The sequence below is a fragment of the Caballeronia sp. ATUFL_F1_KS39 genome (assembly GCF_023630985.1).
GTDB lineage: Bacteria > Pseudomonadota > Gammaproteobacteria > Burkholderiales > Burkholderiaceae > Caballeronia > Caballeronia zhejiangensis.
Genome location: NZ_JALQDZ010000005.1, coordinates 115343 through 340957, shown reverse-complemented (window position 1 = coordinate 340957; position 225615 = coordinate 115343). Strand labels below are relative to the sequence as shown.

At 63.8% G+C, this 225615-nt stretch carries 220 protein-coding genes and 5 tRNA genes (2 of these 225 only partly in view); 91 read left to right on the top strand and 134 right to left on the bottom strand.

Annotated features, from left to right (window positions below; translation table 11 throughout):
• The 3 genes in view from tssK to tssE are tightly spaced (at most 36 nt apart) and all read left to right on the top strand, a layout consistent with a single transcriptional unit that may run on beyond the window.
• Nucleotides 1–50: the 3' portion of a type VI secretion system baseplate subunit TssK gene (gene tssK, locus NCR93_RS06325; RefSeq protein WP_175980007.1), read on the top strand. It extends 1297 nt beyond the left edge of the window; the window shows 50 of its 1347 coding nt (coding positions 1298–1347); its start codon lies beyond the left edge, outside the window; it ends in the stop codon at nucleotides 48–50.
• Nucleotides 51–55: 5 nt separating this feature from the next.
• A complete protein-coding gene (locus NCR93_RS06320; RefSeq protein ID WP_175980006.1) occupies nucleotides 56–715 on the top strand; it encodes a DotU/TssL family secretion system protein in 660 nt (219 codons plus the stop codon).
• A 36-nt stretch (nucleotides 716–751) separates the two neighbouring features.
• Nucleotides 752–1180 (top strand): type VI secretion system baseplate subunit TssE, encoded by a 429-nt coding sequence (tssE, locus tag NCR93_RS06315; RefSeq protein ID WP_175980124.1) that lies wholly within the window; start codon nucleotides 752–754, stop codon nucleotides 1178–1180.
• A gap of 271 nt (nucleotides 1181–1451) precedes the next feature.
• Here tssE and NCR93_RS06310 read toward each other — a convergent pair.
• Nucleotides 1452–1528: transfer RNA gene (locus NCR93_RS06310), tRNA-Met, on the bottom strand.
• Nucleotides 1529–1675: 147 nt separating this feature from the next.
• Here NCR93_RS06310 and NCR93_RS06305 point away from each other — a divergent pair.
• The 3 genes from NCR93_RS06305 to NCR93_RS06295 all read left to right on the top strand — a co-directional run bounded on the left by NCR93_RS06305 (nucleotide 1676) and on the right by NCR93_RS06295 (nucleotide 2929).
• Nucleotides 1676–2056: a DUF2946 domain-containing protein gene (locus NCR93_RS06305; protein WP_034473600.1), complete on the top strand. Its 381-nt coding sequence runs from the start codon at nucleotides 1676–1678 to the stop codon at nucleotides 2054–2056.
• A gap of 71 nt (nucleotides 2057–2127) precedes the next feature.
• Nucleotides 2128–2490, top strand: coding sequence for a copper resistance CopC family protein (locus tag NCR93_RS06300; RefSeq protein ID WP_008349969.1), 363 nt, complete (start codon nucleotides 2128–2130; stop codon nucleotides 2488–2490).
• Nucleotides 2491–2497: 7 nt separating this feature from the next.
• Nucleotides 2498–2929, top strand: coding sequence for a copper chaperone PCu(A)C (locus NCR93_RS06295; protein WP_008349971.1), 432 nt, complete (start codon nucleotides 2498–2500; stop codon nucleotides 2927–2929).
• Between the two features lie 60 nt (nucleotides 2930–2989).
• On the opposite strand, the gene NCR93_RS06290 is transcribed toward NCR93_RS06295, so the two are convergent.
• On the bottom strand, nucleotides 2990–5539 hold the full coding sequence (locus NCR93_RS06290; protein WP_250532188.1) for a penicillin-binding protein 1A: 2550 nt from the start codon (nucleotides 5537–5539) through the stop codon (nucleotides 2990–2992).
• Nucleotides 5540–6034: 495 nt separating this feature from the next.
• Between NCR93_RS06290 and NCR93_RS06285 the strand changes: the two genes are divergently transcribed.
• The 3 genes from NCR93_RS06285 to NCR93_RS06275 all read left to right on the top strand — a co-directional run bounded on the left by NCR93_RS06285 (nucleotide 6035) and on the right by NCR93_RS06275 (nucleotide 8669).
• Nucleotides 6035–6442, top strand: coding sequence for a plasmid mobilization protein (locus NCR93_RS06285; protein ID WP_008349975.1), 408 nt, complete (start codon nucleotides 6035–6037; stop codon nucleotides 6440–6442).
• A gap of 219 nt (nucleotides 6443–6661) precedes the next feature.
• Nucleotides 6662–7342, top strand: coding sequence for a PspA/IM30 family protein (locus NCR93_RS06280; protein ID WP_034473631.1), 681 nt, complete (start codon nucleotides 6662–6664; stop codon nucleotides 7340–7342).
• A 124-nt stretch (nucleotides 7343–7466) separates the two neighbouring features.
• On the top strand, nucleotides 7467–8669 hold the full coding sequence (locus NCR93_RS06275) for a tetratricopeptide repeat protein (RefSeq protein WP_034473597.1): 1203 nt from the start codon (nucleotides 7467–7469) through the stop codon (nucleotides 8667–8669).
• Nucleotides 8670–9013: 344 nt separating this feature from the next.
• On the opposite strand, the gene glgX is transcribed toward NCR93_RS06275, so the two are convergent.
• Complete coding sequence (gene glgX, locus NCR93_RS06270; protein WP_175980004.1) at nucleotides 9014–11212, bottom strand: glycogen debranching protein GlgX; 2199 nt, start codon at nucleotides 11210–11212, stop codon at nucleotides 9014–9016.
• Between the two features lie 257 nt (nucleotides 11213–11469).
• On the opposite strand from glgX, the gene NCR93_RS06265 reads away from it, so the two are divergent.
• From NCR93_RS06265 to NCR93_RS06250, 4 genes are all read left to right on the top strand, one after another.
• Complete coding sequence (locus NCR93_RS06265; RefSeq protein WP_175980003.1) at nucleotides 11470–12855, top strand: DUF2252 domain-containing protein; 1386 nt, start codon at nucleotides 11470–11472, stop codon at nucleotides 12853–12855.
• 164 nt (nucleotides 12856–13019) lie between these two features.
• Nucleotides 13020–13463 (top strand): large conductance mechanosensitive channel protein MscL, encoded by a 444-nt coding sequence (mscL, locus tag NCR93_RS06260; protein ID WP_008349984.1) that lies wholly within the window; start codon nucleotides 13020–13022, stop codon nucleotides 13461–13463.
• 322 nt (nucleotides 13464–13785) lie between these two features.
• Nucleotides 13786–14277, top strand: a complete 492-nt coding sequence (locus NCR93_RS06255; RefSeq protein ID WP_008349986.1) for a hypothetical protein — start codon at nucleotides 13786–13788, stop codon at nucleotides 14275–14277.
• Between the two features lie 235 nt (nucleotides 14278–14512).
• On the top strand, nucleotides 14513–14719 hold the full coding sequence (locus tag NCR93_RS06250; protein ID WP_008349988.1) for a dodecin: 207 nt from the start codon (nucleotides 14513–14515) through the stop codon (nucleotides 14717–14719).
• A gap of 85 nt (nucleotides 14720–14804) precedes the next feature.
• Here the strand turns inward: NCR93_RS06250 and NCR93_RS06245 are convergent, their stop codons facing one another.
• From NCR93_RS06245 to NCR93_RS06230, 4 genes are all read right to left on the bottom strand, one after another.
• Nucleotides 14805–15890 (bottom strand): BMP family ABC transporter substrate-binding protein, encoded by a 1086-nt coding sequence (locus NCR93_RS06245; RefSeq protein WP_008349990.1) that lies wholly within the window; start codon nucleotides 15888–15890, stop codon nucleotides 14805–14807.
• A gap of 112 nt (nucleotides 15891–16002) precedes the next feature.
• Nucleotides 16003–16932: an ABC transporter permease gene (locus NCR93_RS06240; protein ID WP_008349992.1), complete on the bottom strand. Its 930-nt coding sequence runs from the start codon at nucleotides 16930–16932 to the stop codon at nucleotides 16003–16005.
• A 16-nt stretch (nucleotides 16933–16948) separates the two neighbouring features.
• Nucleotides 16949–18055 (bottom strand): ABC transporter permease, encoded by a 1107-nt coding sequence (locus NCR93_RS06235; RefSeq protein ID WP_008349994.1) that lies wholly within the window; start codon nucleotides 18053–18055, stop codon nucleotides 16949–16951.
• Nucleotides 18056–18062: 7 nt separating this feature from the next.
• Complete coding sequence (locus NCR93_RS06230) at nucleotides 18063–19637, bottom strand: ABC transporter ATP-binding protein (protein ID WP_008349995.1); 1575 nt, start codon at nucleotides 19635–19637, stop codon at nucleotides 18063–18065.
• Between the two features lie 271 nt (nucleotides 19638–19908).
• Between NCR93_RS06230 and NCR93_RS06225 the strand changes: the two genes are divergently transcribed.
• On the top strand, nucleotides 19909–20841 hold the full coding sequence (locus NCR93_RS06225) for a LysR substrate-binding domain-containing protein (RefSeq protein WP_008349998.1): 933 nt from the start codon (nucleotides 19909–19911) through the stop codon (nucleotides 20839–20841).
• 110 nt (nucleotides 20842–20951) lie between these two features.
• Here NCR93_RS06225 and NCR93_RS06220 read toward each other — a convergent pair whose 3' ends face one another.
• A complete protein-coding gene (locus NCR93_RS06220; RefSeq protein WP_175980002.1) occupies nucleotides 20952–22322 on the bottom strand; it encodes an 8-oxoguanine deaminase in 1371 nt (456 codons plus the stop codon).
• Between the two features lie 463 nt (nucleotides 22323–22785).
• Between NCR93_RS06220 and uraH the strand changes: the two genes are divergently transcribed.
• Nucleotides 22786–23139 (top strand): hydroxyisourate hydrolase, encoded by a 354-nt coding sequence (gene uraH, locus NCR93_RS06215; protein WP_034473589.1) that lies wholly within the window; start codon nucleotides 22786–22788, stop codon nucleotides 23137–23139.
• Between the two features lie 62 nt (nucleotides 23140–23201).
• Nucleotides 23202–24395: a urate hydroxylase PuuD gene (locus NCR93_RS06210; RefSeq protein ID WP_008350004.1), complete on the top strand. Its 1194-nt coding sequence runs from the start codon at nucleotides 23202–23204 to the stop codon at nucleotides 24393–24395.
• 65 nt (nucleotides 24396–24460) lie between these two features.
• Here the strand turns inward: NCR93_RS06210 and ltaE are convergent, their stop codons facing one another.
• From ltaE to guaB, 23 genes are all read right to left on the bottom strand, one after another.
• Nucleotides 24461–25465, bottom strand: a complete 1005-nt coding sequence (gene ltaE, locus NCR93_RS06205; protein ID WP_008350005.1) for a low-specificity L-threonine aldolase — start codon at nucleotides 25463–25465, stop codon at nucleotides 24461–24463.
• Between the two features lie 126 nt (nucleotides 25466–25591).
• On the bottom strand, nucleotides 25592–27526 hold the full coding sequence (locus NCR93_RS06200; protein ID WP_175980001.1) for an alkyl/aryl-sulfatase: 1935 nt from the start codon (nucleotides 27524–27526) through the stop codon (nucleotides 25592–25594).
• Nucleotides 27527–27544: 18 nt separating this feature from the next.
• Nucleotides 27545–29257 carry a GMC family oxidoreductase gene (locus NCR93_RS06195; RefSeq protein WP_175980000.1) on the bottom strand — a complete coding sequence of 571 codons (1713 nt, stop codon included), beginning with the start codon at nucleotides 29255–29257 and terminating at the stop codon, nucleotides 27545–27547.
• 222 nt (nucleotides 29258–29479) lie between these two features.
• Nucleotides 29480–29983 carry an ureidoglycolate lyase gene (locus NCR93_RS06190; RefSeq protein WP_033537260.1) on the bottom strand — a complete coding sequence of 168 codons (504 nt, stop codon included), beginning with the start codon at nucleotides 29981–29983 and terminating at the stop codon, nucleotides 29480–29482.
• Nucleotides 29983–30993: an allantoicase gene (gene alc, locus NCR93_RS06185; protein ID WP_175979999.1), complete on the bottom strand. Its 1011-nt coding sequence runs from the start codon at nucleotides 30991–30993 to the stop codon at nucleotides 29983–29985. The genes NCR93_RS06190 and alc overlap by 1 nt, the downstream gene beginning before the upstream one ends.
• Before the next feature lie 43 nt (nucleotides 30994–31036).
• On the bottom strand, nucleotides 31037–31561 hold the full coding sequence (gene uraD, locus NCR93_RS06180; protein ID WP_008350016.1) for a 2-oxo-4-hydroxy-4-carboxy-5-ureidoimidazoline decarboxylase: 525 nt from the start codon (nucleotides 31559–31561) through the stop codon (nucleotides 31037–31039).
• On the bottom strand, nucleotides 31558–32508 hold the full coding sequence (puuE, locus tag NCR93_RS06175) for an allantoinase PuuE (RefSeq protein ID WP_250532187.1): 951 nt from the start codon (nucleotides 32506–32508) through the stop codon (nucleotides 31558–31560). Before puuE ends, uraD begins: the two co-directional genes overlap by 4 nt.
• Nucleotides 32509–32639: 131 nt before the next feature.
• Nucleotides 32640–33377 carry an aspartate/glutamate racemase family protein gene (locus tag NCR93_RS06170; protein ID WP_008350020.1) on the bottom strand — a complete coding sequence of 246 codons (738 nt, stop codon included), beginning with the start codon at nucleotides 33375–33377 and terminating at the stop codon, nucleotides 32640–32642.
• Between the two features lie 50 nt (nucleotides 33378–33427).
• Nucleotides 33428–34915 (bottom strand): NCS1 family nucleobase:cation symporter-1, encoded by a 1488-nt coding sequence (locus NCR93_RS06165; protein ID WP_175979998.1) that lies wholly within the window; start codon nucleotides 34913–34915, stop codon nucleotides 33428–33430.
• Between the two features lie 364 nt (nucleotides 34916–35279).
• On the bottom strand, nucleotides 35280–36026 hold the full coding sequence (locus NCR93_RS06160) for a GntR family transcriptional regulator (protein ID WP_239294943.1): 747 nt from the start codon (nucleotides 36024–36026) through the stop codon (nucleotides 35280–35282).
• A gap of 296 nt (nucleotides 36027–36322) precedes the next feature.
• The gene (ldcA, locus tag NCR93_RS06155) at nucleotides 36323–37246 is read right to left on the bottom strand and encodes a muramoyltetrapeptide carboxypeptidase (RefSeq protein WP_174447754.1); all 924 of its coding nucleotides are present in this window, start codon (nucleotides 37244–37246) and stop codon (nucleotides 36323–36325) included.
• On the bottom strand, nucleotides 37240–37836 hold the full coding sequence (gene tadA, locus NCR93_RS06150; RefSeq protein ID WP_175979996.1) for a tRNA adenosine(34) deaminase TadA: 597 nt from the start codon (nucleotides 37834–37836) through the stop codon (nucleotides 37240–37242). Before tadA ends, ldcA begins: the two co-directional genes overlap by 7 nt.
• Nucleotides 37833–38225 (bottom strand): DnaJ family domain-containing protein, encoded by a 393-nt coding sequence (locus NCR93_RS06145; protein WP_033537251.1) that lies wholly within the window; start codon nucleotides 38223–38225, stop codon nucleotides 37833–37835. The genes tadA and NCR93_RS06145 overlap by 4 nt, the downstream gene beginning before the upstream one ends.
• A 277-nt stretch (nucleotides 38226–38502) precedes the next feature.
• Complete coding sequence (locus tag NCR93_RS06140; RefSeq protein WP_008350032.1) at nucleotides 38503–39234, bottom strand: ABC transporter ATP-binding protein; 732 nt, start codon at nucleotides 39232–39234, stop codon at nucleotides 38503–38505.
• Nucleotides 39231–40091, bottom strand: coding sequence for an ABC transporter ATP-binding protein (locus NCR93_RS06135; RefSeq protein ID WP_175979995.1), 861 nt, complete (start codon nucleotides 40089–40091; stop codon nucleotides 39231–39233). Before NCR93_RS06135 ends, NCR93_RS06140 begins: the two co-directional genes overlap by 4 nt.
• A 1-nt stretch (nucleotide 40092) precedes the next feature.
• Entirely contained in the window at nucleotides 40093–41004 is a 912-nt protein-coding gene (gene nikC / locus NCR93_RS06130) for a nickel transporter permease (protein WP_008350036.1), read from the bottom strand.
• 19 nt (nucleotides 41005–41023) lie between these two features.
• On the bottom strand, nucleotides 41024–41998 hold the full coding sequence (locus NCR93_RS06125) for an ABC transporter permease (RefSeq protein ID WP_235366356.1): 975 nt from the start codon (nucleotides 41996–41998) through the stop codon (nucleotides 41024–41026).
• Nucleotides 41999–42069: 71 nt separating this feature from the next.
• Entirely contained in the window at nucleotides 42070–43653 is a 1584-nt protein-coding gene (locus NCR93_RS06120; RefSeq protein ID WP_175979994.1) for an ABC transporter substrate-binding protein, read from the bottom strand.
• A 13-nt stretch (nucleotides 43654–43666) separates the two neighbouring features.
• Nucleotides 43667–44230, bottom strand: coding sequence for a D-alanyl-D-alanine dipeptidase (ddpX, locus tag NCR93_RS06115; protein WP_008350041.1), 564 nt, complete (start codon nucleotides 44228–44230; stop codon nucleotides 43667–43669).
• A gap of 91 nt (nucleotides 44231–44321) precedes the next feature.
• Nucleotides 44322–44882, bottom strand: coding sequence for an RNA 2',3'-cyclic phosphodiesterase (gene thpR / locus NCR93_RS06110; protein ID WP_175979993.1), 561 nt, complete (start codon nucleotides 44880–44882; stop codon nucleotides 44322–44324).
• Between the two features lie 23 nt (nucleotides 44883–44905).
• The gene (guaA, locus tag NCR93_RS06105; protein WP_008350045.1) at nucleotides 44906–46489 is read right to left on the bottom strand and encodes a glutamine-hydrolyzing GMP synthase; all 1584 of its coding nucleotides are present in this window, start codon (nucleotides 46487–46489) and stop codon (nucleotides 44906–44908) included.
• A gap of 165 nt (nucleotides 46490–46654) precedes the next feature.
• Nucleotides 46655–47455: a hypothetical protein gene (locus NCR93_RS06100; protein ID WP_175979992.1), complete on the bottom strand. Its 801-nt coding sequence runs from the start codon at nucleotides 47453–47455 to the stop codon at nucleotides 46655–46657.
• Nucleotides 47456–47470: 15 nt separating this feature from the next.
• Nucleotides 47471–48931 carry an IMP dehydrogenase gene (guaB, locus tag NCR93_RS06095; protein ID WP_175979991.1) on the bottom strand — a complete coding sequence of 487 codons (1461 nt, stop codon included), beginning with the start codon at nucleotides 48929–48931 and terminating at the stop codon, nucleotides 47471–47473.
• A 212-nt stretch (nucleotides 48932–49143) separates the two neighbouring features.
• On the opposite strand from guaB, the gene NCR93_RS06090 reads away from it, so the two are divergent.
• A complete protein-coding gene (locus NCR93_RS06090; protein WP_034471975.1) occupies nucleotides 49144–50103 on the top strand; it encodes a DMT family transporter in 960 nt (319 codons plus the stop codon).
• 6 nt (nucleotides 50104–50109) lie between these two features.
• Here NCR93_RS06090 and NCR93_RS06085 read toward each other — a convergent pair whose 3' ends face one another.
• The gene (locus tag NCR93_RS06085; RefSeq protein ID WP_008350051.1) at nucleotides 50110–50433 is read right to left on the bottom strand and encodes an RnfH family protein; all 324 of its coding nucleotides are present in this window, start codon (nucleotides 50431–50433) and stop codon (nucleotides 50110–50112) included.
• Nucleotides 50430–50867, bottom strand: coding sequence for a type II toxin-antitoxin system RatA family toxin (locus NCR93_RS06080; RefSeq protein WP_008350053.1), 438 nt, complete (start codon nucleotides 50865–50867; stop codon nucleotides 50430–50432). The genes NCR93_RS06085 and NCR93_RS06080 overlap by 4 nt, the downstream gene beginning before the upstream one ends.
• A 119-nt stretch (nucleotides 50868–50986) precedes the next feature.
• Between NCR93_RS06080 and smpB the strand changes: the two genes are divergently transcribed.
• The gene (gene smpB, locus NCR93_RS06075; protein WP_008350055.1) at nucleotides 50987–51436 is read left to right on the top strand and encodes an SsrA-binding protein SmpB; all 450 of its coding nucleotides are present in this window, start codon (nucleotides 50987–50989) and stop codon (nucleotides 51434–51436) included.
• Between the two features lie 44 nt (nucleotides 51437–51480).
• Here smpB and NCR93_RS06070 read toward each other — a convergent pair whose 3' ends face one another.
• The 3 genes from NCR93_RS06070 to ppsA form a co-directional block, all read right to left on the bottom strand.
• Nucleotides 51481–52407: an SPFH domain-containing protein gene (locus NCR93_RS06070; protein WP_008350056.1), complete on the bottom strand. Its 927-nt coding sequence runs from the start codon at nucleotides 52405–52407 to the stop codon at nucleotides 51481–51483.
• Between the two features lie 25 nt (nucleotides 52408–52432).
• Entirely contained in the window at nucleotides 52433–52864 is a 432-nt protein-coding gene (locus NCR93_RS06065) for an NfeD family protein (protein WP_008350058.1), read from the bottom strand.
• Nucleotides 52865–52960: 96 nt separating this feature from the next.
• Nucleotides 52961–55378, bottom strand: a complete 2418-nt coding sequence (gene ppsA, locus NCR93_RS06060; protein ID WP_033537249.1) for a phosphoenolpyruvate synthase — start codon at nucleotides 55376–55378, stop codon at nucleotides 52961–52963.
• 504 nt (nucleotides 55379–55882) lie between these two features.
• Here ppsA and ppsR point away from each other — a divergent pair.
• Nucleotides 55883–56701 carry a posphoenolpyruvate synthetase regulatory kinase/phosphorylase PpsR gene (gene ppsR, locus NCR93_RS06055; RefSeq protein ID WP_008350062.1) on the top strand — a complete coding sequence of 273 codons (819 nt, stop codon included), beginning with the start codon at nucleotides 55883–55885 and terminating at the stop codon, nucleotides 56699–56701.
• 6 nt (nucleotides 56702–56707) lie between these two features.
• Here ppsR and NCR93_RS06050 read toward each other — a convergent pair whose 3' ends face one another.
• From NCR93_RS06050 to rpsB, 16 genes are all read right to left on the bottom strand, one after another.
• Nucleotides 56708–57484, bottom strand: a complete 777-nt coding sequence (locus NCR93_RS06050) for a TrmH family RNA methyltransferase (protein WP_175979990.1) — start codon at nucleotides 57482–57484, stop codon at nucleotides 56708–56710.
• Nucleotides 57485–57501: 17 nt separating this feature from the next.
• The gene (rnhB, locus tag NCR93_RS06045) at nucleotides 57502–58206 is read right to left on the bottom strand and encodes a ribonuclease HII (protein ID WP_175979989.1); all 705 of its coding nucleotides are present in this window, start codon (nucleotides 58204–58206) and stop codon (nucleotides 57502–57504) included.
• Complete coding sequence (lpxB, locus tag NCR93_RS06040) at nucleotides 58206–59372, bottom strand: lipid-A-disaccharide synthase (protein ID WP_008350067.1); 1167 nt, start codon at nucleotides 59370–59372, stop codon at nucleotides 58206–58208. The genes rnhB and lpxB overlap by 1 nt, the downstream gene beginning before the upstream one ends.
• Nucleotides 59373–59383: 11 nt before the next feature.
• Entirely contained in the window at nucleotides 59384–60172 is a 789-nt protein-coding gene (gene lpxA, locus NCR93_RS06035; RefSeq protein WP_008350069.1) for an acyl-ACP--UDP-N-acetylglucosamine O-acyltransferase, read from the bottom strand.
• A 64-nt stretch (nucleotides 60173–60236) separates the two neighbouring features.
• A complete protein-coding gene (gene fabZ, locus NCR93_RS06030; protein WP_008350071.1) occupies nucleotides 60237–60695 on the bottom strand; it encodes a 3-hydroxyacyl-ACP dehydratase FabZ in 459 nt (152 codons plus the stop codon).
• Nucleotides 60696–60842: 147 nt separating this feature from the next.
• A complete protein-coding gene (gene lpxD, locus NCR93_RS06025; RefSeq protein WP_175979988.1) occupies nucleotides 60843–61934 on the bottom strand; it encodes a UDP-3-O-(3-hydroxymyristoyl)glucosamine N-acyltransferase in 1092 nt (363 codons plus the stop codon).
• A gap of 28 nt (nucleotides 61935–61962) precedes the next feature.
• A complete protein-coding gene (locus NCR93_RS06020) occupies nucleotides 61963–62469 on the bottom strand; it encodes an OmpH/Skp family outer membrane protein (RefSeq protein ID WP_008350075.1) in 507 nt (168 codons plus the stop codon).
• A 106-nt stretch (nucleotides 62470–62575) separates the two neighbouring features.
• Entirely contained in the window at nucleotides 62576–64888 is a 2313-nt protein-coding gene (gene bamA / locus NCR93_RS06015) for an outer membrane protein assembly factor BamA (protein WP_008350077.1), read from the bottom strand.
• 77 nt (nucleotides 64889–64965) lie between these two features.
• Nucleotides 64966–66348, bottom strand: coding sequence for an RIP metalloprotease RseP (gene rseP, locus NCR93_RS06010; protein WP_175979987.1), 1383 nt, complete (start codon nucleotides 66346–66348; stop codon nucleotides 64966–64968).
• 7 nt (nucleotides 66349–66355) lie between these two features.
• Nucleotides 66356–67573, bottom strand: coding sequence for a 1-deoxy-D-xylulose-5-phosphate reductoisomerase (locus NCR93_RS06005; RefSeq protein ID WP_175979986.1), 1218 nt, complete (start codon nucleotides 67571–67573; stop codon nucleotides 66356–66358).
• An 18-nt stretch (nucleotides 67574–67591) separates the two neighbouring features.
• Nucleotides 67592–68404, bottom strand: a complete 813-nt coding sequence (locus NCR93_RS06000) for a phosphatidate cytidylyltransferase (protein WP_008350082.1) — start codon at nucleotides 68402–68404, stop codon at nucleotides 67592–67594.
• Nucleotides 68398–69180 carry a polyprenyl diphosphate synthase gene (gene uppS, locus NCR93_RS05995; RefSeq protein WP_034471985.1) on the bottom strand — a complete coding sequence of 261 codons (783 nt, stop codon included), beginning with the start codon at nucleotides 69178–69180 and terminating at the stop codon, nucleotides 68398–68400. The genes NCR93_RS06000 and uppS overlap by 7 nt, the downstream gene beginning before the upstream one ends.
• An 83-nt stretch (nucleotides 69181–69263) precedes the next feature.
• Nucleotides 69264–69824 (bottom strand): ribosome recycling factor, encoded by a 561-nt coding sequence (frr, locus tag NCR93_RS05990; RefSeq protein ID WP_008350085.1) that lies wholly within the window; start codon nucleotides 69822–69824, stop codon nucleotides 69264–69266.
• Nucleotides 69825–69918: 94 nt separating this feature from the next.
• Nucleotides 69919–70632 carry a UMP kinase gene (pyrH, locus tag NCR93_RS05985; RefSeq protein WP_008350086.1) on the bottom strand — a complete coding sequence of 238 codons (714 nt, stop codon included), beginning with the start codon at nucleotides 70630–70632 and terminating at the stop codon, nucleotides 69919–69921.
• A 251-nt stretch (nucleotides 70633–70883) separates the two neighbouring features.
• Nucleotides 70884–71765 carry a translation elongation factor Ts gene (gene tsf, locus NCR93_RS05980; RefSeq protein ID WP_008350087.1) on the bottom strand — a complete coding sequence of 294 codons (882 nt, stop codon included), beginning with the start codon at nucleotides 71763–71765 and terminating at the stop codon, nucleotides 70884–70886.
• 140 nt (nucleotides 71766–71905) lie between these two features.
• Nucleotides 71906–72658 (bottom strand): 30S ribosomal protein S2, encoded by a 753-nt coding sequence (gene rpsB / locus NCR93_RS05975; protein ID WP_008350088.1) that lies wholly within the window; start codon nucleotides 72656–72658, stop codon nucleotides 71906–71908.
• A 384-nt stretch (nucleotides 72659–73042) separates the two neighbouring features.
• Between rpsB and map the strand changes: the two genes are divergently transcribed.
• The 4 genes from map to NCR93_RS05955 all read left to right on the top strand — a co-directional run bounded on the left by map (nucleotide 73043) and on the right by NCR93_RS05955 (nucleotide 78716).
• Nucleotides 73043–73852: a type I methionyl aminopeptidase gene (map, locus tag NCR93_RS05970; protein ID WP_175979985.1), complete on the top strand. Its 810-nt coding sequence runs from the start codon at nucleotides 73043–73045 to the stop codon at nucleotides 73850–73852.
• A gap of 64 nt (nucleotides 73853–73916) precedes the next feature.
• A complete protein-coding gene (locus NCR93_RS05965; protein ID WP_175979984.1) occupies nucleotides 73917–76502 on the top strand; it encodes a [protein-PII] uridylyltransferase in 2586 nt (861 codons plus the stop codon).
• 6 nt (nucleotides 76503–76508) lie between these two features.
• Entirely contained in the window at nucleotides 76509–78263 is a 1755-nt protein-coding gene (locus tag NCR93_RS05960; RefSeq protein WP_175979983.1) for a pseudouridine synthase, read from the top strand.
• A gap of 216 nt (nucleotides 78264–78479) precedes the next feature.
• Complete coding sequence (locus NCR93_RS05955) at nucleotides 78480–78716, top strand: hypothetical protein (protein WP_008350092.1); 237 nt, start codon at nucleotides 78480–78482, stop codon at nucleotides 78714–78716.
• 72 nt (nucleotides 78717–78788) lie between these two features.
• Here NCR93_RS05955 and def read toward each other — a convergent pair whose 3' ends face one another.
• The 5 genes from def to NCR93_RS05930 form a co-directional block, all read right to left on the bottom strand.
• A complete protein-coding gene (gene def / locus NCR93_RS05950; protein ID WP_008350093.1) occupies nucleotides 78789–79322 on the bottom strand; it encodes a peptide deformylase in 534 nt (177 codons plus the stop codon).
• Nucleotides 79319–81397: an NAD-dependent DNA ligase LigA gene (ligA, locus tag NCR93_RS05945; RefSeq protein ID WP_034471993.1), complete on the bottom strand. Its 2079-nt coding sequence runs from the start codon at nucleotides 81395–81397 to the stop codon at nucleotides 79319–79321. The genes def and ligA overlap by 4 nt, the downstream gene beginning before the upstream one ends.
• 192 nt (nucleotides 81398–81589) lie before the next feature.
• Complete coding sequence (locus NCR93_RS05940) at nucleotides 81590–82849, bottom strand: cell division protein ZipA C-terminal FtsZ-binding domain-containing protein (RefSeq protein ID WP_250532186.1); 1260 nt, start codon at nucleotides 82847–82849, stop codon at nucleotides 81590–81592.
• Between the two features lie 175 nt (nucleotides 82850–83024).
• On the bottom strand, nucleotides 83025–86540 hold the full coding sequence (smc, locus tag NCR93_RS05935; RefSeq protein WP_175979981.1) for a chromosome segregation protein SMC: 3516 nt from the start codon (nucleotides 86538–86540) through the stop codon (nucleotides 83025–83027).
• Between the two features lie 124 nt (nucleotides 86541–86664).
• Nucleotides 86665–87639 (bottom strand): DMT family transporter, encoded by a 975-nt coding sequence (locus tag NCR93_RS05930; protein ID WP_175979980.1) that lies wholly within the window; start codon nucleotides 87637–87639, stop codon nucleotides 86665–86667.
• Between the two features lie 193 nt (nucleotides 87640–87832).
• Here NCR93_RS05930 and dapC point away from each other — a divergent pair, with 193 nt between their 5' ends.
• From dapC to cls, 6 genes are all read left to right on the top strand, one after another.
• Nucleotides 87833–89050, top strand: a complete 1218-nt coding sequence (gene dapC / locus NCR93_RS05925) for a succinyldiaminopimelate transaminase (protein WP_175979979.1) — start codon at nucleotides 87833–87835, stop codon at nucleotides 89048–89050.
• 51 nt (nucleotides 89051–89101) lie between these two features.
• Nucleotides 89102–89941 (top strand): 2,3,4,5-tetrahydropyridine-2,6-dicarboxylate N-succinyltransferase, encoded by an 840-nt coding sequence (dapD, locus tag NCR93_RS05920; RefSeq protein WP_175979978.1) that lies wholly within the window; start codon nucleotides 89102–89104, stop codon nucleotides 89939–89941.
• Nucleotides 89942–89943: 2 nt separating this feature from the next.
• Nucleotides 89944–90315 (top strand): ArsC family reductase, encoded by a 372-nt coding sequence (locus NCR93_RS05915; protein WP_008350107.1) that lies wholly within the window; start codon nucleotides 89944–89946, stop codon nucleotides 90313–90315.
• A gap of 95 nt (nucleotides 90316–90410) precedes the next feature.
• On the top strand, nucleotides 90411–91547 hold the full coding sequence (gene dapE / locus NCR93_RS05910) for a succinyl-diaminopimelate desuccinylase (protein WP_175979977.1): 1137 nt from the start codon (nucleotides 90411–90413) through the stop codon (nucleotides 91545–91547).
• 30 nt (nucleotides 91548–91577) lie between these two features.
• Nucleotides 91578–92462, top strand: a complete 885-nt coding sequence (gene prmB / locus NCR93_RS05905) for a 50S ribosomal protein L3 N(5)-glutamine methyltransferase (protein WP_008350110.1) — start codon at nucleotides 91578–91580, stop codon at nucleotides 92460–92462.
• A 129-nt stretch (nucleotides 92463–92591) separates the two neighbouring features.
• Nucleotides 92592–94082 carry a cardiolipin synthase gene (gene cls, locus NCR93_RS05900; protein WP_033537247.1) on the top strand — a complete coding sequence of 497 codons (1491 nt, stop codon included), beginning with the start codon at nucleotides 92592–92594 and terminating at the stop codon, nucleotides 94080–94082.
• 6 nt (nucleotides 94083–94088) lie between these two features.
• On the opposite strand, the gene NCR93_RS05895 is transcribed toward cls, so the two are convergent.
• The gene (locus NCR93_RS05895; RefSeq protein WP_175979976.1) at nucleotides 94089–94580 is read right to left on the bottom strand and encodes a glutathione peroxidase; all 492 of its coding nucleotides are present in this window, start codon (nucleotides 94578–94580) and stop codon (nucleotides 94089–94091) included.
• A 155-nt stretch (nucleotides 94581–94735) separates the two neighbouring features.
• Here NCR93_RS05895 and NCR93_RS05890 point away from each other — a divergent pair, with 155 nt between their 5' ends.
• Together NCR93_RS05890 and NCR93_RS05885 are read left to right on the top strand one after the other, a co-directional pair.
• On the top strand, nucleotides 94736–96676 hold the full coding sequence (locus tag NCR93_RS05890; RefSeq protein ID WP_175979975.1) for an ATP-binding cassette domain-containing protein: 1941 nt from the start codon (nucleotides 94736–94738) through the stop codon (nucleotides 96674–96676).
• A 15-nt stretch (nucleotides 96677–96691) separates the two neighbouring features.
• Nucleotides 96692–97714 carry a CaiB/BaiF CoA transferase family protein gene (locus NCR93_RS05885; RefSeq protein WP_008350119.1) on the top strand — a complete coding sequence of 341 codons (1023 nt, stop codon included), beginning with the start codon at nucleotides 96692–96694 and terminating at the stop codon, nucleotides 97712–97714.
• On the opposite strand, the gene NCR93_RS05880 is transcribed toward NCR93_RS05885, so the two are convergent.
• From NCR93_RS05880 to alr, 3 genes are all read right to left on the bottom strand, one after another.
• Nucleotides 97711–97974, bottom strand: a complete 264-nt coding sequence (locus tag NCR93_RS05880; protein WP_008350121.1) for a DUF2866 domain-containing protein — start codon at nucleotides 97972–97974, stop codon at nucleotides 97711–97713. The two genes, NCR93_RS05885 and NCR93_RS05880, sit on opposite strands and share 4 nt — an antisense overlap.
• A gap of 162 nt (nucleotides 97975–98136) precedes the next feature.
• Nucleotides 98137–99522, bottom strand: a complete 1386-nt coding sequence (gene radA / locus NCR93_RS05875; protein ID WP_175979974.1) for a DNA repair protein RadA — start codon at nucleotides 99520–99522, stop codon at nucleotides 98137–98139.
• A 40-nt stretch (nucleotides 99523–99562) separates the two neighbouring features.
• Nucleotides 99563–100633 (bottom strand): alanine racemase, encoded by a 1071-nt coding sequence (alr, locus tag NCR93_RS05870; RefSeq protein WP_034472003.1) that lies wholly within the window; start codon nucleotides 100631–100633, stop codon nucleotides 99563–99565.
• Nucleotides 100634–100914: 281 nt separating this feature from the next.
• On the opposite strand from alr, the gene lplT reads away from it, so the two are divergent.
• The 4 genes from lplT to thiD are packed head-to-tail and all read left to right on the top strand — an operon-like array spanning nucleotide 100915 to nucleotide 104517.
• The gene (gene lplT, locus NCR93_RS05865) at nucleotides 100915–102222 is read left to right on the top strand and encodes a lysophospholipid transporter LplT (RefSeq protein WP_008350127.1); all 1308 of its coding nucleotides are present in this window, start codon (nucleotides 100915–100917) and stop codon (nucleotides 102220–102222) included.
• 13 nt (nucleotides 102223–102235) lie between these two features.
• On the top strand, nucleotides 102236–103051 hold the full coding sequence (gene thiM / locus NCR93_RS05860) for a hydroxyethylthiazole kinase (protein ID WP_034472006.1): 816 nt from the start codon (nucleotides 102236–102238) through the stop codon (nucleotides 103049–103051).
• 1 nt (nucleotide 103052) lies between these two features.
• The gene (gene thiE, locus NCR93_RS05855) at nucleotides 103053–103700 is read left to right on the top strand and encodes a thiamine phosphate synthase (protein ID WP_175979973.1); all 648 of its coding nucleotides are present in this window, start codon (nucleotides 103053–103055) and stop codon (nucleotides 103698–103700) included.
• Between the two features lie 10 nt (nucleotides 103701–103710).
• The gene (gene thiD / locus NCR93_RS05850; RefSeq protein ID WP_279613020.1) at nucleotides 103711–104517 is read left to right on the top strand and encodes a bifunctional hydroxymethylpyrimidine kinase/phosphomethylpyrimidine kinase; all 807 of its coding nucleotides are present in this window, start codon (nucleotides 103711–103713) and stop codon (nucleotides 104515–104517) included.
• A gap of 11 nt (nucleotides 104518–104528) precedes the next feature.
• Here thiD and NCR93_RS05845 read toward each other — a convergent pair whose 3' ends face one another.
• Genes NCR93_RS05845 through tsaB form a run of 4 tightly spaced genes read right to left on the bottom strand, consistent with a single transcriptional unit; the run spans nucleotide 104529 to nucleotide 107662 of the window.
• Nucleotides 104529–105512: a DUF1853 family protein gene (locus tag NCR93_RS05845; protein WP_175979971.1), complete on the bottom strand. Its 984-nt coding sequence runs from the start codon at nucleotides 105510–105512 to the stop codon at nucleotides 104529–104531.
• Nucleotides 105512–106405, bottom strand: a complete 894-nt coding sequence (locus tag NCR93_RS05840; protein ID WP_034472013.1) for a uracil-DNA glycosylase — start codon at nucleotides 106403–106405, stop codon at nucleotides 105512–105514. Before NCR93_RS05840 ends, NCR93_RS05845 begins: the two co-directional genes overlap by 1 nt.
• The gene (rimI, locus tag NCR93_RS05835; RefSeq protein ID WP_008350138.1) at nucleotides 106392–106886 is read right to left on the bottom strand and encodes a ribosomal protein S18-alanine N-acetyltransferase; all 495 of its coding nucleotides are present in this window, start codon (nucleotides 106884–106886) and stop codon (nucleotides 106392–106394) included. The genes NCR93_RS05840 and rimI overlap by 14 nt, the downstream gene beginning before the upstream one ends.
• Nucleotides 106883–107662: a tRNA (adenosine(37)-N6)-threonylcarbamoyltransferase complex dimerization subunit type 1 TsaB gene (gene tsaB / locus NCR93_RS05830; protein ID WP_008350140.1), complete on the bottom strand. Its 780-nt coding sequence runs from the start codon at nucleotides 107660–107662 to the stop codon at nucleotides 106883–106885. Before tsaB ends, rimI begins: the two co-directional genes overlap by 4 nt.
• A gap of 178 nt (nucleotides 107663–107840) precedes the next feature.
• On the opposite strand from tsaB, the gene NCR93_RS05825 reads away from it, so the two are divergent.
• The 3 genes from NCR93_RS05825 (at nucleotide 107841) to aceA (ending at nucleotide 111911) form a co-directional block, all read left to right on the top strand.
• Entirely contained in the window at nucleotides 107841–108110 is a 270-nt protein-coding gene (locus NCR93_RS05825; RefSeq protein ID WP_008350142.1) for an acyl-CoA-binding protein, read from the top strand.
• Between the two features lie 474 nt (nucleotides 108111–108584).
• A complete protein-coding gene (locus tag NCR93_RS05820; RefSeq protein ID WP_175979970.1) occupies nucleotides 108585–110231 on the top strand; it encodes a DEAD/DEAH box helicase in 1647 nt (548 codons plus the stop codon).
• A gap of 372 nt (nucleotides 110232–110603) precedes the next feature.
• Nucleotides 110604–111911, top strand: coding sequence for an isocitrate lyase (gene aceA, locus NCR93_RS05815; protein WP_250532185.1), 1308 nt, complete (start codon nucleotides 110604–110606; stop codon nucleotides 111909–111911).
• Between the two features lie 86 nt (nucleotides 111912–111997).
• On the opposite strand, the gene NCR93_RS05810 is transcribed toward aceA, so the two are convergent.
• Nucleotides 111998–112432, bottom strand: a complete 435-nt coding sequence (locus NCR93_RS05810; RefSeq protein WP_008350148.1) for a universal stress protein — start codon at nucleotides 112430–112432, stop codon at nucleotides 111998–112000.
• 132 nt (nucleotides 112433–112564) lie between these two features.
• Entirely contained in the window at nucleotides 112565–113467 is a 903-nt protein-coding gene (locus NCR93_RS05805) for a LysR family transcriptional regulator (protein ID WP_034472020.1), read from the bottom strand.
• Nucleotides 113468–113605: 138 nt separating this feature from the next.
• Between NCR93_RS05805 and NCR93_RS05800 the strand changes: the two genes are divergently transcribed.
• The 3 genes from NCR93_RS05800 (at nucleotide 113606) to NCR93_RS05790 (ending at nucleotide 116488) form a co-directional block, all read left to right on the top strand.
• Nucleotides 113606–114445 (top strand): haloacid dehalogenase type II, encoded by an 840-nt coding sequence (locus NCR93_RS05800; protein WP_175979968.1) that lies wholly within the window; start codon nucleotides 113606–113608, stop codon nucleotides 114443–114445.
• An 18-nt stretch (nucleotides 114446–114463) separates the two neighbouring features.
• The gene (gene aceB / locus NCR93_RS05795; RefSeq protein WP_175979967.1) at nucleotides 114464–116074 is read left to right on the top strand and encodes a malate synthase A; all 1611 of its coding nucleotides are present in this window, start codon (nucleotides 114464–114466) and stop codon (nucleotides 116072–116074) included.
• A 153-nt stretch (nucleotides 116075–116227) separates the two neighbouring features.
• Nucleotides 116228–116488, top strand: a complete 261-nt coding sequence (locus tag NCR93_RS05790; protein ID WP_008350156.1) for a hypothetical protein — start codon at nucleotides 116228–116230, stop codon at nucleotides 116486–116488.
• Nucleotides 116489–116505: 17 nt separating this feature from the next.
• Here the strand turns inward: NCR93_RS05790 and NCR93_RS05785 are convergent, their stop codons facing one another.
• Complete coding sequence (locus NCR93_RS05785; RefSeq protein WP_008350158.1) at nucleotides 116506–116796, bottom strand: putative quinol monooxygenase; 291 nt, start codon at nucleotides 116794–116796, stop codon at nucleotides 116506–116508.
• 460 nt (nucleotides 116797–117256) lie between these two features.
• Entirely contained in the window at nucleotides 117257–118465 is a 1209-nt protein-coding gene (gene bamC / locus NCR93_RS05780; RefSeq protein ID WP_034472024.1) for an NlpB/DapX family lipoprotein, read from the bottom strand.
• 415 nt (nucleotides 118466–118880) lie between these two features.
• Here bamC and NCR93_RS05775 point away from each other — a divergent pair, with 415 nt between their 5' ends.
• Both NCR93_RS05775 and NCR93_RS05770 read left to right on the top strand, forming a co-directional pair.
• Nucleotides 118881–119342: a DUF2844 domain-containing protein gene (locus NCR93_RS05775; protein WP_175979966.1), complete on the top strand. Its 462-nt coding sequence runs from the start codon at nucleotides 118881–118883 to the stop codon at nucleotides 119340–119342.
• A gap of 10 nt (nucleotides 119343–119352) precedes the next feature.
• Nucleotides 119353–120639, top strand: a complete 1287-nt coding sequence (locus NCR93_RS05770) for a DUF3443 domain-containing protein (protein ID WP_175979965.1) — start codon at nucleotides 119353–119355, stop codon at nucleotides 120637–120639.
• A gap of 64 nt (nucleotides 120640–120703) precedes the next feature.
• On the opposite strand, the gene pcaC is transcribed toward NCR93_RS05770, so the two are convergent.
• Genes pcaC through NCR93_RS05740 form a run of 6 tightly spaced genes read right to left on the bottom strand, consistent with a single transcriptional unit; the run spans nucleotide 120704 to nucleotide 125856 of the window.
• Nucleotides 120704–121087: a 4-carboxymuconolactone decarboxylase gene (gene pcaC, locus NCR93_RS05765; RefSeq protein ID WP_008350165.1), complete on the bottom strand. Its 384-nt coding sequence runs from the start codon at nucleotides 121085–121087 to the stop codon at nucleotides 120704–120706.
• 2 nt (nucleotides 121088–121089) lie between these two features.
• Nucleotides 121090–121878, bottom strand: a complete 789-nt coding sequence (gene pcaD / locus NCR93_RS05760; RefSeq protein ID WP_175979964.1) for a 3-oxoadipate enol-lactonase — start codon at nucleotides 121876–121878, stop codon at nucleotides 121090–121092.
• A 27-nt stretch (nucleotides 121879–121905) separates the two neighbouring features.
• Entirely contained in the window at nucleotides 121906–123261 is a 1356-nt protein-coding gene (locus tag NCR93_RS05755; RefSeq protein WP_175979963.1) for a 3-carboxy-cis,cis-muconate cycloisomerase, read from the bottom strand.
• A 4-nt stretch (nucleotides 123262–123265) separates the two neighbouring features.
• Nucleotides 123266–124468, bottom strand: coding sequence for a 3-oxoadipyl-CoA thiolase (gene pcaF / locus NCR93_RS05750; RefSeq protein ID WP_175979962.1), 1203 nt, complete (start codon nucleotides 124466–124468; stop codon nucleotides 123266–123268).
• Nucleotides 124469–124490: 22 nt separating this feature from the next.
• Nucleotides 124491–125147, bottom strand: coding sequence for a 3-oxoacid CoA-transferase subunit B (locus tag NCR93_RS05745; protein WP_008350173.1), 657 nt, complete (start codon nucleotides 125145–125147; stop codon nucleotides 124491–124493).
• Between the two features lie 16 nt (nucleotides 125148–125163).
• Nucleotides 125164–125856 (bottom strand): 3-oxoacid CoA-transferase subunit A, encoded by a 693-nt coding sequence (locus NCR93_RS05740; protein WP_008350174.1) that lies wholly within the window; start codon nucleotides 125854–125856, stop codon nucleotides 125164–125166.
• Between the two features lie 211 nt (nucleotides 125857–126067).
• On the opposite strand from NCR93_RS05740, the gene NCR93_RS05735 reads away from it, so the two are divergent.
• The gene (locus NCR93_RS05735) at nucleotides 126068–126886 is read left to right on the top strand and encodes an IclR family transcriptional regulator (RefSeq protein WP_008350176.1); all 819 of its coding nucleotides are present in this window, start codon (nucleotides 126068–126070) and stop codon (nucleotides 126884–126886) included.
• 34 nt (nucleotides 126887–126920) lie between these two features.
• Nucleotides 126921–127844, top strand: coding sequence for a LysR family transcriptional regulator (locus tag NCR93_RS05730; protein ID WP_008350178.1), 924 nt, complete (start codon nucleotides 126921–126923; stop codon nucleotides 127842–127844).
• 3 nt (nucleotides 127845–127847) lie between these two features.
• Here the strand turns inward: NCR93_RS05730 and NCR93_RS05725 are convergent, their stop codons facing one another.
• Entirely contained in the window at nucleotides 127848–128264 is a 417-nt protein-coding gene (locus NCR93_RS05725) for a DoxX family protein (protein ID WP_175979961.1), read from the bottom strand.
• Nucleotides 128265–128367: 103 nt separating this feature from the next.
• On the opposite strand from NCR93_RS05725, the gene NCR93_RS05720 reads away from it, so the two are divergent.
• The 4 genes from NCR93_RS05720 (at nucleotide 128368) to NCR93_RS05705 (ending at nucleotide 130654) form a co-directional block, all read left to right on the top strand.
• Entirely contained in the window at nucleotides 128368–129258 is an 891-nt protein-coding gene (locus NCR93_RS05720; RefSeq protein WP_250532184.1) for a LysR family transcriptional regulator, read from the top strand.
• A 141-nt stretch (nucleotides 129259–129399) separates the two neighbouring features.
• Nucleotides 129400–129810 (top strand): hypothetical protein, encoded by a 411-nt coding sequence (locus NCR93_RS05715; protein WP_175979959.1) that lies wholly within the window; start codon nucleotides 129400–129402, stop codon nucleotides 129808–129810.
• A gap of 89 nt (nucleotides 129811–129899) precedes the next feature.
• Nucleotides 129900–129976, top strand: a tRNA-Pro gene (locus NCR93_RS05710).
• Nucleotides 129977–130306: 330 nt separating this feature from the next.
• Nucleotides 130307–130654 carry a hypothetical protein gene (locus NCR93_RS05705; RefSeq protein ID WP_175979958.1) on the top strand — a complete coding sequence of 116 codons (348 nt, stop codon included), beginning with the start codon at nucleotides 130307–130309 and terminating at the stop codon, nucleotides 130652–130654.
• 166 nt (nucleotides 130655–130820) lie between these two features.
• Here NCR93_RS05705 and NCR93_RS05700 read toward each other — a convergent pair whose 3' ends face one another.
• The 14 genes from NCR93_RS05700 to NCR93_RS05635 all read right to left on the bottom strand — a co-directional run bounded on the left by NCR93_RS05700 (nucleotide 130821) and on the right by NCR93_RS05635 (nucleotide 144409).
• Nucleotides 130821–131201, bottom strand: a complete 381-nt coding sequence (locus NCR93_RS05700; protein WP_008350188.1) for a MerR family transcriptional regulator — start codon at nucleotides 131199–131201, stop codon at nucleotides 130821–130823.
• 89 nt (nucleotides 131202–131290) lie between these two features.
• Nucleotides 131291–131695, bottom strand: coding sequence for an integration host factor subunit alpha (locus NCR93_RS05695; protein WP_008350190.1), 405 nt, complete (start codon nucleotides 131693–131695; stop codon nucleotides 131291–131293).
• 65 nt (nucleotides 131696–131760) lie between these two features.
• The gene (pheT, locus tag NCR93_RS05690) at nucleotides 131761–134193 is read right to left on the bottom strand and encodes a phenylalanine--tRNA ligase subunit beta (RefSeq protein ID WP_175979957.1); all 2433 of its coding nucleotides are present in this window, start codon (nucleotides 134191–134193) and stop codon (nucleotides 131761–131763) included.
• Between the two features lie 77 nt (nucleotides 134194–134270).
• Complete coding sequence (gene pheS, locus NCR93_RS05685; protein ID WP_034472047.1) at nucleotides 134271–135284, bottom strand: phenylalanine--tRNA ligase subunit alpha; 1014 nt, start codon at nucleotides 135282–135284, stop codon at nucleotides 134271–134273.
• Between the two features lie 203 nt (nucleotides 135285–135487).
• Nucleotides 135488–135847 (bottom strand): 50S ribosomal protein L20, encoded by a 360-nt coding sequence (rplT, locus tag NCR93_RS05680; RefSeq protein WP_008350196.1) that lies wholly within the window; start codon nucleotides 135845–135847, stop codon nucleotides 135488–135490.
• Nucleotides 135848–135872: 25 nt separating this feature from the next.
• Nucleotides 135873–136070 carry a 50S ribosomal protein L35 gene (gene rpmI, locus NCR93_RS05675; protein WP_004191477.1) on the bottom strand — a complete coding sequence of 66 codons (198 nt, stop codon included), beginning with the start codon at nucleotides 136068–136070 and terminating at the stop codon, nucleotides 135873–135875.
• A 234-nt stretch (nucleotides 136071–136304) separates the two neighbouring features.
• Entirely contained in the window at nucleotides 136305–136832 is a 528-nt protein-coding gene (gene infC, locus NCR93_RS05670) for a translation initiation factor IF-3 (protein ID WP_075583511.1), read from the bottom strand.
• Nucleotides 136833–136879: 47 nt separating this feature from the next.
• Nucleotides 136880–138787: a threonine--tRNA ligase gene (thrS, locus tag NCR93_RS05665; protein WP_008350308.1), complete on the bottom strand. Its 1908-nt coding sequence runs from the start codon at nucleotides 138785–138787 to the stop codon at nucleotides 136880–136882.
• Nucleotides 138788–139079: 292 nt separating this feature from the next.
• Nucleotides 139080–139156: transfer RNA gene (locus NCR93_RS05660), tRNA-Val, on the bottom strand.
• Nucleotides 139157–139255: 99 nt separating this feature from the next.
• Nucleotides 139256–141478 (bottom strand): RelA/SpoT family protein, encoded by a 2223-nt coding sequence (locus tag NCR93_RS05655; RefSeq protein WP_034472050.1) that lies wholly within the window; start codon nucleotides 141476–141478, stop codon nucleotides 139256–139258.
• A 32-nt stretch (nucleotides 141479–141510) separates the two neighbouring features.
• Nucleotides 141511–141864 (bottom strand): RidA family protein, encoded by a 354-nt coding sequence (locus tag NCR93_RS05650; protein ID WP_008350311.1) that lies wholly within the window; start codon nucleotides 141862–141864, stop codon nucleotides 141511–141513.
• Nucleotides 141865–141937: 73 nt separating this feature from the next.
• On the bottom strand, nucleotides 141938–142858 hold the full coding sequence (locus tag NCR93_RS05645; protein ID WP_175979956.1) for an alpha/beta fold hydrolase: 921 nt from the start codon (nucleotides 142856–142858) through the stop codon (nucleotides 141938–141940).
• A gap of 202 nt (nucleotides 142859–143060) precedes the next feature.
• Nucleotides 143061–143702, bottom strand: a complete 642-nt coding sequence (locus NCR93_RS05640; RefSeq protein ID WP_008350316.1) for a CoA transferase subunit B — start codon at nucleotides 143700–143702, stop codon at nucleotides 143061–143063.
• A gap of 2 nt (nucleotides 143703–143704) precedes the next feature.
• Complete coding sequence (locus NCR93_RS05635; protein ID WP_008350318.1) at nucleotides 143705–144409, bottom strand: CoA transferase subunit A; 705 nt, start codon at nucleotides 144407–144409, stop codon at nucleotides 143705–143707.
• A 217-nt stretch (nucleotides 144410–144626) separates the two neighbouring features.
• On the opposite strand from NCR93_RS05635, the gene NCR93_RS05630 reads away from it, so the two are divergent.
• Entirely contained in the window at nucleotides 144627–145172 is a 546-nt protein-coding gene (locus NCR93_RS05630; RefSeq protein WP_175979955.1) for a LuxR C-terminal-related transcriptional regulator, read from the top strand.
• A 10-nt stretch (nucleotides 145173–145182) separates the two neighbouring features.
• Here the strand turns inward: NCR93_RS05630 and NCR93_RS05625 are convergent, their stop codons facing one another.
• Together NCR93_RS05625 and NCR93_RS05620 are read right to left on the bottom strand one after the other, a co-directional pair.
• Entirely contained in the window at nucleotides 145183–145620 is a 438-nt protein-coding gene (locus tag NCR93_RS05625) for an acyl-CoA thioesterase (RefSeq protein WP_008350323.1), read from the bottom strand.
• A 17-nt stretch (nucleotides 145621–145637) separates the two neighbouring features.
• Nucleotides 145638–146417 carry an SDR family oxidoreductase gene (locus NCR93_RS05620; RefSeq protein ID WP_008350325.1) on the bottom strand — a complete coding sequence of 260 codons (780 nt, stop codon included), beginning with the start codon at nucleotides 146415–146417 and terminating at the stop codon, nucleotides 145638–145640.
• A 203-nt stretch (nucleotides 146418–146620) separates the two neighbouring features.
• Here NCR93_RS05620 and NCR93_RS05615 point away from each other — a divergent pair, with 203 nt between their 5' ends.
• Complete coding sequence (locus NCR93_RS05615; protein ID WP_008350326.1) at nucleotides 146621–148294, top strand: electron transfer flavoprotein-ubiquinone oxidoreductase; 1674 nt, start codon at nucleotides 146621–146623, stop codon at nucleotides 148292–148294.
• Nucleotides 148295–148336: 42 nt separating this feature from the next.
• Here the strand turns inward: NCR93_RS05615 and aroC are convergent, their stop codons facing one another.
• From aroC to NCR93_RS05600, 3 genes are all read right to left on the bottom strand, one after another.
• Nucleotides 148337–149443 (bottom strand): chorismate synthase, encoded by a 1107-nt coding sequence (aroC, locus tag NCR93_RS05610; protein WP_175979954.1) that lies wholly within the window; start codon nucleotides 149441–149443, stop codon nucleotides 148337–148339.
• A 52-nt stretch (nucleotides 149444–149495) separates the two neighbouring features.
• Complete coding sequence (locus tag NCR93_RS05605; protein ID WP_250532183.1) at nucleotides 149496–151436, bottom strand: MFS transporter; 1941 nt, start codon at nucleotides 151434–151436, stop codon at nucleotides 149496–149498.
• A 183-nt stretch (nucleotides 151437–151619) separates the two neighbouring features.
• Nucleotides 151620–152072, bottom strand: a complete 453-nt coding sequence (locus NCR93_RS05600; RefSeq protein ID WP_008350333.1) for a CBS domain-containing protein — start codon at nucleotides 152070–152072, stop codon at nucleotides 151620–151622.
• Nucleotides 152073–152321: 249 nt separating this feature from the next.
• Between NCR93_RS05600 and NCR93_RS05595 the strand changes: the two genes are divergently transcribed.
• The 3 genes from NCR93_RS05595 to NCR93_RS05585 all read left to right on the top strand — a co-directional run bounded on the left by NCR93_RS05595 (nucleotide 152322) and on the right by NCR93_RS05585 (nucleotide 154942).
• Nucleotides 152322–153659: an O-acetylhomoserine aminocarboxypropyltransferase gene (locus tag NCR93_RS05595; protein WP_033537221.1), complete on the top strand. Its 1338-nt coding sequence runs from the start codon at nucleotides 152322–152324 to the stop codon at nucleotides 153657–153659.
• Nucleotides 153656–154498, top strand: a complete 843-nt coding sequence (locus NCR93_RS05590) for an alpha/beta fold hydrolase (RefSeq protein WP_175979952.1) — start codon at nucleotides 153656–153658, stop codon at nucleotides 154496–154498. The genes NCR93_RS05595 and NCR93_RS05590 overlap by 4 nt, the downstream gene beginning before the upstream one ends.
• A gap of 123 nt (nucleotides 154499–154621) precedes the next feature.
• Nucleotides 154622–154942, top strand: a complete 321-nt coding sequence (locus NCR93_RS05585; RefSeq protein ID WP_008350338.1) for an Mpo1-like protein — start codon at nucleotides 154622–154624, stop codon at nucleotides 154940–154942.
• A gap of 18 nt (nucleotides 154943–154960) precedes the next feature.
• Here the strand turns inward: NCR93_RS05585 and NCR93_RS05580 are convergent, their stop codons facing one another.
• Complete coding sequence (locus NCR93_RS05580; protein WP_175979951.1) at nucleotides 154961–156268, bottom strand: YihY family inner membrane protein; 1308 nt, start codon at nucleotides 156266–156268, stop codon at nucleotides 154961–154963.
• Between the two features lie 94 nt (nucleotides 156269–156362).
• On the opposite strand from NCR93_RS05580, the gene wrbA reads away from it, so the two are divergent.
• The 5 genes from wrbA (at nucleotide 156363) to NCR93_RS05555 (ending at nucleotide 160529) form a co-directional block, all read left to right on the top strand.
• Complete coding sequence (gene wrbA / locus NCR93_RS05575; protein ID WP_175979950.1) at nucleotides 156363–156983, top strand: NAD(P)H:quinone oxidoreductase; 621 nt, start codon at nucleotides 156363–156365, stop codon at nucleotides 156981–156983.
• On the top strand, nucleotides 156980–157375 hold the full coding sequence (locus NCR93_RS05570; RefSeq protein ID WP_175979949.1) for a DUF2069 domain-containing protein: 396 nt from the start codon (nucleotides 156980–156982) through the stop codon (nucleotides 157373–157375). The genes wrbA and NCR93_RS05570 overlap by 4 nt, the downstream gene beginning before the upstream one ends.
• A 160-nt stretch (nucleotides 157376–157535) precedes the next feature.
• Entirely contained in the window at nucleotides 157536–158990 is a 1455-nt protein-coding gene (locus NCR93_RS05565) for an FAD-binding oxidoreductase (protein ID WP_175979948.1), read from the top strand.
• The gene (locus NCR93_RS05560) at nucleotides 158987–159790 is read left to right on the top strand and encodes a metallophosphoesterase (RefSeq protein ID WP_008350349.1); all 804 of its coding nucleotides are present in this window, start codon (nucleotides 158987–158989) and stop codon (nucleotides 159788–159790) included. Before NCR93_RS05565 ends, NCR93_RS05560 begins: the two co-directional genes overlap by 4 nt.
• Nucleotides 159791–159818: 28 nt before the next feature.
• Nucleotides 159819–160529: an SOS response-associated peptidase gene (locus NCR93_RS05555; protein ID WP_008350351.1), complete on the top strand. Its 711-nt coding sequence runs from the start codon at nucleotides 159819–159821 to the stop codon at nucleotides 160527–160529.
• An 18-nt stretch (nucleotides 160530–160547) separates the two neighbouring features.
• Here the strand turns inward: NCR93_RS05555 and NCR93_RS05550 are convergent, their stop codons facing one another.
• Entirely contained in the window at nucleotides 160548–160706 is a 159-nt protein-coding gene (locus tag NCR93_RS05550; protein ID WP_175979947.1) for a hypothetical protein, read from the bottom strand.
• A 124-nt stretch (nucleotides 160707–160830) separates the two neighbouring features.
• Complete coding sequence (locus tag NCR93_RS05545) at nucleotides 160831–161769, bottom strand: LysR family transcriptional regulator (protein WP_008350353.1); 939 nt, start codon at nucleotides 161767–161769, stop codon at nucleotides 160831–160833.
• Nucleotides 161770–161936: 167 nt separating this feature from the next.
• On the opposite strand from NCR93_RS05545, the gene NCR93_RS05540 reads away from it, so the two are divergent.
• Genes NCR93_RS05540 through NCR93_RS05525 form a run of 4 tightly spaced genes read left to right on the top strand, consistent with a single transcriptional unit; the run spans nucleotide 161937 to nucleotide 166747 of the window.
• Nucleotides 161937–163448 (top strand): efflux transporter outer membrane subunit, encoded by a 1512-nt coding sequence (locus NCR93_RS05540; protein ID WP_034472078.1) that lies wholly within the window; start codon nucleotides 161937–161939, stop codon nucleotides 163446–163448.
• Nucleotides 163449–163450: 2 nt separating this feature from the next.
• Nucleotides 163451–165652: an FUSC family protein gene (locus NCR93_RS05535; protein WP_239294952.1), complete on the top strand. Its 2202-nt coding sequence runs from the start codon at nucleotides 163451–163453 to the stop codon at nucleotides 165650–165652.
• A complete protein-coding gene (locus NCR93_RS05530; protein WP_008350357.1) occupies nucleotides 165639–165842 on the top strand; it encodes a DUF1656 domain-containing protein in 204 nt (67 codons plus the stop codon). The genes NCR93_RS05535 and NCR93_RS05530 overlap by 14 nt, the downstream gene beginning before the upstream one ends.
• Nucleotides 165843–165883: 41 nt before the next feature.
• Nucleotides 165884–166747 carry an efflux RND transporter periplasmic adaptor subunit gene (locus NCR93_RS05525; RefSeq protein ID WP_008350358.1) on the top strand — a complete coding sequence of 288 codons (864 nt, stop codon included), beginning with the start codon at nucleotides 165884–165886 and terminating at the stop codon, nucleotides 166745–166747.
• A gap of 65 nt (nucleotides 166748–166812) precedes the next feature.
• Here NCR93_RS05525 and NCR93_RS05520 read toward each other — a convergent pair whose 3' ends face one another.
• The 13 genes from NCR93_RS05520 to NCR93_RS05460 form a co-directional block, all read right to left on the bottom strand.
• A complete protein-coding gene (locus NCR93_RS05520; protein WP_008350359.1) occupies nucleotides 166813–167616 on the bottom strand; it encodes an ABC transporter substrate-binding protein in 804 nt (267 codons plus the stop codon).
• Nucleotides 167617–167739: 123 nt separating this feature from the next.
• A complete protein-coding gene (astE, locus tag NCR93_RS05515; RefSeq protein ID WP_175979944.1) occupies nucleotides 167740–168756 on the bottom strand; it encodes a succinylglutamate desuccinylase in 1017 nt (338 codons plus the stop codon).
• Nucleotides 168740–170080 (bottom strand): N-succinylarginine dihydrolase, encoded by a 1341-nt coding sequence (gene astB / locus NCR93_RS05510; protein ID WP_008350361.1) that lies wholly within the window; start codon nucleotides 170078–170080, stop codon nucleotides 168740–168742. Before astB ends, astE begins: the two co-directional genes overlap by 17 nt.
• A gap of 15 nt (nucleotides 170081–170095) precedes the next feature.
• Nucleotides 170096–171568 (bottom strand): succinylglutamate-semialdehyde dehydrogenase, encoded by a 1473-nt coding sequence (astD, locus tag NCR93_RS05505; RefSeq protein ID WP_175979943.1) that lies wholly within the window; start codon nucleotides 171566–171568, stop codon nucleotides 170096–170098.
• A gap of 12 nt (nucleotides 171569–171580) precedes the next feature.
• Nucleotides 171581–172612: an arginine N-succinyltransferase gene (gene astA, locus NCR93_RS05500; protein WP_034472088.1), complete on the bottom strand. Its 1032-nt coding sequence runs from the start codon at nucleotides 172610–172612 to the stop codon at nucleotides 171581–171583.
• Complete coding sequence (gene aruF, locus NCR93_RS05495) at nucleotides 172609–173655, bottom strand: arginine/ornithine succinyltransferase subunit alpha (RefSeq protein WP_033537219.1); 1047 nt, start codon at nucleotides 173653–173655, stop codon at nucleotides 172609–172611. Before aruF ends, astA begins: the two co-directional genes overlap by 4 nt.
• Before the next feature lie 16 nt (nucleotides 173656–173671).
• Entirely contained in the window at nucleotides 173672–174898 is a 1227-nt protein-coding gene (locus NCR93_RS05490) for an aspartate aminotransferase family protein (protein WP_008350365.1), read from the bottom strand.
• Between the two features lie 110 nt (nucleotides 174899–175008).
• Complete coding sequence (locus tag NCR93_RS05485) at nucleotides 175009–175980, bottom strand: GlxA family transcriptional regulator (protein ID WP_235366349.1); 972 nt, start codon at nucleotides 175978–175980, stop codon at nucleotides 175009–175011.
• A gap of 43 nt (nucleotides 175981–176023) precedes the next feature.
• A complete protein-coding gene (locus tag NCR93_RS05480; RefSeq protein ID WP_051996525.1) occupies nucleotides 176024–176851 on the bottom strand; it encodes an ABC transporter ATP-binding protein in 828 nt (275 codons plus the stop codon).
• Between the two features lie 21 nt (nucleotides 176852–176872).
• Nucleotides 176873–177604: an ABC transporter permease gene (locus tag NCR93_RS05475; protein ID WP_008350370.1), complete on the bottom strand. Its 732-nt coding sequence runs from the start codon at nucleotides 177602–177604 to the stop codon at nucleotides 176873–176875.
• 23 nt (nucleotides 177605–177627) lie between these two features.
• Nucleotides 177628–178317, bottom strand: coding sequence for an ABC transporter permease (locus NCR93_RS05470; protein ID WP_008350371.1), 690 nt, complete (start codon nucleotides 178315–178317; stop codon nucleotides 177628–177630).
• A 283-nt stretch (nucleotides 178318–178600) separates the two neighbouring features.
• Nucleotides 178601–178999, bottom strand: coding sequence for a hypothetical protein (locus tag NCR93_RS05465; RefSeq protein ID WP_033537211.1), 399 nt, complete (start codon nucleotides 178997–178999; stop codon nucleotides 178601–178603).
• Nucleotides 179000–179060: 61 nt separating this feature from the next.
• Nucleotides 179061–180647, bottom strand: coding sequence for an EAL domain-containing protein (locus NCR93_RS05460; protein ID WP_008350376.1), 1587 nt, complete (start codon nucleotides 180645–180647; stop codon nucleotides 179061–179063).
• Between the two features lie 270 nt (nucleotides 180648–180917).
• Between NCR93_RS05460 and NCR93_RS05455 the strand changes: the two genes are divergently transcribed.
• From NCR93_RS05455 to rpsU, 4 genes are all read left to right on the top strand, one after another.
• On the top strand, nucleotides 180918–181457 hold the full coding sequence (locus NCR93_RS05455) for a GNAT family N-acetyltransferase (RefSeq protein ID WP_250532182.1): 540 nt from the start codon (nucleotides 180918–180920) through the stop codon (nucleotides 181455–181457).
• A 54-nt stretch (nucleotides 181458–181511) separates the two neighbouring features.
• Nucleotides 181512–182105, top strand: coding sequence for an IMPACT family protein (locus NCR93_RS05450; RefSeq protein ID WP_175979941.1), 594 nt, complete (start codon nucleotides 181512–181514; stop codon nucleotides 182103–182105).
• Nucleotides 182106–182131: 26 nt separating this feature from the next.
• Nucleotides 182132–182440 carry a 2Fe-2S iron-sulfur cluster-binding protein gene (locus tag NCR93_RS05445; protein ID WP_034472170.1) on the top strand — a complete coding sequence of 103 codons (309 nt, stop codon included), beginning with the start codon at nucleotides 182132–182134 and terminating at the stop codon, nucleotides 182438–182440.
• A gap of 164 nt (nucleotides 182441–182604) precedes the next feature.
• Nucleotides 182605–182817, top strand: a complete 213-nt coding sequence (gene rpsU / locus NCR93_RS05440; RefSeq protein ID WP_006999077.1) for a 30S ribosomal protein S21 — start codon at nucleotides 182605–182607, stop codon at nucleotides 182815–182817.
• Nucleotides 182818–183146: 329 nt separating this feature from the next.
• Here the strand turns inward: rpsU and NCR93_RS05435 are convergent.
• From NCR93_RS05435 to NCR93_RS05420, 4 genes are all read right to left on the bottom strand, one after another.
• A tRNA-Met gene (locus NCR93_RS05435) sits at nucleotides 183147–183223 on the bottom strand.
• Between the two features lie 39 nt (nucleotides 183224–183262).
• Complete coding sequence (locus NCR93_RS05430; RefSeq protein WP_008350387.1) at nucleotides 183263–184807, bottom strand: peptide MFS transporter; 1545 nt, start codon at nucleotides 184805–184807, stop codon at nucleotides 183263–183265.
• Between the two features lie 421 nt (nucleotides 184808–185228).
• On the bottom strand, nucleotides 185229–185861 hold the full coding sequence (locus NCR93_RS05425) for a LysE family translocator (protein ID WP_175979940.1): 633 nt from the start codon (nucleotides 185859–185861) through the stop codon (nucleotides 185229–185231).
• Nucleotides 185862–185927: 66 nt separating this feature from the next.
• A complete protein-coding gene (locus NCR93_RS05420) occupies nucleotides 185928–187097 on the bottom strand; it encodes a porin (protein ID WP_239294954.1) in 1170 nt (389 codons plus the stop codon).
• Between the two features lie 217 nt (nucleotides 187098–187314).
• Here NCR93_RS05420 and NCR93_RS05415 point away from each other — a divergent pair, with 217 nt between their 5' ends.
• The gene (locus NCR93_RS05415) at nucleotides 187315–188055 is read left to right on the top strand and encodes an SDR family oxidoreductase (protein ID WP_175979939.1); all 741 of its coding nucleotides are present in this window, start codon (nucleotides 187315–187317) and stop codon (nucleotides 188053–188055) included.
• 12 nt (nucleotides 188056–188067) lie between these two features.
• Here the strand turns inward: NCR93_RS05415 and NCR93_RS05410 are convergent, their stop codons facing one another.
• The gene (locus NCR93_RS05410; protein ID WP_175979938.1) at nucleotides 188068–188739 is read right to left on the bottom strand and encodes a ribonuclease HI family protein; all 672 of its coding nucleotides are present in this window, start codon (nucleotides 188737–188739) and stop codon (nucleotides 188068–188070) included.
• 110 nt (nucleotides 188740–188849) lie between these two features.
• Between NCR93_RS05410 and NCR93_RS05405 the strand changes: the two genes are divergently transcribed.
• The gene (locus NCR93_RS05405; protein WP_008350394.1) at nucleotides 188850–189356 is read left to right on the top strand and encodes a PRC-barrel domain-containing protein; all 507 of its coding nucleotides are present in this window, start codon (nucleotides 188850–188852) and stop codon (nucleotides 189354–189356) included.
• A gap of 50 nt (nucleotides 189357–189406) precedes the next feature.
• Here NCR93_RS05405 and NCR93_RS05400 read toward each other — a convergent pair whose 3' ends face one another.
• Nucleotides 189407–189649, bottom strand: a complete 243-nt coding sequence (locus tag NCR93_RS05400) for a hypothetical protein (RefSeq protein ID WP_008350396.1) — start codon at nucleotides 189647–189649, stop codon at nucleotides 189407–189409.
• On the opposite strand from NCR93_RS05400, the gene NCR93_RS05395 reads away from it, so the two are divergent.
• Nucleotides 189648–189959, top strand: coding sequence for a hypothetical protein (locus tag NCR93_RS05395; RefSeq protein WP_372492530.1), 312 nt, complete (start codon nucleotides 189648–189650; stop codon nucleotides 189957–189959). The genes NCR93_RS05400 and NCR93_RS05395 overlap by 2 nt on opposite strands.
• A gap of 62 nt (nucleotides 189960–190021) precedes the next feature.
• Here the strand turns inward: NCR93_RS05395 and NCR93_RS05390 are convergent, their stop codons facing one another.
• Entirely contained in the window at nucleotides 190022–190729 is a 708-nt protein-coding gene (locus NCR93_RS05390) for a DUF2968 domain-containing protein (protein ID WP_175979937.1), read from the bottom strand.
• Between the two features lie 328 nt (nucleotides 190730–191057).
• Entirely contained in the window at nucleotides 191058–191633 is a 576-nt protein-coding gene (locus NCR93_RS05385) for a hypothetical protein (RefSeq protein ID WP_175979936.1), read from the bottom strand.
• 237 nt (nucleotides 191634–191870) lie between these two features.
• On the opposite strand from NCR93_RS05385, the gene NCR93_RS05380 reads away from it, so the two are divergent.
• From NCR93_RS05380 to NCR93_RS05370, 3 genes are all read left to right on the top strand, one after another.
• The gene (locus tag NCR93_RS05380; RefSeq protein ID WP_008350405.1) at nucleotides 191871–192146 is read left to right on the top strand and encodes a hypothetical protein; all 276 of its coding nucleotides are present in this window, start codon (nucleotides 191871–191873) and stop codon (nucleotides 192144–192146) included.
• A 170-nt stretch (nucleotides 192147–192316) separates the two neighbouring features.
• Nucleotides 192317–193774 carry an esterase-like activity of phytase family protein gene (locus tag NCR93_RS05375; RefSeq protein WP_175979935.1) on the top strand — a complete coding sequence of 486 codons (1458 nt, stop codon included), beginning with the start codon at nucleotides 192317–192319 and terminating at the stop codon, nucleotides 193772–193774.
• A gap of 172 nt (nucleotides 193775–193946) precedes the next feature.
• Nucleotides 193947–194471 (top strand): hypothetical protein, encoded by a 525-nt coding sequence (locus tag NCR93_RS05370; protein WP_175979934.1) that lies wholly within the window; start codon nucleotides 193947–193949, stop codon nucleotides 194469–194471.
• Between the two features lie 11 nt (nucleotides 194472–194482).
• On the opposite strand, the gene NCR93_RS05365 is transcribed toward NCR93_RS05370, so the two are convergent.
• Nucleotides 194483–196069 carry an inorganic phosphate transporter gene (locus NCR93_RS05365; RefSeq protein WP_034472177.1) on the bottom strand — a complete coding sequence of 529 codons (1587 nt, stop codon included), beginning with the start codon at nucleotides 196067–196069 and terminating at the stop codon, nucleotides 194483–194485.
• Between the two features lie 262 nt (nucleotides 196070–196331).
• Between NCR93_RS05365 and NCR93_RS05360 the strand changes: the two genes are divergently transcribed.
• Together NCR93_RS05360 and NCR93_RS05355 are read left to right on the top strand one after the other, a co-directional pair.
• On the top strand, nucleotides 196332–196472 hold the full coding sequence (locus NCR93_RS05360) for a hypothetical protein (RefSeq protein ID WP_160172896.1): 141 nt from the start codon (nucleotides 196332–196334) through the stop codon (nucleotides 196470–196472).
• A 121-nt stretch (nucleotides 196473–196593) separates the two neighbouring features.
• The gene (locus NCR93_RS05355; protein ID WP_144403848.1) at nucleotides 196594–196968 is read left to right on the top strand and encodes a hypothetical protein; all 375 of its coding nucleotides are present in this window, start codon (nucleotides 196594–196596) and stop codon (nucleotides 196966–196968) included.
• A 635-nt stretch (nucleotides 196969–197603) separates the two neighbouring features.
• On the opposite strand, the gene NCR93_RS05350 is transcribed toward NCR93_RS05355, so the two are convergent.
• The 4 genes from NCR93_RS05350 to acs all read right to left on the bottom strand — a co-directional run bounded on the left by NCR93_RS05350 (nucleotide 197604) and on the right by acs (nucleotide 202143).
• Nucleotides 197604–197693 (bottom strand) — tRNA-Ser (locus NCR93_RS05350).
• Between the two features lie 43 nt (nucleotides 197694–197736).
• A complete protein-coding gene (locus NCR93_RS05345) occupies nucleotides 197737–199761 on the bottom strand; it encodes a sodium:solute symporter family protein (protein WP_008350416.1) in 2025 nt (674 codons plus the stop codon).
• A complete protein-coding gene (locus NCR93_RS05340; RefSeq protein ID WP_008350418.1) occupies nucleotides 199758–200084 on the bottom strand; it encodes a DUF4212 domain-containing protein in 327 nt (108 codons plus the stop codon). The genes NCR93_RS05345 and NCR93_RS05340 overlap by 4 nt, the downstream gene beginning before the upstream one ends.
• A 76-nt stretch (nucleotides 200085–200160) precedes the next feature.
• Complete coding sequence (acs, locus tag NCR93_RS05335) at nucleotides 200161–202143, bottom strand: acetate--CoA ligase (protein WP_175979933.1); 1983 nt, start codon at nucleotides 202141–202143, stop codon at nucleotides 200161–200163.
• A gap of 333 nt (nucleotides 202144–202476) precedes the next feature.
• On the opposite strand from acs, the gene NCR93_RS05330 reads away from it, so the two are divergent.
• The 9 genes from NCR93_RS05330 to NCR93_RS05290 all read left to right on the top strand — a co-directional run bounded on the left by NCR93_RS05330 (nucleotide 202477) and on the right by NCR93_RS05290 (nucleotide 209999).
• Nucleotides 202477–203376, top strand: coding sequence for a DMT family transporter (locus tag NCR93_RS05330; RefSeq protein ID WP_175979932.1), 900 nt, complete (start codon nucleotides 202477–202479; stop codon nucleotides 203374–203376).
• 203 nt (nucleotides 203377–203579) lie between these two features.
• Nucleotides 203580–204170 (top strand): TIGR00645 family protein, encoded by a 591-nt coding sequence (locus NCR93_RS05325; protein ID WP_033537207.1) that lies wholly within the window; start codon nucleotides 203580–203582, stop codon nucleotides 204168–204170.
• A gap of 54 nt (nucleotides 204171–204224) precedes the next feature.
• On the top strand, nucleotides 204225–205748 hold the full coding sequence (locus NCR93_RS05320; protein WP_175979931.1) for a fumarate hydratase: 1524 nt from the start codon (nucleotides 204225–204227) through the stop codon (nucleotides 205746–205748).
• A 205-nt stretch (nucleotides 205749–205953) separates the two neighbouring features.
• Nucleotides 205954–206430 (top strand): bacterioferritin, encoded by a 477-nt coding sequence (bfr, locus tag NCR93_RS05315; RefSeq protein ID WP_008350427.1) that lies wholly within the window; start codon nucleotides 205954–205956, stop codon nucleotides 206428–206430.
• Between the two features lie 4 nt (nucleotides 206431–206434).
• Nucleotides 206435–207316: a glutamate racemase gene (gene murI, locus NCR93_RS05310; protein ID WP_239294956.1), complete on the top strand. Its 882-nt coding sequence runs from the start codon at nucleotides 206435–206437 to the stop codon at nucleotides 207314–207316.
• 175 nt (nucleotides 207317–207491) lie between these two features.
• The gene (locus NCR93_RS05305; protein ID WP_008350432.1) at nucleotides 207492–207728 is read left to right on the top strand and encodes a (2Fe-2S)-binding protein; all 237 of its coding nucleotides are present in this window, start codon (nucleotides 207492–207494) and stop codon (nucleotides 207726–207728) included.
• A gap of 319 nt (nucleotides 207729–208047) precedes the next feature.
• Complete coding sequence (locus NCR93_RS05300; protein ID WP_034472124.1) at nucleotides 208048–208779, top strand: energy transducer TonB; 732 nt, start codon at nucleotides 208048–208050, stop codon at nucleotides 208777–208779.
• A 32-nt stretch (nucleotides 208780–208811) separates the two neighbouring features.
• Nucleotides 208812–209558 carry a MotA/TolQ/ExbB proton channel family protein gene (locus NCR93_RS05295; RefSeq protein WP_008350435.1) on the top strand — a complete coding sequence of 249 codons (747 nt, stop codon included), beginning with the start codon at nucleotides 208812–208814 and terminating at the stop codon, nucleotides 209556–209558.
• A gap of 18 nt (nucleotides 209559–209576) precedes the next feature.
• Complete coding sequence (locus tag NCR93_RS05290) at nucleotides 209577–209999, top strand: ExbD/TolR family protein (protein ID WP_008350436.1); 423 nt, start codon at nucleotides 209577–209579, stop codon at nucleotides 209997–209999.
• 338 nt (nucleotides 210000–210337) lie between these two features.
• Here NCR93_RS05290 and NCR93_RS05285 read toward each other — a convergent pair whose 3' ends face one another.
• Nucleotides 210338–211300: a LysR family transcriptional regulator gene (locus NCR93_RS05285; RefSeq protein WP_008350437.1), complete on the bottom strand. Its 963-nt coding sequence runs from the start codon at nucleotides 211298–211300 to the stop codon at nucleotides 210338–210340.
• A 172-nt stretch (nucleotides 211301–211472) separates the two neighbouring features.
• Between NCR93_RS05285 and NCR93_RS05280 the strand changes: the two genes are divergently transcribed.
• The 4 genes from NCR93_RS05280 to hemP all read left to right on the top strand — a co-directional run bounded on the left by NCR93_RS05280 (nucleotide 211473) and on the right by hemP (nucleotide 213798).
• Nucleotides 211473–212345 (top strand): pirin family protein, encoded by an 873-nt coding sequence (locus NCR93_RS05280; protein WP_008350438.1) that lies wholly within the window; start codon nucleotides 211473–211475, stop codon nucleotides 212343–212345.
• Nucleotides 212346–212473: 128 nt separating this feature from the next.
• On the top strand, nucleotides 212474–212872 hold the full coding sequence (locus tag NCR93_RS05275) for an OsmC family protein (RefSeq protein WP_175979930.1): 399 nt from the start codon (nucleotides 212474–212476) through the stop codon (nucleotides 212870–212872).
• 40 nt (nucleotides 212873–212912) lie between these two features.
• A complete protein-coding gene (locus tag NCR93_RS05270; RefSeq protein WP_008350440.1) occupies nucleotides 212913–213401 on the top strand; it encodes an SRPBCC family protein in 489 nt (162 codons plus the stop codon).
• A 148-nt stretch (nucleotides 213402–213549) separates the two neighbouring features.
• Nucleotides 213550–213798 (top strand): hemin uptake protein HemP, encoded by a 249-nt coding sequence (gene hemP, locus NCR93_RS05265; protein WP_008350441.1) that lies wholly within the window; start codon nucleotides 213550–213552, stop codon nucleotides 213796–213798.
• Nucleotides 213799–214058: 260 nt separating this feature from the next.
• On the opposite strand, the gene NCR93_RS05260 is transcribed toward hemP, so the two are convergent.
• The 6 genes from NCR93_RS05260 to uvrB form a co-directional block, all read right to left on the bottom strand.
• Nucleotides 214059–214472: a GlcG/HbpS family heme-binding protein gene (locus NCR93_RS05260; protein WP_008350442.1), complete on the bottom strand. Its 414-nt coding sequence runs from the start codon at nucleotides 214470–214472 to the stop codon at nucleotides 214059–214061.
• Nucleotides 214473–214510: 38 nt separating this feature from the next.
• The gene (locus NCR93_RS05255; RefSeq protein ID WP_174447730.1) at nucleotides 214511–215914 is read right to left on the bottom strand and encodes a 4Fe-4S binding protein; all 1404 of its coding nucleotides are present in this window, start codon (nucleotides 215912–215914) and stop codon (nucleotides 214511–214513) included.
• Nucleotides 215911–216762, bottom strand: coding sequence for an FTR1 family iron permease (locus NCR93_RS05250; RefSeq protein ID WP_175979929.1), 852 nt, complete (start codon nucleotides 216760–216762; stop codon nucleotides 215911–215913). The genes NCR93_RS05255 and NCR93_RS05250 overlap by 4 nt, the downstream gene beginning before the upstream one ends.
• A 66-nt stretch (nucleotides 216763–216828) precedes the next feature.
• The gene (locus NCR93_RS05245; RefSeq protein WP_372492535.1) at nucleotides 216829–217137 is read right to left on the bottom strand and encodes a cupredoxin domain-containing protein; all 309 of its coding nucleotides are present in this window, start codon (nucleotides 217135–217137) and stop codon (nucleotides 216829–216831) included.
• Between the two features lie 88 nt (nucleotides 217138–217225).
• Complete coding sequence (locus NCR93_RS05240; protein ID WP_372492533.1) at nucleotides 217226–217771, bottom strand: iron transporter; 546 nt, start codon at nucleotides 217769–217771, stop codon at nucleotides 217226–217228.
• 302 nt (nucleotides 217772–218073) lie between these two features.
• Nucleotides 218074–220170, bottom strand: a complete 2097-nt coding sequence (gene uvrB, locus NCR93_RS05235; protein ID WP_008350451.1) for an excinuclease ABC subunit UvrB — start codon at nucleotides 220168–220170, stop codon at nucleotides 218074–218076.
• 332 nt (nucleotides 220171–220502) lie between these two features.
• Between uvrB and NCR93_RS05230 the strand changes: the two genes are divergently transcribed.
• The gene (locus NCR93_RS05230) at nucleotides 220503–221702 is read left to right on the top strand and encodes an amino acid aminotransferase (RefSeq protein WP_008350454.1); all 1200 of its coding nucleotides are present in this window, start codon (nucleotides 220503–220505) and stop codon (nucleotides 221700–221702) included.
• A gap of 75 nt (nucleotides 221703–221777) precedes the next feature.
• On the opposite strand, the gene NCR93_RS05225 is transcribed toward NCR93_RS05230, so the two are convergent.
• Nucleotides 221778–221996, bottom strand: a complete 219-nt coding sequence (locus NCR93_RS05225; RefSeq protein WP_175979928.1) for a hypothetical protein — start codon at nucleotides 221994–221996, stop codon at nucleotides 221778–221780.
• Between the two features lie 272 nt (nucleotides 221997–222268).
• On the opposite strand from NCR93_RS05225, the gene NCR93_RS05220 reads away from it, so the two are divergent.
• Complete coding sequence (locus NCR93_RS05220; RefSeq protein ID WP_008350459.1) at nucleotides 222269–222799, top strand: hypothetical protein; 531 nt, start codon at nucleotides 222269–222271, stop codon at nucleotides 222797–222799.
• A 55-nt stretch (nucleotides 222800–222854) separates the two neighbouring features.
• Here the strand turns inward: NCR93_RS05220 and NCR93_RS05215 are convergent, their stop codons facing one another.
• Nucleotides 222855–224267, bottom strand: a complete 1413-nt coding sequence (locus NCR93_RS05215; RefSeq protein WP_175979927.1) for a lactate utilization protein B — start codon at nucleotides 224265–224267, stop codon at nucleotides 222855–222857.
• Nucleotides 224268–224280: 13 nt separating this feature from the next.
• The gene (locus tag NCR93_RS05210; protein ID WP_175979926.1) at nucleotides 224281–225015 is read right to left on the bottom strand and encodes a (Fe-S)-binding protein; all 735 of its coding nucleotides are present in this window, start codon (nucleotides 225013–225015) and stop codon (nucleotides 224281–224283) included.
• A 190-nt stretch (nucleotides 225016–225205) separates the two neighbouring features.
• On the opposite strand from NCR93_RS05210, the gene NCR93_RS05205 reads away from it, so the two are divergent.
• Nucleotides 225206–225615 carry the 5' portion of an IclR family transcriptional regulator gene (locus NCR93_RS05205; RefSeq protein WP_008350464.1) on the top strand. Its footprint extends 400 nt past the window's final position, so only the first 410 of its 810 coding nucleotides appear in the window; the start codon lies at nucleotides 225206–225208; its stop codon lies beyond the right edge, outside the window.

The following is a 225615-nucleotide window of genomic DNA, read 5'->3' as shown; positions in this document are numbered from 1 at the left end:
CCTCAATTCCCGATGTTTCGCTCGAACTTTATGCGGTGCTACCGACGTGAACAGCATGACATTGAATGTCGACATCGATCTGCTGCCGGTGGCGCTGCGCGACACGGCGCTCACGGTCGCGGATTTTGCCGACGAAAGCATAGAGAAGTCTGCGGACGATTTGAAAACGACGTGCAAAGCTCAAATCGATGCCCTGACTGCCGAACTCAAAGCACGAGGGTATCCGCAAGACGTGATCGAGGACGCCCGATACGCCCAGTGCGCGCTGCTCGACGAAGCGGCCTTGAACAGTCTAAGAGGCGATGAACGCGAGGACTGGGAACGCCGACCGTTGCAGTTGGAGAAGTTCGAGACCAACGATGCCGGCGAAGAACTCGTGCGGCGAATCCGAGAGCGGCTGCGAGACCCCAGGCCGGTGCTTGCGCTGCTCGCGATCTTCGGCGCGGTGCTGGATCTCGGTTTCACAGGGAGACTCGCGCTCGAAGGCGACGACGCGAAAATTCGCATCCGACGGGCCATCGATGCTCAGCTTCGTGTCGAGCAGAGGCAGCAGAAGGATGATGGCTCCGTCATCGTCAAAGCGCCAATTATGCGTGCGTGGACGCAGCGAATCTCTCCGCTCGCCGGCATCGCAGTCGCTTGCGTAGTGGTCGGGCTGATCTGGTTTGGAATCAATGCGTGGCTGGATGCGTCCGTTGCCCGCATGACGCAATGAAAGGAGCGCAGGCATGAAACACGAGGTCAAACGATGATGCGCGCGGGACCCGGCCTCTTCGAGCGGATCACCGGACACTTCGCGGACGGAACGGCGATCATCGATCACTCGCCCGAAGAGCAGACTTTCTATTCGGTGCGGGACAACATCCAGCGGATTCTCAACAGCCGTCGCAAGGCGCTCGCGCATTTGCCCGGGTATGGGCTCGACGATCTGTCCGAGATATACCGGCACTTGCCGGCTTCCGCGCATAAGTTGAAAACCGAGATCGAGTCGACGTTGCTCGAGTACGAGCCACGCCTGAGGGCGATCGACATCAAGATCAACAAGCCCGAGCCGGGCATGCTATTGAGCTTCACGATGGCGTGTCACCTACGACGCGAGGGGCTTGTGCGCTTCGGCACGGACTTCATGCCGGATGGCAGGACGCGGTTGAGGATGCTTCAGCAGGCCCTCGATGAGTGAGCGTTCGACTGAGGTTCCCCTCGAATCGATGTCGTGGCTTCCGCAAGGAGCGATTCATTTCTGATCGCGCGTCCGAGCGCTGCACGCATCAGGCCTTTAGTTGGCGAACGGGTGGTAGAAGCCGCAGGCCTTTCGCTGATCCTTGATGCGACTCGGGCGCGCACGAGCGCGGTTCTGGCCGCGCGATTGACAAGGCGTATTTGCATTGAAAAGACAGACAACAAAAAACCCGCTCAAAGGCGGGTTTGATGGTGTGACGGCTTGCCGATATTGGTTGCGGGGGTAGGATTTGAACCTACGACCTTCGGGTTATGAGCCCGACGAGCTGCCAGACTGCTCCACCCCGCGTCCGTCGAAGAAAAGATTATATGTCATCGCTTACTTTGCCGCAACACCCTATTCGCTAAAACAATCAATCGATGCGTCCCATCCCTCGCGAAGCGCCTACAAACGCGCATGGCATAATCGCTCGTTCATCATCGTCCATGTATCGGCATGCATCACTTGCGTCGGGGCATCATCGGGAAGATCGGCGGGTTCGCTGCGATATGCGCGATCCTGCTGCTCTCGCTCGCGCCCGTCGCATCGCAAACGCTCGAACATGCGCGCATCGAATCGTTGCTCGCGTCCGTGTGCGCAACCGATGCCCAGTCATCGCGCGACACGCATCCGCAAAAGCATGACACCGTCGATCATCTGCAGGCCTGCGCTTATTGCGATCTCATCGCGCACGCGCCCACGCCGACCGTATCGCCGCATCGCGCGGCCGCCCTTCTCCCGCCGCGCGAAACCTTCGTCGCAAATCATCGCACCGACGCGCCTCGCCGAGCATCGCTCACCGCCGCACAACCGCGCGCCCCGCCCGCCTTCGCCTGATTCGCATCGGCAAACACAGACTTCGTTCATCGCCTGAACCCCCATCGGTTTCGGGCACGCAAGGACACATCATGCTTTCATCATCGTTGATGCGCAGCGCACTCGCGCTCGCGTTCATCGGCTCCGCGCAACTCGCATTCGCGCATGCATTGCCGAAGCTGCAACAACCCGGCCCCGGCGCGACCGTCAGCGCCCCGCACGAAGTTGCGATCGACTTCGGCGAAGCGCTCGAACCGACCTTCAGCAAGCTCATCGTCACCAATGCGCAGGGCACGCAAGTCAACACCGAGAAATCCACAGTCGATGCACGCGACAAAAAGCACATGAGCGTCGCGCTCCCCGATCTCGCGCCGGGCGTCTACAAGGTCCAATGGAGCGCGTTCGCGGCCGACGGGCATCGCACGCAAGGCCACTACAACTTCACCGTCAAGTGAGGACACAATGAAAAAAATCGCTGTACTCGCGAGCGCGCTCGTCTGCGCATCGTTCGCTCAGGCCGCGACGCTCGAGGCCCGCGATTGCTGGGTTCGTGCGATGCCGCCGAACCTGCCGTCATCGGGCTACTTCACCGTCGCCAACAACGGCGACAAACCCGCGACCCTCACGGCCGCGGAAACGCCCGCGTTCGGCATGACGATGATGCACAAGTCGGAAAGCAAGAACGGCACGGCGACGATGTCGGCCGTCGATTCCGTCGATGTCCCCGCGCACGGCACCTTGAACTTCGCGCCGAAGGGCTATCACCTGATGCTCGAAGAGCCCGGCAAGCCGCTCAAGGTCGGCTCGACGATTCCGCTCACGCTATCGTTCGCGGACAAGTCGACGCTCAAGGTGAACTGTGACGTGAAGTCGGCAGCGACGGTCGGCCACTGAGTTTCGCGCCCCCCAAAGAAAAGCGCGCCGGATTGTGAAGTCCGGCGCGTTTTTTTATCGCTAGTGCTTGCTGAACAGATCCATGATCTGCTTGCGCTCGTCGGTCGTAACCTGCGGCGCGGGCGGCGCCTGCATGCCCGCCGGACCCACGCCGCCCATCGTGGTGGCATCGCCCGCCATCGGATTGGCGTTATCCAGCCCGATGCTCGCGACGAATCCCGCGCCCGGCGTCCGGTCGGCGTAAAAGAGTTCGCCATCGACCGTGGTGATGCCGTCCGGCCGCTCCATCTGCTCCTGCGGAATGCCACGCAGCGCGCGTCCCATGTACTCGACCCAGATCGGCAACGCGAGCTGCGCGCCGAACTCGCGGCTGCCGAGCGTCTTCGGCTGGTCGTAGCCCATCCACGCGACCGCGACGAGCTGCTTCTGATAGCCCGCGAACCAGCCATCCTTTGCGTCGTTGGTCGTGCCGGTCTTGCCTTGCAGATCGTTGCGCTTCAACACGTTGGTGCCCGAGCCCGTGCCCTGCGTCGCGACGGTATGCAGCAGGCTGTTCATGATGTACGCGTTGCGCGGCTCGAGCGTCTGCGGCGCGTTGCTCCCCGCGATCAGCGGATTGGCGCGCGAGATCACGGTGCCGCGCGCATCGGCGACCTCGGCGATCAGATACGGATTAATGCGATAGCCGCCGTTCGCGAACACCGAGTACGCACCGCTCAACTGCAACGGCGTGACGAGACCCGCGCCGAGCGCGAGCGGCAGATAAGGCGGCGTCTTGTCCTTGTCGAAGCCGAACTTCTGCGTGACGAAGTCCTGCGCGTAGCCCGTGCCGATATACGAGAGGATGCGGATCGACACGAGGTTCTTCGACTTCTGCAGGCCGACGCGCATCGACATCGGGCCGTCGGGCTGGTCATCGTCCTTCGGCTCCCACGCATCGCCGCCGCCCGCCGCGGGAAAATACAGCGGCGCGTCGTTGATGATGGTCGCCGGTCCGAGACCCTTGTCGAGCGCCGCCGAATAGATGAACGGCTTGAAGCTTGAACCCGGCTGACGCCATGCCTGCGTAACGTGATTGAACTTGTTCTTGTTGAAGTCGAAGCCGCCGACGAGCGCGCGGATCGCGCCGTCCTGCGGCGTCATCGAAACCAGTGCGCCTTCGACCTGCGGCAACTGCGTGATCTGCCAGTTGCCCTTGCCGTCCTTCGTGAGACGCACGATCGAGCCCGGCTTGATCGCGAGCGCCTTCGATGCGTTGTTGCGCAGCGCGGCCGCCACGAAGCGCAGGCCGTCGCCCGCGATCGTCGCAGTATCGCCGCCGACGAACTGTGCGCTCACCTGCTTCGGGCTCGCGGCCGTGACCACCGCCGCGACGAGCTCGCCGTTGTCCGGATGATCGACGAGCGCGTCTTCGATCGCCTCGGCGCGGTCATCCGCGTTCGACGGCAGATTGACATTGCCCTCCGGCCCGCGATAGCCATGCCGGCGCTCATAGTCCATCACGCCCTTGCGCACGGCTTTATACGCGGCGTCCTGATCGGCGGAATCGATGGTCGTCGTCACCGTGAGGCCGCGCGTGTAGGTCTCTTCCTTGTATTGGGCGTACATCATCTGCCGGACCATTTCCGCGACGTATTCCGCATGCACGCCGTATTCGGTGCCCGAGGACTTCGTGTGAATTTCCTCGGCGCTCGCCTGAGCGAACTGTTCGCGCGTGATGAAGTTCAGATCGAGCATGCGCTTCAGGATGTACTGCTGACGCACCTTCGCGCGCTTCGGATTGACGACCGGGTTATACGCCGACGGCGCTTTCGGCAGGCCCGCGAGCATCGCCGCTTCGGCAAGCGTGATGTCCTTCAGGTCCTTGCCGAAATACACGCGCGCAGCAGCCGAAAAACCGTACGCGCGCTCGCCCAGATAGATCTGGTTCATGTACAGCTCGAGAATCTGATCCTTCGTGAGCGCGCTCTCGATCTTGTACGCGAGCAGCATCTCGTAGATCTTGCGCGTATAGGTTTTCTCGCTCGACAGGAAGAAGTTGCGCGCGACCTGCATCGTGATCGTGCTCGCGCCTTGCGATGCGCCGCCGTGCATCAGATCGGTCACGCCCGCGCGCAGGATGCCGACGAAGTCGACGCCGCCGTGATCGTAGAAGCGGTAATCCTCGATTGCGAGCACCGCCTTCTTCATCTGATCGGGAATGTTCTGAAAGCGCACGAGGCTGCGGCGCTCCTCGCCGAACTCGCCGATCAGCACGTGATCGGCCGTATAGACGCGCAGCGGCACCTTCGGACGATAGTCGATGAGCGCATTGAGCGACGGCAGATTCGGCCCCATGACGACGAGCGCATAACCGACGATGAGCGCGCCGATCACCACGCCGATGGCCGCGAGTCCCGCGAACCAGAGCGCGATGCGTGCGAGCGGAGAGCGGCCCCGGCCGCCGCGGTCATTGCGATCGTTGCGGCCATTGCGGCCGCCACCGCCGTTGCGCCCGCCGCCGTCGCGGCCGCCCGAGTCATTGCGTGAGTCGTTGCGTGAGTCGTTCCAGCGGGGTTCGCGATCGTAGCGCGAGGAATTCGATGAGTCGGGTCGTTTGATGATAGGCATGACTGGGTTCGTTCGGCGCGCCATGAAGCGCGCCCGCTGCCGCGCTGCGATGCGCCGAAAAACGACGCGACTGCCAAGACGGGACGAGCGAATGTGCAGGCCGGATCCGGCCGGAGGTAACAGCGCATTTTAAAGAATTCGCGCGGGCCACCACAAAATGCGCAGGATTTTTTTGTAAGTAAATTGCCGCGAGCCCGCCAGATGCGCGCCAATGTTGTGTTACCCACAGAAAGTGTTGAGAGCCTTGTGGACAACCGTATGAGAAAATGCACAAGTCGTTGATCGCGCGCCGTTTTTGCGCAACGCTCATCGCGTGTGATGCGAGGCCATTCACACGCACGGCCGCGCGCAAACCGATATGATGGATGAATGGATCGCGGGTTCCCGAAACGGCTCTCGCGAGCCTGCAATAACGATGTCGTGCAGTTTGATGAACCGAAGCCGCGGTCGTCCCCTTAGTCCGGTTACGATCGCCTTACTGTTTGTGAGCCGCCCATGACGACCAAACCCAGCGAACGCATCGTTGTTTTCGTGACTCCCGCGCAGAAGCTGGCCATCAGCAATACAGCGGACTCCCTCGGCATCAGCGTGAGCGAGCTCATGCGGCGCGCCGTGCTGAACTTCAACGCGACGAGCGAGCAGATCAAGGTCGCGGGCATCGTCGATCGGCTGCGCGCGCCCAAAGCGCCCGATGCGCTCAACGCCGCGCTGAAGAGCGTCGCTGCGAAAGCCGCCGCACGCGAAGCCCGCGATGCCGCCGCAAGCGCGACCAAACGCGCAGCGCAGGCGCGCACGCTTGCGCAGGCGCATCCCGAGCCCCCCGCATCCGAAGACGCACTCGAGCATGACGCCGATGAGGGCGACGACGCCTCGCTGACCGACGACACGCACACCGAGCGCTAGCCACCGGCGCCCTGCCTGCCTTTTCCGGCAAGGCGCGCCGTTACACTCCTTAACCTTCCGTTAAGTCCCGGTTAAGCCGCGGCATGATCTAATGAGCGGGTAAACCCGGCGTGCACGCGAAGCTCGCGTGCGCTTGCAATCCCGCGCATTGCGCCTCACATTCGAGCCGCGCGGCGCGTGGATCGAGTGAACGCCGCCGTCTTCCTCCAGGAGAAATACATGTCGCTTTTCGATTCCATCACGCGCACGGTCAAAGGCCTCTTGAACGACGCCGCCGACACCATGCAGGACCCTTCGCGCGACGCTCGCCAGATCGTGCGCGAACTCGACGACAGCATCGCGAAGGCGGAAAACTCGCTCATCGAGATCGAAGCGCAGGTCGCGACGCAGCAAAGCAAGCGCGACGCCGCCGCCGACAAGGCGAAGAAGTACGAAGACGGCGCGAAGCGCGCGCTGCAGTCCGGCGATGAAAGCCTCGCGCGCGAAGCCCTCGCGGCGCAGGCGAACGCCGAAACCGAACGCGACGCGCTCGCCGCGGAACTGCAGACGCTAGTGCCTTCGGTCGATCATCTGAAGCAGCAGATCACGGACATGCGTCAGCGCCGCAACGATCTGAACGCGCGCTCGAACATCCTTCAGGCGAAGCAGCAGATCGCGCAGGCGAAGGACACCGCGGCGACGGCGCTGGGCGGCATTGGCGGAAAGAATCTTTCGGAGGACTTTCAGAAGCTCGAAGACAAGGTTCAGCTCGCCAACGCCCGCTCGGATGCGCGCCTGAATTCGGCGGACCAGAAGTCCGGCAAGGCGCTCGACGACAAGCTCGCCGCGCTCAATCGCGGGCCTTCCGTCGAAGACCGTCTCGAAGCGCTGAAGAAGCAGTTGAATCCGCCGGCGCAATAAGTGCTGGCGAGTGCATGCGTGGCGAGCCGCCGGGCAAGCCACGCGTCGCACGAATATGCGTTACCTTGAGCAGTACACGATTGCATCGACAGGAGACGGACGTTCATCGCGTCCGGCCCGCATCATGAAAAAGTTCTTGACGGCTCTGGCGTTGTCGCTGTCGCTCGCATCCCCGCTCGCGTTCGCGTTGCCGACCGCGCAGCAGGTCGAGCAGTCGATGACGCAGGGCAACTGGCAAAAGGCCGACTCGCAACTGAGCGAAGTGCTTGAGGCGCATCCGAAGAACGCGCACGCGCATTATCTCTACGCGCAGGTTCTCGACCGCGAAGGCCGTTACAGCGACGCCCTTTCGCATCTGCAACAAGCGAAATCGCTCGATCCCGCATTGAGCTTCACCGATCCGTCGCGCTTCGCGGCCACGCAGGCCCGCATTCAGGCCGATGCGACGCGCGCGAGCATCTCGCCGCGATCGGACAACGGCGCGACTACGTCGAGCGCACAGAATCCCTTCAATCAGCAACAAGCCGCGCCCGCGCCGCAGACGCACGGCATCGGCATGGGCGCGTGGATCGGTTTGGCGATCCTGATCGCGGCGATCGCGCTCGTGCTGCGCTGGGGCTTGCGCCGTGCGCGCTCACGCGACGACGGTCAGGCCGAGAACGATCGCCGTTCGCAGATCAAGCGCGCAACCGAACTGCTCAACGAAGTGCGCACGCTGAAACTAGACGTGCGGCTCTCCACCGCGCCGGGCCATGAAGCGCTGCTGAAGGACGTCGAAGGCGCGGAAACGCAGTTGCGCGAGATGGTCGAATCGCTGTCGAACTCGAAGAATCCGGTACCGCCGTATGCGATCGAAGATCTGGAGAATCAGGTTGCAAGCCTGAAGGCGCGCGCCGAAGGCCGGCCCGATCCGAACGCGAACAACTATGCGCAAGCCGGCGCACCGAACGGCTCGCCATATGCGCAGGAAGCCGAGCGTTTCGGACGCGGCCAGCCGCAGTATCCGCAGCAAGGGCCGTATCCGCCGCAGCAAGGGCAGCAGCCGCCCGTCATCATCCAGCAAGGCGGCGGTGGGTTCGGCGGCGGCATGGGCGGATTGCTTACCGGCGTGCTGCTGGGCGAGGCGCTCTCGCATGGGCGCGATCGCGTGATCGAGCGCGAAGTCCCCGTCGATCGTCCGCCGCAGAACGATAACGGCGGTCTCGACTTCGGCAACGACAACGGCGGCGGCCTCGATTTCGGCAACGGCTCCAACGACTGGAACGATGGCGGCGGGGGCGGAAACCTCGACCTCGGCAGCAACGACGACAGCTGGCGCGATTCCTGATCTGCTCGCGTACGAAAAACAAGGGCTCCGTTTCGCGGAGCCCTTTTCGTTTCGTCGTGAAGATCAGCGCATCAACCGCCGCCGAGAAAGCGCAGCAGGCCCCAGAGAAACTTGAAGAAGCCGACGATGAATTCCCAGATGCGCTCGAGCTGATCCCAGCTCGCGACGCGCAGGATGGCATGCAGGATCATGCCGTCGGCGCCACGCGGCCTTGAAGAGGCGCGCGTTCATGCGTGAAAGATACGGCCATCGTGGAAAAAAGAAGGCGGCTCCCGCCGCCTTCTGTCGCTATCGCAAAAACCAGATGATAACCGCTCGCGCGCCGGACCCCGCCGACACGAGCCTCAACTCGGCTCGCCTTCAGGCGGGACTTCGTCCGTCAGCGCTTCTTCCAGCCGCTTGAAAATGCGCTTGGTCGCGCCGCGCGGCTGAAGCGCAAACAAGAGCAGCGAGCGGCCCGTCACCTGATACACATCGTCCGCGCCGAACTCCGGCAATTCCTCGCGAATCGGCGCGTTGGTGTCGATGAGACAGATCCACTCGTCGGGGCCCGGAATGTCGGGCAGCGTGAAATCGACCACGTCGTGATACGCGTTGACGATGAGCAGCAGCGTCGCATCCGATGCCGGCTTGCGGATGCCCGTCGCCTGCGCGCGCCCGTCCATCACCACGCCGAAGCAGCGCATGTTCGGATCGTCCCATTGCTCCTGCGTGAGTTCGTCGCCGGTCGTGCCGAGCCACCGGACGTCGGCGACCTGCAGGTCCTCGTTGTATTCGCCGGTCAGAAAGCGCTGGCGCCTGAGCACCGGCAGCGTGTGACGCAGCGTCGTCAGCTTACGCACGAATTCGGTGAGCGCGCGGCCATCGTCGTCGATGTCCCAGTTCACCCAGCTGATGTCGTTGTCCTGGCAATACGCGTTGTTGTTGCCCTTCTGCGTGCGGCCGAATTCGTCGCCGGCGAGCAGCATCGGCGTGCCTTGCGAAAACAGCAGCGTCGCGAGCATGTTGCGCTTCTGGCGCTCGCGCAGCGCGCGGATCTCGGGGTCGTCGGTCGGACCTTCGACGCCGCAGTTCCACGATTTGTTGTCCGAATGGCCGTCCTTGTTGTCCTCGCCGTTCGCCTCGTTGTGCTTCTCGTTGTACGAGACGAGATCGTTCAGCGTGAAGCCGTCGTGCGCGGTGATGAAGTTCACGCTCGCCCACGGACGGCGCCCGCGCTTGTTGAACTTGTCGCCCGATGCGGTGATGCGCTTGCCGAGCTCAGGCGACACGCCTTCGTCGCCCTTCCAGAATTCGCGCACAGTGTCCCGGTAACGATCGTTCCATTCCGCCCAGCCCGGCGGAAAGCCGCCCACCTGATAGCCGCCCGGACCGCAATCCCACGGTTCCGCGATGAGCTTCACGCTCGAGAGAATCGGGTCTTGCCGGCAACTGTCGAGGAAGCCGCCGCCCTCGTCGAAGCCGTAGGGCTCGCGGCCGAGAATCGTCGCGAGATCGAAGCGAAAGCCATCGACGTTCATCTCCGTCACCCAGTAGCGCAGGCTGTCGGTGACCATCTGCAGGACGCGCGGATGCGACAGGTTGAGCGTATTGCCGGTGCCGGTATCGTTGATGTAATAGCGCGATTCCTCGGGCATCAGCCGGTAGTACGACGCATTGTCGATGCCGCGAAACGACAGCGTCGGCCCGCGTTCGTTGCCTTCGGCGGTGTGGTTGTACACGACGTCGAGGATCACTTCGAGGCCGGCCTCGTGCAGCCGGTCGACCATTTCCTTGAACTCGGCGACGACGCCCGGCCCGCGCGCGAAGTAGCGCGGATCGGCGGCGAAGAAGCCGATCGTGTTGTAACCCCAGTAATTCGTGAGGCCCTTGTCGAGCAGATAACTGTCGTTGACGAACGCGTGGATCGGCAAAAGCTCGACCGACGTCACGCCCAGGCTCTTGATGTAATCGACCACTTCCTTCTGTCCGAGCCCCTCGAAAGTGCCGCGCATGTGCTCCGGAATCGCCGGATGCAGCTTCGTGTAGCCGCGCACGTGCGTCTCGTAGAAGATCGTGTGCTCCCACGGCACGCGCACGCGCGTCGCATGCGTCCACGAGAAGTCCTGATCGACGACCTGGCACTTCTGCATGAAGGGCGCGCTGTCGCGTTCGTCGAAGGTGAGATCGTCGCCTTCGGCGTTGAGCGTATAGCCGAACACGGCCGGGTCCCACTTCAGTTCGCCGACGTGCGCCTTCGCGTACGGATCGAGCAGCAGCTTGTTGGGATTGAAGCGATGTCCGGCTTCGGGCTCGTACGGTCCATGCACGCGATAGCCATAGACCGCGCCGGGTTGCAGGCCGTGAACGTAGACGTGCCAGACTTCATCGGTGTATTCGGGCAGTTCGATGCGCTGCGTTTCCTTTTCGCCCTTCTCATCGAAGAGACACAGCTCGACTTTGGTCGCGTTCGCGGAAAACAGCGCGAAATTCACGCCCTGTCCGTCCCAGGTTGCGCCGAGCGGAAACGGGGAGCCTTCGGCAATGCGGATTTCGTTGGGCATGAGATGATGTGTTCGAAAGATTGACGCGAAGTGCGTCGGGATCGTGCGTTGGCATTGCGCGGCTTCAAGCCGATCGTAAAGAGCATATCCCGTGCCCGTGGCCCGGCCCGGCGTGCAGCTTGCTTCATGCGGTTCGCGCCATCGAGACGCACCCGCGTCATGCGCTGCGCGTGTAAAACCTTCCCGCCGGGAGCGCCGAATGCTCTGCGTTCGACGAACGCTCGACACGCCCTTTTATCGCCGAAGGAGAACGCGCCTTGTCCACCCGCCCCGGTTCCGCTTCGACGAATACACCCATCAACGGCGCGGCCGAGCAAAGCCGCGCCATGGGCCGTTCACTGCGCGACGCGGTTCCGTTCGACGCGCACGGCGCCTGGTCGCCCGAGCCGGACCGGCCCGATCCCGTGGAACGCGTGCTCGCGGGCAACGCGGGCCGGCAGGAGCGGCTCATTCCGCTGCGGATGCAACGCATGGCCGAGTCGCCGTTCGCGTTCCTGCGCGGCTCCGCGACGGTGATGGCGTGGGATCTGGCGAAGTCGCCTTCGATCGGCCACAACGTCATCATCGACGGCGACGCGCACGTCAATAATTTCGGCCTTTTTCGCACGCCGCGCCAGGACGTCGTGTTCGATCTGAACGATTTCGACGAAACGCTCGTCGGCCCGTGGGAATGGGACTTGAAGCGTCTGACCGCGAGCATCAACGTCGCGGCGCGCGAAAATGGCGTCGATGCCGCCGGGCGCGAAAGCGCGGTGCGTTCGGCGTGCGCCGCGTATCGCACGACGATGGCCGGACTCTGGCAAGTAAGCCCCTACGATCTCTGGCAGATGCGCTCCTACGCGAGCGCGCTGCACATGGACGCGCCCACGAAGCTCGATTCCGACGAGAAGGCGACCATAGAGAAAACCGTTGAACGCGCGATGAAGCGCTCGCACGCGACGATGCTCGCGAAAGTCGCGGAGCCCGTCGGCAAAAGCTATCGCTTCAAGGCCGATCCGCCGATCCTGACCGCGCTCGACGCCGCCGAGAAAAATCATGTGATCGATGGCCTGAAGGCTTATCTGGAAACGCTGGCCGGCGAATGGCGCATGATGCTCGAACGCTACGACGTCGTGGATGTCGCGCATCGCGTCGTCGGCGTGGGCAGCGTCGGCACGCGCGCGTATCTCGTGCTGATGCTCGGCCGCGCGCTCGGCGATCCGCTCTTCATTCAGGTGAAGGAAGGCATCGTGCCGGCCGCCGCGCCGTTCGTGCCGCCGCTCCCGGAGCCGTATCGCCATCAGGGACGGCGGGTCGTGCACGGTCAGCGTCTGATGCAGAGTTCATCGGATGCGCTGCTCGGCTGGACGACCATTTCCGGCCGCGACTTCTACGTGCGCCAGATGAAGCAGATCCGCGGCTCGATTCCCGTCGACTGGCTGCACGGCGCGACCTTCGACTTTTACGCGTGGTGCCTCGGCCTCCTGCTCGCCCGCGCCCACGCGCGCACCGGCGATGCCGCGCTCATCGCCGGGTATTGCGGCAACTCCGACCGGCTCGACGCCGCCTACGCGATGTGGGCCGAGCGCTATGGCGCGCAGACGGTCGCGGATCACGCGGCTTTTTGCGCGGCGATCAGCGTGGGGCGCGTGCCGTCGGCCTGAGCGAATTCCGGCGCCCCGCGCGAGCCGCAATCGAATTGACTATCATTGTCGGTGCCCGCAACGAAACGCGCCGCGCCCGGCGTTTCGCGCGGGTTCCAACGGCATAGCCCTTGCTGCCGCCTTGGCCCGCACAACCGTCTAACGCACACTGGAGGAAGCCGCGCATGAGCATGATCGAAGAATTCAAGAACTTCGCCCTGAAGGGCAACGTCATGGACCTCGCGGTCGGCGTCATCATCGGCGGCGCATTCTCGACGATCGTCAATTCCGTCGTCAAAGATCTGATCATGCCGGTGGTCGGCCTCGCCACCGGCGGCCTGGACTTTTCGAACCTGTTCGTCCGGCTCGGGCCGATACCGCCAACGTTCAAAGGCAATCCCGATTCGTACAAGGACTTGCAGACCGCGGGCGTCGCCGTATTCGGCTATGGCTCGTTCATCACCACGCTGATCAACTTCATCATTCTCGCGTTCATCATCTTTCTGATGGTCAAGTTCATCAACAATCTGCGCAAGCCGGCCGAAGCCGCGCCGCCGCCCGCGACGCCCGAAGACGTGCTGCTGCTGCGCGAGATTCGCGACGAACTCAAGAACGCACCGCGCGTCTAGCCGGGCAAACCCGCTCGCATCGCAGCGGAACCCGCACGGCGCGGGCGGGTCTGCCTGATTGGCCACCCTATCCCCTTGGTGCGCCCACCCGCTTTTTTCTTCATGAAAGCTGTTCGCGTGGGGTGCAGCAGGACTATTATTGAGATAGATGCTCTGAGGGAAGCCAAGCGGGCCGCCAAACGGTCGTCGGCACGAATCGTGCGCCAGGAAGGAGCAGCGGCTCTTGCCGTTGCTAAAAACGAATGGCCCGATTCACCGTGACCTAATCACATCGATGCGCTATAAAAGATCGACGTGCGGCGCGCAAGACGGGAGTGGCCGCATGAGGACGCTGCGTTTCTTGCAATTCTTTTTCAGGCGAGTTTTTATGTCCTTCCCGAAAAAGCGTAAGCGCGTGAAGGCTGATGGCGACGAGTCTTTTCTCGCCGTGCTTCGGCATTTCAAGCCATTTGGTCAGCTAGACACCAAGATCGCCAGGGCTCGCGCCCAGGATGAACCGGTGCTGTACGCACATGTGTTGCCGGGACTCGATGTCCTTCTGTGCAGCGTGCGAGGCGCCCAGCCGCCCTACCCGGCGATCGACGAGCTGCACAGGCGTTGTGTCGAATCCATCACCAACGCGCTCGAACAGCCGCTCGACGGACTCGAGAACGGCGGTTACTGGTACGAGGGGAACGGTTTCGGTTTCCTTGTATTCGCGAGCCGCGCCCGCGCCCAGATCCTGAGCGAATTCGGCGCGACGGTTTCGGCGCGCAGGCGTCGCGGCACGCGCCGTCAGGACGCAGGCGACGCCGCTTCGCGACCGCTGCGCTGATCCTGCGCGGACCTCCCTGGTTTCTGCCGATGCACGCGGGCCTCGCTGACGAGGCTCGTGCGCCGAGCGCGCTTCGCGCAAACCCCGACTACTCCCGCACGCGTTCCTGTCCTTTAATGGAAGCCACGCGCGAAAGCGTGATGGCGCGTGCCTTGCTGCATCGGTATTCGAAGCATCTTGCGACGCCACGCGTCGCATCGCTCTGACCGATCCACCACACTACAAGGAGAACACCATGTCGGAACACGTCTACAAGCAGATCGAACTGACCGGCTCGTCGCCGCAATCGAGCGATGACGCCGTGCGCGTCGCGCTCGAGAAGGCGTCGAAAACGCTGCGCAACATGCACTGGTTCGAAGTGGTGGAAACGCGCGGGCACATCGAGGACGGCAAGATCCTGCACTGGCAGGTGACGATCAAGGTGGGACTGCGTATCGATTGATGCGCGTGGCTCATCGCATGAAAAAACCGCGCTTCGTTTTGCAACGAAGCGCGGTTTTACATTGCGGCGAGCGAACGATGCGCGCTTACTTCGGCAGCGAGCCGTCCACGCCTTCGACGTACCAGTTGATGCGCTGCAGTTCCGGGTCGGTCAGCGTCTTGCCGGCCGGCACCTTCTCCGCGCCCGACTGATCCTTGATCGGACCGCTGAACACATCCCACTTGCCTGCGTGCAACTCGTCACGCTTCGCGGAGATCGCCTGCACTGCCTTCGCGGGAATCGCGCCGGTATTCAGGTCTTCGAGATCCACGGCCTTCTGCGGAATGCCGAGCCATACCGGATCGTTCTTCCACTTGCCGTCGATCACCTTCTGGATCACGTCGTTGTAATACACGCCCCAATGCGCGACGACCGAGCCCAGATGCGCGCTCGGGCCGAACTTCTTCATGTTCGAATCCCAGCCGAACGCGAAGACTTTCTTCTCGGCGGCGGTGTTGAGCGTCGCGTTCGAATCGGTGTTCTGCAGCAGGACGTCGGCACCCTGGCCGATCAGCGTTTCGGCTGCCTGCTTTTCCTTGCCCGGATCGAACCAGCTATTGATCCAGATGACCTTCGTGTGGACCTTCGGGTTCACGGAGCGCGCGCCCATTGTGTACGCGTTGATGTTGCGCACCACTTCCGGGATCGGCACCGACGCGACGAAGCCGAGCGTGTTCGTCTTCGTCACGTAGCCCGCGGCGACGCCCGCGAGATACGCGCCCTGATACATGCGCACGTCATACGTGCCGAAGTTCTTCGCCTTCTTGAAGCCGGTGGCCGTCAGGAAAATGGTGTCCGGAAAATCCTTCGCGACCTTCAGCGCGAAATCCTGATAGCCGAAGCTCGTCGCGAAGATGACCTTGTTGCCCTTGTTCGCGAGATCGCGGAACACGCGTTCCGAGTCCGCCGATTCCGGCACGTTCTCGACGCGCGTGATCTTGATCTTGCTGCCGTACTTCGCTTCGGCCTCCTTGCTGCCGGCGTCGTGCGCGAAGGTCCAGCCTGCATCGCCCGGATTGCCGAGATAGACGAACGCGACGCCCGGCGCATCCGCCGCCTGCGCGCTCAAGGCCGCGACGGTGGCGGACAGTGCGACCGTAGCGGTGATCGCCTTCAGCCATGGTTTATTCATTGTGATTCTCCTGGTCGATGTTGTGTGTCAAACGAATTGCTTTGGCCCGCATCAGTGTGGTCGGTCAAAAATGAGAACGGAACCGCGATGCTGCGCGCGAACAACAGCGGCATCAACTCGCCGCGAAGAACGGCTTGCCGAGCGATGCGGGCGCGTTGAGCCTGATCGTGTTCGGGTTACGCGAGATGAGCACGAGCACGACGATCGTCGCGATATACGGCAGCATCGCGAGAAATTGCGTCGGCACCGGGACGCCGATCGCCTGCGCGTAGAACTGCAGCGCCATCACCGCGCCGAACAGCAACGCGCCGATGAGCAGCCGGCCCGGGCGCCACGTCGCGAACACGACGAGCGCGAGCGCGATCCAGCCGCGCCCCGACGTCAGTTGCTCCTGCCAGACGTGCAGATAGACGATCGAGTAATAGCCGCCCGCGATGCCGGCCATCGCGCCGCCGAAGAGCGTCGCGCCGTAGCGCACGCCGACGACCGGAAAGCCGACCGAATGCGCGACCGCCGGCGATTCGCCGACCGAGCGCAGCACGAGCCCCGCCCGCGTCTTGTAGAGGAACCAGCCGATCACCGCGAACATGATGAACGCGAGATAGCCGAGCGGCGTGAGCGAGAAGATCGCCGGGCCGAGCACCGGAATGCTCGACAGCCCGGGAATCGGCATCACGTCGATGGTCGAGCGCACCGCCGCCGACGTATAGGGCTTGCCGACATACGCCGAAAAGCCGATGCCGAAGATGGTCAGCGAGAGGCCCGTCGCGACCTGATTCGCGAGCATCGTGATGGTGAGAAAGCCGAAGAGCAGCGCCATCGCGAGCCCGGCGAACACCGACGCGACGATGCCGAGCCACGGGCTGCCCGTGATCGCGGTGACGGCGTAGCCGGTGACGGCGCCCATCAGCATCATGCCTTCGACGCCGAGATTCAGTACGCCGGATTTTTCCGCGACGAGTTCGCCCGCGCCCGCGTACATCAGCGGGATGGCGGCGATCACGGCGCTCGAAGCGAGATTGCTGGCTTGATTGATGTCCATGTTTTTCTCGACCTCGTTAAGCGGCGTGATGTGCAGGCGTCCTGCGCTTGATGCGGAAATTCACGAACAGATCGCAACCGAGCAGGCAGAACAGCAGCAAGCCCTGAAACACGCCCGCGAGCGCTTGCGGCAATTGCAGCGACGTCTGCACCGCTTCGCCGCCGAGATAAAGCAGCGCCATCAGCAGACTGGCGAGCACGATGCCGACCGGATGCAGACGCCCCACGAACACGACGATGATCGCCGTGAAGCCGTAGCCCGGCGACCAGCCCGCCTGAAGCTGGCCGATCGGACCGGCCACTTCGCCCATGCCCGCGAGACCCGCGAGGCCGCCGGAAAGCAGGAGCGAGGTCCAGATCGTCTTCTTGTCGGAGAACCCGGCGTAGCGCGCGGCGAGCGGCGCGAGACCGCCGACGTTCATCCGGAAGCCCGCGAAGCTCTTGCGCATGAAGAGCCACACGCAGGGAATCGCGATCGCCGTCAGAAACACCGACGCGTTGATGCGCGTGCCCTTCAGCCATGTCCAGTGCCAGTCGCCGTAGAGACGCGGGAAGAGCGCGTCGTCGCCGAACATCGCCGAGATCGGGAAGTTCATGCCTTCCGGATCGCGCCACGGACCGCTCACGAGATAGATGAGCAACTGCGTCGCGACGTAGGTGAGCATCAGGCTCGTCAGGATTTCGTTCGTGTTGAAGCGGCTCTTGAGCAGCGCGGGAATGCCCGCCCACACCATTCCGCCGACGATGCCGCCCACCATCATCAGCGGCAGCGTCCACCAGCCGGAAGCATCGCCGACATGGACCGCGATGCCGCCCGCGACGATGCCGCCGAGCAGCATCTGCCCTTCCGCGCCGATGTTCCACACGTTCGCGCGATAGCCGACCGCGAGCCCGAGCCCGATCAGGCACAGCGGCGACGCCTTGAGCACGAGCTCCGACCAGCCGTTGATGCTGGAGAGCGGCTCGATGAAGAACGCATGCATCGCGCGCAGCGGATCCTGTCCGACGAGGCTGAAAATCAGAAAGCCGATGACGAGCGTCGCCACGGCGGCGACCACCGGCACCGCGAGCTGCATGACGCGCGAGGGCGCCGGACGCGCTTCGAGTCGATAAGGGAAGATCATCGTTCTTTTAGTGCTTCTGAAGAGAGTCGGATTCGACGGCGGGCGCGGGCTTGCCTTCGAAGAGGCCGGCCATGAAGAGGCCGATCTCCTCCGCATTGGTTTCGCTCGTCTTGCGCACCGGCGAGAGCTTGCCGCGCGCGATGACGGCGAGCCGGTCGCAGATATCGAAGAGTTCTTCCAGTTCTTCCGAAATCACGAGAATCGCGACGCCGCGCGCGGACAGATCGAGCAGTTGCTGGCGGATGAAACCCGCCGCGCCGACATCGACGCCCCAAGTCGGCTGCGCGACTACGAGCACTTTCGGCTCCTGAAGAATCTCGCGTCCGACGATGAATTTCTGCAAGTTGCCGCCGGAGAGACTTTGCGCGAGCGCATCGCTGCCGCCGCAACGCACGTCGAACGACTTGATGCAGCGTTCCGCGAATGCCTTGACCGTGCCCGCCTTGATCCAGCCGCCGCGCACCATGTTTTCGCGATGCGCGGTGAGCAGGCCGTTATCGGCGAGCGACATCGCCGGGACCGCGCCGCGGCCGAGCCGCTCCTCCGGCACGAACGCGAAGCCGAGCCGCCGGCGGCCGCCCGCGGTGAGACGCGCGGCGGGCTTGCCGCAGATCGACACGGCATCGGCGGCGACGTGTTTATCGCGGATTTCGCCCGATAGCGCCGCGAGCAACTCCGCCTGTCCGTTCCCCGACACGCCCGCGATCCCGAAAATCTCGCCCGCGTGCACCCCGAACGAGACGTTGTCGAGCGACGTGCCGAACGGGTCCGGACTCGCGACCGACAGATTTTTCACCGCAAGGCGCACGTCGCCGGGATTGTGTTCGCGGCGCGTGTAGTCGGGCAGCGAATGGCCCACCATCAGTTGCGCGAGCGACGCATGCGTCTCCTTGCGCGGATCGACGTTGCCGGTCACGCGACCGCCGCGCATCACGGTGGCGTTTTCGCACAGCGACTGGATTTCGTCGAGCTTGTGACTGATATAGAGAATGCTGCAGCCCTCGGACGCGAGGCGGCGCAGCACCTTGAAAAGCTTCTGCACGGCTTGCGGCGTAAGGACGGACGTCGGCTCGTCCATGATGAGCAGCCGCGGATTCTGCAGGAGGCATCGCACGATCTCGACGCGCTGCCGTTCGCCGACGGTCAGGCTGTGGACGTGGCGCTGCGGATCGACATCGAGGCCATAGTCCTTAGACACATCGCGGATGCGCTTGCCGAGCGCCTTCATGTCGAACTTTTCGTCGAGCGCGAGCGCGATGTTTTCGGCGACGGTCAGCGTCTCGAACAGCGAAAAGTGCTGAAAGACCATGCCGATGCCGAGTTTGCGCGCGGCGGCCGGGCTGCCGATCTCGACCGCCTCGCCCTGCCAGCGGATCTCGCCTTCATCCGGGCGCACCGCGCCGTAGATGATTTTCATCAGCGTGGATTTGCCCGCGCCGTTCTCGCCGAGCACGGCGTGGATTTCGCCCGGCATGACGACGAGATTCACGCCGTCGTTCGCCTTGACCGACGGATACTGCTTGCTGATACCGGACAACGCCAGGCGCGGTGGCGTCGTCGACGTGGAGATGGCGTCGCCCATTGAGATCCAGAGATGCGCCCGGCCACCGAGCAGGCCGGGCTGAAAAAAGTTACCGCTCGAGAGCGCAAGACAGCGTGATGTCGCACGAACTCATATCGCGGGCAGAATTTACAGAATTCGAGACGCTAAGTCGATAACTCAAAATTATGTGTTGCGCCCCGCAAACCCAGGCATCGCGGGTAACTCACATCTTGACGAATTTTTTGCAACATATTAAAAACGATATGTCGCACCCCTGCGTCGATCAGCCAGAACATATAGTGGAGATAACATGAGTCAGCAACGCGAGGCGATCGATACTTACTTATTGCGCGTCTTGCATACCCTCCTGATGGAACGCAGCGTGACGCGTGCGGCCGTCAAGCTCAATCAGTCGCAACCCGCCATCAGCGCTGCCTTGCGGCGCTTGCGCGACATCACCGGCGACCCGCTTCTCGTGCGCGGCAAGTCCGGCATGGTGCCGACCGAATATGGCCTGCGCCTGCTCGAACCGACGCAGAACGCGCTGCGTGAAATCGAGCGCATCAAGGTTCAGCAGCATAATTTCGACCCGTCCACTTCGGTGCGGTGCTATCGGATCGGCTGTCCGGATTATCTGAACGTGCTGTTCGTGCCGACTGTCGTCGAGCGCTTCAGGCAGGCCGCGCCCAACGCCACGCTCGAATTTCATTCGCTCGGTCCGGCGTTCGATTACGAACTCGCGCTGGAGGACGGCAAACTCGATATCGTCGTCGGCAACTGGCCGGAGCCGCCCGAGCAGTTGCATCTTTCCAATCTGTTCGTCGACAAGATCGTGTGTCTCGTCAGCAATACGCATCCTTTCGCGAAGCGCGGCGGGCTTACGCTCGATCAGTACCTGAACGCGCCGCATCTCGCGCCGACGCCCTATTCCGTCGGGCAGCGCGGCGCGATCGACGTGCATCTCGCGCGGGAACGGTTGAAGCGTCATGTCGTCGTTACGTTGCCGTACTTCAATCTCGCGCCTTACGTGTTGATCAAGTCGGATCTCGTGTTTACGACGACGCGGCTGTTCGCGGACCATTACGCGCGGTTCTTGCCGCTGGCAGTCGTGCCCGCGCCGCTCGATTTTCCGCCGATGCAGTATTACCAGTTGTGGCATGAGCGGTGTCATTATTCGGATGAAGTGCGATGGTTGCGGGGGCTCGTCGCCGAGGCGACGCGGTCGTTGATCGATCAGCCTTAACGCTTTCCTTGCTCGTTCGTGAAACCTGTGTTCGCGTCGGTCTATTCGCGTTGCCCCTGTGCGAATGGACCAACACGAACACTGGTTTCACGCAACGCCCCCAAGAAAGATCAAGAGCCCGAAGAAGAAGCCTGAACCAAGTCCCGCGCCAGACGATTGTGGCGCTCCACGACCGCGCCTAGATCCACCGTCGCAAGCACCCCATCCTTCACCACGATCTTCCCGTCGATAACACTGGTCGACACCTGCGACGGAGCACAGAACACCAACGCAGCGACAGGATCAGAAAGCCCCCCGGCAAACGCGACCTGCGAGAGGTCGAAGGACACGAAATCCGCCGCCATGCCCGGCGCAAGCGCCCCGATATCATCGCGATTGAGCACCCTCGCGCCCCCGAGCGTCGCAATTTCCAGCGCCTCACGCGCAGTCATCGCATCCGGCCCGAACCCAACGCGTTGCAGGAGCAAAGCCTGCCGCACTTCCGCGACCATCTGCGCGCCATCGTTCGACGCCGACCCATCCACGCCGATACCCACCGGCACGCCCGCATCGCGCATCGCGCGAATCGGCGCGATCCCGGACGCGAGCCGCATGTTCGAGCACGGGCAATGCGCGACACCCGTCCCTGTGCGCGCAAAAAGCTCGATGCCCGCCTTGTCGAGCTGCACGCAGTGCGCGTGCCACACGTCATGCCCGACCCAGCCGAGATCCTCCGCATATTCCGCCGGCGTCATGCCGAATTTCTCGCGGCTATACGCGACATCGTTCACGTTCTCGGCCAGATGCGTGTGCAGCGACACGCCGTATTCGCGAGCGAGCAGCGCCGCATCGCGCATCAATTCGCGGCTCACCGAAAACGGCGAACAAGGCGCGACCACCACGCGCAGCATCGCGTAACGGCCTTCGTCGTGATACGTCTCGATCAGGCGTTGCGAATCCTTCAGAATCGCATCCTCCTTTTCGACGACCGAATCGGGCGGCAAGCCGCCATCCTTTTGTCCGACGCTCATGCTCCCGCGCGCCGCGTGAAACCGCATGCCGATCTCGCGCGCCGCCGCGATGCTGTCGTCGAGCCGGCTGCCGTTCGGATAGATATACAAGTGATCGCTCGACGTCGTGCAACCGGACAGCAGCAGTTCGGCCATCGCGGTCTGGGTCGAGACATGGATCATTTCGGGCGTCAGATGCGCCCAGATCCTGTAGAGATTCGTGAGCCAGCCGAAAAGCTCGGCGTTCTGCGCGGCGGGAATCGCGCGCGTGAGGCTCTGATACATGTGATGGTGCGTGTTGACGAGGCCCGGAATCACGAGATGACCGCGCATGTCGAGCACGTCGTCGGCGGATTGCGGAAGTTCGCTCGTCGGCCCGACCTGCACGATGCGATTGCCCTCGATATACATGCCGCCATCGGCGATTTCGCGGCGCGCTTCGTCCATCGTGACGAGCATGTGGGCGTTCTTGACCAGAAGACTGCGTAGCATAAGCAAACTCTCTCCAGAGACAGTTGGGAAACCAGTGAAAAGCCCCGGTTACCGAGCGTCTGCCGCCGTCTTCGGGACGCGGCAAATATCCATGGATATTGCGCGCACCGCTACTGTCCGCAGCCAAAAAATCGGACGCAATCAAGCGGCAGTCATAGTCATCTTCACGGCGGCAATATATTCCCGATTATTGGCGCGGGTAGCATCGGCAAAAAGCGATTCCGAGCGCGTGCGTCTTGCTTACGCGACGCTGTCATGCGTCAGGCATTATCTTTCCTATCGCGGCCGCACAGCGCGTCTCGAATTCCTACAATGCTGTACACGGCGCGCATCTGAAACGCCGACGGGTATGTAGCCACTGACGTGGAGCCTCGATCCGCCGCAGACGCACCTCGAGTAATCAGGTGCCGAATTTCGGATCGATGCGCAAAGCCGGATCTCGCACAACTCAAGGAAACTGCGAATGGGCAAGCTCACTACCCACGTCCTCGACACCGCGCACGGCCGCCCGGGCGCGAACCTCAAAGTCGAGCTGTTCGCGCTCAACGGCGACGCCCGCCGCGCGATCAGGACCATCCACACGAACGACGACGGCCGCGCCGATGCGCCGCTGCTCGAAGGCGCCGACTTCGAAACCGGCGAATACGAACTCGTGTTCCACGCAGGCGATTACTTCGCCGCGCTCGGCGTGAAAGTGCCCGAGCCGCGCTTCGTCGATCGCGTCGTGCTGCGCTTCGGCATCGCGGATGCTTCGTCGCACTATCACGTTCCGCTGCTCGTGTCGCCGTGGGCGTACAGCACCTATCGCGGAAGCTGAGCGGCAGCCAAAACATCGCTTGAACCCAACAAGCACATAACGAATCGGTAGTGGAGGAGTACATGGAAGGCTTTGTCACCGACTGGCTCAATCTCGTATTGCGCTGTCTGCACGTCATCGTCGCGATCGCGTGGATCGGCGAATCGTTCTATTTCGTCGCGCTGGACAACAGTTTGAAACCGCCAACCGACCCGAACGCGCGCCGACGCGGCGTGTTCGGCGATTTCTGGCACGTTCACGGCGGCGGTTTCTATCACATGCAGAAGTATTCCGTCGCGCCGCAGGACATGCCGGAAAACCTGCACTGGTCGTTCTGGCCGTCGTACACGACGTGGATGTCGGGCTTCGGCCTCTTCTTTGTGCTGTATCTGATGGCGCCGAGCACGTATCTCATCGACAAGAGCGTGCTCGACATGGGTCCGGTGGTCGCCGTATCGGCCGCGCTCGGCTTTCTGATGGCCGGCTGGATCGTGTACGACACGCTGTGCCGCGTGCTCGGCACCAACGACAAGCTGCTCGGCATCTGCGTCGGCATCTATGTGCTGATCGCTGCGTTCATCGCGTGCCATGTGTTCGCGGGCCGCGCGGCGTATCTGATCACCGGCGCGATGATCGCGACGATCATGTCGGCGAACGTGTTCTTCGTCATCATTCCGGGCCAGCGCAAGATGGTCGCCGCGATGCTCAAGGGCGAAACGCCGAACGCGATCTACGGCAAGCGCGGTAAGCAGCGCTCCGTGCACAACACGTACTTCACGTTGCCGGTGGTGTTCGCGATGCTGTCGAACCACTACGCGATGACCTACACGCACAAGTACAACTGGCTGATCCTCGTGCTCATCATGCTGGCGGGGGCGCTGATTCGCCAGTTCTTCGTGATGCGCCATCGCGGCCAGGTGCTGTGGTACATGCCGGTCGCGGGTCTCGTGCTGGTGCTCGGCGCGTTCGCATGGACGATGCCCGCACCTTCGGTGCCCGTCGCCCAGGCCGCAGGCGCGCCGACGATCAAGGTCTCCGACATTCAGCCGATCATCCAGCAGCGTTGCGCGACGTGCCACTCCGCGCATCCGACGATGATGGGCAGCGCACCCGCCGGCGTCCTGCTCGATACGCCCGCGGAAATCAAGCAGAATGCGCAGCGCGTGCATCAGCAGGCCGTGACGCTGAAGGCGATGCCGCTCGGCAACGTCACGCAAATGACGGATGCGGAGCGTCAGAAGGTGGCGGCGTGGTTTGCAGGCGGCGCTGTCGAATAAGCTTGCCGCTGCGCGCAATGAAATGCCCCGCTTCGTTCGGAAGCGGGGCATTTTTCATTCGACCTTCAACGTGCGAAGTAATCCTTCACCGCGCGAACGACCGTGTCGATATCGGCGCGCGACACATCGCGATGCGTGACGAAGCGCGACGCATAGAGCATCTGCGTGAGGATGCCGCGCTCCTTCAGAAAGGCTTCGAGCCGCGCGCAATGCGCCTCGGGAATCTGCGCGAAGACCATGTTCGTCGCGTGCGACTGAATCTTGATGCCATCGATCTGTGCGAGGCCGGCGGCGAGATGCGCGGCGTTGTCGTGGTCTTGCGCGAGGCCATCGACGTGATGATCGAGCGCATACAGACACGCCGCCGCCAGCACGCCCGACTGGCGCATGCCGCCGCCGAGCACCTTGCGCCAGCGGCTCGCGACATCGATCAATGCCTTCGATCCGACCAGCACCGAACCGACCGGCGCGCCCAGCCCCTTCGAGAAGCAGACGGAAACCGAGTCGAACGGCGCGCACAGTTCGCCGACTGGTTTGTCCGATGCCACCGCCGCATTGAATACGCGCGCGCCGTCGAGATGCGTCGACAGACCGCGACTGCGCGCGAGTTGCGTCGCCTCCGCGACATAAGACGCCGGCAGCACCTTCCCGCCGATGGTGTTTTCGAGCGCGAGCAGACGCGTGCGCGCGAAGTGATTGTCGATCGGCTTGATCGCCGCCGCGATCTTGTCGAGCGGCAAGGCGCCGTCGGGCGCGTTTTCGATCGGCTGCGGCTGGATGCTGCCGAGCACCGCCGCGCCGCCGCCTTCGTACTTGTACGTGTGCGCCTGCTGGCCGACGATGTATTCGTCGCCGCGCGCGCAATGCGCCATCAACGCCGCGAGGTTGCTCTGCGTGCCGCTCGGAAAGAACAGGCCCGCTTCCTTGCCCGTGCGCTCCGCGAGCCTGCCTTGCAATTCGATGACGGTCGGATCGTCGCCCCAGACATCGTCGCCGACTTTGGCCGCGGTCATCGCGGCGAGCATCGGCTGACTGGGACGGGTGACGGTGTCGCTGCGAAGATCGATCATGCGTGGTTCCTTGTTTCAGGCTCGTCTGGGCCGACTATCTTAGCCGTTCGATAAAGAGCGCGCCCCGAAACGCGAAAGGCCGGCGCGCCCGCACCGGCCTTTCGATACGCGATAACGACGCGCCGCTTACGGTTCCACGACGTTGAAGTCGTTGTCGACCTGTTCGAGCGCGCCGAGCAGCGACTTGAACGCGTCGAGATCGCCCGTGACGCGGATCTGACCTTCGCGCAGTGCGCCCGCGAAGCCGGTTTCGCCGCAGAGGATCAGATTCAGCGTCTCGCGCGTCATGTCGATCTGCGCGTGCGGCGGCAACGCAGACGGCAGCGCAGACCACGTCAGCGCGCCGTGCTGCAGATTCACGGAGAAGCGCTTGTCGACATCGCTGAAACGCCAGTCGAAGCGCGCAGTCAGATTCTGTGCCTTCAGCCCGTCGATACGCACCGCCAGATAGTCGAAGAACATGTCTTCGGTGATCGCGCACACCATGTCGCGGCTGCGGCTCGCGAACTGCGTCGCCGCGCGATGCCCTTCCCGCAACTCGCGCGCACCCAGAAGGAACGCATTGCGCCACGTCGCCGATTCGGCCTGATAGCCCATCTGCTCCAGCGCCGCCGCGCCCAGTGCGCGCGCTTCGAGCAACTGCGGCTGCGCGAACACGAGATGATTCATCACCTGAGCGACCCAGCGATATTCGCCCTTGCCGAAATCCCGGCGCGCGCGTTCGAGCACGGCATCCGCGCCGCCCATGTACTCGACGTAGCGCGGCGCCGCCAGTTCCGGCGGCAGCGCGTGCAGATTCGACGGATTGCCGTCGTACCAGCTCAGATACTGCTGATAGATCGCTTTCACGTTGTGCGACACCGTGCCGTAATAGCCGCGCGCGTGCCACAGCGCGTGAAGCGAATCGGGAAGGCGCATGACCTCCGCGATCTCGGCCGCGTTCATGCCGCGATTCATCATGCGTACGGTCTGATCGTGCAGATACTTGTATAAATCGCGCTGTGCTTCGAGATATCCGGCGATACGCTCGCGGCCCCAAGTCGGCCAGTTGTGCTGCGCGAACACGACATCCGCGTGGCGTCCGAAGCGCTCCAGCGACTCGCCCAGATAGCGCGCCCAGCGTTGCGCATTGCGCACGTTCGCGCCGCGCAGCGGACACAGATTGTGCAGCGAGCGCGTGCCGTTCTCCGCGAGATTGAGCGCGCGCTCCTGCGGGAAGTAGAAATGCATTTCGGCGGGCGCTTCGCTTTCCGGCGTCAGCTGGAAAACGATCTCGACGCCGTCGATGACATGCGTCTCCAGCGGCTCCCGAATGAGCTGCGTCGGCGGAATCAGCGTGATCGTGCCGCGCGGCATGGTCTTGCCCATGCCGGCATCGATCTGGCAGCACGCGTTGCGCGCGAGCGTGTGGCCGAACTGGAACTGCGCGCGGCGCGCCATCGCCGGGCCGGCCATCACGTTTTCCGACACCGCCTCTTCCATGAACCCGGCCGGCGCGATGATCGCCGTGCGCCCGGCCTGCACATCCGCGTCATTCGTGACGCCGCGCACGCCGCCGAAATGATCCGCGTGGCTATGGCTGTAGATGACGGCCACGACCGGACGCTTCGGCCGATGCGCGCAATAGAGCGCGAGCGCGGCCTCGGCGGTTTCCTTGCATGTCAGCGGATCGATGACGATGAGCCCGCTGTCGCCCTCGATGAACGTGACGTTCGAGACGTCGAAACCCCGCACCTGATAAATGCGCTCCGTCACCTTGAAAAGGCCGTGCAGCGAATTGATGCGGGCGTGACGCCACAGCGACGGATGCGCGGTGTCGGGCGCCTCGGGCTCGTTCAGAAAGGCGTAGTCCGCGAGGCTCCAGACGAGCTGGCCATATGCGCCGCGCACCTCGGCGTCCGGCACCGTGCCGATGAATCCGCGCCGCGCGTCCGCTTCCTCCTCGGGATCGTCGGGAGGCAGTTCGTGCAGCGCGCGCTCGTGCGCCGCGCGCGTCGCCGCGGTCGCCGGCAGCGACGGCGGATAAGGTTTCGGCAGCGCCTGTGTGTCACCGTTTTGCATGCGATGTTCCCCGCTGAATTAGATTGCCTCGACGCGCGTCTCGGTGGAGACGGCGGCACGAATGAGATCCGCGGCCTTCTCCGCGATCATGATGGTCGGCGCGTTCGTGTTGCCGCCGATGATCGTCGGCATGACCGAGGCGTCGGCCACGCGCAGACCATCGATGCCGCGCACGCGCAGGTCGGGGTCGACGACCGCGAGTTCATCGACGCCCATCTTGCATGTCCCGACCGGATGAAAGAGCGTGTCCGCATGCTCGCGGATGTAAGCGCGAATGGCGCGCTCATCGCCCTCGCCGGGGCCGAAATCGTCGGTCATGAGCTCGCGCCCGCCCGCTTGCGCAAGCGCGGGCTGCGAGAAAATCCGGCGAATGAGCCGCACGCCGGTCACGAGGTTGTCCATGTCGGATTCCACGCTCAGATAGCGCGGATCGATGAGCGGCGCATCGCGCATGTCGCGCGACTTGAGGCGAAGCACGCCACGGCTTTTCGGGCGCAGGTTGGTCGCGTGACAGCTGTATCCCGGCGGCGCTTTCCTGCCCGCGCCGTCGCCACGGCTGCCCACGAGCGCGAGAATGAACGCGAACTGCAGATCGGGTTCCGCGAGCCCTTCGCGGCTGCGCGTGAAGCCGCCCGCCTCGATGATGTTCGATGCGAACATGCCTGTGCGGTCGCGCCTGTAGCGCATCAGCTCCGGAATCATGCGCGCGATGTTGCGCCACGAGTAGCCGTAGAGATCGGCGGTCGGCACGGCCTTCTTGATCGTGATGTCGATGTGATCCTGCAGGTTCTCGCCGACGCCCGGCAGATCGTGCACGACATCGATACCCATCTCGCGCACATGCGCGGCCGGGCCGATTCCCGATGCCAGAAGCAGTTGCGGCGAATTGAACGCGCCCGCGCACACGATGACCTCGCGACGCGCACGCAGGCTGCGCTCGACGCCATCGCGCACGACGCGCACGCCGGTCGCCCGCTTGCCGTCGAACTCAATGCGCAGCGCGATCGTGCCGGTCATCACCGAGAGCGAGTCGCGGCCGCCGCAGAGCGATGCATCGGCTGCGTCGCCGCGATGCAGATACGCGCGCGCGGTGTTCCAGCGCTCGCCGTTGTACTGCGTGACCTGATATAGCCCGACGCCTTCCTGATGCTGCCCGTTGAAATCGTGATTGAGCCGCATGCCCGCCTGCAACGCGGGGTCGATGAAGCGCTGACTGAACGGATTGAGCGTGCGCTGATCGCAGACGTGCAGCGGGCCTTGCGCGCCGTGGAAGGCGTCGTCGAGACCATTGCGGATCCGGCCGTTCGACTCGGCCTTGCGGAAGTACGGAAGGACTTCTTCGTAGCTCCAGCCGCGGCATCCGAGTTGCGCCCATCGATCGTAATCGTTGCGATGACCGCGCACATACAGCATGCCGTTGATCGACGAGCTGCCGCCGAGTCCGCGGCCGCGCGGCTGAAACGACACCCGGTTGTTCAGCGACGGTTGCGGCAGCGTGTGATAACCGTAGTTGCGCACATTTTCCTTCACCGCCAGCTTCGCCACGCCGACGGGCGCCCACACCGTGTAGTGATGATCGTCCGGGCCGGTCTCCAGCAATGCGACCGTGACCCCTTGCTGGTCGGCAAGGCGGCTCGCGACCGCGCATCCCGCCGATCCTGCCCCGACCACTATGTAGTCATACTGATCGTTACCGCTTACGCTCGCGCGCCTCCTGGCCGAATCGCTCATGCTGTCTCCGTATTTATTAGTGCGGCACCGGACGGTCCCGAGGCGGACGCTGGCCGGATGCAAGCCGTCCGTCAAGGGTAAGGGGCGGGTCTGTCCCGTTCAACGGAGATTTCGGGTGGGAAGGCGGCGATATCGGGTGGTGTGGGCGGCGCTGTGACGAAAAAAAAGACCGGAGGTGCGTTCCGGTCTTTCGTCACTGCGCGGGTGCTGCTTTCGATGCGCCTATCGCAGCGCGTCTTCGGTCAGCCAGAGCGATTCCTTCAGATCCTGCTCGTTGAGGTTGTGCCCTTCGCCGCCGCCGCGATCGACGACGATGTAATCGCTCACCTTCCCCAGCGCGAGCAGCGGGTGATGCCACACGCCTTTCGCATAGTTCACACCCTGCCAGCCGCGCGTGACGAAGGCGCGGATCTTCGATTCGTCGAGATCGCCTGCGGGCGCGACGACGACGAGATACGGCCGGTCATCGAGCGGAATGAACGCCTGGCTGCCGAGCGGATGACGCTCCATCATCTTGCATTCGAACGGCAGCGTGCGCGGCTGGCCGCGAAACAGATTGACGATCGCGTGGCCGCCGCCGTCCGTCACGTCGACGTTGCACAGATCGTGGAAGCGGATCGTGGTGCCGAGGTTGATTGGAATCTGCTTGGCGCCATCGAGTTCGATGACATCGCCATAAGGCTTGAACGCTGCGCGCGTCAACGGTTCGATAGCGAGTTTCTTCATCATGCAAGGGTTCCGAGGAGACGAAGACGCGACACGCCGCCGTCAGGATAAATATTGAAGCGCACGTGCGTCACCGGGCCGAGCGCGGCGAGTTCGGACTCGAAAAAATGCTGCTTGTCCATCTGCAGTTTCTGTTCGCCGAGCAGCACCGGCCAGAACATCGCCTGCGTGACGAGCGAGCTGTCCGTGCCGCCCTTCACGTATGCCGCCTGAAGCGAGCAGCGGTCGGGGAAATTGCCCTTGAAGTGCGCGGTATCCACTTCGACCTTCTTGATGATGCCCGGCTGCGCCAGCGCGACGATACACCAGTCGTTGCCCGGCTCGCGACGCCGGCGCGTTTCCCAGCCGTCGCCCATGTTCACGCCGCGGCCCGGCATCAGCAAGGTCGATGCGAGACCGAAGTGCTGATTGTTCGTGCCGACCATATACGCGCCGTTTTCCATCGCGGCGAGATCGACGAGCGCATGCTTGTCCGCGTTGCTCCAGTCGAGTTGCGGCTGGCCATAGACCCGCAGACGCGCGATGCCGCCATCCGGATAGATGTTCACGCGCAGATGCGTGAACGGCTGCTGGACCTCGACTTCGAGATAGTGATGGCTGTTGCCCTGCAGCGTCGTCGACGGGACGATTTCCGTCCATTGCGTCGACTGATTCGGTGCGCCGTCGGCGACATGCGCCCCTTCGATCGACGCCGCCGGCGGGAAGTTGCCGGTGAAGTGGCTCGTGTCGACATCGATGCCCTTGATGACGCCCGGACGCGCGAGCTTGACGATGCACCAGTCATAGCCCGTCGTGCGCTTGCGGCGCGTTTCCCAGCCGTCCATCCACTTGCCGTGATCGTCGTACTTGCCGGGAATGAACACCGCCGGCTCGGGATTCAGCATGCGTTCCTTCGGCGCGAAGAAATCGTCGCTCGCCTCGAGTGCCTGCGCGCCCAGACGCGGGTCCGCCAGGTTCACATAGCGGCGCGTGAAGTCGGGCGCATTGGGATCGAGAGTCGGGATTGCCATTTGTTTCTGTCCTTCTTTTCGTTCGTTTACGGTTGTTTGCGGATTACGCCGCTTGAATCAGGTCGTTCAACCTGAAGCCCGCGATCCGGTAAATCTGGTCGAGACTCGTGCGCAATTCTTCGGCGCGGTCGTGATTCACGCGCGCTTCGAAGTTCGCGATGATGCCGTGACGGTCATAGCCGCGCACCGCGAGAATGAACGGAAACCCGAATTTCTCGCGATACTGCGCGTTCAGCGACTGAAGCCTGTCGAACTCTTCCTGCGTGCACAGATTCAGGCCCGCGCCGCTTTGTTCGCGCGTCGATTCGGCGGTCAGCTCGCCGCGCACCGCCGCTTTGCCCGCGAGCTCCGGGTGCGCGTTGATGAGCGCGAGCTGCCTGTCTTCGCCGGCCTCTTCGACGATCTGCGACATCGCGCGATGCAGCGCGTCGATGTCCTTGAACGGGCGCTGTTGCGCCGCTCTTTCCGGCACCCACGGCGAGTGCTCGAAAATGCCCGCGAGCACCGTCACGAACGTGTCGGCGGGCATGGTGTTGAGTTGGTCGAGTGTGTAGTGCATCGCCTTCATGCCGCCGTCCCGTTGTTAGCTTTTTCGAAAGGATGTTGCTCGCGCCAGTGACGCGCGATGTCGACACGCCGCGTAACCCACACGCGATCATGCTTCTCGATGTGATCGAGGAATTTCTGCAGGCCACGGAAGCGCCCCGGCCGGCCGAGCAAGCGGCAGTGCATGCCGATGGACAGCATCTTCGGCGCTTCGTCGCCTTCTTCGTAGAGCACGTCGAACGCGTCTTTCAGGTACGTGAAGAAGTGATCGCCCGTGTTGAAGCCTTGCGGCGTCGCGAAGCGCATGTCGTTGGTGTCGAGCGTGTACGGCACGATCAGATGCGGCTTCTTCTCGCCGCCCGTCACTTCGACTCCGGTCCAGAACGGCAGGTCGTCGCCGTAATAGTCGGAGTCGTAGAGGAAACCGCCGTATTCCGCGACCAGCCGATGCGTATTCGGGCTATCGCGTCCGGTATACCAGCCGAGCGGCCGCACGCCCGTCACGCGCTCGATCGCTTCCATGCCGAGGCGCATGTGTTCGGCTTCCTTCTCCGGCGACATGTCCTGATAGTGAATCCACCGATAGCCGTGACACGCGATTTCATGCCCCAGTTCGACGAACGCCTTCGCCACTTCGGGATGCCGCTCGATCGCCATGCCGACGCCGAAGATCGTCAGCGGCATGCCGCGCTTCTCGAACTCGCGCAGGATGCGCCACACGCCCGCGCGCGAACCGTATTCGTAGATCGACTCCATGCTCATGTGACGCGACGGATACGCCGCCGCGCCCACGATCTCCGACAGGAACTGCTCGGAGCCCGGATCGCCGTGCAGCACGCAATTCTCGCCGCCTTCTTCGTAATTGAGCACGAATTGCACGGCGACGCGCGCCCGTCCCGGCCAGTTCGCCTGCACCGGGTGGCGGCCGTAGCCGATCAAATCGCGTGGGTAGTTCGGATCGAGTGACATGGCTGGCGTTCTGCTCAAGCGTTGAAAAAACGGGATTGTCGACGATTCAGTGTAGCTAAAAGACCCGGACGCGCCCATACATCAGGGCGCATAATCCGGGTCACGTCATCGGTATGTGTCCGGCGAAAAGGCTATCGGCGCGGGCTGAAATCCGACAGCACGCCGTCGTACCGTTTCGCGAGCGGGCGCGCGTAGTCGCCGCGTTTCGCCGTGTGCAGCTTCAGCGCGATCAGCGCCTCCGCCCATTTCACCGCGGCCGTCACGCCCTCCACCACCGGCGCGCCGATCGCGTCCTCCACTTCGCGGCAGAACTCCGCCATGCCCGCGCAGCCGAGCACGATGGCGTCCGAGCCGTCTTCGTCGAGCGCGCGCCGGCATTCGTCGATGATCGTCCGACGCGCCGGCGACCCCGGCACATCCAGTTCGAGCACGGGGACGTCTGTCGCGCGGACGTTCTTGCAGAAGCGCTCCATGCCGTAGCGCTCCGCCAGATGCCAAGCCATGCCGACGGTACGCTGCAACGTCGTGACGACGGAAAATCCCGGCGCGATGACGCTCGCCGCATGCATCGCCGCCTCCGCGATGCCGATCACCGGGCCGCGCGCCAGTTCGCGTGCGGCGTAAAGGGCCGGATCGCCGAAGCACGCGATCACATAGCCGTCGAAGCCCTGCTTTTCGCCCGCTTCCACTTCGGCGAGCAGACCGAGCGACGCGACCGCCTCGTCGTAATAGCCTTCGATGGACGGCGGGCCCATCGTCGGGCTGACGGCGACGATCTCCGTGCCGGGCGCGGCGACCTCGCGGGCGCAGCGGCCCATCGAGTCGGTCATGCGCTGCGTCGTGTTGGGGTTGATCAGTTTGATGCGCATTGCTGTCTCCACACTGCCTTTGGAAATTCTCTCAGGTTCCAGCTATCGTTTTAGACTCCGCGCTTGCGATCCGCGAGGAAGTAATAGAACACCGCGCCGAGTCCCGCACCGATGAACCACGAGAAGTTCGCAGCGGCTTCGAGCGCCGGCACCATCACGCAGAGCGTCGCGAGCACGGCGGCCGGCACGAGCGCCATCACCGCGCGGCGGTTCACGCCCTTCGTGTACCAGTACTTGCCCTGTTCCGACACCGTGTAGAGATCGTCGACCACCAGCTTGCCGCGTTTCACGAGATAGAAGTCGAGGATCAGCACGCCATACAGCGGTCCGATGAAGCTGCCGAGAATATCCAGCGTGTAGTGGATCACGGCCGGGTTGTTGAACAGGTTCCACGGCGTGATGAAGATCGACGCGACCGCCGCCATCATGCCGCCCATGCGCCAGCTGATGAGCTTCGGCGCGACGTTCGAGAAGTCGAAGGCCGGCGACACGAAGTTCGCGACGATGTTGATGCCGATGGTCGCGATCGTGAAGGTCAGCGCGCCGAGAATCACAGCAGACGGATGGTCGATGCGGCCGACGGTTTCCACCGGATCCGTGATGAGCTGGCCGAAGACCGGCAGCGTCGCCGCAGTCGTGATGACGGTCACGACCGAGAACGCCAGGAAGTTGACCGGCAGGCCCCAGAAGTTGCCGCGCTTCACGCTGCGAAAGCTCTTGCCGTAGCGCGAGAAGTCGCCGAAGTTGAGCATCGGGCCGGAGAAGTACGAAACGACGAGCGCGATCGCGGTGATCATCACGGGAATCACTTCCGTGCCGTGATACTTCACCCCGCCGAGGTTCAGGCCGATATTGTCGATGCCCGCGCGCCACACCATATAGCCGGCGAGAATGAACATCACGACGTAGACGGCGGGACCGGCGAAGTCGATGAACTTCTTGATCATCTCCATGCCGCGCCAGAACACGACGGCCTGCAGCACCCAAAGCAGCATGAAGCCCGCCCAGCCGAGCGCCGAAAGCCCGACGAAGCCGTACTTGTGGACGTCGGCATAAGGCATCAGCGACGGCACGAACTTCAGCACGACGATGACGAGCGCGCTCGACGCCAGATATGTCTGAATGCCGTACCACGCCACCGCAATGAGCCCGCGGATCACGGCCGGAATGTTCGCGCCGAGCACGCCGAACGTGGCGCGGCACGCGACGGGATACGGCACGCCCGCCACCTGGCTCGGTTTAGCGATCAGATTGCACAGCACGTTCACGAGCCCAATGCCGATCAGCAGCGACACCAGCACCTGCCAGCTCGTCAGGCCGAGCGCGAAGAGACTTCCGGCGAACACATAACCGCCGACGCTGTGCACGTCCGACATCCAGAACGCGAAGATGTTGTACGCGCCCCAGGTCTGATTCTTGAGCGGGGCGAGGTCCTCGTTGTAGAGCCGGTCGCTGTAACCGGCGGGCAGATGTTGCTCTTCATACTCGTTGTCGAGCGGCGGCAGGGTTGAGCTGCCGGATGCACTGAACTGGGCCATGACGTCTCCTTCATTGGCTGCTTGCGTGATGAGAAAACTGCAAATGCTCGGGGTTCAACCTTCGATCGGATGCCTTCGCTGACGTGTCGGATGTCTCCATCCCGCGCGGCATTCTTCGGATTTGCGTTTTCGCCTTCGGGCATGAGGCCGAGAGCGCGCGAGGCATCGGCCCGGCACGCCCGCCCTGCGGCGGCTTTCATTTCACGCTCACACGAGCGTCCTGTTCGGTGCGATACACGCTACGGATTTTCAAAGCGTGCGACTCTCCACGCGCCTTCTCGCGAAGCGCGAGGCACGGTCTCCAGTTATTTAGTCCTGCTTGATTCAGCCGATGGCAGATAGTCCGATCTGCCGTCTGTCTGCCTTACATATCGAGCGCTCGTTCGCGCTCGGCGGGCTTCATGAACACTTCCTTCAGATCGACCGCGCCGCGTGCCGGCCGCTCCAGCATCTTCAGTTCGACGTCGCGCAGATGTTGCGCCATCAACACGCCGGCTTTCGCTGCATCGCCTGCATCGAGCGCGGCGAGAATCGCTTCGTGATCTTCGAACGAGCACGAACTCTTGCCGAGCGATTCATACAGCGCCGAGATCAGCGTCGAACGCGCGACGAGTCCCGACAGGCATTCGCACAGCACCGTGTTGCCGGTAAGCGCCGCGAGTTCGGTGTGAAACTCGCCGGAGAGCCGGATCCACGACGAAAAATCGTGGCTTTCGAAAGCGCGGCGCTCTTTTCCGATCGTCGCGCTGATCGACTTCAGCCGACGCACGCCGTGCCCTTGCGCAATTCGGTCCACCACGGCCAATTCGATGATGCGGCGCATTTCGAACACTTCATGCACTTCCTGCAACGACGGACTCGCGACGAACGCCCCGCGATTCGGCTCCAGATCGACGAGCCGTTCGTTCGACAGTTGCGCGAGCGCCTGGCGGACGGTGCCGCGCTTCACGGCGAACACCTCGCATAACTGCGCTTCGGTCAGCTTCGCGCCCGGCGCCAGCCGATGCTCGAGGATCGCGGCGCGGATGTTCTCGGCGATCGACTCGGCGTTCGCCCCATTGGGAGCGGAATCCGAAACATTCGATGCAGCACTACGCTTGGTGTCGGACATGATGTGCTCGCTTGCATGTTAAGCATCTTAGAATCGACATAAAGATTGTCAACAATTCATTTTTAAAATTATCGGTTACCGCGCGTTTTTCGAGTACCGCGTTTTACTGAGGCCCAATATCGGCGGGCATCGCAGCAGATTCCACAAGTTTTTGTCAGCATTGTCGCCTCTTTTTTGTCGACAATTCTAGCGCCGACGTGGTGCACGCAGTTGTCGCGGACGGTGCATGAACCGACAGTTAGTTGCAGGGCCGAGCTAAAAATAAGGCGCTCGCTTGAGCGCCTTGCCACGCGGGCTCAAGCCAGATGCGGGTAATCGGAAAGTTTCAGCGTGAAGCCCCGCTCGCTCGCGATAAGGTGCGCCGCCGCACCGAAAGGCAGCGTCAGCAGATTTTCGACGTGTCCGAACTGCAATCCTGTCACCACCGGAATGCCCGTCACCGACCTCACCTGCTCGATCATCGCGTCGAGCGAATAGCCGTTGTCGTAGTCCGACAGACGGCCGCCGGAGAACTCCCCCATCACGATCGCCTGCTGCCGACCGAGCACGCCCGCCTGATACAGCTGATAAATCATCCGCTCGATGCGAAACGGATGCTCGTTGACATCCTCGATGTACAGGATTCCGCCCTCGACCGGCGGCAGATACGGCGTGCCGACGAGCGACGCCAGAATCGCGAGATTGCCGCCCCACAGCATGCCGGTCGCGTCGACGGTCTGTTGCTGCGGCGTATGGCTCGTGATGGTGAAACTCGGTCGCGAGATCGCGTTCCAGAAGTGCTGCATCGTGAACGAACTGACCTGCTCGGCGCCGAAATCGCCCGCGAACATCGGTCCGCCGAAGCTTTTCACACCGGCGTGCGCGAACAGCGCGCACTGAATCGCGGTGAAATCGCTGTGGCCGACGATCGCCACCGGCTGATCCGCGAGCCTGCGCAGCCCGGTGTAGTCGAGGCCGTGCAGGATGCGCGACGCGCCGTATCCGCCCCGCACTGCAAGTACGATGTCAGGTAACGGGCGCGATGCATCCGCAAGACGATTGAGATCGGCGGCGCGTTCCGCATCGGTGCCGCCGAAGCGCTGGAAGCGTCGGCGCGTCGCGTCGACGTTTTCGAGCCGATGCCCTTCCCTGCGCAACCGTCCGATGCCGCGCTCGACGGCCGCCGGATCGTGTGGATAGCCAGAGGGCGCAACGAGGTCGATGGTGCGTGATTTCACGATGTTGTTATTCGATCAGATGAATCGGCGGCGGGTTGCCCGGCTTCGCGCGCGCGGCGCGCATCGCGTTCGTCGCGCGCGAGGCGGCGGCGCTCGGCGAAGAAATTCTTGAGCGCATGCCCGCATTCATCCGCGAGCACGCCGCCCGTCACGGTGGTGTGGTGATTGAGCTGCGCATTCGCGAACATGTCGACGACACTGCCGCACGCACCCGTTTTCGGGTCCGTGGCGCCGTAGACGACGCGCGAGATGCGCGCGTGCATGATCGCGCCCGCGCACATCAGGCAAGGTTCGAGCGTCACGTAGAGCTCGCAGCCCGGCAAGCGGTAGTTCTGGAGCGATTGGGCGGCGGCGCGCAGCGCGGCCATCTCGGCATGCGCGGACGGATCGTGTCCGCGAATCGGATGATTGAAGCCGGTGGCGATGACTTCGTCGCCGAGCACGATGACCGCGCCGACGGGCACTTCGCCCGCGCGACGGGCTTCGTCGGCGGCGCGTTGCGCGAGCGCCATGAAGCGGCGATCGCGTTCGCTGGCAGGATCGGCGATTTGAGCGCTGGGCGCGGGATCGGCCGCATCCGGCAGGCCGGTCACTTGACGTCCACCGCCACGCGCGACTGCGCGCGCTCGGACAAACGCTCCGCGATGCGCCGGCGATATTCATGCGGCACGCAGCCGCCGCCGCGCAGCGACTCGAGCGCCATGTCGAGCGCGAGCATCTTGGCTTGCAGCTGGCAACGGGCCGCGGGGTCCGTCACCTTGTCGAACTCTTCCTGAAGCCCGCGCAGCGCGCGAAGCTGTTCGACTGCCGGCGGGACGAAGCCCGCATTCTTGAGGATTCGATTGGCGACGCGCACTTCCTCGGGCACGAGGGTGTCGTCGTCGAAGTGAAGCGGTGCGCCCGCGCCCGGCAGGTTGTTGAACTCGCCACGCGCAGCGGCTTCGTTGATCCGCTGTTCGACCAAAGCATCTAGCAATTTCATCGGGGATTACGACCGGTTTTCACCCGCGAACGGGCGCGGTCTGTCACGATTTCCGTTGGTTAGCTCGAAGTCGGAAGGCAGCCGGAAAACCACGCTCGCGCGTTGTTCGGCACGTCTCGACAATCCAGCGCACATTCTATCAGCGGCGGCGGCACCGGTTTCGTCGAAGACAAGCCGGCCCGCCGCGCGTCGTCGTATACCGGGCTTATCGCCGTGCTTATGCGTCGTTCGCGCAACATCCATTGACCGCGTCATGACGATTGTGCTTGTACGACGACTACGCGTTCTGTCGCGTGTAGCCTTCTGTCGCGAGCAGAAGCCGGCGCGTGTACTCGTGCGTAACGTCGCGCGAACGCACGGCATCGACGCCCAGTTGCTCGACGATTTCGCCGTTGCGCATGACCGCGACGCGCTGGCAAAGAAAGCCGATCACGGCGAGATTGTGGCTCACGAGGATCATCGTCAGCTTGCGTTCGCGATGCAGGCGGCGCAGCAGGTTCAGGATTTCCGCCTGGACGGAGACATCGAGCGCGGAGGTCGGCTCGTCGAGCAGCAGCACGCGCGGCTCGACGATCAACGCGCGCGCGATCGACACGCGCTGGCGCTGCCCGCCCGACAACTGATGCGGATAGCGGAATCGATACGCCGGACCGAGCCCGACTTCGGCGAGCGCGGCGAGAATGCGCGTGTCTTCGTCGCCGATGCCGTTGATCGCGAGCGGCTCGCGCAAGGTCTTGTCGACGGTGAAGCGCGGATGCAGCGCGCCGTACGGGTCCTGGAACACCATCTGCACGTCGCGGCTTCCAGGGCGCGATCCGATGCTTATCCTGCCGCCCGACAGCGGCGTCAGCCCGGCGAGCGCGCGCAACAACGTCGACTTGCCGCTGCCCGATTCGCCGACGAGTCCGAAAACCTCGCCCTCTTCCACGCGCAGCGAAACGTCGCGCACGGCGTCGACGTGACCGCTCTTCGTCTTGAAGCGGATGAGCGCGCGCTCGATTTCGATCATCGCGCGATGCCTTCATCGAGCCACGCAGGGTCGCGGCGCAGCGTCGGCAACTCGTCGGGCGGATTCTCGAGCGGCGGATTCGCTTCGAGCAGCCCGCGCGTGTACGGATGCGTCGCGTGAACGAGATCGCGCGCCGCGCACGTCTCGACGACGCGACCGCCGTACATCACCGCGACGCGGTCGCAGAACGACATCACGAGCGGCAAATCGTGGCTGATGAACACGAGGCCGGTATCGTGGCGCGCGATCATCTCGTCGAGCACGGCAAGCACCTGCATCGATACGAGGACATCGAGCGCGCTCGTGGGTTCGTCGGCGATCAGAAGGCGCGGGCCGGCCGAGACCATCATCGCGATCATCACGCGCTGGCCCATGCCGCCGGACAGTTCGTGCGGATACGCATCCGCGACACGCTGCGGATCGCGGATATGCACCGCTTCCAGCGCTGCGACGATGCGCTCGCGCAACGCGCGCCGGCCTTCTTTCACGCCCTGCCGCACAAAGGTTTCGCGCATCTGCTGCGCGACGGTCATCACCGGGTTCAGCGAGAACTTCGGATCCTGCAGGATCATGCTCATGCGCGTGCCGCACAGGCGGCGGCGCGCTTTCGGGCGCATCGCGAGCAGGTCCTGTCCTTCCAAACGCAGCGCCTTAGCCGACCATTTTGCCTCGGGCGGCAGCAGTCCGAGCAGCGCGCGCCCCGTCAGCGATTTTCCCGATCCCGATTCGCCGACGATGCCGAGCCGCTCGCCGCGCCGCACCGTCAGCGATACGCCGCGCACGGCGGGCATGAGCACGCCGTCATGGCTCGCGAAGGCCACGTCCAGTCCGTCGATTTCAGCCAGCGCATCGGGCATGTCAGCCTCCGTGACGCGGATCGAAGACGTCGCGCAGACCGTCGCCGAGCAGGTTGAAGGCGAGGCTCACCGCGAGGATCGCGAGGCCGGGAATCGTCGCGACCCACCACGCGTCGAGCAGCACGTTGCGGCCCGCCGCGACCATGTAACCCCATTCCGGGCTCGGCGGCTGCGCGCCCAGTCCGAGAAAGCCGAGACCGGCGACGGCGAGAATGATGCCGGCCATGTCGAGCGTCGCGCGCACGATCACCGACGACGAGCACAGCGGCACGATATACCGCAGCAGAATGCGCAGATGCGAAGCGCCTTGCAGACGCGCCACATGGATGTAATCGGCCTGCGCGAGCCGCAGCGACTCCGCGCGCGCGAGACGCGCATACGGCGGCCACGCGGTGATCGACAGCGCGATCACCGCATTGAGCACGCCCGGCCCGAGCGCGGCGGCGAACGCGAGCGCGAGCACGATCTTCGGAAATGCGAGCGCGACGTCGGTCAAGCGCATCAGCACCGTATCGACGATGCCGCCGCAATAACCCGCCACCGTGCCCATCAAAAGCCCGACCGGCACCACGAGCACGACGACGAGCATCGCGATCGCGAGCGTCAGGCGCGAGCCGTGCACGAGCCGCGAAAGGATGTCGCGGCCGAGTTGATCGGTGCCGAACCAGTGCGCCGCGCCGGGCGGCGTCAGACGTTCGGCGAGCACCTGCTGCAACGGATCCTGCGTGACGAGCATCGGCCCGAACGCCGCGACTACGATCAGCAGCAGCAGGATCGCGAGTCCGAGCATGCTCAACGGATTCGACGAGAACCGCCGCCAGCGCCGATACGCGCGCCCGAGCGCGGCTTGACGCGGCGACGCGGGCGTATCGGTCAGGAGCCACGCGCGCGAGCCCGTTCGCGGCTGTTTCATCTGCGCAAGATCCTCCATGTCAGCGCGCACGCGGATCGAACACGCGATACAGCGCGTCGGTCAACAGATTGAGCGCGATGAACGTCGCGCCGATCACGAGCGTGCTGCCGAGCACGGCGTTCATGTCGGCGTTCAACAGCGCGCCCGTCAGATACGAGCCGATGCCCGGCCACGCGAACACGATCTCCGTCAGCACCGAGCCTTCGAGCAGATAGCTGTATGCGAGCGCGATCACCGTCAGCAGCGGCACCGCGATATTGCCGAACGCGTGCCGCCAGATCACGCGGCGCTCGGGCAGCCCTTTCGCGCGCGCGGTCGTCACGTATTCCTGGCTCAGTTGTTCGAGCATGAACGAGCGCGTCATCCGCGACAGATACGCGATCGAATAGAACGCGAGCACGCTCGCCGGCAGCGCGATATGCGAGAACGCGTTCTCGAAGACATCCCATTCGCCGGCGATGAGCGAATCGATGAGCAAACTGCCCGTGCGGGTATCGACCATGCCGTCGTAAAGCGGATCGATGCGTCCCGGCCCGGACACCCAATGCAGCCGCGCGTAAAAGAGCAGCAGGCCCATCAGCGCGAGCCAGAACACCGGCACGGAGCTTCCGGCGAGCCCGATCACGCGCGCGATGTGATCGACGATGCGATTGTGCTTCACCGCCGCCGCGACGCCGAGCGGCACGCCGATCGCGATGCCGATGAAGGTCGAGAGCGTCGCGAGTTCGAGCGTCGCGGGAAAGACGCGCTTGATGTCGTCGATGACCGGATTTGCCGTCAACAGCGAAATGCCGAGATTGCCGTGCAGCACGTCGCGCGCGTAGATCAGGAATTGCTCGATGAGCGGCTTGTCGAGACCGAGCCGCAGACGCGCGGCGGCATAAGCCGTCGCGGACGCGCGATCGCCGAGAATCGCGAGCACCGGATCGATCGGAATCTTGCGGCCGATGAAAAACGTGATCGCGAGCAAGCCCGTGAACGTGATGGCGAGCATCGCGATCCAGCGCGCGAGCGCCAATGCGATGCGCGCGCCGCCGCGCCGCGAGCCGATGAGCGTGACCGTGTTCACTGCTTCTTGATGTTGCGATACGACACGAGATCGTTGATCGGCCCGACGTCGAGACCGGTCACGCCGGGCCGCGCCGCCACCTGCGACACCTTTTGGAACATGATGACGAACGGCGATTTCGCGAGCACTTCACGCTGCATCTTCTCGTACAGCTGCGCGCGCTTTTTCGTATCGCTTTCGGCGAGCGCCGCGTTGGTTTCCTTCGTCAGTTGTGGAATGTCCCACGCGTTGCGCCACGCAAGCATCTTGTAGCTCGATGCATCCGAGTTGTCCGGATTCCACACGAAGCCCTGCGCGTTACTGTGCGGATCGATGTAATCCGCCGACCACTCGCCGATGTAGATATCGTGGGCCCGCGCGCGATATCGTCCGAGCGTCTGCTTGTTGTCGCTCGGCACGAGTTGCACCTTGATGTTGGCGAGCGCGAGATTCGCCTGCACGGCTTGCGCGATCTCGCTGTACGGATAATCGTTGCGCACGTCCATCTTCACCGTGAAGCCGTTGGACAAGCCCGCCTTCGCGAGCAGCGCCTTCGCCTTCGCGACATCCTGGTGATACGGGTTTTCGTTCAGCGCGCCGAGAAAGCCTTCGGGGAGAAACGCTTCGTGAACCTTGTAGGTCGTGCGGATCACGTTCTTCTGAATGCCCTGATAGTCGATGAGCCACTTCATCGCTTCCCAGACTTCCGGCTTCGCGAGATTCGGATTCTTGTTGTTGAGGCCGAGATACATGAGTGTCGCTTGCGGCACGGCCGTCGCCTTGATGACGCCGTTCTTCGAGAGCGTGTCGAGATCGTCGGGCGAGAGGTCGCGCGCGACGTCGATGTCGCCGTTCTGGATCATCAGACGCTGGCTCGCCGCTTCCGTGACGTGACGCAGCACGATGCGCTTCATCGCGAGCGGAATGCGATAGCCGTCGAAGCGTTGCAGCACGATGCTGTCGTTCGCGGTCCATTTCACGAGCTTGTACGCGCCCGAACCGGCTTCGTTGGTCTTCAGCCACTCGTTGCCGTAGTCGTTGCCCTTCGCGTGCGATTCGACGAGCTTGCGATCCACCACCGACGCCGGCCACGAACCGAGCACGTTGAGCACGAAGGTCGGCGCATAGCGCTGATCCGTCGTGATCGAGACGGTCGTATCGTCGATCTTCTTCACGTTCTGCAACGCGTTCGCCTTCGTCAGCCCGATGCCCGCAAGCACCGCCGCCGCGCCCTTGTCGAGCAGCGCGGTGCGCTGAATCGACCACGCGACGTCATCGGCGGTGAGCGTATTGCCGGAATGGAACTTGAGTCCCGGCCGGATCTTGAACGTGAACGTGAGGCCGTCCTGACTCACCGTCCACGATTCGGCGACATCGCCATTGAATTTCGACGGATCCTTCAGATCGACGCGCACCAGACGGTCATACGTGTTCGCGACGTATTCCTCCGGCACCAGTTCGTAGATTTCGCCGGGATCGAGCGACGTGAATTCATCGAGCAACGTGGCCATGACGAACATGTCTTTCGGCGTCGCGGCGCTTGCCGGCGGCGCGCTCATCAACGTGAGCATCAGCGCCGTGATCAGTGCAGTCAGTTTCATGTCGAATCCCCGATTACATGAGCCGCAGCGGGCCGCATTCTTCGTTGTCGATCAGAGCAAGTTCGCGCGAGCCGGGCAATTCGTAATGCCACCACTCGCTTTTGATGTGCGTGAAGCCCGCGCCGTGCATGACGCCCAGCAGCAGCGTGCGATTGCGCTGCACATGCTCCGGCAAGCCGAAGTGAAAGTGCTCGGATTCGGCGACCATCGCATCGAAACCGGTGCCCATGTCGAGCTCGTTGCCGTCGCGATCGACGAGCGTCAGGTCCACCGCCGTGCCGCGGCTATGGTTCGAGCCGCGTCCGAGTTCGGCGATGAAGGTCGGATCGGGCAGGAAATCCCACAGCACTTTCTGCGCTTGCGGCGGACGATAGGCGTCGAAGATCCTGAGCGTCATGCCGATGCTCGTCGCGATATCGACGGCTTTACGCAATGCCGCTTCGGCGGGCTCGAGCAGCAGGCAGTGCTGCGCCTTGTAGATGGGCTTGCCGGTGAAATTGCGATCGGTCGCGTAGACGAGATCGATCTGGACGTGGTGGGTGTCGGGCGTGATGTGCAGCAGGCGGGATCGGGTCATGTAAGCGCTTCGTCTCGATTCATTCCGATACACGCACCTTAACGCGTTAGAAAAATCCGCGAAACCTTTTATTGCGCGTGGTTCCGCCGATTCACGGCACGAGCGGCCAGCGCGCGAGGACTTCGTGTTGCGATTTGCCGAGCCGGCTGCGCACGAGCGCGAACTCACGCACGGTCCATGCGATGGGTTCGATGCGCTCACGCGCGACGCGGTGTTCGTCGTAGAGCAAGGTCACATGAGGCGTGAAACGGGGATGCCGCTTCAGTGCGATGCCTGCCGCTTCCAGCGCCGTGCCGAGCGTTCGTTCGAGCGCGTCGAGCGGCTCGGTGACATCGCCGGAAACGACGAGCGGGCGTCTCGCGCGACGGCCGGAAAAGCTTTCGATACGGTCGAGCGTCACATCGACGGGCGGCAACGCGATTCGGGATGCTGCGGCGCAAGCGTGCGCGGCCACATCGGCGGGAACGCCTGCGAAGGCGCCGAGATAATGCAGGGTGACGTGAAGGCGATCGGCGGGAATCGCCCTCGCCTTCAGCGTGTGCTCGATACGCAGCCGCGCCGCCAGTTCGGCGATGCGCGAGGCGGCGACTGCGTCCGGATAGAGCGCGAAGAAGAGCGAATCGGTGGGGCGATCGGACGCGGAATCAGTCATGCCCCCTCGCAATCAGACGCGGATCACTCCCACTCGATCGTCGCAGGCGGCTTGCCGGAGATGTCATACACCACCCGATTGATCCCGCGCACTTCGTTGATGATGCGATTGGAAACATGCCCGAGCAGATCATGCGGCAGGTGCGCCCAATGCGCGGTCATGAAGTCGAGCGTCTGCACGGCGCGCAGCGCGACGACGTATTCATAGGTGCGCCCGTCGCCCATCACGCCGACGCTCTTGACCGGCAGGAACACCGCGAACGCCTGGCTCGTCAGGTCGTACCACGACTTGCCCGTTTCCTTGTCGATGGTGTTGCGCAGCGTCTCGATAAAAATCGCATCGGCGCGGCGCAGCAGGTCCGCGAATTCGCGCTTCACTTCGCCAAGAATCCGCACGCCGAGACCCGGACCGGGGAACGGATGGCGATACACCATCGCGGGCGGCAGACCGAGCTTCACGCCGAGTTCGCGCACTTCGTCCTTGAAAAGCTCGCGCAGCGGTTCGAGCAGCTTCAAATTCAGCGTCTCCGGCAAACCGCCGACGTTGTGATGGCTCTTGATCGTATGCGCGCCCTTCTTGCCCTTGCCCGCCGATTCGATCACGTCCGGATAAATCGTGCCCTGCGCGAGCCACTTGGCATCGGTGAGCTTGTCCGATTCGTTGTGAAACACTTCGACGAACTCCGCGCCGATGATCTTGCGCTTCGCCTCCGGATCGGTCACGCCCGCAAGCTTCTGCAGGAATTCCTCGCTGGCATCGACGTGAATCACCTTCACGCCCAGGTGATCCGCGAACGTCGACATGACCTGCTCCGCCTCGTTCTGACGCAGCAAGCCGTGATCGACGAACACGCACGTCAGCTGGTCGCCGATCGCGCGATGCAAAAGCGCCGCCGCCACCGACGAATCCACGCCGCCCGACAAGCCGAGAATCACGTGCTCATTGCCGACCTGCGCGCGGATGTTCTCGACCGCCTCGTCGATGTAATGGCCCATCTCCCAATCGGCCTTCGCGCCGCACAGCTCCAGCACGAAGCGGTCGAGCATCGCGCGGCCCTGCACCGTATGCGTGACTTCCGGATGCCATTGCAGGCCGTAGAAGCGCCGGTCGTCGTCGGCCATCGCGGCGATCGGGCACGACGGCGTCGAGGCCATCAGCTTGAAACCCGCCGGCAGATCGACGACCTTGTCGCCGTGGCTCATCCAAACCTTGAGCATCGACTCGCCCTTGTCGCTGGCGAAATCCTGAATGCCTTCCAGAAAGCCCGTGTGATTCAGCGCCTGCACTTCCGCATAGCCGAATTCGCGCACGTTGCCGAGTTCGACCTTGCCGCCGAGCTGATCGGCCATCGTCTGCATGCCGTAGCAGATGCCGAGCACCGGCACGCCGAGATCGAAGACGATCTGCGGGGCGCGCGGCGACTTCGCCTCGGTGACGGAGTTCGGGCCGCCGGACAGGATGATGCCCTTCGGCGCGAATTCGCGGATGAACGTCTCGTCGACGTCGTACGGATGGATTTCCGAGTAGACGTGCGACTCGCGGATGCGCCGCGCGATCAGCTGGGTGACTTGGGAGCCGAAATCGAGAATCAGGATTTTGTCGTGCATGGCTGCGGCCAAAGGCTAAGTGAACGAATGATGTCGGTGCTGCCGGAGCGCGGCCTCGCGCCCCGGTCTGCAAATAAATCGACGGCCGGCGCAAAGGCCGACCGTGCTTGTCCTGCGTGTTTCCGTTGCTGCGCGTGCGTGGCTCGTAGCATGCGCTTCACGCCTTCAGCGAGGCGCGCGGCCCGCGTCGGGCGCGAGCGGATCGGCTCTTCGACCCGTCGCCGGATCGATCTCGCCGCTGATGACGGGCTCGATGCGCTTGCCGGTGACCGGATCGACCGCGCGGCCCGTCAGCGGATCGAGCGTGCCGCCGGTAACGGGATCGACCGCGCCGTCCGGGTGCGCGCGAACCGCGCCGGCCGGCGAGACGGGATCGAGCGTGCGGCCCGATACCGGATCGATGGCCGTCGCGCCCGGTGCGCGCGCTGCGGGACGCGCCGCGAGATCGACCGATTCGGCGCGCGCCGACGATGCCGCGTTGCTCGCGGAAAACTCGTCACGCTTTTGCGCCGCCTTCTTTTCCGCGCGCTGCGCCGATACCGCGCCGGCCGCCGCCGCGCGCTCGCGCCGACGCACCGCCGACGACAGTCTCACGCTGCCCAGACCGAGCACCAGCAGCACGGCGCCCACGACGGCCGCGCTGATCTGCCCGAAGCCATCGATCTGAGGCGTATGCAGTCCGAGCAGCCAGACCAGCACCACCACCCCCGACAGCCACTGCACGTGTCCCGACACGCGCGCGGCGCGAGCCGTCAACGCGCCATCGACGGCTGCGTGAAACGCAAGCCACGACAGCCCGATGAGCGCGATACCGAGCAACTGCCCGGCGAACGCCGGCTGAACGCGGATCGAATCCAGTTGCAGCGCGCCGTACAGGCCCGCCCACGGCGTCAGCAGAAACAACAGGCCGAACGCCAGAAAAATCAGGGCATTGATGACGAGCACGACCCGCAGCAACGGTTTCATGATCAGTCCGCTCGATTAGTCGACGTGATAGTTGGGCGCTTCCTTCGTGATCTGCACGTCATGCACATGCGATTCGCGCATGCCGGCCGCCGTGATCTGAACGAATTCCGCCTTCTCGTGCAGTTCGGAAATCGCGCGGCAACCGCAGTAGCCCATGCTCGCGCGCACGCCGCCGACGATCTGGAACAGGATCGCGTTGACCGAGCCCTTGTAGGCCACACGGCCTTCGATGCCTTCCGGCACGAGCTTGTCGATGTTCGCCGAGTTGTCCTGGAAGTAGCGGTCCGCCGCGCCGTCCTTCATCGCGCCGACCGAACCCATGCCGCGGTACGACTTGTACTGGCGGCCCTGATACAGGAACACGTCGCCCGGCGATTCTTCGGTGCCCGCGAGCATGCTGCCCATCATGACGACGTTCGCGCCCGCCGCGAGCGCCTTCGACACGTCGCCCGAGAAGCGCACGCCGCCGTCCGCGATGACCGGCACGCCGGTGCCGCGCAGTGCTTCGGAAACATTCGCGATCGCCGTGATCTGCGGCACGCCGACGCCCGCCACGATCCGCGTCGTGCAGATCGAGCCCGGGCCGATACCGACCTTCACCGCGTCCGCGCCGTACTCGACGAGCGACTTGGCTGCCGCCGCCGTCGCGATATTGCCGCCGATGACCTGCACGTGCGGATAATTCTGCTTGACCCAGCGCACGCGCTCCAGCACGCCCTGGCTATGGCCGTGCGCGGTATCGACGACGATCACGTCGACGCCCGCCTGCGCGAGCAGCTCGACGCGCTCTTCATTGTCCGGACCGACGCCCACGGCCGCGCCCACACGCAGCTTGCCGTCTTCGTCCTTGCAGGCGTCCGGGTTTTCGGTCTGCTTGGTGATGTCCTTCACCGTCATCAGGCCGCGCAGCTCGAACGCGTCGTTCACCACGAGCACGCGCTCCAGGCGATGGCTGTGCATCAGCGCCTTCGCCTCGGCGAGCGACGTGCCTTCCTTGACCGTCACGAGGCGTTCGCGCGGCGTCATGATGTTGCGCACCGGCTCATCGAGCCGTTCTTCGAAGCGCAGGTCGCGATTGGTGACGATGCCGATCAGTTGCGCGCCTTCGACCACCGGGAAACCCGAAATGCCGTGCTGCTGCGTCAGCGCGATGACGTCGCGCACGCGCATTTGCGGCGGAATCGTGATCGGATCGCGCACGACGCCCGATTCGAAGCGCTTCACTTTCGCGACTTCGCGGGCCTGTTCCTTGGCGGTGAGATTCTTGTGGACGATGCCGATGCCGCCCATCTGCGCCATCGCGATGGCGAGCCGGCCTTCGGTGACCGTGTCCATGGCGGCGGACACGAGAGGCATGTTCAGGGAAATATTGCGAGTCAGCTGGGATTTCAGGCTGGTGTCGCGCGGGAGAACGCTGGAGAAGGCGGGCACGAGGAGCACGTCATCGAACGTGAGTGCTTTCTGGATCAGACGCATGGCAAATCCTATGGGCGCAAAAGCAGATTATACCGATAGTTCCCTGCATTTTCACTGCCCGAACAGCAGCTTAGCCCATTCGGACGCAAATTCCGGACCGCTTTCGCCCGTCTGCCGGGCGTCCGCGTTGTTGCAGTTTTAGACAAGACGGCCGCCCGGGGCCACATGCTACGCTTCGCGCCGTCAGTTGAAATTTCGGCAGGAGTCGGACGATGCAGCGCGGTGTGATGTACGGAATGGCGGCGGGAGCGATCTGGGGTTTCATCTTTCTCGCGCCACGGCTCTTGCCGGATTTTTCGCCGCTGACGCTCTCCGTCGGGCGCTATCTGATGTACGGCGCGGTTTCGCTTGCGGTGGCGCTGCCGTTCGCCCGGCGCCTCGCGGCCAAGCTCACGCGCGCCGATTTCATCGCGCTCGCGAAGCTCGCGCTGGTCGGCAACCTGCTGTACTACATGCTGCTCGCGAGCGCGGTGCAGCTCGTGGGCGTCGCGCCTTCGTCGCTGATCGTCGGCATTCTCCCCGTGACCGTCACGCTCGCCGGACGGCGGGATCGCGGCGCGGTCGACCTGAAAAGGCTCATCGGGCCGCTCCTGCTCGTGCTGGCGGGCATCGCGTGCATCAATCTCGATGTATTCAGCGACGCCGATCACGCGACGAGTGTGCTCACGCGCCTCGCCGGACTCGGATGCGCGCTCGGGGCGCTCGCTTCTTGGACGTGGTACGCGGTCGTCAACGCGCGGTATCTGCAATCGAATCGCCATTTCGACGGCAACGAGTGGTCCATCCTGTGGGGCATCGTGACGGGTCTGCTCGGCGTCGCGCTCGGCGCGATCGTCTGGATGCTGCCCGCGGGCACGGTGCAGGCGAGCGTCCCCGCGTCGCGCTGGCATCTGTTCTGGATCGTTTCTTTTGCGCTGGCCACCGGCGGCTCGTGGCTCGGCAACATGCTGTGGAACGCGGCAGCGAAGCGCCTGCCGCTCACGCTGTCAGGGCAGATGATCGTGTTCGAGACGCTCTTCGCCCTGCTCTACGCCTTCGTCTACGACGGCCGCTGGCCGCGCTCGCCCGAAGTGCTCGCGATCGTGCTGCTGCTCGCCGGCGTAATCTGGTCGGTCAGGCAGCACACGCTGGAGCCGGCGCCCGCCGCGGCGAAAGAAGCGCCCGCGCATTGAATTCGCTCAGCGCGAATCCTTCGACTGCCACTTGCGCCCTTCGATCGAACCCGCCTTGCGCGCCTTGTCCACGCGGCGCTGGCGCGCGGCCTTCGGATCCACCTTCAGCGGCCGATAAATCTCGACGCGGTCGAAATCGGCGAGCGCCGCGTCGAGCGGCTTCGGCTTGCCGAACACGCCGACCTTCTGCGTCGTCAGATCGATGTCGCGATGCGCGAGCAGCACGCCGCTTGCGTCGATCGCATCGCGCACCGTCGCGCCCTCGGGCAGGTCGACGCGCTTCAGGAACGCGCCATCGGGCAGGCCGTAGCAGACATCGATATGCATCATGGCTTGCCGTAGCGCTGGTCCGCGCGCTTCACGAAGGAATCGACGAACGTGTTGGCGATATGGCTGAACACCGGCCCGATGATCTTCTCCAGAATCACGTTCGAGAATTCGTAATGCAGCGCGAATTCGATCTTGCAGGCGTCCGCGCGCAGCGGCGTAAAGTGCCAATATCCGGTGAATTTCTTGAAAGGGCCGCTCAGGAACTCCATATCGATATTGGTCGGACGCTTTTGCACATTGCGCGTCGCGAAATGCTGCTTGATGCCCTTGAAGCTGATGTCGATCTTCGCTTCCATGCCGTTCTCGTCGTGGCGGCCGATTTCGACGCCGCCGCACCAAGGCAGGAAATTGGGGTAGTCGGCGACATCGGTGACGAGGTCGAACATTTCTTCCGCTGAATGGCGGATCAATACGGTTTTCTGGACGTCTGCCATATAGGGCGCAGCGGTGGCTGAATTGGGCGGCAACGCGCAAGAGAACGAGGCATCGGATCGAACGCATGCCGGCGCGCTGCTAAAATCAGGATTTTAAACGAGTTGGGCACTTTCCATTCATGAGCATCATCGACAACAGAAAAGCCTTCTTCGATTACTTCGTCGAAGAGCGCTACGAGGCCGGTCTCGTGCTCGAGGGCTGGGAAGTCAAGGCGCTTCGCGCCGGGCGCGCGCAGATCAAGGAAGGCTACGTCGTGATCAAGAACGGCGAGCTCTTTCTGATCGGCACGCATATCAGCCCGCTGCCCGAAGCATCGAAATTCGCTAACCTCGATCCGGTGCGCACGCGCAAGCTGCTCCTCCACCGCGAACAGATCGACAAGCTCATCGGCAAGGTCGAGCAGCGCGGGCACACGCTCGTGCCGCTCAACTTCCACTACAAGGATGGCCGCGTGAAATGTGAAATCGGCCTCGCGAAGGGCAAGAAGTTGCACGACAAACGCGAGACCGAAAAGAAGCGCGACTGGGAACGCGAACGCGGGCGTCTGATGCGAACCGCCTCGCGTTAAACCGTGAAACGAATCGGGGGCGCTTTTTAGCGCCCCCGATTGCTTCAGCTCTTCCTGATTATGCCGCTGCCCTCGCCTTTCACGATCGACAACGCGGACGCGATCATCGTGCTCATGTCGGACATGTTGCCCGGCACGATCAGCGTGTTGCCCTGCTTCGCGAGATTGCCGAACGCGCCGACATACTGCTCCGCAACCTTCAGATTCACCGCTTCCATGCCGCCCGCTGTCTGAATTGCAGTGCCGATCTTCTCGATGGCTTGCGCGTTCGCTTCCGCCACCGCGAGAATCGCGGCGGCTTCGCCCTGCGCCTGATTGATCGCCGCCTGCCGTTCGCCTTCCGACTTCTGGATCGCGGCCTCGCGCGCGCCCGATGCCAGATTGATCTGCTCCTGCTTGCGCCCTTCGGACGCGGCGATCAGCGCGCGCTTCTCGCGCTCGGCGGTGATCTGCGCCTGCATCGCGTGAAGGATTTCCTTCGGCGGCGTGAGATCCTTGATTTCATAGCGCAGCACTTTCACGCCCCAGTTCGACGCGGCTTCGTCGAGCGCATTCACGATGCTCTGGTTGATGAAGTCGCGCTCCTCGAACGTCTTGTCGAGCTCCAGCTTGCCGATGACCGAACGCAACGTCGTCTGCGACAGTTGCGTGATCGCGAACACGAAGTTGCTCGATCCGTACGAAGCCTTCATCGCATCCGTGACCTGGAAGTACAGCACGCCATCGACTTGAAGCTGCGTGTTGTCGCGCGTGATACAGACTTGGCTCGGCACTTCGAGCGGAATCTCCTTCAGCATGTGCTTGTAGGCGATGCGATCGATGAACGGCAGCACGATGTTGAGGCCCGGCGTAAGCGTCGCGTGATAGCGGCCGAGGCGTTCCATGATCCATGCGTGTTGCTGAGGGACGATCTTGACCGTTTTCGACACGATGACGATCGCGATGACGAGCACGATGAGCGCAAAGTACATTGACATTATTTTTCTCCTTATAGGACTACCGTTTGGCCGCGACGATCAGGCGATTGCCGTCGAGCGCCGTGATGCGATAAAGCCGTGCGCCCTCCGTTTCGCCCGGTGCGAGCTCGACATCCCACTGCGCGCCGCGATACATTGCGCGCGCGTGGCCGTGATGCCATTGATCGACTTCCAGGGTCGCGCCGATATCGAGATTCACGGCCGCATCGCGCGAGGCGTCGTCACGCCGCTTCCAGCTGACGAAGCGCGAGCGCCGCAGCACCGCCACCGCGATCAGCGCGATGACCGCGGCCGCGCCCATCTGTACGTGCGGCAACGCGCCGAGCACATGAGCGACGCCGCCCGCGATCATCCCGAGCGCGATCATGAGCAGATAGAACGTTCCGGTAAACAATTCCGCGACGATCAGCGCGCCCGCAGCGACCCACCAGATCAACCCGCCCGTTTCCATCATCGGTCTCCAAACGAAAACACCCCGGAAAAGTCCGGGGTGTTTTTATATCACGCTGCACCAATCCGAAAGCAAGTGGAAAGGTGTGACATCGACTTATTTTGACAAGGTCTTCGCGAGCTGCTGCCACGTATCGATGATCGTGTCCGGATTAAGCGACATCGACTCGATGCCCTGCTTCGCGAGCCACTCGGCGAGATCAGGGTGGTCCGACGGGCCCTGACCGCAAATGCCGACGTACTTGTTCAGCTTCAGGCACGTCTCGATCGCGCGCTTCAGCATGAACTGCACCGCTTCGTCGCGCTCGTCGAAGTCCGCCGCGAGCAACTCCATGCCCGAGTCGCGATCGAGGCCCAGCGTCAACTGCGTCAGGTCGTTCGAACCGATCGAGAAGCCGTCGAAGCGCTCCAGGAACTGCTCGGCGAGAATCGCGTTGGACGGCACTTCGCACATCATCACGAGCTTCAGGTCGTTCTTGCCGCGTTCGAGACCGAACTTCTTCAGCAGCTCGACCACGCGATCGGCCTGCTTCAGCGTACGCACGAACGGCACCATGATCTGCACGTTGTCCAGGCCCATTTCCTCGCGGACCTTCTTCAGCGCGATGCATTCCATGTGGAACGCCTCGGCGAAGTCTTCCGCGATATAGCGCGACGCGCCACGGAAACCGAGCATCGGATTTTCTTCATCCGGCTCGTAGCGCGAACCGCCGATCAGCTTCTTGTACTCGTTCGACTTGAAGTCCGACAGACGCACGATGACGGGCTTCGGATAGAACGCCGCTGCAATCGTGGCGATGCCTTCGGTCAGCTTGTCGACGTAGAACGCTTTCGGCGATGCATGGCCGCGCGCGACGCTTTCAACCGCCTTCTTCAGATCGGCATCGACGTTCGGGTACTCCAGAATCGCCTTCGGATGCACGCCGATGTTGTTGTTGATGATGAACTCGAGTCGCGCCAGGCCGACGCCCGCGTTCGGCAACTGCGCGAAGTCGAACGCGAGTTGCGGATTGCCGACGTTCATCATGATCTTGACCGGAATCTTCGGCAGTTCGCCGCGCTGCACTTCGGTCACTTCGGTTTCGAGCAGGCCGTCGTAGATCTTGCCTTCGTCGCCTTCCGCGCACGACACCGTGACGAGTGCGCCGTCCTTCAGGATGTCCGTTGCGTCGCCGCAGCCGACAACCGCCGGCACGCCCAGCTCACGCGCGATGATCGCCGCGTGGCACGTACGGCCGCCGCGATTGGTCACGATGGCCGATGCGCGCTTCATCACCGGTTCCCAGTTAGGGTCCGTCATGTCGGCGACGAGCACGTCGCCCGGCTGCACGCGTTCCATTTCCGACGGATCGTGAATCACGCGCACGGGGCCCGCGCCGATCTTCTGGCCGATCGCGCGGCCGGTCGCCAGCACGTTCGACTGCCCCTTCAGCTTGAAGCGCATTTCGGCCTTGCCCGACGCCTGGCTCTTCACCGTCTCCGGGCGCGCCTGGAGGATGAACAGCTTGCCGTCGCGGCCGTCCTTGCCCCACTCGATGTCCATCGGACGCTGATAGTGCTTCTCGATGATGACCGCGTACTTCGCGAGCTCGATCACGTCTTCGTCGGTGATCGAGAAGCGGTTGCGCTGTTCGTGCGGCACGTCGACGGTCTTCACGCGGCCCGGCTCGCCCGGCTTCGTGAATTCCATCTTGATGAGCTTCGAGCCGATCGAGCGGCGGATGATCGGGTATTTGCCCTGTTCGAGCGTCGTTTTGAAGACGTGGAACTCGTCCGGATTCACCGCGCCTTGCACGACGGTTTCGCCCAGGCCGTAGCTCGACGTGATGAAGACGGTTTCCTTGAAGCCCGATTCGGTGTCGATGGTGAACATTACGCCGGCCGCGCCGACGTCGGAGCGCACCATGCGCTGCACGCCCGCCGACAACGCGACTTCCGCATGCGTGAAGCCCTTGTGGACGCGATAGGAAATGGCGCGGTCGTTATAAAGCGACGCAAACACGTGCTTCATGCGATCGAGCACGTCCTCGATGCCGACCACGTTCAGATAGCTTTCCTGCTGGCCCGCGAAGGATGCGTCCGGCAAGTCCTCGGCCGTCGCCGACGAGCGCACGGCAAACGAAAGCTCTTCGGGCGAGCTGGCTTGAAGGACTTCGAAACCGCGGCGGATTTCGTCTTCGAGGCGCGGCTGCATCGGCGCGTCGACGATCCACTGACGGATTTCCTTGCCGGCTTCGGCGAGCGCCTTGACGTCGTCGACATCGAGCGTCTCGAGACGATTGGCGATGCGGTCCGTCAGATTGTTGTGATGGAGGAAGTCGCGGAATGCGAGCGCAGTCGTGGCGAAGCCCGTCGGCACGCGAACGCCGGCTTCGGAAAGCTGGCTGATCATTTCGCCGAGCGACGCATTCTTGCCGCCGACGATTTCCACGTCGGTCATTCGCAACTGCTCGAATGGAACTACATACGCCTGATCCTTTGCGACATCTTTCGCAACATTGACTGCGTTAGTCATACAAGCCCCTAAGGTGGATGGAATTCACGATCGCACGAGTGGGCTCATATGCGAGCGCGCTCATTGGAAGCGCGCACGCATCTCGTACAACCTGTTTGATAAACCTTCGGGGACACGCGCCCGCGAGAACCGGGGCACGTCAAAAAGAAGCGGGGTACGTCTGAAATCTGCTCGAAAACGTGGACTGACGTAACGAAATGCCACGAAACGACCGCGATTTGACGAAAATCCGATTCAATTTCTCCGCAATTGCTTATCGAACAGGTTGCCGCTATTCTACCTTGCCGTATTTCAAAATTGTTTCGGCCGGGCAGTCGTTCCACGGCAAAATCGAGGTCTTTAACGCCTGATCGTGGGCTCACCCACACCCCGGCGCTCACGCCCGGTTCACTGCCTGCCAGCGGTCAGCTACCTTAACACAGGTTTTTACGGCGTCCGTGCTTTCGCGCTAGCCACGGTTCAGCGTTTGAGCATCGTCGCCCCAACTCGTTCCCTCTTTCGCCGATGCCGCCTTCCGTATTCATCGTTTCCGACGGGACCGGGATCACTGCCGAAACCTTCGCGCATTCGATCCTCGCCCAGTTCGATCAAAAATTCCGGCTCGTGCGCGTGCCGTTCGTCGACTCGATCGACAAGGCCTACGCGACCGTCGAGAAGATCAACGAAGTCGTCGCGCTCGATGGCCGCCGGCCGATCGTGTTCACGACGCTCGTCGACAGCGCATCGAATGAAGTGGTCAAGGGCTGCAACGCGCTCGTGCTCGACATGTTCCAGACCTTCATCGAGCCGCTCGAGCACGAACTGGAAATGAAATCGACGCACGCGATGGGCCGCGTGCACCAGAACGCCGACACGGAGGAATACAAGAATCGCATCGAAGCGATCAATTTCTCGCTCGCCCACGACGACGGCCAGTCGAACCGCAATCTCGCCGACGCGGACGTCATTCTCGTCGGCGTATCGCGCAGCGGCAAAACGCCGACGAGCCTTTATCTCGCGATGCAGTACGGCGTGAAGGCGGCGAACTATCCGCTGATTCCCGAAGATTTCGAGCGCGGCAAGCTGCCGACGCCGCTGCTCGAGCATCGGACGAAGATGTTCGGTTTGTCGATCGATCCGCAGCGGCTGGCCGAGATCCGTAACGAACGCCGTCCGGGCAGCAAGTACGCCGCACTCGAAAACTGCCGCTACGAGATCAACGAGGCGGAAATGATGATGAAGCGCGAAGGCATCAAGTGGCTTTCGTCGACGCACAAGTCGATCGAGGAAATCGCCACGACGATCCTGCAGGAGGTCAAGCCGGAGCGGCCTTCCTACTATTGACGGCTGTCAGCGCTGCTGGCGGCACTGCTCGAAGAGACAGATCGCCGCCGCGGCCGCCACGTTCAGCGATTCCATGCCGCCCGGCTGCGGAATCGTCACGCGATGCGTCACCGCATCGCGCCAGATTTGCGACACGCCCGCGCCTTCGTTGCCGAACACCCAGGCGAGCGCGCCCGACAGGTCGCAATCGTAGAGCGCGACGGCACCGTGCGAATCGGTGATCGTCACGGGTGCGTCGAGTCGCGCGATGAGATCGGCCGGTTCGACGTCCTCGAAAATATCCAGCAGAAAATGCGCGCCCATGCCCGAGCGCAGCACTTTCGATGACCACGCGTATGCCGTGCCCGGCGCGCAGAATACGCGCGTGATGCCCGCCGCCGCCGCGCTGCGCAGAATCGAGCCGACATTGCCGGCGTCCTGAACGCCATCGAGAATCACGCAGGTTTGTGCGACGCGCGCGGGCAATTCTGCATCGATCTTTTCGACGAGCAACAGCATGCCCACGCCGTGAACGACGCTCGACAACTGCCCGAAAAGCGCATCCGGCAACACGACGACGCGCTTCTCTTCGATGCGCGCGACGATCTCGCGCGCTTCCTCGTGCGTGAGCGCGCCTTCGGTGACGACGCACGTTTGCGGCTGGCCCGCCGCGTCGAGATACGCTGACGCCAGATGCAGGCCTTCGAGCAGCGCGTGGCCGCTTCTGCGCTGCTGCGCCGTCGACCCGGCGAGCGCCTTCATGCGCTTGTAGAGCGGGTTGTCCCGCGAAGTGATGGATTTCACGTTGATTCGGTTGACGCTCAGCAGGCGAGCGCGTCGGGATCGTCTTCGATCGTCGATGCGACCTGAAGCACTTCGGGAGCGATCTCGGGCAACACCGAACCGAACACGAGCGCGTGCGCCTCGCGCACCGGCGCGAACGACCGCCGATGATGCTCGCACGGCCCATGTTCGCGCAGCGCCTTCAGATGCTGCGGCGTGCCGTAGCCGGAATGCGTGGCGAAGCCGTACATCGGGAAAAGCTCGTGCAGATCGACCAGCATGCGATCACGCGTGACCTTTGCGAGAATCGACGCCGCCGAGATCTGCTTGACGAGCGCATCGCCGCCGATCACGGCTTCGCTGCGGATGGACAAGGTCGGGCAGCGATTGCCATCGACTTTCACGAGCGTCGGCGCGACCGAGAGGCCTTCCACCGCGCGCTTCATCGCCAGCATGCTCGCGTGCAGGATGTTGATGGTGTCGATTTCCTCGACGCTCGCCGACGCGATGCAGTACGCGAGCGCGCGATCGACGATCTTCTCGTACAGCTCTTCGCGCCTTTTGGCAGAGAGCGCCTTCGAATCGTCGAGGCCGTTGATGCGCGGCTTCGCCGGATCGAAGATGACCGCCGCCGCCACGACCGGACCGGCCAGCGGACCGCGCCCGGCCTCGTCGACGCCACAAACGACGTCGAACGGTGAGCTGAAATCGAGTCCGGCTTGCGCCGATCGTCTAGCGGCCATTACCGCGGCCTCCGCGTGTCGAGCACCCGCGCGACGGCCTCGGCCGCTTTCTGCGACGTATTCTGGCGCAGCGCGATGTGCATGTCGGTGAATATTTCCGTCAGGGTACGGCGGTTGGCGTCGTCGTTCAACTGTTTCAGCGTGGCGTCGGCGAGCGCTTCGGGCGTCGCGAAGTGCTGCAAGATTTCCGGCACGACGAAGCGGCCCGCCAGAATGTTCGGCAAGCCGACATACGGCAGATAACCCTGACGCTTCATGATCTGACCCGTCAGCCAAGGCACCTTGTACGAGATGACCATCGGCTTCTTGAGCAGCGCCGCTTCGAGCGTCACCGTGCCGCTTTTCACGAGGATCGCATCGGCGGCGGTCATCGCGCGCTGGGCGTTGCCGTCCGTGATCGTCAGCGACAGATGCGGATGCGCGTCCACGAGCGGCCGCAGCAGTTCGCGCAACGCCGGATTCGCCGCGGGCATCAGGAAGCGCACGTTGGGCTCGCGAAGCTGCATCAGTTCCATCGCGTCGAAGAAGGTCGGGCCGATCAGCGAAATCTCCGAGCGACGGCTGCCCGGCAGGACCGCGATCACCGGACCGCCTTCCGCGATGCCGAGTTCGCGGCGCGCGCCCGCGACGTCCGGCTCGAGCGGAATGTCATCGGCGAGCGGATGGCCGACGTAGCTCGCGGCGACGCCCGCCTTTTCCATCAGCGCCGTTTCGAACGGAAACACGCACAGCATGTGATCGACCGCTTTCACGATCTTCTTGATGCGGCCGCCGCGCCACGCCCAGATCGACGGACAGACGAAATGCACGGTCGGAATGCCCGCTTCGCGCAGCGGCTGCTCGAGGCCGAAGTTGAAATCGGGCGCGTCCACACCGATGAAAACGGACGGCGGCTCGGCAAGCAACTGACGCTTGATCTCGTTGCGGATGCCGAGAATCTCGGGAATGTGCTTCAGCGCTTCGACATAGCCGCGCACGGTCAGCTTGTCCATCGGCCAATGCGCTTCGAAGCCCTCGGCCGTCATGCGCGGACCGCCGATGCCGCTATAGCGCGTGCCTTCGGGCAGCGTGCGCCGCAGGCCTTTGAGCAGCGATGCCGCGAGGAGGTCGCCGGACGGCTCGCCCGCGACCATCGCGATGCGTGGCGGGTTGGTGATCAGGGTCATCGGACAGCGTGTCAGCGGATGATGCCGCGCTGCGACGCCGCGATGAAATCGGAGAATGCCTTGACGGGCGCATCGCCCTCGCCGCCTGCCGTGCTCAGCTCCTTCAGCTGCGCTTTCGCCTCTTCGAGCGACAGGCCGCTCTTGTAGACGATGCGATACGCGGAGCGCAGCGCCGAAATGGCGTCGGGCGTGAAGCCGCGGCGGCGGAGACCCTCGACGTTGATGCCGTGCGGCTCCGCCTTGTTGCCTGCCGCGATGACGAACGGCGGCACGTCCTGCACGAGCGCCGATGCGCCGCCCAGCATGGAATGCGCGCCGATGCGCACGAACTGATGCACGCCCGACATGCCGCCGACGATCGCGTGGTCTCCGACGATGACATGTCCCGCCAGTTGCGCGTTGCTCGACATGATGACGTTGTCGCCGAGCCGGCAGTCGTGACCGACGTGCACGTACGCCATGATCCAGCAGTCGCTGCCGATCGACGTGAGGCCCTGATCCTGCGCCGTGCCCGTGTGCAGCGTCGTGAATTCGCGGATGGTGTTGCGGTCGCCGATTTCGAGGCGCGTCGGCTCGCCCTTGTACTTCATGTCCTGCGGACGGCCGCCGATCGACGCGTAATGGCCGATGCGGTTATCGCGGCCGATCGTGGTGTGGCCCTCGATCACGCTGTGCGAGCCAATGGTCGTGCCCGCGCCGATCACGACGTGCGAACCGACGATCGCGTACGGCCCGACTTCGACGGACTCGTCGAGCTGAGCGCCCGGCTCGATGATCGCGGTTGGGTGAATCTTGCTCATGCGCTTTTCGCCTATGCTGTTCGTGCTGCTTGTTACGTTGAACGCGGTGTGAACGCGAAGGCGCTCAGGCGTCCGTGCTCTTGACGGTACACATGAGCTCGGCTTCGGCGGCGGTCACGCCGTCCACTTCGGCGCGCGCCTTGAACTTCCAGATGCCCCGCATGTACCGCTCGAACGTGACGTTGAGAACGAGCTGATCGCCCGGCTCCACCACGCGCTTGAAGCGCGCGCCGTCGATGCCGACGAAGTAATAGAGCGTGTTGGACGGATCGTGCGGCTCTTCCGCGAACGTCAGAAGCGCGGCCGTCTGCGCGAGCGCTTCGAGAATCAGCACGCCGGGCATCACCGGGCGCGTCGGGAAGTGGCCCTGGAAATACGGCTCGTTGATCGTCACGTTCTTGATCGCTTTGATGCTCTTGTGCGGCTCGAGTTCGAGCACGCGGTCCACGAGCAGGATCGGATAGCGATGCGGCAGCAGCGTGAGAATCTTGTGGATGTCGAGATTGATTTTTTCTGTGCTCATGGTCGTTCTGCTCACGCGCGCGTCGGGCGCGGAAATTTGGATGGCGGGCCGTATCGGACGCCCGCCCGGGATTGCCAGCTCGCTTCGGCGGCTTGAACCGGCCCGCTCTTGCTTGTGGTTCGTTCTTCGTTCGAACGAGCCCGGCGCTTATGCGCCGCCGCTCGTCTCGTCGCGCTTGCCTGAATCGGCGAGCGCGGTCTCGAGCGCCTTGATGCGCTCGCGCATCTTGTCCAGATTGCGCATGATCGCCGCGCTCTTGTTCCAGTCTGCATGCGGCACGGCCGGAAACGCGCTCGTGTACATGCCGGGCTTCAGGAGCGACTTCGACACGCCGGATTGCGCGGTGACGATCACGTAGTCCGCGAGCGTCACGTGCCCCGCGATGCCCACCGCGCCGCCGATCATGCAATGCTTGCCGATGCTCGTGCTGCCCGCGATGCCCGCGCAGCCGGCGATGACCGTGTACGCGCCGATGCGGCAGTTGTGGCCGATCTGCACGAGATTATCGATCTTCACGCATTCCTCGATGACGGTGTCCGCCATCGCGCCGCGATCGATCGTCGTGTTGGCGCCGATTTCCACGTCGTCGGCGATATCCACCGCGCCAACCTGCGGAATCTTCACCCAGCTTCCGGTGCGCGCATCGCCCTCGCCGACGAAATCCGGAGCGAAGCCGAAACCGTCCGCACCGATCACCGCGCCCGCGTGCACGATCACGCGCGCGCCGAGCTTGCAGCCGTGATAAACGGTGACGTTCGGATACAGATGAACGTCGTCGCCTAGCGTAACGCCGCGCCCGACGACTACGCCCGCATCCAGCTTCACGCGCTCGCCGACGACCGCGCCCGCCTCAACCGTCACGTGAGGGCCGATCACGGCGCTCGCCGCAACCTTCGCGTCCGGATCGATGTAGGCGCTCGGTTGCACGCCAGGCTTGGCCTTGGGCGTCGCCAAGTCGATGAACGCCTGAGCCACGCGAGCGAAATAAGCGTAAGGATTCGGCGTGACGATGAAATTACTGCCCGCGCGATTCGTCACCTTGTCGAGGTCGGCCGGGGAAATCAGCACGGCGCCGGCGCGCGTCGTCTCGACTTGCGGCAGATACTTCTGATTCGCGAGAAACGCGAGCTGCGCGGGGCCCGCCTTGTCGAGCGGCGCGAGACTGCCGACCGCGTGCGCGCCGTCGCCGACCACCTCGCCGCCGAAGCGTTTCACCAGCTCGCCGAGGGTGACCGTCATGCCTGATGCCATCTCGTCTCAGTCCTCGTCAGTTCGGGTTCGTGAGCGAACCCGTGCCGGTCGCGCCCGCCGCCAGCGCCTTCAGCACCTGATCCGTAATGTCGATGCGCGGGCTCACGTACACCGCTTCCTGCACGATCAGGTCGTAGTGCTGCTGCTCGGCGATCTGCTTGATCACCTTGTTCGCGCGGTCCAGCACCGCCGCGAGTTCCTCGTTACGGCGCTGGTTCAGGTCCTCGCGGAACTCGCGCTGCTTGCGCTGGAAGTCCGCGTCGAGCTGCGCCAGATCGCGCTGACGGGCCGCGCGGTCGGTCGGCGACATCGAGGCACCGTTCTTGTCGATGTTGTCCGACATCGCCTTCAGGCGCTGCGCCATGTCCTGCAGCGCCTTGTCGCGCTTGGAGAATTCCTGCTCGAGCTTCGACTGGGCGGCCTTCGCCGCGGACGATTCGCGCAAGATGCGGTCCGAATTGACCGCCGCGATGCGCGCTTCCTGAGCACTGGCGGACATCGCCGTGCCCAGGCCGAGAACCATCGACAACGCAAGCGCCAGCGCCCTATGTTTCGAATGCTTACCGGTTCCCAAAGTGTTCCTCACGTTACGTCGAAAAAAATGAAGTTCGCGTTCATCGGCGGGCTGCTTAGAACGCCGTACCGATCTGGAACTGGAACTTCTGATACTGGTCGCCCTCATGCTTCTGCAGCGGGAAGCCGAGGCTCAGCTTGAGCGGGCCGATCGGCGAGATCCACGCGAGACCCAGACCGTAACCGTAGCGCAAGCCGTTTGCACCGCCGCTCGTACCGCCTTGACCCGGATCGCCCCAGACGTTACCGGCATCGAGGAAGGTGAACACGCGCAGCGTACGATCGTAGCCCGTTCCCGGCAGCGGGAACGTCAGCTCGATATTGCCGACCGCCATGCGCGAGCCGCCGATCGGGTCATTGGTTTTCGCGTCGCGCGGACCCAGCGAGCTCGGCGAGTAACCGCGCACCGAACCGATACCACCCGCGTAGTAGTTCTTGAAGATCGGGTACGTCTGCCCTTGCAGGCCCTTGCCGTAGCCGCCCTGCAGATTGAAGCCGAGCACGAAACCGCGCGCGAACGAGTAGTAATACTGGAACTGCGCGTCGAACTTCGCGTACGTCGTGTTGCCGAGCGGCGTGCCGTATTCTGCGTTCGACTGGATGTAGTAGCCGCGGCTCGGGACGAGCGCGCTGTCGCGATTGTCTCGCGACCAGCCCGCGGTCAGCGGGTAGTTGTTCACGACACGGCCGAACTCGTTCACGTAGTTCTTGTAGGACTGCGGCGTGTTGCTGTCCACGTCCATCGTGTTCTGTTCGGCTCCGACGCCGAAGAACACCGTGTCCTGCTCCGAGAACGGGATGCCGAACTTCGTGTCCGCGCCCATCGTGATGATCTTGAAGCTCGAATCCGTCGAGTAATACAGCGGCTGATACGTACGGTAGTAAGCGTCGGTGATGCGCTTGATGCCGTCGATCGTGAAGTACGGATCGACCTGCGTCACGGTCAGCGTGCGATAGGTTTTCGCGGTGTTCACGTTGACCGCGAGACTCGTGCCCGAGCCGAACACGTTGTCCTGCGACACGCCCGCCGAGAGCACCACCTTGTCCGTCGACGAGAAGCCCGCGCCCAGCGTGATCGCGCCGGTCGGCTTTTCGGCCACCTTCACGTCGACGTCGACCTGGTCGTTCGTGCCTTCCACGGGCGTCGTAGTGACGTCCACGTCGGTGAAGTAGCCGAGACGGTTGATACGGTCCTTCGACAGCGCCAGGCGGCTCGAATCGAACCACGAGCTTTCGAGCTGGCGCATTTCGCGGCGCACCACTTCGTCTCGCGTGCGCGTATTGCCGACGATGTTCACGCGCCGCACATACACCCGACGGCTCGGATCGACTTGCAGCGTGAGCGCCACGGTGTGGTTCGCCTGATCGATCTGCGGCTGCGCGTTGACCTGCGCGAACGCGTAGCCGTATTCGCCGAGCTTGTCGACGATCGCCTTGGTCGTCGACTGCAGCTTTTCGGCCGAGAAGCGCTCGCCCGGTTTGATCTTGATGAGCTTGTTGAGCTCGGCCTGACGGTCGAGCAGATTGCCCGAAAGCGTGATGCTGCTGATCTTGTACGGCTCGCCTTCGTGCACGGCGATCGTCAGATACATGTCCTTCTTGTCCGGCGAGATCGACACCTGCGTGGAGTCGATCGCGAACTCGAGGTAGCCGCGGTTCAGATAGTACGAGCGCACGTTCTCGAGGTCGCCCGTGAGCTTTTCCTTCGCGTAGAGATCGCTCTTCGTGTACCACGAGAACCAGTTCGGCGTGGAAAGCTGCATTTCGCCGAGCAGCGTACTGGAACTGAACGCCTTGTTGCCGACGAAGTTGATCTGGCGAATCTTCGCGCTCGGACCTTCCGCGACGGAGAACAGGATCTGCACGCGATTGCGGTCGACCGGCGTCACGGTGGTCGTGACTTCCGCGGCGTAGTAGCCGCGCGTCAGGTATTGGCGCTTGAGCTCCTGCTCCGCCTTGTCGACGAGCGCCTTGTCGTACGAGCGGCCTTGCGACAGGCCGACGGAACGCAGCGCCTTCGTGAGGTTGTCCTTGTCGAACTCGTGCAGGCCCGCGAAATCGATGGCCGAAATCGCCGGGCGTTCCTGCACCTGAACGATCACCACGTTGCCTTCGGTGGCAATCTGAACGTCGTTGAAGAAACCCGTTGCGTAGAGTGCGCGAATCGCTTCGGAGGCCTTGTCGTCGGTGAAGGTGTCGCCTTGCTTGATCGGCAGATAAGCGAACACGGAGCCAGGCTCGATGCGTTGGAGACCGTCGATCCGAATATCCTGCACGACGAACGGCGTGGTGGCGTGCGCCGCCATGCCCGTTGCGGCGAGCGCCGCGGCCACAGCCGTCTTAGGAACAAAGCGATGAGGTTTGAACAACGTGCTTCCCCAGTATTTAAAGCTGCATTCGTTCCGGCGGTCGCTCGAAAGACGCCGCCAGAAATTGTCAAAGTGGATCAAAAACGAATCAGACGCGCGAGGTCATTGAACAGCGCGATCATCGACAGAGCGACGATGCAGACCAGGCCCGCCCTTTGCAGAACAAGCTGCCAGCGATCGGATACTGCCTTGCCGGTAACAGCCTCAACCAAATAATATAACAGATGCCCACCGTCCAATACCGGAATCGGTAACAAGTTCAACACTCCGAGGCTGATGCTCACGAGTGCCAGAAACGAAATGAAGGCCGTCGCGCCGAGCCTTGCGCTCTTGCCCGCGTAGTCGGCAATCGTGACCGGCCCTGACAGATTCTTGAGCGACGCCTCGCCGGTGATCATCCGCCCGAACATGCGCAGCGAGTACACGCTGATATCCCATGTGCGGTTCACGCCGAGGCGCAGACTTTCGAGCGGCCCGTAGCGCACATCCACCGTCGGCAGTTGATTCGCGAGCGCGGCGCCGATACGCCCGATGTCCTTGCCCGTCGACGCATCGCGCTTCACGTCCGGCACGATCTGCACGGAATCGCGCTGGCCGTTGCGCTCGACCACGAGCGTCACCGGCTTGCCGCCGTGCGCCTTCACGTAGTCGATGAAGCTCGTCGCGTTGTCGACGCTGCGGCCGTCGATCGCGCGCAGCATGTCGCCCGCCTTCAGCCCGCTCTTCTGCGCCGCGCTGCCCGCCTCGACGCCCGCGACCGTCAGCGTGCCGCCGCCCGGCGTGAAGCCGAGTTTGTCCATGAAATCCTGATCGGCTTCGGAATCGGCGATGCCCGTGACCGTCACCGGAAAGTCGAAGGTGCCGTCGTGCGTCTTCGCCGTCAGCACGACGCGCCGATGATCGAACGATGCGTCGAGCATCTTCCAGCGCAGGTCGGACCATGAGCGGATCGGATGCGTCTCGCCGCCTTCCGCGTCACGCATCGAGAGAATCGTTTCGCCGCCTTCGAAGCCCGCTTGCGCCGCCGCCGTATCGGAAGCGGGCTGCGAAACGATCGCCGCCGGCTCGGTCACGCCGCCCGCGAACACGGCGGAAAACAGCACGATTGCGAGCAGGAAATTGGCGATCGGCCCCGCCGCGACGATCGCGATGCGCTTGCCCACGTTCTGACGGTTGAACGCGCGCGGCAGGTCTTCAGCGGGAATGGTCGTGCCGCTCTCGGGATCGACCTCGCGTTCGTCGAGCATCTTCACGTAGCCGCCGAGCGGCAGCGCGGCGATCGTCCATTCGACGCCCGTCTTCTTGCTGACCCATCGCACGAGCGGCTTGCCGAAGCCGACCGAGAACCGCAGCACTTTCACGCCGCACAGTCGCGCGACGCTGTAGTGACCGAATTCGTGGACGACGACGAGCACGCCTATCGCGACAACGAAGGCGACGATTTCGGTCAGAAAGTTCATGACGGCCTCAATGGGCGATGGGTTCGGCGCCCGGCGCGCTCGCGGTGAGCTCTGCGACGAAACGGGACGCCAGACGGCGCGCGTCGGCATCCGCGGCGAGAACGTCGGCCAAGGTCGCGGCGCTCGTATTCGGCAGCGCGTTCAGCACGCGATCCACCACGTCGCCGATCGCCATGAAGCCGATGCGGCGATCGAGGAACGCCTCGACGGCGATTTCATTGGCCGCGTTCAACGCCGCGCTCGCGATGCCGCCTGCTTCCAGCGCGGCAATCGCCAGCGCGAGACACGGGAAGCGCGCGAAGTCGGGTTTTTCGAATGTGAGCGTCGCGATCTGCGCGAGATCGAGCGGCGCGACGCCCGAATCGACACGCTCAGGATACGCCAGTGCATGCGCGATCGGCGTACGCATGTCCGGATTGCCGAGTTGCGCGAGCACCGAGCCGTCGGCATAGGACACCATCGAATGAATCACGCTCTGCGGATGGATCAGCACCTCGATGCGCGAGCCGGGCAGATTGAAGAGCCAGTGCGCCTCGATGACTTCGAGGCCCTTGTTCATCATCGTCGCGGAATCGACCGAGATCTTGCGGCCCATCGCCCAGTTCGGATGCTTCACGGCCTCTTCGGGCGTGACGTTCACGAGCGTCGCGGGATCGCGCGTGCGGAAAGGACCGCCGGACGCCGTCAGGATGATCTTCGAGACGCCGCCGTGCAGCTTCGCTTCCTTGTCTGCGCAAGGCGGCAGGCACTGGAACACCGCGTTGTGCTCGCTGTCGACCGGCAGCAGGATCGCGCCGTTGTCGCGCACCGCATCCATGAAAATCTGGCCGGACATCACGAGCGCTTCCTTGTTCGCGAGAAGGATGCGCTTGCCGGCGCGTGCGGCGGCGAGCGTGGGCGCCAGGCCCGCCGCGCCGACGATGGCCGCGACGACCGTATCGCACTGCGCCGCGCGCGCGACTTCGACGAGCGCCTCGGGCCCGTGCGTCACTTCGGTCTTGCAACCCTGCGCGCGCAACGCAGCCGCGACGCGTACGGCGGTTTCGGCGTCGCCGACGACCGCCACTTCGGGCTGAAACTTCAGACATTGCGCGACGAGTTTGTCGCCGTTGCGGTGAGCGGTGAGCGCGTAGACCGAGAAACGGTCCGCATGCCGCGCCACGACGTCGAGCGTGCTATCGCCGATCGAGCCCGTGGAGCCGAGCAGTGTGAGACGTGTTTGCATAAATTCTTCTCTAGCCGATCAGCCAAGCATGAGCAATGCGATCGGCAATACAGGCAACAATGCGTCGATGCGGTCGAGGACGCCGCCGTGACCCGGCAGAAGGCCGCTCGAGTCCTTGACACCCGCCTGGCGCTTGAGCAGCGACTCGAACAGATCGCCGACCACGCTGAACGCGACCAGCACGGAAAGCGCGACGAACGCGCGATCCCAGCCGAGCTGTCCGACGAAGGCGGTGAATACGGTGGGCGCATAAAAGCCGGTGGCGGCGGCGAGCGCGCCGATGACGATAACGGCGAGCCACCCGCCGATGGCGCCCTCCCAGGTCTTGCCCGGGCTGATCGACGGGGCGAGCTTATGGCGGCCGAGCGCTTTTCCGGCGAAGTATGCGCCTATATCAGCCAGCCAGACTACTAGCAGAAGCGATAGCACGAAGGATACGCCTCGCGTGCGCGCGTCGACGACCGCGTGCCAGCAGGCCAGAAACACGACGATTCCGGCGAAAAGCAGGAACGCGCGCCAGGCGTGCGCGGCCAGCGCGGGCTTGCGAAGCAATGCGTAAGGCCCCGCCAGCACCCAGAAAATACCGGCCATCTGGTAGAGCGGCGTGGCTTTGATCCCGAGGAACGTGCTCAGAACGAGCGCGATGCCCGCGACGAGCGCGTAAGCGACCGGCCCCGCCCCGTTCAGCTTGAGGAGCCGTCCCCATTCCCAGGCCGCGAACACGACGACGAACCCGATCAACGCTCCGAATGCGCCGATCGGCGCAAACAGCGTGATCGGCACGAGTACGGCGAGCAGGACGATTGCCGTGATGACACGGGTTCTTAGCATGAAAGGGTGTCGGCCTTCTGCGATTGGGAAGCGAGTTGCGCGCTGGTGCGCCCGAAGCGGCGTTCGCGGTCGCCGTAGGACGCGATCGCGCGGTCCAGGGCGTCGGCGTCGAAGTCGGGCCAGTAGGTGTCGGTGAAGTAGAACTCGGTGTAAGCGAGCTGCCACAGCAGGAAGTTGCTGATGCGCTGCTCGCCGCCCGTGCGGATGAACAGATCCGGCTCCGGCGCGTAGGCCATCGCGAGATGTTCGGCGAACGATTCGTCGTCCACGCGCGCGGGCACGCCCGACTCGAGAGACTCCGCGATGAGCTTCTTCGTCGCCTGCATGATGTCCCAGCGCCCGCCGTAATTGGCAGCGATGGTCAGCGTGAGTCGCGTATTGCGGGCTGTCTTGGTTTCGGCGCGTTGGATGAGCGCGCGGATGCGGTCGTCGAACATGGAAATGTCGCCGACGACGCGCAGACGAATGCCGTTCGCATGCAGCTTGCCGATCTCGCGTTCGAGCGCGGTCACGAACAGGCGCATCAGGAAGGACACTTCGTCGGTCGGACGGCGCCAGTTCTCGGAACTGAACGCGAAGAGCGTGACGAATTCGACGCCGCGCCGCGCGCAGCTTTCGACGGTCGCGCGGACCGCATCGACGCCGCGCGTATGACCGGCGACGCGCGGCAGACGCCGCTCGGTCGCCCATCGGCCATTGCCGTCCATGATGATCGCGACGTGACGCGGGACAGCCGCGACATCGGGCACGGCAACGGTGGAGCTGGTATAGGTCATGGCCGCTGAATCTGGGAATCTGAAGAAGTGAGAGCCAGCCCGGAGCTTGCACGTCCGGGCTTGGCAGGACCGTCTCTACGGCCTCACACCGTCATGATTTCGGATTCTTTGGTCTGAACGAGCTTGTCGATTTCGGCGACGAACTTGTCGGTGAACTTCTGCACTTCGTCGCTCGCACGGCGCTCGTCGTCTTCCGAAATCTCCTTGTCCTTCACGAGTTTCTTCAGTTGATCGTTCGCATCGCGGCGCAGATTGCGCACGGCGACCTTGGCGGTCTCGCCTTCGCTCTTCACGACCTTCGTGAGTTCGCGACGGCGCTCTTCGGTCAGCGCGGGCATCGGCACGCGGATCAGGTCGCCCTGCGTGGCAGGGTTCAGGCCGAGATCCGATTCGCGGATCGCCTTCTCGATCACCGCGACCATCTTCTTTTCCCACGGCTGCACGCCGATCGTACGGGCATCGACGAGCGTCATGTTCGCGACTTGCGAGATGGGCACGTTCGAACCGTAGTAGTCGACCTGGATGTGGTCGAGCAGCCCGGTGTGGGCGCGGCCCGTACGGATCTTGGCGAGATCGGCCTTGAACGCTTCGATCGACCGCTGCATCTTCTGGTCGACGCTCTTCTTGATGTCAGCCACACTCATTTTGAACCTCCAAACCTAAGTTTTACCGGCGATAGCGGCGCTCTGTCGCGCGAGGCTTGCCGCCCCGCTGCGCGGCGCCTGATACCGCGAGAGTTTACACGTGGACGAGCGTCCCTTCGTCGTCGCCCTGCACGATGCGCTTCAATGCGCCCGGCTTCGTGATCGAGAACACGCGAATCGGCAGCTTCTGGTCGCGGCACAGTGCGAACGCGGTGGCGTCCATCACCTGAAGATTCTTGCCGATCGCCTCGTCGAAGCTGATCGTGCTGTAACGCGTCGCATGCGGGTCCTTCTTCGGGTCGGCGGAGTATACGCCATCGACCTTCGTCGCCTTCAACACCACTTCGGCGCCGATTTCCGAGCCGCGCAGCGCGGCGGCCGTATCCGTCGTGAAGAACGGGTTGCCCGTGCCGGCCGCGAAGATCACGACCTTACCCTCTTCCAGTTGACGGATCGCGCGGGGGCGGATGTACGGCTCGACCACCTGATCCATGCGCAACGCGGATTGCACGCGCGCTTCGATGCCCGCGTGGCGCATCGCGTCTTGCAGCGCGAGCGCGTTCATCATCGTGGCGAGCATCCCCATGTAGTCGGCCGTCGCCCGGTCCATGCCGGCCGCGCCGCCCGCGACACCGCGGAAGATGTTGCCGCCGCCGATCACGACGGCCAGTTGCGTCCCGATCCGCACCACCTCCGCGACATCCGCCACCATCCTTTCGATTGTTGCGCGATTGATGCCGAAAGCATCGTCGCCCATCAGGGCTTCGCCGGAGAGCTTGAGGAGTACGCGTTTGTAGGCTGTGGGCATATGAGGTTCCGATCGCGCCGAGGAGGGTTGCAACAACGTAGAACTGTAGGGGTGAAACATTACTTACCGCAAGCGGGCCGGATCGGGCGGCGGGCGCGGCAGATCAGGGTTTTCCCTGGTCTGCCGCGCCCGCTCTTCGTGCGAACCGGATCGCTGAATTCTTGCGGCGGGACGATCCGCCGCGGTACTGCGGGCCCGACGCGCGGCCGCGCCATGACAGCACACGCGTCTTAAACGAGCCTTAGCGTGCCTTAGGACTGCTTGGCCGCCGCGACTTGCGCCGCCACTTCGGCCGCGAAGTCGTCCTGACGCTTCTCGATGCCCTCGCCAACCACGAACAGCGCGAACTTCTGCACCGATGCGCCGGCCGCCTTCAGGTACTGCTCGATCGTCTGCTTGTCGTTCTTCACGAACGGCTGGTTCAGCAGCGACACTTCCTTCAGGTACTTCTGGATCGAGCCGTCGACCATCTTCGCGACGATCTCGGCCGGCTTGCCCGACTCGGCAGCCTTCTGCTCGGCGATGCTGCGCTCCTTGGCGATCAGATCGGCCGGCACTTCGTCCGACGACAGCGAAACCGGCTTCATCGCGGCGACGTGCATCGCGACGTCCTTGCCGACTTGCTCGTCAGCGCCCGTGAATTCGACCAGAACGCCGATGCGCGTGCCGTGCAGGTACGACGCAACCTTGTTCGCGGAGTCGAAGCGCACGAAGCGGCGGATCGACAGGTTCTCGCCGATCTTGCCGACGAGCGCCAGACGCACTGCGTCGACCGTCGAGCTTTCGAGCGGCAGCGCCGACAGCGCGGCCACGTCGGCCGGGTTGTTCTTCGCGACCAGTTCAGCAATCGTCTTGCCGAAAGCCAGGAAGTCGTCGTTCTTCGCGACAAAGTCGGTTTCGCAGTTCAGCTCGACGAGCGCGCCCACGCCGCCTTCGACGTGCGCCGTCACGATGCCTTCAGCCGTCACGCGCGATGCCGCCTTGCTCGCCTTGTTGCCGAGCTTCACGCGCAGCAACTCTTCCGCGCGCGCCATGTCGCCGTCGGCTTCCGTCAGCGCCTTCTTGCATTCCATCATCGGCGCATCGGTCTTCGCGCGCAGTTCTGCCACCATGCTTGCGGTAATTGCCGCCATCATTCGCTCCTTGAGTCTGTTTGATACGTGCCGCCGGCTTTACAGCCCGCCCACGGCAGGAAAATTGGCATTTCTATCGCGCCGACTAAAAAAAAGGGGCCTTTCGCAAAGCCCCCTTTTTTGTCGGCCACAGGGCTCGATTACGCCTCTGCGTTGACCTCGACGAACTCGTCGCCTTCGCCGTTACGGACAGCTTGCACAACGTCGTTCACCGCGTTCGCGCGGCCTTCGAGGATCGCGTCAGCGACGCCCTGAGCGTACAGCGCGACGGCCTTGGATGCGTCGTCGTTACCCGGGATCACGTAGTCGATGCCTTCCGGCGAGTGGTTCGTGTCGACCACGGCGATGACCGGAATGCCGAGCTTCTTCGCTTCGGTGACAGCAATCTTGTGGTAGCCGACGTCGATGACGAACATCGCGTCCGGAATGCCGCCCATGTCCTTGACGCCGCCGATCGACTTTTGCAGCTTGACCATTTCGCGCTCGAACAGAAGCGCTTCCTTCTTGCTCATCCGCTCGGTTTCACCCGATTCCAGCGCTGCTTCCATGTCCTTCAGGCGCTTGATCGAAACCTTCAGCGTCTTGAAGTTGGTCATCATGCCGCCGAGCCAGCGGGCGTTGACGAAAGGCATGCCGGCGCGCGCCGCTTCCTGCGCGATCGTGTCGCGCGACTGACGCTTCGTGCCGACGAAAAGGATCGTGCCGCGATTGGCTGCCAACTGGCGCACGTACTTCAGCGCGTCGTTGTAGAGCGGCAGGGTCTTTTCGAGGTTGATGATGTGAATCTTGTTGCGATGACCGAAGATGTACGGGGCCATCTTCGGATTCCAGAAGCGGGTTTGGTGACCGAAGTGGACACCGGCTTCCAGCATTTGACGCATCGTGACTGCCATGAAAATTCTCCGCGAGGGTTGGGTCTTAAGCCGGCTGCCGCATCCCGCGCCCGGTTATCTTTGCTTTCCGGACGCCGGACACCCTGGGTGCGCCGGCTTGCGTATCGACTTGAACAGACTGGAACAACTAACACTAAGTCGCGTTTCACACCTGCAGACACGATTGTCTTATGAAATCGTGACGACAATATGGATTACGACTTAGCCTGCGAGTATAGCATGTGAGGATTGGTCGGCTCAAGCAGCACGACCGATCCGAATTGCGCGCGCGTTTCGTGTTTCGCGGCCGCCCGCCTCGAACTATCCGGGTGCGGCGCATTTCCTAAGGTGCGATAATGCCGCTTTCGCGGCTCACTGCCGCATTGACGCATTCCGGGCCAAGTCATGTCCATTACGCTGAAAAACGAACACGATATCGCACAGATGCGCGTCGCCTGCCGGCTCGCCAGCGAAGTGCTCGATTTCATCACGCCGCATATCGTTCCCGGCGTGACCACCGAAGAACTCGATCGCCTTTGCCACGAATATATGGTGAAGGAACAAGGCACCGTTCCCGCACCGCTCAATTATCAGCCGCCCGGCTATCCGCCGTACCCGAAGGCCACGTGCATTTCCGTGAACGACGTGATCTGTCACGGCATCCCCGGCGAGAAAGTGCTGAAGAACGGCGACGCGCTCAATATCGACATCACCGTCATCAAGAACGGATATTTCGGCGACACGAGCCGCATGTTCATCGTCGGCGAGGGCTCGATTCTGGCGAAGCGTCTCGTGCAGACCACGTTCGACTGCATGTGGCTCGGCATCGATCAGGTGCGCCCTGGCGCGCATCTCGGCGATATCGGCGCGGCGATCCAGAAGCACGCGGAGTCGCAAGGCTACAGCGTCGTGCGCGAATATTGCGGCCACGGCATCGGCCAGGTGTTCCACGAGGAGCCGCAGGTGCTGCATTACGGCCGCGCGGGCACGGGCATCGAACTGCAGGCGGGCATGATCTTCACCGTCGAACCGATGATCAACGCCGGCCGCCGCGAAATCCGCACCATGCCGGATCAGTGGACCGTCAAGACGCGCGACCGCAGCCTCTCGGCGCAATGGGAGCACACGGTGCTCGTCACGCCGACGGGCTACGAAGTGCTGACCGTCTCGGCGGGCACGCAGGCGCCGTCGCAGCTGATCGCGGCAACGGCCTGATTCTCCGTCTCCCCGCGCGCCCGCTTTCCCGCCGGCGCGCCCCCACCTCCTTTTTGGTCGATCCATGAGCGTCACCGCCGCTGTCGCCACGCCCTGTGAATCGTTGCGCGCCGCCTACAAGTCGGCGAAGGCGGCGCTCATCGAACGCTTTCAGTCCGGCTCGAACGTCGAACCGCTGATGCGCGCGCTCGCCCGCGCCACCGACGACGCCCTCAAAGGCGCGTGGTCCGCCTGCGACATGCCGGACAGCGCGGCGCTCGTTGCGGTCGGCGGCTACGGACGCGGCGAGCTCGCGCCCTACTCCGACGTCGACATTCTCGTCCTGCTGCCCGACGCATCGCCGCACGGCAGCGACGCGGAGCTCAACGGCCGCGTCGAGCGCTTCATCGGCATGGCGTGGGATCTCGGGCTCGATATCGGCAGCAGCGTGCGCTCGGTGGAGCAATGCATCGCCGAGGCGGGCAACGACATCACCGTGCAGACGTCGTTGCTCGAAGCGCGGCGCATCTGCGGCGATACGCAACTTTTTCAGCGCTTCTCGGCGCGCTACCACGAGACGCTCGATCCGCGCGCGTTCTTCCAGGCGAAGGTGCTGGAAATGCGCCAGCGGCACGCGAAGTTTCAGGACACGCCCTACAGCCTCGAGCCGAACATCAAGGAAAGTCCCGGCGGCCTGCGCGATCTGCAACTGATTCTCTGGATTGCGCGCGGAGCGGGTTTCGGCAGCAGCTGGCGCGAACTCGACACGCGCGGGCTCATCACCGAACGCGAAGCGCGCGAACTGCGCCGCAACGAAGGCTTCCTGAAGGCGCTGCGCGCGCGGTTGCACGTCATCGCGAAGCGCCGTCAGGACATTCTCGTCTTCGACTTGCAGACGCCGCTCGCGGAAAGCTTCGGCTTCAAGGCGACCGCCGCCAAGCGCGCGAGCGAGCAGTTGATGCGCCGTTATTACTGGGCGGCGAAAGCCGTCACGCAGCTCGCGACCATCCTGATCCAGAACGTCGAAGCGCAGCTTTTTCCGTCGACGAGCGGCATCACGCGCGTCGTCAACGGGCGTTTCGTCGAGAAGCAAGGCATGCTGGAAATCGCCCGCGACGATGTCTTCGAGCGCGAGCCGCACGCCATTCTCGAAGCGTTTCTGCTGTACGAACAAACGCGCGGCATCAAGGGATTTTCGGCGCGGACGCTGCGGGCGATCTACAACGCGCGCGATCTGATGAACCGCGACTGGCGGCGCGACCCGGAAAATCGCCGGCTGTTCATGGAGATTCTCAAGCAGCCCGAAGGCATCACGCACGCGTTTCGCCTGATGAACCAGACGAGCGTGCTCGGGCGCTATCTGCTGAACTTCCGGCGCATCGTCGGACAGATGCAGCACGATCTCTATCACGTCTACACGGTCGATCAGCACATCCTGATGGTGCTGCGCAATCTGCGGCGCTTCGCGATCGCCGAGCACGCGCACGAATATCCGTTCTGCAGCCAACTGATGGGCAATTTCGAGCGCCCGTGGGTGCTGTACGTCGCGGCGCTCTTTCACGATATCGCGAAAGGCCGCGGCGGCGATCATTCGACGCTCGGCATGGCCGATGCCCGGCGCTTCTGCCGCGAACACGACATCGGCGACGAAGACACCGAGCTCGTCGTGTGGCTCGTGCAGCAGCATCTGACGATGAGTCAGGTCGCGCAGAAGCAGGACACGAGCGACCCGGACGTCATCAAGCAGTTCGCCTCCGTCGTGAAGACGGAACGCCGGCTCACGGCGCTGTATCTGCTGACCGTCGCCGATATCCGCGGCACGAGTCCGAAAGTCTGGAACAACTGGAAGGGCAAGCTGCTGGAAGATCTCTTCCGCGCGACGCAAGCCGTGCTCGGCGGCGCGCAGACCGACGCGCATTCGGAACTCAAATCGCGGCAGGAAGCGGCGCTCGCGCTGCTGCGGCTCGAAACGGTTCCCGAAGGCGCGCAGAAGCGGCTTTGGGATCAGCTCGACGTCGGCTATTTCCTGCGTCACGATCCGGCCGACATCGCGTGGCAGACGCGCGTGCTCTATCGGCACGTCGCGAGCGAGGAGCCGATCGTGCGGGCGCGGCCCTCGCCCATCGGCGCCGCGCTGCAGGTGCTCGTCTATCTGAAGGATCGGCCGGATCTTTTCGCCGGCATCTGCGCGTATTTCGACAAGAACGGGCTTTCCGTGCTCGATGCGCGCGTGACGACGACCCGCCACGGCTATGCGCTCGACAACTTCCTCGTGGCCCATCCGGACCACGACGGAAGTTATCGCGACATCGCCAATCTCGTCGAGCAGCAACTGGCCGCGCTGCTCACGGACGAGCGTATTCTCCCGGAACCGTCGAAGGGCCGCGTGTCGCGGCTCGTGCGTACGTTTCCGATCACGCCGCGCGTGGACTTGCGTCCCGACGATCGCGGCCAGTACTACATCCTGTCCGTGTCGGCGAACGACCGGCAGGGCCTTCTTTATTCGATCGCGCGCGTTCTGGCGCAACACCGGATCGGCGTGCAGGCGGCACGGATCAACACGCTCGGCGAACGCGTCGAAGACGTGTTTCTGCTCGACGGCAAGAGCCTGTCGAACAACCGCACCCAGATCCAGGTGGAAACCGAACTGCTGCGCGCGATCGCAGCCTGAGACTTTATGCGCGTCAAACTGACAGCCAAACATCCGCGTCCGACCTCGGCAACGCGTTCGCCGGTTCGAGCCGGCACGACCACCGGGCGCAAGCCCGTTCGCGCACCGTCGCCGGACGAGGCGCATCCGAAGCGCTCGGGCCAGCCGGCCGACAAGCGCAGCGATGCGCCGCGTGAGCCGCGTGCTTTCAAGCCGCGTGGTGACGATTCGCGTCCGGCGTTCGGTGAACGCGGTCCGCGCAAGTCGTTCGAAGGTCGTCCGCCTGCGCGTGGCGAGCGTCCGTCGGGTGGCGATGAACGTCGTCCGTTCAAACCCCGCGGCGATGATTCGCGTCCCGCGTTCGGTGAACGTGGTCCGCGCAAGTCGTTCGAGGGTCGTCCGCCTGCGCGTGGCGAGCGTCCGTCGGGTGGCGATGAACGTCGTCCGTTCAAACCGCGTGGTGACGATTCGCGTCCCGCCTTCGGTGAACGTGGTCCGCGCAAGTCGTTCGACGACAGGCCGCCGCGTGGCGAACGCGCGTCGGGCGGCGATGAACGTCGTCCGTTCAAACCGCGTGGCGATGATTCGCGTCCGGCGTTTGGCGAGCGTGGTCCGCGCAAGTCGTTCGACGACAGGCCGCCGCGTGGCGAACGCACATCGGGTAGCGATGAACGTCGCCCGTTCAAACCGCGTGGTGACGATTCGCGCCCCGCTTTCGGTGAACGCGGTCCGCGCAAGTCGTTCGACGACAGGCCGCCGCGTGGCGAACGCGCATCGGGCGCCGATGAACGTCGTCCCTTCAAACCGCGCGGCGACGATTCGCGTCCCGCTTTCAACGAACGCGATCCGCGCAAGTCACGCGACGATCGCGCGCCCGGAGCGCGTCCCGCACGCCGCGATGAGAACGACCGTCCGTACGCCAGACGCGACGATCGCGGCGATACGCGCAAGCCAGCGGCGAAACCTGCGACGAAGCCCGCCGCGCCCGTCGCGGAGTCCGCGCCGAAGCATCGCGATCACCACGACGGCCTCGTGCGCCTGTCGAAAGTGATGTCGGAGCTCGGCCTCTGCTCGCGCCGTGAAGCCGACGAATGGATCGAGAAAGGCTGGGTGCTCGTCGACGGCGAAGTCATCGACACGCTCGGCACGCGCATCCGTCCGACGCAGAACATCGAAATCCTGCCCGCGGCGCATTCCGCGCAGGCGCGCCTCGTCACGATCCTGCTGCACAAGCCGGTCGGCTACGTCTCGGGTCAGGCGGAAGACGGCTACGAGCCCGCGGTCACGCTCATCAACCCGGCCAATCACTGGAACGAGGACCACTCGGGTGTGCGCTTCGCGCCGAGTCATCTGCGCACGCTCGCGCCGGCGGGCCGCCTGGACATCGACTCGACGGGACTTCTCGTGCTCACGCAGGACGGCCGCATCGCGAAACAACTGATCGGCGGCCACTCGGAAGTCGACAAGGAATACCTCGTGCGCGTGCGCTTCGGCGAGCATACGGTCGATGTCGATCAGCATTTCCCCGCCGAAAAACTCGCGCTCCTGCGTCACGGCCTCGAACTCGACGGCGTGCCGCTCAAGACCGCGCAGGTGAGCTGGCAAAACGGCGAACAACTGCGCTTCGTGCTCCGCGAAGGCAAGAAGCGGCAGATCCGCCGCATGTGCGAGCTCGTCGGACTGGAAGTGGTCGGTCTGAAGCGCATTCGCATGGGCCACGTGACGCTCGGCGCGCTGCCCCCCGGCCAGTGGCGCTATCTCGGCCCGAACGAGACTTTCTGAGCAAACCGAGCAGTTCGCGCGCACGTCGATCGAACGTTCGCGCGGCGTCGTATTGCGTCGCAAAAATGCGACGTTCCAGCAGAAAAAACGGCACGACGCAATTCCGGTCGTGCCGTTTCATTTTTGGCGGCTTTTTGGCTAAAGAAAATAAGTCATCGATCCGATAAACCAGACAGCAGGATCAGCAGCATTGAACGGCATTGATGGAGAATCGCCATGTCAGTTGAGATCATCGTTCGTGAGACGGGAACCGGTCTGGAGATCGTGAGTGGCCGGCGACGGCTCGAAGCCCTCCTCGCCCTGCGCGACGAAGTCGTCGTGACGAGCCCCGGCGTGGGTGAAATGGTGATCGCCCGTCTGCCCGACGGACGCCTGCAGGCATCCGCGAATCCGGAGCATGTCGCGCTGTTTCGTCAACCCGACGTCAGCGGCAATCCGAAAACGTTGGCGTAAAGAAAAAGCCGCTTCTCGCGAAAGCGGCTCTCCGTATTCAGGCTGATTCGTTGCGATTCCAACCGCGCGGCGTCAGTCGTCGCGCGCGGGATCGAGACCCGGAAACAGCACTTCGGTGAAGCCGAACTTCGAAAAGTCGGTGATACGCATCGGATAGAGCTTGCCGATCAGATGGTCGCACTCGTGCTGCACGACGCGCGCGTGAAAGCCCTCCGCGAGCCGTTCGATGGCTTTGCCGTACTGATCGAAACCCTGATAGCGGATCATCGAGAAACGCTGCACCGCGCCGCGCAAACCCGGCACGGACAGACAGCCTTCCCAACCCTCCTCCATGTCGTGTCCGTTCGGCGTGATGATCGGATTGATGAGCACCGTCTCCGGCACCGACGGCGCGTCCGGATAACGCTCGTTCTGCCCGAAGCCGAAGATCACCACCTGCAGATCGACGCCGATCTGCGGCGCGGCCAGCCCCGCGCCGTTGGCGTCGCGCATCGTATCGAACATATCCTGCACGAGCGCGTGCAGTTCGGGCGTGTCGAAATGCTCGACCGGCTGCGCGATACGCAAAAGCCGCGGATCGCCCATCTTCAGGATTTCGCGAATCATGGAGTGACTCCTTCCAAAAGCTTACGCATGGCCTCTTCGTCGAGAACAGGAACCCCGAGTTCCTCCGCCTTGGCGAGCTTGCTGCCCGCTTCCGCGCCCGCCACGACGTAGTCGGTCTTTTTCGATACGGAACCGGCAACCTTCGCACCCGCCGACTCCAGCATTTCCTTCGCTTCCTCGCGCGATAGCGTGGGCAGCGTGCCCGTCAGCACGACGGTCTTGCCGGCCAGCACGCCCTGCGGCGCTTTCGGCGCGGGCGGCCCTTCCGGCCACGACACCTTGACGCGCAACTGCTCGATCACATGCTTGTTGTGTTCTTCGCTGAAGAAATTGTGGATGGCCTCGGCGACGATCGGCCCGACATCGTTGACTTCGAGCAGCTCTTCGACCGAAGCAGCCATGATCGGATCGAGCGAGCCGAAATGCTTCGCGAGATCCTTCGCCGTCGATTCGCCCACGTGCCGGATGCCGAGCGCATAGATGAAGCGCGCGAGCGTCGTCTTCCTCGCTTTTTCGAGCGAATCGATCAGGTTCTGCGCGGATTTGTCGGCGAAACGGTCGAGCGCCGCGAGCGTCGAAAAGCCGAGATTAAACAGATCCGCGGGCGTACGCACGAGATTCTGCTCGACGAGTTGATCGATGATCTTCTCACCTAGCCCGTCGATATCGAGCGCGCGGCGCTGCGCGAAGTGCCACAGTGCCTGCTTGCGCTGAGCGGGACAGAACAACCCGCCCGTGCAGCGCGCGATCGCCTCGTCCGGCAGGCGCTCGATCTTCGAGCCGCAGACGGGGCACTCCGTCGGCATGACGAATTCGCGCGCGTCGGCGGGACGGCGCTCAAGAATGGCGCCGACGACTTCGGGGATCACGTCGCCCGCGCGGCGCACCGTGACCGTATCGCCGATGCGGATGTCCTTGCGCCGCACTTCGTCCTCGTTGTGCAACGTCGCGTTCGTGACCGTCGCACCGCCGACGAACACCGGCGCGAGACGCGCGACCGGCGTGATCGCGCCCGTTCGACCGACCTGCACGTCGATGGCGAGCAGTTGCGTCAGCGCTTCCTGCGCCGGGAATTTGTGCGCGAGCGCGAAACGCGGCGCGCGCGACACGAAGCCGAGCTTATCCTGCTCGTCGCGGCGGTCGACCTTGTAGACGACGCCGTCGATGTCGTACGGCAGCTTCTCGCGCTTCTCGCCGATCCGGTGGAAGAAGGCGAGCAAACCGTCGGCGCCTTCGACCACGGCGCGCTCCGCATTCACCGGCAAGCCCATTTCCTTGTACCAGTCGAGCAACGCGGCGTGCGTCGCGGGCATCTCCGCGCCTTCGAGCACGCCAATGCCATAAGCGAAGAACGACAGCGAACGCTGCGCGGTCATTTTCGGATCGAGCTGACGCAAGCCGCCCGCCGCCGCGTTGCGCGGATTCGCGAACTCGCGCTGGCCCGCTTCGCGCTGACGCGCATTCAGGCGCTCGAAATCGCGCTTGAACATCAGCACTTCGCCGCGCACGTCGAGCCGTTTCGGCACGTTCTTGCCCTTCAGCGTGAGCGGAATCGAGCGGATGGTGCGTACGTTCGCCGTCACGTCCTCGCCCGTCGCGCCGTCGCCGCGCGTCGCGGCCTGCACGAAATGGCCGTCCTCGTAACGCAGGGAAATGGCGAGACCATCGAACTTGAGCTCGCACGCATATTCGACGCTCGCGTGGCCCAGCGCGTCGGACACGCGCTTGTCGAATGCGGCGATGTCCTCGTCCGCGAAGCCGTTGTTGAGCGAAAGCATCGGCACGTCATGGACGACCGGCGTGAATCCTTCGGCGACTTCGCCGCCCACGCGCTGCGTCGGCGAATCCGGCGTGATCAGATCCGGATGCTCGGTCTCGATGCCCTGAAGTTCCTTGAAGAGCGTGTCGTACTCGGCGTCGGGCAGATCCGGCTGATCCAGTACGTAATACGCGTAGTTCGCGCGTTCCAGTTCCGAACGCAGCCACGCCGCGCGCTCGGCCGGACGAGCGGCGCTGGGCACGGCGGCGCCCGACTTCGCGGTCGCGGCGGATTCGGCTTTTGATTTTGCGGACATGCGGCTTCGAGAAAGTAGGTAAGTCAGTCAACCGACCGTTCGATTGTCTCAGAAGATCGGTAAATCGTGGCCTCGGCCAAACGGCCTAAGTGCGGGCGTCGGTGCGGCGGCGCGCACGCAAAGAAAAGCGCCCCGGCTGGGGCGCGATTCTCCTGGCAAGCGAGCGCCTTGCCGACTGCGCGCAGCAAAAAGTTACTGGCTGAAAAGACGCCGCGTCGCGGGCGAGCCGGCCGGAATGCCCGCCTGCTCCAGCTTCGCGTAGAGCGTCATCAACTGCTTCTCGATGGCGAGCAGCGCGGACTCCGGCAAGGGCCGGCGCTGGTCGTCGACGACACGCGCGCCGATACGCTCCGACAGCGACTTCGCGTAATCGCACATCAGGCGGAACGGCAGGATGTCTTCGTCGGCGACGGGCACGTCGAGCACCAGCGTGATCATCTGGCCGCCCTTGTAGGTGAGGTCGTCGCGCAGGAAGTTCGTGTCGCCGAACTGGAGCATGAAGACCGGATTCTGCTTCGCGTCGAGTTTGACGAAGCGTGTGCCGTCGCGCGAGAGCAAAAGGCCGTCTTGCGACGCCACCGCCTGCACGTAGTTCGCGGACCACGGCGCGCCGTCGGAGAGGATGTTGATCGAGAGCTGCGCGTCGCATTGCGCGGCAAACGCGTCCAGCTCGCGCGCCATGCCGACGGTTTCCATCATGTCGGGGAATTCGGGCGCGCCGTCGATGGCGTCGGCAAGCCGCTGCACGCCGGTCACGAACTCCGAGAATTCGAGTTCGTTGAGCGGGCCGCTGCGGTTCGCGAGTTGCGCGGCCGCGCGCAACTCCTCGTAGCGCACGCCGTTTCGCGGCAACTCCCACGCGCTGTCGCCTTCGGCCTTGCCTTCGATCGTCACGGGCTTCGTGCCCGCGCGGCGCAGGCGCTGCGCAAGCGGAATCACGCGATCGCCCGCAACCGGCGCGGCGAGGCGAATCGGCACGACACAATCGATGCGGCGATCGACGACCGCCGGCGGCGCCTGCGAAATCGTCGTCGCGGCGGCCATCACCGGTTCGGTGCGCTCGTCTTCGGTGGCACTTGGCGCTTCCTCGGACGCGCCATTGGCGGACGTCGCCTCGGCCTGGAGATCGACGGCGGTATCGGCAGGCGCGACGGGAGCCGCCGCCGTCGACTCGTTCGCCGTGCCGAAGCTCGGCTCGACACGCGTATCGCGCGGTTCGGCATCGGCGCCATCGGCGCCGCCCGCTACGGGCGCGCGCCGCGACTGACGCACGGGCTCGATGAACGGCTGCTCGTCGTCCGCTTCCTGGCGCGCAAGCGCATCCGCCGCTTCGTCCGGCATCGGACGCGGCATCTTGCGACGCACCTTCGCGCTCTGCCACGCGTTGTACACGACCACGCCGCCCACCACCACGGCTCCGGCTCCAATCAAACCGAGTGTCAACTCGTCCATGCAGGCTCCATCATTCTTTTAAGTTACGAAGCGCCGCGCGATCTGTCGCGCGCATCGCCGCGTTCCGGCTTCTCGCCGCCGCCTGGCCGATGCGCGCCACTCCGCGCCTTGACGCACGCTGCCGGAAACCTCGTCCGGCCCTTTCACTCAATCAAACTCTCGCGAGCGCGATGCTTCAGCCGTTCTGCGCGAAGCCCGCCGCCGCTTCCATGTCCACCGCGACGATGCGCGACACGCCCTGCTCCTGCATCGTCACGCCGATCAGTTGCTGCGCCATTTCCATCGCGATCTTGTTGTGCGAGATGAACAGGAACTGCGTCTTGGCCGACATCGCGCGCACGAGGTTCGCGAAGCGCTCGGTGTTGGCGTCGTCGAGCGGCGCGTCGACTTCGTCGAGCAGACAGAACGGCGCGGGGTTCAACTGGAACATCGCGAACACGAGCGCGGTCGCGGTCAGCGCCTTTTCGCCGCCCGAAAGCAGGTGAATCGTCGAATTCTTCTTGCCGGGCGGCTGCGCCATGACCTGCACGCCGGCGTCGAGGATTTCATCGCCGGTCATGATGAGCTTCGCCTGACCGCCGCCGAAAAGGCGCGGGAACAGTTCGCCGAAGTGACGGTTCACTTCGTCGAAGGTGCCTTGCAGCAGCGCGCGCGTTTCCTGATCGATCTTCTGGATCGCGTCTTCCAGCGTGCCGATGGCGTCGTTCAGATCCGCGGACTGCGCGTCGAGGAAATGCTTGCGCTCGGTTGCCGCGGCGAGTTCTTCGAGCGCGGCCATGTTGACCGGGCCGAGCGCGTTGATCGCGTTGTTCAGCCGCGTGACTTCGCCCTGCAGATACGACGGCTTCATGTCCGGCGTGAGCTTTTCGGCGAGCTCGGCTTCATCGACGCCGGCTGCTTGCAACTGCTCGACGAACTGTTCGCCGCTGATGCGCGCCGCCTGCTCCTTCAGTTGCAACTCGTTGATCTTGTCGCGCAGCGGCTGCAGCGAACGTTCGGCCATGAGGCGCTGCTCGTCGGCCTGACGCAGACGCGCGGTCAGATCGTCCAGTTCGACGCGCGCCGCATGCAGCGCTTCCTCGCGCGCCGCGCGCACTTCGAGCGCGTCCTGCAGGCCGGTCTGCGCGGTCTGTTCGTTGATGGTTTCGAGTTCGGCGCGCGCGTCTTCCAGCGTGCCCGCGATGCGCTCGCTCTGATCGTGCGCCGTCTCGATATTGCGCTTGTATTCGTCGATCTTCGCGGCGAGGCCGCGCACGGCGAAGCTGGCATCGCTCGCGGCGCGTTCCAGTTCGCGAAGTTCGTGGCGCGCGTTCGTGAGTTCCTCGTCGAGCGACTCGAACGCAAGCTGGTTGTCTTCGAAACGCGCCTGCAATTGCGCGATTTCGCCATCGTGACGTTCGAACGCGGCTTCCGATTCGGCGCGCAAGGCACGCTGCTCGTCGACCTGCGCGGCGATCTCTTCGAGCTCCTCGCCGATCTGCGTGTTGCGCTGCGTATAGCGTTCGTGCGCCTGCGCGAGCTTGAGCACGTCCATCTGCAACGCGTGCACGCGCTGCGTCGCGCGCTCAGCGGCGGCGCGCGCTTCCGCGAGCGTCTGCGAGCCTTGCGTGTGGGCGGCATCGGCACGCACGGCGTTGGCCTTGGCTTCATCGGACAGCAAAGCCTGCGCGCGCACCTGCTTCGTCAGATTCTCGATTTCCTGCGCACGCGCGAGCATGCCCGACTGCTCGGAATCCGACGCGTAAAGCTGCACGCCCACGCGCGTCACGATATGCCCCGCCTTCACGACGAACGCGGCGCCATCCGGCAACTGATTGCGCGAAGCGAGCGCCTGCGCGAGATCGTCGGCGACGAAAGTCGTGGCGAGCCATTCGTTGAGCACGGCGCGCAGGCCCGGATCGTCGATGCGCACGAGCGACAGCAGCGAGCGCAAGCCTTGCGGCGCGTCGACCGGCTTGCCCGCGACGGGCGGCGAGTAGAACGCGAGCTTGGCGGGCGGCGCATCCGTGGCGAACGCCTTGACCCAATCCAGATTCGATACTTCCAGCGCGGCGAGACGCTCGCGCAGCACGGATTCGAGCGCCGCTTCCCAGCCGGTCTCGACGTGCAGCTTCTTCCACAGACGCGGCAGCGCGCCGAGCTCGTGCTTGTCGAGCCACGGCTGGATCTTGCCTTCCGTCTGCACGCTTTCCTGAAGCTGCTTCAACGCGGCGAGACGCGCTTCGAGCTGATGGATCTGCGCGCTTTCCTTCTGCACGCGTTCCTGCGCGGCGCGGCGCTCGGCGTCCAGACGCGGCACGGTTTCCTGCGCATCGGCGAGACGCGCTTGTGCTTCGGCGAGAATCTCTTCGTTTTCCGCGAGCTGCATGCGCAACTCTTCGAGATGCGCTTCGTCGGGCGCATCCAGACCGCTCGCCTCGCTCTTCAGACGCTCCTGACGCTGCTGCAATTGCTGAAGCTGCTGATCCGCGTTGCGCTGATGCGCCGCTTCGAGCTTGAGCGCCTGTTCCGCGCGCGCGATGCCCGCGCGCTCTTCGTTCAATTGCGCTTGTGCGTCGCGCCAGCGCGCTTCGAGCGCGGGGAGCGCGTCGTGTTTCGCGGCGGCATTTTCCTGCGCGATCGCGGCCTTTTCTTCGCCTTCGGCGAGCGCTTCGGTCGCGGTATCGATTTCGTCGCGCGCCTTTTGCGCCTGCACCTGCCATTGCTCGCGCTGCGCGGTAAGCGCGGCGATCTGCGCCTGCACGCGATTGCGCGACTCGACGATAAAGCGGATCTCCGCTTCGAGCCTGCTCACTTCGGCATTGGCTTCGTAGAGCGAGCCTTGCGCGCCTTGCATCGCGTCGCTCGCGCTGTAGTGCGCGACGCGCAGCGTTTCCAGTTGCGCTTCGACTTCACGCAGACGCGCCGTCTGCGCTTCGAGCTCGACCTGGGCCTCGCGAATGGCGCGCTGCTGACGCTCGGCTTCGTTGCCCGCTTCCTTCTTGCGCAAGAGCCACAGAAGGCGTTGCTTCTCTTCGCCTTCGGCCTGCAGTTCCTTGTACTTCGTCGCGACGACCGCCTGCGCTTCGAGCTTTTCGAGGTTCGTCGACAGCTCGCGGATGATGTCTTCGACGCGCGTCAGGTTCTCGCGCGTGTCATGCAGACGGTTCTCCGTCTCGCGGCGGCGCTCCTTGTACTTCGACACGCCCGCGGCTTCTTCGAGGAACACGCGCAGCTCTTCGGGCTTCGCCTCGATGATGCGCGCGATCATGCCCTGCCCGATGATCGCGTAGGCGCGCGGGCCGAGACCCGTGCCGAGGAAGATGTCCTGGATGTCGCGACGGCGCGCGGGCAGATTGTTGATGTAGTAGCTGGAAGTGCCGTCGCGCGTGAGCACGCGCTTCACGGCGATTTCGCCGTAGGCGCTCCATTGACCGGCGGCGCGGCCGTCGCCGTTATCGAAAATGAGTTCGACGCTAGCCCGGCTGCCGGGTTTGCGCGCCGTCGATCCGTTGAAGATCACGTCCTGCATCGATTCGCCGCGCAACTCGGAGGCGCGCGATTCGCCGAGCACCCAGCGCACGGCATCGATGATATTGGACTTGCCACAGCCGTTCGGCCCGACGACGCCGACCAGTTGGCCGGGGACCTGGAAATGCGTGGGATCGACGAAGGACTTGAAGCCAGCGAGTTTTATCGAGGTCAGACGCACGGCGATATCGCTGTTTTGAATGAGTGACGGAGGATATATGGCAGACAGGCCGCAGCGCGGCCCGTCGTTTCCCGGCCGCGCGGCAGTGAAGCACCATCAACTGGCCCGGCGAAAGCGGACTCCATCATACCATCGCGCGAGTCGATTTCTTTTTGCTTTCCGGCACTTCTATCGCGATGTCGGACGCTGCGGACGAAGGCGAGCGCGCTGCCCGCGGCCGATGCACCCACGCCGACAGCACGCATGCAACGACGATGCACGCGCCGCCCGCCCATTCTCGCGCGCCGGGGACTTCGCCTGCGAAGAGCCACGCCGACAGCGCCGTGACGACGAGTTCGAACAGCATGATGATCGACGCACGATTGGCCGGCACGCGCGCGAGGCCGAGTTGCACGATCATGTTGTTGCCGGCGAGCACGACGCCCAGCCCGATCACGATCAGGCTCACGGTCGGCAAGAGAGCGGCTGCGGGCGGCGCGGGCATCGGCTCGAACAGCGTGACGATGGACGCGATGAGCGCCGCGCCGCCGAAGATCACCGCCGTGCGCATCTCGGGCTTCATCGCGGGCAGCGTACGGGTGACTTTCACGACGAGCACGTTGCTCATCGCGAAGCCCATGCCGCCCATCAGACCCGACCATTCGGCGAGATCGGCCGGCAGCGGCATGCCGAGTTCGGGCGACCAGAGCATGGTGACCGCGCCCGCGAGCGAGAGGAGCGAGAGCGCGGCGTCGGCGCGCGTGAGACGCTCTTTCAGGATGACGTGCGCGAAGATCGCGGTCCACGCGGGCGTCAGATAGAAGAGCAGCAGCACGCGCATCACCTGACCGTGGATCGCGCCCCACACGAAACCGATATTAGTCACGCCCGCGGCCACGCCGAGCCCGACGAGCAGCCAGTGCCACGACAGCGTACTGATCGAGCGGCGTTTCGCGACGAGCACGAAGACGCACGCGGCGGCGCTCGTCGTCGCGCTCGCGGCCGTGCCGGAGAGGCCCATGGCGGCAAGCATCCGCATCGGATACCAGACGAGGCCCCACACCGACGCGCCGAGCATGATTGCGAGCGTCGGCCATGCGTTGCGCACACTGCTCGTCATCGAGATGGTCCTTGCATTGCGTCCGGCATCACTCGTGTTTTCGTCCTTCGTGGCGCGCGCCGCCCGCCGTTTCCGGCGCGACGCCACGCGCTATAATCGTGAGTTCGTTTCACGTCCGTTCGATTCTTCCGATTGCCGCGCTCGCAGGCGCTTCTCGCCTCGCGCGCATCGCTCACTGCTTACCGGTCACGCCGTGAATCCACTTCTCGAGAAACTTCAGTCTTATCCATTCGAAAAGCTTCGTCTGCTCTTCAAGGGCATCGAGCCGCGCGCGGGATTCACGCCGATCAGCTTCGGCATCGGCGAGCCGAAGCATCCGACGCCCGCGCTGATCCGCGATGCGGTGATCGATTCGCTCGACGGCCTCGCGAGCTACCCGGCGACGCTCGGCAGCGAGCCGTTGCGCCGCGCGATCGCGGCATGGGTGATGCAGCGTTACGGCCTCGAATCGATCGATCCGGCAACCGAAGTGCTGCCTGTCTCCGGCTCGCGCGAGGCGCTTTTCGCGCTCGCGCAGACCGTGATCGACAGCCGCACGAACAAGGCCGCAGAACCGCCCATCGTACTCTGTCCGAACCCGTTCTATCAAATCTACGAAGGCGCGGCCCTGCTCGCGGGCGCCGAGCCGTACTTCGTCAACAGCGATCCGGCGCGCAACTTCGCGTGCGATTACTCGGCGGTGCCCGAAGAGATCTGGGCGCGCACGCAACTGCTCTACGTCTGCTCGCCGGGCAACCCGACGGGCGCCGTGCTCACGCTCGAAAACTGGCGCGAACTCTTCGCGCTGTCGGACAGGCACGGCTTCGTGATCGCATCGGACGAGTGTTATTCGGAGATCTATTTCGACGAAAGCAATCCGCCGCTCGGCGGCCTCGAAGCCGCGCGGCTGCTCAATCGCAACTTCGACCGTCTCGTGATGCTGTCGAGCCTGTCCAAGCGCTCGAACGTGCCGGGCATGCGTTCGGGCTTCGTCGCGGGCGATGCGTCGATCCTGAAGGACTTCCTGCTCTATCGCACGTATCACGGCGCGGCGCTGTCGACGGTGTTTCAGCGCGCGAGCATCGTCGCGTGGCAGGATGAAACGCACGTGCGCGACAACCGCGCGCAGTATCTGAAAAAATTCCAGACGGTCACGCCGATGCTCGCGGACGTCCTCGACGTGCGTTTGCCCGACGCCGCGTTCTACCTCTGGGCGAACGTTTCGGGCACCGGGCTCACCGATACCCAGTTCGCTGCACGCCTTTACGCCGACTATAATGTGACGGTTCTGCCGGGCTCCTTTCTCGCTCGCACGGCGCACGGCACGAATCCCGGCGAAGGTTTCGTGCGCATCGCGCTCGTCGCTGAAACCGGGGAATGTGTCGAAGGCGCTCGCCGCATCGTCGAATTCTGCCGCACGCTCAGTTCCTGACAAACGGTTCTGAAACGTAGCCGGCCCAACTACCCATCCTTGATACCAACTATGTCGCAACAACTTCAGAGCATCATCGATACCGCCTGGGAAAACCGCGCCGAGCTGTCGCCCAAGGCCGCGCCCGCCGAAGTCCGCGAAGCCGTCGCGCATGCGATCGAGCAGCTCGACAAAGGCCAGATGCGCGTCGCCGAAAAGCGCGATGGCGACTGGGTCGTGAATCAGTGGCTCAAGAAGGCCGTGCTGCTGTCGTTCCGACTGGAAGACAACGCGCCGATGCCTGCCGGTGGCGGGTCTTACAACTACACGCAGTTCTACGACAAGGTGCCCTCGAAGTTCGCGAACTACACGGCCGAAGACTTCGCGGCGGGCGGTTTCCGCGTCGTGCCGCCGGCCATCGCGCGCCGCGGCTCGTTCATCGCGAAGAACGTCGTGCTGATGCCGTCTTACACCAACATCGGCGCATATGTCGACGAAGGCACGATGGTCGATACGTGGGCGACCGTCGGCTCGTGCGCGCAGATCGGCAAGAACGTGCACCTGTCGGGCGGCGTGGGCATCGGCGGCGTGCTGGAGCCGCTGCAGGCGAACCCGGTCATCATCGAGGACAACTGCTTCATCGGCGCGCGTTCGGAGGTCGTGGAAGGCGTGATCGTCGAAGAGAATTCCGTCATCTCGATGGGCGTGTATCTCGGCCAGTCGACGAAGATCTACGATCGCGAAACCGGCGAAGTCACGTACGGCCGCATTCCGGCGGGCTCGGTCGTCGTCGCGGGCAACCTGCCGTCGAAGGACGGCTCGCACAGCCTGTACTGCGCGGTCATCGTGAAGAAGGTCGACGCCAAGACGCGCGCGAAAGTCGGCCTGAACGAACTGCTGCGAGGCGACTGATTTTGGCACGCGGATCCACCCCGACGACTGTCGTCTACGGCATTCCGAACTGCGACACGGTGAAGAAGGCGCGCGTGTGGCTGGAAGAGCACGGCGTGCCGTTCGAGTTTCACGACTTCAAGAAAGCCGGCGTGAACGAGAAGCTGGTTCAGGACTGGCTGAAGGACGTATCGCTCGATCAGCTCATCAACAAGCGCGGCACGACGTGGCGCGGCCTGTCGGACGTGCACAAGGCCGAAGCCGACACGACCAACGGCGCGATCGCGCTGATGATCCACAAGCCGTCGATCATCAAGCGGCCGGTCGTGGTGGTGAACGGACGCGTGAAGACGCTCGGATTTTCCGCCGAGCAGTACGAAACGCTCTTTGCCTGAGCCGATGCGATGACTGTGAATCCGACGGTCATCGCGAGCTTGCTACGAGTGCCGGCCCGCGCGCCGGCATTTTTTATCGCTGTGGAAAAAGAACCATGTCCGGCACCCTTTCCCTTACCGAAGCGCTGATCGAACGCGCATCCGTCACGCCCGACGACAAGGCTTGCCAGGCGCTCATGATCGAGCGGCTCGCGGCGATCGGCTTCGAATGCGAAACGATCGAATCGGGCGGCGTCACGAACCTGTGGGCCGTCAGGCGCGGCACGGACGCAAGCGGCAAGCTGCTCGCCTTCGCCGGCCATACCGACGTCGTGCCGACCGGCCCGCTCGAACAGTGGAGCTCGCCGCCCTTCACCCCGACGCATCGCGACGGCAAACTCTACGGTCGCGGCGCGGCGGACATGAAGGCGTCGCTCGCGGCGTTCGTCGTGTCGAGCGAGGAATTCGTCGCGCAGCATCCGGAACATCGCGGCACGCTCGCGTTTCTCATCACGAGCGATGAAGAAGGCCCCGCGACCGACGGCACGATCAAGGTCGTTCAAGCGCTGAAGGCGCGCGGCACGCGGCTCGATTACTGCATCGTCGGCGAGCCGACTTCGAACGCCACGCTCGGCGACATGGTCAAGAACGGCCGGCGCGGCTCGATGACGGGCAAGCTCGTCGTCAAGGGCGTGCAGGGGCATATCGCGTATCCGCATCTCGCGAAGAATCCGGTGCATCTGCTCGCGCCCGCGCTCGCCGAGCTCGTCGCCGAAAAATGGGACGACGGCAACGAATATTTCCCGCCGACAACCTGGCAAGTGTCGAACCTGCATTCGGGCACCGGCGCGACCAACATCATTCCCGGTCATGCCGACCTGATGTTCAACTTCCGCTTCTCGACCGCGAGCACGGTCGAGAGCCTGCAAAGCCGCGTCCACGCGATCCTTGACAAGCACGGCCTCGAATACGACCTGCAGTGGATCGTGAGCGGCCTGCCGTTTCTCACCCCGCGCGGTGCGCTGTCCGACGCGCTCGAAAAAGCCATCGCCGATGAAACCGGCGTGCGCACCGAGCTGTCTACCACGGGCGGCACGTCCGACGGACGCTTCATCGCGCAAATCTGCGATCAGGTCGTCGAATTCGGCCCGCCGAACGGCACGATCCACAAGATCGACGAGCATGTCGAAGTGCGCTTCATCGAACCGTTGAAGAACGTGTACCGCCGCGTGCTCGAAGCACTGATCGCCTAATTCAAATCCGACAATAAAAAGGAGCCTTCGATGGCGCTGCCCTTCACCACCGTGCGCGACCTGCTGCGCTTCGGCGTCTCGCGTTTCACCGAAGCGGGCTTGTCCTTCGGCCACGGCTCGTCCAATGCCTACGACGAAGCCGCGTATCTGATCCTGCATACGCTGCATCTGCCGCTCGACACGCTCGATCCGTTCCTCGACGCGCGCCTGCTCGACCACGAGATCGACGCGGTCATGAAAGTCATCGAGCGCCGCGCGAAGGAACGCATTCCCGCCGCGTACATCACGCAGGAAGCGTGGATGCACGGCCGCCGCTTTTACGTCGATGAACGCGTGATCGTGCCGCGCTCGTTCATCGGCGAGTTGCTGCAGGACGGCTTGCAGCCGTATGTGGCCGATCCGGATCAGGTCACGCGCGTGCTCGAACTGTGCACCGGCTCGGGCTGCCTCGCGATTCTCGCGGCGCAGGCCTTCGAAAACGCCGATGTCGATGCCGTCGACATTTCCGCCGATGCGCTCGCGGTCGCGCGCCGCAATGTGGACGATTACGGTCTCGAAGAGCGCGTGAGCCTCTACGAAGGCGACCTGTACGCGCCGCTTCCCGAGGCGCGCTACGAGGTCATCATCACGAATCCGCCGTACGTCAACGCGGACGCGATGCAGGCGCTGCCGGCAGAGTACCGCCACGAACCCGAGCTCGCGCTCGCGGGCGGCGCGGACGGCATGGACGTGGTACGGCGCATCGTGCGCGACGCGGGCAAGTGGCTGACCGAGGACGGCGTGCTCGTCGTCGAGATCGGCAATGAGCGCCCGAATGTGGAAGCCGCGCTCGGCGGCCTCGATCTCGTCTGGCTCTCGACGAGCGCCGGCGATGACAACGTGTTCCTCATCCAGGCCGCCGACCTTCCGGCCTGAGCGTCCGCTTCTCCGTGAGCGGTCGTTGCGGCGGCGCAAGCGCTGCAACGATCGCTGACACTTCGCGTGGAAGGGTTGGGTAATATGGCAAATCGCCATTAGCCAAGCCCTTAGCTCCTTCCCGCGTCTATGCAAGCATCCGACTGGCTTCACCTCGGCACGCTGGTGATGGCCGCGCATGTGCTCGGCGTGATCGCCGCGATCCATGCCGTCATCAACACACGCACGTCGCAAGGCGCGGTCGCGTGGGCCGTGTCGCTCGTCGCGATGCCCTACTTCACGCTGATCCCGTATCTCTTCCTCGGCCGCAGCAAGTTCGCCGGCTATATCGACGAACGGCGGCTGGAAATCGAGATCCTGCGCAGCCGTTCGAAGCCTGCCGAATGGGATTCCGGCGCCCGCAGCGATGCGCCCGAAGCCGCTCCGCTCGTCGATTCCACCGGCGCGCGCGGCGAAATCGCGCCGGGGCCTGCTGCTTATCTCGGCAATCCGACGATCCGCACGCTGCAGCGCCTGTCCGGCATGCCGTTCTTGCGCGGCAACTCGGCCCGCGTGCTCATCAACGGCGACGCGACGTTCGCCGCGATTCTCGAAGCGATCGCCGGCGCCGAACGCTATGTGGTCGTGCAGTTCTTCATCGTGCGCGCCGATGCGCTCGGCGAAATGCTCAAGGACGCGCTCATCAAGAAAGCTCAGGCCGGCGTGCGCGTGTACTTCCTCTATGACAGCATCGGCAGCTTCGACCTGCCGCATCGCTACGTCAATGCGCTGCGGGCGGGCGGCGTCGAGGCGCATCCGTTCGCGGCCACCCGCAAGTTCGTGCACCGTTTCCAGATCAACTTCCGCAATCATCGGAAGATCGTCGTGGTGGACGGCAAATGCGCGTTCGTCGGCGGGCACAACGTGGGCGTCGAATATCTCGGCGGCAATCCGCGGCTTTCGCCGTGGCGCGACACGCATATCGAAGTGCGCGGCCCGGCGGTCGCGAGCATTCAGTTCGTGTTCACCGAAGACTGGTACTGGGCGACGCAACGCCTGCCGGAACTCGGCCCCGCGCCGCATTCCGGCGAGAACATGCACTGCATGGTGCTGTCGAGCGGCCCGGCGGACAAACAGGAAACCTGTTCGCTTTTCTTTGTCGAGGCGATCAACGCGGCGCGCGAGCGCATCTGGATCACATCGCCCTATCTGATTCCCGACGAAGCCGTGTTCTCGGCGCTGCGGCTCGCCGTGATGCGTGGCGTCGACGTACGCATCCTGATTCCGAGCCGGCGCGATCATCGCGTGGTGTTCGCGGCGTCACGGCTTTATGCGTACGACCTCGTGCAGGCGGGCGTTCGCATCTTCCGCTACAAGCCGGGATTTCTGCATCAGAAGGTCGTGCTCGTCGACGGCATCGCCGCGTCGATCGGCAGCGCGAATCTCGACAATCGCTCGTTTCGCCTGAACTTCGAGATCACGGTGCTGACCGTCGATCGCGCGTTCGCGAGCGAAGTGGAAACCATGCTGCTCGCCGACTTCGCGCATTCGTTCGAGATCGACGCCAATGACTATCGCGGCAAGGCCTTCTGGCGGCGCATGGCGATGCACGTCGCGCGGCTTTTCTCGCCGATTCTCTGAGCGGCGTCAGAGCAGCTTTTCGATGTCGTCGGTGATCGATTCCGGCTTGGTCTGCGGCGCATAGCGCCTGATGACCTTGCCACTGCGATCGACGAGAAACTTCGTGAAATTCCACTTGATCGCTTCGATGCCGAGCAGGCCCGGTTCCTTGTCCTTCAGATACTTGTAGAGCGGATGCGCGTTGGAGCCGTTCACCTCGATCTTCGCGAACATCGGAAACGTGACGCCGTAGTTTTGCTCGCAGAAAGCGCCGATTTGCCCGGCATCGCCCGGTTCCTGCTTGCCGAACTGGTTGCACGGAAAGCCGAGCACCTCGAAACCGCGCGCCGCGTACTGTCGATAAACCTCCTGCAAACCCTTGTACTGCGGTGTGAATCCGCATTCGCTCGCCGTATTCACGATGAGCAGAACCTTGCCGCGGTACTTGTCGAGGCTGACGGTCGCGCCGTCGAGTGTTTCGGCCGAGAAGCCGTAGATGCCTTCGCTGGCTGTGCTCATGGCGTGCTCCGGAAAAATTCGATGAAAGTCACGCGATGCTAACCCGTCGCGCGTTCGCCCGCCATTAGCCGAACGGCCAACCCCTGCCGCGCAATCGGTCCGGTCTAAAATAGCGCTTTCCCTCAAAGCCGCGCCCTTTTCGCCGCCATTCCGACGTGATCCGCTTCAACCAGTTCAGCCTGTCCCGCGGCACCAAGCCGCTTTTCGAAGACACGAGCTTCACGCTCAATCCGGGCGAGAAGGCCGGTCTCGTCGGCGCAAACGGCGCGGGCAAGTCGACGCTCTTTTCCGTGCTGCGCGGCGAATTGCACGCGGACGGCGGCGATTTCTCGATGCCGCCGTCGTGGCGCATCGCGCACGTCGCGCAGGAAACGCCCGCCGTGGATCGCAGCGCACTCGACTACACGCTCGACGGCGACACGCATCTGCGTGCGATCGAGGCGCGCATCGTGGCCGCGTCCGCCGCGCATGACGGCGCGGCCGAAGCGGAAGCCCACGCCGCCTTCGCCGATGCCGACGGCTACACGGCGCCCGCGCGCGCCGAAACGCTGCTGCTCGGTCTCGGCTTCACGCTCGAGCAGACGAGCGAGCCGGTGTCGAGCTTCTCGGGCGGCTGGCGCATGCGCCTGAATCTCGCGCAGGCGCTGATGTGTCCGTCCGATCTGCTGCTGCTCGACGAACCGACCAACCACCTGGACCTCGACGCCATCGTCTGGCTGGAAGACTGGCTCGGGCGCTATGCGGGCACGCTCGTCGTGATCTCGCACGACCGTGAGTTCCTCGATTCGGTCTGCAACGTCACGCTGCATCTGGAAAATCGTCAGGTGAAGCGCTACGGCGGCAACTACAGCCAGTTCGAAGTGCTGCGCGCGCAGCAGATCGCGCTGCAACAAAGCGCGTACGAGAAGCAGCAAAGGACAGTCGCGCATCTGCAGAGTTTCATCGACCGATTCAAGGCCAAGGCGACCAAAGCCAAGCAGGCGCAAAGCCGCGTGAAGGCGCTGGAGAAGATGGAGCTGATCGCGCCCGCGCACGCAACCTCGCCCTTCACGTTCGAATTCCGCGAGCCCGACGCCGCGCCGAATCCGATGATGGTCATGGAGAGCGTGCGTTGCGGCTATCACAACGACGCGGGCGGCGAGATTCCAATCGTCGAAGGCGTGACGCTGTCGATCCAGAACGGCCAGCGCATCGGCTTGCTCGGCGCGAACGGTCAGGGGAAATCGACGCTCATCAAGACGCTCGCGCAGACGCTCGAACCGCTTTCCGGCGACGTCCGGCAGGGCAAAGGCTTGCAGATCGGCTATTTCGCGCAGCATCAACTGGAAACGCTGCGCCCGGACGATTCCCCGCTCCAGCATCTCGCGCGCCTCGCACCCGACACGCGCGAGCAGGAACTGCGCGACTTTCTCGGCAGCTTCAACTTCTCCGGCGACATGGCGACCGCGAAGATCGCGCCCTTTTCCGGCGGCGAGAAGGCGCGGCTCGCGCTGGCGCTCATCATCTGGCAAAAGCCGAATCTGCTGCTGCTCGACGAGCCGACCAACCACCTCGACCTCGAAACGCGCCACGCGCTGACCATGGCGCTCGCGCAGTTCGAAGGCACGCTCATACTCGTGTCGCACGACCGGCACTTGCTGCGCGCGACGACCGACACGTTCATGCTCGTCGCGAAGCATCGCCTGAGTCCGTTCGACGGCGATCTCGACGACTACCGCGACTGGCTTCTGCAGCACGCCGCCGAAACGCGCGCGGCGGCGAAGGAAGCGAGCGCCGCGGCCTCGGGCGAGGCGTCCGACAGCGCGCTCAATCGCAAGGAACAGCGCCGGCAGGAAGCTCAGGAACGGCAAAAGCTTGCGCATCTGACGAAGCCGCTCAAGTCGCGCATCGCCAAGATCGAGAAAGAGATGGAAAAGCTCAACGCGGAAAAATCGGCACTCGATGCGTTCGTCGCCGATCCGGCGAGCTACGAAGCGCCGATGAAAGCGAAACTCACTGAGACGATCCGACGCCAGGGCGAAGTGAATGCGCGCCTCGAAACGCTCGAAATGGAGTGGCTCGAAGCGCACGAGGAACTGGAGCAGATCGGCTCATAACAGGAGATCGACAACTTGACGACGCCTTCCCTAACCGGCCTGCGCGTGCTGGATCTGACGCGGCTTCTACCCGGCCCCATCGCCACGCTACGGCTCGCGGAACTCGGCGCCGATGTGCTCAAGATCGAGCCGCCGGGCGAAGGCGACTACACCCGCACGATGCTGCAAAGCGAAGCCGATCGGCAAAGCGGCACGCCGAGCGCGTTTTATCGCATCGTCAATCGCGGAAAGCGGCAGCTCACGCTCGATCTCAAAACGGACGAAGGCCGCGCGAAATTGATCGAGCTCGCGCGCGATGCAGACGTGCTCGTCGAGAGCTTTCGACCTTCGGTGATGGCGCGGCTGGGCGTCGGCTACGACGTGCTGCGCGAGGCAAATCCGAAGCTCGTCTATTGCGCGATCACCGGTTTCGGCAGCGAGGGACCGTTCGCGCAGAAGGCCGGACACGATCTGAACTACATCGCGTATGCGGGCGTGCTGGATCAGCTCACGGCGCGCGACGGCACCCCCATCGCGCCGAATTTCCAGTTGGCGGATCTGCTCGGCGGCGCGCTTTCGGCGGTCATGGAAATACTGGCGGCGGCGTGGCACGTCGCGCGCGGCGGCGAAGGACGTTGCCTGAATGTGTCGATGACGCACGCGGCGCACGCGCACAACGTGATGGCGCATATCGCGCTCGCCAATGCCGACGAAGCCACGACGCGCGCGGGCGCTGGCCTGCTGAACGGCGGCGCGCCCTGCTATGACGTGTATCGCACGCGCGATGACCGTTTCGTCGCGGTCGGCGCGCTGGAGCTGAAGTTCTGGCAGACCTTGTGCGAAGCGCTCGGCCGTCCCGATTGGGCGACGCGGCACTGGAGCCTCGGACAGGCGATCGGCGGTGCGGACGCGGCAGACTTGTCCGCGCAGCTTGCCGCGATTTTCCGCGAACGCACGCGCGACGAATGGATGACGTTGCTGGAGCCGCTCGATTGCTGCGTCGCGCCCGTGCTGACGCCTGCCGAAGCGGCGGCACACCCGCTTTTCAGAAGCGCCTAACGCCGCGGCAAGACCTGACGCGGCTGACGTTCGTCGTCGACGAGCACATGCTTGCGGCCCGTCACATGCTCGCGAATGGTCGCGACGACTTGATCCTCGGTGACATCGGCCGCGACGACGCGACGCGAGATCTGGCCTTGCTCGTCGATCCATTCGACGATCCGGCAGCCGCTGCCCCAAGGCTGCTGAAGCGGCGCTGAGACGCGGCATCCGCGCAGGTGGAAAGCGGGCTTCGGCCGGGCTGAATTAGCGTGTTTCAATGCGTGGTCCTCTCGATCCTTCCGGTCACTTCGCGTGTTGAAATGCCCTTGGCGAAGTTGGCCGGGTCCGTAGCCCTGTAAGGATAGGAAAACCGCGCGCCCGTTGGGTTACATTGCGCAATGAGATTTTTACACGCCGTTACGAAGGGTCTGATCGCGAAATCATTCGAGGTCGCGAACGCGGTCGATCGCTTCCTCGATGCGGTCCACGGCGATCACCTTCAGACCGTCGATGGCCTGCTTGGGCGCGTTCGCCTTCGGAATCAGCGCGACGGAAAAGCCTAGCTTCGCCGCTTCCTTCAGGCGATCCTGCCCGCGCGGAGACGGCCGGATTTCACCCGCCAAGCCCACCTCGCCGAACGTAATGAGACCCTTCGGCAGCGGCTTGTTGCGCATCGACGAGTGGATCGCGAGCAGCACGGCGAGATCGGCGGCGGGCTCGGTGATCTTCACGCCGCCGACCGCGTTCAGGAACACGTCCTGATCGAAACACGCAATTCCCGCGTGCCGATGCAGCACCGCCAGCAACAGCGCCAGCCGGTTTTGTTCCAGCCCGACCGCGAGCCGGCGCGGATTGGGCACGTGCGCGGTATCGACGAGCGCCTGCACTTCGACGAGCAGCGGCCGCGAACCTTCCTGCGTCACGAGCACGCACGAACCCGCGACGCTCTGCTCGTGCTGCGACAAAAATAGCGCCGACGGATTGGCGACGCCGCGCAAGCCCTTTTCCGTCATGGCGAAGACGCCGAGCTCGTTGACGGCGCCGAAGCGATTCTTGAACGCGCGCACGAGCCTGAACGACGAGTGCGTGTCGCCTTCGAAATACAGCACGGTATCGACGATGTGCTCCAGCACGCGCGGTCCCGCGAGGCTGCCCTCTTTCGTCACGTGGCCGACCATGATGATCGACGTGCCCGTCTGCTTGGCGATGCGCGTGAGTTGCGCCGCGCACTCGCGCACTTGCGCGACGGAGCCGGGCGCGGACGTCAGCGCTTCCGAGTAGATCGTCTGAATCGAGTCGATGACGGCGACTTCAGGCCGTTGCTCATCGATGGTCGCCTGGATCTTTTCGAGCTGAATTTCCGCAAGCAGCGCGAGATCGCCCGCGGCGCTCGCGCCGCCGATCAGTCCGAGCCGCTGCGCGCGCAGCGCGATCTGCGCGCCGGATTCCTCACCGCTCACGTAGAGCGCCGGCCGCTCGCGCGCGATTTCGGCGAGCGATTGCAGTAGCAATGTCGATTTGCCGATGCCCGGATCGCCGCCGATCAGCACGACGCCGCCCGGCACGAGCCCGCCGCCCAGCACGCGATCGAATTCGCCGACGCCCGTCGTGAAGCGCGGCACGTCCGACGCCTCGATTTCCGCGAGCTTGCGCACCGGCGAACTCTTCGCGAGCGCCTGGAAGCGATGGTTCGACGCCGTCTGCGCCACCGATTCGGTCAGCGTGTTCCACGCGTTGCATGCGGCGCACTGGCCGGTCCACTTCGGCGATTCCCCGCCGCATTCGCTGCACACATACAGCGTTTTTGCCTTCGCTACTTTTGCCACTCGAAGCCTTGCCTGATTTCTTGTTGTTGATTTCGTGTTGTTATTCCGCGCGCACCGGCACGCGTTGCGCGATCGCGCACATGAGTTCGTAGCCGATCGTGCCGGCCGAGCTCGCGACATCGTCGATCGGTAGATTCGCGCCCCACAGTTCCACGCGCGAACCGATGCCGGCGTTCGGGCACGGCGTCAGATCGACGGTCAGCATGTCCATCGACACGCGGCCGACGAGCCGCGTTCTCGCGCCGTCGACGATCACGGGCGTGCCTTCGGGCGCCACGCGCGGATAGCCGTCCGCGTAGCCGCACGCGACCACGCCGATGCGCATCGGCGTTCCCGCTGTATACGTCGAGCCATAACCGATGCTGCTCCCCGCGTCGACCGTCTGCACGGCGATCAGCTCGGACTGGAGCGTCATCGCGGGCTTGAGGCCGGTATCGGCGATATCCGCGGTCACGCCCGACGGCGATGCGCCGTACAGCATGATGCCGGGCCGCACCCAGTCGAAGTGCGCGCCCGGGTGCCACAAGAGCGCCGCCGAGTTCGCGAGACTGCGCGCGCCCGCGATGCCTTCCGCGCCGCGTTCGAACGCTTCCAGTTGATGCGCGACGCCGCGCGGGCCATCGGCATCGGAAAAATGGGTCATGAGCGTGATCTGGCCGACGCCCTGCACGGCGCGCGCGCGCTCCCACGCGGCGCGGAACTTCTCGGGCGTATAGCCGAGCCGGTTCATGCCGCTGTTCATCTTCAACTGAATGTTGACCGGTTTCGACAGCCGCGCCATTTCCAGCATCCGCAACTGCTCGTCGCAGTGCACGGCCGTGGTGAGGCTATAGCGGTCGATCACGTCGATGTCGGTCGGCCGGAAAAAGCCCTCGAGCAAAAGAATTGGCCCGGCCCACCCCAATTCACGCAACTTCGCAGCTTCTTCGAGGTCGAGAAGGCCAAAGCCGTCCGTTGCGCGCAAACCGGGGAACGCCCGGGCGAGACCGTGGCCATATGCATTGGCCTTGACGACGGCCCAGATCTTGGATTTCGGGGCGTACTTGCGTGCAACGGCCAGGTTGTTGGCGAGCGCGGCGGTGTGAATTGTTGCTGAAAGGGGGCGCGGCATGAGCGTTTGGTGGAATTGCAACGAGTGCGGTCTAAAAGGCCAGCATACGCGAGCGGGACGCGTCCTGCTGCGCCGACCGGGACGCCTTGCGAATCAGTATGTTATGAGGAATCACGAACACAGGCGCGTCATTTCTGGCGCGATCGAGATTACTGCTAGTCAGAATGCGCCTATTTTCGTGTTATAAAGCCGTGCACACAACCCATTTCGAAAGGCATAAGCCCGAGTGCACGACCGGTGCCCGGGGCGGATCACCCGCAGTGAGGAAAGCTTCGGATCAGATGAAAAAAGGTTTTTACACCATCATGGCCGCGCAGTTTTTCTCATCGCTGGCCGATAACGCTCTACTGATCGCTGCCATTGCACTGCTGAAAGACCTTCACGCCCCGAACTGGATGACGCCGCTGCTCAAGCTGTTCTTCGTCCTGTCGTATGTGATTCTCGCGGCTTTCGTCGGCGCTTTCGCGGATTCCCGGCCCAAGGGCCACGTCATGTTCGTGACCAATTCGATCAAGGTCGTGGGCTGCGTGACGATGCTCTTCGGCGCGCATCCGTTGCTCGCGTATGGCATCGTCGGGTTCGGCGCGGCGGCCTATTCGCCCGCGAAATACGGCATTCTGACCGAGCTCCTGCCAGCCGATCGGCTCGTCGCCGCGAACGGCTGGATCGAAGGCACGACGGTCGGCTCGATCATCCTCGGCACGGTCATGGGCGGCGCGCTCATCAGTCCGCATATCGCCAGTCATCTGCTGTCGCTTCACATTCCGCGCATCAACACGCCCGCCGAAGCCGCAATGCTCGTCATCATGCTGATGTACGTGATCGCCGCGATCTTCAATCTGCGCATTCCCGACACCGGCGCGCGGTATCCGAAGCAGGAGACGCGGCCGCTCAAGCTCATCACCGATTTCGCCGACTGCTTTCTCGTGCTCTGGCGCGACAAGCTCGGCCAGATCTCGCTCGCCGTCACGACGCTCTTCTGGGGCGCAGGCGCGACGCTGCAGTTCATCGTGCTGAAATGGGCCGAAGTGTCGCTCGGCATGACGCTCTCGCAGGCAGCGATCCTGCAGGCGGTGATCGCGGTCGGCGTCGCGGCGGGCGCGGTGCTCGCGGCCGCGCGCGTGCCGCTCAAGCGCTCGCTCAGCGTGCTGCCGGTAGGCATCGTCATGGGACTCGCCGTCATGCTGATGGCCTTCTACACGCGCCATCTCTTTCCCGCGCACTGGGGCATCTACTTCGGCAAGATGCACTTCCCCGGCTATCTGCTGATCGCATATGTGTTCCTGATGATCGTCGGCGGACTGTCGGGCTTCTTCGTCGTGCCGATGAACGCGCTGCTCCAGCATCGCGGGCACGTTCTGCTTTCCGCCGGGCATTCCATCGCCGTGCAGAATTTCAACGAGAACCTGTCGGTGCTCGTCATGCTGTGCCTCTACGCCGTGCTCGTGTGGCTCGACGTGCCGATCCAGTTCGTCATCGTGCTATTCGGCTCGTTCGTGTGTCTCATGATGTACTTCGTGATGCGACGGCATCAGGCCAATCAGCGCGCGTTCGATTCGGTCGCGCTGATCGGCGAAGCGCGGCACTGACCCTCTTCGCATCATGCTTGCCGCCGATCTCTTTTCCTTCGTCACCCGCGTGCGCGAACGCGCGCCGCTCGTGCATTGCCTCACGAATCTCGTCGTCACCAACTTCACCGCGAACGTGCTGCTCGCGATCGGCGCCGCGCCCGCGATGGTCGTCGCGCGCGAGGAAGTCGGCGAATTCGCGGCCGTCGCCAATGCGCTGTCGGTCAATCTCGGCACGCTCGACGTGCCGCAGAGCCGCGCGATCCGCGCCGCCGTCGAGGCCGCCAACAGCGCGGGCACGCCGTGGGTGCTCGATCCGGTCGCGGTCGGGCCGCTCGCGTTTCGCACGGAATTTGCGTTCGATCTGCTCGATGCGAAGCCTGCGGTGATCCGCGGCAACGCGTCGGAGATCATCAGCTTGTCGGGGGGCGCAGCGAGCGGACGCGGCGTCGACAGCACCGCCGCCACCGATGCCGCGCTCGACGCCGCGCAGGTGCTCGCGCTGAAGACGCAGGCCGTCGTCGCGGTCACGGGCGAGACCGATTACGTGACCGATGGCCGCCGCGTCATCGCGATGTCGAACGGCTCGCCCTTGATGACGCGCGTGACGGGCGTCGGCTGCGCGTTGTCCGCGACGGTGGCCGCGTTCGTCGGCGCGGCGCCGGATCGCGACGCGTTCTGGTCCGCGACCGTCGCCGCCATCGCCTATTCGACCATCGCGGGGGAACTCGCCGCGCGCGACGCCGCGCTGCCCGGCAGCTTCGCCGTCGCGTATCTGGACCGGCTCGCATCGCTCGATGAAGCCGCGTTCGGCAAGACGCTCGTGCAGCGCGACATCGTTGCCGGCTGACATGCGCGCTTCGTTCGATCTCTCGCTCTATCTCGTGCTCGATCCCGTGCAGTGCGGCGGTCATGACGCGGCGGTTCGTGTCGCGCGCGCCGCGCTCGAAGGCGGCGCGACCATCGTGCAACTGCGCGCGCCCGAGTGGCACAAGCGCGCGTGGTTCGAACTCGCGCGCGATCTGCTGCCGATCACGCGCGCGCACGGCGTGCCGTTCGTCGTCAACGATCATGTCGATGTCGCGCTGGCTGTCGGCGCGGATGGCGTGCATATCGGCCAGCGCGATCTGCCCGCCGATGTCGCGCGCCGACTGCTCGGGCCGGACGCGCTGATCGGACTGTCGGTATCGAATCTCGATGAAACCGCCGACGCGGCGAAACGCGCGGACGTCGTCGATTATCTCGGCGCGGGTCCGGTGTACGCGACGCCGACCAAGACCGACGCCTCCACGCCCTGCGGCATCGACGGTCTCGCTGAAATCTGCGCGGCCGCGCATGTGCCGACCGTCGCGATCGGCGGCATTCAGGCGCATAACGCCGCAGACGTCATGCGCGCGAAGCCGGCCGGTCTCGCGGTGGTGTCGGCGATCTGCAAGGCGGCCGATCCGCGCACGGCGGCCTCGGCGCTTGCCGCGACCATCGCACAGTCACGCATCTAAGCTCATGGCAATCACGAAAACCATTCCGAACGTCCTCACGATCGCCGGCTCCGACTCGGGCGGCGGCGCGGGCATTCAGGCCGATCTGAAGGCGTTCTCCGCGCTCGGCGCGTACGGCGCGAGCGTCATCACGGCGCTCACCGCGCAAAACACGCGCGGCGTGACAGCCGTTCACGCGCCGGAGCCCGCGTTCATCGCGGCGCAGCTCGACGCCGTGTTCGACGACATCCGCATCGATGCCGTGAAGATCGGCATGCTGGCGAACGCGGGCATCGTGCGCGCGGTCGCCGAGGCGCTCAAGCGCCATCGGCCGAAACACGTTGTGCTCGACACCGTGATGATCTCGAAGAGCAATCACGCGCTGCTGGCGCCGGAAGCCGTTGCCGCGTTGCGCGACGAATTGCTGCCGCTCGCGACGCTCGTCACGCCGAATCTGCCGGAAGCGGCGGCGCTGTTAGGCGAAGAAAGCGCCGCCGACGAAGACGCGATGGTCCGTCAGGGCGAAGCCTTGCGCGCGCTCGGCGCGCGGGCCGTGCTGATGAAAGGCGGCCACCTTGCATCGAACGACAGTCCCGACTGGCTGATCGAGGCGGCGGGCGCACTGAGGCTCGGCGGCGCGCGCGTGCCGCTCAAGAACACGCACGGCACGGGCTGCACGCTGTCGTCGGCGATCGCGGCGCTGATTGCGCAAACCGACGATCTTGCGAGCGCGACCGCCGAGGCGAAGCGCTATCTGACCGGCGCGATCGAAGCGAGCGTGCGGCTCGACGTCGGTCATGGCGTCGGTCCGGTGCATCATTTTTTCCGCTGGTGGTGATCAGCCGGTGATCACTCCGCCGACGCGGCGAACGCCCGCGCGCGCTCCGGCCAGTCGTCCGGCACGATGAAGCCTCGCGATTCCTCCACGAAATTTCCCGCTTCGTCGCGCGCGTAGGCGGCAACCATCGTCGGCGCGATCGTGCCTTCGAGACGCGCGCGAATCGCATCCGATTCCGCGATCAGCGTTTCGGCGGAATCCGCATCGAGCCGCCGCGACGCGAGCCACGCCATGCGCGGCTGCACGACCCACGCGCGCTCATCGTCCGACGCATTCGAGCGCGCGTCGCGCCATTCCGACGCCGTCAGCCACCATCCGCGCAGATGGTGCTCCCCTATTTCGCGCGCGGGCACGACCTCGTCGCCGCCGTGCCCGTGATAGAAAAGCCGGCCTTTGATGAACAACTGCGCCTGCCACGGACCGTCGAAGCCGAGCAACGCGAACTCGGCGCGCCGCGTCAGCGCCAGTTGATGCGTGAGAAGCCGCTCGTGCTTGATATCGAAGCGATCCTGCAAATTCGGCCCGACGTAGTTCGACAGACGCGCCGCGCGCGCCGCATCGCCGTCGCTATCGTCGATATGCAGGTAGAACTTCACCGCCAGCTCCCAGTGCAGCCGCGCGCCATCCGCCGATTCGAGCAGGAAATCGCATTCGCCGATGGTGCGCCGCTGTTGCCGCAACGGCACGTTCGCCGCGATGAGGCGCGCCGCCGGACCGTGCGCGAGAAAAAAGCGGATGAGGCTCTCGGCGTAGATGCCGAGGCGCGTGAACTTCGGATCGCGCGCGTGATCGTGCAGCGGCTGCGGCGCGGCATCGAGCGCCTTCAGCCACACGAGCGTCGCGTCGCGCTCCGCTGTCGACGCGAACGGATGCGCGAGCGCGGCGTCGCCTTCGCGCAGCAGATCGGGAGCGAACAGAAGCCAGGCGAGATCGCGAACCGTGACGTCGCCGAAACGATCGACGAGACGCGTGAGATCGCTCGCCCGGGCCGTCATCAGACGCCGCCCTTCTCTGCTCCTTGCTCGACGCCGAGCGCGGCGAGCGCCTCGCGATACGTATTGCGCGCGAGGCAGAGATCGGCCCACGCCTTCGACTTGTCCTGCAGGCTGCGCAGCAGATAAGCCGGGTGATACGTGACGACCACCGGCACGCCACGATACTCGTGCACGCGTCCGCGCATCGATGCGATGCTCGCCTCGTTCTTCAGCAGACTCTGCGCGGCGAAGCGTCCCATCGCGACGATGACCTTCGGCTTCACGAGTTCGACCTGCCGTTGCAGATACGGCTCGCAGCGCGCGACTTCGTCGAGCTCGGGATTGCGGTTGCCGGGCGGCCGGCACTTGATGACATTCGCGATATAGACGTTCGTCTGCCGCGACAGCGTGAGCGCGCGCAGCATGTTGTCGAGCAGCTTGCCCGCCTGGCCGACGAACGGCTCGCCTTGCTTGTCCTCGTTCTCGCCCGGCGCTTCGCCGATCAGCATCCAGTCGGCTTCGCGATCGCCGACGCCGAAGACCGTGTTCGTGCGGCGCTCGCACAAACGGCAGCGCTCGCAGTTCGCGACGCGTTCGGCGAGCGCATCCCAGCCGAGCGTGTGGATGTCGCTCGGGGCTTCCGCGGTGGCGGGCTCGACATGGAGCGGCGTTTCGTCGGTCCAGGGGAGATCGTCGTAGGCGTCGAGCGGCGGCGCGTCGGATTCGGGCTGTGCGGACTGGAGCGGCTTCGGCTCCGGCCGCATGTCGACGACGACGGGCGCGGGTGCTTCCGCCATCGTGGCGATCGCTTCAGGCGTGCGCTCTTCCTCGACCTGCGGCGCGGGCGCAAGCCCACGCCGTACCCAGACCGGCCCGATTCCCAACTCTTCGATCAGCATTTCATCGAGCGCCATGCGCAGTCTCCTCCGTAAACGACAGACGCATGACGATTGCGTCCTCGCGCGAGCGATGCCGCGCGGGGTAATAGTTCTTGCGGCGTCCGATGGCCGCGAAGCCAAAACGCTCGTAGAGCTGGATCGCGCGCGGATTGGACGGCCGCACTTCGAGCAGCACGCCTTCGAGCTTCTCCGCGCGCGTGATGCGGACCGCTTCGCGCAGAAGCGTCAGACCCGCCCCCGCCCGCTGCGCAGACGGTGCAACGCACAGATTGAGCAGATGCATCTCGTCGACGACGGGCATCAGCACGCAATAGCCGATCAGCGTGCCGGTCACATGGCGCAGACACACGCCGAAATAGCCATTGCGCAGCGAATCCTGAAAATTGCCGCGGCTCCACGGAAACTCGTAGGCGAGCTTTTCGACCGCGGCGACTTCGTCGAGGTCCGCTTCCGTCATCGGTGTGAGATACCGATCGGCCAGCAGCACGCCGCTCACCGAAGCGCCTCCTCGCGAGCCTGCATGCGTTCGGCCGTCGTCTGGGCGACCTTGTCGCGCACATATTCGGGCGCGGCGTGTTCGGGTGCGACCGCGCGCCCAGCCCGCCAGTCCCGCAACCCGATGAGCGCGACCGGCAACGCGTGCGGCAGCGCCTCGCGATCGACACGCGCGGCGGCGGCGAGCGCCGGCAGACGATCGCCGAATGCGGACGCGGCGTTGCCCGCGAGCGCGAACGGCACGTCGGGCAGAGGCAGCGCGCCGGGCGCATCGAGCGCGGCCGGATGCAGCGTGCGCCAGTCGCCGGCGGCGGCATCGAATTCGAAATCGGCCCAGTACGCTTCATCCATGCGGGCGTCCAGCGCCGCTAGCACGCGCGCCGGGATCGACGGATCGTTCAGGCGCGCGTGCTCCGCGCAGGCGAGCAGCGTGCTCACCGGCACGACCGGCGCGTTCAGACCGAACGCCAGGCCTTGCGCCACGCCTGTCGCCGTGCGCAAGCCGGTGAACGAGCCCGGGCCCGCGCCGAATGCGATCGCCGCGCAGTCGGCGAGCGCGAGCCCGGCGTCGGCGAAAAGCTCGCGCACGGCCGGCAAAAGGCGCGTGCTCGACACGGCGCCGGTCGCCTCGTGGCGAAACCACACGCGCGTGTCGCCGTTCACGTATTGAGGCGCGGCGGAGTTCGGAGTGGCGGCGAAAGCGCTGTCGGCGAGCAGGAGCGCGACGGAGCAAAATTCCGTCGAGGTGTCGAGGGCGAGCAAAACGGTGCGTGTCATAGCCGGTATTGTAATGCGGGACATGCGCCGGATTCGCGTGATCGGCGATACGCGGTCGATCCAATTCGCGTCCGCAAGGCGCCTGGAAGGCGTCCTCGGTTGGAGGAAAGCCTCGACCGGGCTCGCGCGTCTCGCTTGCTAAGATCGTCCGGTCCATCTCGATAACAACGGAGAACGCATGACCGACATCGATCAGCAATTCGCCCAAGCCCAGTCTGACGTCACTCAACTGCCCGAGCGTCCCGGCAATCTCACGCTGTTGCGGCTTTATGCGCTTTTCAAGCAGGCGAGCATCGGCGACGTGCAAGGCGAAAAGCCGGGCTTCACGGATATCGCCGGCAAATACAAATACGAAGCGTGGGCCGCGCTGCAAGGCACGCCCGCCGACGACGCCAAGGCACGCTACGTCGAACTCGTCGAATCGCTCAAGCGGGGCGAGGCGGCCTGAGGTTCCGGCCGGCGTCGGCCAGTTCCAGCGGACCGGCCGCGCCGTCCGATGCCCGAAGATGGCGCGGCGATGCGTCAAAATGTGGCGCAGTGCAGCAAATTCCGATATACTAGCGGTCAGCGCTCGATTGCGGGTGGCGAGCCTTCCGGCAAGTCCCACGCAGCAAGGCGCTTCGTAGCGTTTCGCTCCAATCCAGTTTAGAAACTGTCCCCTTCCTGCCAGGCCTTTGCGTCGCATTTGCGCGCAGCACGTTTCTCGGCCCGTCATGCATCAGGCTGACGTCAGCGCCCGTCGTTCGCTTCGGAACGATCGAGCCTGCCGTATCCGATACAGCTTCTAACAAAGATACTCGCCGCACGTTCGCGCGAGTAGCCTACGTTTTTCGATTTGCTCGCTGTTTCTTCGCTCGCTGAATCCAACGACCTGGGTATGCCGATTGGCGCCGACGCCTTATTCCTCGTTTCAAGGATCGACATGACTTCGAGCTTCACCGCTAGCCCGTTGGACAATCTCGCAGCAAACATTGGCATCACCCCCTCGGCCGATACCCCGGCCACCGACGCACCCGCCGACAAGCCCGCCGGCCCCACTTTCGAATCGCTCGGCCTTTCCGCCGATATCGTGTCCGCGCTGACCGCTGCGGGCTACGAATCCCCGACGCCCGTGCAGCAGCGCGCGATTCCCGCCGCGCTCGCCGGCCGCGATCTGCTCGTCTCCAGCCCGACCGGTTCGGGCAAGACGGCCGCGTTCATGCTGCCCGCCATCGAAAAATTCGCGCAACTGCAAAAGCTGGAAGCGCAACAGCCGCGCGCGCCGCGCGACCCGAACGCAGCGCGTGGCCGCCGTCCGCAGCCGATCGCGCGCCCGAAGCTGCTCGTGCTCACGCCGACGCGCGAACTCGCGATGCAGGTTTCCACCGCCGCGACCACGTACGGCAAGCATCTGCGCCGCCTGCGCACCGTCAGCATTCTGGGCGGTGTCGCGTACGGCCAGCAGCTCATGCTCCTCGCGAAGAACCCTGAGATTCTCGTCGCGACGCCGGGCCGCCTGATCGACCATCTGGAACGCGGCCGCATCGACCTGTCGGAACTCAACATGCTCGTGCTCGACGAAGCCGATCGCATGCTCGACATGGGCTTCATCGAAGACATCGAGACGATCGTCGACGCGACGCCCGCCTCGCGTCAGACGCTGCTCTTCTCGGCGACCATCGATAGCAAGATCACGTCGCTGACCGGCCGGCTGCTGAAGGATCCGGAGCGCATCGAGATCGTCCAGAAGCTCGAAGCGAAGAGCAACATCGCGCAGACCGTGCATTACGTCGATGACCGCGATCACAAGGACCGCTTGCTCGATCATCTGCTGCGCGGCGAAGGCCTGGATCAGGCGATCGTATTCACGGCGACGAAGAGCGACGCCGATCTGATCGCCAACCGTCTCGCCGACGCGGGCTTCGAGTCCGCCGCGCTGCACGGCGATCTGCCGCAAGGCGCGCGCAACCGGACGATCCGCGCGCTGCGCGAGCGCCGCGTGCGCGTGCTGGTAGCGACCGACGTCGCCGCGCGCGGCATCGACATTCCGGGTATCACGCACGTCTTCAACTATGACCTGCCGAAGTTCGCGGAAGACTACGTGCACCGTATCGGCCGTACCGGCCGTGCTGGCCGCAGCGGCACGGCGGTGAGCCTCGTGCACTACGCCGAAATGGGCGCGTTGAAGCGCATCGAGCGTTTCGTGCGCGCGCCGCTGCCGGTGAACGTCGTCGCAGGCTTCGAACCGCGCAAGGCGCCGCCGAAGGGTGGTTTCGGCGGCGGCCGTGGCCGTCCGGGCGGTAACGGCAGTGGCCGTCGCTTCGGTGGCAATGGCGGCGGCAGCAGCAGTGGCCGTGGTTACGGTCCGGGCAACGCCGGCGGTTATGGCAACAAGTCGAATGCAGGTTCTCGCGAAGGCGGTTATCGCGATGGCGGCGGTTATCGCGGCGGCAACAGCGATGGCGGCTACCGTGGCGGCAACAGCGACGGCGGCTATCGCGGTGGCAATCGCGAAGGCGGCTACGGCTCGCGCGACGGCTACAGCGCACGCCGTAACGACGGCCCGCGCGCCCCGCGCCGCGGCAGCTAAGCTGCTTGCGGGAAGCGGTTCCTGATACCGCTTCCCCGTTGCGAAAAGAAAAACCGATGCCTCGTGCATCGGTTTTTTTTCGCCCCGTCGCCATATTTCACCATGCGCAATGCTCTTTTGCGTCGCAAAAGCGGTGCTGCGCGGCACAAAACCGGCGGTTGCAAGATAGAAAACGCCGTTCCGCAATACGATATTCGGATCGTATCTCGTTGATTTTTAACAAGGAAAAATAAACCCGAAATCTCTGTCAGAGAGGTGTTTCGGAAATCGCATTAGCCTAGACTCTTATATAAGAGTTGAGCAAACGCAGACGCCGATTCGGCGCCGCTCATGCGATTCAGGAACATCAGTCCGGTCCCAGGGAGATTCGCCATGACCTCACGTCAACAACAAGCCCAGCAACTCCAGCAGCAATGGGAAACCGATCCGCGCTGGAAGGGCATCAAGCGCGGCTACTCGGCGGATGACGTCGTGCGTCTGCGCGGCTCGGTGCAGCCGGAGCACACGCTCGCGCGACGCGGCGCCGAACGGCTGTGGGCATCGATCAACGACCAGCCGTTCGTCAACGCGCTCGGCGCGCTGACCGGCAATCAGGCGATGCAGCAGGTCAAGGCCGGCCTCAAGGCGATCTATCTGTCGGGCTGGCAAGTGGCGGGAGATGCCAACGTCGCGGGTGAAATGTATCCCGACCAGTCGCTGTATCCGGCGAATTCGGTGCCGCTCGTCGTGAAGCGCATCAACAACACGCTCACCCGCGCCGATCAGATTCAATGGTCGGAAGGCAAGAATCCAGGCGATGAAGGCTATATCGATTACTTCGCGCCGATCGTCGCCGATGCGGAAGCGGGTTTCGGCGGCGTGCTGAACGCGTTCGAACTCATGAAGGCGATGATCGAAGCCGGCGCCGCGGGCGTGCACTTCGAGGACCAACTGGCGTCGGTCAAGAAATGCGGTCACATGGGCGGCAAGGTGCTCGTGCCGACGCGCGAGAATGTGGCGAAACTGTCGGCCGCGCGGCTGGCCGCGGACGTGTGCGGCGTGCCGACGTTGCTCATCGCCCGCACGGACGCCGAAGCCGCCGATCTCGTCACGTCCGACATCGACGACAATGACAAGCCGTTCCTCACCGGCGAGCGCACGGTGGAAGGCTTCTTCCGCACGAAGCCGGGTCTCGCGCAGGCAGTTTCGCGCGGCCTCGCCTACGCGCCCTACGCCGATCTCGTCTGGTGCGAAACGGGCAAGCCGGATCTCGAATACGCGAAGAAGTTCGCCGAGGCGATCCACAAGGCATTCCCCGGCAAGATGCTGTCGTACAACTGCTCGCCGTCGTTCAACTGGAAGAAGAATCTGGACGACGCGACCATCGCCAAGTTTCAGCGCGAACTGGGCGCGATGGGCTACAAGTTCCAGTTCATCACGCTGGCCGGCTTCCACGCGCTGAACTACTCGATGTTCAACCTCGCGCACGGCTACGCCCGTTCGCAGATGAGCGCGTTCGTCGAATTGCAGCAGGCCGAATTCGCCGCCGCCGACAAGGGCTTCACGGCCGTCAAGCACCAGCGCGAAGTGGGCACCGGCTACTTCGACGCGGTCACGCAGACGGTCGAGAAGGAAGCATCGACGACCGCCCTGCACGGCTCGACCGAAGACGAGCAGTTCTTCGACAAGAAGGTCGCGTAATACGGCTTCAGCAGGCGAATCAGGGAGAGTGGTGAAAGAAGCGGCGGTCCCGGCGCGCGCAGCCACGCGCCGGGGAACGCCGCTCGCTAGCGATACACGATCACCGGAATCTTCGTATGCGTCAGGACGCGCTGCGTTTCGCTGCCGATCAGCAGACTGCCGAGACCGCGCCGTCCGTGCGACGCCATCAGGATCACGTCGCAACCGTTTTGCTCCGCCGCCTCGATGATGCCGATATACGGCGCGGCATCGATGCTCGTCACGCTCGTGCAGGGCACGCCGGCGCTTTCCGCGGCGCGCTCGACCGCGCGCAGATGTTCGCGGGCTTCGTTCTCGGCGCGGGCGTGAAAATCGTCGGGCGGCTCGACGGCGACATCGGCGAATGGCGAATACGGATACTGAGGCAGGCACGCGTAAGCCGTGATGCGCGCACCGACGGATTGCGCAAGATCGATCGCGCCGTCGATGGCCTTTTGCGATAGCTCCGAGCCGTCGGTCGGCACGAGGATGTGTTTGAACATGGCGTCCTCCCCCGTAAGTTGATGGTGCGTGATTCCATTGTAGTAACGGGCGCCGGCGCAGAGCAATTTCGATGTACCCGCGCGGCGATGCGACGCCGCGCATAGGATTCCGAAGCTTTCACCGGCTCGCAGTCAACCCCAATATCCCGTCGCGTTATAGGTATGTTTGAGCAAATCGAGAAACAATCGCACGCGCAACGGCAGATGCCGCCTTTGCGGAAACACCGCGTGAATGCCGATCGGCGGCGCGGCGTACGCATCGAGCACGCTGACGAGGCGGCCAGCGTCGATGTCATCGCCGACTTCCCACCACGAGCGCCACGCGAGACCGCGGCCTTCGAGACACCATTCGTGCAGCACGGCGCCGTCCGAGCATTCCATCGTGCCGGAAACCTTGATCGTGACAACCTTGCCGTCCTGCTCGAACACCCAGCCACGCTGCTGATTCGCCGACGCGCCGAGTGCCAGGCAATTGTGATGCGCGAGCGCGGCGAGATCGGCGGGCTCGCCACGTTTTTCCAGATACTCCGGCGACGCGACGCACACGCGCCGGTTCTCTCCGAGCTTCAAGGAGACCAGCGACGAATCCGGCAGTTCGCCGAGACGCACGGCGCAGTCGAAGCCTTCGTTGACGAGATCGACCATGCGGTCGGTCAGATCGAGACTCACGGAAACGTCCGGATGCAAGGTCGTGAACTTCGGCACGAGCGGCGCGACGTGACGCCGTCCGAAGCCCGCCGGCGCCGAGACGCGCAAATGCCCGCTCGCCTTCACGCCGCCCGCCGACACGCTCGCCTCCGCGTTCTGCATGTCGTTGATGATGCGCTGGCAGTCCTCGAGAAACGCGGAGCCTTCGAAGGTCAGCGTGATTCGGCGCGTCGTACGCACGAGCAGCTTCACGCCGAGCCGCTCTTCGAGCGCATCCAGCCTGCGTCCGATGACGGCCGGCGCGATGCCCTCCGCCTGTGCCGCCGCCGACAGGCTGCCCTTCGCCGCGACCGAAGCGAAGGTTTCTATCTGCTTGAATCGATCCATGCGCGTTCGTCGTCAATATCGGTGTTGAACCACAGATTAGGTAAGTAAAAGTAAAAGATCAAGTGATGCTGCGGTGCTTTTTCCATCACTTAGATCACGAATACAATCGATTCCGACCTCTAAACGGAGCGCAAGGCTATGTCGGCCATAACGACACACGCATCGTCCAGCGAATTTTCCCGCGAGTTGTCCAAGCTCCCCCGCGCAGTCATCTTCGACGCTTACGGCACGCTTTTCGACGTCCACTCGGTCGTCGCGGCGGCCGAGCAGCTCTTTCCCGGCCACGGCGACGCACTCTCGAAGCTCTGGCGCCGCAAGCAGATCGAGTACACGCAACTGCGCACGCTCGCCGATCCGTCGGGCGCGCACTACGAGCCGTTCTGGACAGTCACGATCGATGCGCTGCGCCACGCGGCTGCACGCCTGAACCTCGCCGATGCGCTCACGAGCGCCGCCGAGAAGCGCCTGATGGACGAATACGCGTGCCTTTCCGCGTTCCCCGACACGCTGCCCGCGCTCAGATCGTTGCGCGACGGCCTCGCCATTCCGCTCGCGATTTTGTCGAACGGCAATCCGCCGATGCTCGACATCGCCGTGAAAAGCGCCGGCATGAGCGGCCTCTTCGATTACGTTCTGTCGGTCGATGCAGCGCGCGCCTACCAGCCCGCGCCCGCCGCCTACGCGCTCGGCACCCGAGCCTTCGACGCCAGCGCGCGCGACATCGTATTCGCGTCGAGCAACGGCTGGAATGTCGCCGGCGCAACATGGTTCGGCTACACGACTTTCTGGATCAACCGCGCCGCGCTGCCGCCCGAGGAACTGGGCGTCGCGCCGCACGGCAGCGGCCGCGGCATGGCCGATCTCATCGCTTTCATCGAAGGCGGCGCGGTGCGCGCCGTCGCCAACTCTCGCCGGATCACGCAGCCGAAAAGCAGGCAGCGCAACGCTTCACGCACAACCACTAGCAAAACCGTCTGACCGACCAAGGAGAAAACCATGACGCATCCATCGAATCCGCTTTCGCTTCCGAAAGGCATGGCCATCTCAGCCGATATCAAGCCCGGCTACGAGACCATCCTGACGCCCGAAGCGCTCGCGTTCGTCGCGTCGCTGCATCGCCAGTTCGAGCCGCGCCGCCAGCAATTGCTCGCGGCGCGCGTCGAGCGCACGAAGCGTCTCGATGCGGGCGAGCGCCCGAGCTTCCTCGAAGAAACGAAATCGATCCGCGAAGGCGACTGGAAGGTCGCGCCGCTGCCGGCAGATCTTCAATGCCGTCGCGTCGAGATCACCGGTCCGGTCGAGCGCAAGATGATCATCAACGCGCTCAACTCCGGCGCGGATTCCTACATGACCGACTTCGAGGATTCGAATGCGCCGAACTGGGACAACCAGATCGTCGGCCAGGTCAATCTGAAGGAAGCCGTGCGCCGCACGATTTCGCTCGAACAGAACGGCAAGTCGTACAAGCTCAACGACAAGATCGCGACGCTGATCGTGCGTCCGCGCGGCTGGCATCTCGACGAAAAGCACGTCACCGTCGATGGCGAGCGCGTGTCGGGCGGCATCTTCGATTTCGCGCTCTTCCTGTTTCACAACGCGAAGGAGTTGATCGCGCGCGGCAGCGGTCCGTACTTCTATCTGCCGAAGATGGAAAGCCATCTCGAAGCGCGTCTGTGGAACGACATTTTCGTCGCGGCGCAGGAGGCCATCGGCATCCCGCGCGGCACGATTCGCGCGACGGTGCTCGTCGAAACGATTCTCGCCGCGTTCGAGATGGACGAAATCCTGTACGAGCTGCGCGAGCATAGCTCGGGGCTCAACGCGGGCCGCTGGGATTACATCTTCTCGGCGATCAAGAAGTTCAAGAACGACACGGACTTCTGCCTCGCCGACCGCGCGAAGATCACGATGACGTCGCCCTTCATGCGCGCCTATGCGCTCGAACTTTTGAAGACATGCCACAAACGCAATGCGCCGGCGATCGGCGGCATGTCGGCGCTGATTCCGATCAAGAACGATCCGGCCGCGAACGACAAAGCGATGGGCGGCGTGCGCTCCGACAAGGCGCGCGACGCCTCCGACGGCTACGACGGTGGCTGGGTCGCGCATCCGGGCCTCGTGCCGGTCGCGATGGAAGAGTTCGTGAAGGTGCTCGGCGACAAACCCAACCAGATCGACAAGCAGCGCACCGACGTGCAGGTGACGGCGCACGATCTGCTCGACTTCCGTCCGGAAGAGCCGATCACCGAAGCGGGCTTGCGCAACAACGTGAACGTCGGCGTCCACTATCTCGGTTCGTGGCTCGCGGGCAATGGCTGCGTGCCGATCCACAATCTGATGGAAGACGCCGCGACCGCCGAAATCTCGCGCTCGCAGGTGTGGCAATGGATCCGCTCGCCGAAGGGCAAGCTCGACGACGGCCGCAAGGTCACGGCATCGATGGTGCGCGAGATCACCATCGACGAACTGGAGAAGGTGAAGCAGGCGGTCAGCGCGTCGGGCGCGGACACGAAGCCCTACGAACGCGCGGCGAAAATCTTCGAGGAAATGTCGACTTCGGCGCACTTCACCGAGTTTCTGACGCTGCCGCTGTACGAGGAAATTTGAGCATTTCGTGCCGTCTCGCGCACGAACGGAAAACGGCCTTCGGGCCGTTTTTTCGTCTGGCACGCCGCATGGATCGCGCACGGCGTGTGCTACATTGCGCATCGTCTTTTCAACGATTCAACCGTGGAGCGCACTCATCGTGCGAACGACAGCATGAGCAATATCCAGCTCGATATCGAATGGACCGAAGCGGCATCGCGCAAGATCGAAAAACTGATGCCGCGCAACGCGAACAAGGACTCGTATCTGGCGCTGCCGCCCGTCGAATGCCTGCCGATGGAAGGCGACGTGCTGTTCCTCGGACCGTCCGGCAAGCAGCAGCCGTTCATCGTCGCGGAGCGCCAGTATCATCACGACGGCGACGCCGACTGGACCATCATCCTGATCCTCGACGTCCCGCAAGAAACGCATTAAAAGCGCTGTCCGATCCGTCAGAGAATCTTGCTCGCGACACGGACTTCGCCGTGCTCGCACAAGTCCGGCGATTTGGCGCGGAACGTCTGGATGTGCGCCGTTTCGCCGTGCTTCGCGAGCGCGGCCTCGCTCTCCCAGCGCTCGACGAAGATAAAGCGCCGCGGCTCCTTCAGGTCGCGGTGCAAGTCGTATTGCAGCGCACCCGCCTCCTTGCGCGTCGGCTCGACGTTCGCTTCCAGCACTTCCCTCAGTTCCTCTTCCTTGCCCGGTTTGGCGACAAAGATCGCGACGACGGCAACTTCCGACATGAGCTTCTCCTTTCTTACTTGAACGATGGAAGCACGAGCATAACCGCGCATCGCGCATGTCGCCGAAAACGCCCGATCTGCAAGCCAAAGAAAAAGCCCGCGTTCCAAGAGAAACGCGGGCAAAAACCGTCGCCCTACGAGGATAGGCGACGGGGCCATCGGGGTTCGCGCAGCGCGAACCAATCGTCTGTTTGTCAGGTACAACGTGCGTGATACGCGCGCTTCGTGGAACTTCCGGCGGGTGATTTACGCCACTGATGCAATGTACTGTCCGGGCGTTCATTTCTATAAGCTTTTGCGCACATTTCCCGATAGAAAGAATTGTCTGCGCAATATTTACGCGTCGCTCGCATTTCCGTGCGCGCTGAAAAAATCGTTTGCGCGCCCGGCGGCGGCATCGACGGCGTAAAAAAACCGCCTCGCGAAGGAGGCGGTTTCTGCGGATCGGCGCGGAAAACGATCAGCTGATCTGGTCGGCGAGCAGCGCCATGATCTGGCGAGCTTGCGGCGACGAATCGACTTCGCCCTTGTCGTCGACGATCGCCACGCGCGTTTGCTGCTCGGTGACGGCGCGCACGTTGACTTGATACTGCTTCGCCTTCATTTCCTTGCGGCCGTGGAACACCTGGCTCCAGAAGCCTTGTTCCGCCGACGACTTGTCCGTCGGATCGACGTAGCGCACGTAATAGACGCCCTTGCTGCGGTCGCGGTCGTCCACCGTGAAGTTGGCGCGATCGAGCGCGATGCCCACGCGCAACCACGCGCGGTCGTACGCTTCCGGCAAGGTCAGTTGCGACGATGCGGCCTCGGGCACGACTTCGTTGCGGATCGGCGAATTGCCCGCGTACGCGGCGTTCTGCGCCGCGACCGACGCCGCCTTCGCATCGCCGCCCTTCGCGGCTTGCGCGCCCGCAGCACCGGCGGCCGGGGCGTCGAGCGGCGTTGCGCCGCCGGAAGCCGCCCGCTGGTCGGCCAGCGAGAGCGAGGACATCAGGCGCTTGAGGTATTCGTTCTCGAGCGCGGGATCGTTCGGGCGGGCCTGCCACTGGCTCGTGTCATTGTTCACGCCGGTCAGCGCCTCGCGCATGCCCTTCTGGCTGATGAACACATACGTGCCGCCGTTCGGCGCCGCTTCGAGACGCGTGCGGTACTTGTTGCGCTCGGCCGTGACATACGAGTTGCCCGTTGCCTTGGCGAGCGTGTCGCGGATCAGGCCGTCGGAAATCTGCGGATGGGTTTCGTTCCAGTCCGTTTCCATCACGCCCTTGTCGCGCTGATCGACGACGAGCAGAAAGCCCTGCTCCTGCCAGAAACGGCGGACCTGCGGCCACACCTGATCGGGCGTCTTGCCATCGACGACGAGCCAGCGCTCGGTGCCGTCGCGCTGAACGCGCATGCCCGACACCGGCGGAACCACCGTGGGCGCGTTCGGTGCGACTTTCTGAATCTGCTGCAGATCGGACAGCGATGCCTGCCCGCCCTGCGGCGGCAATGAACGCTGATCGGCCGCTTCGTCGAGCAGGTTCGGCGGCACGGCGAGAGACACCTGTTTCGAACGCTGATCGCTCTTGTAGTTGAACGCGTTGGGATTGGACGAGCCACATCCCGCCACGATTCCGGCCACCGCGAAAAGCGCAGCCATCCGCTTCGTTACACGAAAATCTGTCATTTGGAGAAGTCCTTCCGCTACGCCACGGGCGTTCTTCCGTGGATCAACCCGTTATTTTACCGGTCCGCCGTGCGCCGTGACAAAAAAGAGGTCACGACGGCTTCCGGCAAGGCTGCGCAGCGCGCCCATTAAACGTTGCCTTTCAATGACGAAAGCAGACTACGCGCAGCCAAAAGGCGCGCCTCAAATTTCCATTTAAGCCGCTCCGCATCGAATTGACAATTTATGACAATCGCGAAAAGCGGCAATTCGGCTTTTCGATCTGCGTAACCTTTTGATTCATAGAGACTTCTTTTTCTCCGACGCGCATCCGCCCGTTTCGCGCGGAAACATCGACGTGTATCAGTTTTTTCTGACTTCCTCCTAAAATCGCATCTCGAAAATAAGAAGAGTCCTAATTAACGGAGAGAACGTCATGAGAAAAATCAGAATTCCTCACTACGCGACGGCATGCCTGACCATTCTGGCGATCGGCGCGTCGGCTAATGCGCACGCGCAGCTCGGTGCCGCCGGGCGCGCGTCGAGCGCATCGCAGGGCGATGTCGTGCATCAGGCGCAGAGCGGCCTTGTCAAATTCCACGAAACGACCGATGCCGACGGCATCGTCGTGCGTGAGTATGTCGATTCGAGCGGCACGGTGTACGCGGTGTCCTGGCGCGGCCCGGCGATGCCGGACGTCCGCACGCTGCTCGGCAGCCATTTCGAGACGTTCAGGCAAGGCGCGAGCGCGTCGGTCGGCGATGCGGGCCTGCATGCGGCGCACGTCGCCGCGGGCGATCTCGTCGTCGAAAATCGCACGCGGCTGCGCGAATTCATCGGCCGCGCATGGCTTGCGAGCGCCCTGCCGCCGGGCGTGAGCGCAACGGACATTCAGTAAGAGGCCCGCCATGAGCCCACGCGCCCTTCTCTCGATCGCCGCACTCGGCACTTGCGTTCTGCTTCACGCCTGCGGCGGCGGCGGAGGTTCGGACGGCGGCTCGAACGGCAGCGCCGCCGCGTCGCCTCACCAGGCCAGCGCGCCCCAGACGGCCAGCGCCGCGACGCCCGCGAGCGCGGCGTCGTCCCCATCCACCGGCACGACCGTCGCGCAATCGACGACGCCCAACGTCCAGATCATCCATGTTTCCAGCACGCCGACCAACACGCGCAACATGCTGCAAACCAGCGTGACGATCTGCGTGCCGGGCACGGACACATGCCAGACCATCGACGACATTCAGGTCGATACCGGCTCGCACGGCTTGAGAGTGCTGGCGTCCGCACTCAGTCCGTCGATCGCGTTGCCGCTCGTCGCGGGCGGCAGCCAGAGCGCGATCATCGCGGAATGCGCCGTGTTCGGCTCAGGCTATACGTGGGGCGCGGTCCGCACGGCCGATATCCGGCTCGCGAGCCAGGTCGCGCGCTCGACTTCCGTGCAACTGATCGCCGACTCCGCCGCAGGCAACGCGGCGCAGGACTGCAGCCAGTCCGGCCTGCCGATGCTCTCCGCGTCGAGCCTGCGCGGCAACGGCATCCTCGGCGTCGGACCGTTCACCGCCGACTGCGGCGCGGGATGCGCAACCTCGGCGATGCCGCGCTGGTACTACAGCTGCATCTCGGGCAACTGCACCGCGAGCAAGCTGGCGGTCGCGCAGCAGGTGACCAATCCGGTCGCGAACTTCGCGTCGGACAACAACGGTGTGCTGATCGAGCTGCCCGACGTGCCGGATAGCGGCGCATCGGCGGTCACGGGGACGATGACCTTCGGCATCGGCTCGCAGTCGAACAATCTGCTCGGCTCGGCCACGGTGCTCAAGGCGAGTTCGCTGTCCGGCTACGTCACGACGGATTTCGGCGGCAGCCAGTACGGTTCGAGCTTCATCGATAGCGGATCGAACGGCGTCTTCTTCCCGTCGGCGACGCTCGCGAAGTGCGGCGCGTGGTATTGCCCGTCGACGCCGACGACGATCGCCGCGACGATCCGTTCGTCGAGCGGCGCGCAGAGCGCGGTGAGCTTCACCATCGCGCAATCGACGACCTTGTTCGGCACCGGCCACTTCGCCTTCGACAATCTCGCCGGCTCCGCGAGCGGCTTCTTCGACTGGGGCTTGCCTTTCTTCTACGGACGGCGCGTGTTCACGGCGCTCGCAGGACGCCCGACGCCCGCAGGACCGGGACCGTTCTACGCGTTCTGAGTCCGCAAACGAAAAAACCGTCTCCGGTTTCCCGGAGACGGTTTTTATCGGTTCCGCGTCGCGACTACGCCTTGCTCTCTTCGTCGAAGATTTTCTGCGCGAGGTGGAACGCCGAATTCGCCGCCGGCACGCCGCAGTAGACCGCCGTTTGCAACAGCACTTCCTTGATCTCGTCTTGCGTGACGCCGTTGTTCTTCGCGGCGCGCAAGTGCAGTGCGAGTTCTTCGCTGCGGTTGAGCGCGACCATCATCGCGATCGTGATGAGGCTGCGCGTGTGACGCGGCAGGCCGTCGCGCGTCCAGATTTCGCCCCACGCATAGCGCGTGATGAAGTTCTGGAATTCGGTCGTCAGCTCGGTGCGGTTTGCAAGCGAGCGGTCGACGTGCGCGTCGGACAGCACCGCGCGGCGCACTTTCATCCCGGCTTCGTAACGTTCGTCGTCGGTCATCTTTATTCTCCGAGGAAGTCGAGGACGGCGCGCGTGTAGTCGTCGCGCTTTTCGATGTTCGACAGATGCGCCGCGTCCAGTTCGACGTAGCGCGAGCCGCCGATATAACCCGCGAGCTCGCGGCCCTGCTCGGCCGTCGTCGACAGATCGTGCGTGCCCGCAATCACAAGCACGGGCAATGCGATGGTCTTCGCTTCGTCGCGCAGGTCGGCGTCGCGGATCGCCTCGCAGTTCGACGCGTAGCCGTCGCCGTTGGTGTGGCGGAACACGTCGCGGATATTCGCGAGTTCGAGCTGCTCACGCTCGATGAAGGGCGCGGTAAACCAGCGCGCGATCACGGCGTCGGTCAGCGCGGGCATGCCGCCCGGCTCGCGCGCTTTCGCGGCGCGCGGCGTCCACACGGCGTCCGAGCCGATCAGCGCGGCGGTGTTCGACAACACCACGCGCGAGAAGCGCTCCGGATGACGCGCCGCCAGCCCGATGCCGGTCAGCCCGCCCATCGACAGGCCGCAGTAGTTCGCGCGCTCGATTTTCAGATGATCCATCAGGCCGATCACGTCGCCGATCAGCTGATCGATCGTGTACGGGCCCGGCGGCACGTCCGAATGACCGTGGCCGCGCGTGTCGTAGCGCACGACGCGATAGCGCGCGGCGAACGCCTCGATGTTCGGCGTCCACATCGAGACATCGGCGCCGAGCGAATTCGACAGCACGAGCCACGGCGCGTTGTCGCCCGCCGTCGCGTCGATGCGATAGTGAATCCGTGTTCCGTTGACTTCGGCAAGAGGCATGTTTTTACCGCTCCTGTGTGTTCCTGCTTATTTCGAGTGAGCGTTCGCGATGGCGGCATCGACGAACGCCTGCGCCTGTCCGACGTAATTCGCCGGATCGAGCAGCGATTTCAGTTGATCCTGCGAAACATGACGCGTGACGGTTTCGTTCGAGCAGAGTTCGTCGAAGAGCGACGTGCCGTTCGCCACCGACGCCTTCGACGCGCCTTCGACGAGCTTGTGCGCGTCGAGCCTGCCGATTGCGTCGCCGAGCGCGAGCATCACCGCTTCGCCGAGAATCAGTCCGTTGGTCACGTCGAGATTGCGTGCGAGCCGTTCGACATTGACTTCCATCGACGGAACGATGCCCACGATGTTCGACAACGCGCCCGCCGTCAGACGCGCGAGATCGGGCAGCGCTTCCCACTCGGCCTGCCAGCCGCCGAGCGCGCGCTCGTGCTCCTGGACCATGCCCGCGAAGATCGTCGCGACGAGATTCGGCGCGCGCGTCGCGGCGGTCAGAACGGCCGCGCAGCCGACTGGATTGCGCTTGTGCGGCATCGTCGACGATCCGCCCTTGCCTGCGGCCGCCGGTTCGGCGACTTCTCCGAGCTCGGTCTGCATCATCAGCGAGACATCGCGCGCGATCTTGCCCAGCGTGCCCGTCAGCATGCCGAGAAACGACGCGGTTTCCGCGATGCGATCGCGCTGCGTGTGCCACGGCAACGCGGGAAGCGCCAGCTTCAGGTCCTGCGCAAGCGATGCCGCGACCGGCAAGGCCTTGTCGCGCAGACTCGCGAGCGTGCCCGCCGCGCCGCCGAATTGCAGCACGAGCGCGCGCGACCTCAGTTCGCCGAGGCGCTCGCGATGACGCGTCACTGCATCGAGCCATTGCGCGAACTTCAGGCCGAGCGTGATCGGCAGCGCCTGCTGAAGCCAGGTGCGGCCGATCATCGGCGTGTTTTTGTGGGCTTGCGCCTGCGTGGCGAGCGCATCGGAGAGCGAGCGCAGATCCGCATCGATCAGATCGAGAAACGCGCGCAATTGCAGCACGACGCCCGTATCGATGATGTCCTGACTCGTCGCGCCCCAATGCACGTACTTGGCTGCTTCGGCGTCGCGCGCCTTCACGACGGCCGTCAGTTGCTTGACGAGCGGAATCGCGAGATTGCCGCCCGCCGCGGCGCCGGTCATCAGCGCATCGGCGTCGATGTTATCGGCATCGCAGGCGGCGACGATCGCATCCACCGCGCCCGACGGAATCACGCCATGCAGCGCGGATGCGCGCGCGAGCGCGGCTTCGACATCGAGGATGGCCTGCACGGTCGCGCGCGGCGACCAGATCTCGTTCGCGGCGGCGTTGCCGCAAATGAGATCGGTCAAACGTCCGGTCGATGAAAACATGTGATCAGACGCGCTCGATGATCATCGCGATGCCTTGGCCGACGCCAATGCACATCGTGCAAAGCGCGTAACGTCCGCCCGTGCGATGCAACTGGTAGCTCGCGGTCGTGACGAGCCGCGCGCCGGACGCGCCCAGCGGATGGCCGAGCGCGATCGCACCGCCGTTCGGATTGACGCGGGGATCGTCATCGGCGACGCCGAGCATGCGCAGCGTCGCCAAACCTTGGGACGCGAACGCTTCGTTCAGCTCGATCACGTCCATCTGGTCGATGGTCATGCCGAGACGCGCAAGCAGCTTCTGCGAGGCCGGACCCGGACCGATGCCCATCACGCGCGGCGGCACGCCGGCCGTGGCCAAGCCCAGAATGCGCGCGCGCGGCGTGAGGCCGTTGCGCTTCGCGCTTTCCTCGTCGGCTATCAGCATCGCGACCGCGCCGTCGTTCACGCCCGACGCGTTGCCCGCTGTCACCGAGCCGTCCGGACGCACGACGCCCTTCAGTTTCGCGAGCGCTTCGAGGCTCGTTTCGCGCGGATGCTCGTCCTTGTCGACGACGAGCGCATCGCCCTTTTTCTGCGGAATCGTCACCGCGACGATTTCCTGCGCCAGCGTGCCGTCCTTTTGCGCGCGCGCCGCCTTCTGCTGCGAGCGCAGCGCGAACGCGTCCTGATCGGCGCGGCTGATCTTGTAGTCGTCCGCGACGTTTTCGGCGGTTTCCGGCATCGAATCGACGCCGTACTGCTTCTTCATCAGCGGATTGATGAAGCGCCAGCCGATGGTCGTATCGTGGATTTCTGCGGAACGCGAGAACGCGCTCGTCGCCTTGCCCATCACGAACGGCGCGCGGCTCATGCTTTCGACGCCGCCCGCGATCATCAGGCTCGTCTCGCCCGCCTTGATCGCGCGGGCCGCGACGCCGATCGCGTCCATGCCCGAGCCGCACAGGCGATTGACCGTCGAGCCCGGCGTGCCGACCGGCAAACCGGCCAGCAGCGCCGACATGCGCGCGACGTTGCGGTTGTCTTCGCCCGCCTGATTCGCGCAGCCGTAGATCACTTCGTCGATGGCTTCCCAGTCCACTTCCTTGTTGCGCTCGACCAGCGCGCGCAGCGGCACGGCGCCGAGATCGTCGGCGCGCACGGAGGACAGCGAGCCGCCGTAACGACCGATCGGCGTGCGGATGGCATCACATACGAAAGCTTCTTTCATCTTCAATGTCTCCAGAATTCTCTCAGGCTGCTTCGGTCAGCGGCGCGTATTGCAGTGGCACCTGGGCCAGCTTCTGCAACTCTTCGAACGCCAGTCCGTCGACGATTTCGCGCACGACGAAGCCTTCCGGCGTCACGTCGAACACGGCGAGATCCGTGTACACGCGATTCACGCACGCGACGCCCGTCACCGGATACGTGCAGGCGTCGACCAGCTTGCTCTCGCCCTGCTTGGTGAGCAGTTCCATCATCACGTAGACCTGCTTCGCGCCGATCGCGAGATCCATCGCGCCGCCGACAGCCGGAATCGCGTCGGGCGCGCCGGTGTGCCAGTTCGCGAGATCGCCCGTCGCGGAAACCTGGAAGGCGCCGAGCACGCAGAAGTCGAGATGGCCGCCGCGCATCATCGCGAACGAATCGGCGTGATGGAAAAACGCGCCGCCGGTCAGCAACGTGACGTGCTGCTTGCCTGCGTTGATGAGTTCGTCGTCTTCCTCGCCTTTGGCGGGCGCCGGTCCCATGCCGAGCAGGCCGTTTTCGCTGTGCAGGAAGATCTCGCGGTCCGCCGCGAGATGATTGGCGACCAGCGTCGGCACGCCGATGCCCAGGTTCACGTACGCGCCTTCGGGAATGTCCGCGGCCACGCGCTTGGCCATTTCGTCACGAGTGAGTTTCTTCATGGCTTTTCGTCCTTCCTTAAGCGGCGAGTTCGGCTTGATGCACGGCTTGCGGTACTTCGACGACGCGCTGCACGAAAATGCCCGGCGTCACGATGTTTTCGGGGTCCAGCTCGCCGAGCGCGACGACCTTCGAGACCTGCACGATGGCCGTTTTCGCGGCGCTCGCCATGATCGGACCGAAGTTGCGCGCAGTTTTACGATAGACCAGATTGCCCCAGCGATCGCCCTTATATGCCTTCACCAGCGCGAAATCCGCGTGCAGCGGCGCTTCGAGCACGTAGTGCCGGCCGTCGATCACGCGCGTTTCCTTGCCTTCGGCGAGCTTCGTGCCGTAGCCCGTCGGCGTGAAAAATCCGCCGATGCCCGCGCCCGCCGCGCGGATGCGTTCCGCCAGATTGCCCTGCGGCACGAGTTCCAGCTCGATTTCGCCCGCGCGATAGAGCGCGTCGAACACATGCGAGTCCGTCTGACGCGGGAACGAGCAGATGATCTTGCGCACGCGCTTCGCCTTCAGCAGCGCGGCCAGTCCCGTGTCGCCGTTGCCGGCGTTGTTGTTGACGATCGTGAGCCCGCGCGCGCCCTGCTCGATGAGCGCGTCGATCAGCTCGGACGGCATGCCCGCCGTGCCGAAACCGCCGATCATGATGGTCGCGCCGTCGTGGACGTCGGCGACGGCCGAGGCGAGCGAATCGAAAATCTTGTTGATCATTGCCGTTCCTGTCTGTCTCGAACTGGGGTTTACCTGCTCGTCAGCACACTTGCGCTGAGATGTTCGTCATGCGAACATGGATTCGTTTAGCGAACATCGGCATGTTAGTCCCGCATTCGTTGTCGTGTCAACGAAGCATGCGCGAAGTGGGGGTTTTCACCGAGCTCGAACTTCGCCTCGACCGCCCGTTCGCGCTTTCATCACAGGCCTTATGAAGAATTCAGCCACGCTCAATCCGGATGCCGAGCCGCAAGACGCGCAGGCGCGCCCCGGCGATGCCTACGTGCAGTCGTTCGCGCGCGGGCTCGCTGTCATCCGCTCGTTCGATGCGAACCGCCCCGCGCAGACGCTGACGGATGTCGCGGCGGCCACCGGCCTTACGCGCGCCGGCGCGCGCCGCATCCTTCTGACGCTGCAGGCGCTCGGGTATGTCGAGGCCGACGGGCGTCTCTTTCAGTTGACGCCGAAGATTCTCGACCTCGGCTTCGCCTATCTGACGTCGATGCCCTTCTGGAATCTGGCCGAACCGGTAATGGAAGATCTCGTCGAACAAGTGCACGAAAGCTGCTCGGCGGCCGTGCTGAACGGCGCGGAAATCGTCTATGTGCTGCGCGTGCCGACGCACAAGATCATCACGCAGAATCTGTCGATCGGCAGCCGTCTGCCTGCGTTCTGCACGTCGATGGGCCGCGTCCTGCTCGCCGCGCTCGACGAAGCGCGCCTCGACGAAGCGCTCGATGCGAGTTCGCTCGTCGCGCGCACGCCGCGCACGATCGTCGACAAGGGCGCGCTCAAGGAAGCCATCGCCGCGGTGCGCCGCCAGGGCTGGGCAATCGTCGATCAGGAACTGGAGGAAGGACTGATTTCGATGTCCGCGCCGATCCGCGACCGGCAAGGCCGCGTGATCGCGGCGCTGAACATCAGCGGCAACGCACAGCGCAAGAACGCAAAGCAGATGGTGAAGGCGTTTCTCGAACCGCTGCAGGAAGCGGCGCAGCGCGTGTCGGACATGGTCGCGCGGCGCGGATGACGCCGTATCGACGCGAGGAGACGGCGGTTCCGAAATGAACGATCTCGATCTCAACCTGATTCCGTACCTCGTCGCCATCGAGGAGACGCGCAACGTGAGCCGCGCCGCCGAGCGGCTCGGGGTAAGTCAGCCACGCGTGTCGACCGCGCTCGCACGTCTGCGCGAGTACTTCAACGATCCGCTCTTCGTGCGCACCTCGCGCGGCATGGAGCCGACGCCGCGCACCATCGCGCTCGTGCCCGCGGCGCGCGAGGCGCTGGCGCGCATCGAACGCGGCCTGCTCGACCGGCAGCACTTCGATCCTTCGACGAGCGCGGAGACGTTTTCGATCGCGCTTTCCGATGTCGGCGAGATCGTCTTTCTGCCGCGCCTCTTGCAGGCTTTCGCGAAGGAAGCGCCGAACGCGAATCTGCGCTCCGTGTCGGCGTCGCATGGCGATGTGGAGCGCGGGCTTGAAGCCGGCGATATCGATCTGGCGGTCGGCTACTTTCCGGACTTGCGCGGCAACAACTTCTTTCAGCAGCGGCTTTTCTCGCACCGGTTCATCTGTCTGATGCGGCGCGATCATCCGTTCGCGAACCAGCCGCTCACGCTCGAACGCTTCATGGAATGCGGCCACGCGGTCGTGCGCGCGGAAGGCCGCAGCCAGGAAGTGCTGGAGAATTATCTCGACAAGGAACGCGTGCGCCGGCGCGCGGTGCTCGAAACGCCGCACTTCATGAGCCTGCCGTTCATCCTGTCGCGCACAGATCTGATCGCGACGGTGCCGCATGCGATCGGCTTCGCGTATGTCGCCGAGCATGCGTCGATCACGCTCGCCGAGCCGCCGCTCGCGTTGCCCCGCTTCGATCTGAAGCAGCACTGGCATCGCAAGTTTCACAACGATGCGCGCACGATGTGGCTGCGCGGCATCGTCGCTTCGCTCTTCAACGACGAGCTGGACGAGTGGCCGAAGTGATGCTCAACGTCGCCCGTCGATGCTCCACGCGCCCGGCCCCGCCGCCGCGATGAACAAATAGATGAACGACAGCAGCACGGCCGGCTCGCCCTGATTCAATAGCGGCAGCAGGAAGTTTCCTTTCGGCGCGTGCCCGATGAAGTACGCGAACGCCAGTTCGCCCGACAACACGAACGCCGCCGCCCGCGTGAACAGGCCGATCAGCACGAGCACGCCGCCGATCAATTCGATGACGCCCGCCACGCCGAGCAGCGAGACGAGCGGCAGACCGTCGAACATCGCGATGTGCGGAACATGGAACAGCTTCGCGCTCGCATGCGTGAGCAGCAGATACGAAGCGACGATGCGCAGCAGCACGTGAGCGTAGGCGGCGAGCGCCGACGCGTTGGCCGCGGATGGTCGAGTGTGTGTCGCAGACATCGCAAAACTCCAGTGAAGGTAGGTTGCCTGCAGTTTAGGCAGACATCGTCGGTCGATAAATCCGGCTAACATTAGCGTTTTGTTTCCCGGCAGGAAATGATCGATGGATGCTCTCACCAGCTTGCGCGTGTTCCGCGAAGTCGTCGAGGCCGGCAGCTTCGTGAAGGCTGCTGAACGGCTCGACATTTCGACCGCGATGACGAGCAAGCACGTCGCCAATCTGGAGCGCCAGCTCGGCGTGCGTCTCCTGAACCGCACGACGCGTCACCTGAGTCTCACGGAAGCCGGCAACGTCTACTACGAGCAATGCAGCGAGGCGCTCGACATCCTGCAGGCCGCGCAAGCTGCCGTCGGCGTGCAGACGGCGGAGCCGCAAGGCGTGCTCAAGGTCACCGCGCCAGGCTGGTTCGCCAATCGCACCTTCGCGGATCTGCTTGTCGCGTATCAGGCGCGCTTTCCCGGCGTGCTCGTCGATCTGCGGCTGGAGAATCGCTTCGTCGATCTCGTCGAGGAAGGCTACGACATGGCGATTCGCGCCACGTCGGAGCCTTCGCCCTCGCTGATCGTCAGGCCGCTGTGCAAGATGCCGTTCGTGCTCGCGGGTTCGCGCGCGTATCTCGAACAGCACGGCAAGCTGCGTCATCCGGATGATGTCGCGCGTCATCGCTTCGTGTTGCCGACCTACACGAATATCGATTCCGTCACGTTGACCGGTCCGGGCGGCGCGTTTACCGTGAAGAACCAGGCGGTGCTCAAGACCAACGATACGTCGATGGCGCTACAGCTCGTGCGCGCCGGACTCGGGCTCGCATACTTTCCGGCGTGGATCGTCGAGCCGGAATTGGCGTCGGGCTCGCTCGTGCGCGTGCTGCCGAGCTATTCGGCGTTCGCGCCGTCCGTGTATGCGGTGTACACGAGCCGCAAATACATGACGACGAAGGTGCGGACGTTCATCGATTTCCTGTCGGAGTCGCTGGCCGATCGGCCAATCTGATTAGGATTACTCTTATTTTTGCGTCGAGACTTGCGTGTAATCATCGCGCTCGCTTCCGGAAGCGGGCGCTCCAGACGCAACATAAATCCATCTTGCGCGCCGCCGGGATCGTCCCTTCTACCCATACGCGAGGCGCGCGACATGCATTTTCCGTGGCTTCCCTTGATTTTTATCCTGAGTTTGCTGGGCGTGACGCTCTTCGTCTGCCGCACGTTGAATGCGAGCGAACGCGCTCTGAAGTGGAACGGCGCCTTGATCTTTCTGTGTCTGTGCGGCGCGGCCATGGTGCTGGACTTCACGTTGACGATGATCTTTGCGTCCGCCGGCTTCGATGAGCGCACGGCGTACGACACTTTCGGATCGCGCATCGCGTGGACGGAGCGCATCGCCACCTATCTGATTCCATGCGCGATTTCGTTGCTTCTGGCTTTGAGGTTCCGCAGGCGTCAGCGCTTCGCGCTGGAAGTCTCGCCTGAGCGGGCGTCGGCCGAGCGCGAGGATTCGGTGAAGATCCAGACGTCGCCGTACACGCAGTCGGAACTGACGCTCTGACGCATTGCGAGTGAATTTTGTGAGTGCAACAGCGAAATTGTTGGAAGCAGTTCTACTATTCGTTTCTCTCTGATATACTTTCGCTCTTTCGGGGCGTAGCGCAGCCTGGTAGCGTACCTGCATGGGGTGCAGGTGGTCGGAGGTTCAAATCCTCTCGCCCCGACCAGAAATTGAAGGCTCTCCGGCTTCTGCCGGAGAGCCTTTTTTCTTGGCCCCTCGCGGGTCATCGATGACGCATCGCCCGCGTTTCTCCAAGGGCGTGCGCAGCTCGACTACCATCTCGCCGATGCAATGCTTAAAGTCGGCGCCGATGAAGAAGCGCTGACCAAAACGGCCGCGACGATGGGCATGACCGTCTGAAGCCATTCGTCATGGACGACACGCGCGCAAAAACGCGGCGCCGCCCGCCAATATTCAGACGTAAAAGCCCAAAAAACACTTGTGTGTCAGTAATTTAAGCCCTAATCTTAAGGTGACACATAAGGAACGGCGCCCCATGCCTTTGTCTGTCCCAGCGTCCGCCAGAGCGCGGCGCAGCCGATGCGGCCAAACCTGCTCCGCCCTGCGCGCGGAAGTCGCGAGATGGTTCGGTCCGGGAAGCGGCGCGCGCGTCACGCGCTTCGGGCGCATCTATCCCGGCGGCAGCCGCTATATCTCCGTTCGCGCGACGAGGCCAGGCCGATGCTTCGCGCTTTACTTCTTCCACCATGGCGTCGATGACTGGCGCATCTATCCGCCATGGGGCGTCGGACCGAGCATCGTCTATTGGTCGGTCAAGACCAAGTTGCCGGCCTCGCAAGCAGCCGGTCCGAAAAAACGCTTCCGCGTAGGCGTCAAGGCTTAACCGCGGGCAGGGCCTGTCCGGTCATCGACTCCTCGACGGCGGCTGGTAGACCTTCGCTACATCGGCGGCCACGATGCCTTGCGACGCATCCGGTAATTACAGCGCGGGACGGACAAAAAAAATGCCGCGAGAACTCGCGGCATCGGGACTTTGAATCGGACGGAGTTCATCCGCCGAGAAGATCGATCACCTGAAGAATATCCTTGCGCAACTGCTCGACATCGACGCCCGGTTGCGCTTGCGCCGACACTTGCGTCTCGGCCATGTCCGCATCGTCGTCGATTGCACGTCCCTGCGAATCGAGCCGGTTACGCGCACCGTTGATCGTGAAGCCCTGCTCGTACAGCAACTCGCGGATGCGCCGGATCAACAAGACTTCGTGATGCTGATAGTAGCGGCGATTGCCACGCCGCTTGACCGGCCTCAACTGCGTGAACTCCTGCTCCCAATAGCGCAGCACGTGAGGCTTGACGCCGCACAACTCGCTGACTTCGCCAATCGTGAAGTATCGCTTGGCGGGGATCGGAGGCAAGACGACTTTTTCCATCGTCGATCAACCATCGTTATAAGTGATGTCGATTGAAGCACGGTGGCCAAGCAACGCGACGCGCGAGTCATTCGCGCGCCACCGGGAAATCAGCGAGTGAGATCGGTCTCCGCTCCCGTTTCGACCAGCGCCTTCAGCTTCTGACTTGCATGAAACGTGACGACCCGCCGCGCGGCGATAGGAATGGCCTCGCCCGTCTTCGGATTGCGGCCGGGACGCTGAGGCTTGTCGCGCAACTGGAAATTGCCGAAGCCGGAAAGCTTGACGCTCTCGCCGCTCTCCAGCGCATCGCGGATGACTTCGAAGAAGGCTTCGACCATGTCCTTGGCTTCGCGCTTGTTCAGACCGACATGGTCGAACAGCATCTCCGCCAACTCGGCTTTGGTGAGCGTCGGCGTATCGCCGGGCGCGCTCGAGGTCGGAATATCTCGGGTCATGGCGCTACGCTGCGCCGAAAGAAGGGCTTCGAAATCACTCGAGTTCATTTGGTTCATATCGGTAAAACGGCGCTTGCCATATTTAAGACTTGGCGATTAAGACGGAAAGGGCCAACTGAAGGCTATCCGCGCAACCGCGCGCCGTGTACTCGAGCCAGGCGATCCACCAGCGTTTTGATAGCCGTATCGACCGTTTCGTCCTGAAGCGTGCCGCCAGTATCTTGCAACGTTACACGGAAGGCAAGACTTTTCTCATGCGCTCCCAAGCCACCGGAAGTATTTGATTTTGGACGAAATTCATCGAAAAGGGCAACCTTCGTGACGTACCTGCACGCCGCTTCCGCGCGCGCGCTTTCGAGCTCGTCGAGCAGCGCCTGAACCGCCACGTTTTGATCCACGACAATCGCGATATCGCGACGCACCGGCGGAAATTTCGACACTTCGGACGGCGCCGGCAATGCGCGATCCATCAACGCGTCGGCGTCGATTTCGAAGAGGATCGGCGCGTTCGGCAAGTCGTACTTTTGCAGCCAGCGCGGATGCAGTTCGCCGATCCAGCCGACCGCGCGCCCCGCCACCTCGATGCGCGCGCTGCGTCCCGGATGCAACGCCGGATGCTCCGCCTTAACGAAGCGCGGCACGACGGGCGCGAAGAGCGCTTCGACATCGCCCTTCACGTCGAAGAAGTCGACGTTGCGCGTGGCCACGCCCCACTGTTCCTCGACCACCGGACCATACGCGAGCCCGCCGATCATCTTCGGTTGCGCGAAGCCTTCGACCGTCAGTTCGCCCGCTTTAACCGTTGCGTCGCGATGGAACACGCGCCCCGCTTCGAACACGCGCACGCGGTCTGCGCGGCGATTCAGGTTATGACGCAGCACTTCGATGAGGCTGCCGAGCATGGTCGAACGCATGACCGAGAGCTGGCTCGCGATCGGGTTCAGCAGCTTGATCGGATTATCGTTGCCGGCGAAGTCCTTCTCCCACTCGGCATCGACGAAGCTGAAGTTCACCGTCTCCGAGTAGTCGCGCGCGGCGACTTCGTGGCGCAGCGTATGGATCGAGCGCTTCGTTTCGTTCGTGATGCGCATCTCGCTGCGCGCGACCGGCGGGCGCGCCGGAATCTTCTCGAAACCGTAGATGCGCGCGACTTCCTCGATCAGGTCTTCCTCGATCTCGATATCGAAGCGATACGGCGGCGGCGTGACCTTGAAGGTGTCGCCGTCGCGCTCGAACGCGAGGTTCAGACGCGTGAAGATCTGCGCGATCTCTTCCGCGCCGATCTCTACGCCGATGATCCGATGCGCGCGCGACACGCGCATCGACACCGGATTGCGATCCGGCACGTTGACGATCTGATCGTCGACCGGACCCGCTTCGCCGCCGCAGATGTCGAGGATCAGGCGCGAGATGCGTTCGATATGCTCGACGGTCGTCGAATAATCGACGCCGCGCTCGAAGCGATGCGCCGCATCGGTCGAGAAGTTGTACTTGCGCGCGCGGCCGCGGATCGCGTCCGGCCACCAGAACGCGGCTTCGAGATAGATGTTGGTGGTGTCGAGCGAGACGGCCGTGCTGTCGCCGCCCATGATGCCCGCGAGACTTTCGACGTGACGATCGTCGGCGATCACGCCGACGGTTTCATCGAGCTCGACGGTGTTGCCGTTCAGGAGCTTCAGCGACTCGCCCTTCTTGCCCCAGCGCACTTCGATCGCGCCGTGAATCTTGTCGAGATCGAACACGTGCGTCGGACGGCCGAGTTCGAGCATCACGTAATTGGAGATGTCGACGAGCGCGGAGATGCTGCGCTGGCCCGCACGTTCCAGACGCTCGACCATCCATTGCGGCGTCTTCGCGCGGGCGTTCACGCCGCGAATCACGCGGCCCGAGAAGCGCCCGCACAGATCGGGCGCGAGCACCTTGACCGGCAGCTTTTCGTCGAGCTTCGTTTCGACGGCCGGCATGTCCGGTTGCTTGAGCGGCGCGCCGGTGATCGCGGCCGTCTCGCGCGCAACGCCGAACACCGACAGGCAGTCTGCCTTGTTCGGCGTGAGCTTGATTTCGAAGACGGTGTCGTCGAGGTTGAGCGCCTCGCGAATGTCCTGGCCGACCTTCGCATCGGTCGGCAGGATCAAGAGACCGCTGTGATCTTCCGACAGCTTGAGCTCACGTGCGGAGCACAGCATGCCTTGACTGTCGACGCCGCGCAGCTTCGTCGGCTTGATCGCGAAGGGCTGGCCGCCGGCTTCGGCCGGCGGCAGCACGGCGCCGATCAGCGCGACCGGCACCTTGATGCCCGGCGACACGTTCGGCGCGCCGCACACGATATTGAGCGTCTCGCCCGTGCCCGCATCGACCTGACAGACGTTGAGCTTGTCGGCGTTCGGATGCTTGGCGACTTCGAGCACTTGGCCCACGACGATCTTCGTGGTCGGCGGCGCGACCGGGCGCAGGTCTTCGACTTCGAGGCCGGCCATCGTCAGCGCGTGCGCGAGTTCGTCGGTGGAGAGCTTGGGATCGACGAAACTGCGGAGCCAGGATTCTGGGAATTGCATGTGTGTCTACGTTCGAAATGTTTGGAGTCTCACGATCGCCGCTTATCGAGAAGCGATCGCCGCGGGCGCTAAGTGCTTTACGCGAACTGACGCAGGAAACGCAGATCGTTCTCGAAGAACAGACGCAGATCCTGCACCCCGTAGCGCAGCATCGTCAGGCGCTCGAGGCCGCTGCCGAACGCGAAGCCGATATAGCGCTCCGGATCGAGGCCCATGTTGCGGATGACGGTCGGATGCACCTGCCCCGAACCTGAGATTTCCAGCCATCTGCCCGCGTTCTTGCCGTGTTCGAACATCATGTCGATCTCGGCGGACGGCTCCGTGAACGGAAAATACGACGGACGGAAGCGCACGAGAATGTCGTCGCGCTCGAAGAACTTCTTCAGAAAATCGGTGTAGACGCCCTTCAGATCCGCAAAGCTGATGTTCTCTTCGATCCACAGGCCTTCGACCTGGTTGAACATCGGCGAATGAGTGGCGTCGCTGTCCACGCGATACGTGCGGCCCGGCACGATCACCTTGATCGGCGGCTTGTTCATGCGCGCGTAGCGCACCTGCATCGGGCTCGTATGCGTGCGAAGCAAAAGCGGACGGCCATCCGCGTCCTTGCCGTCGACGTAGAACGTGTCCTGCATCGAGCGCGCCGGATGGTTCTCCGGGCTGTTCAGCGCCGTGAAGTTGTACCAGTCGGTCTCGATTTCCGGACCGTCGGCGACATCGAAACCGATCGTGCGGAAGATTTGTTCGACGCGCTCCCACGTACGCATCACCGGATGCAGCGTGCCCGCACCCGCGCCGCGTCCCGGTAGCGTGACGTCGATGGCTTCCGACGCGAGACGCTGATTCAGCAGCGCGTCGGCCAGCGCCTGACGGCGCGCGTTCAGCGCGGCTTCAACCTGCTGCTTTGCCTGATTGATGCGCGCGCCTTCTGTCTTCTTCGCTTCCGGATCGAGCTTGCCCAATCCCTTCAGCAATTCGGTCAGCGCGCCGGACTTGCCGAGGAACCGTGCCTTCTCGTTTTCGAGCGTGGTGGTATCGGCGGCGTGTTCAAAGGCGCTTTTCGCGTCGGCGACAATCTGGTCCAGATCCATTGATCCCATCTTTTAGCGTCGAAATTCAATCTGAGGTTCGGTTTTGCTCATCCACGCTCCACGATGGGCATGAGATGCGCAAAACCGTCCGACCAACAAAAACGGGGCTCGGTGAGAGCCCCGTTTTCTGCCTTCGCGCCGCCGTCAACGTATTTCTACGATGCGGCGACGAGGAGGCGAACCACGCAGTACTAATTTCGCAATTAGGCTGCAACGGCGGCTTTCACCTGCTTCACGATCGCAGCAAAAGCAGCCTTGTCGAACACAGCCATGTCAGCCAGAACCTTGCGGTCGAGTTCGATCGAAGCCTTCTTCAGGCCGTTGATGAACACGCTGTAGGTCATGTCGTGCTGACGCACCGCCGCGTTGATACGCGTGATCCACAGTGCGCGGAACACACGCTTCTTGTTGCGGCGATCGCGGTAGGCGTACTGGCCTGCGCGCATGACCGCCTGCTTGGCGATGCGATAGACGTTATTGCGACGGCCGCGGTAACCCTTGGCCAGACGGATGATCTTCTTGTGACGGGCCCGTGCGGTAACCCCACGTTTTACTCGAGGCATGTTGCTCTCCTTAAGTTAGATGAGGTTAGGCGAACGGCAGCATTGCGCGGACGGAGTTCAGATCGGAATCATGAACGGCCGTGGCGCCACGCAGATGGCGTTTGTTCTTGGTGGTTTTCTTGGTAAGAATGTGGCGCTTGAAGGCCTGACCGCGCTTGACGGTACCGCCCGGACGCACCACGAAGCGCTTTGCAGCACTCTTCTTGGTCTTCATCTTCGGCATGAAACAACTCCAGTTTATTAGATGGTCATGGGTGTGCGGATGATCCGCCGATACTGCCCGCGAACCCCTTCCCGCCCTTCGAAACCCACGCTCCACTTGTGTGCGAACGGTTCGGTGAAGAACCGCCGCTTTTCATGACCGGCGTCACCGAAATGACGCCGGCCTGAAACCGCCGGCAATGCCGCGCCGACCGCCTTTCGACGGCGCGCGATCCATCGCCCTACTGCTGTTCGGTTACTTGCCCTTCTTCTTCGGGGCAAGCACCATGATCATCTGACGCCCTTCCATCTTCGGCATCTGCTCGACCTGGCCATATTCGTCCAGATCGGACTTCAGGCGCTCGAGCATACGCATGCCGATTTCCTGGTGCGCCATTTCGCGACCGCGGAAACGCAACGTGATTTTCGTCTTGTCGCCGTCTTCGAGGAAGCGCGTGAGGTTGCGCAGCTTGACGTTGTAGTCACCGTCATCCGTGCCGGGGCGGAATTTGACTTCCTTCACCTGCACGATCTTCTGCTTCAACTTCGCTTCGTGCTGCTTCTTCGCTTCCGAATACTTGAACTTGCCGTAATCCATCAAACGGCAGACAGGCGGCGAAGCCTGCGGCGCGATTTCGACGAGATCCACGTCGAGTTGCTCCGATTGACGGAACGCCTCGGCCAGTTTCACGATTCCGAGCGGCTCGTTGTCCACTCCGACCAAACGCACTTCCGGCGCGGTAATCTCACCGTTGATGCGATGTGACGACTTATCAGTAGCGATGTTACGTTTCCTCTAAAAATGAAAAAACAAGCCGCGCTGCGAGTGACTTACTTGAACGCCCGCACTTCCTGCTGCAGACGTTCGAGGAATGCGTCGACCGGCATCACGCCCAGATCGACACCGCCACGAGCACGCACGGCTACGGTTTGTGCATCACGCTCCTTGTCGCCGACGACCAGCAAATACGGCACCTTTTGCAGCGTGTGCTCGCGTATTTTATAGCTAATCTTCTCATTGCGCAAATCGGACTCTACTCTAAGCCCTTGTTTTTGCAACGATTGAGCCAGATTTCCGGCATATTCGGCCTGACTTTCAGCAATATTCAACACAACGGCCTGGATCGGCGCGAGCCACGGCGGCATTGCGCCGGCATGATGCTCGATCAGAATGCCGAGGAAACGCTCCATTGATCCGACGATTGCGCGATGAAGCATCACCGGACGGCGGCGGCTGTTGTCTTCCGCCACGTACTCCGCGCCGAGACGCTCCGGCAGCACCATGTCGAGCTGCAGCGTGCCGCATTGCCACGAGCGGCCGAGCGCATCCTTGATGTGATACTCGATCTTCGGACCGTAAAACGCGCCCTCGCCCGCGAGCTCTTCCCACTGCAGGCCGCACGCGGTCAGCGCTTCGCGCAGGCCCTGCTCCGCGCGATCCCAGGTTTCATCGGTGCCGGCGCGCTGTTCCGGACGCAGCGACAGCTTGATGTCGATGTGATCGAAGCCGAAATCCTTATACACGCTCATCGCGAGCGTGTTGAACGCGATCGATTCCGCGATGAACTGATCTTCGGTACAGAAGATATGTGCATCGTCCTGAACGAAGCCCCGCACGCGCATCAGACCGTGCAGCGCGCCCGACGGCTCGTTGCGATGGCACGAACCGAACTCCGCGTAACGCAGCGGCAAGTCGCGGTACGAGCGCAAGCCGTGATTGAACACCTGGACGTGGCCCGGGCAGTTCATCGGCTTGATCGCGTAGTCGCGCTTTTCCGACTCGGTCGTGAACATGTTTTCACGATAGTTCTGCCAGTGCCCCGATGCTTCCCACAGCGAACGGTCCATCACCATGGGAGTCTTGATTTCGAGATAGCCGGCTTCGTTCACGCGGCGACGCATGTACTGCTCGACCTGCTGCCATAGTGACCAGCCCTTCGGATGCCAGAACACCATGCCCGGCGCTTCGTCCTGCAGATGGAACAGGTCGAGCTGCTTGCCGAGCTTTCGGTGATCGCGCTTCTCGGCTTCTTCCAGCATGTGGAGGTACTGCTCCTGGTCTTCCTTCTTGGTCCACGCGGTGCCGTAGATGCGCTGCAGTTGCTCGTTCTTCGAATCGCCGCGCCAGTACGCGCCCGCGACTTTCATCAGCTTGAAAACCTTGAGCTTGCCGGTGGACGGCACGTGCGGGCCTCGGCACAGGTCGATGAAATTGCCGTGCGCGTAAAGCCGGATCTCGTCGCTTTCCGGAATCGATTCGATGATCTCGGCCTTGTACGCCTCGCCGATGCTCTTGAAGTACTCGACGGCCTCGTTGCGCGAGACGACGCGGCGCGACACCGGCTCGTCCTTCTTCGCGAGCTCCTGCATGCGCTTCTCGATCTTTTCGAGATCTTCGGGCGTGAACGGACGGCTGTACGAGAAATCGTAGTAGAAGCCGTTGTCGATGACCGGCCCGATGGTTACTTGCGCCTCGGGGAACAGATCCTTCACGGCATAGGCCAGCAAGTGCGCGGTCGAGTGACGCACGACATCGACGCCTTCCGGGTCTTTGTCGGTGACGATCGCGAGCGACGAATCCTTGTCGATCAGAAACGAGGTGTCGACGAGTTCGCCGTTGAGCTTGCCGGCGAGCGCCGCCTTGGCGAGGCCCGCGCCGATCGATGCTGCAACTTCCGCGACGGTCACCGGGTGGTCGTATTGTCGGACCGACCCATCAGGCAAACGTACCGAAACCATATCGTTCTCCAAGACGCCGGCACATGCCGGGCGATTCGATTAAGCATTGCCACGCGATTTCGTTTGAAAATCGCAAGACAAAAAAAATGCGGCCCCGCTATCGAGGGGCCGCATTCACTTTTCACACATACCGCGAAACAATTTGGCAGAAGGCGAATATGGTCCTCGACTAGCGTCGCTCCGAAGTTGTTTCGGTCAACGTTCGACGTGCCATGTTTTTTCGCCTTTTGCGCTGCGCGCTTCTTGCGGTTTGAAACCCCGCGAACCGAAGTCCGCTGAATTTCGTTTTCGTTGGTAGGCTCGATTGGACTCGAACCAACGACCCCCACCATGTCAAGGTGGTGCTCTAACCAGCTGAGCTACGAGCCTGAAAGAAGTGAGATTATATGGAGTGTTTCAGATGTTGGCAAGTGCTTATCTTTAGAAAAATCGAAAATATTCGCCAATCCGTTCAATCCCTTCTAAATGCTACGCGCGACGCGAAGCGCGAATCACGCCCTGCACTTCGCCGAGCAGCGTGCATGCGCGTTGAATCTGCGCTGCACTCGACACTTCCACGGTGAACTGCATATACGCGACATTCCTGCGGCTCTGGCTCTTCACGCCGATCACGTTGATCTTCTCGCGCGCGAACACTTCGGAGATGTCGCGCAGCAAGCCCTGGCGATCCGCCGATTCAACCGAAAGGTCCACCGGATAAACGGACGAGCCACGCCCGTTCATCACCTCGGCGGACCAAGTCGTGTGCAGCACGCGTTCGGGCGAGCGCTCGGCCATGCGCTTGAACGTTTCGCAATCGGTCCGGTGCACCGACATGCCTTTGCCGCGCGTGACGAATCCCGCGATCGGATCGGGAGGCGCCGGGCGGCAGCAACGCGCGAGTTGCGTGAGCAGCGCATCGACACCGACGACGAGCACGCCCGTCGACGCTCCGTGCGCCACGCTTTGCCCGCTGCTGCGCTTCTCGAACTGCTCGGGCGCTTCGGGTTCGGGCTCGGGCGGCGGCGCATCGGAGAGCGCCTGCTCGATGTTGCGCAGACTGAACTCGTCCTTCGCGACGAGTGCGTAAAGCTCCTCGGGCGCCTTGAAGCCGAGTTTGGCCGCGAGCTGTTCGAGACTGACCGACGTCTTTCCCTCGCGCTGCAAGGTCTTCTCGACGATGCTCCGTCCGGCCGCGATGTTCTCCGCCGCATCCGCCGCGAGGAACCACGAGCGCACTTTCTGCCGCGCGCGGGCGCTATGCAGATAGCCGAGCTGCGGATTGAGCCAGTCGCGCGACGGACCGCCCTCCTTCACCGCGACGATCTCGACCGTCTGTCCGTTTTGCAGCGGCGTGTTGAGCGGCACCATCGCGCCATCGACGCGAGCGCCCCGACAACGATGTCCGAGCTCGCTGTGCAGGTGATATGCGAAATCGACGGCTGTCGCGCCTTGCGGCAACGCGATCACGCGCGCCTGCGGCGTCAGCACGTAGATATGGTCGTCGTCGAGTGTCGCGTCGCGCAGATGCTGCCAGCCGGGATGCTCGCCTTCGACGTCGTCCTTCCACGCGAGAAGCTGACGCAACCATGCGATCTTCTCGTCGTATTTCTCGCTCGCGGTCACCTGCCCCGCATAGCCACGCGCGCCCGCTTCCTTGTACCGCCAGTGCGCGGCCACGCCGTACTCGGCGAACTGATGCATCTCGTACGTGCGAATCTGGACTTCGAATGCGCGCCCGTCGTCGCCGATCACGACCGTATGCAGCGACTTGTAGCCGTTGGGCTTGGGACGCGAGATGTAATCGTCGAACTCACGCGGCACCGGCTGCCACAGGTTGTGCACGATGCCGAGCACGGTGTAGCAATCCTTGATGTCGCCGACGATCACGCGAAATGCGCGCACGTCGTTCAGTTCGGCGAAATCCAGCTGCTTGCCGCGCATCTTCTTCCAAATGCTGTAGATGTGCTTCGGCCGTCCGCTGACGTCCGCCTTGATGTGCGCGGTTTCCAGTTCCTTCTGCAGACGAGCGATGGCCTCGGTCACATAGGTCTCGCGCTCGACGCGCTTCTCGTCGAGCAGCTTCGCGATGCGTTTGTACGTGACCGGATCTTCGAAGCGAAACGACAGGTCTTCGAGTTCCCACTTCAGTTGCCAGATGCCGAGCCGGTTGGCGAGCGGCGCGTAAATCTCCAGCGTCTCGCGCGGCACGTCGGGCGACGGTTCGATCTTGTGCGCGGCGTAGTAGCGCAGCGTCTGCACGCGCGAGGCGAGCCGGATCAGCACCACGCGAATGTCCTGCGCGAACGCAAGCAACATCTTGCGCAACGCTTCGACCTGCGCACGGCGCGCGGCCTGCGCGTCGCGCGTGTTTTCAGGCAGTTCCGCGAGCGTCGCGCGCGAGCTGACCGAACCAAGCCGCAACAGCTTGCGCACATCGCCGACGAGCCGCTGCACTTCCGGGCCGAAGCGCTCCGCGATCACCTTCTCCGGATCGTCGAGATGCGGCGCCAGCACGAAGAGCGCCGCGGCGGCGACCGCGTGCGAATCGACGTTGAGCGTCTGCATGATGCGCGCGGTGCCGGCAGCGTGGTCCGCGAGCAGTTCGCCCGTCGAGACGCGCGCGTCCTTCGCGTGCTCGCGCACGAACGCGAGCGCGTCGTCGATGGACGGCTCGGGCAACGTTTCGGTGGGGACGGCGGTCTCGGTCATTCGGGCGATGCCAATACTTCAGACGACTCGATTCAGTTGCGCTGTGCGGCGATCACGACGATTTCCACGAGGCACGCCGGATTGGCGAGCTTCGCCTCGACGGTGGCGCGGGGCGGCGTGTTGCCTTCCGCGACCCACGAGTCCCACACGGCGTTCATGCCGGGGAAATGGATCATGTCCGAGATATAGATCTGCACCGACAGCAAGTGCGACTTGTCGCTGTTCGCCTCTTCGAGCAGGCGGTCGATGTGACCGAGCACTTCGCGCGTCTGACCGGTGATGTCCTGGTCCGTGTCCTCGGCGATCTGGCCGGCGAGATACACCGTGCCGTTGTGGATCGCGGTTTCGGAAAGGCGCGGCCCGACGTGATGACGAATGACTGCCATTGTTTGTTCCTGATCGGTGATGGTGAGAAAAGAAGCGCAAGCGGCGCGCAAGCACCTTATGTTCAGCCCAATATTATGCCCCGCTCGCGTCATCGCCGAGAAAGAACCCCCTGGCGATGGCGATTTGATCTTCGACAAGAAACGCCGGCGCGTGACCCGCGCCCGGGATCTCGGCGCTCGTCACGGCCTGACCTTTCTCGACCATTTGCGCGACCGTCTCGCGCGACAGCAAATCCGAGCTCTCGCCGCGCACGACGAGCACCGGCGTCCTGATCGACGCGAGCGAGCGCCAAAGAAACGCCTCGCCGGCCGCATTCTGCTCATCGGTGGCCGACGTGAACGGCGTCGCGATGCCCGGGTCGTAGCGAAAGCCCCACGCACCGTCGCGCTCGTGCAGGAGCGGCGTGTTGATGCCCGCCCACTCCTCGTCGGTCAACGGCCCGAACGACGACGCGAGCGCCGCCGCGTGCCGCACGCCTTCGTCGAGCGATGCGAAACGCGCCGGCTTGCCGAGATACTCGCCGATACGCTGCAGCGCGACCGGTTCGATATGCGGCCCGACATCGTTGAGCAGCATCTTTCGGATCGGCGTGTTCGGCAAGCCGCCGAGCGCCATGCCGATGAGACCGCCCATCGACGTGCCGAACCAGTCCACCGTCTCGACGTTCAACCGCGCGATCAGCGTTACCATGTCCGCGACATACTGCGGCACGCCGTAGTAACGCGGATCCGCGAGCCAGTCGGACAGTCCTCGCCCGACCACGTCCGGACACACCACGCGATAGTCCCGCGCGAACGCTTGCGCGAGCTTGTCGAAGTCGCGTCCCGAGCGCGTCAGGCCGTGCACGCACAGCAGCACGCGCGGATTGGCCGGATCGCCCCACTCCGTATAGGCGATGCGATGCAGACCCGCCGGGCTCGCGCATTGCACGAAGCGCTGGCGCGGCTCGCTCAGATCGGAATGCACGGCTTCGGCGACGATGGATGCGGTCATGGAGAGGTCCTCGTGGAAGTGTCGAAACGATTGTAAAGCGCATCTCACCGGATCGAGCGGGCCTATGCCGAACGGACGACCCCTTCCCGCGTGCACAGATGCGGGCGAAACCCGCAAAAGCAAAGCGGGCGAAGCTCCGAAAGCTTCGCCCGCCCGTGTTCGCGCTCACGCCGAGAGAACCGGCGTTCGTGTCACGCCGCTATCACTTCACGCTCGTGACATCGAGCGGCGCGCCCGTCTTCTTCTGAATTTCCTCGACCGTCACGCCGTCGGCCAGCTCGACGAGCTTGAGGCCATTGTCGGTGACGTCGATCACGCCGAGATCCGTGATGATGCGATCCACGACGCCCACGCCCGTCAGCGGCAGCGAGCACTCTTCGAGGATCTTGTGCTGGTCGCCCTTCGCGACGTGTTCCATCAGCACGACGACTTTCTTCACGCCGGCGACGAGGTCCATCGCGCCGCCCATGCCCTTGATCATCTTGCCGGGGATCATCCAGTTGGCCAGATCGCCCTTCTTGCTGATCTGCATTGCGCCGAGGATCGCCAGGTTGATGTGGCCGCCGCGGATCATCGCGAACGAATCCGCCGACGAAAAGATCGACGAGCCCGGCAGCGTCGTCACGGTCTGCTTGCCGGCGTTGATGAGATCGGCGTCGACTTCGTCTTCATACGGCGACGGCCCGATGCCGAGCAGACCGTTTTCCGACTGCAGCCACACTTCCATGCCGTCCGGAACGTGATTGGCGACGAGCGTCGGCAAGCCGATACCCAGGTTCACGTAGAAGCCGTCCTGCAGTTCCTGCGCCGCGCGCGCGGCCATCTGGTCACGAGTCCAAGCCATGATTACTCTCCTTTCGCGCGGACGATGCGCTGTTCGATGCGCTTTTCCGGCTGCGCATTCAGCACGAGGCGCTGCACGTAGATGCCGGGCAGATGGATCGCGTCCGGATCGAGTTCGCCCGTCTCGACGATTTCTTCCACTTCGGCCACGGTGATCTTGCCGGCCATCGCGCACATCGGGTTGAAGTTGCGCGCGGTGCGCCGGAAGATCAGGTTGCCGGATTTATCGGCCTTCCATGCCTTGACGAGACCGACGTCGGCCGTGAGCGAATGCTCGAGCACGTAATGGTTCTCGCCGAACTGGCGCGTTTCCTTGCCTTCCGCGATCACCGTGCCGAAACCGGTGTTCGTGAAGAACGCCGGAATGCCCGCGCCGCCCGCGCGGAGCTTCTCGGCGAGCGTGCCCTGCGGCGTGAATTCGAGCTCGAGTTCGCCGGCGAGGTATTGGCGCTCGAACTCCTTGTTTTCGCCGACGTACGACGAAATCATCTTCTTGATCTGGCGCGTCTCGAGCAAGAGACCGAGGCCAAAGCCGTCGACGCCCGCGTTATTGCTGATGCAGGTGATGCCCTTGACGCCCGTATCGCGCAGCGCGGCGATGAGCGCTTCGGGAATGCCGCACAGCCCGAAACCGCCGACGGCGAACGTCTGCCCGTCCTTGACGATGTCCTCGAGCGCGGCTTTCGCGCTGGGATAGACCTTGTTCATCTGTGTGTCCCTTCCATGTTGAAACCAACTGAAAATCGGTTTTTTGATGCCGCCGATGCACTGTTCGAGCGCATCGCGCGGCCTTTTGACGTGGCACAAGCGTACTTTGTGCCGATGATCCGGCACAATACGCAAAAATACATAAGTCTTTGCCCGCGCGCGTTGGTTCCCGGCGCTTTTCGCCGCGATACGCAAGGCGCCGCGCGCCCGATCTCACATGCGTGCACTGGATTATCAAACCGCGTTTCAACTTGCGCCCGTCGGGCTCGTGCTTTCGCGCGAGCGCACCATCGAAGACTGCAACGAGCAGCTTTGCGCGATCTTCGGTTTCACGCGTGAGGCGCTCATCGGCAAGTCGTTCGAGGTGCTGTATCCCTCGCCGGACGAGTTCGCGCGCATCGGCGAGCGCATCGCCGCGCATATCAGCAAGGAAGGCACGTACAGCGACGACCGCATCATGAAGCGCAAGAACGGCGAACTGTTCTGGTGTCACGTCACCGGCCGCGCGCTCGACCGGACCGCGCCTCACGCGGCGGGCGTCTGGACATTCGAGGACTTGAGCGCGACGCGGCGGGTCGCGATCGAATTGACGCCGCGCGAGCGCGAGATCGCCGCGCAGCTCGTGACGGGCAAGACGAGCAAGCAGATCGGCCGCGTGCTCGATATCAGCCCGCGGACGGTTGATATCTACCGAGCGCGGCTCATGAGAAAGTACGACACGGGCAATGCGACCGAACTGCTGCAACGGCTGCTCGGCACCTGACCTGCGCGCTTTACGGCGCGACGGGCGCGGCGGTCTCGATGATCTGCCGCAACATGTCCGGCAGCGGCACGGACTTGCCCGCCGCGTAGTCGATCCAGACGATTTTCGCTGCGCCGCGCGCATACAGTGCGGCGGGTTCATCGGCGCGATACAGCTCGAAGCGCGTATCGAGACTGCTGCGCCCCGGCTTGCCGACGGACATGCGCCCGATTACGTCGCCGGGATACTGAAGCTGCTTCAGAAACTCCATCGACGCGTTTACGATCACCGGCCCTTGCCCGTCGCCATTGCCGCCGACGAGACCGATCTCTTCGAACCACGAGATACGCACCTGCTCCATGTAGCGGAAATAGACGGTGTTATTGACATGCCCGAAGGCGTCCATGTCGCCCCAGCGGATCGGCATGGAAAGTTCGAAGACGGTGTGGAAATCGTTATGCGTGGTCATTGCGTGCGCTAAAAAGTTCAAAGCGAAAAACCGTCGTCCGCCGAGATGACCGAGCCGTTCATGAACTGCGATTCGTCGGCGGCGAGCAGCAGCAAAAGACCGTCGAGATCGTTTGGCGAGCCCACGCGGCGGCGCGGCAGCAACGAAATGAGCTTTTGCCCCTGCTCGGTCTTCCAGTGGTGGTGGTTGATCTCGGTATCGATATAACCCGGGCAGATCGCGTTGACGTTGATGCCGTGTCGGCCCCATTCGAGCGCCATCGCCTTTGTCATCTGCACGACGGCGGCCTTGCTCATCGAGTAGAGGCCGATCTGCGGAAACACCCGCAAGCCTGCCACCGACGCCACGTTGATGATGCGATAGGCCGGCTTGGCCGCGCTGTTGCTGTTGCCGCGCATGATCATGCGCTTGGCGACCTCTTGCGCGACGAAAAACGCGCCGCGCACGTTCGTGCCGAACACGAATTCGTAGTCCGCGGGCGTGACCTCCGTCAGCTTTTGCGTGGTCGACACGCCCGAGTTATTCACGAGGATGTCGATGGTACCCGCTTCGGTCTCCGCATGCGCGATCGCCGCTTTGATGCTCTGGTAATCGGTGACGTCGAGCGAAACGACGTGCGCGGCGCCGCCCGACGCCTCGATTTCGGCGCGCAGCTCCTTCAGGCGCTCCGTGCGCCGGCTGGCGAGCACCACTTTGGCGCCCGCCTGCGACAGCACTTGCGCGAAACGCTTGCCCAAACCGCTGGACGCGCCGGTAATCAGCGCGACCTTGCCTTCCAGGTTGATCGAACGGCCCATTGTGCTTCCCTTTTTATGGTTGGCTCAGCCCGGGCAGGCACGCGGCGCGCCGATGCGGGCAATAAGCGTCAACACCGATAGCGCGGGTGTCGTGAATAATAGTACGATCGTGCTAAATTAGCGAGCTTTGGTTGCGGCCCGCTTCACCTTCCCTGAAAATACGCGATCCCGAAAGGGCATTCTAACGGCACATAGGAGCATTGATGACCCCGGCGAGCCTCATCGAGCAATACGGTCCCCGCGAATCGATGGAATACGACGTCGTGATCGTCGGCGGCGGACCAGCCGGTTTGTCGGCGGCCATCCGGTTGAAGCAACTGGCGGAAGAAAAAGGCGTCGAAATCGGCGTGTGCGTCCTGGAGAAAGGCTCCGAAATCGGCGCGCACATCCTGTCCGGCGCGGTCATGGATCCGCGCGGCCTGTCCGAGCTCATTCCCGACTGGAAGGAAAAAGGCGCGCCGCTCGACGTCGAAGTGACCGAAGACCGGTTCCTGTTCCTGTCGCAAAACGACGCGAAGCAGGTGCCGAACTGGCTTCTCCCCGACAACTTCAAGAATCACGGCAATTACGTCATATCGCTCGCCAATGTCACGCGCTGGCTCGGCCAGCAGGCCGAGGCGGTGGGCGTCGAGATCTTCCCGGGCTTCCCGGCCGCCGAAGTCTTGTATGCGGACGACGGCTCGGTGCGCGGCGTCGTCACCGGCAACATGGGCGTCGGCAAGGACGGCGAGCCGACGGAGAATTTTCAGCTCGGCATGGAACTGCACGCGAAATACACGCTTTTCTGCGAAGGCGCGCGCGGGCATCTGGGCCGTCAGCTCATCGAGAAATTCAAGCTCAACAAGAATGCCGATCCGCAGGTGTACGGCATCGGCATCAAGGAATTGTGGGAAATCGACCCGGTCAAGCACAAGCCCGGTCTCGTGATCCACACGGCCGGCTGGCCGCTGGAACCCGACACCTACGGCGGTTCGTTCCTCTACCACATGGACAACAATCAGGTGGTGGTCGGCTTCGTCGTCGGGCTCGGGTATTCGAATCCGTATCTGTCGCCATTCGAGGAATTCCAGCGCTACAAGACGCATCCGTCGATCCGCGCGTTCCTCGAAGGCGGCAAGCGCATTTCCTACGGCGCGCGCGCGATCACCGCCGGCGGCCTGATGTCGCTGCCGAAGCTCGCGTTCCCGGGCGGCGCGCTTGCCGGCGACGACGCGGGTTTTCTCAACGCATCGCGCATCAAGGGCAGCCACGCGGCGATCAAGTCCGGCAAGATGGCCGCCGAAGCCGCGTTCGAAGCCGTTCAGGCGGGCCGCCAGAACGACGAACTCACGGCCTATCCCGAAGCGTTCGACAGTTCGTGGCTCAAGACCGAACTCTACCGCGCGCGCAACTTCAAGCAGTGGATGAGCAAGGGTCTGTACCTCGGCACGTTCATGGTCGGTCTGGAGCAAAAGGTGATGGGCGGCAACGTGCCGTGGACGCTGCATCATCAGCACTGGGATCACGAGATGCTGAAGCCGGCGTCGCAATGCAAGCCGATCGTCTATCCGAAGCCGGACGGCAAGCTCACGTTCGACCGTCTCTCGTCGGTGTTCATCTCGAACACGAACCACGAAGAGAATCAGCCCCCGCATCTGACGCTCAAGGATCCGAGCGTGCCGGTCAACGTGAACCTGCGCACGTATGCCGGTCCTGAAAGCCGCTACTGCCCCGCCGCCGTGTACGAGTTCGTCAAGTCGGACGACGGCAACGAGCGCCTGCAGATCAACGCGCAGAACTGCGTGCATTGCAAGACCTGCGACATCAAGGATCCGACGCAGAACATCGTCTGGGTTACGCCGGAAGGCGGCGGCGGGCCGAACTATCCGAACATGTAAGGTCTGAAACGACAAAGGGCGCCAAATCGGCGCCCTTTTCTTTTATTTCGACGGCGCTTGAGCCGCGATCTTCGGCGTTCCGACTTCCACATCGCCGCATTGCGCACGATGCCGCAGCGCGTGATCCATCAGCACCAGCGCGAGCAGCGCTTCGGCGATCGGCGTCGCGCGGATGCCGACGCACGGATCGTGACGGCCGAAGGTCTCGACCGTCGCACTGGCGCCGTCCTTGTCGATCGACTGACGCGGCGTGCGGATGCTCGACGTCGGCTTGATGGCGATCGACACCGTGATGTCCTGCCCGCTCGAAATGCCGCCGAGGATGCCGCCCGCATTGTTCGTCGCGAAGCCTTCGGGCGTCATTTCGTCGCCGTGCTGCGAGCCGCGTTGCGCGACGCTCGCGAAGCCCGCGCCGATCTCGACGGCCTTCACGGCGTTCAGGCCCATCATCGCGTGGGCGATATCGGCGTCCAGGCGATCGTAAAGCGGCTCGCCGAGACCGACCGGCACGCCCGTCGCGACGACTTCGATGCGCGCACCGACCGAATCGCCGTCGCGACGCAGGTTGTCCATGTATTCCTCGAGCTGCGGCACGATTGCTTCGTTCGCCGAGAAAAACGGATTCTCGGGCACGTGGCGCCAGTCGACGAACGGAATGTCGATTTCCCCGAGCGCGCTCATGCGGCCGTGCGTTTCGAGACCGAACTTCTCACGCAACCACTTCTTCGCAACCGCGCCGGCGGCGACGGTCGGCGCGGTCAGACGCGCCGATGACCGGCCACCGCCGCGATAGTCGCGCACGCCGTACTTCTGCCAATAGGTGTAGTCCGCGTGACCGGGACGGAAGGTCTGCGCGATGTTGCCGTAGTCCTTGCTGCGCTGATCGGTATTGCGGATCAGGAGCGCGATCGGCGTGCCGGTCGTCACGCCCTCGAACACGCCGGAAAGAATCTCGACCTGATCCGCTTCCTGCCGCTGCGTGACGTGACGCGACGTGCCGGGGCGGCGCCGGTCGAGTTCGATCTGAATATCGGCTTCGCTGAGCGCCATGCCCGGCGGGCAACCATCGATCACGCAGCCGATCGCCGGACCGTGCGACTCGCCGAAATTCGTGACGGTGAAGAGCGTGCCAAGGGTATTGCCGGACATGAGCGTCGACCTGAAAAAAGTGTCGGGGAAACCGCTATTATGCCAGCGCCGTCTACCGCCGCGCGCCGCGCAAGACCGACACGGCTTCCTGCAGATGCGCGGGCGTCGCGTCCTCTGGCGCGATCGGTTCGCCGACCGCGAGCGTCAGCCGCGTCATCGCCCCACGCTGGATCGGACGCGGCCATTGCGCATCTTCGTGGCGCGAGAACACGCTGCCCCACAGACCGCGCAGCGCCATCGGCACGACGGGCGCCGGATGGCGCCGCAGAATCTCCGAGATGCCGTGCCGGAACGGATTGATATCCCCCGTGCGCGTCAGCTTGCCTTCGGGAAAGATGCAGACGAGATCGCCGTCATCCAAAGCCCGCGTGCAGGCGGCGTACGCGCGTTCGAGCATGTCGGCGTCTTCGTGTGCGGGCGCGATCGGAATCGCCTTCACATGCCGGAACATCCAGCCGACGAACCGCGTGCGAAAGATGCGGTGATCCATCACGAAGCGAATCGGCCGCGGACTTTCGGCCATGATGACGACCGCATCGACGAAGCTCACGTGATTGCACACGAGCACGGCCGCGCCATGCGCCGGGATGCGCTCGGCGTCGACGAGACGGATCCGATAGAACGTGTGCACCAGAATCCACGCGATGAAGCGCAGCAAGAACTCCGGCACCAGCGAATAGATATAGACCGCGACGACGACGTTGAGCAGCGCGGTCGTCAGAAAGAGTCCCGGAATGCCGACGCCCAACGACGTAAGCGCGAGCGCCATCAGCGCCGACACGGTCATGAAAAACGAATTGAGGATGTTGTTCGCCGCGATGATGCGCGCGCGATGAGTCGGCTGACTGCGCGCCTGGATCAGCGCGTAGAGCGGCACGCTGTAGAAGCCGCCGAACATGGCGAGCAGAAAGAGATCCGCGAGAATGCGCCAGTGCGACAGCGTCATCAGGAATTCGCCGACGTTGAGCAGATGCCCGGCCGGCGCGATGCGATGGCTCGCGAAGAACAAATCGATCGCGAACACGCTGATGCCGATCGAGCCGAGCGGCACGAGCCCGATCTCGACGCGCCGCTTCGAAAGCCGCTCGCACAGTAGCGATCCCGTGCCGATGCCGATGGAAAACGTCGCGAGAAGGATGGTCACGACGTCGGGATCGGCGGAAAGCACGTCCTTCGCGAAATTGAAGAACGATGTGAGAAAGGTTGCGCCGACGAACCACAGCCACGAAATGCCGAGCAGGCTCAGAAACACCGTGCGGTCCTGCTTCGCGAGCTTCAAATTGCGCCATGTCTCCGAGACCGGATTCCAGTTGATGCGCAAGTCCGGCTGCGATGCGTCCGACTTCGGCACGAACGCCGACGCTACGCGCCCGATGACAGCGAACGCGATGCACGCGATCGCGAGGAGCATCGCGCCGTGTTCCGACGCGCCCGCCGCCGCCCCGCCGATGATCGTGCCGATCAGGATCGCGACGAAGGTGCCCATCTCGACGAGTCCGTTGCCGCCGACGAGTTCATGCGAATCGAGATGCTGCGGCAGATACGCGTATTTCACGGGGCCGAAGACGGTCGAATGCACGCCCATCAAAAACGTGCACACGTAAAGCAGCGGCGCGCTGTGCAGCAGAAAACCCGCGCCGCCGATCAGCATCACGACGATCTCGAAGCTCTTCACGAGCCGCGCGAGCACGGCCTTGTCGTACTTGTCGGCGATCTGGCCGGACGTCGCGGAGAACAGCAAGAACGGCACGATGAAAATCGCGGAAATGAGAAACGCGGCGGTCTTCGGATCGACGCCGGAGAAGCGCGCGGCCTGAAACGTCACGAGCGACGTGAAGCCGACCTTGAAGACGTTGTCGTTCATTGCGCCGAGGAACTGCGTCCAGAAGAACGGCGCGAAACGGCGCTCGCGCAACAGGCGAAACTGCCCGTCGCCTTCGGCTTGGGAACGTCGGGAAGCGCGCGGCGAGGCGCGCAGCGGTTTGTCACTCATGTCTTGCGCAATAGTTGAGTTCGGCGTTGATCGCGCAATGTCCGCGGTCGAATCCGAATGGAAGGGAAACCGGGCGAAATGCTAACCCTCCCACTTGGGCCAGACGTAAAAAAGCGCGCCATGAGGGCGCGCTTCGGTGGGTCCGATGCACGCGAAGCGCGACGCCTCGCGACATCGACATGCTCAGCGTGCTTCTTCCTGCTGCTCCGGCCAGTCGCGGATATACGCCTTCAGCATGCGATTTTCGAAGCCCTGCTCTTCGACGACCGCCTTGGCGACGTCATAAAACGAGATGACGCCCATCAACTGACGCTTTTCCATGACCGGCAGATAGCGCACGTGATGTTCGAGCATCATGCGGCGCACTTCGTTTACGTCCGTTTCGGGCGTGCAGGTGAGCGGATGGTCGTCCATGACCTTGCGGATGGTCGTCGCGCCGACCGAGCCGCCATTGTTGTGCAACGTCAGGATGATTTCGCGGAAAGTCAGCATGCCGACCAGATCGCCGTACTCCATGACGACGAGCGAGCCGATATCGTGCGCGGCCATCGTGTCGATTGCGTCGGAGAGCGGCGTGTCCGGTGTCACGGTGAACAGCGTGTTGCCCTTAACTTTCAGAATGTCGCTGACTCGCATGACTGTCTCCTAGCGAAATGCCTGTTCGATTGGCCGAACGATGATGAAACCATAGGCCGATGCTATCGGAAAGGCCCGCAAAAGGAAAGCGAACGGGACGACGGTTCGCCCGCATTGGCCGAACGGACAAGGCTTTGCGCGATCGAAGGCCGCGCGTTCGCCCTAGGTTTGGGCGCGCGCATCCGATGTTAGGATGATTGACCCTCATTTTCGCCGCACGCCGGCCGTCTCGCGCGCCGGCCGCCTATGATGCCAGCCAACCGTTTCGACACGCTCGCGCTGCACGCGGGCGCCGCGCCCGATCCCGTCACCGGCGCGCGCGCGACGCCGATTTATCAGACGACGTCGTTCACCTTTCGCGACAGCGATCACGCCGCCGCGCTCTTCAACATGGAGCGCTCGGGGCACGTGTACTCGCGCATCTCGAATCCGACCGTCGCGGTGTTCGAGGAGCGCGTCGCGGCGCTCGAAGGCGGCGTCGGCGCCATCGGCACGGCGAGCGGCCAGGCCGCGCTGCATCTCGCGATCGCGACGCTGATGGGCGCGGGCTCGCACATCGTCGCGTCCAGCGCGCTCTACGGCGGCTCGCACAATCTGCTGCATTACACGCTGCGGCGCTTCGGCATCGAGACGACATTCGTGAAGCCGCACGATCTCGATGCATGGCGCGCGGCGGCACGGCCGAACACGCGGCTTTTCTTCGGCGAAACGCTCGGCAATCCGGGGCTCGACGTGCTCGACATTGCGGGCGTCGCGGAAATCGCGCACGAGCACGCCGTGCCGCTGCTCGTCGATTCCACGTTCACGACGCCGTATCTGCTGCGTCCGTTCGAGCACGGCGCGGATCTCGTCTATCACTCCGCGACCAAGTTTCTCGGCGGACATGGGACGACGATCGGCGGCGTGCTCGTCGACGGCGGCACGTTCGATTTCACCGCGAGCGGACGCTTCCCCGAGTTCACCGAGCCTTACGACGGCTTTCACGGCATGGTGTTCGCCGAAGAGAGCACCGTCGCGCCGTTCCTGTTGCGCGCGCGGCGCGAAGGCTTGCGCGATTTCGGCGCGTGTCTGCATCCGCAGGCGGCGTGGCAACTGCTACAAGGCATCGAAACCTTGCCGCTACGCATGGATCGGCATGTCGCGAACACGCGCAAGGTGATCGAGTTCCTGCTGAGTTCGCCGGCAGTGGAAGGCGTGGCCTATCCCGAACTGCCGACGCATCGCGATCACGCGCTCGCCGGACGTCTCTTGCCGCGCGGCGCCGGCGCGGTCTTCAGCTTCGATCTGAAGGGCGGCGTGCCGGCGGCGCGCAAGTTCATCGAAACGCTCACGCTGTTTTCGCATCTCGCGAACGTCGGCGATGCGCGCTCGCTCGTGATTCATCCCGCATCCACGACGCACTTCCGCATGGATGCCGCCGCGCTCGAAGCTGCGGGCATCGGGCCGGGGCGCATCCGTCTGTCGATCGGACTGGAAGATCCCGACGATCTCATCGACGATCTCAAGCGCGCGCTGAAAGCCGCGCAGAAAGCGGCAGAAAGCGCTCCGGACGCGAGCGCCGCCGCGCCGCTCGGGAGCCGCGCATGATCCTCGACGTCCACGGCCGCGCGGCCTATGCCTACACCGGCGGCAAGCCTTTCGACGCGACGCGCCCCGCCGTCGTGTTCATTCACGGCGCGGAACACGATCACAGCGTCTGGGCCTTGCAGACGCGCTATTTCGCGCATCACGGTTTCGGCGTGCTCGCGCTCGATCTGCCGAGTCACGGAAGAAGCGCCGGTCCCGCGCTTTCGACCATCGGCGAGTTCGCCGACTGGGTCATCGCCGTGCTCGACGCGGCCGGCGTGCAGCAAGCGCTCTTCGTCGGCCACAGCATGGGCTCGCTGATCGCACTCGATGCCGCTGGCCGCTATCCCGACCGCGCGGCGGGTCTCGCCCTGCTCGCGACGGCCGCGCCGATGGCCGTCTCCGATACGCTGCTCGACGCCGCACGCGAGCACGAGCCCGAAGCCATCGCGATGGTCAACCAATGGTCGCATTCGACGATCGCCGCGAAGCCGTCGAGTCCCGCGCCGGGCTTCTGGCTGCAAGGCGTGAATCAGCGGCTCATGGAACGCGTGAGCCTGCGCGGCGAAGCGCTGCTTTTTCACACCGATTTCAGCGCCTGCAACACCTACGCCGACGCGCTCGAACGCGCGGCCGCCGTGCGTTGCCCGGTGTGCATCGTGAGCGGCAAGCGCGACCTGATGACGCCGCCGCGCGCTGCCCGTCCGCTCGTCGATGCCTTCAGGAAAGCCGGCGCGTCCTTGAAGACCGTGGAACTCGATGCGGGCCACGCGATCATGACCGAGCAGCCCGACGCGACGCTCGATGCGCTGTTCGCTTTCGCGCTCGCGTGCGCCAGCGCGAAAGCGCCGTCGGCCTGAAAACGCGCGTGCGGCGGGCCGCGCAAGCCCGCCGTGGCTGCTTGCATGGCGCGACTGGCAGTCGCAGAATGATTCTTGCTGGCTAATCTTCAGACACCGGCACGCATCATCAGGGAGGCCGTCATGGCGCACACCGCACATGGTGAACATTTCGCGAATTTCGCCGAGTTTTATCCCTATTACCTCGAAGAGCATCGCAACCTGGTGTCGCGCAGGCTGCACTTCATCGGATCGCTGGGCGTGATCGGCTGCCTCGCGATGGCGATCGCTACCGGCGACTGGCTCTGGCTGCCCGCGGCCGTCGTCTGCGGTTACGGCTTCGCGTGGATCGGCCATTTCTTTTTCGAGAAGAACCGCCCCGCGACGTTTCGCCACCCGATCTACAGCCTGATGGGCGACTGGGTGATGTTCAAGGACATCTGCGTCGGCAGAATCTCGCTTTGATATGCGTCGAACGAAGGCTCAGGCCGGCTGCTCCGGCATCGACGAGCGCGGCACCTCGCGCAGACGCGCGCTCGTCAGCGCAGACGCGCGTGCCGCGATCAGCGAGCCGAGCGTGATTTCCAGCTTCTCGTTATCCAGCGCGTTCATCAGCGCGCCGCAGTCGACCTGCGCCGCATCCAGCTTCAGTTGATATTCGAGTTCCGCGCGATCGATCACGAACTGCTCGAAGAGCATCGTCACCGTGATCTGATTCGGATTGGCGATCAGCACATAACGCGGCATGCGCGAATCCTCCAGCCTGCCGATCCAGCCGAGCGCGTCGAGCCGCGCGATCAGCCTCGTCGACGTATCGAGATCGCAGCGCGCCAGGGTCGAAAGCTGCAAGGACGTGTAGCCGGGCTTGCCCTCGTCCCGCGCCTCGACGAGCCGCGCGAGGATCTCGAGTGCATCGAGCAGATCGCTGCCCGGAAAATCGCGCCGATGATATTGCCCCGTGCGAATCGCAGGCAGCGCGGATGTGACCATCGCGCCGATGAGCGCGAACATCCAGCACAGATACACCCACAGCAGAAAGACCGGCAGCGCCGCGAACGCGCCGTAGACGGCGGTGTAGGTCGGAATGCGCCGTACGTAATAGCCGAAGCCGCGCTTGCCGAGTTCGAACGCGACGGCCGCGATCAGCCCGCCGACAATCGCATCGCGCCATTCGACCTTGCAGTTCGGCATATAGACGTAGATGAACGTGAAGGCGAGCGCCGTCAGCGGCAGCGAGACGCCTGTGAGCGCCCATTCGACGATCGGCGGCATCAGGTTGTGCGAGCCCGCGAACGCGACCGAATGCGCGAACACGTACGAGGAGATCGACAGGCTGCAGCCGAAGAGAATCGGCCCGAGCGTGATGATCGACCAGTAGACGAGCACGCGCTGCGCGATCGGGCGCGCCTTCTTCACGCGCCAGATCACGTTGAACGCGGACTCGACCGTCATCATCGTCATGACGGAGGTCACGAACAGAATGATCATGCCGACGGTCGTCAGCCCCTTCGCCTTCGACGCGAACTGGTTCAGATACTTGAAGATCTGATCGTTGATCTGCGGCGGCATCAGGTGCACCGCGAGGAAGTCCTGAAGCGACGCCTGGAAGGAGCCAAAGATCGGGAACGCGGTGAAGAGCGCGAACGCGACCGTGGCGAGTGGCACGAGCGACAACACGCTCGTGAACGTGAGGCTGCCCGCCACTTGCGCGACGCGGTCTTCGCCGATGCGCCGCGCGACAAAACTGGCGAGACGCCTGACCGCCGCGAGATCGATAAAAACGTGCTGCAAACGCGTTCTCCCGTCATGGCGTCCCGCGTGCAAAGCCGCTTCTCGCCACGAAAATCACCCAATACCTATAATAGCCGTTCACTAAAAAAGCCTTATGAACGACATCCTCGTGCTTTACTACAGCCGCCACGGCGCGACGCGCGAGCTCGCACTCGCAATCGCGCAGGGCGTCGATAGCGTGGCCGGCATGCAGGCGCGTGTGCGAACCGTGCCGCCGGTTTCCACGGTCTGCGAAGCGACCCAGCCCGACATTCCCGCCGACGGACCGCCCTACGCCGAATTGCGCGATCTCGAAGAATGCGCCGGCCTCGCGCTCGGCTCGCCTACGCGCTTCGGCAACATGGCCGCGCCGCTCAAGTACTTCCTCGACGGCACCACGCCGCAATGGCTGTCCGGCGCGCTTTCGGGCAAGCCTGCCAGCGTGTTCACGTCCACCGGCAGCCTGCACGGCGGCCAGGAAAGCACGCTTCTTTCGATGATGCTGCCGCTGCTGCACCACGGCATGATGATCGTCGGCATCCCGTACACCGAATCGCGGCTCACCACGACGCAAAGCGGCGGCACGCCCTACGGCGCGTCTCATCACGCCCGCGCGGGCGGCGACGAAAATCAGCGGCACGGCATTTCCGCCGATGAGAAGGCGCTCGCAATCGCGCTCGGCGCACGGCTCGCACGCACCGCGCTCAATCTCGCGCGCGGCGCCCGTTCCGCATGACCACGCCGATCTCCACAGCACGTCCCAACGGCGCGCTCGCATCGGGCGCGCTTGCGAGCCTCGTGGCGCTCGTCGTGCTCGCGCTCGTCTGGGAGCTCTGGCTCGCGCCGCTGCGTCCGGGCGCATGGGCGCTTGCGCTGAAGGCGCTGCCGCTCGCGTGCGCGCTGCCGGGCGTCGCGCGCAAAAATCTCTACACGCTGCAATGGGCGTCGATGCTCGTGCTGCTGTATTTCGCCGAAGGCATCGTGCGCGGCATGACCGATGCGCGCCTCCCCGCGTCGCTCGCCTGGCTGGAAGCAGCGCTCGCCCTCGCGTTCTTCGTCTGCGCGCTCGCGTACGTCGCGCCCTTCAAACGCGCGGCTCGGTTGAACGCTCGTGCGGAAAAAAGCTGAAACGTTCGCTTTTTTCGCCCGCGTTCTGCCCGGACGTGATGCTTTGTAGCATGAAACCTCACCGTGCGCGCGTGCCTATGCCATTCGGACGAGGGTCGCGCGCCGCTCGCCTGCGCGATACTGTGCACTACGCTCTACCGGATCCTTTGCCCATCTGCCCATGACCGCCACTCAAGCTTTCATCGCCGCGTGCGCCGACGCTCTCGGTGCATCGCATGTCCTGACCGACGCCTACGATACTGAGCCGTACCTCGTCGACTGGCGCAAGCGCTATCGCGGCACTGCGTGCGCCGTGCTGCTGCCCGCCGATACCGCGCAGGTCGCGGCCGTGGTCCGGATCGCTCGCGAGCATCGCGTCGCGATCGTGCCGCAGGGCGGCAACACCGGTCTCGCAGGCGGCGCAACGCCAGATTCGAGCGGGGCGCAAGCCGTCATCAGCCTGAAGCGGCTCAATCGCGTGCGCGGCGTCGATCCGCATAACAACACGATCACCGTCGAAGCGGGCGTCGTGCTCGCCGAAATCCAGGCGCGCGCCGAAGCAGCGCAACGGCTGTTCCCGTTGAGTCTCGCCGCCGAAGGCAGCTGCACCATCGGCGGCAATCTCTCGACGAACGCGGGCGGCACTGGCGTGCTGCGCTATGGCAACACGCGCGAGCTGTGTCTCGGCCTCGAAGTCGTGACGCCGCAGGGCGAAATCTGGGACGGCCTGCGCGGGCTGCGCAAGGACAACACCGGCTACGATCTGCGCGATCTCTTCATCGGGGCGGAAGGCACGCTAGGCATCATCACGGCGGCGGTCATGAAGCTGCATCCCGCGCCGGTCGCGAAGGTCACGGCGCTGGCCGGGCTCGCTTCGCCGCATGCCGCGCTCGACTTTCTCTCGCTGGCGCAGCATCACGCGGGCGCGCTTCTGACCGGCTTCGAGCTGATGTCCGATTTCTCGATGCGCCTCGTCGGCAAGCATTTCCCGCAACTGCGCTATCCGTTCGGCGAACCGCACGCGCAAACCGTGCTGCTCGAACTTTCCGACAGCGAAAGCGACGAGCACGCCCGCGCCCTCTTCGAGCGGCTGATGGAAGAAGCGCTCGAGAAGGGCATCGTGGAAGATGCCGTCGTCGCGGAAAACCTCGCGCAGTCGCAGGCTTTCTGGGATCTGCGCGAGCATATTCCGCTCGCGCAGGCCGAGGAAGGTCTGAACATCAAACATGACATCGCCGTGCCCATTTCGAGCATCGGGCGGTTCATCGAGGAAACCGATGCGATCATCGCGAAGACAGTGCCCGGCGTGCGCATGGTGACGTTCGGCCATCTCGGCGACGGCAACCTGCACTACAACGTGCAGGCGCCCGAAGGCGTCGACCCAAAGCGCTTCCTCGGCGAATTCCAGACGCCGATCAACGCGCTCGTGTATGACCAGGTGCACCGGCATCGCGGCAGCATCAGCGCGGAGCACGGCATCGGCCAGTTGAAGGTGGATGAAGCGATGCACTACAAGTCGCCGGTCGAAGTCCGTCTCATGCAGACGATCAAGGCCGCGCTCGATCCGGACAACCTGATGAATCCCGGCAAGGTCGTGCGCTGGAACGCGACGCTTGCGAAGGAGAACATCGCATGAAGATTCGCGTGCTGTCCGACCTGCATCTCGAATGCGACGAGCCGCTGGCGATTCCGTATGCAGAGGCCGATCTCGTCGTGCTGGCTGGCGACATTCACAACCACGCCGAAGGTTTGCGCTGGGCCGCGGAAAATTTCGATTCCGACGTGCCCGTCGTCTACGTGCCCGGCAATCACGAATACTACGACGCCGAGTTCGGCGCGATGGAAGCGGCAATGCAGGACGCCGCGCGCAGCGTCGACAACGTGCACTATCTGAACAACGCGTCGCTGGTGGATCGGCGCGGCGCGTGGCGCGTGCTTGGCACGACGCTGTGGACCGACTTCGCGCTGTTCGGCTCCGGCGATGCGCAAATCGAAAACGCCAAGGCCGCGTGCACGAAAGTGATGCTCGACTATAAGGGCCTCATTCAACTCGCGTGGCCCGAGCCGGACGGCGAACCGCGCGAATTTGCACCGGACGATTCCCTCGCGCTGCACGAACAGTCGCGCGCATGGCTCGAGAGCGAACTCGCGAAGCCGTTCGCAGGGCAAACGATCGTCGTCACGCACCACGCGCCGATGCGCCAGAGCCTCGCGCCGCGTTACGCGGAAGATCTCGTGTCCGCGGGCTTCGTGAATCATCTGCCGTCGCTCGCGCGCGCGCCCGCGTCGTTGTGGATTCACGGCCACACGCATACGTCGTTCGATTACGAGGTGGACGGCACGCGCGTCGTGTGCAATCCGCGCGGCTACTTCAGCCGCCGCGAGCAACGGTGGGAGAATCCGGATTTCGCGTGGGACAAGGTCGTCGAAATTTGAAACGTCGCGGACTTTGCGGAGGAACGCCATGTGCGGCCGAATCAGCCAGTACCGACTGCCGATGCATTACGCGCAGCGTCTGCATCTGAGAAATCCGTTCGTGCTGGTCGATGCCGCCGACAGGCGTCCCGGCTATAACCTGTCGCCCGGCACGCATCCGCTCGCCGTCTATCCCGACGAAACCATCCGCGCGGTGCATTGGGGCTATTGCCCGCCGTGGGCGATTCAGAAGAAGCTGCCGCAGACCATCAACGCGCGCGTCGAGACGGCGGCGACGAGCGCGTATTTCAAGCATTTATGGAAGAAGGCGCGCATTCTCGTGCCGGCCGATGGCTGGTTCGAATGGCGTATCGAGCCACGCCCGGGAGACCCCGCCGCGAAGCCTTTCAAGCAGCCCTACTTCATCCAGCGCGCGGACGGCGAGCCGATGTACCTCGCCGCGCTGACGAGCATCATGCGCGACGACGACGCTGCCGCGCCCGGCGCGGGCTTCGTCATCGTGACGGCGGCGGCGGACGAAGGACTCGTCGACGTGCATGACCGGCGTCCGCTCGTGTTCGCGCCGGCAAACGCGCGCCGCTGGCTCGATCCGGACGCGTCGCCCGACGATCTCGCGGCGCTCGTCAAGTCGGACGGCGTGCCGGCGTCGCACTTCGTCTGGCACCGCGTATCGGCCGATGTGAATCGCGCGACCAATGATGAGCCGCGACTCATCGAGCCGCTCGAAGCCTCGCTGTGAAGGCCGTGTGAAGTTCGTTTAGCGCCGCCGCCGATCGTCGTCGATACGGATCGGCACCAGGCGCCGCTTCGCCTCGCGCTCCGACTGCGCGCGCATGGCGTTGAACAGATCGCGCGACGCCGGAACGGCGATCAGGACGAGAAGCGCGGCGAGTGCGAGCAAAAGAGGCGTACTCATGTGACTTATCCCGGTCAAAGATGCGTGAGAACCAGTGCAGAAAGTATCAAGCTGCGGACAAATCGTGAGTAAGCAAGTGTTGCGCCGCGGCTTTTTTCGTAACTGAACGCAGCTTCATCCGTGTTCAGGCGACGACGAATTCCTTGAGCGATTCCGCGTCGGCCGCGAGCGTGTCGGGCAGCGCCTCGCGCAGGAACTCGACCCACGTGCGGATCTTGGCATCGAGATACTGCCGCGACGGATAGAGCGCGTACACGTTCAACTCCTGCATCGTGTATTGCGGCAGCACGCGCACGAGCGTGCCCGCGCGCAAGCCCGGCAGCGCGGACGACGTCGGCAGCACGCCAATGCCCATGCTTTCGCGGATCGCGGCGACCATCGCCTCGGCGACGTTGACCGTGAACGTGGACGGCCCGAGACTCACCGTCTCCTGACCGTTCGGGCCGTCGAAAACCCAGCGGTCGGCCGGAAACACCGGCGTCATCAGATGCAGGCAGGTATGGCGCACGAGATCGGAGAGCACGTGCGGCGCGCCGTTCTTCTCGATGTACGCCGGCGACGCGCACGCGATGCTGTACACCGAGCCGAGACGCGCCGACACCAGACCCGAATCCGGCAGATCGGAAGCGAGCACGATCGACACGTCGTAGCCTTCGTCGAGCAGATCGGGCACGCGCTGCGCGAGCGTCAGATCGACCTGCACCGAAGGATGCCGCTGCTGATAGCGCGAGATCATCGGCACGACGTAGTGCTGGCCGAAGCTCGTCATCGAATGGACCTTGAGCTTGCCGGACGGACGCGCGTGCGCATCGCCGGCCTCGGCTTCCGCCTGATCGACATAGGCGAGGATTTGCTCGCAGCGTTGCAGATAGCGCTCGCCCGCTTCGGTGAGCGCGATGCGCCGCGTCGTCCGGTTCAGCAAGCGCGCGCGCAAGTGCGCCTCGAGGTCGGATACGGCGCGCGATGCGTAAGCCGTCGTCGTGTTCAGATGCTGCGCGGCCGCGGTGAAGCTGCCCGCTTCCACGACCCGCACAAATACGCGCATGTTCTGGAGCGTGTCCATGCCGCTAATTCCGTCTTAAAAATCGTTCGTGACTCGGATTGTTACACGCGTAACAACAACGATTATCACATCCCTCGTAAAAATGCTTTGCATCCTTACGGGTTATTCGACAATCTTCGCAAAAATACAATCACTTCTTGGCATCAAATTCATTTTAGGAGTGAATCGTGCGGGGACGACTGTCCAGAAGCGCTGCAGGCGCGGCCGTTCTTGCAGCACTATTAACAATCGGTGGATGCGCAAGCAGGGGCAAAATCGCGCCGCAGGATTCCCTCACGGACGCGGCGACGCTCGATGCCGGCAGCGCCATTCGCGCCGCCAACGCAGACGCCCAATGGCCCGCCGAGCAATGGTGGCGCGCCTATCGCGACCCGCAACTCGACGCGTGGATCGCACGCGCGACCGCCGGCAGCCCCACGCTCGCGATGGCCGCGGCGCGCGTGCGCGAAGCGCAGCAACAGGCGGGCGTCGCGCACTCCGAGTTGCTGCCGCACGTCGACGGCTCGATGAGCATCGCTCGCAAGAACTGGCCCAACAACGATTTCTACGGCCCGGGCACGTACGCCGACACGACCACCTGGGACAACACCGCGGGCCTGTCGCTGTCGTACAACCTCGATCTCTGGCATCGCGACGACAACAACGCCGAGCGCGCGCTGGACGTCGCACACGTTCGCGCCGCCGATGCCCGCGCCGCGCAACTCGAACTCGAAACGAACGTCGTGCGCGCGTACATCGGCTTTTCGCAGTCGTTCGCGCTGCTCGATATCGCGGAGCAGACGCTCGCGCAGCAGGAGCGCATCGCGGATCTCGCGCGGCGACGTTTGAAAGGCGGGCTCGGCACGCAGCTCGAAGTCAGCCAGGCCGAAGCGCCCTTGCCCGAGTACGAACGTCAGGTCGATGTCTACAAGGAAGAGATCCAACTGGCGCGCAACCAGTTGGCGGCGCTCGCCGGCGACGGCCCCGGCGCGGGCGAAGCGCTCACGCGTCCCGACCTGTCGCTCGCCACGCCGCTCCCCCTGCCCTCCGCGCTGCCGGCGGAACTCGTCGGACATCGGCCGGATATCGTCGCGGCGCGCTGGATGGTGGCCGCGCAAGCGCGTGGCATCGATGTCGCGAAGGCCGGGTTCTATCCGAACATCAATCTCGCTGCGTCGCTGACGCAGGCGTTCGCGGGCGGCGCGCTGCTCTCGTTCCTGACGCGCGACGCATCGGGCTACAGCTTCGGCCCCGCGATCTCGCTGCCGATCTTCGAAGGCGGACGCCTGCGCGCGCAGCTCGGCGCGGCATCGGCGCAATACGATCAGGCCGTCGATCATTACAACGCGACGCTCGTCGCCGCGCTCAAGGACATCGCCGATCAGGTCGTGCGCGTGCATTCGCTCGATACGCAGCTCGAAGCGTCGGGCCGCTCCGTCGCCGCCGCGCGCAAGAACTACGATCTCGCGAACGAAGGCTACAAGCGCGGCCTCACCGATTATCTGAACGTGCTGATCGCGCAGACGCAATTGCTCAAGGCGCAGGACGGCGAGGCGCGCGTGCGCGCGCAACGCCTCGCGTCCTACGCGACGTTGACGTCGGCGCTCGGCGGCGGCATCGACGATCCGTCGAACGGGCCGCAGCAGACCGCGCTCGCGCCGTCGAAGCATATCGGGCCGTTCAGCAAGGCACGGGATTGAGCATGTCGACGCCCGCTTCTCTCATCGGACGACAGCCGCTCAAGGAGGTCGTGCTCGACTGGGCGCGCACCGACGGCCTCGCGTGGATCTACATCTTCAAGGCGGTGCTCGCTGCGCTGCTGTCGCTGTGGATCGCGATGCGCCTCGACATGGCGCAGCCGCGCACCGCGATGACCACCGTGTTCGTCGTGATGCAGCCGCAAAGCGGCATGGTGCTCGCAAAGAGCTTCTATCGTTTCTGCGGAACGATGGTCGGTCTCGTCGTGATGATGATCTTCATCAGCCTGTTCTCTCAGCAGCCGGTGCTGTTCCTCTCGGCGACGGCGCTGTGGGTCGGCGTCTGCACGGCGGGCGCGGCGCGCAATCGCAACTTCCGCTCGTACGGCTTCGTGCTCGCCGGTTACACGGCCGCGCTGATCGGCATTCCGGCGGCGCAGCATCCGGAGGCCGCGTATCTGTCGGCGCTCACGCGCGTCGGCGAAGTGACGCTCGGCATCGTGTGTTCCGGCGCGGTGAGCGCGCTCGTCTTTCCGCAGCACGCGGGCGAGCAGGTTCGCACGACGGTGCGCCGCCGCTTCGCGCAGTTCGTCGATTACGTGTGCCGCGCGCTGTCGGGCAACATGGAACGCGCGCAGATCGAGCGAACCAATCTCGCGTTCGTGTCGGATATCGTCGGCTTCGAGGCCGCGCGCAGCGTCGCCGTGTTCGAGAATCCCGAATCGCGGATGCGCGGCGGGCGGCTCGCACGTCTCAACAGCGAGTTCATGAGCGCGTCGACGCGCTTTCACGCGCTGCATCAGTTGATGAACCGGCTGCGCGAGAACGCATCGGCGACGACGATCGCCGCGCTGGAGCCATTCTTTCGCGAAGTGCCGCCGCTCTTCTCGGTATCGGGCGAACCGGTGAAAAACGCCGCCGATGCCGCGCACGCCGCCGCGCAACTGCGCGACTACAAGGCCGCATTGCCCCGGCGCGTGCGCGCGACGCGTGCCGCGCTCGAAGCGGATCCGGACTTCGCGCAACTGGAGTTCGATACCGCGACGGAACTGCTGTATCGCTTCGTCGACGACATGCTCGCCTATGCCGAAACGTATGCGTCGCTGAGCTCGCCGTCGCACGAACGCGAGCGCTGGATCGCGCGCTACGTGCCGAAGACGAACCTGCTCGCCGCGGCGATTTCGGGCCTGCGCGGCGCGATCGTGATGTTCGTCCTGTCCGCGTTCTGGATCGCGACGGCGTGGCCGAGCGGCGGCACGATGGTGCTCAACGCGGCGGCCGTGTGCGCGCTCGCGTCGTCGTCGCCGCGTCCGACGCTCATGTCCGCGCAAATGGCGCTCGGCACGATGCTCGCGGCCGTCGCCGGGATGATCGTCGTGTTCGGCGTGTTTCCGCATATCGAGGGCTTCGCGATGATGTGCGCCGCGCTCGCGCCCGCGCTTTTGCTCGGCGCGTATCTGAGCACGCGGCGCGCGCTCGCCGGCGTGGGCATCGGCTATTGCATCTTCTTCTGCTTTCTCGCGGGGCCGGACAATCTCGTGCACTACGATCCGACCGGCTATATGAACGATGCCCTCGCGCTCGTGCTGTCGATGATCGTCGCGGCGGTCGCCTTCGCCGTCCTGCTGCCGACCGATGCGCCGTGGCTGCGGCGTCTCCTGCTCGGCGATCTGCGGCGCGAAGTCGTGAGCGCGCGCCATGGACGTCTCACGCGTCTCACGACGCACTTCGAAAGCCGCACGCGCGATCTGCTCGCGCAAATCAACGCGCTCGCGACCGGACGTCCCGACTTGCAGCGCGATGCGTTGCAATGGCTCTTCGCCGTGCTCGAATTCGGCAACGCGGTGATCGATCTGCGACGCGAGATCGCAGGGCTGTCGAACGCGCCGCAGTACGCGGCGTCGATGCCGTGGCGCCGCTCGATCGACGCGACGCTCGACGCCATCGCGCGCCTTTTCGATCGCCCGAATGCGCAGCGCTTCGACGCCACGCTCGCCGCGACCGAACGCGCGATCGACGATACGCGGGATGTGCTCGCGCGGTTCGATCTGCCGCGCGAGGAAAAGCATCGGCTGCAGCGCATCGCCAGTCATCTTCATTTTGTCCGGACCGCGCTGCTCGATCACGAATCGCCGTTCGCGCCCTTCGTGCACGGTGCGCCGGTTCGGAAACACACGCCAGAAGGAGCGGACCATGTTCCCGCGTAACGTCGCGATCCTCGAAGCCTATGTGCCGACGATCCTGCTGCTCTTCATCGCCGGCGCGATGATCACGTGGGTCGTCGACCGCGCGCTCGCGCTGACGGGCCTTTATCGCGTGGTCTGGCATCCGGCGCTGTTTCGCGCGAGTCTGCTCGTCTGCATTTGCGGGACGCTCGGGCTCATCGCGTATCGCTGAATCGACATCACCTTCATACAAGCTGAAAAAGAGTTCGCATCATGATTCTCAGGAAAATCATCGGGCTGGTTTTGACGATCGCCATTTTCGCGGTCGCGCTCGTCATCGGGCGCGTGCTGTGGGTGCATTACATGGACGAGCCGTGGACGCGCGATGGCCGCGTGCGCGCGGATGTCGTCAACGTGGCGCCGGACGTGTCGGGCGCGGTCGTGCAGTTGCCGGTTCGTGACAATCAGTTCGTGAAGAAGGGCGATCTGCTGATGGAGATCGATCCGTCGCATTACCGGATCGCGGTCGAGCAGGCGCAGGCGAACGTCACCGCGCGCGCGGCCGAATTGCGCATGCGCCGTGCGGACGCCGCGCGCCGCGCCGACATGGACAGCCTCGTCGTATCGAAGGAAGCGCGCGAAAACGCGATGCAGACCGCATCGACCGCCGAAGCGCAGTTGCAGCAGGCGCAGGCCGCGCTCGATGCCGCGAAGCTCAACCTCGAACGCACCAAAGTGTTCTCGCCGGTCGACGGCTACGTCACCAACCTGAACGTGTTTCGCGGCGACTACGCGACGGCGGGCGCCGCCAAGCTCGCGATCGTCGACAGTCATTCATTCTGGGTCTATGGATACTTCGAGGAAACGAAGCTGCCGCATGTGCGTATCGGCGACAAGGCATCGATTCGCCTGATGAGCGGCGGCGAGCTGAAGGGGCACGTCGAGAGCATTTCGCGCGGCATCTATGATCGCGACAATCCGCAAAGCCGCGAGCTGCTCGCCGACGTGAACCCGACGTTCAACTGGGTGCGGCTCGCGCAGCGCGTGCCGGTGCGCGTGCATATCGATGAAGTGCCGGATGGGGTGCTGCTGAGTGCGGGGACGACGGCGACGGTGATCGTCACGCCGTCGATGTGACGTAAAAAAAGCCCGCTCCGGGACCACTCCCGAAGCGGGCTTCTCACATCCGGCAAACCGAAGCCTTACTTCAACACCACCTTCACATCGAAATACTTCTGCGCGAAGCGATCGATCGTCCCGTCGTCCTTCAGCTCCTTCAGCGCGCGATTGAGCGCATCTTTGAGCGCCTTGTCGTTCTTGCGCACGCCGAAGCCGACGCCCGAACCCAGCAGCTTGTCATCCGCCACGGCCGGGCCAGCGAACGCGAAGCCCGCGCCCTGCGGCTGCTTCAGAAAGCCCTTCGACGCCGCTTCGGCATCCTGGAACGCCGCATCGAGACGGCCCGACGCCAGATCGGCATAAATCTGGTCCTGCGCCTGATACGACTCGACATCGATGCCCGCCGTCGCCCACTTCGCCTTCGCGTAGGTTTCCTGGATCGAGCCCTGCAGCACGCCGACGCGTTTGCCCTTCAAACCCTCGACCGTGGGCTGAATCGCGCTGCCCTTCTTCGCGATCAGCTGATTCGGGATCGTGTAGATCGGATCGGTGAAGTCGATGGCGAGCTTGCGCTTGTCCGTGATCGTCATGTCCGAGTTGATGCCGTCGAACTTGCGCGCCTGCAACGCGGGAATGAGACCGTCGAACGAATTCTCGACCCACACGCACTTCATCTTCAGCTTCGCGCACACCGCGTTGCCGATGTCGATATCGAAGCCCTGCAGCTCGCCGCTCGGCGACTTCGATTCGAACGGGGCGTAAGACGCTTCGACGCCGAAGCGCAGTTGCTTCATGTCATCGGCCGCTTGCGCGTTCGACGCGACGACGGCGGCGCCCAGCACCGCCAGCGCGGCGAGCTTGCGACCGATCAGATGCGATTTCTTCAACTTCCATCTCCTTCCATTGCGGTTCGATACAGGTGTGATGATCCGACACCGGGGCGCGATTGTAGCGCGCACCCGCTGTGCGTCGGATAAACATCGGGAAGTGAATCGATGAACCGTTGCCGGTCAATCGAGAGAGGCGAGCGTCGAATCGGTCGTATCGACGACCATCAAGCCGGCGCGCAGGCCCGGCTTGACCTTCGGATTCGGAAACACGATGCGCTCTTCGTCGTGCGACACGCGATAACGATAATCGCCGTCGCGCGCGAGCTCGGTGCCGGCGGCGAACGCGGTGAAGTTGGGCACGTCGCTCGCCACGTTCAGCACGAATTGCTCGCTCTGCTTGTCGATTTGCGCGACGACCGTGAACACGCGCAGCGGCGCGCTTTCCTTCGCCGCCTCGCCCGCAATCAGGCGACGCAACGCCGCATCCGATGCGGCAAAACGCGCGAGATCGTTCTGACCGAACGGGCGCACCTTGCCGAGTTCGAGCGTGCAGGCGAGCGCCCCCGCGTGCTGCGCAGTGAAGTGCGTGAACGTGTTGCCCTTCTCGCGATGCAGGAGCACCGCCTGCAGACGCGCATCGCGCAGCCAGTCGAACATCGCGCGGGCGAGCGGCGCGCCGGTGTGCGGCAGTAACGCGAACTGCTCGAACACCGACGCGCGAATCGCCGTATGCATGTCGATGTGCCATTTCCGATGCGTGACGCCATCGAAGAACTTCAACGCGGCGTCTTCCAGTTCAGCGGCGCGCGGTGCTTCGCGGCTGTCGCGCAAATCCGCATGACGGCCGCTGAACAGGCGATTCAGGTCGTCGTCGAGATAGCGGTCGGCGGCACGCATCGCGTCGATGTTGCCGAGGATCACGAGCATGCGCGCGACGAGCGGCGCGCGGCCGTTCGCGATATCCGCGACAAGCGAGCACAGCATTTCGATCGGCGCGGTTTCGTCGCCGTGAATGCCCGCCGACGCGAGCACGCTATGCGTCGGTTCTGTCGCGGGTTCCAGCAGCAACACGCCCTCGCCCTGCCAGGTCCAGCGCACGCCCGAAGGCGCGACGCCCTGTGCGACGGAAGGGCGCCCGCCGTTGAGCGTGAAGGCGAGGAAGTCTTCGAGCAAGGACGAATCAGCGCTGAAAGTCATAGACGGCACCGAGTCCGAGGATGGTCGTCAGTTCGTCGAGCGCGCCGCGCGATTCGGCGAGCAGTTTCGGATCGGCGAGATCGGCGGGCGCGAGGCGATCGCGGTAATGCCTGTCGATCCACGCGTCGAGTTGCGTGAAAAGCGCGTCGTTCATCCACACGCGCGGGTTCACCGCGGCGCGCTCGGCGTCGTTCAGCACGACGCGCAGACGCAAACAAGCCGGCCCGCCGCCGTTCTTCATGCTTTCGCGCAGATCGAAGACGAGCACTTCGTCGATCGGCGTCTTGCGGCCGCCGAGGGAATCGAGATACGCCGCCACGCGCGCGTTCTCGCGGCATTCCTGCGGCACGACGAGCACTTGCCTGCCGTCCTCGCGCGACAACAACTGGCTATTGAAGAGATACGACGAAACCGCATCCTCGACGCTCACTTCGCTGTCCGGCACTTCGAGCGCGTGAAACGGCGTGCCTTGCGCGCCGAGCTTCTCGCGTAGCTCGTCGTAGACCTTGTGCTGATCGACGAACGCGCGCTCATGGCAAAAGAGCGTCGTGCGATTGCCGACCGCGATGACGTCGTTGTGGAACACGCCCGCATCTATTACATCGGGCGATTGCTGCGCGAACACGGTCGCATCGGCGGATAAACCGTGCAGGCGCGCGACCGCGCGGCTCGCTTCGAGCGTCTGACGCGCGGGATAGCGCTGCGGCTGCGAACCCTGGCCGTACTCGCTGCGCCCGTACACGAAGAACTCGACGCCCTTCTCGCCGTACTCGCGCGCAAAACGCGTATGGTTCGCCGCGCCTTCGTCGCCGAGCGCGGGCGTGCCGGGCAGCGCGTGATGAATGCGAAAGCGCGCTTCGTCGGCGAAGATCGCGCCAAGCGAGCGGCGCGTTTCGCCATGCTCGATCGCGCGATGCAGCTTGGCCGCGAGATTCGCCGGCGTGAAGTGGACGCGCCCGTCTTCCGTATCCGCGGACGGACTCACGGTCGCCGCATTCGCGGTCCACATCGCCGATGCGGAGCTCGCCGCCGCCAGCAGTTCCGGCGCTTCACGCGCGGCGCGGGCGATCACGCTGGCGTCGTCGCCGGAAAAGCCGACGGCGCGCAACAGCCTGATCGACGGGCGTTCGAGCGGCGGCAACACGCCCTGCCGAAAGCCGAGATCGGCGAGCCGCTTCATCTTGCGCAAGCCCTGCTTCGCGGCGGCCTTTGGATTGGCCACCGACTTCTCGTTGTTGCGCGACGCGACGTTGCCGAACGAGAGTCCCGCGTAGTTGTGCGTCGGGCCGACGAGCCCGTCGAAATTCGCTTCGGTTGCAAGCATGTTCATTTCCGCCGCTTAGAACGTAAGTCCCGGCGATACGCTCGCCGGCATCTGCAATTGCGCGCTTTCCACCGAGGCCATCGGATACGAGCAATAGTCCGCCGCGTAGTACGCGCTCGGCCGCTGATTGCCCGAACGTCCGATGCCGCCGAACGGCGCCGCCGACGATGCGCCGTTGGTCGGCCGGTTCCAGTTGACGATGCCCGCGCGGATCGTGCGCTGGAAATGCTTCCACGCGGATTCGTCGTCGGCGAGCAGGCCCGCGGACAAGCCGTAAGCGGTGTCGTTCGCGCGCTCGATGGCTTCGTCGAACGTCTTGTAGCGCGTGACCTGCACCATCGGGCCGAAGTGCTCTTCGTCGGGGACGTCGCGCGCGTTCGTCACGTCCAGGATCGCGGGCGAGACAAAGCCGAGATGCGCCGCGCGCTGCTTCATTTCGAGCGCGGGCTTCGCGCCGGCTTCGATCAGACGCGTCTGCGCATCGACGAGACGCGCCGCCGCGCGCGCCGAGATCACGGCGCCCATGTACGGCTGCGGCTCATCGTCGTATTTCCCGACGCGAATGTTCGCGCTCACTTCGATGAAGCGCTGCATGAAGCGCTCGCCGACGGCATCGTCGGGGACGAAGAGACGGCGCGCGCAGGTGCAGCGCTGGCCCGCCGACAGAAACGCCGATTGAATCGCGTGATGCACGGCGGCATCGACATCCTCGACGTTCGCGACGACGAGCGGATTGTTGCCGCCCATCTCCAGTGCGAGCACGATTTCGGGACGTCCGCCGAACTGCTTGTGCAAGAGCGTGCCGGTATCCGAGCTGCCGGTGAAGAAAAGCCCGTCGATCTGCCGATGATTCGCAAGCGCGACGCCCGTGTCCTTTTCGCCTTGCACGAGATTGAGCGCGCCTTCGGGCAAGCCAGCCTGAATCCACAGCGCGACGGTTGCGGCCGCGACGCCGGGCGCGAGTTCGGACGGCTTGAACACGACCGTATTGCCCGCGATGAGCGCCGGCACGATATGTCCGTTCGGCAGATGCCCCGGAAAGTTGTACGGCCCGAACACGGCGACGACGCCATGCGGACGATGCCGCAGCACCGCGACGCCATCGGCCATCGGCGCGCGCTTTTCGCCGGTGCGCTCGTGATACGCCTGCACGGAGATATCGACCTTCGCGGCCATCGACGCCACTTCCGTGCGCGCTTCCCACAGCGGCTTGCCGGTTTCGCGGCCGATCGCGTTTGCGAGCGCTTCCTTGTTCTCGTTGAGCAAGGCGGCGAAGCGTTTGGCGACCGCGACGCGCTCGTCGAACGACAGCGCCGACCACGACGCGAACGCGCGCCGCGCCGACGACACCGCGCGATCCACGTCTTGCGCGGATGCGCTCTTGCCCTGCCACACGGTTTCATCGGTGCCGGGATCGCGCGATGCAAACGCCGCGCCCTTGCCGTCCTGCCACTCACCGCCGATATACAACTGGTTCGAAATATCCATGTCGTGTCTCATTTACTTGGCGCGCGGATGAGAAGTCAGCACGCGCACCTGATCGCCTTCCTTCACGCGCAACGCCGCGGCTTCTTCCGCCGTCAGCAGGAACGCGCCGTCCTCGATCGCGCCCGTCGTCGCGCCGCAGCGGAAATCTTCGAGCAAGGTGTTCGATACGAGGCTTTTGGCATCGCTGCCCGTGTCGCTTCGATCGCCGATACGCACGCGCGCGATCACGCTCTCGCGCACCGTGCGCAAGTCCGCGATGTGGCATTCAAGCACCGGACCGGCATCGAAGATATCGACGTGATTCTCGTAACGCAGCCCTTCCGCCTCGAGCATCTTGCGTGCGGGCGCGGTGTCCCTGTGCGTGACGCCAACCGCCTGTTGCGCGGTCTCCGGCAGCAAGTCCAGATACACCGGATAGCGCGGCATCAGTTCGGCGACGAACGACTTCTTGCCGTGCGAGCTCAGATAATCCGCTTCGTTGAAATCGATCTGATAGAAATGCGAGCCGACCGCGTTCCAGAACGGCGACTCGCCGTTTTCGTCGAAGTGGCCGCGCAATTCCGCGCACAAACGCTGCGGAAAGCGATCCGCGAACTGCGCGATGAACATGAAGCGCGAGCGCGACAACAGGCCGCCCACGCCCGCCGTGCGATAGCGCGGGCTGAGAAAGAGCGAACAGACTTCCGCATAACCCGTCAGATCGTGCGAGATATTGAGCAGCGACATGCGTGTCCACACGCGCATGTCCTGGCTCGCGTGCACGACCGTCGATACGCGATAGTTGTAGAACGGCTGCTCCAGTCCGACTTCCGTTTCGATGCCGCACACGCCCGCGACATCGCCGGTCGCGGTGTCTTCCATCACGAAGAAATAGCCTGCTTCGAAGGCTTGCGCTTCACCGGTCAGCGTGCGGCGCGCGCGTTCGACGCGTGCCGCGAGCGCGCCGCGATCCGGCTTGAACGTGGTGAGGCCCGGGCCCGTTTCCTGGGCGAGCGCGACGAGCGCGTCGACATCGCCCGGCTGCGTGCATCGCACGACGATCATTGCAATTCTCCCGATGCCTGATGCAACGGCACGCAACGCACCGTGTCCTTGTCTTCGACGCCGAGCGCATCGCGCGCCTGTGCGGTCAATTCGGCGCCGTCCGCGCGCGTGCCCGCGAGTCCCGCGACGATGCAACGGAACGCATGCGCGCCGCCCGCCGCGACGAGATACGGCGCGCCGCTTTCGACGGCGGCATCGCGCACGGCGCGCAATTCGCCCGAACTCGCCGACGCGCTTTTGTCGACGGCGATCGTCAGCACCGGACCGGCATCGAAAATATCGACGTAACGATCCGGCTCGAAGCCTTCCTCGAGATGAATGTCGTAGGCGAGCAGCGTGCTTTCGTTCGGCTCGCCGAGCACGCGCTGCGCATCGCCGGGCAGCAGCGGCACATAGAGCGGATAGCTCGGCATCACTTCCGCGATGAACGTGCGGCTGCGTCCGCCCGATTCCGATTCGACCTGTTCGAAGTCGCGGCCGAAGAACTTGCGTCCGACCGCGTCCCAGAACGGCGACGCGCCTGATTCGTCGGTGACGCCCAGCATCAGCGAGAAGACTTCGCTGGAGAAGCGCTTGCGATTCGCCGCGATGTAGATCATGCGTGCGCGCGACAAGAGATGCGCGGCCGCTTCGTTCGCTTCGTCGCGCAACGACGGATCGATATAAAAGCCCGTCAGACGGCTCTTGCCCGTCAGTTCGTGCGACATCGTGAGCGCGTGGATTTTTCGGTTCACCTTGAGTTCGCGCGAGGCGTGAATCAGCGCATCGTTGCGAAACGCGTAGAACGGCTCGGAATACCCCGCCGACGCGACGATGCTCGACGTGCCGAGCAACTTGCCTGTCTGCGAGTCTTCGAGCACGAAGAGATAGAACTCCTCGCCGGGAAATTCCACTTCGGCGCGAAACGAGTCTTCCGAGAGCGCGACGCGCGTTTCGAGCGCGCGCCGGTCGCGCGGCAACGAGTGCAGCACGGGCAGCGCGGCGCGCGCCATGCGTTCGAGCTCGTCGAGATCGGAGAGTCTTGCGGGGCGGACGAAGAGCATCATCGGATTCCGTTGGTCACTTGACCGCAACCGTGCCGACGACCTGCTCGATCGCCTTTTCGATGCGCGCGAAGCCTTCGTCGAGATCGGCCATCGGCATGATGAGCGACGGCGCGAAGCGCAGCACGTTCGGCCCCGCGATCAGCATGATGACGCCGTTCGCGGCCGCCGCGTTGAGCACGTCCTTCGCGCGGTCCTTGTAGCTGTCGTTCAGTTCCGCGCCGATCAGCAGGCCGCGTCCGCGTATCTCGCTGAACATGCCGAAGCGCTCGTTGATGCGCTCCAGATGCGCCTTGATCGCTTTGCTGCGTTCGGCGACACCTTCGAGCAGCTTCGGATCGCTGATGAGTTCGACGACTTTCTCCGCGATCGACGCGCCGAGCGGATTGCCGCCGTAAGTCGTGCCGTGCACGCCGACCTTGAAGTGCGCGGCGATGTCGTTCGTGGTCAGCATCACGCCGATCGGAAAGCCGTTGCCCAGCGCCTTCGCGCTCGTCAGGATGTCCGGCGTCACGCCGTACTGCATGTACGCGTAAAACGTGCCGGTGCGGCCGACGCCGGTCTGCACTTCATCGAAAATCAGCAGCGCGCCGTGCTTGTCGCAGGCTTCGCGCAAGCCCTTCAAAAACGCGGGATCGGCGGGCAGCACGCCGCCTTCGCCTTGCACCGGCTCGACGATGACCGCGCACGTCTTCGGCCCGATGGCTTCCAGCGCCTTCGGCAAATCGTTGTACGGCAGATGACGGATACCCGCCGGCTGCGGACCGAAGCCTTCCGCATACTTCGGCTGTCCGCCGACGCTCACCGTGAAGAACGTGCGCCCGTGGAACGACTGGGTGAACGAGATGATTTCGATCTTGTCGTCGCCGTGATTGTCGATTGCGTAACGGCGCGCGAGCTTCAGCGCCGCTTCGTTGGCTTCCGCGCCCGAATTCGCGAAGAACGCGCGGTCGGCGAAGGTGAGATCGGTCAGGCGTTTCGCGAGGCGCAACACCGGCGCGTTCGTGTAACCGTTGCCGATGTGCCAGAGCTTCTCGCCCTGCTCGTGCAGCACTTTCAGCAGTTCCGGATGACCGTGGCCCAGCGCCGTCACCGCGATACCGCCGGCGAAATCGACATAATCGCGGCCTTCGGTGTCCCAGACGCGCGAGCCGCGACCCCGGTCGGGCACGAAATTGGCCGGCGCGAACACCGGAACCATTACTTCGTCGAACGTACCGCGATTCACATTGATGTCGGTCATGAGCCACTCCTCGGTTTGAGCATTACGTCGATATTAGGCAATCGCCCGCGTTCCGTCTTGCGCGTTCGCGACATGCTTCGATGAGCTTTTCCGCAGATACCGTGCAGCTTCTATGCCGCGCCGGGCGGCTCGATCAGCGCGCCGCCGCGCGGTTCGTCGATCGCGCCGCCGCGCTGCTTTTCGATCCAGTTACGGCGCTCCTCGCGCGGCGTCACGCCGAAACGGTCGCGATACGCATTGGAAAAATGCGCCGCCGATGAAAACCCGCACGCGAGACTGATCTGCACCACCGATTTGCTCGTGCGCTGCAGTTGCGTGCGCGCCTTCGTGAGACGCAGATTGAGGTAATACTTCGACGGCATCGCGCCGAGATACTGACGAAAGAGCCGCTCCAGCTGCCGGCGCGAAATGCCGACGAGATTCGCGATTTCATCGGTGGCGAGCGGGTCTTCGATATTCGCTTCCATCAGTTGAAGCGCGTCGTTCAGGCGCGGATGCCGCTCGCCCGGCGCCGTGACGAACGGAATGCGCTGACGCTCCGTGCCCGCGCGCAAGGTGCCGATGCCGAGCGAATCCGCGATGCGCTCCGCGAGGTCCGGGCCGTGATCGCGCGCGATCATCGCGAGCATGAAATCGATGGCCGCTTGCCCGCCGGAACAAGTAGCGCGATCGCGGTCGATTTCGAAAATCTGCTGGCTGACGATCGCGCGCTCGAACTGCTCGGTGAACTGCTGATACGTTTCCCAGTTCACCGCGACGCGATATTGCGAAAGCTGCCCGGCCATCGCGAGCCACCATACGCCGTGATGAATGCCGGAAACGAGCGGCGTACGCGGCGCGACGCGCGCGAGGCTCGCGAGAAAGAGCCGGTAATCGGCGAACTGCTGATAGCGCTCCGACACGACGATGAGCCAGTCGCAACGCACGGCGTCGTTGAACGCGCAATCGGCGGGAAGCTGTGCGCCGCCCGAAAGCGGCACCGGACGGCCGTCCCACGAACAGATGCGCCATTCGTAGAGACGATGCCCGTCGATTTCATTGGCGAGCGAAAGACTGTCGATGATCGGCCCAATGCCGCTCATCGACACCGGCGGCAGCGCGACGATCGCAACTTGCAGCGTCACGTTACTTGAGGCTGCCCGACAGGAACTGGCGCAGACGCTCGCTCTTCGGCGCGCTCAGCACTTCGGACGGCGCGCCCTCTTCTTCCGTGCGTCCCTGATGCAGGAACATGACGTGATTCGACACGTTGCGCGCGAAGCCCATTTCATGCGTGACGACGATCATCGTGCGGCCTTCTTCGGCGAGACGCTGCATCACCTTCAGCACTTCGCCGACGAGCTCGGGATCGAGCGCGGACGTGGGTTCGTCGAAGAGCATGACATCCGGATGCATCGCGAGCGCGCGCGCAATCGCGACGCGCTGCTGCTGACCGCCCGACAGATGCGACGGATACTGCTTCTCGACGCGCGGCGGCAGGCCCACTTTCTCGAGATATTCGCGCGCACGATCCTCGGCTTCCTTCTTCGATATGCCCAGCACATGCAGCGGCGCTTCCATCACGTTCTCGATGGCCGTCATGTGCGACCACAGGTTGAAGTGCTGGAAGACCATCGCGAGCTTCGTGCGTACGCGCTGCAACTGCTTGTGATCCGCGACTTCGAGATTGCCGGATTTATCGGTCTTGGTGCGAACGGCTTCGCCATCGACGATGATCTGCCCCGCGTTCGGCCGCTCCAGAAAGTTGATGCAGCGCAGAAACGTGCTCTTGCCCGAGCCGCTCGCGCCGATGATGCTGATCACATCGCCCGCTTTGGCCGCGAGCGAGACGCCCTTCAGCACTTCGTTGTCGCCGTAGCGCTTGTGAATGTCCTCGGCGACGAGCTTGGTCGCGACGTCTTTGGCGGTTGGCTGCAACGCTTTCTCCTCGGGTGATGACAGGGTGTGACGCATGGCTTCGAATTTTACCGCTCGTTAATGACGCACAGCGCGCACCGCGCCCGCCGGCCGCAGATACGCGAGCCAGCGCCGCTCGGCGCGCCGGAATGCCGCGACCAGCGCGAACGAGATCGCGACATACAGCAGCGCCGCGATGCCGAACGATTCGAACGACTGATAGGTCGCCGAATTCGCATCGCGCGCGACCTTCAGGATGTCCGGCACGGTCGCGGTGAAGGCGACGGTCGTCGCGTGCAGCATCAGGATCACTTCGTTGCTGTACAAAGGCAAGGCGCGCCGCAGCGCGGACGGCAGGATGATGCGGCGATACATCGTGAAGGTGCTCATGCCGTAAGCGCGCGCCGCTTCCACTTCGCCGTGCGCGATGCCGCGAATCGCGCCGGCGAAGATTTCGGTGGTATAGGCGCAGGTGTTGAGCGCGAACGCGAGGATCGCGCAATTGAAGCCGCTTTTGAAAAACGCTTCGAGCAAGGACTGCGTACGCACGAATTCCAGGCTGTACATGCCGGTGTAGAGCAGCAGCAGTTGCACGTAAAGCGGCGTGCCGCGAAACACGTACGTGTAGAGGCGCACGGGCGTCGAAAGCCAGCGGTTGCGCGACACGCGCGCGCAGGCGAGCGGCACCGCCGCGCAGAAGCCGAGCGCGATCGACGCCGCGAGCAGCCACAACGTGACGACGAGGCCCGACGCGCGCATGCCGTCGGAATACAGGAACGGACGCCACCATTCGGCGAAGATCTGGATCATGGCTTTTTGCTCGCTGGCAGGAGTCAGAGTTCGGCGTGCCGCACGCCGATCGAATAGCGGCGCTCGAGCGCCATCAACACGAGGTTCGATGCGCTCGTGATCGCGAGATAGATCAGCGCCGCGATCAGGATGAAGAAGAACATGTTGAACGTGCTCTTGCCCGCGTCCTGCGCCGCCTTGACGACATCCGCGAGACCGATGATCGACACGAGCGCCGTCGCCTTCACGAGCACCTGCCAGTTGTTGCCGATGCCCGGCAGCGCGAAACGCATCATCTGCGGAAAGAGAATGCGGCCGAACACGCGCATGCCGCTCATGCCGTACGCACTGCCCGCTTCGAGTTGCCCGCGCGGCACCGCCAGAAACGCGCCGCGAAACGTCTCGGTGAAATACGCGCCGTAGATGAAGCCGAGCGTGAGCACGCCGGCCGTGAACGGATCGATGTCGAACTGACTCCAGCCGAAGGCATCGGTGACATTGTTGATCGCGATCTGAATGCTGTAGAAGAGCAGCAGCATCAACACGAGGTCGGGAACCGAGCGGATGAGCGTCGTGTATGCGGTCGCGACGGCGCGCAAAGGCGCGTGACGCGAAAGTTTCGCGGATGCGCCGGCCAAGCCGAGCAGCACCGATACCGCGAGAGACAGCACCGCGAGCGCGAGCGTCTCTTTGGCGCCCGCCCAGAGGAGCGGGCCGAAGCCGTACAGGATCAAGAGTCGCCTCCATCGTCTTCGTTGAAAGAAGCGGAGCGCGACTACGAGCGCTCCGGCGATTGGCGGCGATACTCGCAAGCGAAAATTAATCGCTCAATTGTGATGAAACGTCTTTGCTGCGATGCAGCACGACGACGCGGTGAGCCGTCACGCGGCCACGGGCCCGCCGCGCAACGCTGTTCGCACGCGACAGACAGGAAAACCCCGATGCGCGCGGAATCCGGAAATTGCGGTTTTCAGGTCGCATTTTCGATAGACCGCGCGCCCGTCGATCCCGCGATTTTTACGCGCGCGCGACGTCCCGCACGCGTTGCGCGACCTGCCCGTTCGCCACGGCGATCTCCGGGCTGTCCTGCAGCAAAGGCAGGAATTGCTCGGCGAATGCCGGATCGCGCGTGCCGGCGCTGAACATGTCGACGACGGCTTGCGCGTGCGCGATGCGCGCGTCGGCGGTGGCTTCCTCGTCGTCGAGGACGTCGTCGATGGCGGCGATGAGCGTCGAGAACGGCGTAAGCCAGCGATACGCCGATCCGTTGATCACGATCTGCAGGAATTCGCCCGGCGACGTCGGCCCGAACTCGGCCTCGTGGCGCGCGCGCAAATGCGCAAGCACGCTGCGATGAAGCACGAGCAGCGGATGCCGCACGTCGCGCAGGAAAGCGGTGGCGGTCGGGTCGTTCATCGGAGTGGTCATGATCGGGCCTCGTCAGGAAACATCGTAGATAAGGACGAATCGAGGCCGATCAAGCGGCGCGCGTCTTGCCCGCGTAGCGGATGAATTCCGCGGCCGTGAGCGGCGCCGAAAACAGCCAGCCCTGCCCGAACCGCGCGCCGCGCGCGAGCAGATACGCAGCCTGTTCCTCACGCTCGATGCCTTCGGCGATCACCTGCACGTCGAGCGTCGCGGCCATGTCGATGATGTGCGACGCGACGCTGCTCGACGCCGCGTCCTGCCCGACGGTATCGACGAACGACTTGTCGATCTTCAGGCCGTCGATGCGAAAGTTTTGCAAGTGCGAGAGGCTCGAATAACCGGTGCCGAAATCGTCGAGATAGACGGCATGGCCCGCTTCGCGAAACGCGCCGATGACTTCCTTGGCGGCATCGGCGTCGAGAAAGCTGCGCTCGGTGGCCTCGATGTGAATCTGCTCCGGCCGCACGCCCTGCTGCGCGATCGCGGGGCCGAGCACGTCGAGAAAGCGATGCGTGGTGAGATCCGGCGCGGACAGATTCACCGACACGTAGTACTCCGGGTAGCGCTTAAGAAAGTCGCCGAGTTCGAGCAGGATCGTGTCGAGCACCTGATCGGTGATCGCCTGGATCAGCCCCTGATGCTCCGCGAGCGGGATGAAATGATCGGGCCGCACGATGCGATCGTGATACTTCCAGCGCACGAGCGCCTCCGCGCCGACGCAGCGCCGCGTGGCGAGATCGACGATCGGCTGATACGCGACGATGAACTGATGCCGCCGCACCGCATCGCTCAACTGGCCGCGCGGCGAGAGCCGTCGCACGAAGAAGAACGCCGCCCAGCTCGCGAGCGCGAGCCCGACCACGACGCCGCCGAGCAGCCAGCCCCACGGCAGCGTGCGCAGGCGCTGGCGCAGCGTCTGATGCGGCGCGCTCACGACGACCGCGAGCGGCATCGACACGGAACGGCGCACGACGTACGGCGAGTCGTCGCGCACGGGCGGCTCGGTGCGATAGACGGCGAGGATCGCGTTGGCGTCGGTGGCGGGCGTGGTCGCGATCACGCGGCTCACTTCCGTGTTGATGACGGCGACGCCGCTCGCGACCTCGTCGTTCGCGTCGAGCGTGTCGACGTAAAGCGATGGATCGGCGGCGACGTAGAAGCCGTTGCGCCCCATCACGAGCGAAGACTTGCCGCCCGGCAGACGCGACAGCCCGTACCACGCCATCACGCCGTCGCGCGAGCGCCAGTCGGGCGGCGGCAGCGTGAGGCCGTCGAGCACGCCCGCCGACACCGCGCCCAGGAGCGACGAACATTGCCAGCGGCCGTCGCGATCGTAAGCGCCGGCGTCGCGCACCTGCTCGTGCGTGAGCGCGATGCGTCGCAACTCCTGCAGATACGGCGTCGAACACGGCACGGCCGCCACTTTGCCGATTTCCCCGAGCGCGCCCGACAGCCGCCGCGTGACATCTTCGGCGCGAAAGAGCGCGGCGGCCGCGACCGTGTTCAGGCGCGCGGTCTCGTCATGCCGCTGACTGCGCTGCGCGAACAAAAAGCCGATCCCCGCCGGCGCCAGCGCCGCGATTCCCACGATGACGATCAGAAGCGCCGCCAGCGCCCCACGTTGAATTTTGTTCATTGCGTCTTATGGACCGCGGCGCAAAGACTGTCGCGCGCGCGTTGTGTATTTCCTGTCCGACGTGGCCGGCGTGCGTTGCGCCGCGCCCGAGTCTCGGACAAACGACTTAGTGTAGGGGTCGCGCATCGCTCGATTCAACGTTTTCTTTGCCCGAAAACGCTGCCTTTTGGTGGTCTTCCGCACGGCCCGCGCAAGCCTTTTTTGCCGCCGATGCACCGTGCGAAAATGGCCAGACCAGAAACCGCGTTTTCCTTGCATCGAACGACAGACATGGCCTCCGACGTTTCCTCCCGACCGCTCGTGCGCGACGCCGCGCAAGGCGACTTCGACGCCATCGCGCGCATTTACTCGCACTACGTCGAAAACGCGCTCGCGACTTTCGAAGAGATCGCGCCGTCGGTCGACGACATGCGCGCGCGTCACGCGGCCATCGCGGCGGCGAGCTTGCCGTATCTCGTCGCGGAGCTGGACGGACGGCTGGCGGGCTATGCGTATGCGTCGGCATACCGGCCGCGCTCGGCTTACCGGCATACGATCGAAGATTCGGTCTACGTCGCCGATGGTTTCGGTCGCCGCGGCGTCGGCCTCGCGCTGCTCACGGCGCTCATCGAACGATGCGAGCGCGGACCGTGGCGGCAGATGATCGCGGTGATCGGCAACAGCGGCAACGCCGGCTCGATCGCGCTGCATGCGCGGCTCGGGTTCGAACATGTCGGCGTGCTGCGCGACGTCGGCTTCAAGCACGGACGATGGGTCGATACAGTGCTCATGCAGCGCGCGCTGAAAGACGGCTCGGACGTGGCGGCATGACCGGCCGCGTCGAGCGGCTATGATTCGATATTTGCCTCCCGCGCGTTTTCCGCTTTGCCAACGTACACTCTCGCCGCTTCCGTCAGCGCTGAAATCGACATCCGCAAGAGCCGCTTCATCGCGCTCGCGATACCCGTCGCGGATCGCGACGAAGCCATGCGCGAGCTCGAGCGCCTGCGCGCCGAGCATCCGGGCGCGACGCATGTCTGCTGGGCGCTCCTCGCGGGCGGCCAGTCGGGCATGTCCGACGACGGCGAGCCTTCCGGCACCGCCGGACGGCCGATTCTCGAAGTGCTGCGGCATCACGAAGTCGATGGCGTGCTGGCCGCGGTCGTGCGCTATTACGGCGGCATCAAGCTCGGCGCGGGCGGCCTCGTGCGCGCCTACACCGATGCGATCGCAAGCGCGATGCAGTCGGCCGAGCGCGTCGAGCGCATCGAACGCGGGCTGATCGGCATCGACATCGACTATGCCGACGAAGCGCGCGTGCGCCGATGGATCGAGCAGCACGACGCCGAACTCGTGCAAAGCGAATATGGGATGACCGTGCGCCTCGTCGTGCGGATGGCCGCGATCGCTCGCGAGCCGGCCGCCGCCGAATTGCGCGATCTCACCAACGGCCGCGCGAACGTCGAGGTACAGGCGTGAATGACGACGAGCCGCGCGCCTTCGCGATGGTCATCGAGCCTGCCGGACACTTCGTCGCGGTGAAAGGCGGCGAGACGCTGCTCGAAGCCGCGCTGCGGGCGAATCTGTCGCTGCCGCGATCGTGCCGCAACGGCACCTGCCGTGCGTGCATCTGCCGGATCGTCGAAGGCGAGATCGCGTATCGCGTGGAATGGCCGGGACTCACCGCGGAGGAAAAAGCCGAACGCTGGATTCTGCCGTGCGTCGCGCTCGCCCTGTCCGACGTGACGATCGAGCAGCCGGACGCGCGCCGAGCCGAGCCCGATCGAAGGCGTCCTCGCTCCCGCGGATTCTGAGCGCGGGTATTCCGGGATTGTCGTCTCGATTCAACGACCTACGATGTGATTCCCGAGTCCGCATATGCATGCTTTCGTACAAAGTGCGTGCAGGGTCACGCTCAAAAAGTGTACAATTGCGTTTTGCCCTAAATTCTGGCAGGGCCAGATCAACCGAGATTTCAATGACTAAAGTACTGTTGAAAGAGAACGAGCCTTTCGACGTCGCCATGCGTCGTTTTCGCCGTACCGTCGAACGCACGGGCCTGATTCAAGAGCTCAAGTCGCGCATGGCTTATGAAAAGCCCACCACCGAGCGCAAGCGCAAGAAAGCTGCTGCTGTCGCTCGTCTGCGCAAGCAGATCCGTCGCGCGCAACTGCCGAAGAAGTTCTATTGATCGACGCAGGGCATCGCGCCCTCGTCTGCTTAGGCAAGATCGGCATCGCAACCTGAGATCGATCGGGTCGCGGTTTCACGCGCAGGTCGCGTGAAAGCTCGCGGATTCGCGCACTATCGTAGCGCCCCAATCGATTAAAGCTGGCAAGATCGCACAAAGCCTGCATGAGCACAAAGCTCATGCAGGCTTTTCGTGCTTGGGAAGGAAATTTTCGGTCGGATGCGCGGTCGCGCTTTTTCGCTGCCGGACCTGCGCCATTGAGAACGAAGAAGAAACGAACGCACAAAAGCGAAGAGCCCGGCTGAACCGGGCTCTTCGCTTTTTGAAACTGGTTGCGGGGGTAGGATTTGAACCTACGACCTTCGGGTTATGAGCCCGACGAGCTGCCAGACTGCTCCACCCCGCGTCTGAAGAATTAAATTATAGACCGAAGCATTCCCCGAAGTCAAACGTTGTTTGTACTCAACGTTGCTGCCGGCGTCGCGCGTTCGTTCGCGGCGGCGTTGACGGCCTGCTCCACCGCCTGCTGATGCGCCCGCGACAGTCTGCCGAGCACCGGCAGGAGCGCCATGGCGACCGCCGCGCCGCCCGCTGCCAGCCAGCCGAGCCCGAAAAAGAGATGCGTATAGAGCGGCAGCGATTGCACCGGTTCGAGGTTGCCGGACGGCATGCGCGCAAAATTGGCGACGACGCTGCCGAGATACTGCGACACGCCCGTCGCGACGAAATACGCGCCCATCATGAAGCCGCTCATGCGCGCCGGGACGTAGCGCGCGATCATCGCGAGGCCGAGGCCCGACACGAGCAGTTCGCCGAGCGAATAGAGACCGTAGCCCGCCACCATGAACCACGACGACACACGCCCATCCACCGCGTAACGCCCGCTCAGACCGAACACGAAGAATCCGATCGCCACGACGACGAAGCCGAGCGCGTACTTCAAGGCCACCGACATGCCGCGGCCGCGCTGTGCCTGTCGCGTGTAAAGGAACGCGAGAATCGGGCTCAGAAGCATGATCCAGATCGGGTTGAGCGCCTGAAACTGCGCCGCGCTCCACGTGAACAGCTCTGCGTTGCCGATCGAGAACGACGGATCGACGTTGCGCAGCGCGAACAGCGTGAGCGATGTCGACATCTGCTGGTAAAACACGAAGAAGAGAATGACCTGCAACGTGAGGATCAGCGCGGCGACGAGGCCCGCGCGCTCGCTGCGGTCGCACTTGATCAACATGTAGCCGAAGATCGCCAGAATGGCCACGCCCGCCGCGTAGACACACGCGACCGCCACGGTTTTGTGCTGCAGGATGAATACGGTCGATGCCGCCAGCGCGATGCTCCCCGCCGCCACCGCGAACGCGTGCTTCCAGCGAATCGGCTGGTCGTCCGGAGCGGAACCGATGTGCGCCAGCGTGCGGCGCATCACCGCGAAATTCAGCAGGCCGAGCACCATGCCGCCGCAGCACACGGCGAACGCCGCGTGCCAGCCCCAGTGATCCTTGATCCACGGCGTCGCGAGCATCGAAAACGTCGAGCCGATATTGACCGCCATGTAATAGATCGTGAACGCGCTGTCGATGCGCGCGTCATCGCCCTCGTAGATGCGGCGCACGAGATTCGCCGCGTTGGACTTGAAGAGCCCGTTGCCGACGACGATCACGCCGAGGGACGCATACATGAAGCCGAGCGTGTCGACCGGAAGCGCGAGCATCAGATAGCCGAGCGCCAGCACGAAAGCGCCCGCGGTCATGGTGCGGCGCGCGCCGAGTATCTTGTCGCCGATCCAGCCGCCGATCGACGGCGCCGAAAACACGAGCGCGGTGAACGCGCCCCAGGTGAGATTGGCCTGCTCATCGGCGAAACCGATCTTGTCGACCATGAACAGCACGAGCAGCGCAGCCATGCCGTAATAGCCGAAGCGCTCCCACATTTCGATCAGAAAGACGGTCGTGAACGAGCGCGTCTGCGAGGCGCGGGACGAGTGAGTTAGCATCGGAAAAAATCCTTCAAACGGCGTAAGCGAATCGGCGCATTTCGAGATACCGATTGCACGTAATGACGAAACGAGCGAATAGTCCGCGAAATGGTCAGATGAATAGCTGGGCGATTATCCGCGGCAAACACGCGATTATCGCAAATCGGAGACATTCGATTGCTATCGAATCCTGAATCAGCGGCGCACGCGCGGCGTTCGCTTTCCTCGACGCGCGAGGCAAGGAAGTATCGGGTAATCGGCAAAATCCGGGCGCGCGACGTTTCGTCGCCGCTTTCTCGCATGGCGGGTAAATCAAGCGAAACGCAAAGTTCTCGGATTCTGCGATTGGCGTAATTTGTCGCGAGAATTAATGCGCAGTTATCGACTATGACTCAATGTAATAATTCGCGCGATTAATTCGATCCCGAAAGTCGCTGAATCAGGTCGCGGGCCGCCGCACGAACGCGAGCATCACGCCGAAGCCGATCATCAGCGCCCCGCTCACGCGATTGAACCACGTGAAACCGCGCGCGCCGCGCGAAAGCGAGCCAAGGCGCGCGCCCAGCGCGGCGTAAATAAAGATCGCCACCAGTTCGAGCAGCAGGAACGTCGCGCCGAGAATGGCGAAGCTCGTCGCGTACGCGCTGCGATCGACGAATTGCGGGAAGAAGGCCGTGAATACGAGGATCGCCTTCGGATTGCCCGCCGCGACCCAGAATTCCTGTTTGATGAGCCGCGCGAGATTCATCGGACCGCGCGCCGCGCCCTCTTCCTTGACGACGAGCGAAGGTCCGGAGCGGATCAGCTTCACGCCGATCCACACGAGGTACGCCGCGCCGGCGTACTTGATCGCCGTGAAGAGCGTCTGCGATGCGAGCAAAAGCGCGCCGAGCCCGAGCCCGGCGATGGCGATCATGATCGCGAAAGCGACGATCCGCCCGAACGACGCCAGCACCGACGCGCGAACGCCATCGCGCGCGCCGTTCGACAGCGACAGCACGTTGTTCGGCCCGAAGGCCATGTTGATGGCGAAGCACGCGGGCAGGAACAGCGAGAAAGTCTGGAGCGACATGGGACACCTGCGGATCGGCGCAAAACAAACCGCAAAATTAGCACGCGCGCGACGCCCGCAGAATGGTCAGAAACGATGACGGATGCCCGTGCTCAACATCAGCTGATTGCGGCCGCTCGACGGATCGTTGGTGTTGATCACCGCCGGCGCGCCCGACGAAGCGCGCTGATAGATCGACTCCAGATACACGTCCGTGCGCTTGGAGAGCAGATAGTCCACCTGCAGCGCGCCCTCGTGCCAGTGCGCGCCGCCGCCGTTGGTGTACACGTACATTCCGGAGATCTGAATCGCCGGCGTCAGCTTGTAGATGCCGTTGATCTCGTAATTGTTGAGCGCGAGCGATGGCATCAGCTCGCCGGTGTCGGCATCGGTGACGCCGGAATTGATCGCGCGGGAAAATGCGCCGCCCAGCGTGAATTCGCCGATCTCGTAGCTCATGCCGACGCCGAACGTGTTCTGCCGCTGCACGTTGGCGTTGAATATCGTGTTGCCCGGGCCGGGCAGCGCGAGCGAATCGTATGCGCCGCTCGTCGTGTTGCCGCGCCCGTTGTTGTGCAGATAGGCGGCGCCCGCGTTGAAGGAGCCCGCCGAATAGTTGGCCCCGACGCTGTACGCGCGATTGTCCGAAAATCCGCCCGCTTGATTCGAGAACGCGTAGAGACCGCCGAAACTCAGGCCGCCATAGTTTCCACTGGTGTATTTGACGGAGTTCGCCGCGAGGAACGAGTTGTTCGCGTTGTCGTTGTCGAGCAGATGCGCGAACGCCGTGCCGCCCGTGTTGCCGGTCAGCGTGAAGGTCTGGAAGTAATCGTGGATCGAGTCGTATTGATGGCCGAAGGTGAGCGTGCCGAGCGTATCGGTGCCGATGCCGACATACATCGGATGATCGTTCAGCCCCTCGCCCGTCGCGACGGACAAGCCGCGCTCGAGCCGGAAGATCGCGCGCGCGCCGCCACCGAGATCCTCGGTGCCTTGCAGTCCCCAGTAACTGCCGTCGATGGTGCCGCTCGTCAGGCGATATTGCGAGTGGCCGCCGACGTTGTTCGTATAAGCGATGCCCGCGTCGAGTTCACCGTAGAGCTGCACCGAGCTCTGAGCCCACGACGCCGCAGGCAAGCCGATGAAGGTCGCGCAAGCCGCGATGCAGCAAGTCAGCGAGCGATTGTTGCGCGCGGGAAGGCGATCGGACTCGGAGATCGACGACGCAGCTCGGGATGCTTTGCGGCGATTCGGCATGGCAGGCTCCGATGATTCTTGTTTGAGATCGATTGTCAATTTTGTGAAGAAGCTTGTCAGTCAAAAGAAGATGCCCGATCGCATCTGTGTCCAGGAACCAACGAACGACCGTATTCCCCGCTCGCTCCTGTTGCGGGGATGACGCGTTTTGGCGTAGCCGGCGCCCCGCCGCGCTTGTCGATAGAATCGGACGACTTCAGCCAACCCGACCACGCTCATGTCCGAACCGATTCGCGTCATCCTCACCGGCCACACCCGCGGACTCGGCGCCGCGCTCGCTTCGCTGCTGCTCGAGCAAGGCGCGCAAGTGCTCGCGATTTCCCGAAAGCGCAACGACGAACTCGCCGCGCGCCATCCCGGTCAGTTGCACGAAGTCGAGCTCGATCTCGCCGATCTCCCGAAGCTCACCGAATGGCTGTCGGGCGACGCCCTGTCGCGCTTCGTGTCCGGCGCGCAACGCGTGGTGCTCGTCAACAACGCGGGCCTGCTCGCGCCGGTCGGCAGTCTCGCGGATCAGAAGCCGGCCGACGTCGCGCGCGCGGTCAGTGTGAACGTCGCCGCACCGCTGATGCTTGCGTCGGCGGTGGCGCAGGCGGCCGGGCCATCGATCGACACGCGCATCGTGCATATTTCGAGCGGCGCGGCGCGCAACGCTTACCCCGGCTGGAGCATCTACTGCGCGACCAAGGCGGCGCTCGATCATCACGCGCGCGCGGTCGCGCTCGACGGCAATCGCGCGCTGCGCATCTGCAGCGTCGCGCCGGGCGTCGTCGACACCGACATGCAGGCCGAAATCCGCGGCACCGCGCTCCAACGCTTCCCGATGCGCGAGCGCTTCGACGCGCTCAAGCGCGACGGCCATCTCGCAACGCCCGAGGCGTCGGCGCGCAAGGTCGTCGATTATCTCCTGAGCGACGCATTCGGCGACACCCCGACGGCGGACGTCCGCGATTTGTAACGATTCCGCAAGTCAGGCCGCTTCGACCGACGCGCGCGCCGCGTCGAGCGCCTGACGCGACAGCGCATCGGCGCGGGCGTTGCGCGCACGCGGAATCCACTGCAGACGCACATCGCCGATCTGCGCGATGAGCGAGCGCACGCGCGCGGCGTGATGCGCGAGCGAGCGGATGCCGGCGTTCTCCGGTGCGCTGACGTCGTCGATGACGACGCGGCTGTCGCCGTAGATCACCACTTCCGCTGCACCTTCGCGCAGCGCCGCTTCGATAAGCGCGATCAGCGCGAGATATTCCGCCGCGCTGCTGTCGCCGATGCCCGCGGCGATGCTGATCTCGACCGTCTCCCCGAGCGGACCGACGAGCACCCCTCCCATTCCCAGCCGCCCGGGATTCGGCAGCGCGGAGCCGTCGAACCAGCCGCGCCATCCTGTCGCTTCGGGCTCGGTCCTACGCGGCCTGCTCCGTTCGGCGCGCCGGGCGTCGCGTGAGCGCAGCGCATCCGCGTTTCGGATTTGCTCGGCGCGGCGCGCATCGACGAAATCTCGCAAGGATTGCTCGCCCGCCGCCTTCTGCAACGTCCTGACGAGCGCCGCGTGCTCGGTGAGCGCCGCGCCTTTGGCGAGACGGCGGCTCTGCATGCGCTCCTTCTTGTAGGCGACGGCCAGCAATTCCTCGAAAGCGATCATGGGCAGCGGACGGAATGAACGAATTCCGAGCTTAGCAGAGCGCGATGACACGCCATGGGTACGGCCGTTGCTCACCATAACGTGTCTCACGATGGTCAAAGGAGCGGATCATGAGTCAATCGATGGAACCGGCTTCCGCGGGCGCGAAGATCGTCGGCAAGGGCGCGGCGACGGCCGCCGGCCCCGGACCCGATGTCATGGCGGCGAGCACGCTCGACGGCAATTCGGTCAGAAGCAGCGACGGCCAGGATGTCGGATCGCTGAAGGAAATCATGCTCGACGTGACGAGCGGACGGATCGCTTATGCGGTGCTGTCGAGCGGCGGCTTTCTGGGCATCGGCGACAAACTGCTCGCTGTGCCGTGGAGCGCACTCACGCTCGATACGGACAACCACTGCTTCCGGATCGACGCGACGGCCGAGCAGGTGCGCAACTCGCCGGGCTTCGACAAGGATTCCTGGCCTTCGATGGCGGATCGCGTCTGGGCGAGCACCGTGCATCAGCACTACGGACGCGAGCCGTACTGGTCGAGCGACCGGACGAGCGACGTCGGCCCGGGCGGCGCGATCCCGCCCGGCGGCGTGGATGCGCCCGAAGCGGGCGGCGTGAAGCTATAGCAAAGGGGAATCGCCGCCGATGGGCGGCGTTTAAGACGCGCGGCGCGCGGTCAGTCGAGCGGCCGCTCTCCGACCTGAATGTTGACGCCTTCGGTTTCGCCCATCAGCGCGCGCAGGACATCGCCTGCGAAATCCTCGATGGCGAAGTGCCATTCGAGCGAGCCGACCGGGAAGTCGTTGGGGCTGCACTTGCCTTGTGCACGGCGAATCGCACCGACCGAGAGGCTCAGCGCGCGAGCGTGCTGAAAGTGCGGATCGTCCGAGTCGAGGAACGGGAATTGGTCTTTATCCATGACATCCTTAACGGTCCCCGCCGACGAAACTTTAGGCCTGCTACGAGCGCGCAATCGTTTGCGTACGTTCGAGTTTGAAGACACCATGCAGCCTTATCGAAATATTGCCGGCAATTCGGGCGTCGAAGCATTCGACATCCTGCACGACGGCATCAAAGTGCGCTTCGTCAACGGCGGGACATACCTGTATGACTATCGCGTGCCCGGTCGCGCGCGCGTCGAGGAAATGAAGCAACTGGCCCGCGCCGGACGCGGGCTCAGCACATACATTGCGAAGTTCGGTGGGGAGTATGCCGAAAGAATCGACTAGCTGCCCGAAGGGGCGATTCTACGCGAGATCGGGAAGTTTTCTTCGGACGATTGAATGTGGCGTCATCGAACGACAGGCAGATTCGGCACGTTCTCGTTGACCGCCGTGTTGAGTTGGTGAAGCTGGCGCTGCAGTTTGTTGAGTTGCGCCTGCGCCGCGGCGCGCCGTCCTTCGAGTTGCGCCAGCTCCTTGCGAATTTCCTGCTGCTTGAGCGCAACCTGCTGATCGTGCCGCCCGCCTCGCTGCAAATCGACGCGCACGCGCTCGATCTGCGCGTCCGATTCCGCGGTGAGACGTTCGATCTGCTCGTTCTGCGCTTCGAGATGCGCGCGCCGCATTTCGGCGTCGGCAAGCCGCATCGCCTGTTCGACGAAATGACGGAACGCCGATTCCGCCGCGCCGAGGTCGCCGGCCTTGAGCACGCGCCAGACCGCATCCTCATGATGGAGCACGGCGTAATAGATCAGATCGCGCGGATAAAACAGCAGGCTCGCGGAATAGGCGAAGCTCTGAAACGTGCGAAACGTCGAAAGCGCGCCTTGCTGAACGAGCCATTCGACTTCCGCGAGATGCGCGGCCTGCACGGCTTCCTTGCCGGATTGCTGGGTGGCGGGAACGACCCCGGGCCGCAGCGGCGTGACGCGCGTCGAAAGCTGAACCGGGACGGACTCCTCCCCGGACAGGTCTTCGGCGTGGATCTCCGGCGCGGTGAAGCCGCGTGGAATGTTGGCTTTTTGACGCACGAGAAACGATGGTGCGTTGTCGAGCAAGCTCCCTCTTCTGCTCAGCAGGCTTTTCACGATGGCTCCCTGGCCAGTCTTTTCCAGCACTGGCCGTCATGCATTGAGGTTGGTTTAAATTCGGTACCGCGACAGGCGTTATTCGATTCGAATGAATACCGGCGCAACCATTCTGCATGACGAACGGAATCTGCTTTCTTTCGCTCGAATAAGCTATCGGATCAAGTATAGGCGAGACGTCCGGCGATTCAAACGATGCAGAAAATGCCGCCGACGCAGTGCGCGGATTCCGTGAGAAAGAGGATAAAAATGTAACGCGATGAAAAAATCGGAATGCGCCGAATGCAACGATCGAAAATCAAGAGTGGCGATAAAACGCTTGCGTCCCGTTCATCCTCATCCTGGCGATTTGAGCGGAGCGCGCTTTCGACATCAAGGCGACCATACGCATGATCCTGATGCCCTGAAGACCGCACGCAATGCCCGGCGTCTCAGCGACGCGCGACTCGAGCGAACCCATGACGCCATGCAGATTGACGACAGGCGTCGGCAAGTCGGGCATGCCGATCTGCGTCGCGGGCCTGTGCAGCGGCGCGTGCGTCAGTGCGGCTTCGCGCCGATCGTCCGCGAAGAAATCTGACAGAACCTCTGGCGTTTCGACATGAGGCGCGCCTTCGTTTCGATTCTGAAAAAATTCGTCAATCGATTCCAAATAACGAACCGGCGTTTCTTCGACACGCCGTGCAATTGCCGCGCAGCGTTGCAGTTTCCAGTTTTCGCGCTGACTGACTGCCGCGATCGAATCCGCGATACGCGCGCGCATTTCCGCTTCGCGACGCGCAATCAATGCGTTCAGCATGTGCGCTTCCTCGCCCGACTCCTCGGGCAATTGATCGCGCCATTTCAATAATTCGCTCAGTGCGATGATCGACATGAAGTACTCCGTGGCGTGCAGACTTTCGAACGGGAAACAGGCAATTCGATATTGTTTGGATCGCGAATTGTAATAGACCCGCGCCCTGGATCGCCTGTCAAATATCCTATCCGTTTATCGGCCATTTAGCGTCGCTTAAGACATAAATAAGGACAGTCCTAATCGCGGCGCACGCGGCACGTTCGATGCTGACGGTTCTGTAAGCGGCGCGCCTGGCGCCGGCTCAAGGAGACAGATATGAAAACCACTACCGCGATCGCTGGCGCGCTCCTCGCGCTCGCCAGCACCAGCGCGCTTTCGGAGGAAATGTCGCGCGATCAGTTGATGCAGCGTCAGCAGCAGATGCAGCCGGGCAAGAATGAACCGATGCCCGCCCCGCGCACGGGCGACTCGTCGCAAGGCGGCGTGCAGTCCGGCACCTCCGGCGGCGGCACGCTGATGCAGCAGCGCGAGCAAGGGATGTCGCCGGCTCAGCCGGGTGACTCCAAATCGACCGGGACGATCAAGCAGTAACTTCCGAACGTTCGTCCACGACGCCGGCCTTGCGCCGGCGTTGTCGTTTCGGGATCGCGCGCTCGCATCGGTCGGATATGGCTCAAAGTAAAGGATCGCTTCCTTAGTCATACGAACGTCACTTGCCGCTCGTAATAATGCGCGGGCAATTCCATAGAAAGGAGACGTTCATGGTTCGAGCGCGTGCATGTGCCTTGTCGTTCGGTTTTTTAGCGTTGAACATCGCGGGTTCGTCCGCTTGGGCGAGCGTCGATCTCATCGCGATCGGTCAGTTGAGCGGCAATGCCGTCGATCGCTCGAAGGCGACGGCCGCGCCGCTCGAAAACGGCGCGCCGGGCAATCTGCTCGGCGGGCTCGGCTCCGGACTCGCGTATGCCGGCTGCGACACGTTTCTCGCCGTGCCCGATCGCGGCCCCAACGCGATCTCATACAACAAGGCCATCGACGACACCGCGTCGTACATCAACCGTTTCCAGACGCTGATCCTGCGCCTCCAAGCCGGCGCGAAAGGCGGCACGTTGCCCTACACGCTCGATCCGACACTCGTCGACACGACGCTCCTCCATGCGCGCGAGCCGCTCGTGTACGGCGACGGCGCCGCGGCGAACGTCGGCAACGGCGCGCCCGCGTTCAACGCGAAGAAGCACACGCACTACTTCACCGGCCGCTCCGACAACTTCGCGCCGACGCGGCCGTCGACGTATCCGCGCGACGCGCGCTTCGATCCGGAAAGCATCCGCGTGGCGCGCGACGGCGCGAGCGTCTTCATCTCCGACGAATACGGCCCGTACATCTATCGCTTCGACCGGCAGAGCGGCGAGCGCATCGCGGCGTACGCGGTGCCGGCGTCGTTCGCGGTGACGGCGCTCTCGCCCGTCGGCAGCGACGAGATCGGCGCGAACGCGTCGGGCCGCGTCGCGAACAAAGGCATGGAAGGCCTCGCGATCTCGCCGGACGGCGACGCGCTCTTCGGCGCGATGCAAAGTCCGCTGCTGCAGGACGGCGGCACCAATGGCGCGTACACGCGCATCCTGCGCATCGATCTGCGCACCGGCAAGTCGACGCAGTTCGCCTATCCGCTCACCAACATGGGCACGGCCGACAAACCGAACTATCCGACGATCAGCGATATCGTCGCCGTGAACGACCACGAGCTTCTGCTCGACGAGCGCGACGGCAAGGGCCTCGGCGACGATTCGAGCGCGGCCGTCAAGCGCGTGTATCACGTCGATATTTCGGGCGCGCAGGACGTGAGCCAGACGAGCGGCGCGAGCGGCCTCGCGCCTTTCGCGCTGCAGAAGACGCTGTTCCTCGATGTCGTCAAGGCGCTGAACGCGCACGGCATCGCGTCGACCGACATTCCGGCGAAGCTCGAAAGCCTCGCGTTCGGGCCGGACGTGCGCGTCGGCGGCGCGCTCAAGCACACGTTGTTCATCGCGAACGACAACGACTTCGTCGGCACCGTGACGGATACGAACCATCCGGAGGGCATCGATAATCCGAACCAGTTCTTCGTCTTCGCGATCGACGATGCCGATCTGCCGGGCTATGTCGCGCAACGTCTCGACGACAAGGCTTGCCGCTCCCGCCACGACGACGATCACGGCCATCGCCGTCATGACGATTGACGCGGCCCCTTCGCGCGCTTATCCACAGTTTCGGTGGACAAGCGTGTAGATAAGTCGAGGGCCGCGCGTCTATCCCGTTGATGCGACACGCGTTTCGCGGATGCGTCCGGCGAACGCGCGCCTCCTTAAACCGTATATACTGTTTTCTCCACATACGACGGGAGAGAACGGGATGAGCACACCGCAAGTCAAGGCGCCGACGAAGAAGGCGTTTCATTTCCCCAAGGGCGCAACGGAAGCCGCGCCCGCGCCCGCTCCCGCGAAGCGCGGGGCCAAGGCCAGCGAGAAGACGGCTAAACCCGCAGAGCAGACCAAGGCCGCGGCCACGACGCCGAAGACCGCGAAGAAGCCGGCCGCGAAAGCGCCCGTCGCAAAGAAAGCCGGGAAGACGCCGACAGTCGAAGCCGCTGCCGCGAAGAAAACGGAAAAGACCGTCGCGAGCCAGCCGAACGCCGACGCGAAAGCCCGCCGCGTCAAGAAGGAAAAAGTCGTGCGCGACAGCTTCACGATGCCCAAGTCCGACTACGCGAAGATCGCCGCGCTCAAGGAGAAGTGCCAGAAGAACGGCGTGCGCGTGAAGAAGAGCGAACTGCTGCGGGCCGCGCTCGCGATGCTCGACGCCGCGCCCGAGAAACGCCTCGTCGAAGCGATCAAGGCGCTCGAAACGGTCAAGACCGGCCGCCCGGCGAACGCCTGAACGTCACGCACTCAGAAGAGATTTCTGAACGCCCAGTAGAGACCGGCGGCGAGCGCGATCGACGCCGGCAACGTCAGCACCCACGCGAGCACGAGGCTGCGCACGGTGTTCCATTGCAGCCCCGAGCCGTTGGCGGCCATCGTTCCGGCGACGCCCGAAGACAGCACGTGCGTCGTCGAGACCGGCAGGCCGTAGGCATCCGCCGCACCGATGGTCAGCATCGCGATCAACTCCGCCGACGCGCCCTGCCCGTACGTCAGATGCTGCTTGCCGATCTTCTCGCCCACGGTCACGACGATGCGCTTCCAGCCGACCATCGTGCCGAGCCCGAGCGCGATCGCCACCGCGACCTTCACCCACGTCGGGATAAACTTCGTCGCGTGATCGAGCTGCTTCTTGTAGTTGTCGATCACGGCGCGGTCCGCGGGCGCGAACGCGGGCGCGTTCGCCTTCTCCATCAGGCGGATCGCTTCGGACGCGAGATACATGTTGTTGCGCACGTTATCGACAAGGTTCTGTGGCACCGCCGCGAGCGATCCCGACGCGCCGACCTGGTTCGCGATGATGTCGGTCAGTTGCTTCAGCGCGGGCAGCGTCGCGGGCGAAAGCTGGCGCGTACGCACGTAGGATTGAACGTCTTCGCGTGCATCGGCGGATGGTGGCGCATCGTTCAGATATTTCGCGAAGCTCGCCGATGCCTCGTGCGCCACGGCTACGAAGTTCTGCGTTTCGGCGGGGCTCACCGCCTTGTTGAGCGCGTAGGCAGTCGGCACCGTGCCGATCAGAATCAACATGATGAGACCCATGCCTTTCTGCCCGTCGTTCGAGCCGTGCGCGAAAGATACGCCCGTGCACGTCAGAATCAGCAGTGCGCGAATCCAGAATGGCGGCGGATGATTTTTCTTCGGTTCCTTATAGAGCGCCGGCACGCGCACGAGCGCCTTCAGCAAAAGCAAGAGGAGTCCCGCGCAGATGAAGCCGACGATCGGCGAGAACAGCAGCGACTTGCCGACGCCCGCCGCCTGCGACCAGTCGACGCCGCTCGTGCCGTTCGGCCCGCGCAATAGCTGATTCATGAGACCGACGCCGATGATCGAGCCGATCAGCGTATGCGAGCTCGACGACGGCAGGCCGAAATACCATGTCGCGAGGTTCCAGATGATCGCGGCGATGAGCAACGCGAAGACCATCGCGAAGCCTGCGCTGCTGCCGACCTGGAGTATCAGCTCGACGGGCAGCAGTTGCAGGATGCCGAACGCGACCGCGCCGCTCGAAACCAGCACGCCGATGAAATTCCACGTCCCGGACCAGACCACCGCGAGGTTCGGCGTCAGCGAGTGCGTGTAGATGACGGTCGCGACCGCGTTGGCGGTGTCGTGGAAGCCGTTGACGAACTCGAATCCGAGCGCGATCAGCAGCGCGACGGCGAGCAGGAAATAAGGCAGTGCGGAACTCAGCCGGACGGATTCGAGATCGTTAGCCAGATGCAATCCGACATAACCGATACCGCCGAGAAGTATGAGACCGAAAACGATGAGACCGGTCCGGCGTGTGCGTTCGCTCACGCCGCCCTGCTGAGGAAATGCGATGTCCGGCATGGTTGCCTCGCGTTCACCGTAGCGGAGCAAAGGATACGGTCCGTCGACCTTTCCGACTGTGAATCTTTTGTGTCAACAGTTCATGTAAAACTTTCGCTGCGCGCATGCTGAGGCGCGTAGCCCTCCTTTCGCCCATGTCCGCATGCAAAGCGCGCTCCCCGCGTCATGCGGGTTTTGCGCTCGCGGAAGCATCGGCATCCTGAACGCATCGGAGTCGCTCACGTGACGCCGTTCGCCATCGATATCCGCAAAGGGGGCTGCCATGTACTTCGGGACACTCGTCGCTCGGTCGCGCGACGATCAGGAAAACGCGACCTGGCAGCGCGACATGGATGCATCGCGCGTCGTCACGGCCGGCCGTTGCCGCGCGTTCTGGCGCTGGCTCGCACGATGCTTCGCGTGAGCGGAAACATCCGAAAGTAAAGGATCGTCGCGCACCCGAGGTAATAGGATTCGTCCGAGCGTTTCCAAGCGCCGGAGCGGCTTAAATGCAGGCCTTCCGTTATTACAAGAGGCTTTTCAAGATGAATGACCTGCATATTTCCGTCGATCCGAACGGCCACGCGACGCTCTCGCAGTCGGTGCAGATCAGCGAACATTGCAACAACCGCGCGCGACTGCTTACGTCGCTCGTGAACATCGTCGCTGCGCCGGGTGGCTTCGAGCACTTCTGCGCTTATCCCGAAGCGATGCGGCGCGACATCCTGAATTTGCTGCGCTCGGTGGCAGAGGAGCAATTGCCGCTTATCGCCGCACTCGAGGAGCACGCGACGAAGGCCGGTTATGAGCGAGGTGCTCAGGCGGCGCGCGAAGTGCTCATTCAGGAACAGCAGGCGGCGAACTCCGCGCTGCACTACGACGCCGAGAATCACGCCGCTCAGATGATTCTCACGCACTGAGCTTGCAATGCGATGCCCCGTGTCTTACGCGGGGCGTTTCTTTCTCGGTGGGTCGGCCGCCGCGCGCAACCGTTTAAAGTCCGTTGCACCGCCGCAAAGCAAGAAGGCGACCCGCGAAGCGGCGGCACGATCCGCAGTCACCACGACGGAAACGGATCGAATTGCAGCGTTTGGCGGCAAGCCGGTGCATCGTTGAACGATTGCCGCTTACATAACGCGATTAATCCGATTTCTTTCCTGGCCGCATCGTCTATCCTTCTGAATGTCGTAAGAGATGGGCTGCATGGGCCGCTGCGCCCTGCCATGTGCGAGAGTTCATCGAGCATTATTAGAGGCGCAACCGTACCAGCGCTCATGACTCTTACGACAACTCTTCTCGCTCCCCTCCACTTGTTGTCCGCATGCTCGACGCTCGATCGATTGCGCGCGGCCATGTTCAATCAGTTATCCGAATCTATGATGTCGAAGCGCGAGGAAAAGGACGAAGCTTCCTCATTTTCGATTTGAACCACTTGAGATTCGAAACAACGACAGGCCGCGTTTCGGATTTTTTCGGCATACGGGCCTTTTACAGCGCCCGCGTCAATTCTGAGAACAAAAAAGAAAAGCCCTTGAAGATCAAGGGCTTGAGGGTCTGGCGGAGAGAGGGGGATTCGAACCCCCGATAGGTTTTACCCTATACACGCTTTCCAGGCGTGCGACTTAAACCACTCATCCATCTCTCCGGAAGACCGCGATTATACCAAGTTCCCGCGCCTGCGCCAGCCCCTACGGATGGCGAATGTAATCGACGAGCGCGCGCGTGTACGCATCCGGCTTCCGATCGAACAGACTCACAACGATCGCCACCGCGAATCCGGCCGGCACCCCGAACACGCCCGAGCTGATCGGCTCGATGCCGAACCAGCGCGGCCCGGCGAAACCCGTCAACTGCACGAAGAACGGATACGTCGACACGATGTAATACACGCACACGACGAGCCCCGCGATCATGCCCGCGACGACACCCCGCTGCGTCGTGCGCTTCCAGAACACGCCGAGTACGAGCGCCGGAAAGAGACTCGACGCTGCAAGCGAAAACGCCGCGCCGACCAGAAACAGAATGTTGCCCGCATTCAGCGACGCCACATACGACGCGAGCAGCGCCACGCCGAGCAACAGAATCTTCGAGATCGTCACGCGCCGCTGGCTCGTCGCGCGGCGATCGACCATGCAGTAATACACGTCGTGCGAGAGCGCATTCGCGATCGTCAGCAGGAGCCCGTCCGCCGTCGACAAAGCCGCCGCGAGCGCGCCGGCGGCAATCAGCCCGGAAATCACATACGGCAATCCCGCGATTTCAGGCGCCGCCAGCACGACCATGTCGGGCTGCATCTGAATGCCGGCCCAGCGCACGATGCCGTCGCCGTTCACATCGCCGATGCGGATCAGATACGGCTCCACGCGCCGCCATTGCGTGACCCACTGCGGCAGATCGGCAAAGCGATGCCCGACGAGCCCCGTCAATATTTCATGCTTGATGAGCACCGCGAGCACCGGCACCGTCAAATAGAACAACGCGACGAAGAACAGCGTCCAGCCGACCGAGCGCCGCGCCGACGACACCGACGTCGTCGTGTTGTAGCGCGTGAGGATGTGCGGCAGGCTCGCCGTGCCGATCGACAGGCACAGGAGCAGCGACAGAAAGTTGATCTGATGCACGCGCGGGCTCTCGTCACCGGCCGAGCCGGGAGCGAACGCCTCGGCCATCGGCACGGGCGCGGCGACGCGCTCGATCAACGCATCGCGTTCGCGCGACCATTTGGCATGCGCATCGGCGGCATCGCGTGGAAAAGCCGCGAGTTCGCGCTCGCGCTCGTTGATCTCACGCAGCGGCCCGTTGTGCCGGCGCAGTTCCGCGATCTCCGCGGCGAGGCGCGCGTGCTCGGCATGGAACGACTGCGGCAGCGCGTCGATGCGTTGCTGAATCAGCGCGGCCTGCCGCTGATAATCGGCGCGCACGCGCGCTTCGTCGGGCGACACGGCGACCGCGCGTTCGAGCGATTCGACGCGCTCCATCACGCGCCCGTAGTTGAATTGCGGGAACCACCCGAGCCCTTCGCGATGCGCGATCATCGACACGGGAATCAGCATCGCGCTGATGAGGATGATGTATTGCGCGACCTGCGTCCACGTCACCGCGCGCATGCCGCCGAGAAACGAGCACACGAGAATGCCCGCGAGACCGCAGAAGATGCCGATCGAAAACTCGATGCCGATGAACCTCGACGCGATCAGCCCGATGCCCTGGATCTGCGCGACGAGATAGACGAACGAACAGAGAATCGCCGCGAACGCCGCGAGCCCGCGCACGAGGTTGCTGGAGAAGCGCGTGCCGAGAAAATCCGGAATCGTGTAGCGCGCGAGTTTGCGCACGTACGGCGCGAGCAGGAACGCGACGAGGCAATAGCCGCCGGTCCAACCCATCACGTACGCGAGGCCGTCGTAACCACTTGCGTAGATCGACCCGGCAAGCCCGATGAACGATGCCGCCGAAAGCCAGTCGGCGGCCGTCGCCATGCCGTTGAACGCGGACGGCACGCGCCGTCCTGCCACGTAGTATTCGACGAGATCCGACGTGCGCGACAAAAGACCGATCACCGCGTACACCGCGATGGGCACGAACAGGAACACATAGCCGATCCACGTTCCCGGCCCCGTCGTGCGCTCGATGCGCTCCATCAGAAAGATGAACAGCAGGAAGCCGACCGTATAGAGCGCGTAGGAGAGGATCAGCCGGTTCGTGAGCTTCATGCGGCGTCGCCCTGTTCGGCGCGGGCGGCGCGGGCAAGACGCGCATCGGCCATCTGCATCAGCACGATATAGATGAGGATCAGCGCGATGTAGACGAGAATCGCGCCCTGCGCGCCGAAATAGAACGGCAGCGGAAAGCCGGCGACGCGGGCATGCTGGAAGCGTTGCGCGAAGAGCGGCAGGCCGAAGGAGACGACGAAGCCGATGGTCATCAGCACGCCGATCAGCGCGATATTGAAGCGCCAGTAGCGCCGATGCGCGCGCGCCATCGCCGCCGATACGGGCGGCGGCGAGGCAGGCGTCGGGTTGGAAGAATCGGACATGCGGTTTTTTAACAAAACCGCATGTCATCGGCAATAAGGATCGACCGCTGCCGCGCGAGGCAGCGGTCGCGGACGATCAGCGCGCTTCGCCGAGCTGATCCAGAATCGCGGGATTTTCCAGCGTGGAGACGTCCTGCGTGATCTCCTCGCCCTTCGCGAGCGAGCGCAAGAGCCGCCGCATGATCTTGCCGGAGCGCGTCTTCGGCAGGTTCTCGCCGAAACGGATGTCCTTCGGCTTCGCGATCGGACCGATTTCCTTGCCGACCCAGTTGCGCAGTTCGGTGGCGATCTGCTTCGCTTCGTCGCCTTCCGGGCGCGCGCGCTTCAGCACGACGAACGCGACCACGGCTTCACCCGTCGTATCGTCCGGACGGCCGACGACCGCGGCTTCCGCGACGATCGGATTCGCGACCAGCGCCGACTCGATTTCCATCGTGCCGAGGCGGTGGCCGGAGACATTCAGCACGTCGTCGATGCGGCCCATGATCGTGAAGTAGCCGGTTTCCTTGTCGCGCACCGCGCCGTCGCCGGCGAGATACAGCTTGCCGCCGAGTTCTTCCGGGAAATAGCTCGTCTGATAGCGCTTGGGGTCGCCCCAGACGTTGCGCAGCATCGACGGCCACGGGCGCTTCACGACCAGAATGCCGCCTTGCCCGTTCGGCACGTCCTGGCCGGTTTCATCGACGATCGCGGCCATGATGCCCGGCAGCGGCAGCGTGCAGGAACCCGGCACGAGCGGCGTCGCGCCCGGCAGCGGCGTGATCATGTGGCCGCCGGTTTCGGTCTGCCACCACGTATCGACGATCGGACATTGCCCACGGCCGACGTTCTCGTGATACCACATCCACGCTTCCGGATTGATCGGTTCGCCGACCGTGCCGAGGATGCGCAGCGTCGACAGATCGAAGCTCTTAGGATGAACCTTCGCGTCCGCTTCCGATGCCTTGATGAGCGAGCGGATCGCCGTGGGCGCCGTGTAGAAGATCGTGACCTTGTGGCGCGCGATCATCTCCCAGAAGCGGCCCGCGTGCGGATACGTCGGCACGCCTTCGAACATGACCTGCGTCGCGCCGATGGCGAGCGGCCCGTACGCGATATAGCTATGCCCCGTGATCCAGCCGATATCCGCCGTGCACCAGAAGATGTCGCCCGGCTTCATGTCGAAGGTCCACTTCATGGTCTGCGCGGCCCACAGCAGCGTGCCGGCCGTGCTGTGCTGCACGCCCTTCGGCTTGCCCGTCGAGCCGGACGTGTAAAGGATGAAAAGCGGATGCTCCGCGCTCACCCATTCCGGCTCGCACTTCGCCGATTCGTTCTCGACGATTTCATGCAGCCACGCGTCGCGGCCTTCGGTCCATGCGACCTTGCCGCCCGTGCGCCGATACACGATGACGTCCTTCACCTTCTCGCAGCCGCCCGCGGCGAGCGCTTCATCGGCGATGCTTTTCAGCGGCAGCGCCTTGCCGCCGCGCATCTGTTCGTCGGCGGTGATGAGCGCGACCGCGCCGACATCGACGAGACGTTCGTTGAGCGACTTCGACGAGAAGCCGCCGAACACGACCGAATGCGTCGCGCCGATACGCACGCACGCCTGCATCGCGACGACGCCTTCCACCGACATCGGCAGATAGATCACGACGCGGTCGCCCTTTTTCACGCCGCGCTTCTTGAGCGCATTGGCGAGACGCGAGACGCGGTCCAGCAGATCCTGATAGGTGACGTTGGTGACGGTGCCGTCGTCGGCTTCGAAGATGATCGCGTTGTCGTTGCCGCGGCCCGCTTCCACATGACGGTCGAGACAGTTGTACGACGCGTTGAGCTCGCCGTCCTCGAACCACTTGTAGAAAGGCGCCTTCGATTCGTCCAGCACCTGCGTGAAGGGCTTGTGCCACGTGAGCGTCTCGCGCGCAATGCGCGCCCAGAAGCCTTCGTAGTCACGTTCCGCTTCCGCTACAAGCGCCTTGTAGGCGTCCATGCCGGAGATTGCCGCACCCGCGCTTACCTTGGCTGACGGCGGGAACACACGTTTTTCCTGAAGAACCGATTCGATCGCAGACATCGACAACCTCTCCTGATGGTGTTTCCGAAATCCGGCGGCGCGCGCATCGCTGAATGGGTTGCGCGCGCCGCATGTTTATGAGGTTCGAAAGCGGAGAACGCGCGGCGTTCCTGGCTTCGACCTTGTCTCCTTTCTACCGTACCGGAGCGGCACGGAACAATGTCACGGCACATTCGCATGCCGGCGACATCCTGCATTGAATTCAAGATAAGCCGCTCAACTTACCCGCTTCTTACGTGGCCGGGCCAACAGGCACGGGGTATACACGGAGTCCGCGCGGCTTCTACAATGCGTCCCCACAATCGTAACTGAACTCCCAGCGCGGTATCCAGCTTGAATCGCTACGCCCTTCTTTTGATTGCAGCGATGCTGCTCGTCGGAAGCAACGTCGGCATCGGCAAATCGATCGTCGCATTCGTTCCCGTTCCGCTCTTCGCGCTGCTGCGCTTCGTGATCGCGCTCGCGGTGCTCTGGCCGCTTCTGCGCTGGTCGAAGATGAAGCGCGTCGCGCGCGGTGAATGGCTCAACCTTTTCCTGCAGGCATTCTTCGGCACGTTCGGCTTCACCTTGCTGATGTTGAACGGCGTCGCGCGCACGAGCGCCGTCGCGGCGGGCGTCATCACGAGCACCATTCCGGCCGTGGTCGCGCTCTTCGCGTGGATCTTGCTCAAGGAGAAGCCGGGTCCGCGCGCGCTCGCGTCGATCGGACTGGCGATCGCGGGCGTGCTCGTCATCAACGTCGCGCAGGCCGGGGATGCGGGCGCGAGCTCCCTGCCCGGCAATCTGATGGTGCTCGGCGCCGTGTGCTGCGAATCGCTCTATGTGATCCTCTCGCGCCGTCTCACGCAGACGCTGCCCGCCATCGACATCTGCGCGTACACGCACGCGATCGGCCTGTTGCTCATGCTCCCGCTCGGCGCAACATCGCTCGCGCACTTCGACTGGACGAGCGTCGCCTGGAGCACGTGGGCGCTCGTCCTGTGGTACGGGCTTTCGGCGAGCATCTTCTCGTTCTGGCTGTGGATGAAGGGCATCCGTCACGTCGACGGCAGTCTCGCCGGCGTCTTCTGCGCCGTGCTGCCGGTCGCGGCGGCGCTCTACGGCATCGCCTTTCTCGACGAACGTCCGACGCTCGCGCACGGCATCGCGCTCGCGTGCGTCGTGACGGGCATCGCGCTCGCAAGCTTGAAGGCGCGCGCCCGGGCTTCCGTGTCGGGCGAAACCGGCGCCTAGAACGGGTTCAGCGGATTCTGAAAGCATTTGGGAAGTCCGCGCGACGACACGCTACAATAGCGGGCTTCCCGACACCGCGAATGCGCCAATACCCGCCGCTCGCCGGCGGATTGCCAACGCTCCGCACGCACTTTGCACGTTCCGGTTCGTCATATTCGCCAGTCATCATTCCGGTTCGACCCGCCCCGACTGAAAAGCCGCCCATGTCCGCTCCCAAGCATTCTCCCGCCTCGCCCAAGCAGCCCGGCTCGATGAAACTGCTGCCGAAAGTCATCTTCATGAGCCGCTGGCTCCAGGTGCCGCTCTATCTGGGCCTGATCGTCGCGCAAGCCGTGTACGTCGTCCTGTTTCTGAAGGAAGTCTGGCATCTCGTCACGCACGCGATGACGCTCGACGAAACCAATATCATGCTCGTCGTGCTCGGCCTGATCGACGTGGTGATGATCTCGAATCTGCTCATCATGGTGATCGTCGGCGGATACGAGACGTTCGTGTCGAAGCTCGGCGTGGAAGGCCATCCCGACGAGCCCGAGTGGCTCGATCACGTCAACGCGGGCGTGCTGAAGGTGAAGCTGTCGATGGCGCTCATCAGCATCTCGTCGATCCATCTGCTGAAAACCTTCATCAACCCCGACCAGCACACGTTTCACACCGTGTTGTGGCAGGTGATTATCCACGTCGCGTTCCTCGTTTCCGCGCTCATCATGGCGTATGTCGACCGGCTGACCACGCATACGCATCCGCGCCATTTCCACGACGAGTCCTTTGCGCCGCCGAAAAACGCAGTCGAGTGAAGCGTCCTTCAGAACGCCCGCAGGAAAAAATTCAGTCCCCCAGAGCCCAAAGCCATGACAGTCATCAAGCAGGAAGACCTGATTCAGAGCATCGCTGATTCGCTGCAGTACATCAGCTACTACCATCCGCTCGACTATATCCAGGCGCTCGGCCGCGCCTACGAGCTGGAAGAAAGCCCGGCCGCGAAGGACGCGATCGCGCAGATCCTGACCAACAGCCGCATGTGCGCGGAAGGCAAGCGTCCGATCTGCCAGGACACGGGCATCGTCACGGTGTTCGTGAAGGTCGGCATGGACGTGCGCTGGGACGGCGCGACGATGTCGGTCACCGACATGATCAACGAAGGCGTGCGCCGCGGTTATCTGAACCCGGACAACGTATTGCGCGCATCGATCGTGAGCCCGCCCGAAGGCGGCCGCAAGAACACGAAGGACAACACGCCGGCCGTGATCCACTACGAGATCGTGCCGGGCGACAAGGTCGACGTTCAGGTCGCGGCCAAGGGCGGCGGCTCGGAAAACAAGTCGAAGTTCGCGATGCTGAACCCGTCCGATTCGATCGTCGACTGGATTCTCAAGACCGTCCCGACGATGGGCGCGGGCTGGTGTCCGCCGGGCATGCTCGGCATCGGCATCGGGGGCACGGCCGAAAAGGCGATGGTCATGGCGAAGGAATCGCTGATGGACCCGATCGACATTCAGGATGTCATCGCGCGCGGCCCGCAGGACTGGATCGAAGAACTGCGCGTGGAACTGCACGAGAAGGTGAACGCGCTCGGCATCGGCGCGCAAGGTCTCGGCGGTCTTTCGACCGTGCTCGACGTGAAAATCATGGCCGCGCCGACGCACGCGGCATCGAAGCCGGTCGCGATCATCCCGAATTGCGCGGCGACGCGCCACGCGCACTTCACGCTCGACGGCTCGGGCGCGGCGAAGCTCGAAGCCCCGCCGCTCGACGCATGGCCGAAGGTCACATGGCAGCCGAACACGGAGACGAGCAAGCGCGTCGACCTGAACACGTTGACGCCGGACGAAGTCGCATCGTGGAAGCCGGGCCAGACGCTGCTCTTGTCGGGCAAGATGCTGACGGGCCGCGACGCCGCGCACAAGCGCATCGCCGACATGCTGGCGAAGGGCGAGAAGCTGCCGGTCGATTTCACCAATCGCGTGATCTATTACGTCGGCCCGGTCGATCCGGTTCGCGACGAAGCGGTGGGTCCGGCTGGCCCGACCACGGCCACGCGCATGGACAAGTTCACCGAGATGATGCTCGCGCAAACCGGCCTCATCTCGATGATCGGCAAGGCCGAGCGCGGCCCCGTCGCGATCGAGGCGATCAAGAACCACAAGGCGGCGTATCTGATGGCGGTCGGCGGCGCGGCGTATCTCGTGTCGAAGGCGATCCGCGAGGCGAAGGTGCTCGCGTTCGAAGACCTCGGCATGGAAGCGATCTACGAGTTCGACGTGCAGGACATGCCCGTGACGGTGGCAGTCGATTCGAGCGGCACGTCGGTTCACAAGACGGGCCCGGCCGAATGGCAGGCGAAAATCGGCAAGATTCCGGTCGCGACGGCTTGATCGCCGCTTAATGGCGGTTTATCACCGTGACTGAATGACGAGAGCCGGGCGATGCGCCCGGCTCTTTTCTTTGAACCGCCGCCAGTCGAGAAGCGTTTTCATTCTCAGTTTCGTCTGAAACAAAAAATTTCTACCTAACCTTGGCATCGGCACACTCAAGGTTTATCTTTCCAACAGCCCCACGTTACGAACAGGAAACAAAATCATGCAAGGCGACGCGAAAGTCATCGAATATCTGAACGCGCAGTTGAAAAACGAACTGACCGCGATCAACCAATACTTCCTGCACGCGCGGATGTACCAGCACTGGGGCCTCGAAAAGCTCAACAAGCACGAATACGACGAATCCATCGGTGAGATGAAGCACGCCGACTGGCTCATTCAGCGCGTGTTCATGCTCGACGGCCTGCCGAACCTGCAAGACCTGCACAAGCTGCTGATCGGCGAAGAGACCAAGGAAATCCTCGAATGTGACCTGAAGCTCGAGCAGATTTCCCAGTCGACCTGCAAGGAAGCCATCGCGTATTGCGAGTCGGTGCGTGATTTCGTCTCGCGCGAAATCTTCGAAAAGATCCTGCACGACACCGAAGAGCACATCGACTGGCTGGAAACGCAGCTGGATCTGATCGACAAGGTCGGCATCCAGAATTACCAGCAGACCATGATGGGCGATCACGAATAATCGGATGTCCCGCGTAGCGCCCTTCCCGATGCCGAACGAGCGTGCCGCGTCTGACGCGAGCGCGCCGGTCGGCATTTTCGATTCCGGCCTCGGCGGATTGTCGGTGCTGCGCGCCGTGCGCGCGATTCTGCCGCACGAGCGTCTGATCTACGTCGCCGATTCACTGCATGCGCCCTACGGCGAACGCGACGACGATTTCATCGTCGACCGCACGATGGCAATCGGCGAGTGGCTCGTCGGTCAGGGCGCGAAGGCGCTCGTCGTCGCGTGCAACACGGCCACCGCGCAGTCGATCGCGCTCGTGCGCGAGCGTCTGCCGATTCCGCTCGTCGGCGTGGAACCGGGCGTGAAGCCGGCGGCGGCGGTCTCGAAGTCGCGCGTGGTCGGGGTGCTGGCGACCGCCGTCACGCTGCGCTCCGCGCGCTTTCAGTCGCTGCTCGACCGCTACGCCGGCGACTGCCGCTTCATTTGTCAGGCGGGACATGGGCTGGTGCAGGCTGTCGAGCGCTGCGACACCTCGTCGCCCACGCTGATGGCGCTGCTCGAAAGCTATATCGCGCCGATGCTCGATGCCGGCGCCGACACGCTCGTGCTCGGCTGCACGCACTACCCTTTTCTCGATCGCGCAATCCGCGACATCGCGGGCGAGCGGCTGCAGATCGTCGACACGAGCGTCGCCATCGCGCGGCAGCTCGATCGTCTGCTCGACGCGCACGCGCTCAAAAACCTCGCCGCGCCGTTCGACGATATGCCGCGCTTCTGCTCCACCGCCGACGGCGAATCGCAGCGTCAACTCGCCGCCGCGCTCCTTCAGCTCGATGCCAAAGTCGAGCACGTCGACATCCCCTCGCGCCGAACGCGCCTCGCCGAACCCGACATCGTCTGAGGGTTTCTCACGCGCGTTGGCAGTTCCATCGCGCGCTTTGCCCCGTCAGACAAGGCTCCTAGCAATAAACCCGCTAACTTTCGCCCTCTGTTACAAAAAACACGGTCCTGCGCTTGCAAAGGCGCCAATACCGAATGATAATAATTCGCATTAACGCTAACTATTGCGAACGATCATGATTGTCTGCGTCTGCAAATCAGTGTCCGACCGAAAGATTCGAAGCGCCATCGCCGAAGGGGTGGACTCCTTTGATGAACTGCAGTTCGAACTCGGCGTCGCGCTGTGCTGCGGCAAGTGTGAAGAAAGCGTTCGCGACGTAATGGCACAAAGCGGCGTCTGCGCGTCGCGATGCGGCGTTCAGCAGCGCGAGCACGTTGCGCCGCTGACGTTCTACGAGCGCCAGGCTGCCTGAAGCAATTCGCGCGGCGTCGCCGCGCTCAACCGGCGACGCCGATGCTCCGGATGCGCCGCCAGTCGTTTTATCGCCTCCAGCAAGCCAGGTTACCTTCGTATTTCCGGTCACTTTCAGCCAGCCGCGCAACCCTTACCCCTGGAGGGAAAGATGGAATTGCTGATTGGTTTCGTGACTACCCTGTTCATCTCCCTGCTGATTTTCCGAAAATGACGTCGTCTGGTTTCTTCCGCACCGTGCCTGTGCGCTCGTTGGACAGCGAACTCGAGGGCAGCGTCATCAGCAAGCATTCACGCAGCATCACAAGCAGCCAATAACGATGCAGTCCCCGACCACTTCTCCCGCCGCATTCCAGACCGCGCCGACAGCAAATGCGAATCCGCGCGTGATCGCGGCGTGCGTCGCCGTCGTCGCCATTCACGCTGCGTTGCTGGGCGTCGCGCTGACGATGAAGAACGAGCCGCCGCCCCGCCCGATCGAAGCCAAATCCATCACCGCGCAACTGATCAGCGAGACACCGCAGCCCGCGCCGCAGCCGGTCGCCGTCGAAACGCCGCCGCCGCCCAAGCCCGTGCCGCAGCCCGTTCCGAAGCCGCAGCCCAAGCCGAAGGTGAAACCGAAAGTCGAGCCGAAGCCGACGCCGATGCCGGTCACGGAAGCGCCTTCGCAGATCGCCGCGCCCGCGCCGGAACCCACGCCGCCCGCTCCGGCTCAGCCTGCGCCGCCGCCGGCCGCGCCCGCGATCGGCAAGCCGAGCATGGATCTCGCCGCGCCGAAGAACGTCGCGCACCTGAGTTGCAACATCGCGCAGCCCGACTATCCGGCGATGTCCAAGCGCCGCGGCGAAACGGGCACGGCCGTCATCCGTCTGACGGTAGGCCTGTCGGGCAAGATCGAAAATGTCACGCTGCAAAAGAGCAGCGGCTCGTCGCGCCTCGATGACGCGGCGCTCGACGCGGTGCGCGGCAGCGCGTGCAGCCCTTACAAGGAAAATGGCGAAGCGATTCGTGCTAGCGCCACGGTGCCATTCGTTTTCAGTCTGAACGACTGATCGTTTAATTAGATACAAGGAAGGAAACAGAAATGGAAAACTACGGGATTGCGCACGTCTGGGCGCAAGGCGACTTCGTGACGCGGGGCATCGCGCTCGCGCTCGTCATCATGTCGGTGCTTTCGTGGACGGTGATCGTCGTGAAGGCGTGGAACGTCGTGCGCCTGAAGCGCCTCACCAAGAACGCCGAACAGGCGTTCTGGCACTCCGACGACTTCAACGACGGCATCAAGAAGCTCGGCAGCCAGTCGTCGAGCCCGGCGGACAACCCGTTTCTCGCGCTCGCGCTCGCCGGCCAGGAAGCCGCCGACCATCATCATCAGACGCAGCCGCATCTGCACGACCGCATGGACGTGTCCGACTGGATCACGCGCTGCCTGAAAGACGTCATGGACGAAGGCGTCGGCCGCATGCAGGCGGGCCTCGCGATCCTCGCGTCGATCGGTTCCACGTCGCCGTTCGTCGGCCTCTTCGGTACGGTCTGGGGCATCTATCACGCGCTCTTGACCATCGGCGCGACGGGACAGACGTCGATCGATCAGGTCGCCGGTCCGGTCGGCGAATCGCTCATCATGACCGCGTTCGGCCTGTTCGTCGCGATTCCCGCCGTGCTCGGCTATAACGCGCTGACCCGCGCGAACAAGGGCATCGTCACGAAGCTGAACCGCTTCGCGCACGGCCTGCACGCGTTCTTCGTCACGGGCTCGAAGCTTTCGTCGACCAAGCGCGCGACGAACGCCGCGTCGGACAACCTGCGTCTCGCGACGCGCGCGTCGTAAGCCGGGGAGGTCCGCATCATGGCCATGAGCCCTTTCGCCGGAGACGAAGACGACGGCATGATGAGCGAGATCAACATGACGCCGCTCGTCGACGTCATGCTGGTTCTGCTGATCATCTTCCTCGTCACGATTCCGGCCATGCATCACGCGGTCAAGATCGACCTGCCGCACGCGAGCAGCCAGCCGCAGGACGAAAAGCCCGCGCACGTGAACATCGCGATCAAGGCTGACGGCACCACGCTCTGGGACGATCAGCCGATCGACGAAGCGGCGCTCAACGCGCGCATCGCGCAGGCGGCGCAGCAGAACCCGCAGCCGGAGATTCATCTGCGCGCCGATCGTCAGGTGGCGTACGAAAAGGTCGCCGATCTGATGTCGGCGGCGCAGGCAGGCGGATTGACGAAGATCGGTTTCGTCACCGAGCCGAAGAGCGGCAAGTAACAGCCCGACGCGCCCTCTTCCGGGCGCACAAAGTAAAAGGCCTTCATCGTCGGATGAAGGCCTTTTTTCGTGCGCGCTCGGCGCATTCGGGTGAGGCGGTCACTTTGGGTTCGAATAGCCAGAACCGGAAGTTCCGTCGCATGCAGCAGCCGTGGTCGACACGGACAGTGCAATCAACCCTATCAGGCTAACTATCAGAGCAGCCGTCAGTTTTCGCATAAGGAGCTCCTTAGCGAAGGAGGCTTCAATATACCGCCACAAATTGTGACGATCAATTGAATCTGTCCATCGCAAGCGCGCGCTTCAATGCCATAAACCAATGACAAACGCCGATGCGGTCAAACTGTTTCCCGTTCCGGCTGTTCGTGAACAGGACATTCTCCCGGAAAGCGCTGGCCGCTACCGATCGACTCGACGAGAAAATCGACGAATGCGCGGACGGCCGGGACCATGCCCTGACGCGACAAAAACACCGCGTAGAGTTGCGGCGACGGAAACGTCCAGCCGGGCATCACCGGCGATAGCTGCCCGGAGCGCAGCGGCGCGCCGTACATCATCTCGGGCAGCGCCGCGATGCCGACGCCGCGCATGACGGCCTCGCGGATCATCGACAGATCGGCCGTGACGAGGCGCGGCTCGTGCTCGAACTCATGGCGCGTGCCGTCCGGCGCGATCAGACGGTAGACGTGGCGGCCGTCCGCCGACGGCGTGTCGATCGTGTCGTACTGGGCGAGTTCGGCGGGTGTCATCGGTGGCGCATTCGACTTCAGCAGCGATGGCGCCGCGACCAGCATCTGCTCCGTGCGCCACAGCGGCCGCGCGACGACGTTCGAGCTCGCGGGCGGCTCCGAGCGCACGCGCAGCGCGACATCGACGGCATCCTCGAACAGATCGACGACACGGTTCGTCACGCGCATGACGACGCGCACTTCCGGATAGCGGTGCATGAAATCCGGCATCACGGCGGACAGGAACGTCTGCGCGATCGTGACCGGAACGCTCACGCGCACCGTGCCGCGCGGCGAATCGCGCAGGCTTTGCACGACGTTGACGGCCGCCTGTGCCTCGGCGAGCATCGCCTGACAATGCTGATAGAAAAGCTGCCCGGCCTCGGTCAGCGCGAGCTTGCGCGTCGAGCGCTGCAACAGACGCACGCCGAGCGACGCTTCCAGCTCCGACACGCGCCGCGACAGCCGCGACTTCGAGATGCCGAGCACGCGCTCGGCGGCGGAAAACCCGCCGTGCTCGACGACGTGCGAGAAGTACATCAGATCGTTCAGGTCATGCGAGTCGGCTTTCATGAGTCGCCCGGTGGGACTGGAAGAGATGAACATCGACGCGGTTCGTTATCCCCAGCGGGACAATCCATTGCGCCGCGACGGCTTTTACCGCGAAATGCGGCCCATATAATAGCTCTGTGTTTCAAATTTATCGCTATTCCCCTCTTTTCCGTATTCCCGACGCGAGGCAATAATGTCCACCAGCCGCAGCATCGAACGCATCATTCCGGCGACCCGCACTGTCGAAGGCGGCGGATTCGTCGTGCATCGCCCTTTCCCGACCCGTCTTCTGATGGATTTCGATCCGTTCCTCCTTCTCGACGAGATGGGCCCAGCCGACTACGCACCCGGCGAGGCTAAAGGCGCGCCGGACCATCCGCATCGCGGCTTCGAAACCGTCACGTACATGCTCGAAGGCGAGTTCGGTCACAAGGATTCGGCCGGGCATTCCGGCACGCTGCGTCCCGGCGACGTGCAATGGATGACCGCGGGCGCGGGCGTCGTGCATAGCGAGATGCCCGCCGAGGAATTCACGCAACGCGGCGGCCGCGTGCACGGCCTGCAGCTTTGGGTCAACCTGCCGCAGCGCGACAAGATGATCGCGCCGCACTATCAGGAGATTCCGTCCGTGCAGATTCCCGTCGCGACGAGCGAGGACGGCAAGGTCAGCGTGAAGGTCATCGCGGGCGAGGCGCTCGGCGTGAAGGCCGCGATCGAGACGCGCACGCCGATTCTGTATCAGCACTTTTCACTCAAGCCGGGCGCGAAGATCGAACTCGCCGTGCCGCGCGATTACCGCGTGTTCGCCTATCCGCTGTCGGGCACCGCGCTGTACGGTCCGCAAAGCCAGCCGGTGCGCGCGCAGCAGATGGTGATTTTCCGCGACGACAGCGATACGATCGCGCTCGCCGCCGGCGATGAGCCCGTCGAGCTGCTGCTGATCGGCGGCGTGCCGCTGAAGGAGCCGGTCGTGCGCTACGGCCCGTTCGTGATGAACACCGAGGACGAGATCCGCCAGGCCGTGATCGACTATCAGGCGGGCCGGATGGGCGCCATCGCGCATTGATCTGGTCACAGCGAAAACCGCGCAACGGTGCGGCACGAACGGACACATTGCGTCACAATGACCGTTCTTGCCGCGCCGTTTCGGCTTTGTCGTCAATCTTGCAGTCTCAACTTCAACCAGGAGCACGCATGGCCGGACCTTCCGTGACCGCCAGCATCGGCAACATCGACTATCAGGTCCGTCTCGGCGACGGGACGCATTCGTGGGTCGCGGACGAGCCGGCGGCCATCGGCGGCGGCGATACCGGACCGGAACCCGCGTCGCTGCTGCTCGCGAGCCTCGGCGCATGCACGTCGATCACGTTGAAGATGTACGCGAAGCGCAAGGAGTGGCCGCTCGAAGGCGTACACGTCGAGTTGTCGATGACAAGCACCGCCGACGGCACGAACATCGACCGGCGCATCGCGCTCACGGGCGCGCTGTCCGATGAGCAGCGGGAACGGCTCTTGCAAATTGCCAATGCGTGCCCGATGCACAAGGTCCTGTCCGGCGCGATTCGCATCGAATCCGGACTCGCGCCGCAGTGACGCATCGCGGGCACCACGAACGTCCAAGGGAAACGTCGTCTTGAATTTCGAACACCTGATCCAGATCAACGATCCGCTCAATCCGCTTCTCGAATCGCTGACGCGCGAGCAGCTCTGGGAAGGCCTCGTCCTGCGCGCCGAGCAGCCGCAACTATTCGTGATCGGCCTGGATAGCTGCGACATCCTCGCGCGCGATGGCGACACGATGGAACGCGAACTCCACTACGGCCAGGCGACCGTGCGCGACCGCGTGACGCTCACGCCCGGCACCAGCGTGCGCTACGACATTCTGCCGACCGCCGATTACGTCGGCGGCTCGCTCACGATGGCGATCGAGCAGCCCGATGCGGTCCAGCTCTTCCTGCGCTTCACTTACGCCACGACGCTGCCCGAGAACGAAAACGCCACGCCCGATGAGCGTCAGACGCAGGAAATCGTGAAGTCGGCGTATCGCGAGTCGGACATCGACACCGTGCGGCTCATTCGCCAGTTCGCGCACGGCCGCAGGGACGAGAGTCCGCTGCATTGAGCCTCTGACGGATGCGGTGGCGAATGTTTCGCGGCCGCATCGAGACTGGCTATCGAAAGAGGCGCTTCAATCGGAAAGTCTAGTTGCAAATAGGAATAGTTATCATTTACTATAGACCCATCGAATCAACGAACGCACATCTTCCGACATGACCGATACGCCGCGATCCTCCACGCTCAGGCTGCGCCGCCCGGCTGTCCGCGACGCCGCGATCACCCGCCCGAAGGCGACGACCGTGACCACGGTTCATGTCGCGCACGCGGGGGACAGTACCGGCGAGCGATCGCTGAAAAGCGACGCGCTGCTGCAGGGACGCAGTCACGTGAGCATCGTGCATAACGGAGAGACGTACCAGTTGCGTGCGACGCGTTTGGGCAAACTGATCCTGACGAAATGACGCGCAGGCAAGAACAGCCGTAGTACCGGGTATTGTGGGGACCACCTCGCCAAGAGGTGTTTGGCCTTAGCCAGCGAGGACGACTTGCACGCGAGAAATTAGACCCCTTCGTGCAAACACCAGCCAGTCGTCGATAGCAAGCGAAGCCGCTTTTTTTTGGTTCCTGCTTGGGTCACGATGCGCGCCGACGAGCGCTGCATCCGAAAACAGAATGGCACGTCTTCGTTACGAGGACGTGCCATTTTTATTGCGCGAATGCTTCAGACGTTCTCGATGCCGAGCGCCGCGATGCCCGCCTTCGCGATCTGCGCATCCTGATCCGATTTCACGCCCGACACGCCGACGGCACCGACGATGTCCGTGCCCACGAAGATCGGCACGCCGCCTTCGAGCATTGCGGTCATCGGCGCGGAGAGGAACGCCGTGCGGCCCTGCTTGATGGTGTCTTCGTAGACCTTGGTTTCGCGACGGCCGAGCACGGCGGTGCGCGCCTTGCCCGTCGCCATTTCGGCGGTGCTCGCGCCTGCGCCGTCGAGACGATGCAGATGCAGCAGATGTCCGCCATCGTCGACGATCGCAATCGTCACGTTCCAGTTGTGTTCTCTCGCATGCGTCTCGGCGGCCGCGGCCATCGCCTTGACGTCTTCGTCGGTCAGTACGGGTTTGGTTCTCACTTCTCGCTCTCGTTGCCGCGCTTGACGGCGTGGACGGTTTATCGGCTGAAGCCCCAGAACATCAGGTACCACGCGCTGTCCGCAACGGCCAGCGCAGCGACAAACCATACCATCGCAAGAAGGCGCGGAACAAGTGACGATGCATGGCGCCCCGTCACGCGCCACGCAAGCCACGCACTCCAGAGATTCGCGGCCGCGAGCAAGCCGAGCCGCAGACCCGGCACCCACCACAACGGCAGATGCTCGGCGCGCAGCAGCGATACCGTCGTCGCGGACAGGCCCAGGAACACGCCGACGCCCGCAATCGGGATCAGGGCGAGCGTCAGGTGATGCAGGCGCGTCGCGTTCATCTTGCCGAGCATGCGCGTGCCGATGGCGAGCAGCCCGAGCAGCGCCGTGCCGTACACGAGCCCAGTCGCGACGATATAGCCGATGACCATGGTGCCGTCGAGCCACGAGAAGACGTCGTTCTGTTCCGGGTAATGCGTGAACAGGAACCACGGCGCGTTGGTGTCGAGCGGCCAGAGGATGTCGTGATCGATCAGCCAGGCGGCGAGAAATTGCTTCAGATCGACGAACCAGGTGCTCACGGTCCAGTGGAACGCGCCGATCGCGATGCCGAGCAGGCCGTACAGAATGAGCGCGGTGTCCCACGGATTCGCGGCCTTGTCACCGAGCTTCACGACTTCCTCGGACGGCGAGCGCCACGTGAGCGCGATGGCGTCGCGATGGCCGCTACATCGGCCACACATGTGGCAGTCCTGTGCGCCCTTCATGTTGCGCAGCGGGACGAGCGGCGCGCAGTTGATCGGAATCACGCGATGGCCGTGCTCGCCCTTCGTGTACGAACGGCGCCACGCTTCTTCGTCGACCTTGTAGTGAAACGGCGCGAGGCGCGCGAGCAGCGAGAACACGCCGTTGACCGGGCACAGATACTTGCACCACACGCGCTTCTCGCGGCCATACAGCACGCCGATGATCATCGCGCCGACGGTCGAGCCGCCGAGCACGAGCAGCACCGCCTTCGGATACTGATAGACGCTGACCATCTGCCCGTAGATCGTCGTGAGCCCGAATGCGACGAACGGCCAGCCGCCCCAGCGCATCCAGCGCGGAATCGCCCAGCCGCGGCCGAATTTGCTCGCGAACTCCGACAGCGCGCCTTCGGGACACAACACGCCGCACCAGACGCGCCCGAGCATGACCATCGACAGCAGCACGAATGGCCACCAGATGCCCCAGAACACGAACTGCGCGGCGAGCGTGAGATTGCTCCACAGATGCGCGGCGCCGTCCGGCAGCGGCATCACGGCGGGAACGATGATCAGAAATGCATACACGGCAACGACGACCCACTGAATCATGCGGATCGTGCTGCCGTGACGTTGCATCCAGTGGCCGGCTTGTTGAAGCCGGCCCGGTCTACGCATTACGGAACTCATGCTGGACGGCTTGCCGCCTTTTGTTTTTGCGCCATCTGGGTGTTCGAACGGCGCAGCAGAAGATAGATGAAGACCCAGTACACCGCATACGCGACGAGATTCATGCCCGCGGGATGCGCGCGATAACCGGTGAGCGTAGCAACGAGCGATCCGAACGTACTCGAATCATCGAGCAGCCACGACGTGTTCCACACCTGATTGACGATGACCGGCAGCACTTCCATGTCGATCAGCTTGTCGACGCCCGTTTCGAAGAGGCCGGCCGCCAGGAACAGCAGCATGATTTCGGTGACGCGAAAGAACGAGCGCCACGAGAAGATCTTGCCGCCGAGCTGCAGGATATAGAACGTCAGCAGCGCGAGACCGAAGCCGAGAATGATCGCGATGTACTGCGACGCGTCGACGTGCCCCGACTGACCGAAGCCGACGCCGTAGAGAAACACGGCCGTCTCGCTGCCTTCGCGCGCGATCGCCAGCGCGACGAGCACCGCGATGCCCCACCAGTGTCCGTCCTGCGTGCTCTTTTGCAGCGACGTTTCCATGTCGCGCTTGAGCGTGCGTCCGTGGCGCTTCATCCACAGGACCATCTGCACGATCAGCACGCAGGCGATCAGCACCATCGCGGTCTGGAAGTAATCCTGTGCATCGCCCGACAGCACTTCGGTGAAGCCGATGAGCGCGGCGCCCAGCGCCACCGCCGCGAGCAGGCCGATGACGACGCCGGCCCACAGATAAGGCAGGCCCCGGCGCGCCTGATGATCGCCGTTCTTCAGCCACGCGTAGAGAATGCCGACGACGAGCAACGCCTCGACGCTCTCTCGCCACACGATGAAAAGTACCTGCCCCATACCCGACCTCCAGCAATTCCACTTCAAGCGGCCGCGCGCGGTGCGAACATTGCGCGGCACATTCCGTTACTTCGCGACGATCACGCCTTGCGCGGACTGATGAAAATCGTCGAAGAACTTGTATTCACCCGGATCCAGCGGTGCGATCACCACGAACGAATCCGCCCCCGGCGCGAGCACTTTTTCCTTGCGCAACTGCACGCTTTCGAACTCGGCGGCGCCCTTGCCGACGTTATGCACTTCGATCTTGATGCGCTGCCCCGCCGGCACTTCGATGCGCGCCGGATTGAGCTTGCCGTCGTTCATTTCGAGCTTGAACGTCGGCAGGTCGGCGGCGTGCGCCATGTTCATCCCGGCAAAGGCAAACGCGGACATCGCGAGCGCGGCCACCTGATTTTTCAGCTTCATGCGTACTTCCTGAGAGTGAATGCGCCCGGTCCGGGATGCCGGGCGCCACGGACGATCAGTAACCGCCCTTCTTTCCGATGCCCGCGAACGGGAAGTCGTACTCGATCGTGAACGGCTTGAACCACGGACCGACGCCCGTTTCCTTGTCGGTGTGACGGCCGAACGCCATGTGGCCTTCCTGCGACGGCGGCGAAATATGCAGCTTCAGGTGATACTTGCCCGGCCCGAAGAGCTTGACGTTGTCGCCGTAGTGCGGGCCGTCGCTCGCGACCATCGGCATCAGGTCGCCCTTGATGGTCTGCGTCGTGCCGACCTTCGTGAGTTCATACGTGACTTGCAGATACGGCATCCAGTCGCCTTCGGCGAAACCGGTCGGGTTGTTCTTGACCGCGTGGATATCCGCCTCCAGGTGGATATCCGAATCCGACGCCTTGCGCATCATGCCTTCCGGCGACATCGTGATCGGCTGCAGATACACGGCGCCCGTTTCCATGCCCGCCTCGATGTGCTGCTTGCCGATCGGATATTCGGCTGCCGACGCTGCCATCACCGCCGTGAGACCTGCGGCGGCGACAAGGCCGCGCATCAACGTTGAACCCATCAGAAAACTCCTTGTTGTTATCGATTGGCACGCGTGCCACGCGAGCCTTGCCACTGAGATACCGGAGCGCCGCTCGGTCGGCGGCGTTAGCACAACTCTGTGAACGTTAATACGAACCATTCTCAATGTTCGTCAGTTTAGCATCGTTCGATTCCCGCAACAATTTGAGCGAGCTTACAGACCTAGGCGCAGTAAGGCTTTTCGCCGACTCGCACGATCGCGGCGGGATAAAAAAAGGCGCGGCGAACCGTCCGATTCGCCGCGCCTTTCGAATTAAGCCTTGAAAATCACTTACATATTGCTTACTTACCGCCGATTCCGCTCACGTGATCGCCCACGTTCGCCCCGAACACGCGCTGCCGCAGAAGCGCCAATTGGTCGCGGGTCTGCGCCGCTTTTTCGAATTCGAGATTCTTGGCGTGATCCATCATCTGCTTCTCGAGGCGCTTGATTTCCTTCGCGATCTGCTTCTCGGACATGTCTTCGAACTTCGCGCGCGCCTGCGCTTCCTTCAGCTCGGCGCGGGCGTCGTCGGCGTTGTAGACGCCATCGATGATGTCCTTGATGCGCTTCTCCACCCCGCGCGGCGTGATGCCCATCTTCTCGTTGTGCGCCATCTGCTTGGCGCGGCGCCGCTCGGTTTCGCCGATGGCGCGCTTCATCGAGTCGGTCATGTTGTCGGCGTAGAGAATCGCCTTGCCGTTCACATTACGCGCCGCGCGCCCGATGGTCTGGATCAGCGAGCGCTCGGCGCGCAGGAAGCCTTCCTTGTCGGCGTCGAGAATCGCGACGAGCGAGACTTCGGGAATATCGAGACCCTCGCGCAGCAAGTTGATGCCGACGAGCACGTCGAACGTGCCGAGCCGCAGATCGCGGATGATTTCCACGCGCTCGACCGTGTCGATATCGCTGTGCAGATAGCGCACCTTCACGCCGTGATCGGCGAGAAACTCGGTCAGCTGCTCGGCCATGCGCTTGGTCAGCGTCGTGACAAGCACGCGCTCCTGCACCGCCACGCGCGCGTTGATTTCCGAGAGCACGTCGTCGACCTGCGAGCGCGCCGGACGCACTTCGATTTCCGGATCGACGAGACCCGTCGGCCGCACGAGCTGCTCGGCCACCTGCCCTGCCTTCTGCTGCTCGTAGTCGGCGGGCGTCGCGGAAACGAAGATCGCCTGGCGCATCTTGCGCTCGAACTCGTTGAACTTGAGCGGCCGGTTATCGAGCGCGGACGGCATCCGGAAACCGTAGTCGACGAGATTTTCCTTGCGCGCGCGGTCGCCGTTGTACATGCCGTTCAACTGGCCGATCAATACGTGCGACTCGTCGAGCAACATCAGCGCATCGGGCGGCAGATAGTCGACGAGCGTCGGCGGCGGCTCGCCAGGCGCCGCGCCCGAGAAGTGCCGCGAGTAGTTCTCGATGCCCTTGCAGAAACCGAGTTCCTGCAGCATTTCCAGATCGAAGCGCGTGCGCTGCTCCAGCCGCTGTGCTTCGACGAGCTTGCCCTCGCTGTGGAAGAATTCGAGCCGCTCGCGCAATTCGAGCTTGATGGTTTCGATCGCGCGCATGACGGTGTCGCGCGGCGTCACGTAATGCGACGACGGATACACGGTGAAGCGCGGAATCTTGTTGCGCACGCGTCCGGTGAGCGGATCGAAGAGCATCATCGATTCGATTTCGTCGTCGAAGAGCTCGACGCGCACCGCCATTTCCGCGTGCTCGGCCGGAAAGATATCGATGGTGTCGCCGCGCACGCGAAACGAACCGCGCTGGAAATCGGCTTCGTTGCGCGTGTACTGCATCGCGATCAGGCGCGCGATGACGTCGCGCTGGCCGAGCTTGTCACCCGTGCGCAGCGTGAGAATCATCTTGTGATATTCGGACGGATTGCCGATACCGTAAATCGCGGACACCGTCGCGACGATCACCACGTCGCGCCGTTCGAGCAGGCTTTTCGTGGCCGAAAGCCGCATCTGCTCGATGTGCTCGTTGATCGACGAGTCCTTCTCGATGAAGAGATCGCGCTGCGGCACGTACGCTTCCGGCTGGTAATAGTCGTAGTACGAGACGAAATACTCGACGGCGTTGCGCGGAAAGAACTCGCGGAATTCCGCGTAGAGCTGCGCGGCGAGCGTCTTGTTCGGCGCGAAGACGATCGCCGGACGGCCGAGCCGCGCGATGACGTTCGCCATCGTGAAGGTCTTGCCCGAGCCGGTCACGCCGAGCAGCGTCTGAAACGAGAGACCGTCCTCGACGCCTTCGACGAGCTTCGCGATGGCATCGGGCTGATCGCCCGCGGGCGGATACGGCTGATACAACTGAAACGGCGAGCCTTCGAACGTGACGAACTTCGATTCGTCCAGTTCTTCCGGGGATGCGATGAGAGTGTCGGACATGAGAAATCGAGAAAGTCAGCGCCTGAGGCAAACAATCATTCTAGCGTCGTACGCGATGCGCGCGCTCGCCTGGACGTGACCGGGATGTGGAAGCGTAGTCTCCATCAGATTGGGCATGGTTCGCCGATCTCAAGCGCACCGGCTCACGCCCTTTTTTATCGCGCGCTTTTGGCGTGTTCGCGGAATTAAGGGCCAAAAAGCACGCGCATTCGCGCCATATTCGGCCGAAAAGCCGCGCCGGATTCGCTACAATGTGCGACTGGGCTCGACGGCATGATGCCGTCGTCGCCACGCTTCCCCGCCGCACGTCTTTCCTCCACTGCCGATAGATCATGTCTCTTTTCTCTGCCGTCGAACTCGCTCCCCGCGACCCGATCCTGGGCCTCAACGAAGCCTTCAACGCCGATACGCGCACGACCAAAGTCAATCTGGGCGTCGGTGTGTACACGAACGAAGAAGGCAAGATTCCGCTCCTGCGCGCCGTGCGCGAAGCCGAGAAAGCGCGCGTCGATGCCGCGCTGCCGCGCGGTTATCTGCCGATCGACGGCATCGCCGCCTACGACGCCGCCGTGCAGAAGCTGCTCCTCGGCAACGATTCGCCGCTGATCGCCGCGGGCCGCGTCGTGACGGCGCAGGCGCTTGGCGGCACGGGCGCGCTCAAGATCGGCGCGGACTTTTTGAAGCGCCTGAACCCGAACGCGGTCGTCGCGATCAGCGATCCGAGCTGGGAAAACCATCGCGCGCTCTTCGAAGGCGCCGGTTTCGAAGTGGTCCACTACCCGTACTACGAAGCCTCCACGCACGGCGTGAACTTCGACGGCATGCTCGCCGCGCTGAACAGCTACGCGGCGGGCACCGTCGTCGTGCTGCACGCGTGCTGCCATAACCCGACGGGCGTCGATCTGTCGGACGAGCAGTGGAAGCAGATCGTCGAAGTCGTGAAGGCGAAGAACCTCGTGCCGTTCCTCGATATGGCGTATCAAGGCTTCGCGGAGAACATCGACGCGGACTCCGCCGCCGTGCGTCTCTTCGCGGCATCGGAACTGAACGTGTTTGTGTCGTCGTCGTTCTCGAAGTCGTTCTCGCTGTACGGCGAGCGCGTCGGCGCACTGTCGATCATCACGACGAGCAAGGAAGAATCGGCACGCGTGCTCTCGCAACTGAAGCGCGTGATCCGCACGAACTATTCGAACCCGCCGACGCACGGCGGCTCGATCGTCGCGGCCGTGCTGGCGTCGCCGGAACTGCGCGCGACCTGGGAGCAGGAGCTGGGCGAAATGCGCGATCGTATCCGCGCAATGCGCAACGGTCTCGTCGAGCGACTGAAGGCGAGCGGCGTCGATCGGGACTTCTCGTTCGTCAACAAGCAGCGCGGCATGTTCTCGTACTCGGGTCTGACGGCTGCGCAAGTCGATCGTCTGCGTGAAGAATTCGGCATCTACGCCGTGAGCACGGGCCGCATCTGCGTGGCCGCGCTGAACACGCGCAACCTCGACGCCGTCGCGAACGCGGTCGCCGCCGTGCTCAAGTAAGCAGTTCGGCCGCGTCCAAATGAAAATGGCGCCCTTTGCGGGCGCCATTTTTTGTGTGCGTCGAAAACCGGCGGATCAGAGCGTCTTTTCCGCCGAGACGGCAGCGGGTTGTGCGTCTTCGTCGTCGACGAAGCCGAGCGAAATCGCGCGCGCCAGTTCTGCGCTCACGCCCGCGACGCTGGTTTCTTCATGGCGCATTGCCGCGTCGCTGCCCTCGCCGGCGTGCATGCAGAACGCGAGCGCGATCGGAAACAGGATGGCGACGGGCCAGTAGGTCGATATTGTCTTTCTCATGGGACTGCCTTTGGTCGATGTGTCGCAGTGGGCATCGGATCGAGGGAACCCACTGATGGACATTTCGAATTTTACGGACTTGTCCCGACCTTAAAAAGCCGTTGAAAAGCAAAGGATTGTTGCGCCCGGGACAACAAGCCGTTTTGATGAACGTCGCGACCGCTCGCGCCTTTATGACAGCTTGCCGTCATAAAGGCTTACAAAGTTGTTCGCGACATCCACGCGCCGATGATGTCTTATTCAGTAATGGTTCTACAGAATTTCCCACGATCATGAAATCCGCAGTCGCTGGTGTCTTGCTTGCTTCGTCTGCCGCACTTCTCGGTGGTTGCGCGGCGTATCCCGATGCGTCGGCCTATGGCGGCGGCTACCCTGCTGTCTACGACGACCCGGGCTACGGATACTACGGTGGCCCGCCGCCGGGCGTCGTCGTAGGCGGCGGTTACTACTCCGGGCCGGGCCCGATTTACTACGGTCCGCCTAACCGATATTGGGACGATGGTCCCGGCTGGCGTCGTCCGCCGCCGGGCGGATGGCGCGGCGGGCATCCGCCGCGCGACCGGGGTCCGGGCGGCCCGCCTCCGCAGGCGGGCGGCGGACATCCGAACGGTCCGCCACCGCAAGCAGGCGGCGGCCGTCCTCCGGCAGCGCAGCCCCCGCAAGCAGGCAACTCGCCGGCGCCTCAGTCCGTGGGCGGTCGGCCGCCGGGACCGAATCGCGCCCCGCCACCATCCGCGAATGGCGGTGGGGGCAATTCGCAGGGCGGCAATTCGCGCGGCTTCCTGGGACGGTACGGCGGATAAAAGCGCTTCGACGACAAAGGCCGCGCCCGATCGAAAGATCCGGCGCGGCCTTGTTTTATCCGAGATGCGAATGCTGCGCCTTGTACAGCTCCCGGAATGTGCGCCCGACTGGCGCGGGCATGTCGCGCGTGTCGGTCCATCCGGCGCCGAACGGCAGTCGTGAAATCGTCTTCTTGTTGCCGCCGATGCGTTCGAGCACGCGCACCGCGAGCTTCGTGAAAAGGGCATAGGCGAGCGGCCGCTTCGCGAGATAGCCCCACGCCGCGAGCGCGGCGCGCTCGTTCCACGGACGCAGCCGACGCTCCATCTGCTTCTCGCGCAGCTTGCGCAGCAGATCCGACAACGGAATGCCGACCGGACAAACACTGTTGCACTCGCCGCAAAGCGTTGCGGCTTGCGGCAGATCGAGCGCCTTGTCGATGCCGACATAAGCCGGCGTCAGCACCGAGCCCATCGGTCCCGGATACACCCATCCATACGCATGTCCGCCGATCTTCTGATAGACCGGGCAATGATTCATGCACGCGCCGCAGCGGATACAGCGCAGCATCTCCTGAAACTCGCCGCCGATAAGCCCGGTGCGGCCGCCATCGACGAGCACGAAGTACATATGCTCGGGCCCGTCCGTCTCGTCGGCCGAGCGCGGTCCGGTCAAGAGCGAAAAGTAATTCGAGATCGTCTGACCGGTCGCCGAGCGCGGCAGGAGGCGCATCGCGGTCGCGAGATCTTCGAGCGTCGGCAGCACTTTTTCGATGCCCGTCACCACGACATGCACGCGGGGCATCACGGTGCACATGCCTTCGTTGCCCTCGTTCGTGACGACCGCCACCGACCCCGTCTCCGCGATCAGGAAATTGCCGCCCGTCACGCCCATGTCCGCCGACATGAAATGCGGCCGCAACACTTCCCGCGCCTCGCGCGTCATCTCCGGGATGTCGGTGAGGCGTGGCTTGTTGTGCGTCTTCGCGAAGAGATCCGCGATCTGCTCCTTATCCTTATGCACGACCGGCGCGATGATATGGCTCGGCGGCTCGTTGTCGTTGATCTGCAGAATGTATTCGCCGAGATCGGTCTCGATCGACTGCACGCCCATCTCGCCGAGCACGCGATTCAGTTGCATCTCTTCCGAGACCATCGACTTGGTCTTGATGACCTTCTTCACATCGTGTTTGCGCGCGATGTCCGCGACGAGCTTCGCCGCGTCCTGCGTCGTTTCGGCGTAAAGCACGGTCGCGCCGCGACGCGTCGCCTCGCGCTCGAAGGTTTCGAGCCACACGTCGAGATTCTCGAGCGCGCGATTGCGGCGCTCCTTCAACGCGGCGCGCGTTGCCTCGAAGTCGATGTCGCGCACCGCGCTCGCACGCGCGCTGACGAACTTGGTCGAGAGCTTGGTGAGATTCTGCTGCAGGCGCTCGTCGGCGAGCTTGCTTCCCGCGCGCGCCTTGAAGTGCATCGTCTGGACTTGCATCCGTTTGTCTCCTTCAGGCGCGACGCGCCGCGTCGCCCGCGAGCACTTGCGCGATATGCAGCACGCGCGTCGACGTATCGCCGGTGCGGCGCAGGCGCCCTTCGATGTTCAGCATGCAGCCGAGGTCGCCGAGCACGACGGTATCCGCGCCGCTCGCCTTGATGTTCGCGCATTTCTCATCGACGATCGCCGTCGAAATGTCGCCGTACTTCACCGCGAAGGTGCCGCCGAAGCCGCAGCAATGCTCGCATCCGGCCATCTCGGTCACGGGCACGCCTGCCCGGGCGAGCAGCTCGCGCGGCTGCGATTTCACGCCGAGTTCGCGCAGACCCGAGCAGGAATCGTGATACGTCACCATGCCGTCGAACACGCCCGGCTCCATGCGCGCCTTCGCGACGTTCACGAGAAAATCGGTCAGTTCGAACACGCGAGGCTGAAGGCGCGCGAAGCGGCTCATCAATTGCGGATCGTCGCGAAAGAGATCGCCGTAGTGCGCGCGGATCATGCCGCCGCACGAACCGGACGGCACCACGACATAGTCGAACTGCTCGAATTCGCGCAGCGTTTTTTCGGCGAGATCGCGGGCGAGCGGCCGATCGCCCGAGTTGTAGGCAGGCTGGCCGCAACAGGTCTGCGACGGCGGCACGACGACTTCGAAACCCGCCTGCTCGATCAGCTTGATGACCGAGAAGCCGATTTCCGGGCGCATCATGTCGATGAGACATGTCACGAATAATCCGACTCGCATTGGGGCGTTTCCTGTTTGTGGAGTGATGTGAACGCAGCGCCGATTATCCTTGATAAGTCCCGCGCGACGGGCTTCTCGCTGGCCATCGATGTCATCGACGAGCGCATTGTTTTGGCGAAGCGTTCGCTTTTTTCACATTATGAGATACAATCCCCATTCCGCTGTTTGACGCATCAACCGATTTTTCACGATGAGCGATACGAACCCGGAATCCAAAACCTCCATTCAGGTGATCGAGCGCATGATGCGTCTTCTCGACGCCCTCGCCGATCACACTGACCCCGTCAGCCTGAAAGAACTCGCCCAGAGCACCGATCTGCACCCATCCACGGCGCATCGCATTCTGAACGACATGGTGCTATGCCGGCTCGTGGACCGGTCGGACCCCGGCACGTATCGCCTCGGCATGCGCTTGCTGGAGCTCGGCAATCTCGTCAAGGCGCGTCTTTCGGTGCGTGAAGCCGCGATGCCGCCGATGCGCGAGTTGCATCGGCAGACCGGGCAGACCGTCAATCTTTCCGTGCGGCAAGGCGACGAGATCGTCTATATCGAGCGCGCGTACTCGGAGCGCTCGGGCATGCAGGTCGTGCGTGCGATCGG

What these genes read in the sequence shown, in the direction of transcription:
- NCR93_RS06320 (WP_175980006.1), top strand. Translation starts at nt 56, where the DNA reads ATGACATTGAATGTCGACATCGATCTGCTGCCGGTGGCGCTGCGCGAC.
- tssE (WP_175980124.1), top strand. Translation starts at nt 752, where the DNA reads ATGCGCGCGGGACCCGGCCTCTTCGAGCGGATCACCGGACACTTCGCG.
- NCR93_RS06305 (WP_034473600.1), top strand. Translation starts at nt 1,676, where the DNA reads ATGCATCACTTGCGTCGGGGCATCATCGGGAAGATCGGCGGGTTCGCT.
- NCR93_RS06300 (WP_008349969.1), top strand. Translation starts at nt 2,128, where the DNA reads ATGCTTTCATCATCGTTGATGCGCAGCGCACTCGCGCTCGCGTTCATC.
- NCR93_RS06295 (WP_008349971.1), top strand. Translation starts at nt 2,498, where the DNA reads ATGAAAAAAATCGCTGTACTCGCGAGCGCGCTCGTCTGCGCATCGTTC.
- NCR93_RS06290 (WP_250532188.1), bottom strand. Translation starts at nt 5,539, where the DNA reads ATGCCTATCATCAAACGACCCGACTCATCGAATTCCTCGCGCTACGAT.
- NCR93_RS06285 (WP_008349975.1), top strand. Translation starts at nt 6,035, where the DNA reads ATGACGACCAAACCCAGCGAACGCATCGTTGTTTTCGTGACTCCCGCG.
- NCR93_RS06280 (WP_034473631.1), top strand. Translation starts at nt 6,662, where the DNA reads ATGTCGCTTTTCGATTCCATCACGCGCACGGTCAAAGGCCTCTTGAAC.
- NCR93_RS06275 (WP_034473597.1), top strand. Translation starts at nt 7,467, where the DNA reads ATGAAAAAGTTCTTGACGGCTCTGGCGTTGTCGCTGTCGCTCGCATCC.
- glgX (WP_175980004.1), bottom strand. Translation starts at nt 11,212, where the DNA reads ATGCCCAACGAAATCCGCATTGCCGAAGGCTCCCCGTTTCCGCTCGGC.
- mscL (WP_008349984.1), top strand. Translation starts at nt 13,020, where the DNA reads ATGAGCATGATCGAAGAATTCAAGAACTTCGCCCTGAAGGGCAACGTC.
- NCR93_RS06255 (WP_008349986.1), top strand. Translation starts at nt 13,786, where the DNA reads ATGAGGACGCTGCGTTTCTTGCAATTCTTTTTCAGGCGAGTTTTTATG.
- NCR93_RS06250 (WP_008349988.1), top strand. Translation starts at nt 14,513, where the DNA reads ATGTCGGAACACGTCTACAAGCAGATCGAACTGACCGGCTCGTCGCCG.
- NCR93_RS06245 (WP_008349990.1), bottom strand. Translation starts at nt 15,890, where the DNA reads ATGAATAAACCATGGCTGAAGGCGATCACCGCTACGGTCGCACTGTCC.
- NCR93_RS06240 (WP_008349992.1), bottom strand. Translation starts at nt 16,932, where the DNA reads ATGGACATCAATCAAGCCAGCAATCTCGCTTCGAGCGCCGTGATCGCC.
- NCR93_RS06235 (WP_008349994.1), bottom strand. Translation starts at nt 18,055, where the DNA reads ATGATCTTCCCTTATCGACTCGAAGCGCGTCCGGCGCCCTCGCGCGTC.
- NCR93_RS06230 (WP_008349995.1), bottom strand. Translation starts at nt 19,637, where the DNA reads ATGGGCGACGCCATCTCCACGTCGACGACGCCACCGCGCCTGGCGTTG.
- NCR93_RS06225 (WP_008349998.1), top strand. Translation starts at nt 19,909, where the DNA reads ATGAGTCAGCAACGCGAGGCGATCGATACTTACTTATTGCGCGTCTTG.
- NCR93_RS06220 (WP_175980002.1), bottom strand. Translation starts at nt 22,322, where the DNA reads ATGCTACGCAGTCTTCTGGTCAAGAACGCCCACATGCTCGTCACGATG.
- uraH (WP_034473589.1), top strand. Translation starts at nt 22,786, where the DNA reads ATGGGCAAGCTCACTACCCACGTCCTCGACACCGCGCACGGCCGCCCG.
- NCR93_RS06210 (WP_008350004.1), top strand. Translation starts at nt 23,202, where the DNA reads ATGGAAGGCTTTGTCACCGACTGGCTCAATCTCGTATTGCGCTGTCTG.
- ltaE (WP_008350005.1), bottom strand. Translation starts at nt 25,465, where the DNA reads ATGATCGATCTTCGCAGCGACACCGTCACCCGTCCCAGTCAGCCGATG.
- NCR93_RS06200 (WP_175980001.1), bottom strand. Translation starts at nt 27,526, where the DNA reads ATGCAAAACGGTGACACACAGGCGCTGCCGAAACCTTATCCGCCGTCG.
- NCR93_RS06195 (WP_175980000.1), bottom strand. Translation starts at nt 29,257, where the DNA reads ATGAGCGATTCGGCCAGGAGGCGCGCGAGCGTAAGCGGTAACGATCAG.
- NCR93_RS06190 (WP_033537260.1), bottom strand. Translation starts at nt 29,983, where the DNA reads ATGAAGAAACTCGCTATCGAACCGTTGACGCGCGCAGCGTTCAAGCCT.
- alc (WP_175979999.1), bottom strand. Translation starts at nt 30,993, where the DNA reads ATGGCAATCCCGACTCTCGATCCCAATGCGCCCGACTTCACGCGCCGC.
- uraD (WP_008350016.1), bottom strand. Translation starts at nt 31,561, where the DNA reads ATGAAGGCGATGCACTACACACTCGACCAACTCAACACCATGCCCGCC.
- puuE (WP_250532187.1), bottom strand. Translation starts at nt 32,508, where the DNA reads ATGTCACTCGATCCGAACTACCCACGCGATTTGATCGGCTACGGCCGC.
- NCR93_RS06170 (WP_008350020.1), bottom strand. Translation starts at nt 33,377, where the DNA reads ATGCGCATCAAACTGATCAACCCCAACACGACGCAGCGCATGACCGAC.
- NCR93_RS06165 (WP_175979998.1), bottom strand. Translation starts at nt 34,915, where the DNA reads ATGGCCCAGTTCAGTGCATCCGGCAGCTCAACCCTGCCGCCGCTCGAC.
- NCR93_RS06160 (WP_239294943.1), bottom strand. Translation starts at nt 36,026, where the DNA reads ATGTCCGACACCAAGCGTAGTGCTGCATCGAATGTTTCGGATTCCGCT.
- NCR93_RS06145 (WP_033537251.1), bottom strand. Translation starts at nt 38,225, where the DNA reads ATGAAATTGCTAGATGCTTTGGTCGAACAGCGGATCAACGAAGCCGCT.
- NCR93_RS06140 (WP_008350032.1), bottom strand. Translation starts at nt 39,234, where the DNA reads ATGATCGAAATCGAGCGCGCGCTCATCCGCTTCAAGACGAAGAGCGGT.
- NCR93_RS06135 (WP_175979995.1), bottom strand. Translation starts at nt 40,091, where the DNA reads ATGCCCGATGCGCTGGCTGAAATCGACGGACTGGACGTGGCCTTCGCG.
- nikC (WP_008350036.1), bottom strand. Translation starts at nt 41,004, where the DNA reads ATGAAACAGCCGCGAACGGGCTCGCGCGCGTGGCTCCTGACCGATACG.
- NCR93_RS06125 (WP_235366356.1), bottom strand. Translation starts at nt 41,998, where the DNA reads ATGCTCGCCATCACGTTCACGGGCTTGCTCGCGATCACGTTTTTCATC.
- NCR93_RS06120 (WP_175979994.1), bottom strand. Translation starts at nt 43,653, where the DNA reads ATGAAACTGACTGCACTGATCACGGCGCTGATGCTCACGTTGATGAGC.
- ddpX (WP_008350041.1), bottom strand. Translation starts at nt 44,230, where the DNA reads ATGACCCGATCCCGCCTGCTGCACATCACGCCCGACACCCACCACGTC.
- thpR (WP_175979993.1), bottom strand. Translation starts at nt 44,882, where the DNA reads ATGACTGATTCCGCGTCCGATCGCCCCACCGATTCGCTCTTCTTCGCG.
- guaA (WP_008350045.1), bottom strand. Translation starts at nt 46,489, where the DNA reads ATGCACGACAAAATCCTGATTCTCGATTTCGGCTCCCAAGTCACCCAG.
- NCR93_RS06100 (WP_175979992.1), bottom strand. Translation starts at nt 47,455, where the DNA reads ATGAAACCGTTGCTGCGGGTCGTGCTCGTCATCAATGCCCTGATTTTT.
- guaB (WP_175979991.1), bottom strand. Translation starts at nt 48,931, where the DNA reads ATGCGTCTGATCCAGAAAGCACTCACGTTCGATGACGTGCTCCTCGTG.
- NCR93_RS06090 (WP_034471975.1), top strand. Translation starts at nt 49,144, where the DNA reads ATGCAGCGCGGTGTGATGTACGGAATGGCGGCGGGAGCGATCTGGGGT.
- NCR93_RS06085 (WP_008350051.1), bottom strand. Translation starts at nt 50,433, where the DNA reads ATGATGCATATCGATGTCTGCTACGGCCTGCCCGATGGCGCGTTCCTG.
- NCR93_RS06080 (WP_008350053.1), bottom strand. Translation starts at nt 50,867, where the DNA reads ATGGCAGACGTCCAGAAAACCGTATTGATCCGCCATTCAGCGGAAGAA.
- smpB (WP_008350055.1), top strand. Translation starts at nt 50,987, where the DNA reads ATGAGCATCATCGACAACAGAAAAGCCTTCTTCGATTACTTCGTCGAA.
- NCR93_RS06070 (WP_008350056.1), bottom strand. Translation starts at nt 52,407, where the DNA reads ATGTACTTTGCGCTCATCGTGCTCGTCATCGCGATCGTCATCGTGTCG.
- NCR93_RS06065 (WP_008350058.1), bottom strand. Translation starts at nt 52,864, where the DNA reads ATGGAAACGGGCGGGTTGATCTGGTGGGTCGCTGCGGGCGCGCTGATC.
- ppsA (WP_033537249.1), bottom strand. Translation starts at nt 55,378, where the DNA reads ATGACTAACGCAGTCAATGTTGCGAAAGATGTCGCAAAGGATCAGGCG.
- ppsR (WP_008350062.1), top strand. Translation starts at nt 55,883, where the DNA reads ATGCCGCCTTCCGTATTCATCGTTTCCGACGGGACCGGGATCACTGCC.
- rnhB (WP_175979989.1), bottom strand. Translation starts at nt 58,206, where the DNA reads ATGGCCGCTAGACGATCGGCGCAAGCCGGACTCGATTTCAGCTCACCG.
- lpxB (WP_008350067.1), bottom strand. Translation starts at nt 59,372, where the DNA reads ATGACCCTGATCACCAACCCGCCACGCATCGCGATGGTCGCGGGCGAG.
- lpxA (WP_008350069.1), bottom strand. Translation starts at nt 60,172, where the DNA reads ATGAGCAAGATTCACCCAACCGCGATCATCGAGCCGGGCGCTCAGCTC.
- fabZ (WP_008350071.1), bottom strand. Translation starts at nt 60,695, where the DNA reads ATGAGCACAGAAAAAATCAATCTCGACATCCACAAGATTCTCACGCTG.
- lpxD (WP_175979988.1), bottom strand. Translation starts at nt 61,934, where the DNA reads ATGACGGTCACCCTCGGCGAGCTGGTGAAACGCTTCGGCGGCGAGGTG.
- NCR93_RS06020 (WP_008350075.1), bottom strand. Translation starts at nt 62,469, where the DNA reads ATGGTTCTCGGCCTGGGCACGGCGATGTCCGCCAGTGCTCAGGAAGCG.
- rseP (WP_175979987.1), bottom strand. Translation starts at nt 66,348, where the DNA reads ATGAACTTTCTGACCGAAATCGTCGCCTTCGTTGTCGCGATAGGCGTG.
- NCR93_RS06005 (WP_175979986.1), bottom strand. Translation starts at nt 67,573, where the DNA reads ATGCAAACACGTCTCACACTGCTCGGCTCCACGGGCTCGATCGGCGAT.
- NCR93_RS06000 (WP_008350082.1), bottom strand. Translation starts at nt 68,404, where the DNA reads ATGCTAAGAACCCGTGTCATCACGGCAATCGTCCTGCTCGCCGTACTC.
- uppS (WP_034471985.1), bottom strand. Translation starts at nt 69,180, where the DNA reads ATGACCTATACCAGCTCCACCGTTGCCGTGCCCGATGTCGCGGCTGTC.
- frr (WP_008350085.1), bottom strand. Translation starts at nt 69,824, where the DNA reads ATGAGTGTGGCTGACATCAAGAAGAGCGTCGACCAGAAGATGCAGCGG.
- pyrH (WP_008350086.1), bottom strand. Translation starts at nt 70,632, where the DNA reads ATGCCCACAGCCTACAAACGCGTACTCCTCAAGCTCTCCGGCGAAGCC.
- tsf (WP_008350087.1), bottom strand. Translation starts at nt 71,765, where the DNA reads ATGGCGGCAATTACCGCAAGCATGGTGGCAGAACTGCGCGCGAAGACC.
- rpsB (WP_008350088.1), bottom strand. Translation starts at nt 72,658, where the DNA reads ATGGCAGTCACGATGCGTCAAATGCTGGAAGCCGGTGTCCACTTCGGT.
- map (WP_175979985.1), top strand. Translation starts at nt 73,043, where the DNA reads ATGTCCATTACGCTGAAAAACGAACACGATATCGCACAGATGCGCGTC.
- NCR93_RS05965 (WP_175979984.1), top strand. Translation starts at nt 73,917, where the DNA reads ATGAGCGTCACCGCCGCTGTCGCCACGCCCTGTGAATCGTTGCGCGCC.
- NCR93_RS05960 (WP_175979983.1), top strand. Translation starts at nt 76,509, where the DNA reads ATGCGCGTCAAACTGACAGCCAAACATCCGCGTCCGACCTCGGCAACG.
- NCR93_RS05955 (WP_008350092.1), top strand. Translation starts at nt 78,480, where the DNA reads ATGTCAGTTGAGATCATCGTTCGTGAGACGGGAACCGGTCTGGAGATC.
- def (WP_008350093.1), bottom strand. Translation starts at nt 79,322, where the DNA reads ATGATTCGCGAAATCCTGAAGATGGGCGATCCGCGGCTTTTGCGTATC.
- ligA (WP_034471993.1), bottom strand. Translation starts at nt 81,397, where the DNA reads ATGTCCGCAAAATCAAAAGCCGAATCCGCCGCGACCGCGAAGTCGGGC.
- NCR93_RS05940 (WP_250532186.1), bottom strand. Translation starts at nt 82,849, where the DNA reads ATGGACGAGTTGACACTCGGTTTGATTGGAGCCGGAGCCGTGGTGGTG.
- NCR93_RS05930 (WP_175979980.1), bottom strand. Translation starts at nt 87,639, where the DNA reads ATGACGAGCAGTGTGCGCAACGCATGGCCGACGCTCGCAATCATGCTC.
- dapD (WP_175979978.1), top strand. Translation starts at nt 89,102, where the DNA reads ATGTCGCAACAACTTCAGAGCATCATCGATACCGCCTGGGAAAACCGC.
- dapE (WP_175979977.1), top strand. Translation starts at nt 90,411, where the DNA reads ATGTCCGGCACCCTTTCCCTTACCGAAGCGCTGATCGAACGCGCATCC.
- prmB (WP_008350110.1), top strand. Translation starts at nt 91,578, where the DNA reads ATGGCGCTGCCCTTCACCACCGTGCGCGACCTGCTGCGCTTCGGCGTC.
- cls (WP_033537247.1), top strand. Translation starts at nt 92,592, where the DNA reads ATGCAAGCATCCGACTGGCTTCACCTCGGCACGCTGGTGATGGCCGCG.
- NCR93_RS05895 (WP_175979976.1), bottom strand. Translation starts at nt 94,580, where the DNA reads ATGAGCACAGCCAGCGAAGGCATCTACGGCTTCTCGGCCGAAACACTC.
- alr (WP_034472003.1), bottom strand. Translation starts at nt 100,633, where the DNA reads ATGCCGCGCCCCCTTTCAGCAACAATTCACACCGCCGCGCTCGCCAAC.
- lplT (WP_008350127.1), top strand. Translation starts at nt 100,915, where the DNA reads ATGAAAAAAGGTTTTTACACCATCATGGCCGCGCAGTTTTTCTCATCG.
- thiM (WP_034472006.1), top strand. Translation starts at nt 102,236, where the DNA reads ATGCTTGCCGCCGATCTCTTTTCCTTCGTCACCCGCGTGCGCGAACGC.
- thiE (WP_175979973.1), top strand. Translation starts at nt 103,053, where the DNA reads ATGCGCGCTTCGTTCGATCTCTCGCTCTATCTCGTGCTCGATCCCGTG.
- NCR93_RS05845 (WP_175979971.1), bottom strand. Translation starts at nt 105,512, where the DNA reads ATGACGGCCCGGGCGAGCGATCTCACGCGTCTCGTCGATCGTTTCGGC.
- NCR93_RS05840 (WP_034472013.1), bottom strand. Translation starts at nt 106,405, where the DNA reads ATGGCGCTCGATGAAATGCTGATCGAAGAGTTGGGAATCGGGCCGGTC.
- tsaB (WP_008350140.1), bottom strand. Translation starts at nt 107,662, where the DNA reads ATGACACGCACCGTTTTGCTCGCCCTCGACACCTCGACGGAATTTTGC.
- NCR93_RS05825 (WP_008350142.1), top strand. Translation starts at nt 107,841, where the DNA reads ATGACCGACATCGATCAGCAATTCGCCCAAGCCCAGTCTGACGTCACT.
- NCR93_RS05820 (WP_175979970.1), top strand. Translation starts at nt 108,585, where the DNA reads ATGACTTCGAGCTTCACCGCTAGCCCGTTGGACAATCTCGCAGCAAAC.
- aceA (WP_250532185.1), top strand. Translation starts at nt 110,604, where the DNA reads ATGACCTCACGTCAACAACAAGCCCAGCAACTCCAGCAGCAATGGGAA.
- NCR93_RS05810 (WP_008350148.1), bottom strand. Translation starts at nt 112,432, where the DNA reads ATGTTCAAACACATCCTCGTGCCGACCGACGGCTCGGAGCTATCGCAA.
- NCR93_RS05805 (WP_034472020.1), bottom strand. Translation starts at nt 113,467, where the DNA reads ATGGATCGATTCAAGCAGATAGAAACCTTCGCTTCGGTCGCGGCGAAG.
- NCR93_RS05800 (WP_175979968.1), top strand. Translation starts at nt 113,606, where the DNA reads ATGTCGGCCATAACGACACACGCATCGTCCAGCGAATTTTCCCGCGAG.
- aceB (WP_175979967.1), top strand. Translation starts at nt 114,464, where the DNA reads ATGACGCATCCATCGAATCCGCTTTCGCTTCCGAAAGGCATGGCCATC.
- NCR93_RS05790 (WP_008350156.1), top strand. Translation starts at nt 116,228, where the DNA reads ATGAGCAATATCCAGCTCGATATCGAATGGACCGAAGCGGCATCGCGC.
- NCR93_RS05785 (WP_008350158.1), bottom strand. Translation starts at nt 116,796, where the DNA reads ATGTCGGAAGTTGCCGTCGTCGCGATCTTTGTCGCCAAACCGGGCAAG.
- bamC (WP_034472024.1), bottom strand. Translation starts at nt 118,465, where the DNA reads ATGACAGATTTTCGTGTAACGAAGCGGATGGCTGCGCTTTTCGCGGTG.
- NCR93_RS05775 (WP_175979966.1), top strand. Translation starts at nt 118,881, where the DNA reads ATGAGAAAAATCAGAATTCCTCACTACGCGACGGCATGCCTGACCATT.
- NCR93_RS05770 (WP_175979965.1), top strand. Translation starts at nt 119,353, where the DNA reads ATGAGCCCACGCGCCCTTCTCTCGATCGCCGCACTCGGCACTTGCGTT.
- pcaC (WP_008350165.1), bottom strand. Translation starts at nt 121,087, where the DNA reads ATGACCGACGACGAACGTTACGAAGCCGGGATGAAAGTGCGCCGCGCG.
- pcaD (WP_175979964.1), bottom strand. Translation starts at nt 121,878, where the DNA reads ATGCCTCTTGCCGAAGTCAACGGAACACGGATTCACTATCGCATCGAC.
- NCR93_RS05755 (WP_175979963.1), bottom strand. Translation starts at nt 123,261, where the DNA reads ATGTTTTCATCGACCGGACGTTTGACCGATCTCATTTGCGGCAACGCC.
- pcaF (WP_175979962.1), bottom strand. Translation starts at nt 124,468, where the DNA reads ATGAAAGAAGCTTTCGTATGTGATGCCATCCGCACGCCGATCGGTCGT.
- NCR93_RS05745 (WP_008350173.1), bottom strand. Translation starts at nt 125,147, where the DNA reads ATGAAGAAACTCACTCGTGACGAAATGGCCAAGCGCGTGGCCGCGGAC.
- NCR93_RS05740 (WP_008350174.1), bottom strand. Translation starts at nt 125,856, where the DNA reads ATGATCAACAAGATTTTCGATTCGCTCGCCTCGGCCGTCGCCGACGTC.
- NCR93_RS05735 (WP_008350176.1), top strand. Translation starts at nt 126,068, where the DNA reads ATGAAGAATTCAGCCACGCTCAATCCGGATGCCGAGCCGCAAGACGCG.
- NCR93_RS05730 (WP_008350178.1), top strand. Translation starts at nt 126,921, where the DNA reads ATGAACGATCTCGATCTCAACCTGATTCCGTACCTCGTCGCCATCGAG.
- NCR93_RS05725 (WP_175979961.1), bottom strand. Translation starts at nt 128,264, where the DNA reads ATGTCTGCGACACACACTCGACCATCCGCGGCCAACGCGTCGGCGCTC.
- NCR93_RS05720 (WP_250532184.1), top strand. Translation starts at nt 128,368, where the DNA reads ATGGATGCTCTCACCAGCTTGCGCGTGTTCCGCGAAGTCGTCGAGGCC.
- NCR93_RS05715 (WP_175979959.1), top strand. Translation starts at nt 129,400, where the DNA reads ATGCATTTTCCGTGGCTTCCCTTGATTTTTATCCTGAGTTTGCTGGGC.
- NCR93_RS05705 (WP_175979958.1), top strand. Translation starts at nt 130,307, where the DNA reads ATGCCTTTGTCTGTCCCAGCGTCCGCCAGAGCGCGGCGCAGCCGATGC.
- NCR93_RS05700 (WP_008350188.1), bottom strand. Translation starts at nt 131,201, where the DNA reads ATGGAAAAAGTCGTCTTGCCTCCGATCCCCGCCAAGCGATACTTCACG.
- NCR93_RS05695 (WP_008350190.1), bottom strand. Translation starts at nt 131,695, where the DNA reads ATGAACCAAATGAACTCGAGTGATTTCGAAGCCCTTCTTTCGGCGCAG.
- pheT (WP_175979957.1), bottom strand. Translation starts at nt 134,193, where the DNA reads ATGCAATTCCCAGAATCCTGGCTCCGCAGTTTCGTCGATCCCAAGCTC.
- pheS (WP_034472047.1), bottom strand. Translation starts at nt 135,284, where the DNA reads ATGGATCTGGACCAGATTGTCGCCGACGCGAAAAGCGCCTTTGAACAC.
- rplT (WP_008350196.1), bottom strand. Translation starts at nt 135,847, where the DNA reads ATGCCTCGAGTAAAACGTGGGGTTACCGCACGGGCCCGTCACAAGAAG.
- rpmI (WP_004191477.1), bottom strand. Translation starts at nt 136,070, where the DNA reads ATGCCGAAGATGAAGACCAAGAAGAGTGCTGCAAAGCGCTTCGTGGTG.
- thrS (WP_008350308.1), bottom strand. Translation starts at nt 138,787, where the DNA reads ATGGTTTCGGTACGTTTGCCTGATGGGTCGGTCCGACAATACGACCAC.
- NCR93_RS05655 (WP_034472050.1), bottom strand. Translation starts at nt 141,478, where the DNA reads ATGACCGAGACCGCCGTCCCCACCGAAACGTTGCCCGAGCCGTCCATC.
- NCR93_RS05650 (WP_008350311.1), bottom strand. Translation starts at nt 141,864, where the DNA reads ATGGCAGTCATTCGTCATCACGTCGGGCCGCGCCTTTCCGAAACCGCG.
- NCR93_RS05645 (WP_175979956.1), bottom strand. Translation starts at nt 142,858, where the DNA reads ATGACCGCATCCATCGTCGCCGAAGCCGTGCATTCCGATCTGAGCGAG.
- NCR93_RS05640 (WP_008350316.1), bottom strand. Translation starts at nt 143,702, where the DNA reads ATGGCTTGGACTCGTGACCAGATGGCCGCGCGCGCGGCGCAGGAACTG.
- NCR93_RS05635 (WP_008350318.1), bottom strand. Translation starts at nt 144,409, where the DNA reads ATGAACAAGGTCTATCCCAGCGCGAAAGCCGCGCTCGAGGACATCGTC.
- NCR93_RS05630 (WP_175979955.1), top strand. Translation starts at nt 144,627, where the DNA reads ATGCGTGCACTGGATTATCAAACCGCGTTTCAACTTGCGCCCGTCGGG.
- NCR93_RS05625 (WP_008350323.1), bottom strand. Translation starts at nt 145,620, where the DNA reads ATGACCACGCATAACGATTTCCACACCGTCTTCGAACTTTCCATGCCG.
- NCR93_RS05620 (WP_008350325.1), bottom strand. Translation starts at nt 146,417, where the DNA reads ATGGGCCGTTCGATCAACCTGGAAGGCAAGGTCGCGCTGATTACCGGC.
- NCR93_RS05615 (WP_008350326.1), top strand. Translation starts at nt 146,621, where the DNA reads ATGACCCCGGCGAGCCTCATCGAGCAATACGGTCCCCGCGAATCGATG.
- aroC (WP_175979954.1), bottom strand. Translation starts at nt 149,443, where the DNA reads ATGTCCGGCAATACCCTTGGCACGCTCTTCACCGTCACGAATTTCGGC.
- NCR93_RS05605 (WP_250532183.1), bottom strand. Translation starts at nt 151,436, where the DNA reads ATGAGTGACAAACCGCTGCGCGCCTCGCCGCGCGCTTCCCGACGTTCC.
- NCR93_RS05600 (WP_008350333.1), bottom strand. Translation starts at nt 152,072, where the DNA reads ATGCGAGTCAGCGACATTCTGAAAGTTAAGGGCAACACGCTGTTCACC.
- NCR93_RS05595 (WP_033537221.1), top strand. Translation starts at nt 152,322, where the DNA reads ATGCCAGCCAACCGTTTCGACACGCTCGCGCTGCACGCGGGCGCCGCG.
- NCR93_RS05590 (WP_175979952.1), top strand. Translation starts at nt 153,656, where the DNA reads ATGATCCTCGACGTCCACGGCCGCGCGGCCTATGCCTACACCGGCGGC.
- NCR93_RS05585 (WP_008350338.1), top strand. Translation starts at nt 154,622, where the DNA reads ATGGCGCACACCGCACATGGTGAACATTTCGCGAATTTCGCCGAGTTT.
- wrbA (WP_175979950.1), top strand. Translation starts at nt 156,363, where the DNA reads ATGAACGACATCCTCGTGCTTTACTACAGCCGCCACGGCGCGACGCGC.
- NCR93_RS05570 (WP_175979949.1), top strand. Translation starts at nt 156,980, where the DNA reads ATGACCACGCCGATCTCCACAGCACGTCCCAACGGCGCGCTCGCATCG.
- NCR93_RS05565 (WP_175979948.1), top strand. Translation starts at nt 157,536, where the DNA reads ATGACCGCCACTCAAGCTTTCATCGCCGCGTGCGCCGACGCTCTCGGT.
- NCR93_RS05560 (WP_008350349.1), top strand. Translation starts at nt 158,987, where the DNA reads ATGAAGATTCGCGTGCTGTCCGACCTGCATCTCGAATGCGACGAGCCG.
- NCR93_RS05555 (WP_008350351.1), top strand. Translation starts at nt 159,819, where the DNA reads ATGTGCGGCCGAATCAGCCAGTACCGACTGCCGATGCATTACGCGCAG.
- NCR93_RS05550 (WP_175979947.1), bottom strand. Translation starts at nt 160,706, where the DNA reads ATGAGTACGCCTCTTTTGCTCGCACTCGCCGCGCTTCTCGTCCTGATC.
- NCR93_RS05545 (WP_008350353.1), bottom strand. Translation starts at nt 161,769, where the DNA reads ATGGACACGCTCCAGAACATGCGCGTATTTGTGCGGGTCGTGGAAGCG.
- NCR93_RS05535 (WP_239294952.1), top strand. Translation starts at nt 163,451, where the DNA reads ATGTCGACGCCCGCTTCTCTCATCGGACGACAGCCGCTCAAGGAGGTC.
- NCR93_RS05530 (WP_008350357.1), top strand. Translation starts at nt 165,639, where the DNA reads ATGTTCCCGCGTAACGTCGCGATCCTCGAAGCCTATGTGCCGACGATC.
- NCR93_RS05525 (WP_008350358.1), top strand. Translation starts at nt 165,884, where the DNA reads ATGATTCTCAGGAAAATCATCGGGCTGGTTTTGACGATCGCCATTTTC.
- astE (WP_175979944.1), bottom strand. Translation starts at nt 168,756, where the DNA reads ATGACTTTCAGCGCTGATTCGTCCTTGCTCGAAGACTTCCTCGCCTTC.
- astB (WP_008350361.1), bottom strand. Translation starts at nt 170,080, where the DNA reads ATGCTTGCAACCGAAGCGAATTTCGACGGGCTCGTCGGCCCGACGCAC.
- astD (WP_175979943.1), bottom strand. Translation starts at nt 171,568, where the DNA reads ATGGATATTTCGAACCAGTTGTATATCGGCGGTGAGTGGCAGGACGGC.
- astA (WP_034472088.1), bottom strand. Translation starts at nt 172,612, where the DNA reads ATGATCGTCGTGCGATGCACGCAGCCGGGCGATGTCGACGCGCTCGTC.
- aruF (WP_033537219.1), bottom strand. Translation starts at nt 173,655, where the DNA reads ATGCTCTTCGTCCGCCCCGCAAGACTCTCCGATCTCGACGAGCTCGAA.
- NCR93_RS05490 (WP_008350365.1), bottom strand. Translation starts at nt 174,898, where the DNA reads ATGACCGACATCAATGTGAATCGCGGTACGTTCGACGAAGTAATGGTT.
- NCR93_RS05485 (WP_235366349.1), bottom strand. Translation starts at nt 175,980, where the DNA reads ATGAGCGGCATTGGGCCGATCATCGACAGTCTTTCGCTCGCCAATGAA.
- NCR93_RS05480 (WP_051996525.1), bottom strand. Translation starts at nt 176,851, where the DNA reads ATGCGTCACACCCTGTCATCACCCGAGGAGAAAGCGTTGCAGCCAACC.
- NCR93_RS05475 (WP_008350370.1), bottom strand. Translation starts at nt 177,604, where the DNA reads ATGATCCAGATCTTCGCCGAATGGTGGCGTCCGTTCCTGTATTCCGAC.
- NCR93_RS05465 (WP_033537211.1), bottom strand. Translation starts at nt 178,999, where the DNA reads ATGAACGACCCGACCGCCACCGCTTTCCTGCGCGACGTGCGGCATCCG.
- NCR93_RS05460 (WP_008350376.1), bottom strand. Translation starts at nt 180,647, where the DNA reads ATGAACAAAATTCAACGTGGGGCGCTGGCGGCGCTTCTGATCGTCATC.
- NCR93_RS05455 (WP_250532182.1), top strand. Translation starts at nt 180,918, where the DNA reads ATGGCCTCCGACGTTTCCTCCCGACCGCTCGTGCGCGACGCCGCGCAA.
- NCR93_RS05445 (WP_034472170.1), top strand. Translation starts at nt 182,132, where the DNA reads ATGGTCATCGAGCCTGCCGGACACTTCGTCGCGGTGAAAGGCGGCGAG.
- rpsU (WP_006999077.1), top strand. Translation starts at nt 182,605, where the DNA reads ATGACTAAAGTACTGTTGAAAGAGAACGAGCCTTTCGACGTCGCCATG.
- NCR93_RS05430 (WP_008350387.1), bottom strand. Translation starts at nt 184,807, where the DNA reads ATGCTAACTCACTCGTCCCGCGCCTCGCAGACGCGCTCGTTCACGACC.
- NCR93_RS05425 (WP_175979940.1), bottom strand. Translation starts at nt 185,861, where the DNA reads ATGTCGCTCCAGACTTTCTCGCTGTTCCTGCCCGCGTGCTTCGCCATC.
- NCR93_RS05420 (WP_239294954.1), bottom strand. Translation starts at nt 187,097, where the DNA reads ATGCCGAATCGCCGCAAAGCATCCCGAGCTGCGTCGTCGATCTCCGAG.
- NCR93_RS05415 (WP_175979939.1), top strand. Translation starts at nt 187,315, where the DNA reads ATGTCCGAACCGATTCGCGTCATCCTCACCGGCCACACCCGCGGACTC.
- NCR93_RS05410 (WP_175979938.1), bottom strand. Translation starts at nt 188,739, where the DNA reads ATGATCGCTTTCGAGGAATTGCTGGCCGTCGCCTACAAGAAGGAGCGC.
- NCR93_RS05405 (WP_008350394.1), top strand. Translation starts at nt 188,850, where the DNA reads ATGAGTCAATCGATGGAACCGGCTTCCGCGGGCGCGAAGATCGTCGGC.
- NCR93_RS05395 (WP_372492530.1), top strand. Translation starts at nt 189,648, where the DNA reads ATGACATCCTTAACGGTCCCCGCCGACGAAACTTTAGGCCTGCTACGA.
- NCR93_RS05400 (WP_008350396.1), bottom strand. Translation starts at nt 189,649, where the DNA reads ATGGATAAAGACCAATTCCCGTTCCTCGACTCGGACGATCCGCACTTT.
- NCR93_RS05385 (WP_175979936.1), bottom strand. Translation starts at nt 191,633, where the DNA reads ATGTCGATCATCGCACTGAGCGAATTATTGAAATGGCGCGATCAATTG.
- NCR93_RS05380 (WP_008350405.1), top strand. Translation starts at nt 191,871, where the DNA reads ATGAAAACCACTACCGCGATCGCTGGCGCGCTCCTCGCGCTCGCCAGC.
- NCR93_RS05375 (WP_175979935.1), top strand. Translation starts at nt 192,317, where the DNA reads ATGGTTCGAGCGCGTGCATGTGCCTTGTCGTTCGGTTTTTTAGCGTTG.
- NCR93_RS05370 (WP_175979934.1), top strand. Translation starts at nt 193,947, where the DNA reads ATGAGCACACCGCAAGTCAAGGCGCCGACGAAGAAGGCGTTTCATTTC.
- NCR93_RS05365 (WP_034472177.1), bottom strand. Translation starts at nt 196,069, where the DNA reads ATGCCGGACATCGCATTTCCTCAGCAGGGCGGCGTGAGCGAACGCACA.
- NCR93_RS05360 (WP_160172896.1), top strand. Translation starts at nt 196,332, where the DNA reads ATGTACTTCGGGACACTCGTCGCTCGGTCGCGCGACGATCAGGAAAAC.
- NCR93_RS05355 (WP_144403848.1), top strand. Translation starts at nt 196,594, where the DNA reads ATGAATGACCTGCATATTTCCGTCGATCCGAACGGCCACGCGACGCTC.
- NCR93_RS05345 (WP_008350416.1), bottom strand. Translation starts at nt 199,761, where the DNA reads ATGAAGCTCACGAACCGGCTGATCCTCTCCTACGCGCTCTATACGGTC.
- NCR93_RS05340 (WP_008350418.1), bottom strand. Translation starts at nt 200,084, where the DNA reads ATGTCCGATTCTTCCAACCCGACGCCTGCCTCGCCGCCGCCCGTATCG.
- acs (WP_175979933.1), bottom strand. Translation starts at nt 202,143, where the DNA reads ATGTCTGCGATCGAATCGGTTCTTCAGGAAAAACGTGTGTTCCCGCCG.
- NCR93_RS05325 (WP_033537207.1), top strand. Translation starts at nt 203,580, where the DNA reads ATGTCCGCTCCCAAGCATTCTCCCGCCTCGCCCAAGCAGCCCGGCTCG.
- NCR93_RS05320 (WP_175979931.1), top strand. Translation starts at nt 204,225, where the DNA reads ATGACAGTCATCAAGCAGGAAGACCTGATTCAGAGCATCGCTGATTCG.
- bfr (WP_008350427.1), top strand. Translation starts at nt 205,954, where the DNA reads ATGCAAGGCGACGCGAAAGTCATCGAATATCTGAACGCGCAGTTGAAA.
- murI (WP_239294956.1), top strand. Translation starts at nt 206,435, where the DNA reads ATGTCCCGCGTAGCGCCCTTCCCGATGCCGAACGAGCGTGCCGCGTCT.
- NCR93_RS05305 (WP_008350432.1), top strand. Translation starts at nt 207,492, where the DNA reads ATGATTGTCTGCGTCTGCAAATCAGTGTCCGACCGAAAGATTCGAAGC.
- NCR93_RS05300 (WP_034472124.1), top strand. Translation starts at nt 208,048, where the DNA reads ATGCAGTCCCCGACCACTTCTCCCGCCGCATTCCAGACCGCGCCGACA.
- NCR93_RS05295 (WP_008350435.1), top strand. Translation starts at nt 208,812, where the DNA reads ATGGAAAACTACGGGATTGCGCACGTCTGGGCGCAAGGCGACTTCGTG.
- NCR93_RS05290 (WP_008350436.1), top strand. Translation starts at nt 209,577, where the DNA reads ATGGCCATGAGCCCTTTCGCCGGAGACGAAGACGACGGCATGATGAGC.
- NCR93_RS05285 (WP_008350437.1), bottom strand. Translation starts at nt 211,300, where the DNA reads ATGAAAGCCGACTCGCATGACCTGAACGATCTGATGTACTTCTCGCAC.
- NCR93_RS05280 (WP_008350438.1), top strand. Translation starts at nt 211,473, where the DNA reads ATGTCCACCAGCCGCAGCATCGAACGCATCATTCCGGCGACCCGCACT.
- NCR93_RS05275 (WP_175979930.1), top strand. Translation starts at nt 212,474, where the DNA reads ATGGCCGGACCTTCCGTGACCGCCAGCATCGGCAACATCGACTATCAG.
- hemP (WP_008350441.1), top strand. Translation starts at nt 213,550, where the DNA reads ATGACCGATACGCCGCGATCCTCCACGCTCAGGCTGCGCCGCCCGGCT.
- NCR93_RS05255 (WP_174447730.1), bottom strand. Translation starts at nt 215,914, where the DNA reads ATGAGTTCCGTAATGCGTAGACCGGGCCGGCTTCAACAAGCCGGCCAC.
- NCR93_RS05250 (WP_175979929.1), bottom strand. Translation starts at nt 216,762, where the DNA reads ATGGGGCAGGTACTTTTCATCGTGTGGCGAGAGAGCGTCGAGGCGTTG.
- NCR93_RS05245 (WP_372492535.1), bottom strand. Translation starts at nt 217,137, where the DNA reads ATGTCCGCGTTTGCCTTTGCCGGGATGAACATGGCGCACGCCGCCGAC.
- NCR93_RS05240 (WP_372492533.1), bottom strand. Translation starts at nt 217,771, where the DNA reads ATGGGTTCAACGTTGATGCGCGGCCTTGTCGCCGCCGCAGGTCTCACG.
- uvrB (WP_008350451.1), bottom strand. Translation starts at nt 220,170, where the DNA reads ATGTCCGACACTCTCATCGCATCCCCGGAAGAACTGGACGAATCGAAG.
- NCR93_RS05230 (WP_008350454.1), top strand. Translation starts at nt 220,503, where the DNA reads ATGTCTCTTTTCTCTGCCGTCGAACTCGCTCCCCGCGACCCGATCCTG.
- NCR93_RS05225 (WP_175979928.1), bottom strand. Translation starts at nt 221,996, where the DNA reads ATGAGAAAGACAATATCGACCTACTGGCCCGTCGCCATCCTGTTTCCG.
- NCR93_RS05220 (WP_008350459.1), top strand. Translation starts at nt 222,269, where the DNA reads ATGAAATCCGCAGTCGCTGGTGTCTTGCTTGCTTCGTCTGCCGCACTT.
- NCR93_RS05215 (WP_175979927.1), bottom strand. Translation starts at nt 224,267, where the DNA reads ATGCAAGTCCAGACGATGCACTTCAAGGCGCGCGCGGGAAGCAAGCTC.
- NCR93_RS05210 (WP_175979926.1), bottom strand. Translation starts at nt 225,015, where the DNA reads ATGCGAGTCGGATTATTCGTGACATGTCTCATCGACATGATGCGCCCG.